Origin of the sequence: Halopseudomonas pelagia CL-AP6, assembly GCF_000410875.1 — a bacterium.
GTDB classification, from domain to species: domain Bacteria; phylum Pseudomonadota; class Gammaproteobacteria; order Pseudomonadales; family Pseudomonadaceae; genus Halopseudomonas; species Halopseudomonas pelagia.
This window is the reverse complement of record NZ_AROI01000003.1, coordinates 1-230686: the sequence shown is the minus strand read 5'-3', so window position 1 is coordinate 230686 and position 230686 is coordinate 1. Positions and strand designations below refer to the sequence as shown.

Genomic DNA, 230686 nt, shown 5'->3' with positions numbered 1-230686 from the left:
CCCGGAGCCAAGCTGCAGCTTGATGGTAAGCTGGATTTGGCTGCCGACCAGATCGACATGGGTATGCTGGTCACGCTGCCGGTGACCAATAACCTGCCACTAGCGGCGCTTATTGTCGGCGCGCCCTACATCGGTGGTGCGTTGTTCATTGCCGACAAGATCCTCGGGGACCGGGTGGCCCGCTTCGCCTCGGTCAAGTACAAGATCAGCGGCGATTGGAAGCAGCCCAACGTCGAATTTGATCGTGCTTTTGACAGCAAGGCCGCTTTGGAGGGCGATTGACATGCATCAGGTTGCAGCAATACAGATGATCAGCAGTACCGACGTGCAGGCCAATTTGACACGCGCCGCTGAGCTAATAGCCGAGGCCGCCGCGCAAGGTGCGCGGGTGTTGCTATTGCCTGAATGTTTTGCGGTGTTCGGTACTGCCGATCTGACCCGCGTGGCCGAGGAGGAAATCAGCGGCGCCAAGCCGATCCAGCGATTTTTGGCCGAACAAGCCAGGCACCACGCCGTGTGGTTGATTGGTGGCAGTATTCCGCTGCCACGCGAGCCCGGCAAGAAGGCCATGGCTGCCTGTCTGGTGTTTGATGAGCAGGGCCGGGAAGTGGCGCGCTACGAGAAGCTGCATTTGTTCGACGTGGAAGTTGCCGATAATCAGAGCAGCTATCAAGAGTCCCGCGATTACGATTATGGTGATCAGGTGGTCTGTATCGATACGCCGGTCGGTCGGGTGGGACTGAGCATCTGTTATGATCTGCGCTTCGCCGAGCTGTATCTGGCACTGAGCCGTGCTGGCGCCGAGCTGATCGTGGTGCCCTCGGCCTTTACCGCCGTCACTGGCGCCGCGCATTGGGACGTGCTGTTACGGGCGCGGGCCATCGAAACCCAGTGTTACATACTGGCGGCCAATCAGGGGGGGCTTCACCCAGGTGGCCGTGAGACCTTTGGCCACAGTTGCCTGATCGACCCCTGGGGCGTGATTCAGCAGGTCATCGCCAAAGGTGAGGGCGTAGTTTGCGGCGCTCTGGACCTGGACTATCTCAAGTCTGTGCGCGGGCGTATGCCGGTGGCGCAGCATCGTCGTTTTGCCGCTGCGGATACTATTGTCCCAGCTGCCAAGGAGTCTGAACACCATGAGTAATCTACTCGCTCAAGTTGAACATCGTCTGCTGTTGCCGGCTGAACTCACGCCGGACTCTATCGCCAAGGTACTGGGGCAGATCGTGTCGGCACCGGGTGTGGACGCTGCTGATCTGTACTTTCAGCATCAGATCAGTGAATCCTGGGTATTAGAGGACGGCATCGTCAAGGACGGCAGTTTTAATGTCGATCAGGGTGTGGGTGTGCGTGCCCAGTCCGGCGAGAAGACCGGTTTCGCCTACAGCAACGATATCCGCATGCCGGCCCTGAGCCAGGCCGTCGGTGCTGCACGTTCTATTGCCCGTGCCGGCCAGACGGGTAGTGTACAGGCGTGGAAGCGCGGTAATAGTGAACCATTGTACCTGGCGGATAACCCGCTGGATGTAATGCCTCAGGCCGACAAAGTGACTTTTTTGCAGCGTCTGGACGCCTACACGCGCAGCCTGGACCCACGCATTACGCAAGTGAGCGTCAGTCTTGGCGGCGTACATGACACCGTGCTGGTGGCTGCCAGTGATGGCACCTGGGCGGGTGATATTCGCCCGCTGATCAGGCTTAATGTCAGCGTGATCATCGAACATAACGGTCGTCGTGAAAGGGGCAGTTTTGGTGGCGGTGGCCGCACCGACTACCGCTTCTTTGAGGCCGAAGACCGCGCTCTGGGCTATGCCCGTGAAGCGGTACGCCAGGCCGTGGTCAATCTCGATGCGGTTCCCGCACCGGCAGGCAGTATGCCGGTGGTTATGGGCCCGGGCTGGTCTGGTGTGCTCCTGCATGAGGCCGTAGGCCACGGCCTGGAAGGCGACTTCAACCGCAAGGGCAGCTCAGCCTACAGCGGCAGGGTCGGTGAAAAAGTTGCCTCAAGCCTGTGCACCATTGTTGATGACGGTACCCTGCCGGGGCGTCGGGGTTCACTGAGCATGGACGATGAGGGCAACCAGACCAACTGCACCACCCTGATCGAGAACGGCATTCTCAAGGGCTATATGCAGGACAAATTGAACGCCCGGTTGATGGGCGTGGCCGCGACCGGCAATGGCCGGCGCGAGTCTTATGCACACTTGCCAATGCCACGCATGACCAACACCTACATGCTCGCCGGCGAAAGCGATCCGGAAGACATCATCAGGTCGGTCAAGAAAGGCCTCTATTGCGCCAATCTGGGCGGCGGACAGGTGGACATCACCAGCGGCAAGTTCGTGTTCTCCACCAGCGAAGCCTACCTGATTGAAGACGGCAAGATCACCGCGCCGGTTAAAGGCGCCACCTTGATCGGTAATGGTCCGGAGGTCATGAACCGCGTCTCGATGGTCGGCGATGACCTCAAACTTGATACTGGCGTGGGTACCTGTGGCAAAGACGGTCAGTCACTGCCCGTAGGCGTGGGTCAGCCAACGCTGAAAATCGATCAGATAACCGTTGGTGGCACAGGCTGACCTCAGCTAGCGCTCCTCAAAGCGTCCGGCCAGTCGATTTTTGCGTACGCCGTCGGCAGGGAAAACCCGCCCGCTCATCGCAATGTAAACACCGGGCTGGCAGGTATTCAGTGCGCCAATGGCCAGGCCCAGGTTAAACAGGGCATCAGAATCTCGGAAGCGAGCGGGCTGCATGGCGCCGGTCAGTACGATGACTTTACCGTCGATATCCGCCAGGCCTGCGGCGGTAACGGTCATGGTGTCGGTGCCGTGGGTAATCAGAATATGCTCATGCGGGCAGGCTTTGATCTTGTCGTGGATCAGCGTGCGATCAACGTCGTCGAGCTCCAGGCTGTCCTTTTTCATCAGCGATTCGACCGCATAATCAAAGCCGACACGCGCCTGCTCAAGCAGTTCGGTCGCGACCGGGTCACCGATCTGATACTCACTCAGGGCATCGAAATACACCTTGTCCAGGGTGCCGCCCGTGCTGAAAATCTGTATAAACATGGCTAACTCCAAGGTTTTAGATCACTAGTATGCCTGCGCACAACACGGAACACAGCACCCCAGCCCCCAGTACCGAAAAAAGCTGGTGGGTTTACATGGTGCGTGCCGCTAACGGCCACGTGTATACCGGGATCAGTACCGACCCACAGCGCCGTTTGGTACAACATCAGCGGGGCAAGGGCGCGCGCTTCTTTAACCGCAGCCCTGCCATAGCCCTGGTGTGGCAGGCGAGGTGTGTGGACCATTCCGATGCGCTGCGTCAAGAGCGGGCGATCAAGGCGCTGGCGAAGGTGACCAAGGAACGACTGATCAGTCAATTCAATGCCGAACTATCAACGTCCGCGAGCGGCTGTGCAGCACCCGACGCAGGCGCTAAGCTGGAGCCACTTTGACAGGAGAACACCCAATGACCGATTTGATTCTGCATCATTATCCGCAATCCCCATTTGCCGAGAAAGCCCGTTTGATGCTCGGTTACAAGGGGTTGGCCTGGCACTCCGTGATGATCCCGGCAGTGATGCCCAAGCCTGATCTAACGGCGCTGACGGGTGGGTACCGGCGTACGCCGGTGCTGCAAGTGGGTGCGGATATTTTTTGTGATACCGCCCTGATCGCCCGGCGTCTTGAGCGTGAGAAGGCCACGCCAGCGCTGTTTCCAGAAGGTAAGGAAGCCGCCGCTGCCGGCCTGGCGCAGTTCGCCGATCAGGTGTTGTTTCAGCACGCCGTGGCTATCAACTTCCAGCCCAAGGGCCTTGCCGCACGCTTTGCAGGTGCGCCTGAAGCTATGGTTCAGGGCTTTATGGCCGACCGCAAGGCGCTGTTTTCCGGCGGCTCTGCTAGCCGGCTGGATTCTGCTGTGGCCTTGTCCCAGTGGCCGGCGCTGATTGGCCGGCTGGAAACCCAGCTCGATCGCGATGGCGAGTTCCTGTTGGGCGATACACCCAGCGTGGCCGACTTCGCGTATTATCATCCGCTGTGGTTCGTCGCCAATAACGCCGCTGTGGCGGACGCTCTGGAAGGCTACCCCGCCGTCAAGGCGTGGATGACTCGGGTCGCCGACTTTGGTCATGGCTCCTTCACCGCACTGGACGCCGCCGCTGCCATCAGCATAGCCCGTGACGCCACCCCGGAAAGCCTGCCGGCTACCGGCTTCGTCAGTCCTGGCGGATTTGCCATCGGCCAGCAAGTCAACGTCAGTGCGGTTGATTACGGTACCGATGAGGTTGCAGGCAAGCTGGTATTCGAGGATGCGGAAGAAGTCGTGATCGCGCGCGAAGATGAGCGTGCCGGGTTGGTGCAGGTACATTTCCCGCGGTTCGGATTCAAAATCAGCGCTGCCTAACGCACCAGGGTAATATCGCCCCCCATTTGCATGGCAGGTGGGGGGCTTTTTTTGCCTGGGTTTCTGGCAGAGGCTTAGCCTCAATGGTTAATCCAGCGGGAAACTGACGGCGAGTCTGGTAATGGCTTAAAATCGGCGCGCGGGTGAGGTGGGGGGAAGATGTTCAATCCTATATCAGGGGTGTTGTGATTCGTATTTCAGATCAGGTCAAGGACTTATGCGTGGGGCCCAGCGGCGCCTTGCGCGTAACATTTTTGTGCCTAACGTTATTACTGAATAGCCCCCTTTTTGCCGCCGATCCGCCGCCACTGACAGACGCTGCCCGTTCGACTACGGCACCTGCCGGTGTCAACGCTCAGCAGCTGTGCGCGGCACCAGTGCTCGCGTTTCAAGAGAGGCTGGCCGAGGCTATGCTGGAGCGCGTGGTGACGCCCGGTCATCAGCAGAGCTTCCTCAAGCAAGTGCAAAGCTGCCGGAGGGTTTACCAATTGGAAGTTGAGCGATTGGAGGCTGATTTCGCCGCGTTGCCGAACAGCTCCGTCTGCCATGCCGCACTGCGTGAACTGCCCGAAGGTCTGGATGTATTCAATGCAATCGAAAAGCGCGCGCGGGCGTTGCGGCTGGACTCCCAGGAGAACCGAGACGCGGCGGGCGCTTTTTTTCGCTTAACCAGCCCTGGATTGGTACGCGCAGTCAACGGCCTGTATCTGCTGCGTCACGGCGTGTGCATGGAGGAGGTATATGCGCCTTTTGCTACAGTCCTGACAGATCCCGAAATAAGTCGCGCGCTCATCTACCTCGAATAACCGGGTCTCCAGTGCGTTTGGCTGGCGGGACGTGAGAAGATAAGAGACTTTGATTTCCCAGCTTCCAGGAGGCACCGTGGATCCCATCATCACTGTTAGCGGATTGACCAAAACCTATGCGTCGGGTTTTCAGGCGCTAAAGGGCGTTGATCTATGCATCCGGCGTGGCGAGATATTAGCGCTGCTGGGTCCCAATGGCGCGGGGAAAACCACGCTGATCAGCATTATCTGCGGCATCGTCAACGCCAGCGCCGGCCAGGTATTGGTCAATGGTCACGACATTGTGCGCGACTACCGTGCGGCACGTAAAACCATCGGCCTGGTGCCCCAGGAACTGACCAATAACATGTTCGATACGGTATGGGCGACCATGCGTCTGAGCAGTGGTTTGTTCGGCAAGAAACGCGATGATGCGCATCTTGAGAAGGTCCTGCGGGATCTGTCGCTGTGGGACAAGCGCAATGAGAAGATCATGGGCCTGTCTGGTGGCATGAAACGCCGGGTGTTGATTGCTAAAGCGTTATCCCATGAGCCGGACGTACTCTTTCTCGACGAGCCTACTGCCGGGGTCGACGTGGAACTGCGCCGCGACATGTGGGAGATGGTACGGCGCCTCAGGGCCAGTGGCGTCACTATTATCCTCACCACCCATTACATCGAAGAGGCTGAGGAAATGGCTGATCGGATTGGGATAATCCGTCAGGGCGAGATCATTCTGATCGACGACAAGGCCGCGCTGATGCGCAAACTGGGTACCAAGCAGTTGAGCATTCATCTGCAACAGCCGTTGCTGGCTATCCCGGCTTCCCTGGGGGGATTTCCTTTGAGTCTGGCCGATGAAGGCTACCAACTGATCTATACCTTCGACGCGCTCAAGGAGCAGACGGGGATCGCCGGGCTGCTGCGCGCCCTGGCGCAGGAGGGGATCGACTTCAAGGACCTGCATTCCAGCCAGAGTTCGCTGGAGGATATCTTTGTCGAACTGGTCAATGACCGTGGTGGGGCAGCCGCCGCCACGCCTTCAGTACAGGTGGCGTCATGAATTTTTATGGTATTTGGGCGATCTACAGCTTCGAACTGGCGCGTCTGCGCCGCACCATGTTGCAGAGCATTGCGTCGCCGGTGATTTCTACATCTTTGTACTTCGTGGTCTTTGGTGCAGCCATCGGCTCGCGCATGGCTGAAATAGACGGGGTCAGCTATGGGGCCTTTATCATTCCCGGGTTGATCATGTTGATGTTACTTAACGAGAGTATCTCCAATGCCTCGTTCGGCATTTACATGCCCAAGTTCACCGGGACCATTTACGAGGTGCTGTCAGCGCCGGTATCGCCAGCTGAGATCGTGATTGGCTACGTCGGCGCGGCCGCGACCAAATCGGTGATTCTCGGGTTGCTGATCCTGTTGACCGCGCGGCTGTTCGTGCCGTACGAGATCCAGCACCCGATCTGGATGCTTGGCTTCCTGGTGTTGACCGCGATTACCTTCAGCCTGTTCGGTTTTATTATTGGTATCTGGGCAGACGGCTTCGAGAAACTGCAGATTATTCCGCTGATGATCGTCACGCCGCTGGCGTTTCTGGGCGGCAGTTTTTATTCCATTACCATGCTGCCGCCGTTCTGGCAGACGGTTACCTTGTTTAACCCGGTGGTCTATCTTATCAGCGGCTTTCGCTGGAGTTTTTACGGGGTGGCCGATGTGCATATCGGCGTCAGTGTCGGGATGACACTGGTGTTTCTGCTGATCTGTCTGAGCCTGGTATGGCTGGTGTTCAAGACCGGCTACAGGCTCAAACCCTGAGCGTTTATGGTCTCAGTAGGCGGGCTTGCATATTGGCATACGTCCTGCGCTGAAGATGCTATAAACGTAACTTTTTAGTGGTCCATTAATTGCGGGCGATACCAATAGCAGATGCCCTTGCCAGGCAGTCGCGGAATAAGAGGTTGGTGATGGTGAAGCACGCTTTTCTAGCTCTGTTGTTGGGCTGCCTGTTGGTTCCTCTCGCTCAGGCAGACACAACAGCTCAGCAGCGCGCTGACTGGGCTGCGCTGTTCGAGCGCTATGCTGCGCAGGGGACCATCGTGGTGGCTGATCAGCGCCGGGGCTCGGGTCAGCTCTGGGTAGTCGATCCTGAGCGCGCTGCGCGGCGTTATTCACCGGCATCAACCTTCAAAATAGCGCACGCGTTGATCGCGTTGGACGCGGGCTTGATCCGTGATGAGTTTCATCTGTTCCCCTGGGACCGTGTGGAGCGCAGTTTTACCGCGCACAACCGGGACCAGGATCTGCGCTCGTCGATGCGTCACTCTGCGGTCTGGGTGTATGAACAGTTTGCCGCCAAGCTGGGCGAGGGCCAGGCGCGTAGCTATCTTGAGCGTATCGATTACGGTAACGCCGATCCCAGTGTCGACGAGGGTGCCTACTGGATCGACGGTGCTCTGGCGATTTCCGCTTATGAACAGATTGTCTTCTTACAGCAGCTTTATCGGAATCAGTTGCCGTTCGAGGTCGAGGACCAGCGTCTGGTCAAGGACGTCATGATCAATCAAGCCGGCCACGATTGGATCCTGCGCGCCAAGACCGGCTGGGAAGGACGGCATGGCTGGTGGGTGGGTTGGGTCGAATGGCCCACCGGACCGGTGTTCTTCGCGCTGAATATCGACACCCCCAACCGCCTGGATGACCTGTACAAGCGAGAGGCCATTACCCGTGAGATATTGGTCTCGATACAAGCCTTGCCTGGAGAGGTGAATGACTGAGACGCCGATGGCCCCCAAACGCGAGATCTTTGGTTGGGCTATGTTCGATTTCGCCAATCAGGGCTATACACTGCTGATAATTACCGTGATCTACGGTGATCTATTTACCCGGGTTATCGTCGGCGATGCGCCGGATTATCGCTTGGGCAATCTGCTCTGGAGTCTGGCACTGGCGGTCAGCTACTTGCTGGTGGTGGTGGCCAATCCATTGTGCGGCGCGATCATGGATTACACCGGCAGCCGCAAACGCTTTCTGTTTGCCAGCTATCTGCTTACGGTCATTACCACTGCGCTGTTATATGTCATTGAGCCGGGTTGGCTGACCCTCGCCGTGCTGCTGATCATCCTGTCGAATTTTGCCTATTCGATAGGCGAGGGCTTTATCGCCAGCTTTCTGCCGGATCTGGGGCCGCGCAAGGCGCTTGGCTGGATTTCCGGGCTGGGCTGGGGGTTGGGCTATATTGGTGGCCTGGTGGCAGCGATCTTCGCCTTGCTGTTTCTCGGTGAAGTATCCGCGGATAATTACGATACCGTGCGCTGGGTCGGCCCCTTTGCCGCGGCGTTCTTTCTGGTTGCCGCGATTCCGACCTTCACCTGGTTGCAGGAGCGCGGTAAGCCACACCCGGCGCCCACCGGCGAAAATCTGCTGCGCATTGGCGTGCGCCGCGTGCTAACGACCTGGCGCGAGGTCCAATATTTCCGCGATCTGCGCTACCTGTTGATATCGGTGTTCTTCGCTATGGCTGGTGTCTATATCATCATCGCCTTCTCTTTCATCTACGGTGCACAGGTGATCGGCTGGGATGAGGATGTGCGGGTCTACATGTTCATTATCGTGCAGGTTACTGCGGCCCTGGGCGCGGTCGGTTTTGGCTGGTTACAGAGTCATATTGGTGCCCGCACGACCTATCTGATTACATTGGCGCTCTGGTTGGTGGCGATCATGGCCATCTGGCAGACACCGACGCTCACCGTGCTGATCGCTAACTGGTTCGGCGTTAGCTGGGAGGCGCAGTATGTGTTCCTGATTGCCGGGGTGTTGGCGGGGGCCAGTCTGGGCTCGTCACAGTCGGCGACCCGCGCTCTGGTCGGCGTGCTCACGCCCAAGGGCAAGGCGGCAGAGTTCTTCGGTCTATGGGGCATGGCTTCGAAACTGGCAGCGGTGTTCGGCATTTTCGGCCTGGGCATCATTCAGTGGGGCTTCGGTCTGGCTGATGCCATCGTGTTTTGCCTGCTGCTGTTTGTGCTGGCGATCCTGTGCGTATTGCCAATGCGCGAAGCCCGGGGCGCATTGGCGGCAGAGCAGTGGCAGGACGAGGCAGCCTGAGCGGAACTTGCGAGCTTAGCGGTTTCCAGCGGCATCGGTGTTTTCGGCCAGTGCATTGATCAGCTGGTCGATGGCTGCGCCTAGCACCTCGATCGGATTACCCTCGGTCTCAGGCAAAATAATCACTTGGCTGCCGCCAGCCGCAATGGCTGCGCCGAGTGCCACGTCGGGCTCGCGATCAAGCACCACCCCAACCACATCGTAGCTACTTAATTCAGCGCTGAGTTCAGCCAGTTGCTCTGAGGTCCAGCTGCCGTCTTCGGGTGTTGCAACCTGCACTACGTCCATATTCAGACCGCTGAGCAGATAGGCCGCGTCCGTGGTCAGGCTGACGACGGTAATGTTATCCAACTGCGCTAATCGGCTTTCGCTTTCCGCACTCAGCTGCAGCAGACGACGTTTGAGCGTCGCCAGGTTACTGTCGATCTGCGACTGATCTGCCGGTACCAGGCGGGATAGGTCGGCGGCCATGACATCGGCCATGCGCCCGAGATTATTGATGCTTAGCCAGGGCTGGCTGGCGAGCTGATCGGTGACTTCAGGTTGCAGTGCGATGCCCGGCAGGGCTCCGTCCACGGGGCGAGCAGCGTCAATCTCGACAATGCGGATATTGCTGCGCCGCGCCAGCGGATACAGCGGATCTTCCGCCCAGAGTGAGCGCAGGGTAATAACGGCATCCGCTTCACCGGCCGCGGCGTCCAGACTCTTTGCGCCGCGGCCGGAAAAATACGAGGGTTGGCGGCTGGCTGGCAGACTGTCTGGTGCCGCACGTACTAGTTCGACGCCACTACCCTCTAGCAATATAGACCCCAAACCGTAGGTTACCGGCAGAGTGGCGAGGACTTTGATCTCGATAGCGTCATTCGCCGCCACAGGGGCGCAGAGCGCGACACTGGCGAGCATAGCGAGAGCCGTACGATATAAAGTGCACTTGTTCATCCAATATTACCTTTAAGACTGGGCAGCGTACCGCGGGCGATAGCCGCGAAAGCGAAAATGATGCCGGCGGTGATGATAATGGCCGCTCCGGACGGAATCGGCAGATCCAGCGCTATGGGCAGGTAAATACCGGTTAGTGTGCTGAAGGTAGCGATCAGCACGGACAGCCAGAAAAAGCCTTTGAGGGATTGGCTCAACAACCGGGCAGCGGCGGCCGGGATCACCAACAACGCGCCGACCAGAATCGCGCCAATGACCTTGACCGCCGCAACCGTCACCAGTGACACCAGAATGACGAACAGGTAATCCAGCACACGCACGCGAATGCCCCGCACACTGGCCAGTTGGGGGTTGAAACTAGCGAGCATGATCTGGTTGTACAGCGGCAAAGCCAAGCCCACCACCAGCAACGAAACTGCGGCGAGCACGGCCAGGTCCTGGCCATTGACCGTTAACACCGAACCGAACAGCACGTTTTCGAGAATATGAATATTGATGCGTCCGGCTAGAACCAACAGCAAGCTGGCACCCACGGCCAGGGACACTGACAGAAACACGCCAATCAGAGTGTCCGGGGCCAGCCCGGTACGATTGCGTAAATAGTTGAGCAGAATACCGAACAACAGGCAGTAGCCAAATAAACTGCCGTACGGGCTGGTATAGGGTTCGCCGAGCAGGATGCCGATAGCCACACCGGTGAGCGCGGCATGACCCACCGCCTCGGAAAAGAAGGCAAAACGTTTGACCACCACCAGCGTGCCCAGGCCGCCCAGTACGGGGCCGATCAACAGGCCGGCGAGCAGCGCGTTGACAATGAAACCGTAGGCGAGGGCTTCGGGCAAATACCCCGCGCTGCTCCAGGCCTGGATCATCTGACGCACAGCGTCGAAACTCATGGTTGAGCCTCCGCAGAGCGCGCCGGATGGCTGGAAAACAACCTGAGCACGCAGTCAGGGTTGAGCAATTGTTGCGGGTCACCGTCGAACAGCACGCTGCGGCTCAAGCCGGTGACGCGGTCGGCCAGGCGGCTGACGGCCTGCAGGTCATGCTCCACCCAGAGCACGGTGGTGCCCGCGCGGCGCCAGTCGGCCAATAACTGTTCAAACACTTGAACGCCAGGCTCATCCAGTGCTGACATGGGTTCGTCGAGCACCAGCAATTGCGCTTCAGGTACCAGGCCCTGGGCCAGCAGCACCCGCTGGCGCTCGCCGCCGGACAGCGCACCCATGCGGCGCTTGCGTTTATCGAGCAAGCCCACGCGGCTCAGGGCCTGATCGATAGCGGCTTTACGCTTGACCGACAGACCCATAAAGGCGGGCTTGCGTTGACACATGGCGGCCATGAAATCGTCCACGGTCATCGGCAGGCCGCGGTCAAATTCCATGGCCTGGGGCACATAGCCAATGATGCTGGGGTTGGCCGGCCAGTGCAGGCTGAGCTCACCCCGGTGCGGCATCTGGCCCAGTAGCGTCTTGATCAGCGAGCTCTTGCCGCCGCCGTTGGGCCCGACCAGGGCATGAATGCTGCCGGCGGCGACCTGAAAGCTGACCTGTTCGAGAATGCGCGTGCGTCCGAGGTTAAGGTCTACTGCATTAAAGTGGATAGCCGGGCCGCACATAGCGGAGGGCGTGGCGCTGACGGGCAGGGGCGCGCGCGCGGTCATGGATTATTGTCCTGGATGGCACGTACCACGGTGTCCAGGTTTCTGGCCATTTCCTCCTCGTACTTCCCGGTCTCGTATTCACCATAAGAAATATGCGTGAGCGCGTAGAGCTTGACGCCGGACTCGCGCTGAATGGTGTCGACATAGCTTGAGGGAAAGTCCATTTCCGAAAAAATCACCTGTACGTTCAGGTCAGCCAGTTGATCGATGGTCTTTTTCAACTGGCTGGGACTCGGTTCTATGCCATGGGCCGGCTCGACTACCGCAGTGACCTCCAGGCCGAACTCACGCAACAGGTAGTCGTAGGCGCCGTGAATGGTGGCCACACGCAATTCGGCACCCGGGCTCTGACTGAGCTTGGTCAGCGCCTCGGCGCGCAAGGTACGCAGCTGTTTGCCGTAGGCGCGGGCGTTCTGGCTGTAAGCTTTGGCATTGGCCGGGTCGAGTTTGCCCAGCTCGCGGGCAATGGTGTTGATCTGGGTAATGGAGGCGCTGATTGACAGGAAGGTATGCGGGTTGACCACCTTGCCGGCACCACGGGCTGCCATGCCGGTGGCCGAGAGCAAGGGCACATTGGCGTTGGCTTCGATCAGCGCAATCTTTGGTTTTTCGCTGGCGGCGATCATGCGGTCGGCAAAGTCGTCGTGACCTACGCCGTTGAGTACGATCACGTCGAGCTCACCAATGCGCTTAATATCCTCGGCGCGCGGCTCGTAAGCGTGCGGATTGAAGCCGGCCGGAATCAGCGGTATTACCTCGGCCAGATCGCCGACAATATGGCTGACGAAACTGTAATAGGGGTGCAGCGTTATCCCTATTCTCAATCGTTGTTCATCGGCAGCCTGGGCGAAAGAGGAGAGGCTGCTGGTGCCCAGTACGACGAATATGCAGATTAGCAGCCGACGTAAGGTTAGCGAAAAAGGCATGATAGGGGTGTCCAGGTCAGTGGCGATGCTGGCGAGTGACGCCAGCATCGAAATGGGCGACGACTTGCCGCCAGCCGGCGGCGATCAGTTGGTCGGTCGTTAGCGTGGTGGGCAGGTTGATGTCGCTGTCGCGGGTCAGCCAGATTTCTGCTTCGCTGGCCTGCGGCCAGAGTAGAAACGTCCCGGCGATGTCATGCGCCCGGCTTTGGCCCAGATAGAAAATCTCGGAGCCGAGTTGCAGGCGATGCCATTGGTGACCGCCGCGGTTGCTGGCGCTGGCATCATCGATAAACGGAGGGAAGCCCTCTGTAGCCATTTCCGCTGGGCTGGGTAGCTGACCTTGCTCTGTCAGATACCACTGCATTTCCTCAAAGGCGACACCCAGGTCGGTATGCACGCCCTGTTCGGCTGCGGTCAGATCCATCCGCGCATCGAGTTGATAACTGGCAATATCACGCTCGATATCGGCCTTGGCATGCGAGAGCACCACGCCGCTGGCCCCAAGCAGAATCAACAGGCATAGCAGTAATACCCACAGCGTTTCATGCCCGGCGCCGGCGGGGCGTATAACCTGAGCGGTCATAGGCCGGAGATATCCGTGTGGTCGACTTCGACCACGTGACCGGGGCCGGCGTCGAACAGAATGTAGAACTCGCCGTCCGGCCGCTTGAAGCTGAACCGCGAGTCATCTTCGAGCTTGCCGGGTATCAATACTTCTTCGTCGTAGCTGATCACATCCAGAGTCACCCCGGGTGCGCCGCTGCCATCAGAGAATCCGCCGGTGCAGACGATCTCATCCCCGGTGCCGGGCTCGCACTGGCAGATTGGATTGTGTGCCAGCGCCCAGGGTGACAAGGCCATGCCGAGCAGCATGATCAATCGTTGTGCAGATGTTTTCATCGGGTTGGGTTTCCTTGTTTTTCGAGCCAGGCCAGGGTTGATGGCGATGCTGTAGCCAGGGCAACTGGGGCCTGATGAACGCTGCCGTCCCAACCCTCCATGGTGATCCACAGTTGCGCATCGGGTTGGGTGTTGGCGGCTATGGGTAGATTGGTGCCCATGCGGTAAGGGCTGCCAAAGAACAGCGCGCCAGCCGCGCGCAGACTGCGCGGTTTGCCGACCCGCAGGTAGGTCGCTTTGACCTGATTTATGCAGCTCTGGCACAGGGCTGCGTTGAACACCTTCATGTAGCCGGAAGGGCCTTCAAGATGCGGGGGTTGGGCGCGGAACTCCGCCAGGCGCACACTCCAGGGCCCTACCTGGACCTCACCAATTTCCCGTTCCCCCAGTCCACGCTCGCCACGGAACAGGGCGACGTCCTGAAAGTATTTGGGCATGAAGCCCAGCGGTATCAGCACCAGCAGTATGTTGATATGAAACCGCCACCGGCGCCAAAAGCCGCCCAGCGTCGAGGGCTGAGAAGAGGGAAGGGCTTTGCTCATGACGGGTTCACCGGTGTTTGTTCAAGTCGGGATGCGGTCGTTCGGGCCGGTTTGCGCTTATGGATTAGGGCGCTAGTGGCCTTGGCGGTACGTTTGCTCCAGATCAGCAGGCCACTGAGCACCATCATGCTGAGGATCAGGCCAAATACGAACCAGATAAGCTTGACCCACAGACCGCCAAAGTCACCGGTATGCAAAGGCCGCATGGACTCGGTCACAAATTCCAAGCCACTGCGATCACTGAGTAGGCGCACGGCGTCTACCTCGCCGTTGTAGGGATTGATCTCTACCGACTGGAACATCAAGGGGTAATTACCGCGCCCACTGATGGAAATGTGTCCGTAGGCATAGCTTGGCAGCGCGACCGAACTGACATCCAGGCCGGGAATGCGCTCGCTGGCGATAGCCACGGCCTGATCTAGACCAATGCGTGGCACGGCATCGGCAGACGCAGCCAGGGGCACCACATCGCGCGCAATGACCGGGGGCACGCCCTCGGTGGAGATGGAAATTTGATTGTCGAACAGCACTGCTTGCACCAGAAACCAGGTGCCTGTCACCGAAATAACGGCAATAAACCAGATCGACCAGATGCCGGAGAGGCGATGAAAATCGCCCCAGAAAATCCGCGAGCCTTGATTAAAACGTAGTTTGGGTTTGAGAAAACCTTTCCAGAAGCGTTTGTACACCACCAGGCCGGTGACCAACGAGACCAGCATCGGCAGCCCCATGAAGGAAACCAGATACCAGCCCCAGCTGAACCCATTGGTAAATGGCACCAGCCACCAGCCATGCAGGGCGCGGGTAAATTGGCGGAAGTCGAACTGAGGGCTCACGCCCTGAATAGCGCCCGTGTAGGGGTTGACGTACAGCGTTGGCGAGCTACCGTCCGGGTAGGTAACCTGGACGTTCAAGGCAAAGTGCCCTTCATCCGGACGTCTGATTGAACGCACCATGACCTCGGGCGCGGACTGGTCTATGGCTTCGATGATCTGCCCGTGGGTGAGACGCTGGGCCTCGTCAGAGGGTTTGTTGGCACGCACATCCGGATTGGCCAGCCAAATGATCTCCTGGCTGACCGTGGCCAGCGTGCCGGTCACACAGATGATCAGCAGAAAGAACCAGACCGGTAATGCCAGCCAGCTGTGAACGAGAAACCAGGTGCGAGCCTGAGACTTCTTAGCCATGGTGTTGTTAGCCAAATGTTGTAGATCGAAATAGAGTGCTGAATGACATGGGCTGGCTGACCTGAGGGTCGCGCATCGGGCCGTCAGGGCGGCGTTAAGCTACGTGCATCCAAATCTTAATAATAAGGATTATCATTCTATGTATAGGGGTGCGCTGAATCAAGGGGAAACATCAAAAGCGTGGTGCTGGGTACATGCGGATGCAGGGAAAGGGCGGGGGTCGTTACCTGCGCTTGCTCGGCATTTTTTCTTTCGAGCAGGCGCAGGCAGTTAGAACGGCAGGCGGGCTTATCGCTTCTTTTTCTGCAACTGCTGCACCAAGCCCTTGGGTGGGTGCTTGATCACCAGTGAGTCGTCCGACTCGTCGTATTCGACGCGCTCGCCGAGCAAGTGCGCTTCAAAACTGATCGACAGGCCGTCGGCCTTGCCATAAAAGCGCATGAAGTTGTTCAGCGTGCGTTTGTCCGGCGGTATTTCTGGGGACAGGCCGTAATCCTTGTTGCGTATATAGTCGTAGAAGGCGCGCGGCTGCTGCTCGTCCATCAAGCCGGACAGTTCCTCCAGCGCGACCTGCTCGCCTTGGCGCGCCTGGCCGCTGACATAGCTGCTCATCGTCTTGGTCTTGTCCTTTATGGCTACCGGCTCCATGTCGGCTTCACCGACATAATCCTGAAACGCCTGGAGTAGGGTAGTGGTCTCTTCCTCGGGGTTGGCGCCTTCAACGCAACCGATAAAGTCGCGGAAGTAGTCCGACACGCGCTTGCCGCTACGGCCGCGGATAAAGGAAATATATTGCTTGGAGCTGGCGTTCTGCTTCCACTCGGTGAGGTTGATGCGCGCCGCCATGTTCAAGGCGGACAGATCCAGGTGGCGGGCCGCGGCAACGTCGAGGTTGTCGGTAACGGTGACACCTTCAGTATGGTGCAGCAAGGCAATGACCAGAAACGCGGTCATGCCCTGGCGATAGCGGATAAACAGCACATGCCCGCCTAACGCCAGGTTGGAGGCTTCCATCAACGTCTTCAACTGCTCGCTGGCCTTGGCCGTGAAGTTGACAAAATCCAGTTCCTGATCGATCAACTGCTGCAGCCAGCCGCTGAACGGGTAGGCGCCGCTTTCTTCGTGAAAGTAGCCCCAGGCCTTGTTCGGTTTGCTGTTATAGGCTTCGATCAGCCCGGCGAGCAATTGCTCCAGCGCCTCGGAGTTGGCCAGTTCGGCCTGGCGCAGGGTCAGGCTGGCGGGCTGGCCGTCGGGCTTTTTGTGAATCTGGTGGACTATGCTGCTATCGATGGGCATGGGGTCTGTCCGCAGGGGTTTTTTCAGGGCTGCACGTTAACTCAGTTCGGCAGACGGCGCAAAGGCGATACCGCCAGGCATCTGCTGCTACAGAGGGAACAGCAGCGGTACCAGTATGACGCTGACCAGCATGACCAGCGCGGTGAAGGGCACGCCGATGCGCAAAAAATCGACAAAACGGTAGCGGCCCGGATCGAGAATCAAGGTATTGACCGGCGAAGAGACCGGGGTCATGAACGCCGCCGAAGCTGCTAGCGCAACGGTCATCGCGAAGGGTACCGGTGATACGCCCAGAGCTTGTGCGGTGGCAATGGCGACCGGCGCCATCAGCACGGCAGTGGCCGTATTGGAGATGAACATGCCGATCAGCGCCGTAGCCAGAAACAGGGTTGCCAGCAAGGCATGCGGCCCGGCATCGCCCAACAGCTGAATCAGCGCGCTGACGGTAAGGTCGATCCCCCCGGTCTTCTGCAGCGCGCGAGCGAAAGGCAGCATGCCAATGATTAGCAGCAGGCTGGGCCAGTGGATGGCACGATAGGCCGAGTCCATATCGATACAGCGGAAGGCGCCCATCAACAGGCAGCCAATCAGCGCCGCCAGCACGTTGGGTACCCATCCGCTGACCATCAACGCGACCATGATGGCCAGACTGAGCAGCGCATAAGGGGCCTTGCGTTTGGCAGGAGCCACCTCGTCTATTTCAGCAGGCAGGCTGAGCAGCAGGAAGTCGCGGCTCAAGCCATGCAGGCGCTTGATCTCTTTCCACTCCCCAGCCACCAGCAGCGTGTCGGCGGGTTTCAGGCGTTCGTCAACCAGCAGGCCTTCAAGTGCCTGACCGCCGCGGCGCAGACCGACCACGTTGAGTTTGTGCTGGCTGCGAAAACCCAGTTCCAGAATGGTTTTGCCCGGTAGGCGGGACTCCGGTGGCAGGGCTACCTCGGCCAGTCCCAACTGGTGCGAATGGATACTGTAATACGAGGCGCTGAGCGGCAGCGGCTCCAGACCTAGTTCGTCATAGGCGCCGAGCAGTGCGATGGCCGGGCTGGCCAGATCGATCAGCAGCACATCCCCCGGCAGAACCAGGCTATTGCCTGTGGCGATTTGCAACAGCGTGCGAAAGCGCTGCTGGCGCTCCACCGCAATCACATTGATGCCGTACTGACTGCGTAGCTCCAGCTCATTCAGCGGCTTGTTCGCCAGTGGCGAGGCGAGGCCAACCTGCAAGCGTCGCTCACGTTCGGTCAACCTGTAGCTATCGGCTAGCTGCGTCAGTGTCTGGCGCGGCAATGCGTACTTGATATCGGTCTTGTTGGTGCCGAGCCAGCGCCGTGCAATCAGCATGTAACCGATGCCTAGCAGCAATACCAATAGACCGATAGGGGTGAAGCTAAAAAAACCGAAGCCGTCCAGTCCGCTGCGGACCAGTTCGCTATGCACCACCATGTTCGGCGGTGTGGCAACCAGCGTGAGCATGCCGCTGATCAAGCCGGCGAAGCTCAGGGGCATCAATAGCCGCGCCGGAGAGCTGCCAATCCGCGTGGCAATGCTCAGTACAATCGGAATAAAGATCGCCACCACGCCGGTCGAACTCATGATCGAGCCAAGCCCGGCCACTGTCAGCATTAACAGAATCAGCAGGCGTACTTCGCTGTTGCCGGCCTTGCGCACCATCCAGTCGCCAAGTTGATAGGCAATGCCGGTGCGCACCAGGCCGTTGCCCATCACGAAAAGCGCCGCAATCAGGATAACGCTGGGATCGCTGAAGCCGGCCAGGGTTTCCTCAAGCGTCAGGACCCCGGTCAGTGGCAACGCCAGAATGACCAGCAGCGCTACCACGTCCATGCGCGGCCTGTTGATAATAAACAGGATCATGCTGCTCAGCAGTAAACCCAGAACCAATAACAGTTCACCGCTCATGTGAGTGCTCCCGCCGGCCTACAGCCCGGCGATGTGGGTACGCTGCTCACTGAGCTGGGTCAATGCTTGCTCGGCATCGGCCAGCTTGGCGCGTTCCTTGTCGATCACCGCTGGTGGCGCCTTGTCAACGAAGCCGGCGTTGGACAGCTTGCCGCCAATACGTTTGATCTCTCCTTCTAAGCGCGCTATTTCCTTGTCCAGGCGCGCCAGCTCGGCAGTCTTGTCGATCAAGCCGGCCATCGGTACCAGCACCTCTAGTTCACCCACCAGTGCGGTGGCGGACAGCGGCGCTTCTTCACCGTCAGCCAGTACCCGGATGGATGACAGTTTGGCCAGCTTCTTCAGGAAGGTATCGTTCTCCGTCAGGCGTCGCTGGTCTTCACTGCCAGCCCTGCGCAGCAGCAGTTCCAGCTCCTTACCCGGCGCCACATTCATTTCACCGCGGATATTGCGCACGCCGAGAATCAGCGCCTTGAGCCATTCGATATCGCCTTCGGCGGCTGTATCGATGCGCTCTTCGCTGGCCACTGGCCAGGGCTGCAGCATGATTGTCGGACCGGCTTTGCCGGCCATTGGCGCAATACGCTGCCAGATCTCTTCAGTAATAAAGGGCATGAACGGATGCGCCAGACGTAGCGCTACTTCCAGTACCCGCACCAGCGTGCGACGGGTGCCGCGCTGCCGTTCGGCTGACGCGTTTTCATCCCATAGAACTGGCTTGGACAACTCCAGATACCAGTCGCAGTACTGGTTCCAGATAAACTCGTAGAGCGCGGTGGCCGCCAGGTCGAAACGGAACTGCTCGAGCTGGCGGGTCACTTCGGCCTCGGTGCGCTGCAGCTGGGAGATGATCCAGCGGTCAGCCAGGGTCAGTTCAACAGCTTCACCACCAACACCTGTGTCTTTATCCTCGCACTGCATCATCACATAGCGCGCGGCATTCCAGATCTTGTTGCAGAAGTTGCGATAGCCTTCCACCCGGCCCATATCGAACTTGATATCACGCCCGGTGGACGCCAGCGAGCAATTGGTAAAGCGCAGCGCGTCAGTGCCGTAGGCGGCAATGCCGTCGGGAAATTCGGCACGGGTCTGTTTCTCGATCTTGTCTGCCAGCTTGGGCTGCATCATGCCGCTGGTGCGCTTGCTGACCAGTGATTCCAGATCGATACCGTCAATGATATCCAGCGGGTCTAGCACGTTGCCTTTGGACTTGGACATCTTCTGGCCCTGGCCGTCGCGCACCAGGCCGTGCACGTAAACGGTCTTGAACGGGATCTGCGCGGTGCCATCGTCATGCTTCATCAGGTGCATGGTCAGCATGATCATCCGTGCGACCCAGAAAAAGATGATATCAAAGCCGGTGACCAGCACATCGGTCGGGTGGAAGGTCTTCAGCGCATCGGTCTGCTCGGGCCAGCCGAGGGTAGAGAAGGTCCACAGCCCGGAGCTGAACCAGGTATCCAGTACGTCTTCATCCTGGCGTAGCGGCGCATCACCTAGGTTATGTTTGGCGCGCACTTCGGCTTCGTCGCGGCCGACATAGACCTTTCCTGATTCGTCATACCAGGCGGGGATGCGATGGCCCCACCACAGCTGGCGCGAGATGCACCAGTCCTGAATGTCGCGCATCCAGGAGAAATACATATTTTCGTACTGCTTGGGTACGAACTGGATACGCCCATCTTCCACCGCAGCAATCGCCTGCTCGGCCAGCGGCTTGGTGGAGACATACCACTGGTCGGTCAACCAGGGCTCGATGATCACGCCGGAGCGGTCGCCCTTGGGCACTTTCAGCGCGTGCGGCTCGATCTTGTCCAGCAGGCCCGCGGCGTCCAGATCGGCAACGATACGTTTGCGCGCGTCGAAACGATCGAGTCCGGCATAGGCCGCCGGCAGGCTGGCGTCCAATACGGTATTAACGCTGCCATCAATGTTGAAAATTTGCGCACTGGCGAGAATCGCCGCGTCTTTGTCGAGAATATTGATCAGCGGCATTGCATGGCGCTTGCCGACTTCATAGTCGTTGAAGTCGTGAGCCGGAGTGATCTTCACGCAGCCAGTGCCAAATTCCGGGTCGCAGTAATCGTCGCCGACAATCGGGATGCGCCGGCCAACCAGCGGCAGTTCGATAAATTTGCCGATCAGCGCCTGATAACGCTCGTCGTCGGGATTGACCGCAACAGCGGTATCGCCAAGCATGGTTTCCGGGCGCGTGGTGGCAACGATCAGATGATCCTGGCCGTCGGCGGTTTTCTCACCATCGGCCAGCGGATAACGCAGGTGCCACAGCGAGCCGGTCTCATCGTGGTTCTCTACTTCCAGATCGGAAATTGCCGTATGCAGCTTCGGGTCCCAGTTGACCAGGCGCTTGCCGCGGTAGATCAGCCCGTCTTCATGCAAGCGAACGAAGGCCTCCTTGACCGCATCGGACAAGCCAGCATCCATGGTAAAACGCTCACGGCTCCAGTCCACCGAGCTACCCAGCCGGCGAATTTGCCGGGTAATGGTGCCGCCGGATTCTTCCTTCCACTCCCAGACCTTTTCCAGAAACTGCTCACGGCCCAGATCATGGCGTGACTGGCCTTGGGCCGCGAGCTGGCGCTCAACCACCATCTGGGTGGCGATGCCAGCGTGATCGGTACCCGGTTGCCATAGGGTGTTGCGGCCCTGCATGCGCCGGAAGCGGATCAGCGCATCCATGATCGCGTTGTTAAAGCCATGGCCCATATGCAGGCTGCCGGTCACGTTCGGCGGCGGCAGGGCAATGGTGTAGGACTCGCCTGAGCCCTGCGGAGCGAAGTAGTTGTTCTGTTCCCAGGTCTGGTACCAGGAGGTTTCGATGGCGTTGGGCTGGTAAGTCTTATCCATGGGTGTTCAGGGTGTCCGGATGTTGGGTTAGGCGAGTGATTAGTCGCATTTTCAAGGGGGGGCGACAGCCGCGCAAACGAGCATTATAGCGGTCTGGGGCAGGTCAGGCCCAGTCTGTTAAGTTATTTCATTTGTTCTTGAACCATCTGCTCCAATTTATCCCGCAGTCGGTTGCGCAGTTCGGCTTCGATGGTGGGAATCAGATCGTCGATCACGTCCTGCAGGATTAATTGCGCTTCAACGTGCAGGCGAGCTTCCATACGCAATTGGCGGGCGCCGGCTTGCGCATCGGGCGGGGTACCGAAATGCTTGGTCGAGTATCCCGGCGGCGGATTGACCAAGGTGCTGGTGTGGGTGCCAGGCTTGGGGGCAGGGGGTATATGGCCAGCCATCAACCGGTCCAGTTGCACTCGCTCTTCTGCTAGCCTGGCCAATTGGTCGTAAGGTAGAAAAGGGTTGGGCTTGGGCCGCAGGGGTTGGGTCGCAGGCGCCTCGTGTTCATTTTCGCCAGGGCGGTTGCCAAGGGGGGTGAGCGGCCCGGTAAGGTTCAGCCCGGGTGCGTCGACGATCACGTCCTGTAGCAACGGAACATCGAGGTGCTCATCTGATACATGGGCTAGCGCTGTCTGTTCCGACTCGTTTGGATGCTCGTCCAGCAGGGTGCGGATCGATTCCAGATCTTTCAGTAGTCTTGAGGGTTCAGATGGGTCGCGCTGCGCCATGATTCATCCCGCTGTGCGTAACTGATGCGTTTGCAGAGGATAGCCCCGTTCACGGTAGAAACGAAAGCGCTCACGTGCCGGGACGCGAACCGGATCAAGTTCGATGACGATTTCAGCCAGACGGTTAAATTGGCTGAAAAAGGCTGGGCTCTGGTCCGCCAAGTTGATCAACAAGTCATGATGTTCGCCTGCATCCTCCCCGTAGCCGCAGACGACCTTGGCATTTGGCTGCTCGGTAGTGCTGGCGTGGGGTAAAAAGGCATCGGCGCGGAAGCTCCAAAGCAGTTCGTTCAGTGTTTGGGCTTGTTGTTCATCGGCGCAATGCAGGTAAACCTGGTGACCTTTGCTCCAGGCCTTGTGTGCCAGTCTGCAGGCATAGTCGAGCCGCGTTTGCGGTGCGCTGCTGGTCAGCAGGTAGAAGTCGATACGGGTCATAAGGCAGCCTCAGGCTCCAAGCGGCACTCTGCAAGCGAAAGCTCATGGGGCCCCGCAGGGCTGATTGAGGCTTGTCGTTTGCAGAGTGCCGCAGCTGGCGTCAGCCTGCCTGGTTGAGCAGGTACTGGGTCAATAGCGGTACCGGTCGGCCGGTTGCGCCTTTGTCCTTGCCGCCGCTGGTCCAGGCAGTGCCGGCGATGTCCAGGTGCGCCCAGGGGTAGGCCTTGGTAAAGCGCGACAGGAAGCAAGCCGCTGTAATGGTACCGGCTTTGGGGCCGCCGATATTGGCTATGTCAGCGAAGGGGCTGTCCAATTGCTCCTGATATTCGTCGAACAAGGGCAACTGCCAGGCGCGGTCGTCGGCTTGTTTGCCGGCATCAAGCAGTTGTTCGATCAGCGCGTCATTGTTGCCCAGCAGGCCGCTGGTGTGGGCGCCCAGCGCCACTACGCAAGCACCGGTCAGGGTGGCAATGTCGACCACACTGGCGGGCTTGAAACGTTCCGCGTAGGTCAAGGCGTCGCACAGGACCAAGCGTCCTTCGGCATCGGTGTTTAACACCTCGATGGTCTGACCGGACATGCTGGTGACAATATCGCCCGGCTTGGTCGCAGTACTGCTGGGCATGTTCTCGGCGGCAACCACCAGGCACACCAGGTTGATCGGCAGCTGCAAGCTGACGACCGCTTTCACGACGCCGAATACGGTAGCCGCGCCACACATGTCGTACTTCATTTCATCCATGGCAGCGCCAGGTTTTAGGCTGATGCCACCCGTATCGAAGGTGATGCCTTTGCCCACCAGCATATGGGGCTTGTCTTTGGTTTTGCCGCCCTGGTAGCTGAAGCGAATCAGTTTGGCCGGTTCTGCACTGCCGGCGCTGACCGAGAGCAATGAACCCATGCCCAGAGCCTTCATGTCTTTTTCTTCCAATACTTCTATTTCCAGCTCTTTGTACTGCTTGCCCAGTGCTTTGGCTTCCTTGGCCAGATAGGTCGGCGTACAGACGTTGCCGGGCAAATTGCCCAAGGTGCGAGTCAGGTCGGTACCATCGCTGATTGCCTGGCCATGGCTGATAGCCAGGGCGAGCGCCTCAGCGTCAGCCTTGTCGGCGGCCCACAGCAGGCATTTTTTCAGTCTTGAGGGAGTGGCCTTCTTGCTCTTGAACTGATCGAACTGATAAAGGCTTTCACGCAGGGTTTCGACTAGCAAACGACTGCGCGAGTACAGATCGCGGCCCTTCACGGCCAGTGCCGGCAGGGTCAGCAGCGCGTCGGTCGCACCGCCATCCTTCAGGGTTGCTGCAATCTTCTGAACCAGTTTGCGCAGCTCCCGATCACCCAGTTCTTCATCTTTGCCGCTGCCAATCACCAGAACGCGCTGGGCGGTGATGCCCGGCAGGCCAAACAGCATCAGTGTTTGACCGGCCTTGCCACTGATGTCGCCTTGTTTGATGGCTGCGCTAATCTGACCGTTACAGGCGTTGTCCAGCATCTTCACCGGACCCGTCAGGGTTTTCGCTTCGCTGAGGGTGACAACCAGACAGCCCGTCTTGATTGTTTCCAGTGTGCCGTGCTTGACGTTGAACTCCATGGTACTCCCCAAGACAAATGATGTGGTATGACTGATAATACTCGCCCAGAACAAGCCTGGTGCAAGGACTACCTTGCAGGACTTGAGGGTGCGCTTGCAACCAGCCGCGCTATCCCTGCATTCTGGCTTATTCCCGTGCCTTGAGCCAAGGAAGTTATCGTGATTGTGTTTCGTTATCTGAGCCGCGAGGTGCTGTTGACCCTGACTGCTGTCAGTGGGGTGCTACTGCTGATCATTATGAGCGGTCGTTTTATCAAGTATTTGGCTCAGGCTGCCGCAGGGCAGCTCGACCCGGGCGTGCTGTTCTTTATCATGGGCTATCGGCTGCCCGGCTTTTTGGTGCTGATTCTGCCGTTGGGCATGTTTCTGGGGATTTTGCTGGCTTACGGACGTATGTATCTGGACAGCGAAATGACCGTGCTTTCGGTCACCGGCATCAGTGACCGAAAGATTCTTGGCTATACCCAGGGCTCGGCATTGGTTGTCGCCTTGCTGGTGGGCTTTCTGAGTGTATGGGTGGCCCCGACCGGGGTCTTGAAGACCCAGCAGCTGTTTAATGAACAGGACGCGATGACCGAGTTCGACACGTTGGCCGCCGGGCGCTTTCAGTCGCTGGGCAGCGGGCAACGGGTCACCTATGCGGGTGGTTTGTCGGATGATCGTACCCAGCTGCAGGAAATATTTATCACCGAGCAGGCTGGCGATGTCGAAGAAGGGCGGGTGGGTGTGCTGGTAGCAGAAACCGGTCGCCAGCAAATGAACCCGGATGGCAGCCGTTATCTGATGCTTTATAACGGCTTTCGCTACGACGGTAAGCCAGGCGCTGCGGACTTCCGGGTCATTCAATATGACACCTACGGCGTGCTGCTACCCCGGCCAGAGGTGGTGACTGAAGTGACCGACCGCGAGGCGATTGCCACACTGGATCTGTTCGGCAGTGACGATCTGCGCCTGCAAGCGGAACTCCAGTGGCGTTTGTCTTTGCCGATTCTGGTCTTTGTTGTGGCCTTTTTCGCTGTACCTTTGGCCCGGGTGAATCCGCGTCAGGGTCGGTTCCTCAAGTTGTTGCCAGCGGTGATGCTGTATATGGCTTATCTGGCACTGTTGATCAGTGCCCGTGGCTGGATGGAGTCGGGCGCAGTACCAGCGTTCCTGGGCTTGTGGTGGGTGCATCTGGTGTTTGCTGGGGTAGGGTTGATGCTCAACCGCGAGGCGCTTTTCGCGCCTTCATCGGCGGCTCCGTACAAGCGAGGTCAGCATGCATAAGCTTGATTGGTATATCGGCAAGACGGTGTTGCTGAACATCTTGGTTGTGGCGATGATTATTCTCGGATTGGATCTGGTATTCGCCTTTATTGGCGAGCTGGACGATGTAGAGGGCAATTATGGCGCGGGGGATGCCTTGACCTATACATTGCTCACCGCTCCCCGCCGTCTTTACGACATGCTGCCCATGGCTGCGCTAGTGGGCTGTCTGATTGGCTTGGGTACCTTGGCCAGTAACTCGGAATTGACGGTGATGCGCGCTGCGGGCGTGTCTGTGACGCGGATCGTTGCGGCGGTGTTGAAACCGCTGCTGGTGCTGATGCTCGCTGGAGTGCTGCTGGGTGAGTACGCCGCGCCCTATAGCGAGAACCTGGCGCAAAATCGCCGGGCTATTGTCCAGGGCAGTGATGGTGCTTTTCAGTCCCGGGGGCTATGGCACCGTGAAGGTAATGATTTCCTGCATATCAACGCGGTACAGCCCAGCGGTGAACTGGTGGGTGTGACCCGCTATCGCTTTGGCGCGGAGCGTCGCTTACTGGAATCCAGTTTCGCCAGGCGGGCTACGGTGCAGAGTGATCATTGGCTGATGCAGGATGTCGAGGCCACCCGGTTTCTGGACAACGGCAACAGTGAGGTGGCAGTCAGTGACGAGGCGCGCTGGGATGTGCTCTTGTCTGCCGAGCTTTTGCGGGTGGTGATGCTGGAGCCTGACGTGCTGTCATTGTCAGCTATCTGGCAGTATCAGAACTATCTTGCCGAACAGGGGCTTAACAATAGCCAATACTGGCTGGCCTTCTGGAAAAAATTGCTGCAACCCCTCGCCACCCTGGCGCTGGTGTTCGTAGCGATTTCTTTTGTATTTGGCCCGTTGCGTTCGGTGACGCTCGGGCAGCGCATATTTACCGGTGTGCTGGTGGGTTTCAGCTTTCGCATCCTGCAGGATTTACTTGGCCCTTCCAGCTTGGTGTTTGGCTTTTCGCCGCTGATCGCGGTGTTGTTACCCATTGGTATTTTGCTGGTAATGGGCTCGTATCTGATGAAACGGGCTGGCTAAAAACCAAGCGGATATTGGGCATTCGGATTTAGCCGCTAGCGCTTGAATGTGCCTTTGGGTAGTGCGACCAGTCGCGTACCGGAGGCAATATCCTGCCAGGTGCGAGACTGCTTGTCCCAGAGCATCCACAGCAGACCAAGACCGCCACATAGCCAGGCCGCCTGGGCGGCAACAAAGCGTATCAGCCCCTGCTTGCGGGTAATTGATTGTCCGTCAGGCTGCTCGACCCGAATCCGCCAGACCTGCATTCCTAGCGTTTGGCCCTTGAGTGTCCAGAAGCTCAGATAGAACAGCAGGCTAACGGCAAGCAGGATAAGTCTTAGCAGGTAATCGCCATCGAGCATTCCGCTTTCGCTTTGCTGTTGGACCTGTTCTGCGCCGCTGATCAAAACGCGTACACCCAGGTACGCAAAGGTGGCGACCATCCAGAGAGCAATGAGCAGAAACAGATCATAGCCAGCGGCGGCGAGCCGACGAATCAGGCTGGCCGGGGGGAAGTCGCCAACGGGTTGGAGTGGCTTGACCTGCATGAGTGCTCCAGAAAAGGGATGGTTAACGCCGGGTAAGGGGTGCGCTGGCAAAGTGTACGGCGGCCAGACCATGTTGCATCAGGGCGCGAATATTGGCGTGGTCCTGTCCTGCGGGTGTGGCCAGTACGGCCTGATAGTGCTCGGCAAAACACTGTAGTGTCTGTTCATCATTCAGTTGCTGATCCTGCGCCATGGCCAGCACCTTGCAAGAGCCCTGGTTCTGCTCGGAGCTGTTGCTCACCGGGCCGTTAGTAAAGGCGCTTGCCTGGCAGTAGTAATGCTCGGCGATAAAATCCAGGGTATCGGCAAAGCGATGTTCTGCGGTGCCCAACCGGGCGATCAACTGGTTGGCTGTCATGGTTTGCTCGCGGTGTTTTGAGCCTTGTCCAGCGCAGCCTGCTGTGCTGGACTGGCTTCTTTCTGGTAGCGCGCTTTCCACTCGGCATAGGGCATGCCGTAAATGGCTTCGCGCGCCTGCTCCAACGACAGTTCGATATCCATGTCATCGGCGGCGCTCTTGTACCATTTGGCCAGGCAGTTGCGGCAGAAGCCAGCCAAGGTCATCAGATCAATATTCTGCACATCCTTGCGGCTGCTCAGATGGCCGAGTAGCGTCCTGAAGGCGGCTGCCTCCAATTCAATGCGTTCTTGCTTGGTCATGTGTTCAGCTCCGCTTGATCGGGACATGTTGACGGGGATGATACTGGCCCCTCAGCACAGCGGCAATGGCTCGGTTATCTCAGTTATCGTGGCTAGCGCTCAGGGTGATGGAAACCGACTCGGCAAAGCGCAGGGCATGAGGTTTGTCCACCTCCACTTCCGCGTAGTGCACCTGGGGATGGGTCATGATCAGGTCCAGCACTTCCTGCGTCAGCCGTTCGAGTAGCGCAAAGCGGTGAACTTCAACATGACTGATAACGGCCTTGGTGATAGTGCGGTAGTTCAGTGCTTGCTCAATCTGGTTGCCGGAGACCGCATCAGCGGCCGGATACAGGATAGTCAAATTGATCTGCACATCTTGCTTGTTACGGATTTCGTCTTCGTTGATGCCGATATAGGTGCGCAGCATCAGATTTTTGACTCTGATGCGTGCCATGCCGGGTGCCAGACGAGGCATGTTAGCTCCCTCTCGTGATCAGTTGCAGAAACTCCTGACGGGTATTCACTGACTCGCGAAAGGCACCGAGCATCACCGAGCTGTGCATTGAGGAGTTCTGTTTTTCCACGCCGCGCATCATCATGCACATGTGTTTGGCTTCGATGACTACCGCAACGCCCTTGGCCTGGGTCACCGATTGCAGTGCATCGGCAATCTGCCGAGTCAGGTTTTCCTGGATCTGCAGGCGTCGCGCATACATGTCGACGATACGTGCCACTTTGGATAATCCGATCACCTTGCCGGTGGGGATGTAGGCGACGTGTGCTTTACCGATAAAGGGCAGCAGGTGATGTTCGCACAGTGAATACAGCTCGATATCCTTGACGATCACCATTTCATCGTTGGTGGAGTCGAACAATGCGCCATTGACGATCTCCTCTAGTGACTGGTCATAGCCGCGGCAGAGAAACTGCATCGCTTTCGCCGCGCGCAGCGGAGTGCCTTTCAAGCCCTCGCGCTGCGGGTCTTCACCTAGGCCGGAGAGGATGTTGTGGTAGTTCTGGGTTAGGTCTTCTAGGCTCATCTCTGGAGTCTCGTGGGGTGTCATTTCAGGTGTCTGCCGCCGTTTAGGGTCAGGCTGGTTCCGGTGATGTAGCAATTGTCCATCAGGTAACGTATTGACTGGTAGACCACATCCGGCCCTGGCTCTATACCCAATGCCGACTTATTCAGTGTGCGCTCACGGTAGGCCTGATCATCTTCGGGGTTGAACATGATCAGCGCCGGGGCGATCGAGTTGACCTTGACACTGGGTGCCAGCCGTTTGGCGAAGGACAGCGTCAGATTTTCCAGGCCTGCCTTGCTGGCAGAGTAAGCCATGTGATGGGTGCTGCCTTGTTGGGCCGCGTAATCGGTTAGATGAATGATATCTGTTTGGCGGTCCGGATCCAGCAACTCCAGGCAGGCATTATTGATGAGCATGGGTGCCTGCATGTGCAGCATAAATAGGGTCTGGAACGCGTCGGCGCCAGCGTCGTCGTCGAGCCAGAGAGAAGCGTTGTGAATGATCGCGCGTAGTTTTGGGGCGCGGCTTCGCAATGTGTCGATAAACTGCTCGATTCCACTCATGGTGGAGAAATCAGCCAGTATCGCTTCAATTCCTTTCAGCGGCTCGGTCAGCCACTCCTGGCGCAAATGACGGCAGGTAATGATCACATGATAGCCATCTTCGGCCAGTCGCTTGGCGCAATGCAGGCCGATACGCTGACCTGCTCCCGTGATCAATATGCTTTGTTGGCCTGTCATGTCTGTCTCGTATTCTGGGTAGGACTTGGCAATCTCGGGCCGGGGGTACTGCGGCAACGGCGACGAATTGCCAAATCCTGCCTAAACTTATACCAATACTGTATTCTGTACAATTGTTTGAAAGTATTTAGCTACAATTGCTCGCTTTTAGGCGGTTTCATCACTCTTTATGAGTTGAAAAGGTGGCGTTGATCGACTTTTTTGTACAATAATTTTGGCTCCGGCCATTATCCGATAGAGGCACCGCTTCATGATGTTAGGCGCAGATCTCAAGCGAGCTAGCCAAGTGGTCCCGACACTGACACTGAATATTATCACGCATAGCGCTCTGGGACGGTACGCGGTGCAGATCCAGGCTGAAGGCCTGGGTCCTCAATTGCTGCTTGATGGGCGTGGGCGTCCCCGTTACTGGTCGGGGTTGGCGGAGGTGCGCGCAGCGTTGCGCGCATGGGGCTTTCGCGGAGTCTCTTTGACGGTTATCGTGCCACAAGATGAGATTATTGGGCGCCAGTAAGGCGCCTGGCGCTCACTCCAACCCGGATTTGCGCCGAGTCGTTCGCTGTTGGCATTGCCCGCTACTGCAAGCGTTGCCGGCTGGCATGGGTATTATCTTGGTCAGATGTGGCCTGATCATGCAAAATTGCCGGTAGCTCCATTGCCAGAATGGCCGCGCCCAGCGCCATGCCAGTGGTTTTACTAACCAGCCAAGGCCTACTGCACAGTAGCTCCAATAAGTTGCGTCTATTCCCGAGACGACCCGTCCGTTGTTGAAGCTGGCATGTAAACAGTTGAGCATTTGCTCCCGGGTCAAACCTGGCAGTGGCTTGGTCTCGATTGCGGAAATATCCAGAAGGTGCAACCTTCCTCGCTGGTTTCGCTTCAAAAACAATTGTATTTCGCGTAGACACAGAGGGCATTGCCCATCGTAATAGAGCGTTAGTGGCCAGCATGCAGTGGTAGGCAGGGTATTGGAGGTCATGGTGTCGGCCTGTTGGAGAGCCTGCGGTAGCAGGCAGCTTCTAAGTGATGTACAGGCTTTAGCTATTGCCTAACTTCTGTACAATGGGGATCAATTTAGCGGCCCTGTACAGCACTCCACAATCGTTAAAACACGGAACACTGACTTTCACTGTAAGTAGATATGACCACATGACTGAAAAGCCAGCTTCTCTAGCGCCGTCCCTGGATCTTAATAATGAGGATCTGTATCCGATTCGTGAAGTCTCCAGGCTCACCGGGGTAAACCCCGTGACCTTGAGAGCATGGGAACGGCGCTATGGCCTGCTGGTGCCGCATCGCACTCCAAGTGGGCACCGGCTTTATTCTATGGCAGATATAGAGCGAGTGCGCTCGGTCATGTCCTGGATCGAGCGTGGTGTTGCGGTCAGCAAGGTGGCATCCATTATCGACCGGCAAGTTAATCCCGCCACTGTGGCCGAGCCCGCTGCCGAAGTCGATACGGCTGCGGCCAATCTGGCTGCTGCCGATCTGCAGCAGTGGCGAGGTCGGTTGATTGAAGCGGTCAACGGCTTTGATCTGCGCGGTCTGGATTTGCTCTACGGTCAGGTGCAGGGCGACTATCCGCTGTCGGTGATGTTCGAGGGTGTGGTTATGCCGGTATGGCGACGCTTTCGCGATAGCAGTGAGGGCGCAGGGGTGTCAGGTCAGTGGGCGTTTTTGGATGCCTATCTGCGCGGACGTTTGTTTCAACGCTTGAGCTATCGCCGTTCGGGCTACCCCAGTGTCATGCTCGCAGGGCTGCCGGGGCCGCAGGCAGAGTTTGAAATGCTGGTGGCCGCGACGTTTATTGCTGCTGCGGACGTCGATGTGATCTACCTGCCAGCAATACCGTCGCTCTCCGAGCTGACAGATATGGCCCAGCGTTGTGGCTGTGATGTGCTCGCCCTGTATGGCGAGCGTGCGGTTGAAGATGATCTGCTCAGGCAACTATCGCGGATGGAGCAGGCGCTAGAGTGCCCGGTAGCGGTGGTCGGCGCCTTATGTGAAGTGCAGCCTACGGATCTGCTGCGTGCAGGTGCATTGCTCTTGGGTGAGCCATGTGAGGGGCTCACCGCCAAAATGCAATTGCTGCTAGCGGGGAGGTTGGATGCCTGAAAACTACATTAGGTACAGCCGTTGCGTTATACGTTATTACAAATAGCGACGATTAATCCTACATCCTTCTGTACAAAATGCGGATTCATGGATAACTTGTGTATAAGTTAAGTATGTCGACACCGGCGTCGATCACATGAGCTGCGCACCCCAGTAGCCGTCTTCCCCCTTTGTGGCTACTGGGGTTTTTTAACTGAGGTTTTTATTAAGCCCACGTGATTCGTTTACTTGTACAGCTCCCGCCATATTCTCCGATCACGGAATACCGTACTCATCCTTGTTGTTTCGCTAATTGCGCTCTTAGACGGCAGATCTCAGCTTCCAGTTCTTGCACCTTCTGCTGCGCCGCAACCTGCTCGGTGACATCTTTCTGAATGCCGATGTAATAGGTGAGTTGGTCTGCTTCATTGAATACAGGGGTGATGGACAGCTCGTTCCAGAACAAACTGCCGTCCTTGCGGTAGTTGCGAATCACCTGGCGGCAGGGGACTCCATCCTTGACTGCTTGGCGGATAACATCCAGACCGGGCTGATCGCGGTCATCCTTTTGTAGGAAACGGCAATCCTGATAGAGGATATCATCGGTTTTATAGCCGGTCAGCGTCTCGAATGCGTGGTTCACGTAGATAAGGATGTTGTCGTCGCCCTCTTGCTCGGCAACACAGATACCGTCGTTCGACGCGTTGACCACAAGCTGCAGTAGTTTGGCATTGATCATTGCAACAGTATTCCCCTGATATTTAGACTCATTCTATAGCAACCTCCTACGCTGTCTACCGCCCCCGAGACTAAAGACTGCGGCATAATAGGCTTCTTTTTGAGCGACACTCTGGAGTAGTTCATGCAAGTAGCGGTGCTCAGTGGTTCGGTGTTTGGCACAGCCGATATGGTGGCAGATGAGGCGGCCAGTGTGTGCGCAAAAGCTGGCCTGGATGTAATTCGAATCAAGCCGGCCACGGTGGACGCATTGCTGGCGGCCAAGCCGGATAGTCTATTAGTGTGCACGTCGACAACTGGTATGGGCGAGCTGCCTGACAGCTTCATGCCTTTCTATCTTGAGTTGCAGAGCCGCTTTCCGCTGCTGACCCTTGTGCCATTTGGGGTGATCGCTTTGGGTGATTCTGCTTACGGCGACACCTTTTGCCAGGGTGGCGAGCTGATGCGCGAGTTATTGCTTGAACTGCAGGCAGTGGAAGCCTTGCCGATGCTGCGCTTGGATGCCAGCGAAAGCGTCACGCCAGAATCCGATGCCCAGCCCTGGCTGGAGCAATGGGCCAGTCTCGTCGCCGGTTAATCTTAGGCTTTAGGGTCAGCCTTCCAGGCTGGCTTCCCCTGTGGCCAAACGGGTCAGTGACGCTTCATCGAGGATGACTATCTGCCCGTAGCGTATGTTTAGCCAACCAGCAGCTTCGAGTCGTTTAAGCAGTTTGTTGATGCTTTGCCGCGAGCTATTAAGCATCAGGCCGAGCGATTCCTGTGAGAGTTGCACAGAAGGGCGGCCGCCTTCGTCGTCCGTCTGGCCATAATTGTGCGCGTGCATCAACAAGCGTTTGGCCAGGCGTGACGGCAGCGGTAACAGCGCGCTGTCCTCAAGCATGGCGAAAGAAATACGGATGCGGCGGCATAACAGGCGCATGAACAGAGGATAGAGCTCCGGCCGGCGATCCAGCAGTTGCTGAAAGCCCTTGCGCGGGATCAGCAATAGCTCGGTAGATCCGCTGGCATGCGTATCGTGGGAGCGCGGTAGCCCATCGAACAGGGAGATCTCGCCAAACCAGCTACCTGGGCTCAGAACCGCCAGCACCGCCTCACGGCCGTCCGGGCCGATATTGCTGATACGTGCCGCGCCGGTGATGACACCATACAAGCCGTCGGGCTCGTCGTCCTTGGCGTACACGCACTCGCCGTCATCTAATTGGCGAATTTTTGCCAGCGCGAGCATTTCCTCCAGGCAGTATTCCGGAAGCTCATTGAACCAGCGATTGTTCTGCAGCAGTTTGGATAGTTTGCCGTTATCTACTGATGCGGCGACTGTAACCTGTTTGACAGTCCGCTTTGCTGTCACCGTCTAGACTCTCTTTTATATTGAACACCCCACAGTATGCCGCAACTAACCGGGGATGTGACAAGCCTGGGCGCCTGGAAAGGCTCTCATTTTTCATCTTAGACAAGAGGATTAAGCCGATGAACGCAATGCAGCCATTGCCAGTCGTTAACTTGCAAGACCAAGTGAGTGCCGAAGAGTGGCAAGTACGTGTTGATCTGGCCGCCTGTTATCGTTTGATTGCGATGTACGGTTGGGATGACGTGGTGTTCACCCACGTATCAGCCAAGATCCCAGGCACAGAGCACTTTCTGATCAACCCCTATGGGTTGATGTTCGAGGAGATGACCGCCTCTAACCTGGTCAAGATTGATCTGCACGGCAACAAGTTGACGGACACGCCCTACGATATCAATCCGGCCGGTTTTACCATTCATAGCGCGGTACATGAGGTGCGTCATGATGCCGGTTGTGTACTGCATACGCATACAGCAGCGGGTGTTGGCCTTTCCGCACAGAAGAATGGCATTCTGCCGATCTCCCAACAGTCTATTTTCGTATTAAGCAGCCTGTCCTATCACGATTACGAAGGTGTAGCGCTGAATGATGAAGAGAAGGTGCGGTTGCAGGCGGATCTGGGTAACACCAACAATATGGTCCTGCGCAATCACGGCTTGATGACCTGCGGCAAGTCAGTCGCAGAAGCCTTTCTGGCCATGTACACCCTGCAGCGCTGCTGTGAAATTCAGATCAGCGCCCAAGCGGGCAGTGGTGAATTGATTCCTATCCCGCAGCAGATCCTTGATGGCGCACGTGAGAGCATGCGCAAGGTCACCAAGGGCGCTGGTGCGAACCTGGCCTGGCCGGCGCTACTGCGCAAAGTGCAGCGGGTTAACCCCGGTTTCGATCAGTAAAAGCTGAGGCTTAGTTGCGCTCTTCGCGCAAGAACACCAGCTTGTCTTCTGATGAGCTGGCTGGGTCGAAGCGGTAGCCGTCCAGATCAAAATCCTTCAACTGCTCGGGATCGGTGATGCGGTCCTTGATCACGTACCGGGCCATAAGGCCGCGCGCTTTCTTGGCGTAGAAACTGATGATCTTGTATTGGCCGTTTTTCTGGTCTTTGAATACGGTATCGATCACCCGCGCCTTCAATGCCTTGGGTTTCACTGCGCCGAAGTACTCCTGAGAGGCCAGGTTCAACAATACGTCGTCCCCCTGCTTTTTCAGATCCTTGTTCAGCCACTCACTGATGTGTTCACCCCAGAAGCTGTAGAGATCCTTGCCGCGGGTATTAGCCAGCTTGGTGCCCATTTCCAATCGATAGGGCTGCATCAGATCCAGCGGGCGCAACAGGCCGTACAGGCCTGAAAGCATGCGCAGATGCTGCTGGGCAAAGGCAAAGTCATCTTCAGTAAAGTCTTCCGCGGCCAAGCCGGTATACACATCACCCTTGAAAGCGAGCACCGCCTGCTTGCTGTTGGTCTTGGTGAACTTGTCGCTCCAACTGCCATAGCGCGCTACGTTCAGGCTAGCCAGCTTGTCGGACAAGGACATCAGCTCGGCGATATCTTGTGGCGACTTCTCCTGGAGGATGTCGATCAGCTCGCGGCTGTGTTCGAGAAAACGCGGCTTGGTATGGGTGCTGGTAACCGGGGCTGTTTCGTAATCAAGGGTTTTGGCGGGCGAAATAACCAACAGCATAAAAAACCTCCGTATATGACTGGACGCTATTATGCCGGATTGGTCTGTGGCGTGCTCTGCATTGGGGTGATAGGTATAGCTAATAGTTCCAAGCTACAAGCGGGCCGAGAGCGGCAGAAGCTTCTGGTTGTCCTGAGGCAGTGATGCTTGACTCAGGACAACCAGAAAGCGCTCTGCATGCCGCTTCTAAAGGTGGGTTTCGGCGTACTCCGCCAATATTGAACGGGGCACGCCTTGCAGGTGGATATGCACGCCGTGGGGAAAGTCCTTAAAGCATTCGGTCAGGTAAGTCAGGCCTGAGCTGGTGGCATTCAGGTAAGGCGTGTCGATCTGCGCCAGGTTGCCCAGGCAGACTACTTTCGAGCCGCTACCCGCGCGGGTGATGATGGTCTTGATTTGGTGGGGTGTAAGGTTCTGGCTTTCGTCGATCAGGATAAAGCTCTGCTGAAAACTGCGCCCGCGAATGTAGTTGAGCGATTTGAACTGCAACGGAACGCGGTCGAGAATGTAATCCACGCTGCCGTGGGTACACTCGTCATCCATATGCAGGGCTTCGAGGTTGTCGGTGATCGCGCCCAGCCAGGGCTCCATTTTTTCCGCCTCAGTACCCGGCAGAAAGCCGATGTCTTCATCCAGGCCCTGGGTGCTGCGGGTGGCAATGATGCGTCGGTAGGTCTTGCTGACCATGGTCTGTTCGATGGCCGCAGCCAGGGCCAGAATGGTTTTGCCCGATCCGGCGGCGCCGGTCAGGTTGACCAGGTGAATATCTGGGTCGAGTAGCGCATACATGGCCAGCGACTGGAATACGTCCCTAGGCCGCAAGCCCCAGGCTTCCTGGTGCATCAGCGGTTCTTGATGCAGGTCACGCAGGCTCAGATGGTCGCCCTCAATCGATTTGACCCAGCCGATAAAACCCTGGTCATCAATGATGAAATCATTGATATGCAAAGCTGGCAGGTTGTCGATCAGTTGCACGTCATGCACGGTCTTGCCCAGCCGCTGATGGGTTTCCACGCGTTTGACGCGATCCCAGAAAGAGCCTTCAACCTGATGGTATCCGCGGGCCAGCAATGAAATGTCGTCGAGTAGCTGGTCGGTCTGGTAATCCTCTGCATCAATCCCGCAGGCCCGCGCTTTCAGGCGCATGTTGATGTCTTTGGACACCAGTGCTACGCGTGAATCGGGGTACTTGTGTTGCAGTTGGCAGAGCTGGTTGATGATCTTGTTGTCGTTCAGGTCGTTGGGCAGGCAGTGGGCGGGAATCGGCGTCTTGTCCATCAGAATCGCCAGGGTGCCATTTGGGCCTAGCTTGCCGCGTTGAATAGGAACGCCTTTTTCTACCTGATCAGGGGGCGCATCGGCGAGGGTTTTGTCAATCAGCCTGATCGCCTGCCGGCAATCGGCAGCTGTGCTGGCTTTTCCGGATTTGAGTTTATCGAGTTCTTCCAGAACGGTCATCGGGATGATGACGTGGTGTTCTTCAAAGTTCAGCAGCGCGTTGGGATCGTGGATGAGGACGTTGGTATCGAGAACATAGAAAGTATGTCGTGTCGGTCCGCACGCTTCCATTTGCAGTTACCTCGCAAGTGCCGTTATACGAGACTGTATCAGGCGCTTGAGCTGCGTCTGGCAGTCCGGGCCGACTCGGAAGGCCTTCAGGTATCAGGGGATCACCTTGGGGTTTCGGTCGGTTGACCGATATATAGCGCAGTTCAAATGACCATCACAAGCGCAAAAAAGCCAAATTGAAAATAAAGTGTACAAGCGACGAACGGGCATGTTCAGGGGCCAAAAAACCACGTTATAGTCATTGGCCCGGTGAGATGAAACGCGCTGTTACCGCCGGTTTCCCCGTTGCCCATCACGCCCACTTGCGCGCTTCTTGTTGGCTGCTGCCGCTGCCGCCTGTTCGGCTTCGTTGGCATCGCTGGCGGCTTTTTCTTCGGCGCTCTGGTGGCGCTGGGGCAGAGCTTTAAGCAGATGCATCTCCGGTGGGATACACACTAGCTTGTTGCCCAGCAGCACTTCGATAGGGGGGATCTGGAAGGCGTCATCCTCGCAGGCAAAGCTGATCGAGGTGCCTTTTGCGCCGGCCCGGCCGGTCCGGCCGATGCGGTGTACGTAGTCTTCGGGGTCATCCGGCAAGGTGTAGTTGATCACGTGGCTGATGCCGTCGACGTGAATGCCGCGGCCGGCAACATCAGTGGCTACCAGCACCCGCAGGCTACCGTCCTTAAAACTGTCCAATGTCTTCACCCGCTTGTTTTGCGGCACATCTCCGGACAACTGGGCGGCATTGATACCATCGCGTACCAGTCTCTCCTGAATGCGTCTTACCTGATCCTTGCGGTTGGCAAAGACCATCACCCGGGTCAGATCAAGCTGCGTAATCAGGTTATACAGCAGCTTGTACTTGTCGCTACCGGTAACGGCGTAAACCTGCTGGTCGACGTTTTCCGAGGCGGCACGCTCGGGTTCGATTTCGACGATGGCCGGATCCTGGGTCCATTGCTGGGACAGGTTCATCACGTCGTCGCTGAAGGTCGCAGAAAACAGCAGGGTTTGGCGATCACCCTTGCGCGGCGTTTGGCGGATAATTTGGCGCACCTGGGGGATAAAGCCCATATCCAGCATGCGATCGGCCTCATCCAGAATCAGTACCTCGATCAAATCCAGATGCACTTCACCGCGGTTACAGAAATCCAGCAGCCGGCCCGGCGTCGCGACCAGGATGTCGCAGTGCTGTTTTTCCAGTTGTTTGATCTGCTTGTCGAAATCCATGCCGCCAACAAAGGCCATCACATTCAGTGGGCAGTACTTGGTCAGGCCTACTGCATCATTGGCAATTTGCATTACCAGCTCGCGCGTGGGCGCAATAATCAGCGCGCGGGGTTCACCCATGAAGCGCTCATCCGGCGGCGGCGTTTCCAGTAGCTGGGTAATAGTGGAGATCAGAAACGCAGCCGTTTTGCCGGTACCGGTCTGGGCTCGGCCTATGGCGTCCTGACCCTTGAGCGTGCTGCCCAACACCTGTGCCTGAATCGGCGTACAGTAGCTGAAACACTGGTCCTGGATGGCACGCATCAGGCTGTCGGGCAGGTCGAAATCATGAAAGCGGGTTTTTCCCTCAGCTGGCTCGACAAGAAAGTCCCCGCGTGACCAGGGGGTTACTGGCGCGGCTGGCTTTACCACGGGCTTGTCTCTGCGTGGCCTCTGCTTGGGCGCGGGTCGGCTATTAGTAGCGGCGCTGTTTGCGGCGTCAGACGGGCTTCTTTTGGCCTCAGCGGCAGGGCTTTTGCGTGGGCTAGGCGTAGCTGACTGCGGCTGGGCTTGTGGCTTGTCTTGCGGCTTGAACAGACTTTTCAGTGCTTTGAGCACAGGCATCTCTCAGTGTGGGCAAATGGATAATCACCCAGCAGTGTACTGCAACGTTTTGTTTTCGCGAAGCCCTGACCGGTTAATTTTTGATCAATCCGCTCAGGGTGCTGGGGCTAGAGTCCCAGGCGTGCAACCAGCCATTGACGAATGTCGGCAATTTCTTCCGGGCAGACTTCATGACCCATGGGGTAGTCATGCCATTCCACCTGGTGACCTGCGGCTTGCAGCAGGTCATGGGCTTGGCGGCCCAGGTTGGTTTTCACCATCTCGTCGTGCTGGCCATGGGCGCAGAAGATCGCCAGCGGCCTCACGGATTCTCCCTCGACCAAGGTGTCCAGAGTGGGCCCATAAGTCGACAGCGCCATCACGCCACCCAAGGGCAGATGACTTTGCATAGCGGCGTGCAGTACCACCGCTCCTCCTTGGGAAAAACCGGCAAGAATGATGCGTTCTATCGGCACGCCTGCAGCGATTTGTTCATTGATCAAGCTGATAACCATGTCCGCTGAGGTCTGCATCTGTTCGTGGCTGATCGCACGCGCCGGTGCCATGCCAAGAATGTCATACCAGCTGGGCATCGGCAAACCGCCGTTGATGGTCACCGGGCGAGTTGGCGCCTGGGGGAAGATAAAGCGTACGGCGTGGTGTTGGGGCAATGCCAGGGCCTCGACGACCGGGACGAAATCAAAACGATCAGCCCCCAGGCCGTGCAACCAGATCACGCAGGCGTCGGCAGGGGCAGTGGGGGAGATGATATAGGGGGCGGTCATAGCGCTGATTTACTCCTTGGATGGGGCTTCAAGCGGCAAGCTGTTCGTGCAAGTAAGGGCTGCTTCTTTCTGCCGATATGTCTTGGCAGTGAAGTGCGCCCTTAGGCGCGCGACATAAATTTGCCGGTTTCGGTATTGATGCGTAGCTTCTCGCCGGTTTCCAGGTATTCAGGGATCTGGATTTCCAGGCCGGTAGCGAAACGGGCGGTCTTGGTGCGGGCGCTGGCGGAGGAGCCTTTGATCGCTGGAGGGGTTTCTTCGATCGGCATTTCGACTACCGCAGGCAACTCCACGCCAACCAAGTTGCCTTCAACAATCAGGCCGTACAACCCAGTGATGCCGTCGTGCAGGTAGGGAATCTGCTCTTCAAGCTGATCGGCGGTCAGTGTGTACTGGCTGAAATCCTCATTATCCATGAAGGTATAGCCGTCGGCGTCCAGATACAGGAGTTGCACCGCACGCTTCTGAAAGTCGATAGAGGCGAGCATGTCATCGCCAGTCAGGCTCTGATCGAGTTTCTGCTTGGTTTGCACATGATTGAAGCGGACTTTGTACAAGGTCGTGCCGCTGCGCGATGAAGGGCTTTTCACTTCGATGTGCGACACGATATACGGTTGGCTGTTGATCTGAACGATCTGGCCTTTTTTCAGTTCGGCGGCTCTGGGCATGGGACGGCTTACTCGGGTGGTCATTGAAGGCAGATATTGTGCGGCTATTCGTCAGGCCGCATCAAGCGCCGGAAGCTGAGCCCCGGCGCAGTGCCCTGGCAGCGTTAAAGTGAAGCAGGGCTGTCGGGTTTAGGGGCATCAGGCTCTGGCGGCGGTTCGTCGAGCATGTGGCTGGAAATCAGCTTCTCTACTCCTGAGCTGGTGCGCAGATTGACATCCAACTGACGGAAGGCGATCTCAATGTCGTTCTCGTCGAACAACCGGTCAACCTCCCGGTTGATTTCGTCGATAGCCATATTGCGGTCGATCAGTTCGCGTACATGAATGCGTAATTCGTGGTCGAGCGTGCTGTCACCGAAGTTGAGAAACAGCACCAGCGGCTCGGGGTCCTTCAAGACCCGCGGATTGCTGGTTGCCGCCTGCATCAACAGTTCCTTGGTTTTCGCCAGGTCGGAGCCATAGGCCACGCCAACCTTGATAATCACCCGGGTGATGGTGTCCGAGAGCGACCAGTTAATCAGGTGGTCGGTTACAAATGTCTTGTTCGGAACGATAATTTCCTTGCGGTCAAAATCGGTGATGGTGGTGGCGCGAATTCGGATCCGGTTGACTGTGCCGGACAGCTCGCCGATGGTCACCACGTCGCCAATACGGATCGGTTTTTCAAACAGGATGATCAGGCCAGACACGAAGTTGGCAAAGATTTCCTGCAGACCAAAGCCCAGGCCGACACTGAGCGCCGCCACCAGCCATTGCAGCTTGTCCCAACTGACCCCCAGCGCTGAAAGACCACTGATTATGCCGATACTGACAATGATGTAGCTCATCAGCGTGGTGATAGCGTAGCTGCTGCCCTGTTCCAGTCGCATACGCGACAGCACGAGAATTTCCAGCAGGCCGGGTAGGTTACGTGCCAGGGTCACCGTAAAGGCGACGATCAGCAATGCGCCCAATACATCACTGGCGGTCATCGCCGTGGTCGAAGGATTCTCCGGCGTGCCGCTGGCGTACTCCCACAGGGTGATCGACTCCAGATAGTAAGCCGCACTGATCAGATCCGACCAGACGAAATACACCAGCACACCAAACAGCATCAGAATGCCCAGTTTGGTCAGTCGCAGTGATTGTTGATTGATCTGCTGGATATTCATCTCCGGGATTTCGATCCCGGCTTCATTGTCATGGCCATCGCGGCTTTGTGCGGCCTCGCGCTTGGCCATCGCCCGCTGATAGGCCAGCTTGCGGCCGGCCACACTCAGATTGCGGACCACGGTGCCCTCTACCAACATCCACAATACAATCAGGTAAAGCGTGTCGATAAAACGGTCGGCTAGCTTTGTCGAGGTGTAGTGATAACCCCAGTAAGTCATGCCGGCGAGTGCCAGTGGTGTCAGAGTCAGTACCAGTAACGCGGTGAAATGCAGTACTCGAGAGTTGTAGAGCGGTTCGCTGCGCCACATCATGCGGCCCAGCAATACGCAGAGTAACAGCATGCCGGCCATCATCAGGAGTCGCCCGACCACATCGTTGGCCTGCTGTTCGGGTATTTCCGCATTCAGACTGATGATCAATACCACCGGCAGCATGATCCAGGCGAGATTGCGGGTCAATCGATGCAGGCGGTGCACAAGGTCGGCTTCCCAGCGGAAGTGCCGGACGGCGATACCCTTGGGATCCAATACCCGATACAGCAGATGCAGAATGAACCAGGCGATAGACAGTTTTAGTAGTGCGGCGCCGATGACCGGCACGCCTGTCTCCTCGCTGCGGCTCAGCAACAGGCCTAGCGCCGCCAAGACAACGGGTACAGGCAGCACGCTCAATGCGCTGAGCGCGATGGCCTTGGGCGTGTGGGACACGGTGTCACGTCGGAAATGGCCGACATCTTCATTCAGGGTGAACAGCCTCTGTTTGATTCTGTTGCGGTACCCGGTATGCACAGCCACCAGTGCTGCCAGCAACAGTAGCCAGGGCCACTTGTCCTTCAACGCGCTGAACGCGTGTTTAATATGGATGACCAGTTGCATTTCGTTGAACTGTTTTTTTGCCTGTTCACCGAAGGACATGACCCAGGCACGGTCTATCGGCCGGTTGCTGGCGACCCAGAACAATTGGTCATCAATAGTGCGTCTGAGGTCGCCACTCAGTTGCCGCAACTGACGCTGGTTGATCTGCAGGGTGATAGCCTGGCTAAGCAGGTTGTTGATGTTGCTGCTGAGTTGATCAACCAGATTGATTCGGCTATCGATCACCAACTGCATGTCGTCGCGCAGGTTTTCCCGCAGGTCCTCGGGAAGCCGCCCTAGTAGTTTGTTCAGATAGGCCTGGGGCCTGCCCAGTTCGTCACGCAGGCTGTTGAGTTCAAATTGGCGCAAACGCAAGTCAGCGATCTGATCGGCAACGCTATCATCCAGTCGGACATTGGGTAGCGCGCGCTTTTGCTGATGGAGTATTCGCGAAAGCAGTACGCTGCCTTCCAGCACATCGATCTGCTGTTCCAGCGCGCGGTCAATCTGGTTCATGCTTTCGATCTGTTGCAGTGTCTGGATATTCTGACGGGTCAACTCGCCGACGCGCGTGGTGGCAGCAAGCAGCTCTTCGCTGAGGCGTTGATTCAGGCCACCTTGTTCGCGCAGTAGTTCGTTTTCGGTGGTTTCCAGCGCTTCGGTAACCTCACTGACCGTCTGTTCGGACTGGCTGCGCCGCTTCTCGTTGATGACTTCCTGCAGAATACTGACTTCGTGCTCGATATTATCGATCTGTTGTTTGAGCAGGTCGCGTTTCTGGGTGGCCAGGTCTTGCAGCAGGCTGTTGGCGTTCAACTGCTGGCGCATGAAACGGTTGCTCAGTTGCAGGCTTTCCTGTTCGGCAGTCAGCCTGCGCAGGTTGGCCTGATTGATGCGGGTATCCGGTTGACGCTGCAATATACGTATCTGCTCGGCGATAGCCTGTTCGCGAGTCTGGTTTTCCGATACTTGCGCTTGGGTGCGTTCAGGACGGGTCTGCGCTGCAATCAAGTCACTGTTGACGCTGGTCAGGTCATTCTGCCAGGCGAACATCTGTCCGACCTTTTCGCCCAGCAGGTCCTCCAGGGATCCAAGATTCTGGCTGGCAAAACTGCGGCGTACGCTATCGGAGTCCTGCACCCGCAGGTTCTGTATCTGTTGCCGTGCGGCGCGTATTTTTTCCGGAGCCTGCTGCAGCTCCTGTTCAAGCTTGGTGGTGTCCCGAGCGAGCTTCTGGCTACGCTCCAGGAAGATCAGCGTGTTCTGGTAGGCTTCCTGGAATTCACGCTTTTCCGCATCTGACTGGTTGCCCTCGGCCAGGGTTTTGATCTCGGCCTGCAAGGCTTCGATCGCCTGCTCAATCTCCGACTGGGCGACGGCGTGGCTGGCGAAGGCCCATTGCCCCAGTAGCAGGACACAGCAAAGCAGTTTAAGAAAACGCGACATGAAAAAATTCCAGAATGATCCTGAGCAGAGGTTAGTCTTACCCGATGATATTGGGAAGCAGCTTTGACAGACCTTCAGGCAAACACCGTCAAACAAAGACCCTCAGGAAGACATAAGTTTAGGAAAGAATAGGTGCTGACAAAACAGCCGCGGGAATAATAACGGCGGCATAAAAAAGCCGTCGCAAAGGACGGCTTTTTGTGGCGTGCGGCAACGCAATGGCTACGTTCAGAACCAGTCGTTCTGCATCTCCAGGCAGGTGTTGTCGCGATTTTCCAGAATGCTCAGCGCGTGGTGGCAGCCCGGTACTTCCCAGGTCAGGAAGAATCTTGCGGCCTGTAGCTTGCCGCGATAAAAAGCAGCATCGTTGGCCTTGCCTTCGGCCAGGCCGCGTTCTGCGCACACGGCCTGTTCCAGCCAGCGCCAACCGATGACCATATGGCCAAAGGCATTCAGATACAGCGCTGAATTGGCCAGCGCCTGATTGATCTTGCCTTGACCCATGTCGCCGAGCAGCGCCAGGGTAACCTTGCCGATGTGCGCAAGCAGTTGTTCCAACGGCTCGCGCAGTGGCGCCAGCGAGTCATACTCGCTGGCGCGAAGGCAAGTAGCCTGAACCAGGCTGGAAAGCTGCTTGAGCGCGGCGCCGTTGTTCATTGCTACCTTGCGTCCAAGCAGGTCCAGTGACTGGATACCGTGGGTGCCCTCATGAATCGGATTCAGGCGGTTGTCACGGTAGTACTGCTCAACTGGATACTCGCGGGTGTAACCAGCACCACCGAGAATCTGGATGGCGTGCTCGTTGGCCTTGAGGCAGAACTCCGACGGCCAGGACTTGACGATTGGCGTCAGCAGATCCAGTAGTTCCAGAGCGGTACGGCGCTCTTCCTCGGTTTCCAGGGTTTCGGTGTCATCGAACAGGCGGGCGGCATACAGACCCAGATCGAAGGCACCTTCTACATAGGCCTTCTGGGTCAGCAGCAGACGCTTGATATCAGTGTGCTCGACGATGGCCACCTGAGCAGAGCTTGGATCCTTGCCATCAGGCAGACGGCCTTGCGGGCGATCACGGGCGTAATTCAGCGAATACAGATAGCCGGCGTAGCCGAGCATGGTAGCACCCATGCCCACGCCGATACGCGCTTCGTTCATCATCTGGAACATATAGCTCAAACCCTGGTGCGGCTTGCCCACCAGGTAGCCTACGCACTCGCCCTTTTCACCGAAGTTCAGTGCGGTCGAGGTAGTGCCGCGCCAGCCCATCTTGTGGAACAGGCCGGCCAGGGCGACGTCATTGCGCGCACCGACGCTGCCGTCATCATTGACCAGGAACTTGGGCACGATAAACAGCGAGATACCTTTGACGCCGGGGGGCGCATCGGGCAGCTTGGCCAGGACCATATGCACGATATTGTCAGACAGCGGGTGATCGCCCCCGGAGATATAGATCTTGTTGCCTTTCAGGCGATAGGTGCCATCTTCAGCGGGCTCGGCCTTGGTGCGAATATCCGACAGTGACGAGCCGGCATGCGGCTCGGTCAGCGCCATGGTGCCAAAGAAACGGCCTTCGATCATCGGCTGCAGAAAGCGCTGCTGCTGCTCTTCGTTACCGAAGGCTTCGATCAGGTTAGCCGCGCCCATAGTCAACATTGCGTAGGAGGAGGTTGCCGCGTTGGCAGACTGGAAGTGCGCAAAGCACGCCTGCGATAGCAGGTTGGGCATCTGCATGCCACCCTGCTCGAAGGTACGCGTAGCATTCAGAAAGCCGGCTTCGAGGAAGGCATCAACCGCCGGCTTGATTTCCGGAATCAGCTCGGCAGCACCGTCCACATACTTGGGCTCGTTCTCGTCGCTCTTGCGGTTATGGGGAGCGAAGTACTTCTCCGCGATGGTGCGTGCGGTACCGATGGCCGCGTCGAAGGTTTCGCGATTGTGATCGGCAAAGCGCGGGCGCTGGGTCAAGCCTTCGGCATCAAGCACTTCGTACAGTTCGAAGGCCAGGTTGCGGGAGTCGAGGAGTGTGTCGGTCATGCTCGTTGCCTCTGAAAAAAGTGCCTTGAAGTGTATTCAGTCACAAGGTGACTGGGAACGGCCATTGATGTCCCTTATACGCGCCGATCAAAACATCATCGATCAGAACAACCTGAGCAGCGGCTCGTCGAGCGCGGCGCGCTGCTCGCGCAGAGTCAGTACCTGATCGGCCCAATAGCGTTCGCTGGCAAACCACGGAAAGTGTCGTGGGAAAGCCGGATCGTCCCAGCGCCGGGCCAGCCAGGCGCTGTAATGAACCAGGCGCAGGGTACGCAATGACTCGATCAGCGCCAGTTGCCGCGGATCGAAATCATAAAACTCGTTATAGCCTTCGACCAGCTCGGCCAATTGCCCCTGGCGTTGATTGTGATCGCCGGACAGCATCATCCACAAATCCTGAATGGCTGGGCCCTGGCGGCAATCGTCCATATCTACCATGTACAGGCTCTCGTCGCGCCAGAGCAGATTGCCCACATGCAAATCGCCATGTAGCCGAATCGTGGAATAAGGATTGGCCTGCATGCGTTGATCAATGACCTGCATCAGATCATCGGCCACCGAAAAATATGCCGGGCGCAGGTTTTCGGGCACGATGCCCGATTCGCGCAGCCAGGCCAGGCTGTCATGCCCAAAATTCTGTACCGTTAGTGTCGGCCGGTGCTTGAATGGCTTCATGGCGCCCACCGCGTGCAGGCGGCCGAGTAAACGGCCGAGCATCAGCAGGTGGTCAGGGTTATCCAGCTCAGGCGCGCGACCGCCAAAACGTTTGAACAGGCTGAAGCGAAAGCCGGCGAACTCGAACAAGGTACGGCCGTCGATCTGCATCGGCGGGATGACCGGAATATCCCGGTCGGCCAGTTCCAGTGAATACTCATGCTCCTCAAGAATGGCTTCGTCGCTCCAGCGCTCCGGGCGATAGAACTTGGCAATCAGCGGCTGTGCACCTTCGATGCCGATCTGGAATACACGATTCTCGTAACTGTTCAGCGTCAGGGTGCGGGCGTCACTGAGAAACCCCAGCGACTCCACCGCGTCCAGCACGGTGTCGGGAGTAAGCAGGGCAAAAGGATGTTGCGAGTCCATGGTAGCTCCGCCAGACCGAATTAGGCTGCTATGGTGTCACATCCCGGCACACTCGGGTAATGGCGCAGTGTAACTGTCTGTTGTATCGGTCGTTTTATACGCTCACAGCATCAAGGCGTTCTGGCCACGCACCAGATACTGACGCTCTGCGCGCCTGCTTTTAACAGCGTATAGCTGGCCTCGTCGGCGGTGGCCCCGGTAGTCAGTACATCATCGATCAGTGCCAGATGCAGGCCCGTGACTTTTTCTGGTGCAGAACACTCAAATGCACCTCTGAGGTTGTGTTTCCGCTGTTGCGCAGTCAGTCCTTGTTGGGTATGGGTAGCTTGTACTCTCTTCAGCGTAGCGCTAAGCATTGGGCAGCCCAACGTTCGGGCCATAGGCCGGGCCAGCTCCAGCGCTTGATTAAAACCACGTTGCGCCTGGCGCTTGCGATGCAAGGGCATGGGTATAAGGGCGTCAGGTAAAGCGTGCTGCTGTTCCTGATAGGCAAAACTGACGTAATCGGCTAATAGATGAGCGAGAAGGCGGCCGTAGATCAATTGCTTGTGATATTTGAAAGCAGGCACCAGGCTATCCAGCGGGAAACGGTACAGAAACGGGCAAATGACTTGAGAGTAGGCGGGGGGATGCTGCTGACACTGGCCGCACAGTTGCCCGGCAAACGGTAGTGGCAACGCACACTGCCGGCAGCGGCTACCGAGCCAGGGCAAATCCCGTCGGCAGGGCTCGCAGAGTCCGTGCTGTACAGACGCGTCAGTGCTCAAGCATAGCAGGCAGCGGCCTGGTTGCTTGTTATTCAGCCAGTTGTAAACCTTGGTGATGTGCAATGGTTGACAGCCTCCCTGCCATCGCTATCATGCGTGCATAGCTCAAATATAGATGGTTGTTCATCCCCATTCAGGATTCTATTCATGACAGTTTCATCCTTGACCGCTTCAGTCACCCGTCATAACTGGAAACCAGCCGAAGTGCTGGCGCTGTTTCGTCAGCCCTTCAATGATCTGATGTTCCAGGCGCAAACCGTACACCGCCAGCACTTCGATGCCAACCGGGTGCAAGTGTCTACTCTATTGTCGATCAAGACCGGCGCCTGCCCGGAAGACTGCAAGTACTGCCCGCAGTCAGGTCATTACAACACCGGGCTGGACAAGGAAAAGCTGCTGGAAGTCCAGAAGGTGCTGGATGAAGCTGTTGCCGCCAAGAAGATTGGCGCAACCCGCTTCTGCATGGGCGCAGCCTGGAAGCATCCGTCTGACAAGGATATGCCCTACGTACTGGAGATGGTCAAGGGGGTACGCAAGCTGGGCCTTGAGACCTGCATGACCCTGGGCAAGCTGACCAAGGAACAGACGCGCGAGCTCGCCGAAGCTGGGTTGGATTACTACAACCACAACCTGGACACTTCACCTGAATTCTACGGCAAGATCATTACCACCCGGACCTTCGGTGACCGTCTGGAAACCCTGTCTTACGTTCGCGACGCCGGCATGAAGATTTGTTCCGGTGGCATTCTCGGCATGGGTGAGTCTTTGGAAGATCGCGCCGGCCTGTTGATCCAACTGGCGAATTTGCCCGAGCACCCGGAAAGCGTGCCGATCAACATGCTGGTCAAGGTCAAGGGCACGCCGCTGGAAAATGAAGCCGATGTGGATCCCTTCGATTTCATCCGTACTCTGGCCGTGGCTCGCATCATGATGCCGAAGTCTCACGTGCGTTTGTCCGCTGGCCGTGAACAGATGAACGAGCAGACCCAGGCGCTGGCGTTCTTCGCCGGGGCCAACTCGATCTTCTACGGCGACCGTCTGCTGACCACGTCCAACCCGCAGGCCGAGAAAGATATGCGTCTGTTCGATCGTCTGGGCATCAAGCCTGAAGAGCGCGAAGAGCACGACGACGAGGTTCACCAGGCGGCCATCGAGCAGGCGTTGGTGGAACAGCGCGACAGTGAACTCTTTGTTAATGCGGCGGGCTGAGTAACAGCAGCGGCAAGCTTTCAGCGACAAGCGGCAAGCTGAGGGTGCAGTCAGCATCCTCGGTCTGTCATCTATTCAATCGGTAATATGCACGGCTGCTTGCTGCTTGAGGCTGGCCGCTCGCAACTCGCCGCCTGCAGCTGCGTGAGCCCTATGTCCTTCAATTTATCGTCCCGTCTCGCTGAGCGCCGTGCGGCGCATCTGTACCGCCAACGGCCGCTGCTTGAGTCACCGCAAGGTGTGCGCGTAGTGGTCGACGGTCAGCCATTGCTGGCGTTTTGCAATAACGATTATCTGGGCCTGGCCAGTCATCCTGCGGTGATTGAGGCGTTTGTCCAGGGCGCGCGGCGCTGGGGCGTGGGTGGTGGCGCTTCGCATCTGGTGGTGGGGCATAGTCAGCCGCACCATGAGCTGGAAGAGGCATTGGCCGAGTTTACCGGGCGGCCGCGGGCGCTACTGATGTCCAATGGCTATATGGCCAATCTAGGTGCGGTCACTGCGCTGGCAGGGCAGGGCGACACGGTGCTGGAAGACCGACTCAATCATGCCTCTTTGCTGGACGCCGGCCTGCTTAGCGGCGCGCGCTTTTCCCGTTTTCTGCATAACGACATTCCTAGTCTTGAAGGTCGGCTCGACAAGGCACAGGGCAACACGCTGGTGGTCACGGACGGCGTATTCAGCATGGATGGGGATCTGGCTGATTTGCCTGGCATCTGTGCTAGCGCCAATAAGCGTGGAGCCTGGGTGATGGTCGATGACGCACATGGCTTTGGTTGTCTGGGCAACAATGGCGGCGGGATCGTTGAACATTTCGGCCTCAGCCTGCAGCAGGTGCCCGTGCTGATCGGCACCTTGGGTAAGGCGTTCGGCACCGCAGGCGCCTTTGTCGCGGGTAGCGACGAGTTGATCGAGACCCTTATCCAGTTCGCGCGGCCGTATATCTACACCACCAGCCAGCCTCCGGCAGTTGCCTGCGCCACCCTGCGCAGCCTGCAATTGCTGCAGGGTGAGCATTGGCGCCGGGAGCGCCTGGCGCAGCTGATTGCGCAGTTCCGCATTGGTGTGACCGATATCGGCCTGCAACTGATGAACAGCCCCACACCGATCCAACCTATTCTGGTGGGTAGCAGCGAACGTGCGTTGGCGCTGTCCGCTGCATTGCGCCAGCAGGGGATTCTGGTCACCGCCATTCGCCCGCCGACAGTACCGAGCGGCACCGCGCGCCTGCGGGTAACGCTCAGCGCCGCGCATAGCGAAGATGACGTCAACCAGTTGCTGGACGCCTTGAAACGCGCCGTGGCGCAATTACCTGAGGCCCAAGATGCTTAACATTACCCTTTTACCTGGCTGGGCTCTTGCCCCCACGGCGATGCAGCCTCTGGCCAAGGCGCTGGGCCAGAGGCTGCCTGAGTGGTGCATCCAGACTCCGGCTTTGCCAGCGCTGCAACTTTCTACGCTGGAAAGTGATCTGGCTATACTGGCCGAGCAACTGCCGCCGGGCGTACTGGTGGGCTGGTCACTGGGCGGTATGCTCGCGGTGCAACTGCAGCGGCGTTTTCCGCAGCGTTTCAGCCACGTGGTGACCATCGCCAGCAATGCCTGCTTTGTGATGCGCAAGGACTGGGCCGCAGCCATGCCAGCCGAGACTTTCAAGGCATTCTTGAACGATTTCCGCGCCGCGCCAGAGAAAATCCTCAAGCGCTTCGCCCTACTGGTTGCCCAGGGCAGTGAACAACCGCGAACCCTGGCACAAACACTGGAATGGGACAGCGCCGCAGCGGATCAGCGTCTGCATGCGCTGGCTTTGCTCGGTGTGCTGGACAGCCGAGCAGCGTTGAAGGCTTCGACCGCAGCCAGCCTGCACTGTTTTGGCGGGCGCGATGCGTTGGTGCCGGTGGCGGCTGCTCACGCGCTTGCACAAATGCAGCCTCGTCTGCAGGTCGCAATTCACGATCAGGCCGGCCATGCGCTGCCTTTGGAGCAATCTGAGTGGCTGGCCGAGCGTATTGCCGGGTTTCTGGGTCAGCGAGATGACTGAGGTGGCCATCGACAAACGTCGGGTGGCTGAATCCTTCAGCCGCGCCGCGAGTTCCTATGATCAGGCGGCGGAATTTCAGCGCCAAGTAGGCACCAACTTGCTGGCGCGTTTGCCGGAGCGCTTCGCGCCACGGGCGATTATCGATCTGGGCTGTGGCACTGGCTATTTCACCCGTGCCTTGACACGGCGCTACCAGCAACCTGTCATCGGGCTGGATCTGGCTGAAGGCATGCTGCGCTTTGCCAGTGCACAATCTGCTATTGCTCCGTCCGGTTATGCTAGCTCCTGGGTTGTAGCCGATGCGGAAGCCCTGCCGCTCAAACCCGAGTCACTGGATCTGATCTTTTCCAGTCTGGCGCTGCAATGGTGTCCGGATCTGGGGCGGGCTTTAGCTCAGGCTGCGCAAGCACTGCGCCCTGGCGGCTGCCTGGCGTTGTCTACACTGGTCAAAGGCACGCTGACGGAGCTGCGGCAGGCCTGGCAGACGGTTGATGGTTTTGTGCACGTCAACCGCTTTATGGCTGTGGAAGACCTGCAGCAATTACTGGCGACGGCCGGCTTTGGTCGTTGGCGCTGTGAACTAGAAGCACATGTATTGCATTACGCGCAGCTCAGCGGGCTTACCCAGGAGTTGAAAGCGCTAGGTGCGCATAACCTCAATCCGGGGCGTCCGGGAGGCCTGACCGGACGTACCCGCTTGCGCGCGCTGACCCAGGCCTATGAAGCTTTCCGTCAGCCCTCCGGCTTGCCGGCTACCTACCAGGTGGCCCAGATTCTAATGTTCAAGGAGGAGTCCTAACATGGCTCAACGTTTCTTCATTACGGGCACCGACACCGAAATAGGTAAAACTACAATTGCCTGTGGCCTGCTGTTTGCGGCCAAACAGGCGGGCCTGACCACCGCTGCTGCCAAGCCGGTTGCGGCCGGGTGTGATGACGCGGGGGAGGGTCTACGCAATGAAGATGCGCTGGCGCTGCAGGCTCAGTGCCAGCCGGCATTGGCTTACGAGCTGATCAATCCGATCGCACTGAGATCCGCCATAGCTCCGCACATTGCTGCCCTTGAAGAGGGCGTGCCCTTGACTGTGGAGCTACTGGCTGGTGGTTGCCTTCAGGTATTTGATCGTAATGCTGAGCTGACCCTGGTCGAGGGGGCAGGTGGCTGGCGCGTACCCCTGAATGATGAACAGACCCTGGCAGACCTCGCCAAGGATTTGAATATCCCGGTGGTGATGGTGGTAGGCATGAAGCTCGGTTGTATCAACCATGCGATATTGACCGCCGAGGCGATCGCCGCCGATGGGTTGACGCTGGCGGGCTGGGTAGCCAACCAGGTCGATCCGCATATGAGCCGTCCGTCGGAAAACCTGGCGACCTTGCGCCTGCAGCTCAAGGCGCCGTGCCTGGGTTTTGTGCCCTGGATGGAGGAGCCGTCGGCCGCTGCTGTTGCCGCCTACCTGGATCTGGCGCCATTGGTCTGAACCAGGCCGTTCGGACTGACCGGTGGCGGTACTTGCTGTAGTGGCTTTGTGCTTTAATAGAGTTAACCGTATTCATTGAGGGTAATCCCCATGGCTTCACTCGACCTGATGTCAGCCGGACTGAATAGTGTTCGCCAGGGACAGTACCGCGCCAATACCGCCGCTGCTGAGATCGCTCGTATGGGCGTCCAGCCGGACCCCGCTGCTTCCCAGGCTATTCCGCTACAACCTGCCAATGGGCAGCCTGCAGCAACTACTGCAGTGGATAGCAATCGGCCGGTGAATCTGGTGGCAAGCCTGGTCGAGTTGCAATTGTCCCAGCGTGAAGTAGAAGCGGGTGCCTCCATGATTGATACAGCAGATGAAGTGCTCGGCACGCTGCTGGACGTTACTGCCTGATCTGCAAGGCCCCCTCGGGTGAATAACCTTGGTGTTTCTTCTGTATTCTCAGGCATTGCTGCCGCCTACCCGCGTGTGGCTGGCGCCGCGGCTGCTGCCTCTGCTAGCGGTCCTGCGGCCACTGCTGCCACAGCAACGAGCCCGATAGCACAGGAGGTTGTGCCGGGCGCTGGGCAGAGCGGGGCACTGCCAACCAATGCCGCCAGTCCTTCTGATGAATCCGCTGCCGACAGTCAAGCTGAGCAGCAAGCCCAGATACAGCGTCAGCTCAGCCAGGTCGAAGCGGAACTGTTGCGCGTCAGACAAACAGAGATACGTGAGCTGGCCAGCCGTGACCGGGAAGTGCGTACTCATGAGCAGGCGCACAAGGCGGTGGGCGGTCAATATGCCGGTGCCGTCAGTTACAGCTATGAGCGCGGACCGGATGGGCGCTTATATGCAGTGGGTGGTTCGGTAGCCATTGATACGGCTCCCGTACCCGGCGACCCGGCAGCCACGCTGCAAAAGTTGCAGCAGGTTCAGCGCGCCGCACTGGCCCCTGCGCAACCCTCCGCGCAGGATATTGCCGTAGCGGCACAGGCGGCGCAGGCCATGGCTCAAGCGCGCGGCGAGCTGGCGACCGAAACGGTGGATGCCTCCACCGGCGAAGATGATGCAGCGACGGTTATTCGCGATCGGACAGCAGCCACTGCAGATGCCGACAAGAGCCTCGCGGTCTATCGGCAGGTAAGTGCTGCAGACAGCCCCGCTGGCGGCTCCGCCAGCCCGTCAGTGCAAACTTGGGCCTGAGCTGTCCCGGGCTGTTGTTTATCCCACATGTATTGCTTCCTGCCGCCGTTGATCCTTTCCTCTCTGGTCCTTCCCAGTTACAAATTTTTTCTGACCCTCCGGCACACAAAGAGTTGACATCATTTGCGCGTAAACGTATGTTTCAAACGTCTGTTTGAATCAGCTGCTGATGTAGTCTTAGATGAACTGCCGAATGTAGCGCCCAACCGCAGCCTCGATGCTGCTCTTGAATCCCGTTATAACCGTTGAGGTCAAGTACCATGCCCGATTACAAGGCTCCCCTGCGTGACATCCGCTTCGTCCGTGACGAACTGCTGGGTTATGAAGAACACTACAAGAGCCTGCCAGGCTGTGAAGATGCCACGCCGGATATGGTCAACGCCATTCTGGAAGAGGGCGCCAAATTCTGTGAAAACGTCATTGGGCCGCTCAATCGCGTAGGCGACACTGAAGGTTGTACCTGGAGCGCTGAAGGCGTCAAGACGCCCACCGGTTTCAAGGAAGCTTATCAGCAATACGTTGAAGGCGGCTGGCCGAGCCTGGCGCATGATGTCGATCACGGCGGTCAAGGTTTGCCTGAGTCTCTAGGTCTGGCGATCAGTGAAATGATCGGTCAGGCCAACTGGTCCTGGGGCATGTACCCCGGTCTGTCCCATGGTTGCATGAACACCATCTCCACCCATGGCACTGACGATCAGAAGCACACTTACCTGACCAAGCTGGTATCGGGTCAGTGGACCGGCACCATGTGCCTGACCGAGTCGCATTGCGGTACTGATCTGGGCATGCTGCGCACCAAGGCCGAGCCACAGGCCGATGGCAGCTACAAGCTGAGCGGCACCAAGATCTTCATCTCCTCGGGTGAGCACGATATGGCCGAGAACATCGTCCACATCGTACTGGCGCGTCTGCCCGATGCACCGGCGGGTACCAAGGGTATCTCCTTATTTATCGTGCCGAAGTTCCTGCCGGATGCTAATGGCGAGAACGGTGAGCGTAACGGCGTGAATTGCGGTTCGTTGGAACACAAGATGGGTATTCACGGCAACGCCACCTGCGTAATGAACTTCGACGGCGCCACCGGCTTCCTGATCGGGCCGCCGAACAAGGGCCTGAACGCGATGTTCACCTTTATGAATACCGCCCGCCTGGGCACCGCACTGCAGGGGCTGGCGCATGCCGAGATGGGCTTCCAGGGCGGCATCCAGTATGCCCGTGATCGTTTGCAGATGCGCTCGCTGACCGGTCCTAAGGCGCCGGAAAAGGCTGCTGATCCGATCATCGTGCACCCTGATGTGCGCCGCATGCTGCTGACCATGAAAGCCTTTGCTGAAGGCAACCGGGCGATGGTGTATTTCACGGCCAAGCAGGTCGACATCGTCAAGAACAGCCAAGATGAAGAGCAGAAGAAACAGGCCGATGCGCTGCTGGCCTTCCTGACGCCAATCGCCAAGGCCTTCATGACCGAAGTCGGCTTCGAAGCCGCCAACCATGGCGTGCAAATCTACGGCGGCCATGGCTTTATCGCCGAATGGGGCATGGAGCAGAACGTCCGTGACGCACGTATCTCCATGCTTTATGAAGGCACCACCGGTATCCAGGCGCTGGATTTGCTGGGTCGCAAAGTGCTGATGACTCAAGGCGAGGCGCTGAAGTGCTTCACCAAGATCGTGCACAAGTTCTGCCAGAATCAGGAAGGCAACGACGCCATCAAGGAATTCGTCACGCCGCTGAATCAGTTGAACAAAGAGTGGGGCGAGCTGACCATGAAGGTCGGTATGGCTGCCATGAAAGACCGCGAAATGGTCGGTGCTGCGTCCGTGGACTACTGCATGTACTCCGGTTACGCCTGCCTGGCCTACTTCTGGGCTGACATCGCTCGCGTAGCGGCCGAGAAGCTGGCGGAAGGTACCTCTGACGAGGCTTTCTACCAGGCCAAGCTGCAGACCGCGCGCTTCTACTTCCAGCGCATCCTGCCGCGCACTCGCATGCACGTTGATGCGATGCTGTCAGGCGCCGACAACCTGATGGACATGCCGGAAGAGAACTTCGCTCTGGGCTACTGATCGCTTCGGTTGTTGTACTGATCAAGGCCGCTCCCATAAGGGGCGGCCTTTTTTATTGAGTGAATTTCAACTGTTTGCGCTATTAGCGGGCCAAACGCATTCCGCTGAACTGCCAGCGGGCCTGGGCGGGAAAGAAATTGCGATAACTATGCCGCGCATGCCCCGGCGGTGTGGCTAGCGAGCTGCCGCGCAGGACCATCTGACTTAGCATAAACTTGCCGTTGTATTCGCCCACCGCACCAGCCGCCGGTTGATAGCCGGGGTAGGCGAGGTAGGCGCTGTTGGTCCATTGCCAGACTTCAGCATGCAGCCCCGGCAGGGTGTCCGATTGCGCGGCCAGCTCCCACTCAGCTTCAGTGGGCAGGCGTGCTCCAGCCCAGCGTGCATAAGCATCTGCTTCGTAGAAACTGATATGGCAGACCGGTGCCTGATGGTTTAGCGGCACTCTTCCATGCAGAGTAAACACACTCCAGCCTTGTGCATCGTGCTGCCAGTAAAGCGGCGCCTGCCAGCCATGCACGCGGATATGGTCCCAGGCCTCGGCCAGCCACAGCTCCGGCCGACGATAGCCACCATCGAGCATGAACGCCAGATATTCACCATTGCTGACATTGCGCGTGGCTAGCTCGAAGGGTTCCAGCCAGACCCGGTGACTGGGCCGCTCATTATCAAAGCTGAAGCCCGAGCCCTTATGACCTATCTCGATCAAACCGCCCGAATAGGTCTGAAAAGCCGGTCCGTGGTCATCGCCTGCCCGCGGCGACTGGTCAGCAGACTGATCCCGCCAGGCGGGCGCTAGGGGGTTGCAACTGAAATGATGTTTGACGTCAGTGAGTATCAGTTCCTGATGTTGCTGCTCATGCTGGAGGCCCAGTTCAATCAGATCGAACTCGCTGTCGCCGAGGTTGGGTTCAGCAAGCAGGGCCAGCATATGTTGGTCCACATGCTGACGGTACTGGAGAACCCGCTCTAATCCAGGGCGTGAAAGCAGGCCGCGCTCGGCACGCAAGTGACGCTCACCAACGCCAATGTAGTAGGAGTTGAATAGCACCTTGAAGGCTGGATCGAAGGGCGGCGGCGGGCGGTTGGATTCCGCCAGCAAAAAGGTCTCGAAGAACCAACTGGTGTGCGCCAGATGCCATTTTATTGGACTGGCGTCGGGCATGGACTGCAACTGGCAGTCTTCAGCGCTCAAGCCGTCCACCAGGGCCATGCTGTGGGCCCGTACCGCGTTGAATCGGGCTGCTAGGGTGGCCCCGCGGGGGAATGGTTGATGCAGGCTCATGCTTCAGCCAGAAAGACGCCGAACCAGTGCTGCGCATCGGTCCAGTAGTGGTGCCGGCTAAAGCCTGCTTCGGCTAACATGGCGGCGAAATCCGCGGGGGTGTATTTGTATGAATACTCGGTCAAGATGCTTTCCCCCTGATCAAAATGCCTCACGCTGCCTGCACCCAGGCTGACGTCGTGGTGCTTTTGCGATACCAGGCGCATTTCGATACGGCTGTCGAACTCATTGAAAACCGCATCGTGCCTGAAGTTTTCGAGCAGGAAATTGGCATGCAGTTCCCGGTTGACGACTTTAAGTACATTCAGATTGAAGGCCGCCGTCACGCCCTCGCGGTCGTCATAGGCTGCTTCAAGTACGTCTCGGGACTTAATCAGATCAACCCCGATCAGTAGTTTGCCATGCTCGCCACAGTGCTCGCGGATGCGTCGCAGCAACTGCAGCGCTTCCGCCCTGGCGAAGTTACCTATCGAGGAGCCGGGGTAGAAAAAAACCGGAGGTGACAGCGGTTGTTCAGACAGTAGATCGCGCAATTCCAGCGCCTGGGTAAAGTCGCTGACCACGCCAATACATTCAACGCCAGGGTGGCTGATGGCTATCTTGGCCAGTGAGTGCTGGAGAAAATCGGCGGCAATATCGACGCCGACCAGCCGCGAGGGCTGCACCTTGTCCAGCCATTTTCTGGACTTGGAGCAGTCGCCGCAGCCCAGATCGATCCATTGCGCGCAGCTAGGCAAGACTGCGGCTATTTCAGCGCCACAGTGGCTGAGAATCGTGGCTTCGGTACGCGTCGGATAATATTCGTCGAGTTCACAGATATGGGTGAAGAGTTCGCAGCCAACATCATCGTAGAAGTATTTTGAATCGATACGTGCGGCAGGGTGTAGAAGGTGTTGGCGGAGGAGGTGATGCTCCCTGGTGTGATCTTCCACCAGGGTATTTTCCAGACGTGGCGCGGCGAGGGCTGGGGTCACGGTCAGATCCTGTGCGTTGTGGGCTCAGAATCTGAAAGCTAGCAGTATGTTCGGGCTTTCGCCAATCGGTCGGACGACAGGTCGTACAGTGGGCTTTGCGCAGAAACGGTCCGGGTACTGCTATTACAGGTCGGTTTCCACGGTCTCGCGAATCAACTTGAACAGCTTGCGCGCGGCGGCGGGTGGTTTGTTTTCTGCGGCTTCCTTGCTGGCCTGACGTACCAGTTGACGCAGCGTCTGGCGTTCGGTTTGCGGGTAGGCGCTCATAAAAGCTTCTTGTTCTTCGGCACTGCCGGTCAGTAGCCGGTCACGCCAGCGCTCCATCTGGTGAAAGTGCTGGGCGTGAGCTTGAGTGCTGCTGTCCAGACGATCGATATGGGCGCGGATGGCGTCTATGTCCTGATCTTTCATCAACTTGCCGACAAAGCTCATATGGCGCTTGAGCGCACCACGGGCGGTGTGCTTGGGAGCTTCCTCGAGAGCAACACGCAACTCTTCGGTTAGCTCGAGCTTCTGCAACTGGGCCGGTTTGAGCTCGAGCAGGCGGCGGCCAAGATCACGCATCTCCTGAAGCTCACGCTTGACCTGAGTTTTGCTGATGCCTTCTTCGTACTGTTCGTCGTCGTAAAACTCTGTCATGGTCACCTCGTTGCGGCCCGGCTGCGGGTACGTTTAATGCACTATGATACCCGTTCACAGCAGCGCTGTCCGGGGTACAATGCCCGCCCGAGAGGAGATTACATGATCCAGATCCAACCCGCCCAACACGAAGACCCCGAAGCCCTGCGCGCCGAACTGGAGCAACGGGTCGCCTTTATTCTGGACGAATCGCGCCGTTTAGGCGCGACCGCCTGTGAGGTGGGTGTCAGCCAGAATACCGGCTTGTCGGTAGGGGTGCGCCAGGGTGAGGTTGAAACGGTCGAGTTCAATCGTGACCAGGGTTTCGCGATCACGCTGTACGCAGGGCAGCGCAAGGGCTCGGCAAGCACCTCGGACACTTCCGATGAGGCCATTCGTTCGGCTATCGAAGCGGCAATGGGTATCGCCCGGCACGCCTCCGAAGACAGCTTTGCTGGATTGGCGGCGGCGGAATTAATGGCCACCGAGTTACCGAATCTGGATTTGTATCACCCCTGGGCGCTGACGGCCGAGCAAGCGATTGAGCGCGCTTTGACTTGCGAAGCGGCGGCACTGCAAATGGACCCGCGGTTAACCAGTGACAGCGCTAATGTCAGCAGTCAGCAGGGTTGCCGGGTGTATGGCAACAGTAACGGTTTTATCGGCAGTGCGTTGGGTACTCGGCACAGTGCTTCTGCGGTCATGATCGTCGCCTCAGAGCAGGGTATGCAGCGCGACTACTGGTATGGCGTCGACCGGATGGCCGCTCAACTCCCGAGCCCGGAAGCCCTGGGGCGCAAAGCTGCAGAGCGCACCCTGGCCCGGCTGGGCACGCGCTCGATCAAGACCGCTAAGCTACCGGTGCTCTTTGCTGCTGATCAGGCTGCCGGTCTGCTTGGGCATTTGATCGGTTCTATCGCAGGCGGCGCAGTTTATCGCCAGTCGACCTTCCTGCTGGATGCCATGGGGAAGCCGGTCTTTCCAGACTGGGTGACCATCGACGAACGTCCCTATATGCCACGTGCGCTAGGCAGCTCGGCGTTTGACGGTGACGGCCTGGCGACGCGCGAGCAGGCCTTTATCGATAACGGTGTGCTGCGCAGTTGGGTGCTGGGCACTTACTCCGCACGCAAGCTGAAACTGCCGAGCACCGCCAATGCCGACGGTGTGCACAATTTGCATGTGACCAGTAACGCCGGCGATCTACCGGCCCTGCTGAAGGAGATGGGCACCGGTTTACTGGTCACCGAGCTGATGGGGCAGGGCATCAATGGGGTTACCGGTGATTATTCCCGCGGAGCGGGTGGCTTTTGGGTGGAGAATGGTGAAATCCAGTTCCCGGTTCAGGAAGTGACTATCGCCGGCAATCTGAAGGACATGTTCGCCAATTTGCGCTGTGTTGGCTCTGATATCGAGCGTCGGGGTAACAACTTGACCGGGAGCTGGCTAGTGGACGGGATGACGGTGGGCGGCGAGTAAAACCAGCCGCAAGTCGCAAGCAAAACTCTGGGTTTGGGATTTGTAGATCTGGTTGGCAAGGTCCACTTGGATTCCCGCCTGCGCGGGAATGACGGGTGTGAGCCCGGGAATGACGGGAGGTGGGTGGGGTGGAAGGGCGTTGGGCTATTCCCCCTCCCCAAAATAATCCCCGATCAGCGCTAGTAGTTCTTCCATGGCTTGGTCGGCTTCGTCGCCTTCGCAACTGATGCAGACTTCCGAGTCTTTGCTCGCGGCCAGCATCATGACTTGCATAATGCTTTTGCCGTCGACCAGCTCCGCTTCACTGCCGCCAATCTTCACTTGGCAACCATAACGGTTGGCGACCCCAACGAATTTGGCGGCGGCGCGCGCGTGCAGGCCGAGCTTGTTGATGATTTGTACGCGGGTAGTAGGCATTGTCAGGGCAGGTCGCGGTGGCGGATCAGCAGGTTCGGAATGCTCGCGGAAAGCTCTTTTACCAACCGCTCAGTGAGGTACACCGAACGGTGATGGCCACCAGTGCAGCCGATGGAGATGGTCATGTAGCTGCGTTCGCCGGCGGCGTAGCGCGGCAGCCACTTGTTGAGGAACTGGTGGATATCCTCGTACATCTCCTGTACCTCGGGCTGGGCCTGGAGGTACTCACTAATTTGCTGATCACGTCCCGAATAAGGTCTCAGCTCGGCTTTCCAATAGGGGTTTGGCAGGCAGCGCACATCGAATACCAGATCGGAGTCCACTGGCACGCCGCGCTTGAATCCAAAAGACTGGATCATCACCGAGGTGCTGCTGGACTGGCTGCCGAGCAAGCGTTGCTTGAGCAGGTCGCGCAGTTGGTACAGATTCAGGTGGCTGGTATCGATTTTCAGACTGGCTAGATCGATAATCGGCTCTAGCAGGCGCAGCTCTGCGGCGATCGCCTCGCCCAGCGAATAGGTACCATTGGTCAGCGGGTGCTTGCGACGGGTTTCAGAGAAACGTTTGATCAATACTTCATCAGTCGCGGCGAGAAACAGGATATCGCAATGCACCCCGGCTTCACGTACCTGTTTAAGTAACTCCGGAAAGCGTTCCAGATCGCTGGGTAAATTGCGCGCATCAATGCTGATGGCTACTTTGGGCAGGTTAAGCCCGGTGTTTTCGGCGTTGTTGACTTGGCGAGCAAGCTCCGGCAGCAGCCCCGCCGGCAGGTTGTCGATGCAGTAATAGCCGTTATCTTCCAGCAGATGCAGAGCGGTACTTTTGCCGGAGCCGGAACGGCCGCTGACGACTACCAGGCGCATAGGTCAGCTCCCGCTATCGTCAGCGGTCATGATCTTGTAAAGACTCTCAGCGTCTGGCGCATTGCGCAGGGCTTCGCGCAGACTGGCTTGATCCAGTTTGCTGGCCAGCATTTTGAGAATCTGCAGATGTTGTTCAGTGGCTTCCTGGGGCACCAGCAATACGAAAATCAAGTCAACCGGCTCGCCATCGAGCGCGTCATAGTCGATCTTGGAGTCTAGTTGCAGTAATGCGCCGACGGCCTTGTGGCAACCCTCCAGCCGGCAATGGGGAATGGCAATACCATTTCCGAAGCCAGTGGAGCCCAGTTTCTCTCTGGCAATCAGGCTTTCGTAGATGCTGTCTGGATCAAGATGGCTATGCTGGGCAACCAGCTTGCCAATCAGCTCCAGGACGCGCTTTTTTGAAACCCCTTGCACACCAGCAAAGGTGCGCTCGGGGGTCAGTATATGATCAATTTGCATAATGATGCGCAGTGTCTACCTTAGCGGTCGTTGACGCCCTGTTGGCGATTAAGGGTCTTTTCCTTGAACTTGATCAGTTGTCGATCAAGTTTGTCGGTCAGCAAGTCGATAGCTGCGTACATGTCAGTATGTTCGGCATTGGCAACCACTTCGCCGCCAGCAACATGCAGGGTTGCTTCGGCTTTCTGTCGGAGTTTTTCCACTTCCAGCGTTACTTGTACGTTGGTTATCTTGTCGAAGTGCCGTTCGAGACGGGACATTTTCTCGTTAACGTAATCGCGCATTGCATCGGTGATGTCTAATTGATGACCACTGAGGTTCAGTTGCATACGACTTCTCCTGATTGGCTTCAAATAACGGGGTGCCAAGTCGACGCCCCATGGTGTGCCGCCTGCTTTTACTCTATTCGTAGTCCCGGGCCGGCTAGATAAGCCGTTTGCGTTCGCTCGAAGGCGCTATGCTGAGCGACTCGCGGTATTTGGCAATGGTTCTGCGGGCGACATCAATGCCCTGTTCTTCCAGTAAACCAGCGATCTTGCTGTCGCTCAATGGTTTCTTCGGGTTTTCTGCAGCAACCAGCTTTTTGATCAGCGCACGAATGGCGGTTGAGGAAAACTCGCCGCCGTCGGAGGTGCCGACATGGCTGGAGAAGAAGTACTTCAGCTCGAAGATTCCCCGCGGGGTGTGCATGTATTTCTGGGTTGTCACACGCGAAATAGTAGACTCGTGCATCCCTACTGCTTCGGCGATATCGTGCAGCACCAGAGGCTTCATTGCCTCTTCGCCGTGTTCGAGAAAGCCGCGCTGGTGCTCGACGATCTGCGTGGCCACTTTCATCAGCGTCTCGTTACGACTCTGCAGGCTCTTGATAAACCAGCGAGCTTCCTGCAGGTGATTGCGCAGGTAGGTATTGTCCTGGCTCGAATCCGCCCGGCGGACCATGGACGCATAATGATTATTGACCCGTACCTTGGGTACTGATTCCTGATTCAGTTCGACAATCCAGCGTTTGTTATCACGGTGCACAATAACATCAGGTATGACGTATTCAGGCTCGCCTGAGGCAATCTCCGAACCTGGCCGAGGGTTCAATGTCTGGATAAGGCTGATCGCACGGCTAAGCTGGTCTTCTTTCAAGCGCGTGCGACGCATCAGTTGCGTAAAGTCGCGGCTACCCAGTAGCTCCAGGTGATCCTTGACGATCTTCTGAGCCTGCTCAAGCATCGGCGTGTCTTTCGGCAGTTGGCGCAGCTGCAGGCTGAGGCATTCACTCAGGTTGCGTGCGCCTACGCCTACTGGCTCGAATTGCTGGATCCGGTGCAAGACCATTTCTACTTCGTCCAGCTCGACTTCGAGCTCCGGATCAAGCGAGGCGAGGATCTCTTCCAGAGATTCATCCAGGTAACCGTCAGCATTGATTGCATCGATCAGTGACAGGGCAATCAATTGGTCAGTTTCAGACAATGGGATCAGGTTGAGCTGCCATTCCAGGTGGCTCTGCAAGGTCTCTCCCGAGCCGGTACGCGCGGTAAAGTCCCATTCATCGTCATCCTGGCTGGGTAGCGAGCTGGCCGACGTCTGGTAGACGTCGTCCCATTGCGTGTCGACCGGAAGTTCGCTGGGAATTTGTTCGTTCCAATTGCCTTCTTCCTCCGCCTGACTGTGTTGCTCGATGGCGTCCATTGCCACTGGCTCGGGCAGGGTGACCGCCGGGGCGTCATCCTTGTCCGCGCCATTTGCTTGGTTTGGGGGATAGTCATCGTCACCGTCGTCAGCCATTTCCAGCATGGGATTGGCTTCCAGTGCTTCCTGCACCTCTTGTTGGAGGTCCAGGCTGGATAGCTGCAACAGTCGGATGGCTTGCTGCAACTGCGGCGTCATCGTCAGTTGCTGACCCATCTTGAGGACGAGCGAGGGTTTCATGTCTGGGCGTATTACCTTATGCGCAAAGTTGATTCGATGCCGCTGATTGGCAGGATTTTAGCATGCCTGAATTCCTGGCAGATTCACAGGCGGAAGGCGTGGCCAAGATAAACGTCCTTGACTGTCTGGTTGGCCAGAACGGTTTCGGCATCACCTTCGGCAATGATGTGCCCGTCATTGACAATGTAGGCCTTATCGCAGATATCCAATGTTTCACGCACGTTATGGTCCGTGATCAATACACCAATACCCTTGCTTTTCAGATGCTTGATGATTTGCTTGATGTCATTGACGGAAATGGGATCCACGCCGGCAAAGGGCTCATCAAGCAAAATGAATTTGGGCTCAGTGGCCAGTGCTCGGGCAATCTCGGCGCGGCGCCGCTCACCGCCGGAGAGGCTCATGCCGAGGCTGCCGGCCAGATGATGGATATGAAACTCGCGCAGCAGCGACTCCAGCGCCTCGGCGCGGCCTTGTTTATCCAGGTCCTTGCGCGTTTGCAGAATAGCCATGATGTTGTCAGCCACACTGAGCTTGCGGAAGATTGAGGCTTCCTGCGGCAGGTAGCCGATACCCTGGCGTGCCCGGCCGTGCATGGGCAGCTTGGTGACATCCACGCCGTTGACCAGAATAGTGCCCTCGTCAGCTTTGACCAGACCGACGATCATGTAGAAACAGGTCGTTTTGCCCGCGCCGTTAGGGCCGAGCAGGCCGACTATCTCGCCGCTGTTGATAGAGACCGACACATCGCGCACGACCTTGCGAGATTTGTAGGCCTTGGCCAGGTGGCGCGCTTCTAGTGTGGTCATGGCGTGGCCGGTTCACTGCGCTTGCGTGGTTGAATCAGGATTTCTATCCGGTCTTGCTGCGCGCCGGTCCCGCCGGCGCTGGCCGCGCGACCCGCGTCGACTACCTGGCGGTTGATGTCGTAGCTGATGTACTCGCCCTGAAAGGTGTTGCCTTGCTGTTCCAAAAAGGCCTTCTCGATCAATACCACGCGGTCTTCATCAGCGTGGTACTCGATCGTCTGGCCGCGCGCGTCGACCGGAGAGCCGTCCGCAGGTGTCTGCTTGTAGGTGGCGGGTGTGCCCTGGCTGACAATTTTGCTGACGGCCCCTTCAGCATCAGTATTCAGCGTTACGCGGTTGCCGGTCAGGCGCATGCTGCCCTGGGTAATGATCACGTCGCCGTTATAGACTGCGGTGTTGCTGCGGTCATCCAGCGTGGCGCTGTTGGCCTGAATACGGATGGGCTGGTCGCGGTCCGCAGCGAAACCTGTCGCAGACACAGCAAGCCCCAGTACCAGGGCAGCTAAGCCCAGGGATTTAACGAACCTCATGGTGGCCCCTTACGGTGGACAGCAGCTCGAGGCGGCCGTCGTTAAGATAAACTTGCATGCCGACGGCAGTAGTCACGTTGTCGGCATCCTCAATTCTAACGCTTTGTGCGGTTTCGGCATAATCCCGAGCAGGAAAAAGGGTCAATGCTTCGGTGGTCATGCGCCGGCTGGGCTGGGCAGGATCCTGACTTTGCAGTAGAACGTTCTGGGTCAGCTCGACGCGGTCACCATTTTCAGTGATGACGCCATGATCTGCTTCGAGCAGCCAAGGCTCTGCCGCCTCTCCCCGGTAAAACATCAGGCGGGGCTTTTCCATCACCGTGGCGTCATCACTGCTTTGGTGGGTGGCCCTGAGGCTGGTCAGCTCGTAGGCTGGCGTGCCTTGTTCGTTGAGCATGCGTATGCGATTGTTTTCCATGAAGAAATCAGGCTGGTCTGGATCGCTGATGCGCAGATTTCCATCAAAGCTGGCGGGGCGAATATTGAAGTAGCCGACCGATACGCCGATGACCACAGTCAAACCCACCAGTAGCGCAGTGAGCAGATAGCGGGGGATGTTTGGAAGGCCGGCCATTACAGGTACGCCGCCCTGGCCGCTTCCAGAGTGCCTTGGGCAAACATGATCAGCTCGCAGAATTCGCGTGCTGCACCCGCTCCGCCAGAGGCCCGGGTAATACCGTGGGCATGCTCACGCACAAAGCTGTCAGCATTAGCCACCGCTATCCCCAGGCCAACGCGACGCATGACCGGTAGATCGGGCAGGTCATCGCCGAGAAAAGCGATTTGATCGAGCTCGACATCCAGAATGTTACGCAGTTCTGCCAGGGCATTGAGCTTGTCTTCGCGGCCTTGGATAAGATGGCGGATACCCAGATTGGCCGCGCGTTTTTCCACTAAGGGCGACGAGCGGCCACTGATAATGGCGACTTCAACGCCGGAGGCCATAAGCATCTTGATGCCATGCCCGTCCAGGGTATTGAAGGATTTGAATTCGGTGCCGTCCGGCATGAAATACAGCCGACCATCGGTCAGTACGCCATCGACGTCGAATATCGCCAAGCGAATGACGCTGGCACGCCGAAGCATTTGCTGGTCCATTTGGCTCATACCACCCCTGCGCGCAGAAGATCGTGCATATTGAGTGCGCCCACCGGGCGGTGTTGTGCGTCGACAACGAAAAGACCGCTGATCTTGGCGTCTTCCATCACTTTCAGTGCTTCGGCGGCGAGTATGCCCTGTTGCACCGTCTTACAGTTGCGCGTCATCACCTCGGCAATGCCGGCGCTGCGGATGTCGATGCTCTGGTCTAGTGTGCGGCGCAAATCGCCGTCGGTAAAGATCCCGGCTAATAGACCTTGGTCATCGGTGATGCCAGTGAGGCCTAAACCTTTGCGCGTCATTTCCAGCAGCGCATCGCGCAGAGAAGTGTCTGGCGTGACCAGCGGCATGCTGTCGCCGCCATGCATGATGTCATCGACCAGCAGCAGCAGGCGTCTACCCAGGGTGCCGCCGGGATGTGAAAAGGCAAAGTCCTCGGCGCTGAAGCCGCGGGCTTCAAGCAGGGCAATCGCCAGGGCATCGCCCATGACCAAGGCGGTCGTGGTGCTGGAAGTGGGCGCCAGATTCAGCGGGCAGGCTTCTTGCTCTACACCCGTGTGCAGGTTGGCCAGCGCCGCGCGGGCCATGATGGACTCAGGATTGCCGGTAATACTGATCAGCGGAATGCCCAGGCGCTTCAGTAGGGGCAGCAGGGTAACTACTTCAGCCGTATTGCCAGAATTGGATAGGGCAATGACGACATCCTGACGGGTGATCATACCCATATCGCCATGGCTCGCCTCGCCAGGATGGACAAAAAACGCCGGTGTACCGGTGCTCGCTAGCGTAGCGGCGATTTTTTTGCCGACATGTCCCGATTTTCCCATCCCGGTCACCACTACCCGTCCGGTGCAGGCCATTAACGCGTTGCAGGCGGCGGTGAAGTCCTGGTCAAGCCGCTCCAGCAAGCTGTTGACGGCGTCGCGCTCCATTTCGATGGTGCGCCGGGCAGAGGCTGTGTAGTTGAAATCAGGCATGAAGTATCTTGAGGTAATGGTCGGGCCGCTTAGTATAGCGCCTTGTGCCATCCAACTCACCAATGAGGGTGAGTTGCCGTGGACAGGTCGGCGTTCAGCTTGGAGTCCGGCGGCGCCGGAGCGTTCCAATGCAGTAGCGCAGGCCCCGGAATTTGATGAGTAGATATTGCTCAGAGCGCTAATTGTTTTCCGGTTACTTGGGCTGCCAAGCGCAAACTGGTATATTAGCGCGTCCAAATTGCCCGCCACGTTATGGCAGCTCCGAGAAGCCCGATGCATTTATGACCGACTCTTCAGACTATATAGTTGACCTGAAAAAGGTCACGTTCAGGCGTGATGGACGCCTCATTTTCGATGGGGTCGACATTCGCATCCCGCGCGGAAAAGTGACCGGCATCATGGGTCCCAGTGGCTGCGGCAAGACCACGCTGCTACGGCTGATCGGTGCTCAGTTGCGCCCGGATAGCGGTGAAGTGTTGGTCAATGGTCAAAATATTCCGCAGCTCAAGCGTGAGGAGCTGTTCGATGCGCGCCAGCATATGGGTATGCTGTTTCAGAGTGGCGCGTTGTTCACTGATCTATCGGTATTCGAGAATGTCGCCTTTCCATTGCGCGTGCATACCGACCTGAGTGAAGACATGGTCCGCGATATCGTGTTGCTCAAACTGCAGGCGGTAGGTCTGCGGGGCGCCCATGCGCTTATGCCAGACGAGTTGTCTGGCGGCATGAAGCGCCGGGTGGCGCTAGCACGAGCTATCGCGCTGGATCCCGAACTGATGATGTATGACGAACCTTTCGTCGGTCAGGACCCTATTTCCATGGGCGTGCTGGTGCGGCTGATCCGTTTGCTCAACGATGCGTTGGGCTTGACCAGTATTGTGGTGTCACATGATCTGGCCGAGACCGCGAGTATTGCCGACTATTTATATGTAGTGGGCGATGGCCAAGTGCTGGGCCACGGTAAGCCGGATGACTTGATGCATTCGGACAATCCGCGTATCCGACAGTTCATGCTCGGCGAGCCCGACGGCCCGGTACCTTTCCATTACCCAGCACCGGGCTTTATGGATGATCTGATCGGGGGGAAAGGACAATTATGAAAGCCCTGACTGACAGATTGGCTATGATGGGTGCCTCAGGACTTGGCGTGCTGGAGGCATTGGGTCGCTCAGGTGTATTCCTGTTCCAGGCGCTGTGCGGCCGCTCGAATTTCGGCAGTGGTTGGGCGCTGTTGCTCAAACAGTTATATGCGGTTGGCGTGCTGTCACTAGCGATTATTATTGTGTCCGGGCTGTTTATTGGTATGGTGCTCGCCCTGCAGGGCTTCAATATTCTCAGTACCTACGGCTCGGAACAGGCGGTCGGGCAGATGGTCGCTCTGACATTGCTGCGTGAACTCGGCCCGGTGGTCACCGCACTGCTGTTTGCCGGCCGTGCGGGCTCGGCACTGACTGCCGAAATCGGCTTGATGAAAGCGACTGAGCAGCTATCGAGTCTGGAAATGATTGGCGTGGATCCGCTCAAGTACGTGATTGCGCCGCGCTTGTGGGCAGGGTTTATCTCTATGCCGCTGCTGGCAATGATTTTCTGCGTGGTCGGTATCTGGGGTGGCGCGATGGTTGCCGTGGATTGGCTGGGAGTGTATTCCGGCTCCTACTGGGCCAACATGCAGAACTCGGTCACCTTTTCTGACGATGTGCTCAACGGCCTGATCAAGGCCGTAGTGTTCGCCTTTGTGGTGACCTGGATTGCGGTATTCCAGGGTTATGACTGTGAACCGACGTCCGAGGGTATCAGTCGTGCGACAACGCGCACCGTAGTCTATGCGTCACTGGCTGTTCTCGGCCTGGATTTCATTCTTACAGCGTTGATGTTCTGATCAGCCAAGGAAACCGAACATGCGTACCCGTACTCTTGAATTAACTGTTGGTCTGTTCATTCTGATCGGCATCCTGGCGCTACTGGTGCTGGCGCTGCGCGTCAGCGGACTGACCATGAGCGCGTCGGCAGACAGCTACAAAGTCTATGCTCATTTTGACAACGTGGCGGGCCTGACGCCCCGCGCCAAGGTCACTATGGCGGGGGTCACTATCGGTCAGGTCACGGGCATCGAATTTGACAAGAATCGTTACACCGGCAAGGTTGAGATGGCCATTAATGGCAACATCAATACCCTGCCATCGGACAGTACGGCATCCATTTTAACAGCCGGTCTGCTCGGTGAAAAATATGTAGGTATCAGCGTAGGCGGTGAAGAAACCATGTTGGCAGAGGGAGATCAAATTTATGATACCCAGTCAGCCCTGGTACTTGAGGAACTGATTGGACGTTTCCTGCTCAATACCGTCAGCAAAGAAGATTAATCGGAGATTTACCATGCGTTTACTGACCAACCTATTACTGGCCGTAAGCCTGAGCATTCCGCTGCTGGCTCAGGCAAATGCGGCTACGCCGCAAGAAATTGTGGAAGATACCTCCAGCCGGGTCATGACCGTCTTGGACGCCAATCGTGATACTTACAAGGACGACACGGACGCCTTCATTGAAGGTCTCAATGAAGTGCTGGACCCGGTTGTGGATTTTCACGGTATCGCCCGTAGCGTCATGACCGTGCGCTATAGCCGTCAAGCCAGCGATGAGCAGATGGAGCGCTTTATCAACACCTTCAAGCGCAGCATGGTCGAATTTTACGGCAATGCGCTACTGGATTTTGATAGCGGGCAAATCAAGGTGCTGCCCAGTAACGGCCGTGGTCAACGGTCGGCTGAACGTACCAGTGTCGATATGGAAATCCGCTCCTCCAACGGTAATGTGTACCCGGTGACCTACACTATGGTGAATCTGGACGGTCAGTGGAAAGTCCGTAATGTGATCGTTGAAGGCATCAACATCGGCCTGTTGTTCCGTGACCAGTTCGCGCAAGCCATGCAGGCCAACCGCAATAACCTGGATGCCGTGATTGATGGCTGGGGTGGCGTAGTTGCGCAGTCCGTCGAGCAGGTTGAAGAACAGGTCGATAAAGAGGCGAAGAATTGAGCGCACAACTGAAGCTGGTTGAGCCGGGTCATATAACGCTGGAAGGCCAGCTTGATTTTGTCAATGCAATGGCCGTGCGCCGGGAGCTGCAGCAAAGCCTGGAGCAGGTGCAGGGCGCTGTCACTCTGGATTTGTCTGGAGTCAGTCACGCCAACAGCGTCGGGCTCTCGTTGATTCTGTTTGCCGCGCGTATCGTTACCGCACGCGGCGATCAATTACGCGTAGTTAACATGCCGGAAGGGCTGCAAAGCATAGCTCGGGTCTGTGAACTGGAAGACTGGCTGGCTAGCGTAGCGGCCTGAAAGGCTCGTTAAAACATCCGTCATTACCACATCGGAATATTGGAATTATTATGCAGGCGGTAGAAGTCAAGAAGCTGATTGAGGCGCAACTGCCCGATACCCAGTTGGAAGTAGAAGGTGAAGGCTGCAATTTTCAATTGCTGGTGATCAGCGATAGCCTTGCGGCATTGTCACCGGTGAAGCGGCAGCAACAGATTTATGCACTGCTCAACGAGCAGATTGCTGACGGCAGCATTCATGCGGTAACGATGAAATTCTTCACCCGCGAAGCCTGGGCCAACCGCCCCTGAGACCTGCGCAGCGTCTCGGCGCTGTTGCACTAATTTGCCCAAGCCCTTTTGCCCCAAGCCCTGAGAGACGATCTGCACATGGACAAACTCATCATCACCGGCGGTAACCGCCTGGACGGCGAAATCCGCATTTCCGGTGCCAAGAATTCCGCGCTGCCCATTCTGGCCGCGACACTCCTGGCTGACGGACCGGTGACCGTGTGTAATCTGCCGCACTTGCACGACATCACTACCATGATCGAGTTGTTTGGCCGCATGGGGATTGAACCCGTGCTGGACGAGCGCATGAATGTGGAGGTTGATCCGACTACTATCACCACGCTGATCGCGCCCTATGAGCTGGTCAAGACCATGCGCGCCTCGATCCTGGTGCTGGGCCCGATGGTCGCGCATTTCGGCTATGCCGAAGTCGCATTGCCCGGCGGTTGCGCGATTGGTTCGCGCCCGGTGGATCTGCATATCCGCGGCCTGGAGGCCATGGGGGCAGAGATCACTGTGGAAGAGGGTTACATCAAGGCACGCGCGCCTGAAGGCGGGCTGCGCGGCGCGCATTTCTTCTTTGATACGGTAACGGTGACCGGTACCGAAAACATCCTTATGGCTGCCACGTTGGCCAAGGGACGTACCGTGCTGGAAAACGCTGCCCGCGAACCTGAAGTGGTGGATCTGGCTGAATGCCTGATTGCCATGGGCGCCAATATCAAAGGGCACGGGACCGATACCATTACCATCGACGGCGTTGAGCGTCTGCACGCCGCGCGCTATTCGGTAATGCCTGATCGTATCGAAACCGGTACCTACCTGGTAGCCGCCGCAGCAACACGCGGGCGGGTCAAGCTCAAGGACACTGACGCATCGATTCTCGAGGCGGTTTTGCTCAAGCTGGAAGAAGCCGGCGCGCACATCGAAACCGGCAAGAACTGGATCAGTCTGGATATGAAAGGCAACCGCCCTAAGGCGATTAACCTGCGCACCGCGCCTTATCCTGCATTCCCGACCGATATGCAGGCGCAGTTTATCGCCATGAACGCGGTGGCCGAAGGCACGGGTACCGTTATTGAGACCGTGTTCGAAAACCGCTTTATGCACGTGCAGGAAATGAACCGCATGGGCGCGCAGATTTTGGTGGAAGGCAACACGGCCATCGTTACGGGTGTCGAGCGTCTCAAGGGCGCACCGGTTATGGCGACTGACCTGCGGGCGTCGGCCAGCCTGGTGATTGCCGGCCTGGTGGCCGATGGCGATACCTTGGTAGACCGCATCTACCACATCGACCGTGGTTACGAATGTATCGAAGAAAAGCTGCAGGCGCTCGGCGCGATCATCCGCCGTGTACCAGCCTGAACCAGACAAGGATCTCCGCATGACCGAGACACTGACCATCGCGCTGTCCAAGGGCCGCATTCTGGATGACACCTTGCCGCTGTTGAAGCAGGCTGGCATCGAGCCGTTGGAAGATCTGGAGAAAAGCCGCAAGCTGATTTTCGATACCACCGATCCCAGTGTGCGCTTGCTGATCGTGCGCGCCACTGACGTGCCAACATACGTAGAGTTGGGCGCTGCCGATCTGGGTGTGGCGGGCAAAGATGTGCTGATGGAGTACGGTAGCCAGGGGCTCTATGAACCGCTGGACCTGAAAATCGCCAATTGCCGGCTGATGACCGCCGGCCCGGTCAACACGCCGGAGCCTCGCGGTCGTTTGCGCGTGGCGACCAAGTTCGTCAATGTTGCGCGCCGCTACTACGCGGAGCAGGGTCGTCAGGTTGAGGTGATCAAACTGTACGGCTCCATGGAGCTGGCACCGTTGGTGGGCTTGGCCGACAAGATTATCGATGTGGTCGATACCGGCAACACGCTACGTGCCAACGGTTTAGAACCGCAGGAATTGATTGCTACCATCAGCTCGCGGCTAATCGTCAACAAAGCGGCGATGAAAATGAAGCACGCGCGCATCAAGGCGCTGATTGATCTGCTTGCCGCAGCAGTAGATCAGCGCGCAGCCTGACGCTGTCTCACACCTATCTCAAGAAAGGTAACTGCCATGAGTACACCGCTTAAAATCGCTCGTCTGGATGCCAATCAGGCTGATTTCAAGCAGCATCTCGACGCATTGCTGGCATGGGAAGGCGTGTCGGACAAAAGTGTGAATGAGCGGGTGGAGGAAATCATCGCGGCAGTCCGCGAGCGCGGCGATGCAGCGCTGGTGGAATACACTGCGCGTTTTGATGGCTTGCAGGTCGCCAGCATGGCCGACCTGATTCTCGACCGCGCGCGTTTGGAGCTGGCGCTGGAACGCATCACGCCCGAACAACGCACCGCGCTGGAAGTGGCTGCCGAGCGGGTACGTATCTACCACGAACGCCAGTCGCAACCGTCCTGGCGCTATACCGAGGCTGACGGCACCGTGCTCGGTCAGCAGATTACGCCGCTGGATCGCGCCGGTCTGTATGTACCGGGTGGCAAGGCCTCCTATCCCTCATCAGTGATCATGAATGCCGTACCGGCCAAGGTCGCTGGCGTGCGTGAAGTGGTCATGGTTGTGCCTACGCCGCGTGGTGAAATCAATGAACTGGTATTGGCGGCTGCCTGTCTGGCGGGCGTTGACCGGGTCTTTACCATTGGCGGCGCTCAGGCCATAGCGGCGCTGGCCTATGGCACCGAAAGTGTACCCCAGGTCGACAAGATTGTTGGCCCCGGCAATATTTATGTGGCCACGGCCAAGCGTGCGGTCTTTGGTCAGGTGGGCATCGACATGATTGCTGGCCCCTCGGAAATTCTGGTGATCTGTGACGGTCAGACCGATCCCGACTGGATTGCCATGGACCTGTTTTCCCAGGCCGAACACGACGAAGATGCGCAGTCGATACTGTTATCGCCGGATGCGGCCTTTCTGGACGCCGTGGAAGCCAGCCTGAACAACTTGCTTGGCAGCTTGGAGCGTGCGGATATGGTGCGTGTTTCATTGGAGAACCGCGGCGCGCTGATCAAGGTCGAGAGTCTTGAACAAGCCTGTGAGATATCCAATCGCATAGCTCCCGAGCATTTGGAGCTGTCAGTGGCCGACCCGGATGCGCTGCTGCCAAGCATTCGGCATGCCGGGGCGATCTTTATGGGCCGATTTACCCCGGAAGCGCTGGGCGATTACTGCGCCGGCCCCAACCACGTACTGCCCACCTCCGGCACTGCGCGTTTTTCTTCGCCGCTGGGGGTCTATGATTTTCAGAAGCGTTCGTCGGTGATTTTCTGCTCGCCCGAAGGCGCCTCCGAGCTCGCCAAGACCGCCTCCGTCCTGGCCCGCGGCGAAAGCCTCACCGCCCACGCCCGCAGTGCGGAATACCGGATCAAACCCTAGCGCCAAGTTGCGAGCGGCAAGCGTCAAGCTCAGCGGTGCAGTCTGCACGGCCGGCTTGACGCTTGGATCTTGAGGCTTGAAGCTCAAATGAGGATCAATCTGTGAGTCGATTCTGGAGCCCCTTCGTCAAAGACCTGGTGCCCTATGTGCCGGGTGAACAGCCGAAGCTGGATAATCTGGTCAAACTGAATACCAACGAGAACCCATTCGGTCCCTCGCCGGCGGTGCTTGAAGCCATTGCGGCGGTAACCGATGCGTCGTTGCGCCTTTATCCCGCGCCTAATGCCGACAGCCTTAAAAGCACCATTGCTGAGTATTACCATGTGCAGCCGACCCAGGTATTTGTCGGTAACGGGTCAGATGAGGTATTGGCGCATGTTTTTCATGGCCTGTTCCAGCATGGCAAGCCGTTGCTGTTTCCGGATGTCAGCTACAGTTTTTACCCGGTGTACTGTGGGCTTTATGGTATTGAACAGAAGACCCTGCCATTGGCGGCGGATTTCACCATCAATATCGAGGATTATGCCCAGCCTAACGGCGGTATTATCTTCCCCAACCCGAACGCGCCTACCGGTATCGCGCTAACTCTGGCGCAGATCGAGCAAGTGCTGCGCAGCAGCCCCGATTCGGTCGTGGTGGTGGATGAGGCCTATGTCGATTTTGGTGCGCAAACGGCAATCAGCCTGGTAGACCAGTACCCTAATCTGCTGGTGACCCAGAGCCTGTCCAAATCAAGGTCGCTAGCCGGCTTGCGAGTCGGCCTGGCGGTAGGGCATGCGGATCTGATTGAGGCGTTGGAGCGAATCAAGAACAGCTTTAACTCCTATCCTCTGGACCGCCTGGCTCTGGCTGGTGCCGAAGCGGCATTCCGTGATCAGGCGTATTTCGATCATACCCGGCGGGCGGTGATCCAGAGCCGGGAGCAGATGGCAGGCAACTTGGCTGAGATGGGCTTTGACGTACTGCCATCGGCGGCCAACTTTGTCTTCGTCAGACATCCGCAGCGCGATGCGGCCCAGTTGGCCCAGGGTTTGCGTGAGCAGCGGGTGATTGTGCGGCATTTTGCCAAGCCGCGTATCGAGCAGTTTCTGCGTATCACCATCGGCACGCCAGAGCAGAATGCCAAACTGATTGAAGCACTGCAGACGCTGGTCTGAGCCGCGGCATACGGCCAGTGTTCTAGCTGCGGAAGCTTGGCCTTACGCCCACTTCCGCTTCAAACTGCATGGCTTCGCCGTTGCGCAATATGCTCAGGCGGACCTTCTGCCCTGGGTTGGCTCGGGCGACCTGATTCATTGCCTGGCGCCCGGTACTGACCGGCTCCTGGTCAATGCGCAAGATCACATCGCCTGGCATCAGCCCGGCCTGCCAGGCCGGCCCTTCACGGTAAAGGCCTGAGACCACAATGCCTTCGCGGATATCCAGCCCGAAAGACTCGGCCAGCTCGATGGTCAGTGGCTGCACCTCCACCCCGAGCCAGCCGCGGATAACTCGGCCTTGAACGATAATGGCCTGCATGACTTCTACCGCCAGATTAACCGGAATGGCAAAACCAATACCCTGCGAGCCCCCCGATTGGGAAAAAATGGCGGTGTTGATACCGATCAGGTTGCCATTGGCGTCAATCAGCGCGCCACCGGAGTTGCCCTGGTTAATGGCAGCATCGGTCTGAATGAAATCCTCATAGGTATTCAAGCCGAGTTGGTTACGGCCGGTGGCACTGACAATACCCATGGTGACCGTCTGTCCAAGACCAAAAGGATTGCCGATGGCCATGACCACATCCCCAATGCGCTGCGGATTAGGGCTGATCATGACCGCCGGCAGATCCGGTAAATCAATCTTGAGTACCGCCAGATCTGTCTCTGGATCGGTGCCAATCAGCGTGGCCAGGGCTTCGCGCCCGTCGCGTAGGGCGACCAAAATCTCGTCCGCACCGGCAACCACGTGATTATTGGTCAGCAGATACCCTTCTGAGTTGAGAATGACCGCCGAGCCCAGGCTGGTCTGCTGGCGGCTGGGTACGGGCAGCGTTTCCGAATAATCCCGTAAAGGTGGGTTTGGAAAAGGCTGGGGTGTGTCGCCGTTGGCAACTTTGCTGGTATAGATATTGGCTACGGCCGGGGCTGCACGCTGCACCGCATCACTATAGGAGTAGGGGCCCTGAGGGGAGGGCTGCCCATTAGCAGAATTGGCTTCCGAGATGAGAGGGGCTTTATCTCCATTGTCATCGGGCATGCCGAGCCAGTGCGGGTAGTACTGCAGAATCAGCAGCGCCAGCAATACCCCACACAGGGCAGGCCAGATCCAGTTGCGCAATAGTGCGTTCATTCTTTATTCCCAGATTCCCCAGCTGTCGGCAGACAAGCATTGCGTCATAGTATAAGGCTATAGGGGCTATTCTGCCGAGTCAGCGAACGAGAATGATCAGCGTGACTGGCCAAAGGGCACAGCAGACAGGACAATGGTGATATTCAGTTGAAGGAGTTCTGCCCATGATAGATCGCGCCACCTTGGTCGATTATTGCAACGCGCTGCTCGACAGCGCGGCTTTTCAAGACTACTGCCCCAACGGTTTGCAGGTCGAAGGGCGAGCATCTATCAGTCTGCTGGTCACAGGTGTCACCGCCAGTCAGGCGCTGCTTGATGCTGCGGTGGCCGCCGATGCCGATATGCTGCTGGTACACCACGGTTATTTCTGGAAGGGCGAACCGGCTGTCATCACCGGCATCAAACAACGGCGCTTGAAAACGCTACTCAGCAACGAGCTTAATCTGCTGGCCTATCACCTGCCCTTGGATGTGCATGCCACGTTAGGTAATAACGCGCAGCTCGCGCAGCTAATGGGCTGGTCGATCAGCGGCGGTCTTGAACCGGATAACCCGCGCTCGGTGGGGTTGTATGGCGAGCTGGCTCGGTCCATGAGCGGTAGCGAGCTGGCAGCGGATCTTGCCAGGGTGTTGCAACGCGAACCCCTGCATATTGCTGGCAGCGACCGCCCGATCAAACGTGTGGCCTGGTGTACCGGCGCGGCCCAAGGCTATATCGACAAGGCTATCGCGCTGGGCGCGGATGCCTTTGTGACCGGTGAGATTTCCGAGCCCACGGTGCACGCCGCCCGGGAAAACGGCATTCACTTTTTTTCCGCCGGGCACCACGCCACGGAGCGCTACGGCGTGCGGGCGTTGGGTGAACATCTGGCCAGCCATTTCGGGATTGAACATCGGTTTATTGATATGGATAACCCGGTTTAACGACAGCTATATCCATATAACTTAAAGGTATTATGGCGCGACTTATTAGATTGCTTGGCCTTTGTTACAATGCCAGCCATCTGACCTCGGGATGCCCGGCGTCCCCCTCATTATCGTGAGTACGCCATGCTGGAAAAATTGACCCACCTTAAGCAACTGGAAGCCGAGAGTATTCACATCATTCGTGAAGTCGCGGCTGAGTTTCAGAACCCAGTAATGCTGTACTCCATTGGCAAGGACTCCGCCGTAATGCTGCACCTGGCGCGCAAGGCCTTCTATCCTGGCCGTTTGCCGTTCCCGGTGCTGCACGTGGACACTGGCTGGAAATTCCGCGAGATGTACAGCTTCCGCGAGAAAATCGTTGAAGAGATGGATCTCGATCTGCTGGTGCACAAGAATCCAGACGGTGTCGCGCAGGGCGTTGGCCCCTTTACCCACGGCAGCGCCGTGCATACCGACGTGATGAAAACCCAGGGCCTGAAGCAGGCGTTGAACAAATACGGTTTCGATGCGGCCTTCGGTGGTGCCCGGCGTGACGAAGAAAAGTCCCGTGCCAAAGAGCGTGTTTACTCGTTCCGCGACAAACACCACCGCTGGGACCCAAAGAATCAACGCCCGGAGCTGTGGAACGTTTATAACGGCAAAGTGCACAAGGGCGAAAGTATCCGCGTGTTCCCTCTATCGAACTGGACTGAGCTAGACATCTGGCAATATATCTATCTGGAAAGCATCCCGATCGTGCCGCTGTACTTCGCCGCCGAGCGTCCGGTGGTAGAGCGTAATGGTTCGCTGATCATGGTCGATGACGAGCGCATGCCGCTAGGCGAAGGCGAGACCCCGGAAATGAAAATGGTTCGTTTCCGCACCCTTGGTTGCTACCCACTGACCGGCGCCGTTGAATCCACGGCCGCTACTTTGCCGGAAATTATTCAGGAAATGCTGCTGACCCGTACTTCCGAACGCCAGGGCCGCGTGATTGATCACGATCAGGCCGGGTCCATGGAAGAGAAAAAACGTCAGGGCTATTTCTAACTTCAGCTAAGCGGGGCGCTTAGCCCGGAGAGAACCATGAGTCACCAATCAGATTTGATCAGCGAAGATATTCTGGCCTACCTTGGCCAGCACGAGCGCAAGGAGCTACTGCGTTTTCTGACCTGCGGTAACGTCGATGATGGCAAAAGCACGCTGATCGGACGTCTGCTGCACGACTCCAAAATGATCTACGAAGATCATATGGAAGCCATTACCCGGGATTCGAAGAAATCCGGCACCACCGGAGAAGAAGTGGATCTGGCGTTGCTGGTTGATGGCCTGCAGGCCGAACGCGAGCAGGGCATCACCATTGATGTGGCCTACCGTTATTTCTCCACCGCCAAGCGCAAGTTCATCATTGCCGACACCCCCGGCCACGAGCAGTACACCCGTAATATGGCCACCGGCGCTTCGACCTGTGATCTGGCGATCATTCTGATCGACGCCCGTTACGGCGTGCAGACCCAGACCAAGCGTCACAGCTTTATTGCCTCCTTGCTGGGTATCAAGCATATCGTCGTGGCCGTGAACAAGATGGATCTGAAAGACTTCGACGAAGGCGTCTTCAATCAAATCTGTGCCGATTACCGCGAGTTTGCCAAAGGCCTGGAAATGCTCGACGGCAACAGCGTGCATTTCGTGCCGATGTCAGCCCTGAAGGGCGACAACGTGGTTAACCGCAGCGAACGCAGCCCCTGGTACAGTGGCCAGACGCTGATGGAAATTCTTGAAACCGTGGAAGTCGCAGCGGACCGCAATCTCAAGGACCTGCGTTTCCCGGTTCAGTTAGTCACGCGCCCAAACCTGAACTTCCGTGGCTTTGCCGGCACCCTGGCCTCCGGTGTGGTGCACAAGGGCGATGAACTGGTGGTGCTGCCCTCGGGCAAGACCAGCCGGGTCAAGTCCATTGTTACCTTTGATGGCGAGCTCGAAAGCGCTGGCCCCGGCCAAGCCGTGACCCTGACGCTGGAAGACGAGATCGATATCTCCCGTGGCGATATGTTGGCCCACGTGGATAACCGCCCGCTGATTGGAGATCAGTTCGAAGCCAACCTGGTGTGGATGGACGACCAGCCCATGCAGCCGGGTCGCAAGTACGACATCAAGCGTGCAACCAGCAACAGCCCTGGCTCCTTCACACGAATTTTGCACCGCATTGACGTCAACACCCTGGACGAGCAGCCTGCGCCGCAGCTGGGGCTGAACGAGATTGGTCGGGTGGAGCTGACGCTCGAACGGCCAATTGCCTATGACGATTACCGCGCCAACCGCACCAGTGGCTCATTTATCGTTATCGACCGCATGACCAACGGCACCGTCGGTGCTGGCATGATCGTGGCCAAGGGGTTGATCGGCCAGAACACCAGCGGCAGCCGCCATGGCGGTTTTGCCCATGTGACCGCCAGCGAACGCGCCCAGCGCTTCGGCCAGGAGCCGGTGACGCTGTTGCTAACTGGCCTGTCCGGCGCGGGCAAGAGCACCATCGCCTACGCCGTCGAGCGCAAGTTGTTCGACAGCGGTCGCGCCTGCTACGTGCTGGACGGCAAAGCGTTGCGTCAGGATCTAAGCAAAGGCCTGCCGCAGGACGCCCAGGGCCGGGGCGAAAACCTGCACAAGGGTGCTCGTATCGCCCGGCAGATGAACGAAGCGGGCCTGATCGCCATTGGCGCCTTTATGGCACCTACCGAGGAAAGCCGCGCCAAGGCGCGTTACATCCTCGGCGAGCGTTGCCTGTTGGTACATCTGGATGCGCCGCTGTCGGTCTGCCAAGAGCGTGACCCCTCGGGCCTGTATGCCGCCAATGTGGAAAACACCGTGCCGGGTGTGTCCTATCCCTATGAGGCGCCTACCGATGCGGATCTGGTACTCAACACCGCCGAGCAGAATCTGGAAACCTGCGTCAATCAGGTGATAGAGCTACTCAGAACCCGCAAGCTGATCTGACGCTGCGCCCATGACACCAGCCGATATCGACTTTATGCGCCTGGCACTGGCTGAGGCGCAGCAAGCGGCAGCTCTGGGCGAAGTGCCCGTGGGCGCAGTGCTGGTGCGTAATGGTCAGGTGATTGGTCGGGGCTTCAACCAACCGATCAGCAGCAACGACCCCAGCGCCCATGCGGAAATGGTCGCTTTGCGCCAGGCCGCGACCAGCCAAGGCAACTATCGCCTGCCGGATACCACGCTCTACGTCACCCTCGAACCCTGCACCATGTGTGCCGGTCTGCTGGTGCACAGCCGCATCACCCGCCTGGTTTACGGCGCCCCCGAACCCCGTTCCGGCGCGGTTATCAGTCGCGCGCAAGTGCTCGCCCAGCCGTGGCTGAATCATCATGTGGAAGTGGAGGGCGGTGTACTGGCGGAGGAGTGCGGCGCAGTGCTCAAAGCGTTTTTTCGGGCTAAACGCGAGCAGAGTCAATAACTACACCACGCCCGTTCCACCCCGTCGTTCCCGCACCCCACCCCGTCGTTCCCGCACCTCCACCCTCGTCATTCCCGCGAACGCGGGAATCCATTTTGACCTTCGTGCTCTAAGCACATGGGGCCGGGTCAGCTCAAAACCCCTGCGGCAATTGCTCCAATATCCCCGGCGTATGGTATTTCTCCGCTGCCGCCGGGGCCATTTCCGCCTGCGGCTGGGTCACCCACTGCAGTATCTCGTGGTAGCGACGGATGTTCTGTACGTAATGCACCGGTTCGGCGCCGCGGGCGTAGCCGTAGCGGGTCTTGCTGTACCACTCTTTTTTCGACAGCAGCGGCAGGTGATCCTTGACGTCGATCCAGCGATTCGGGTCGCGGCCGTTGCTGCTGGTCAGCTTGCGCGCATCATCCAGATGGCCGATACCGACGTTGTAGGCAGCCATGGCGAACCAGGTGCGATCCGGCTCAGGAATATCGGTCGACAATTGATCGCGTACCCATATCAAGTAGCGCGCGCCACCAAAGATGCTCTGCTTGGGGTCTACCCGGTTGGTCACGCCAACGAACTTGGCGGTCGGCAGCGTCAACATCATCAGCCCGCGCACCCCGGTAAAGGAACGGGCGTCGGGATCCCACAGGGATTCCTGATAACCCATCGCGGCTAGCAACCGCCAGTCCAGTCCGTACTGGTCACCGGCCTGGCGAAACAGCGTTTCGTAACGCGGCAGACGTTGCTGCATATGCCGGGCAAAGCCACGTGCACCGACGTAGTCGAGTACGTCCGAGTGGCCATAAAAGCGTTCGATTAACTGGTCCAGGGTGCCGTCGGCGCGAATGTCGGTGAAGAATTTATTTACCGCATCCAGCAGGGTGTCGTCCGGGTCGTTGGGTAGTGCCCACGCCATGGGCCGCTCATCAGACAGATCAAAGCCCACGCGCACCGCAGGATAGAACGCCTGATTAACGATCAGCTCATTAGAGTAGACCACCGCATAGTCGATCTCGTTATCGTTAACCAGGCGCAGCAGGTCGACCACCTCGACGTGGTCCGATTCCTCGAAAATTAACTGCGGGTGCTCTGTTTGCAGATCCCGCAGCTGGTCCGCCAGGCTGCTACCCTTGAGTACCATGATGCGTTTGTCGTACAACTCTTCCAGCGAGGTTGGCTGACGATCGCCGCGGCGGTAGACCACCTGCGGGGTGACATCCAGATAGGAATCGGCGAAGCGCACCTGACCCTCGCGCGCCGGATTCACCGTAATGCCGGCGGCACCAATATGCGGGCCGCCGTCACTGGCCAGTTGTGCGTAGAGTTCATCCAGCGTGCCAATGGTCTCGACTTCCAGCTCAAGATCCAGACTGTCGGCGAAACGCCGGCTAAGCTCGTATTCCAGGCCGGTGCTGCCGTGACGGTCCTGGTAATAAGTGGTTGGCGAATTACGTGTTACCACCCTGAGCGTACCGTCTTCCTTGATCTGCTGCAGGCGCGGCGGCTGCGGCTGTTCACAGGCGCTCAGCAGCAGCGCGCAGAGAAGCGTGGACAGTAACGACAGCGTGATCGAACGGGATGATTTTTCGCTCATGCGGGCAGTATATTCAAAAGCAGCAGAGGGCAATAGCCGCATGCTGTTAAGGAATGTCTTTGCCAGGCTGGGGGGCAGCTCGGCATGGCTCATAGGCGCGGCATGAGGTATCCTATGGGTCTTCTTTTTCATTTCCCCAACTTCAGCTTCCCGAGGCCGTATACAGCATGCATACCCTGCGTGGCGCCCCAGCCCTTTCCGAATTTCGCCGTCAAAAACTGCTCGCCCGGTTGCAAGCTGCCGTGCCGGCTGTCACCGGCGTTTATGCCGAGTTCATGCACTTCGCCGAGTTGCACAGCGAGCTGGATGAACAGCAGAATGAAGTGCTGGCGCGTCTGCTCAAGTACGGCCCCTCGGTCGCCGTGGAAGAGCCACAGGGCAGCCTGTTTCTGATCGTGCCGCGCTTTGGCACCATCTCGCCCTGGTCAAGTAAAGCCACAGATATAGCGCATAATTGTGGCCTGCAGGCCGTCGCCCGGATCGAACGGGGCATTGCCTACCATGTGGCAGGTGACATCAGTACCGAGCAGCGGCCGCAACTGGCCGCCTTGCTGCACGACCGCATGACCGAGCTGGCGCTTGAGAGTCTGAATGCCGCCGCCGATCTGTTCCGCCATACCGAGCCGCAGCCATTCCAGCGCGTGGATATCCTCGAAGGTGGTCGCGAGGCCCTGGAGCGGGCCAACACCACCCTGGGCCTGGCCCTGGCCGATGACGAGATTGATTACCTGGTCAGCAGTTTCAAAGAGCTCAAGCGCAATCCCAGCGACGTCGAGCTGATGATGTTCGCCCAGGCCAACTCCGAGCATTGCCGGCACAAAATCTTCAATGCCACCTGGGATATCGACGGCCAGGCGCAAGAGAAGAGCCTGTTCGGCATGATCAAAAACACCTACCAGATGCGCAGTGAAGGCGTGCTGTCTGCGTACAAGGACAACGCCGCGGTTATCGAAGGCTTCGTCGCCGGGCGTTTCTTCCCGGTGCCGGGTACTGGTGAATACCGTACCCACGAAGAGCCTGTGCATATCCTGATGAAGGTGGAGACCCACAACCACCCGACCGCGATAGCACCGTTCCCGGGTGCTTCTACCGGCTCCGGCGGCGAGATCCGTGATGAAGGCGCCACTGGCCGCGGCGGCAAGCCCAAGGCCGGCCTGGCCGGCTTTACTGTGTCCAATCTGCGTATTCCCGGCTTTGTTCAGCCCTGGGAAGAAGACAACGGCAAGCCCTCGCGCATCGTTACGCCTTTGCAGATCATGATCGAAGGCCCGCTGGGCGGCGCTGCGTTTAACAACGAATTCGGCCGCCCGAACCTGACCGGTTATTTCCGCACATTCGAGCAGACCGTCAGCTCGCCGCGCGGCCCGGAGATTCGCGGTTATCACAAGCCGATCATGATTGCCGGCGGTATGGGCAACATCCGTGCAGGCCACGTAGAGAAAGCCGAAATTCCGGTCGGCGCCAAGCTGATCGTGCTCGGCGGCCCGGCGATGCTGATTGGCCTGGGCGGCGGCGCTGCCTCGTCGATGGCCACCGGCAGCAGTGCCGAAGACCTGGATTTTGCCTCTGTTCAGCGTGAAAACCCGGAAATGGAACGCCGTTGCCAGGAAGTCATCGACCGTTGCTGGCAGATGGGTGACAAGAACCCCATCCGCTTTATTCACGATGTTGGCGCGGGCGGTTTATCTAATGCCTTCCCCGAGCTGGTCAACGATGGTGGCCGCGGTGGCCGCTTTGAGCTGCGCAAGGCGCCCAACGATGAGCCGGGCATGAGCCCGCTGGAAATCTGGTCCAACGAATCCCAGGAACGTTATGTGATGGCGGTAGATAACGCCGACTACGAGCGTTTTCAGGCGATCTGCGAACGCGAGCGCTGCCCCTTCGCCGTCGTTGGCGAAGCCACCGAAGAACAGTTGCTGGTGCTCAACGATACCCATTTCGACAATCAGCCGGTGGATATGCCGTTGTCTGTGCTGCTCGGCAAGGCGCCGCGCATGCATCGCAGCGTCGAGCGTGAAGCCGAGCCTTCGGATGATTTCGATGCCAGCGGCCTGAATCTGGCCGACGCGGTACAGCGCGTACTGCGCCTGCCGTCCGTTGCCAGCAAGAACTTCCTGATCACCATTGGTGACCGCAGCATTACCGGTCTGGTCGCCCGCGATCAGATGGTCGGCCCCTGGCAGGTACCGGTGGCTGACTGCGCCGTCACCAACAGCAGTTTCGACGTGCACACTGGTGAAGCCATGGCCCTGGGTGAGCGCACGCCGCTGGCGCTACTCGATGCCCCGGCCTCTGGTCGCATGGCCGTTGCTGAGTCGGTGACCAACCTGGCCGCCGCACGGATTAACGCGATTTCCGATATTCGCCTGTCTGCCAACTGGATGGCCGCTGCCGGCCATCCCGGTGAAGATGCGCGGCTGTTCGACACCGTGCGTGCCGTGGGTATGGAGCTGTGCCCCGAGCTGGGCATCACCATTCCGGTCGGCAAGGACTCCATGTCGATGAAGACCCGCTGGTCGGACGCCGGTGAAGATAAGTCTGTCACCTCGCCGATGTCACTGATCGTCACCGGTTTTGCGCCAGTGCAAGACGTGCGCCGCACACTGACGCCACAGCTGCAATTGGATCAGGGCGATACTGACCTGATTCTGATCGACCTGGGTCGTGGCCAGAACCGTTTGGGCGGCTCGGCACTGGCGCAGGTGTACAACCAGATCGGCAAGACTGCCCCTGATCTGGACGACGCCGAAGACCTCAAGGCCTTTTTCGCCGTGATCCAGGGCCTGAATCAGGAAGAGCAACTGCTGGCTTACCACGACCGTTCCGACGGTGGCCTGTTGACCACATTGGCCGAGATGGCTTTCGCCGGGCGTTGCGGTCTGCAGATTCAGCTGGACGTACTTGCAGATGAAGCCAGCGAGCTGGCTGGCGCGCTGTTTAACGAAGAGCTCGGCGCAGTTATTCAGGTACGCCAGAGCGATACCGAAGCCGTCCTCAGCCAGCTGTCCGCAGCCGGGCTGGGTGACTGCAGTGCCGTGATCGGCCAGCCAAGCCAGATTCAGGATCTGCACTTTAGTTTTGCTGGGCACACCGTGGTCAGCGGCACTCGTGCTGCCTGGCAGCAAGCCTGGAGCGAAACCAGCTGGCAGATTCAGCGCCTGCGTGACAACGTCGAATGTGCCGACCAGGAATTCGAGGCCCTGGCCGATGACGCCAACCCCGGCCTGGAAGCGATGCTCAGCTTCGACATCAATGAAGATGTTGCCGCGTCGCTGATCAACACCGGCAAGCGCCCGCAAGTGGCGATTTTGCGTGAGCAGGGCGTTAACGGTCAGGTCGAGATGGCCGCCGCGTTCAACCGCGCCGGCTTTAACCCGATTGACGTACATATGAGCGATATTCTCAGCGGCCGGGTCGAACTGGAAGACTTCCGTGGGCTGGTTGCCTGTGGTGGTTTCTCCTACGGCGACGTACTGGGCGCAGGCGAGGGTTGGGCCAAATCCATCCTGTTCAATGCCGAAGCCCGCGAAGCCTTCAGTGCCTTCTTTGCCCGTCCGGATACGTTCACCCTGGGCGTGTGCAACGGCTGCCAGATGCTCTCCAATCTGCGCGAGCTGATTCCCGGCAGCGAGCACTGGCCGCACTTTGTGCGCAACAAGTCCGAACAGTTTGAAGCGCGGGTGGCGATGGTCGAAGTGCAGGCCTCGCCCTCGATCTTCCTCAACGGCATGGTCGGCTCACGTATGCCCATCGCCATCGCCCACGGCGAAGGTCATGCCGAGTTCGCTGACAGCGCATCGGTGGATGCCTGCGAGGCCAGCAACAGTGTGGTCATGCGCTATGTCGATAACCGTGGCCGCATGACCGAACGCTACCCCGCCAACCCCAACGGCTCACCGCGCGGTATCACCGGTCTGACCACCCGCGACGGACGCGTCACTATCATGATGCCGCACCCGGAACGGGTGTTCCGTGCCGCGCAAAACTCCTGGCACCCGCGTGACTGGAGTGAAGACGGCGCCTGGATGCGCATGTTCCGCAACGCCCGCGTCTGGGTCGGCTAAACCGCCCAGCTTCAACCCCAACATAACCCCGGCGCCCGCCGGGGTTATACGTTCTGGCCGCAGTTCATCTTTTTGCACAACGCCTTGGACAATCCACGCCGCAGTGGATTACTCTCGAATCCAGCAAAGGAATGCCTGCCACATCCCGCCTCCAGGCAAGGACAGCCTGCATTCCTTCCCCAATACTGTTAAAACGTTTCGCCGACTTGTCCGTGAAGAGGATAGGGCGGTAGCGTGCCTGGAAAAGCCTTTTATCTTCGACTGAGCCACAGACCTACTCGGTTTACGGGAAAAATGATCGCAGTGACCGATATCTGGGCGCTAGCCAGAAATGATGGATGTTTGGATTGAAAATCAGTTGGTTGGCTGAAACCTGAAAAATGGTGATATGAGGCTTGGTGATCGTTTTGTCTGCGAGGTGAAAATTGATAGCTAGGCGGAGAGGGCCGGATTTTAGGCGTTGTAGAGGATTGTGGGGCAAGGTTGAAAAAGACAAAATGATCGCCGACATATTGGTCGGTGTGATTCATATATAAATGTTATACGAATTAAAGAGGTCAGTGGTTAAACGTGAGTGATGAAAAAGAAGACAATCAAAAGCGGCCTGAAAAGGAAAGCACCCATCACCACTTGAGGCTGCATTATCTTGTTATCACCCTTGTCTATGTCGTCGGCGGCGCTATTGCGTATGAGATTCTATCTCGACCTGAAAGCCAAGCCACCTTGGTTACCCTGCTGTCATCGGGAGCAATTCTAGCGACGTTCGGTTCCGCAATAGGAGCCATCGGTTTGATTTGGCAGACAGACCTACACGAACGAGTCCGCCTAAATGTTGACATTCTTTATAGAGACATTCTGGAGCAAGAGAGTCCGTGGAGAAGGTGGCCGTTTCTCCCCCGATCCGCTAAGAGGCGTCTTTTAAATGGGGATTTGCACCAGCTCACGCTAAGCAATCCAGAAGTTCCGTTGGATGTTGGAACGCATGTTATTCGAATTCATCTTCCTACAGTAATGGAAGACTACTTCGACCTGCCATTGTTCGCTAATTTCTGGCCATTATTCCGGTTTCGAAGCTCTGCACACACCGTGTTCGGGAGAAAGAAAAAAGAAGAGAAAAATGAAGAAACAGGCCTCTCACCTTCAGGCGAGTACATGGCTTATGAATGTATGTTCGATATTTGGTCAGCGATTTTGAAATTTCGAATATCTAGATACATCATCCATATTGGATCAGGGTTTACGATCTTTGGTGCACTGCTAGCTGGATTTTATGCGGCCACATTCGTATAACCAGGCGCTGCTGGCGGACAATTTTTCCGCTGCGCTCCAAAATTGCCGCAGAGCGCGGCGTTATGTGCGCGCGCTCTACAGGCAATAGAGGGAAACTTGATGACTGATTATTCTGGTTCTTGCCTGTGTGGCAATGCGAAATTTGAAGTGCAAGGGAAGTTCGATGGCTTTTACCTATGTCATTGTCAGCATTGCCAAAAGGATACCGGGTCTTCTCATGCGGCAAATTTATTTTCGAGCTCAGCCAAGTTGACTTGGTTGGCGGGCTCAGATTCTGTGGCTACCTTCACGCTTCCAGGCACTCGCCACAAGAAAAGTTTTTGTAAGTTCTGCGGTTCCGCATTGCCAATCATTCACGAGGTGGGGCTGCTCGCCATTCCCGCCGGGTGTTTGGATACGGAAGTCTCTATGTCACCAACAGCTCACATCTTTACATCTAGCAAAGCTGTTTGGAATAAAGGTTTAGGTGATGTGCCAGAATTCGAGGGGCTGCCAGAGTGAACAGCTGTCACATAACAAGCCGTGGCAGTTCGCGCCTATCGGCGCCGGACCCGCTACGCTCGCCGCTGCACAGGGGCGTTAAAAGTATCGGAAAGGCATGCCAGTACTACTCCACTATCCAAGTCGGAAGACCAAACTGCTGCTACTTTGCATGCTCTTTATCGCGGCTGCGTTGCTTGCGACCGCATCGGGGCTTTGGGTAGCGCATCAAGTCGCAATTGATCGCTGCCTGGACGCCGGAGGGAGGTACGACTATGAAGCTGAAGAATGTGAGGCTGGGCTTGGAGAGTAGGTCCAAGCCGGCACGAACTTTTAACCAGTCGCTTTTAAATTGCCGCAAAGCTCTACGTTATGCGGAATTATGAACATTCGACTCAGAAGTTTTTTGAAGTCTTACGGTTTAGCTCCGGGAGCGATAGCGCCGCTGTTGGTTTTGATAGGACTGTGCCAGCACTTTCAGGTCGTGTGGCCCATGGTTGTTGTAGGGCCTTTGATAGTTTTAGGTCTGGGTTTAGCGTGGATTCACTATATTGCCGGAATGAAGTGCAAGGTATGCAGTGGTCACTATGGCGTTTCTTTTAGTTTTAGCAGCGTTTTATCGATCCCAGAAAAATGTACAAAGTGCGGCGCTCCCGCAGATATCGCATAACAAAGCACTGTTGCCGGACAATTTTCCCACCGCTTCGCGGCTCCAAATTTGCCGCAAAGTTTCGACGTTATCCATAAGAGTAAATCATGCGCATCATGAATATGGTAATAATAGGTTCATTTGCTTTATTTGCAACGGCGCTAGCTATTTACACTTCGCCAGTAGGTACCAGAACGCTCACGCAGTGGGCGCTAAACCTCGGCTTGTTTTCAAGCGCCGCGCTAACCTCATGGCTGTTCCTTATCATTATCTTTATCAATCCGGTAGACAAAGTCACAATACAAGTTGTCACCTTAATTAGCTACATTGCAACGATGATTAGCAGCGTTATCGCAGGTGCCAGCTTTAGTGTTGTTTACTTGCTTATCGAAAAGACAAACGTTAATTTTATAGCTGCACTGCAACAGGGAGGAATCGTCATTTTTGTGGGCTACGGGTTAGCAGTAACACCTTTCTTAATGACGGCCATTTTACTTAAATATCAATCTGCAAAAATTGAAAAAGCATAACAAGCGGCAGCACGGTGACCGCTTCTCCGCCGCTCCGCAGCTACAAATCGGCACGTGTGCAGGGCGTTATGCATGTTAGAGGTCTAGCTTTGTGAGTGCGGACTTTATTCTAGGCCGGTTTGGCTCCATGCCTGTCGTCTTAAAGGTTGGATGTTTGGCGTCTGGGGCTTTAGGGCTGTTGCAGATTGTTGCGTTGATTTATCCGGTTGTTTCGCCCGGCATAGATGGTGTCGCTCTCACACCTCCATGCTTGGCTGCGGTGATGGGATTAATCCATTTGGCAGTGGCATGGGCTATTTTCAGCCGGGTGGCTTGGGTCATCCCAGTCATTATTTTTCTGCCTTTTATCCAGTATGGGGTTCTGTATCTGGAGAATGGAATTCCGCCGCAAAACAGTCTTTACATGAATCTACTATTTGCAGGTCTATGGGCGCTCTTTTTTTGCGCTTACCTATTTGGATTCAAAGCCTACCGGTATTTCCGAGTTTCTCAAAATGCATAACCAGCGGCAGCACAGTGACCGCTTCTCCGCCGCTCCGCGGCTACAAACCGGCACGTGTGCCGGGCGTTAAATGTCACAAGGCTGCCCATGAAGGACCCAGTAGATGTCGCAGAAACAGCAATTGCGTTTCTTGAGTCGTTAGAAGGTGCAGAGAGAAAGTAGGGTGCCGAGGCTGCAAGAATTTTGCGGAACGCCACATGTAAGCTCAAGGTAGACCGTCGCGCGGCTTTGAGTGAGTTGCAGTATGGCTTGAGCTACAAAGGTTTACTCGAATGGCATTGGAGCGATAACACTTTAGAAGCACTGAAGTCTCTGTGTACGGAGTTTTACAACTGCTGGGAGGCCAAACGAAGTGACATCTAACCATACGCTCAAGTACGTTCCGGCCCTTCGGGCCTCCACCGGACGCCCTTGTCAGGGCGCCGCTTAGCTTTTCGTTAGGGCTTTATGAAAAGTTTCTTCACCGAGCAATGGAAGGCGCTCGCGCTGCTTTCCTTCCCAGCACTTTGGATTGGTGTTTTTCCAATATGGAGTAACTGGATTCTAAAGCCTCCACTGAATGAACCCATCTCATTGGCTACAGCTGGCAGCATCAAAGAGGTAATTGAAGTTAGGTCTCTCGAGCCCCTGGAACTTACATTCATTTTCGACCGTGAAGGACAATCATTCGAAGAATTGAAGCGTCTTATCGGAGACGGTGGCGTCTGCGTTCCTCCTACCCCATGCACAAAGGGTGTCAATGTTCCACTAGCTTGGGCAATTAGGGAGTTTGACACCTTGCAAGTAGTAGCCTCAGGCAACTCCGACACTTTTGATGCAAATGGCTGGTCTAGTAACGAAATCCACCGTCACATTACACGCTTGGATTTGCCTCCTGGCAAGTACGAGTTTAGTGCAGCGGTGCTTCGCCCGGTGACTGAGTTGTCTCATGTCGCAACCCGTTTGCGCTTATCAATTCGATCTAAGTCTGACCAAACATGGCAAATGGGCGCAGTTTGGTGGGGCTCTATCGGAAAAGTTCTTCTAGCATGGCCCATTGGGATATATGCCCTTTTTATGCTCTTCAGGGCGTCACTAGCGCGGCGACAAAAGACCCATTGAAAACAAGTCGGAGCTCGGGTCAGAATCCCTAACCAGGCGCTCTTGCCGGACAATTTCTCCACCGCTTCGCGGCTACAAAATTGCCGCAAAGCTTTACGTTAGCATTTCTAAATCTAAGTCAGGAGTACAAAATATGAGTAACTCAGTTGAAGTAAGAACAAAAGAAGAGCTTGAGGCTGCGGTTAAAAACAAAGTTGAGAAGATAATCGTAAAAGGGGATCTGGCTGAGAAAATTCATAAAGCCGAGGCGATTAAGAAAGTTTCTAAACCTGCCTTGGTTGTCCTTGGAGCTGCTTTGGCTGCAACGCCCTTCACTGGTGGGGTAAGTGGTGCTGTTGGAGTCGTTGGCCTAACTGCAACAACTGGTATGGGTATCGCCGCGATAACTGCCGTTGCTTTTTTAGGTTTGGCATTAATTCTAAGCATTACTAATGGTTATGATAGGAAATTCACGGTTAAAGCAGAAGGGTACGGTGAGGCCTCAATGGAAATGAATAAAAAGTGAGGGCTTAAGATGCCAAGGTTTCATCCAGGGCCTCCATATTTTTTCTTATGCAAAGCATGTGGTCGCAGGTTTCATAGAAAAATAAAGATTGGTCTTTTTTGTCCTGAATGCAAATCACTGCGTGTTGTCACTGATAGGGCAGTTTGCAAGTGATGCTAACAATCGCAGTCACAGCGACGTCTCTCCATTGCGGCTGCGCCTCCATTCCAAAGCCGCGCGTGCTGCGGGCGTTATGGCTGAGCCAAGTACAGGTTCCGAATGAAATATGTAGTCGGCGGCGCAACTTTGGCGATTCTCTTGCTAATCGCCCTTCTTGTTCAAGGGTGGGGAGAATGCTCATTCAGTGAAGAGTATGCTACTGAGAGAGTTGTTCGGACTTTATCTAAGGATCAAGATGCAAAGTACTTAAGTAGCCCGAGCTTCGAGAAAGAAGATTGCTCATACAGCTACTTATACAAGAGTCCAAACTCTAAAATATCGTATGTATTCACAGGCTGGGGTAAGGTTAATAGGTGGGACTATGAGCGTGATGAGTAGTTCGAGCCATAACAAGTGCCTGCTACGGACTGTGCCGATCTGTCACCTTTTTTGCGGCGCTGCGCTGGCAAAAAAGCCGCCAGTTCATCCCAGCCGCAGAGGCGGGCGTTAGTGTATAAGGCAGTAATCGAACGCTATGAAAATCTTACAACTAAAATTGATAAACCATCCCATCCTAGGGAATTTACTGTTGGATTTTAACAATTATTCAACGAACAAACCTTACGAAACAATTGTGTTTGCTGGTGAGAATGGTACTGGAAAGTCAACATTATTAGAGGTTCTGAGTGATTTCTTAAATGCTGGTTCTTTCGAGTATTTCGAGTTCATCAATTATGTTACTGATGAAGGTAAAGTTTTCAAGGCTGTTCATCCCTCTGATGGAACTACTCATAAAACCTTTTTTGATTTGATTGATGAAAGCCAAGCAATAATAAAAATTCGTGAGGATAGGAACAATAATAGAGTAAAAATGGACTCAAATATTAACGATTTGAGATATTACGGGTGCGTTTACTCCAAGGCAAGAGCTGATTACAAAACAAAAAAAATTACTACTACCACTACCAGCTCGCTAGACAAAGAGAAATATGATGTTGATGGTAGTGATGATTTCACTTCTTTAAAGCAGCTAGTGGTTGACGTGGTTAATCAAGACAATAATTTGTATGCTGAAATAAATAAAACTTTAGGTGGCTCGCCGAGACCATGGGATGAATTTTACCCGGAGTCCAACTTATACAGATTCAAAAATGCTTTTGACAACTTCTTTGATAGGTTAGCATACGAAAAAGTAACTGACATTAATGATGAGAAAACTATTACATTTTCGAAAAACGGATCTTCTATACCTGTAGATAAGCTAAGTACAGGGGAAAAACAAATAGTATTCCGTGGTATATATTTGTTGCGCAATAGTAATATATTGAATGGCTCCGCCATTCTTGTTGATGAGCCTGAGCTTAGCATGCATCCTAAATGGCAGCAGAGAATACTTGGTTACTACAAAGATTTATTCACTAAAGATAATGAACTTAAAGCTCAAATGTTCTTCGCCACTCATTCAGACCACGTTCTGAAAGAGGCGCTTGCAAATAACGATGAAAATTTAATTGTCGTTCTCGAAGAAGAAAACGGAGTTGTTCGAGCGAAAAAAATAGACTCTCCGACAGTCCTCCCATCAGTTACAAGCGCTGAAACAAACTATCTTGCATTTGATATTATTTCGAATGACTATCATATCGAGTTATATGGCTGGCTTCAGGACAAAGAATCGAAAAATAGTGTTAAGTCCTGTGATGACTATATTAAAGCTCACTCACTATACGACTCGTCAAGGCACTACAAAAGCTCAATGTTCGGACGTACAACATACGAGACACTACCAACATATATTAGAAATGCAATACACCATCCAAACTCTGGAAACGTATTTACCGAAGCAGAGATGAGGTCTTCCATTGAGTTACTGATAGAGCTATGTAGGTAAACGTACACTAACAAGCGCATGTTGTCGGACAGGTTCTCCGCTGCGCTCCAAACCAGCCGCAAATGCGGGCGTTGAGGCTGTAGAAAAACCCCTGATTTGCTAGGATTTGGGCAGACCCAACAAGGAGTGTTGCATGCCACGCTTCAAGCCCTACGACTACAGCCAGCACAGCATGGTGGTGATCAACTACCAGGAGCAGCTCCAGCCAGGTACGTTCGAGTACGCCGTTCATTATCTGATTGAACACAAGCTGGATCTGTCGGTATTTCATCCGCGCTATCGTAATGAAGACACAGGCCGCCTGGCCTACGATCCAGCCATCCTGCTGAAGATCATTCTGTTCGCCTACTCCAAGGGCATTACCTCCAGCCGCCAGATCCAGTGGTGCTGCGAAACCAACATTCTGTTCAAGGCACTGTCCTGCGATACGGTCCCGCACGTCACCACGCTGGCGAGCTTTGTCAGCGAGAATGCAGAAGCCATAGAAGCCGTGTTTGAGCAGGTGCTGCTGGTCTGTCACCAGCAGGGTTTGTTGGGTAACGAGCTGTTTGCCATCGACGGTTGCAAGACCTCATCCAATGCCGCCAAGGAGTGGTCAGGCACCTTCAAGGAACTGAAGGCCAAGCGCGACAAGCTACGCAAGCTGATACACCACCACCTGAACGAGCATCGCCAGCATGATGTTGCCGAGACCGAAGCCGAGATGGAACGGGCTATCCGCCACGGCAAGATGATCCTCTCGCTGGATCAGGCCATGGAAAAGGTCGATCGCTTTTTAAAGACCCAGAGTCCAAGGATGGGCCAGGGTAAACGCCGCAAGGAAGTGAAGAGCAACATCACCGATAACGAAAGCGCCAAGATGACCACCAGCAAGGGCACGCTCCAGGGTTATAACGGCGTGGTCACAGTGGACAGGAAACACCAGGTCATCATCGATGCCCAAGCCTTTGGCGAAGGCCAGGAGCACCACACCCTACAACCGGTACTGGAAACGGTCGAAGCCCGCTATAAGAAGCTGGGCATCGCCGAAAGCATCTACCAGCAAGGCACCGTCGTTACTGCTGACACGGGTTTTGCCAACGAAGCGAATATGCAGTACCTGCACGACCGGAAGATCAACGGCTACATCCCGGATAACCGCTTCCGCAGTCGCGACCCGCGCTTTGCTGAGCAGAAAGACAAGTACGGCAAGCTCCACCAGAAGCCTGCAGGCCAGACCCGCAAAACAACGTTTCCAGCCAGTGCTTTTGAGTTTGACCCAATAAAGATGAGCTGCATTTGCCCCGCTGGGCACCAGCTCAGCTACCGAGGCGTACGGGCAAATGACAACGGCATCCCAGTCGGTTACTTCGAAGGGCGACTGCTGCAATGCCGCAACTGCCCCAAGCGCGAAGCCTGCATGCATAACCCGCAGGCAGCAGAGCACCGCAGGGGCGCCGGACGACAAGTATCATTCCAGCTTGAAGCCAAGCGGCCACCCAGTTACACCGACTGGATGAAGCACCGCGTGGACAGCCCCGAAGGCAAAGCGATTTATAGCCACAGGATGTCGGTGGTGGAGCCTGTGTTTGGCAATATCGGCACCAACAAACGTCTGAATCGGTTCAGCTTGCGTGGCCGCAGAAAGGTCCAGGGCCAATGGCAGTTGTATTGCCTGGTGCATAACCTAGAGAAGCTGGCGAATTATGGGCAATGTGGCTGATGCACGGCGGTGCTTAGCCTGTCGGCGCGCTATTACAGCGATAATGGCATCTACCGATTGGTAATTGAGCAAACACTGCCCTGATGATTCGAGGCCAGACATGAACAGGAAAATGGCTGATGGTTTAGCCCGAAATGGGTTTTTCTACAGCCTCGTTATGTGGTTTCAAGGAGGTTGTGTGGCATTTGCGGCCTCGGAAAGAGAAGCTCTTTTATCTGTAAAGGGAGTGGGGGGCCTACCGTCGTGAAAAGGTTTGAGGGAATCGGAATAGATACGCTTTCTGATTTGGCTAATTATCAAGCGGATGACATAGCTGAAATGGTTGCCTCGATGCTGCGATCAACTTGCTGGGAAAATAGCCCGCAAGCTAAGGCGGCCATTGAAGCCGCAATTTCTCGGGCAAAAGAAGGGCTGTAATGGGTCTTTTCGGTGTAACACCCCATAACAAGGCCATCAAACTCGGTCCCTGAATCGGTCGCCGGACGCTCGTTCCTCGCGCCGTTTATTGTGAGCGTTAAATGTACAGAAGGAGATCCCCCATGGGGCTGAAGGGAAGCTGTTTGTGTGGCGAGATAAGTTACGAAATTGACTCAGTGGATATGCCGATTGTGCATTGTCATTGTCAGACTTGTCGTAAAGCTCATGCGGCACCGTTTGCCTCCACTGCAGGAGTAAAGCGCGAGAATTTTCGTTGGCTCAGCGGCGTGAGTTCTATTTCTACGTTCGAATCCTCCCCGGGAAAATTGCGCCATTTTTGCAAACGCTGTGGTTCTCATTTGGTAGCCGAGAGGCCTGCGCAGCCACACGTAATTGTTCGGGTAGCCACTCTGGACGATGATCCCGGTTTAAAACCAGAGGCTCATATTTGGGTGTCGCACGATGTGCCATGGCTTGAGTACGACAGGGTATGTAAGCATAGAGAATGGCGAGACGACATTTAACAAATCAATCAAGTTCGTTCCCGGCCTGGCGGCCGTTCACCGGACGCCCCTGTCGGGTCGCCGCTTATTTTTAGCGTTATAGCGCAATTGAAGTACAGCAAGATTCGGGTCGGCGGTAGTCGTTTGTCCTCCTAATATAGCCCCTGTTCGGGCATGTGCCCTTTTATAGTGAGCAGAGCTAGGAGGAATGATTGATGACTATACTTGCAAACAAAGTTGCTATCGTTACTGGCGCCAGCACCGGTATTGGCTACGCAACTGCGAAGCTTTTTGCGAAAGAAGGTGCTGCCGTCGTGGTGGCTGCAAGGCGACAAAAGGAGCTTGATGACCTTGCGGAATCAATCAACGCGGAAGGCGGGCAGGCACTGGCACTAGCGGGCGACGTTGGTGATGAGGCTTTTGCCAAAGCTTTGGTAGATAAGGCGGTAAGTCACTTTGGCGGATTGGACATCGCTTTCAACAATGCGGCTATCCTAGGTGCTATGGGCCCTGTCCCGGAGATGTCGCAAACGGACTGGAATCAGGTTATTGCGACCAACTTAACCAGCGCATTTTTGGGCGCAAAGTACCAACTGCCCGCCATGGCTGCCCGAAAAGGAGGTTCGTTAATTTTCACCTCTACCTTCGTTGGTTACACCGCAGGTATGCCCGGTATGGCTGCCTACGCAGCCAGTAAGGCGGGTCTTATTGGGTTGACTCAAGTGCTGGCGTCAGAACATGGGCCTCAGAATATCCGGGTCAATGCCCTTCTGCCCGGTGGTACTGATACACCAGCGGGACGTGAATTTGCCAATACGCCAGAAGCATTGGCGTTTGTGCATAACCTGCATGCTCTCAAGCGTATGGCGACACCAGATGAAATTGCTCAATCCGCATTGTACTTAGCATCCGATGCCTCCAGTTTCACAACTGGTTCTGCGATGTTGGTAGATGGCGGTGTATCCATAAATCGTGTCTGAGAGACCGCGCCATGTCAGACTATGACCGAATCGCAAGCGCTATGGCCTATTTGGTTGATCGGGCAATTGATCAGCCCAGCCTTGAAGAGATGGCCGCCCATGTGCATCTGAGTCCGTATCACTTTCAAAGGCTGTTTTGTCGGTGGGCGGGTACTACGCCGAAGCGCTTTTTACAGGTCCTGACATTGGAACGAGGCAAAGTGTTGCTGGAGAATTCTCGTTCCTTGCTCGAGGTCTCACATGAGCTTGGGTTAAGCGGCAGTTCAAGGTTGCATGATCACTTTGTGCAGCTGGAAGCCGTCACACCAGGCGAGTATAAAAGTCGAGGTAAGCAGGTTCATATCGAGTACGGTGTACACGCTACCCCGCTGGGACCTATGTTTGTTGCGGTAACCCGGCGTGGTGTTTGCCGGGCAGAGTTCATGGACTTCAACAGCATGGAAGAGTTGCTAGATAGCTTGCATAACGCTTGGCCGCTCAGTTCGATCAGAGAAAGCCTCCTATCTACGCGCTATGTTATTGATGCATTTTTTAGCAGTGATGCTGCTTCTAAGCATGGTCCGCTATCGCTCCATGTCGCAGGAACCAATTTTCAAATCGCTGTGTGGCGAGCTCTGCTGAAAATACCAACGGGCGCTGTGGCCAGCTATGCCGAAGTAGCCAAATCACTCGGTGCCCCCAAGTCTGCAAGGGCAGTTGGTAACGCCATTGGAGCAAATCCAGTTGCTTTACTGATTCCCTGCCACCGGGTTATACAGCAGAGTGGCGCGCTGGGGGGTTACCGCTGGGGACCAACCAAGAAGCTTATGGTGCAAACCTGGGAAAAAATGCGTGATGAGCCGGTTGCGCTATAACAATGCCATGCAGCCGACGCTCGTACCTCGCGCGGCTGATGGCGGGCGTTAAAGCGAAAAAACCGAGCCGTGGCACGCGGCGCCCATCCGTGTCAAAATTGCGTGATACGCGAACGAGAGGTCTCTTCCATGAATCTCCAGAAAATTGAAGACGAGGCGCTCCACCTTCCGAGAGAGGAACGAGCCCAGTTGATCCAGCGACTGGTTTTGAGTCTTGAATCTCCGTCACAAGAAGAGCTCAGGTCCGATTGGTTGCTTGAGGCCCGACGTAGAGGTGAAGAGCTCGACAATGGCTCAGTTCAGGCTGTGTCCGGTGAGGATGTCATGAGGAAGGCTAAAGCCCTGATCAAATGAACTATTCTTTTCACCCGGCAGCGGAAGCCGAGTTCCTGGAATCAGTTGGCTATTACGAGTCAAAAGTTCCGGGATTGGGTGGTGCCTTCATAGAAGAATTTGAAGCCCTAGCCAGTTTACTTGGTGCGTCACCAAAAGCCTGGCAAGTTGAGTCGCCGCCAGATCTTCGTAGAGCCCCCCTTCACAGATTCCCGCTATCCATCGTTTACCGAGAGAAGCCTGATGGTTGTCAGGTTCTGGCTGTTGCCCATGACCGGCGACGTCCTCAGTACTGGCTTGGCAGGCTTTAACAACCGGCTGCACAGCGACCAGTTTTCCGCCGCTTCGTGGCTTCAAACCGGCGCGTAAGCCGGGCATTATATGCAGTCGAGTGAGGTTATAAAGTGACTGAAAGCCATTACACAACTTTCTTTCTAGAGATGAAGTCACCCAAAGAACTGAACTTCAAGCCGCTTCCTGATCAATTGACGGTTGTGGAGTGTGAGGAGCCACAGTACCAATTCAACCGATTTTTATATGAGCTTGTTGGCACTGATTGGGAATGGGGAGATTTAGACCATTGGAGCAGCGATCAATGGCGAGCGCTGGTAGAAAGCGATCAACACCGCACTTGGGTTGCATATCATCTTGGGAGCATCGCTGGATATTATGAGCTGTACAGGCCAGATGGAGATAACACCGAGATTCGATACTTTGGGCTGGCCCCCGGAGCTATCGGCAAGGGGTTCGGTGGAGCGCTGTTAAGCCATGCAATCAAGTCTGCCTGGGGGTGGTCCGGTACACAAAGAGTATGGGTCCACACTTGTACATTTGACCATCCAAGCGCACTGGCTAATTACGTAGCGCGAGGCATGAGAGTGTACCAAGAGGAATTAGCTCCCATCGATTGAAAGTGACCCACCGGAGACCAGTGAGCATATAACAAACGGCGGTTGTTGCCCCTTTGGGGCTGGGGCCGCTTTTCCGCCGCTTCGCGGCTACAAAACCGCCACAAAGCGGAGCGTTAGGCCTTTACCGAGCTCATTAGCACCTGTGAGGAAATTTACGCAATGGACATTCCACGCATATTCAACATTATGGAAAGCGCGCACCGCATCCATAATCCGTTTACACCAGAAAAATTTGCCACTCTTGGCTTAGCATTGCGTCTGGAATCGGAGGCTCGAGTACTTGATCTTGGCAGCGGTTCGGGAGAGATGCTATGTACATGGGCACGTGATCACGGTGTTATTGGCATCGGTGTCGACATGAGTCAATTGTTCAGTGAGCAGGCTAGACTTCGTGCCGAAGAGCTGGGCGTGGCTGATCAAGTCAAGTTCATCCATGACGATGCGGCAGGCTATGTCGCTGACGAAAAGGTCGATGTGGCTGCCTGTGTGGGTGCTACTTGGATCGGCGGGGGAGTCGCTGGAACGATTGAGCTTCTGGCTCGGAGCCTGCGCACTGGAGGAATCATCCTCATAGGCGAACCTTACTGGAGGCAATTGCCACCAACGGAAGATATTGCCAAGGGGTGTTTGGCCAATGCAATCTCTGACTTCCTTCTGCTACCAGAACTGGTCGCGTCCTTCGGCCACCAGGGCTACGATGTTGTTGAAATGGTTCTGGCTAATCAAGACGGTTGGGACAGGTACGAAGCGGCCAAATGGCTCACTATGCGCAGATGGCTTGAAGCCAATCCCGATGATGAATTGGCCCAAGAGGTGCGGTCCAAATTGACCTCGGAACCTGAGCGTCATGCTGCTTACACACGCGAATATCTGGGCTGGGGAGTATTTGCGTTGATGCCGCGGCTCTGCCTTAAACTGGCCTAATTATGCGCTCAAATAGCTCACTTCGTTCGCTGGGACGGGCTAAAGCCCGCGCCTTAGCTTAATCGTTATGTTCCTCTCAGGGCAGGCTCAAGTCCAAGGCGATCAACAAAGGGGATAAAGTCGCGATCCAAAAACAGCAGGGGTAACGCCTTCTCTATGCAGAACGTTGCGATGATCACGTCGGCAGTTTTTCTGATCGTGATGCCCCTTTTTCGAAGCACTCGATCATTGTCGGCGCACTTGACCGCCATATCTGTGCCAAACATCTCATACTGTTCCAGCGCGAGCAGGCTTTGTTTGGTTTGACGATATTGTTTGTCGTTGCGGATGCCTTGCAGGATTTCTAGAAATATGAGGTCGCCGATAGCGACGGATCCTTGGACTATTGAGGCGTCCAGCAAGTCAGTTTGTGGGTTTGTGACGCCATTGAAATAGTCGGTCCATACGCTGGTATCCACCAGTATCATCGGGCGTTCCGCATTTCATCCAAGTTGCCTTCCCACTTGATTTTGCCTCGCAGCTTTCGAATTTCCTGCGTAACCGTCCGGTGATCCCGTCTTGAGCGTAGCGCTGGCACCGTCAGGATAGTGTCCACGTATTTTCTAGTGGACACTATCGATGAACTCATTAAGCGTAATCACTCCTAAACGTACACGCCGCCGTTTTTCTCCTGAATTCAAAGCCAGCATCGTTGCTCAGTGCCGACAGCCGGACGTCTCCGTGGCCCGTATTGCCTTGGACAATGAGCTCAATGCCAACCTGGTCAGACGCTGGGTCAGTCAGGCACGGGAAGGCGGAGCACCGCTGGCAACCCCCGGGTTCATGCCAATCAACTTGCCCGCCGTCGCACCGTCTCCGGGCGGCCGGTCGGTCTCGAGTGCTGGCAATACCATTCGTATCGAGATACCCCGTGCCGGTGGTACGGTTGTCGTGGAATGGCCCACAGAACAGGCCCAGCAGTGTGCCGCGCTGTTGCGAGATCTGTTGGGATGATCCGCATTGATGAGACCTGGCTGGCGACCGAACCGCTGGATATGCGCGCCGGTGCCGATACGGCACTGGCGCGGGTGGTTCAGGTGTTTGGCTCGGCCAGACCTCACTGCGCCTACCTATTTGCCAACAAACGGGGCAACCGGATGAAGGTGCTCATCCATGACGGCCTGGGTATCTGGCTGTGTGCCCGCCGACTGAACCGGGGCAAATTCCACTGGGGCGAAGCCTGGCGCGGCGAGCGTCTGCAGCTGACCGATGAGCAGGTCATGGCGCTGGTTCAGGGGCTGCCTTGGCAGCGCCTGGGTGAAGCAGGCGTCATCTCGGTGCTGTAACCACAACCTGGTCAGCAGAACCATCACCAAATAAGGGAATCGCGACGAGGCCTGGGGCTTGGCATACTGCCGGCCATGACTCAGCGACCCGATCTCAATCAGCTCTCTACCGACCAGCTCCGCGCCCTTGCGATGGAGCTGCTTGATCGCGTGGAGAGCAAGGATCGGGTTCTGGCCCACCGCGATGCGGTGATCGAGAAGCTGACCCACGAAATAGCCATACTCAAACGCCACAAATTCGCCCGGCGCAGCGAGCAGCTGGATGGTCATCAAGGGTTGCTGCTGGAAGAGCTGGTGGACAGCGACATTGCAGCCATCGAGGCCGAACTGGCCGAGCTCGCAGAGACCCTGCCTCCTGACACCAAACCCAAGCAGCAGCCCAAACGTGCGCCGCTGCCGCCAGAACTGCCCCGGACACTGATCCATCACGAGCCCGATGACACCCAGTGTCGCTGCGGGTGTCAGCTCAAGCGTATCGGCGAAGACGTCAGCGAAAAACTGGATTATGTACCGGGTGTGTTCACCGTTGAACGCCATATCCGTGGCAAGTGGGCCTGTAACCAGTGCGGCACCCTGACCCAGGCGCCGGTTCCGGCACAGGTCATCGACAAAGGCATCCCGACCTCGGGCCTGCTGGCCCAGGTACTGGTCGCCAAATACGCTGATCATCTGCCGCTGTATCGCCAGGAACGCATCTTCGGCCGTGCCGGACTCACCATCGCTCGCTCCACACTGGCCCAATGGGTCGGCGCTTGCGGCGTCCAACTGCAACCACTGGCCGACGCCCTGAGAATAGCCATGCTGGAACATGGCGTCTTACACGCAGATGAAACACCGGTCAACATGCTGGCACCTGGCAAGAAGAAAACCCACAAAGCCTACGTCTGGGCCTACAGCACCACCCCGTTCTCTGATCTGAAAGCAACTGTTTACGACTTCGCCCCCAGCCGGGCGGGTGAGCATGCCCGCACCTTCCTGGGTGACTGGCAAGGCAAACTGGTGTGTGATGATTACGCCGGTTACAAGGCTGGGTTCGGCAAGGGCATCATCGAGATCGGCTGCATGGCCCATGCCCGGCGCAAGCTCTACGACCTGCACGTCGCCAATCAGAGTACGCTGGCCGAGCAGGCCTTGGAGTACATCAAGCTGTTGTACCAGGTCGAGCAGGAAGCCAAAGATCTGACACCGGAACAGCGCAAGTTCATGAGGGCCACACAAGCCAAACCCATTGCCGAGGCGCTGCATAAATGGATGCTGACCCAACGGCAAAAAGTGCCGGATGGATCAGGAACAGCCAAAACTCTGGATTACAGCCTGAAGCGCTGGGTAGCACTGACACGTTATCTGGATGACGGTGCCGTGCCGATCGACAACAACTGGGTTGAAAACCAGATCCGGCCTTGGGCAATGGGCCGCAATAACTGGCTGTTCGCCGGTTCGCTACGCAGTGGTCAGCGCGCCGCCGCCATCATGACCCTGATCCAGTCCGCCAAACTGAACGGACATGATCCTTACGCCTATCTGAAAGATGTGCTGAGTCGACTGCCGACGCAGAAGAACAGCGCCATCGACGAGTTACTGCCTCATAACTGGAAGCCGGCTATCAAGCTGTGATGGCCGGACGCTTACGTTGGGTGAACCTCAAATGTGGTTTTCTACAGTCTCGTATATCCAATAGATACCGGAGTTAACACTATGAACAAACTTAAAATCATCCTATTGCTTTCGCTCATGTCGTGCGCATTGGTCGCCCAGGCGGCAGGTAGTTTTAGGCTGATGAGCGGCAAGCTGATTTCTAGCGGACAAAGCAAGTCAGAAATCATTGCCGTTGTGGGCGTGCCGTTATATCAAGATGTTGAAACTATCGGTGTCGATGAAGGGGGCGGAGGCCATCCTATAAAGCGAGAAGTTTTAACATACAAGCTTGATGGTTCTATTGGGGGCGAGTACTTGGTCATAATCACGGTGGAGAATAACACTGTTGTGTCAATAACATCGAAACAAACCAGTCGGATGTGATCGTAGCGCGTATAACTCGTGGCTCCAGTACACCCGGTTTGTGGCTTGAGCCGGCCGTACAGCACAGACCGCCGCTGAGCTCAGTTGTTGGGCGTCTTAATATCTAGCGCGCAAGCTTGGCATGACTATCGGAGCTGCTCCCATGCGTGAATTGAAATTGAGCAAGGCTTTCACCCTGATGGAATCAGGGCCTGTGGTCCTAGTGACAACCCATGATGGAGAGAAAAACAACATCATGACTATTTCCTGGACCATGGTGATGGATTTCACTCCGGTATTTGCAATCACCACGGGTGAATGGAATCACTCCTTCGCGGCGTTGCGAGAGAACCGGGAGTGCGTCATCGCCATTCCCACCGTCGACCTATTGGATAAGGTGGTTGGCATAGGGACTTGCTCTGGGGCAGACACAGACAAGTTTGCCAAATTCAATCTCACACCAGTGCAGGCTAAGGTCGTCAGGCCGGCCTTGATCAAGGAGTGCTTTGCCAATATTGAGTGCAAGGTCATCGACATCGTTCAAAGGCATAACATTGTTGTGTTAGAGGCGGTTGCCGCCTACATCGATACCACACGCAAGGAGAAGCGCGCGGTTCACGCCGTTGGTGACGGAACGTTCATCGTCGACGGGCGCAAGATTGACCGCAGGAAGATGATGGCCTCCAAGCTCCCGCCAAGCGTTTAGCGTCCATCAATAGACATTGGTGGCGGCTCCCGGCAACCAACACAGCAGTATGTTTTGAACTCTGATGGTACTGCCGTCTTCTACGAGTCTTAGGTGCGTTGCGGGGTTTAAGTAACAGTTCTTTTTTGCATTCGACTGCTTAAATCATACAATCTTATCAAGATTGAAAGCTCTGTAAGCCTCGCTCTGCCTGCTATGCTGGCGTGCGAGACCACACCACAAAAAAAATGAACGATCGGTCGTTGCGAGGCAACTACGCCAATGCTTCGTTGCTGGTGCGGGGCTGGACTGACCGCACCATGAATGGAGTTACTCGCAACATGATTGAGCCGCAGAGCGAAACCGGGGACCCTGAACTCCTAAAGCGTCTATGCCGGCAGCAGCAGGCGTTGATCAAGGTTGGGAGTCTGTGGCGGCGCTACGAAGGCGCGCTGACCAATGCTGCCGGCGTGGTAACGGAAGCCGCCGCGCTGGCCCTTGATGTGGGGCGCGCCGGGATCTGGACATTCGATTCTCTGCGAAGCAGTCTTGAGAACCTCGACCTCTATCAGGCGGATATGAAGCGCCATTTACGGGGAGGTCGGCTCGCCGCCAAGGACTATCCGATCTATTTTGACGCTCTTGCGCGGGAGGAGATCTTGCAGGTCAGCGATGCCCCCACGGCCCCGCATACAAGGGCGCTTTTCGATAGCTATCTGAGGCCGAACGCCATCGGGGCCATGCTCGTCGCGCCGATTCATGCGGGTGCCCGCCTGGCCGGAGTGCTGTGCCTGGAGCATGTCGGCGGCAAGCGGCACTTTCACCAAGACGAAATCAACACCGCTGTGCACTTGGCATCAGCATTCAGTGCGGCACTGGAATTCCAATACCACGCCGACGAGCGGCACAAAATGCAGGCTCACCTGCGGGATCAGGTGGCGCTGTGGAGTATCTTCTTCGAGCAGAACCGCGACGGCATCTCGGTGCTCCGCACCGATGGCAGTGTGTACCGGGCCAACAAACGTTTCGCCGACATGCTCGGCTATACCGTGGACGAAGCTCACCAGCTGCATGTATGGGAGTGGGATAGTCAGTTCGACCGCGATACGATTGTGGGTATGCTGCAGTCGGTTGATTTCTCCGGCGATCATTTCGACACCCGCCACCAACGCAAGGACGGTCGTGTGATCGACGTTGAGGTAACCAGCAATGGCGCCTACTACAACGGCACGAAGCTGATCTTCTGCAATCATCGCGACATCACTGAGCGCAAGCGCGACCAACAAGAAATCCACAAACTGGCGACTACCGACACGCTTACCGGTATTGCGAGCCGTGGCGAATTCAGCCGCATTCTCAGCGAAGAAATTGACCGTGCCACGCGTTACGGCCGGCCGCTGGCGCTGATTATGTACGACATCGACCATTTTAAACGCGTCAACGACACATTCGGCCATCATGCCGGAGATGAGGTGCTGAAGACGGTTGTCGACCTGGTCAATGAACACCTCCGCCGCGTGGACACGCATGGCCGCTGGGGCGGGGAGGAATTCATGGTACTGCTGCCCGAAACCAGCTTGGCTGCCGCTTTGGTAATCGCTGAACGCTTGTGCCAAGCCATCGGGGGGCAGGGTTTTGACCCAGTCGGATCGGTCACGGCCAGCTTTGGCGTGACCCTACTCGGCCAGGAGGATGGCTTTGACGTACTCGTTAAGCGGGCCGATGAGGCGCTCTACCGGGCCAAGAACGGAGGTCGTAACAGGGTCGAGTCGGCCGTTGGCCCGGCCACCGATAGTGTGCGTCATAACTCAGGGGCAAATCGATGACATCATTGGGCTGCGCACACACTTTTTAAGCTATATTTTTTACCTAACCATTAGCGGTAATTTGCCCGCCTTTGGGGTTGGACGCGCTTGCGGTGTACCGCTGCGCAACGCGTTAGGCGTTCAAAGAGGGGGCGTAGTGCTATGTTGACCAGAAGAAAGTTCATCGCATCTGCCGTGGCTACCGGACTGGGCGCTACAGGATTGCTTGCTTCCTACTCCCTCAGCAGGGGTGGTTCCGAATACGAGCAGGCAGTAAAGCAGATTTGGCGTCACGGTGACCTTGGCTCGAGTGACACTTCCGCCTCCGCCGCATTACGTGAGCTGGTGCGCTACGCAACCCTCGCACCGTCCAGCCACAACACGCAGTGCTGGAAGTTTAGGGCGGGTGACCAGTCGATTTCAATTCTGCCTGACTATCAACGCAGGTGCCCGATTGTTGATCCCGACGACCACCACCTCTTTGTCAGCCTCGGCTGCGCCGCTGAGAACCTTGTGCAGGCGGCTTCAGCAATGGGCTTTCGAGGCGAGACTGTTTTCAAGACAGGCGCGACTGAGTCATTGGATATATCCCTTGAGCCTGCAACAGCGGTGCGAACACCGCTGTTCGAGGCAATCCCGCGTCGGCAGTCCACTAGGGGCGAGTTTGATGCCAAGCCGCTTTCAAGCGGCGAATTGAAGCTGTTGGAAAAAGCCGGCTCAGGGAATGGCGTCCGGGTGCACCTGCTCACGGATAAACTGGCTATGGAGAGCGTGCTTGATTTCGTGGTGCAAGGTAATACCGCACAGATGCGCGATCCAGCGTTTGTGCGCGAACTCAAAGACTGGGTACGTTTCAATGGAGGGGAGGCCGCGCGATATGGCGACGGTCTGTTTTCCGGCGCGTCAGGCAACCCAACTGCCCCAGGTTGGCTTGGCGATCTGATGTTTGACTTGTTCTTTACCGAAAAGGCAGAAAACGACAAGTACGCGCGACATGTTCGAAGCTCAGCCGGCATCGCAGTATTTGTCTCAGAGCAAGAGGACAAGCATCACTGGATAGAGGTGGGTCGCGCCTTTCAACGTTTCGCGTTGCAGGCAACGGCGATCGATGTTCGAACCGCTCACCTTAATCAACCCGTGGAAGTCGCGTCACTCAGGCCGGAGTTTGCCAAGTCTATTGGTATGTCGGTTGGCAGGCCTGATCTGGTCATTCGCTTTGGTCGCGGGCCAGAAATGCCCAGGTCCTTGAGGCGCCCAATTGAAACAGTTCTGGCGTAAACGCTTAACGAGTCGTTGCAGTGGCCGGGCCTGAAGGAGCTCTCAAGTGATGGCATCTGATGATGCCCCATAATAAAGCTGTTATATTTTCTTTCTTCGATCGTCCGACATCCTCTGCATCGCGCGGCTTTTGGCAGGGTTATGTGAAAATATATAGAAAGCACAGAATGAGATTCTCTTCCCCTAGATTACTGGTTTTTACACTGTTCTGTTTGTTGGTAGGCTGCTCTACGCTACAGCCAGGCGCAGGTGGCAACTGGGTTGGATTCACTGAATCGGGTCAGGCGTCGTTTTATGCGGACAGGCACCAAAATCGCAAGACGGCGAGCGGCGAGCTCTACAGGCATGGGTTAAAAACAGCTGCGCATAAAACGCTGCCGTTTGGCGCAATCGTTAAGGTTACAAATGTTAAGAATGGGAGAAGTGTCGTGGTAAAGATTAATGACAGGGGCCCGTTCGTGAAGGGTCGTATCATTGATCTTTCAAAGTCTGCGTTTAGTGATATAGGCAATACATCTGCAGGTTTGCTTGACGTAAGAGTTGAAGTTATTCGCTAGCACATCCCAGGAGGGACCATGTATACCGGCAGTTGCTTATGTGGTGGCGTAATGTACGAGGTTGATGGTGAGCTTGAGCCGATTCAAGTGTGCCATTGTTCCCAGTGTCGTAAGGCTCAAGGCAGCGCTTTTGTGACCAATATACCGGTCTCGACTTCGGCTTTCAGGTTGCTGCAAGGGGAGGGGATGCTGGGCTCATTCGAATCGTCACCCGGCAAGTACCGAGTTTTCTGCCACGTATGCGGCTCCCCGATCTATAGCAAACGGGCTGATTTGCCGCAGGTCTTGCGTCTCAGGGCTGGCACGCTTGATGGGGACCTTAAGACCAGGCCGGTTGGGCACTTTTATTTCGGCTCCAAGGCTAACTGGTTCCAGATCAATGATGATCTGCCGAAATGTCCAGCGGCTTACACGCCCCCGAAAAAACCATGATCTGCGGCGGTGGGTAGCAGCGCCCTGTCCGATTTGCTTTGGGTGGAGTGCCAAGCAGGCGCTTCGGTAACGGACTTGAGCGCACATCACAAGCGATAAGGAGGTCGCCATGCGTCAACTATGTCTTGTTCTTTTTTCTGTCCTGCTGCTGTTTGCATCGCCGCTTGTTTCTGCCCAGGGTGCGAGTCATCAGGCGATGCTGGCGAGTGTCTATTCGGGTGAAACGGCAGTCCACGAGTACTGGGTCAGTGAAAAGCTCGACGGCGTGCGCGGGCATTGGGACGGGGAAGCGCTGTGGAGCCGTGGCGGCTACCCAATTGCCGCGCCAGGCTGGTTCACCCAGGACTGGCCAGCTATGGCTATGGATGGTGAGCTGTGGATAGCGCGTGAACTGTTCGATACCGTCAGCGGCATTGTTCGTAGCTCCCAGGCTGATGACAAGGATTGGCGGCGGGTTAAATTTATGGTGTTCGATCTGCCCGATCACGGCGGTACCTTCGATCAGCGAGTACGGGCGATGGCAAACATGGCTGACAATGGAATTCCTTGGCTGCAGTCAATTCCCCAGTTTCGCGTGACTGATGCTACGGAGCTAGATGTGCGCTTGGAAGCGTTGGTTGCGGCGGGCAGCGAAGGTGTGATGCTGCATCATCAGGATGCGCTGTACCGCTCTGGGCGCACGCAGGATCTGCTGAAATACAAACTCTATGATGACGCCGAAGCGCGAGTAGTGGGTTATACCGAAGGCAAAGGCAAATACGCCCGTCAGGTGGGCGCGTTAGTCGTAGAGCGTGAGGATGGTAGACGCTTTCGCCTGGGTAGCGGCTTGAGTGATAAGGCAAGAGCAACGCCACCGCCGCTCGGCAGTTGGGTCACCTACCGCTACAATGGGCTGACCTCCAGCGGGTTGCCGCGATTTGCGCGCTTTGTTCGAATGCGTAACGATATGCCTGAGTTGGCGGGGGAGTCCGATGCCCGTGGCTCCTCGGACGAGTGGAAGCAATAACCCTGACAATGAAACCTTTAGCTAATACGCTGTGCCCCCTTTGTGGTGGGGCCAATACATGCCAGCCGGCGCAAGCGGGTCATTTTGACGTGCCCTGTTGGTGCACAACTACGACAATCAGCAAGGAAGCACTGGCACGGGTGCCGGCAGAAGTGGGAGATAAGGCGTGTCTTTGCCCTGGCTGTGCCGCTGGTGCGGGCGATCAGAGGTCACGCGAGGCCGATATTAGCAGGGGTTGATATTTGAACGCTTGGGCGCGGCCAGCAATGACCGCGCCCAAGGTTGTTTACTGCGGTCTACGCGAGGTCAAAGCGGTCTGCGTTCATCACTTTGGTCCAGGCTGCGATGAAGTCATGCACAAAGGCTTCTTGTGCATCATCACACGCGTAGGCTTCGGCCAGTGCGCGCAATTGCGAGTTGGAACCGAAGATCAGGTCAACGCGAGTACCGGTCCACTTCACTTGCCCGGTGCTGCGATCACGCCCTTCGAACACATCTTGCACCTGGGAAACGGGCGCCCATTTTGTGCTGATGTCGGTGACGTTAACGAAGAAATCATTCGTCAACACTCCGGGGCGCTGAGTGAACACGCCATGCTGGGTTTGCCCGGTATTGGCGTTCAGTACCCGCATACCACCGACTAGCACGGTCATCTCTGGCGCGGTCAACTTCAGCAGTTGTGCTCGATCCAGCAACATCTCTTCGGCCGATACGGTGTATTGGGTTTTGAGGTAGTTGCGGAAACCATCAGCCAGCGGTTCCATCGGCTCGAAGGACTCTGCGTCAGTCTGCTCCTGGCTGGCGTCGGTACGGCCGGGTGTGAAGGGTACTTCCGCCGCGGAACCTGCATCCGTCGCCGCTTTCTCTACGGCGGCAGTGCCACCGAGTACGATCAGATCGGCTAGCGACACGCGCTTGTTGCCTGACTGCGCCGCATTAAAGTCGCGCTGAATCCCCTCCAGTACCTGTAGTACCTTGGCCAGTTGCTCCGGCTGGTTCGCGGCCCAATCCTTCTGCGGGGCCAAACGAATGCGCGCGCCATTGGCGCCACCTCGTTTGTCGGAATCACGGTAGGTAGAGGCCGATGACCACGCGGTAAACACCAGCTCAGAGACCGACAGACCGGATGCCAGCAACTTGGCTTTTAGACCGGCGATATCCTCTGCGTTGACCAACTCATGGTCGACAGCGGGTACAGGGTCCTGCCAGATCAGATCTTCACTGGGTACATCTGGGCCGAGGTAGCGGACTTTCGGGCCCATGTCGCGATGCGTCAGTTTGAACCAGGCGCGGGCGAAAGCATCGGCAAACTCTTCCGGATTCTTGTGGAAGTGCTCGGCGATCTTGCGGTATTCCGGGTCTGTACGCATGGCCATGTCGGCGGTGGTCATCATGATGCCCACACGCTTGGCGGCATTTTCCGCATCGGGCGCATGATCATTATCTGCCAGGCCTACTGCCTGCCACTGGTGCGCGCCGGCTGGGCTCTTGGTTAGCTCCCACTCGTAACCGAGCAGCACATCAAAGTAACCCATATCCCATTGGGTCGGGTTGGGCGTCCAGGCGCCTTCGATACCGCTGGTGATGGTGTCGCTACCCTTGCCGCTGCCGTAGCTGTTGATCCAGCCAAAGCCCATTTCTTCCATCGGAGCACCTTCGGGCTCTGGTCCCACATGTACCGCGTCAGCGGCGCCGTGGGCCTTGCCAAAAGTGTGACCGCCGGCTGTGAGGGCGACAGTTTCGTAGTCGTTCATGGCCATACGCGCGAAGGTTTCGCGAATATCCCGGGCTGATGCCAGCGGGTCGGGGTGACCGTCTGGACCTTCCGGGTTAACGTAAATCAGGCCCATCTGCACGGCTGCCAGCGGATTTTCGAGTTCGCGGTCGCCGGTGTAGCGGCTCTTGGGTTTGTCACTGGTGGCCAGCCATTCATCTTCTGCGCCCCAATAGATATCTTCCTCTGGACCCCAGATATCTTCCCGGCCACCGCCATAACCAAAGGGCTTGAGGCCCATGGATTCGATGGCGACGTTACCGGCGAGGATGTACAGGTCAGCCCAGGACAGCCGATTGCCATACTTTTTCTTGATCGGCCACAGCAGACGCCGGGCCTTGTCGAGGTTGCCGTTATCGGGCCAGCTGTTGATTGGGGCAAAGCGCTGGTTGCCGGTAGAGGCGCCGCCACGACCGTCAGCGGTGCGGTAGGTGCCTGCTGAGTGCCAGGCCATGCGAATCATGAATGGGCCATAGTGGCCGTAATCGGCTGGCCACCACTCCTGCGAGTCGGTCATCAGCGCGGTCAGGTCGCGTTTGACTGCGGCCAAGTCCAGCTGTTTGAACGCGTCAGCGTATTTGAAACCGGCACTCATAGGGCTGGACATAGGAGCATTCTGGTGCAAAATCTTTAGATTGAGCTGGTTGGGCCACCAATCTTGAGTAGTAGTGCCACCCCGTAACTTGCTCGTGGCGGCTCCATGCATGAAGGGGCATTTGCCAGCGTTCTCTGTCGCTTCGCTGTCATTGATGTCTAGTGCGTCCATATCGGTATCCACTTGTTGTTGATGAATGGAACGGGTTGTTCAGTTGATAAAGTACATGAAAATACCCTGATGATTTAACGGGTTTTGTGTACCGCTCTGATAGCTTTTGCCTATTCACTGCCGCACCTGGGTTTTCTCGCACCCATGTGTACCGCCGAGACCGCGCTAGCGGACCCGGATACGGTCGCCGTCACTCAGCTCTCGACCTGGATGGCGGACTACCGTTTGGCCCTCTTCGAGGCCGGAGATCACGACTGTGGCTAGGCCGTTGCTCTGGCCTGTTTCCACGGCTTGGAGCGTGGCGCGCTGGCCTTCAAGGAGGAAGACTGTGGGCTGGCCGTCGTGCTGGAAGAGCGCGGATGCCGGCACCTGGAGGACGTCAGGTGACTGCCAGAGGATAAATTCAGCATCGACACGATAACCGTCCCCGAGCATGTTCCATTGCTCACGGGGGCTGAGCATGTCGACGATCACTTTCACGCGCTGCTCCTCGACGCCGAGAGCCGAGACGTCTTCGAATCCGACCGGCTCTACTCGGCGTATGACGGCCTGGAGTGTGGCGCCGCCCCAGCCATTGAGCCGCGTCTGTATTCCGGGTTCCGATTTGACCGCATCGAAACTCAACACATCGACGACGATTTCGAGGGTGCCTGGATCGCCAACGCGGACGATGGCCTCACCGGCCTGGATTACCCCCTCGCTTTCACGCAGGATGTCCAGCACGACGCCATTTACCGGTGATCGCACGGCCACACGCTCGGCTGGTGTTGCGCTCTCGGCATGGGCCGCAGACACTTCTATGAAAGCTCTGGCGGCGGCCAGTTCATGGGTGGCCACGTCCTGTTCAAACTGCGCCGAGCGCAGAATTGCTGCGGTCCTGAGGGCGGTTGATTGTGCCTGCTGTACCTGTTCTGCGGCAATGGATCCGGACGCTTCTAGCGCGCGCAGGCGTCCATACTGACTTTCAGCGTATTCGGCGTCGGCTTTGGCGGCGCTGATCTTTTGCCTGACGGCAGCCAAGGCTGAACGGGCCGCCTCGACCCTGGCTTGCGCCTCAGCTCGGCTACGGGCGTCCAGTACATTCGCTGGCATGGGCTCGACATAAGCCACCAACTCAGCGCGTGTTAGCGGGTCGCCTACTTTCCATTCGACCCGGTTCAGGTAGCCGGTGACGGGGGAGGAGACCACATAATGGTCCTTCACACGCGTCTTGCCTTCTTCCAGAATGGTGATCTCCATGGGGCTCCGTGTCACCGTCGCAAGGTTTACCCATACCGGTTCCGGGCGCAGGCTATAAACGATAACGACAGCCACCAGCAAGGCGAAGACAGCCCAGAACACCCATTTGCCCTTCCAAACTCGGCCCATCGTCATCAACGATTCCTCCTTTTGCGCTGGTTATTCGCGTGTTTTAAGCACGCTCACCAGGTCTAGCCTACGCAGACGCGACCAAGTGATAAATCCGGAAATCAGGGCCGAGGCGATAACCACATTCGCCGCCAGTGCCCGTGTTCTACCCGTGATGACCAGGGGCACCCGGTATAGCTCAGTTTGCATTGCCATCACTATAAAGTGGGCTAATCCGTGGCCAACGGCCCAGCCCAGTGGTATGCCAAGCAGCAGCAGGATTGCCAGCTCCCCGAGCAAAATATGAGAGACCTCATTGTGGGTGTAGCCCAGCACCCGCAAGCTGGCCAGATCCCGACCCCGCTCCGCAAGGGAAATCCGGACCGTGTTGTAAATCACACCAAAAGCGATGATGCCGCCCAACAGACTGATGATGAAGGTATAGGTGAGAAAGGTCTTGGCCAAGGTCTCAAAAAAGCTGTCCAGCATCGCTAGGCGAACATTGATTGCCATCACCCGCGGGGTGTCACGCAGATCCCGATACACTTTTTCTGCGCTATCAGGCTCTAGGTTCATCAGGATTTGGTTGACCAGTGGCCCTTCCTTCAGAGCTCGGTTCATTGCCTGGAGGTTCATATAGGCGCCGACTCCGAGAAACTCGCTGGTAACACCTGCCACAGGCAGATTCAGGGTGGAACGATGGCCCTCTAGTACCCGAACTTGTAGTAGTTCACCTGGGGCGACGGCTAGCCGCTCTGCGAGAAAATCGGTCAGTAATAGCCCGGCGGGTGGTATGGGTACGTCGGTGAGATGCTCATCCACAACGAACTGCAACTGGCTATCCGCTGGGATGCCGGATAGGGCAGTGCGCCACTTTCGGTGACCGTTCACCAGTTCTACAGCCACCATGCGCCGGCCCTCGACATAGCGCACGCCGGGCTGTCGCGCCATGCTGTACATGGCCGCCTGATTGACTGGATCGGTCAGGCTGAGGGTCAGGTCCTGCTTTTGGACCCGGGAGAATTGGGTATGCACCATGAGGGAGACGGAACTGAGCTGGAAGTTACCCACCACTACAATAGCGGTGGCCATGGCCACCCCCATAATGGAAAGTGCTGTGCGTGCTGGGCGTCGGGTGAGGTGCCGGACGATCATGCGCGACGGCTGGGTGAAGCGTACCCGTGACAGCAAGCGCTCGATCAGGGTTACCTGATATCTGGCCGGGCCTTCTGGCCGCATAGCCTCCGCTGGAGGCAGGGAAGCGGCCCTGCGAATGGAGCGCCAACTACCTAACAATACGACGATCAGGGTTATCAGCCCCAACACCACCACCCACCAGGGGCTGATGCTGAACACTAAGGTCGGAAACCGGTAGAACTCCATGTAGAGCACACTCAGCGCCCGGCCTAGCCACATGCCGGCAAGGGTACCAATCAACAGGCCGATCATCGCGATAACCAGCACCAACTGGCTATAGTGCAAGCCAATCTGCTGGTTGCTGTAACCAAAGGCTTTCAACACGGCAATAATATCGCGCTGGGTACTGATCAGGCGGGTGACCACCACATTGACCAGAAACATGGCTACGCCCATGAATATCGCCGGAAATATCAATGCCATGGTCTTCAGCTGGTTGAGCTCGTCGCTGAGGAAACGATTGGAGAACTGATCCTCGCGGGCGTAGGCACCGGTACTTCCATAACGGGCCAGTTGGCGGTCGAGCAGATCGATCACGCCAGCGACGGGGAAGGAGGGGTCCACCCGCAACACCATGCTGTTGAACGCCCCGCGCATATCCATTGCCGATTCCAGAGCCTCTTGGGGCATCCAGAGCACACCATAGCGTTCATAGTCTGGCAGCATGCCACCGGGCGGGATGACATAGATGAATTCCGGCGATTCGACGATACCCACTACCCTTAGGGGTTGGCGTCGGCCATTGATAATAGCATCCAGCCGGTCGCCTAGTTGCAGGCTGTGGGCTTCAGCAAAGCTGCCGATCACGGCTACTTCGTCGCTGCGGGGGGGCGCTGGTAAACGCCCTTGACGTAGATAGAGACGGTTAACCTCAGGCTGGCCGGTGGTCGGCAATGACACCAGGCGGGCTGACACTGGGTCGTTAAAGCCTGCCACCTCTAGCTTGGCGACTCCTTCCACTCGCCCGCTCAGGCGTATAACGCCGGGTATGTTCGCCACCCTTTGCAGCAGGTGGCGCGGCGCCCGGGTCATCGAGACAAACACGTCTGCGAACTGGTGATCCTGATAATACTGATCGCGGGTGGTCGTAAGCGAAGCATAGTTCACCAGCGACAGCAGACACACCGCAATGCCCCCTGCGATAACCAATGCGATTGCCAGCACCTGACCGCGCATATGCCAGAGTTCGCGGCGCAGTTTGATATGCAGGGCGCTGGGATGCAGGAGAGACATGGCGTTACCAGCTCAGGGTGCGTGGGTCTTGCCGCGTGGAATTACGGTATTCGCCACTGATCATGCCGTCAGACAGGGTGATTACCCGGTCTGCCATCTGTGCAATGGATGCGTTGTGGGTGATGATGACGGTAGTTGTTCCCGTCTCTCTATTGGCGGCATCCAGGGCTGCCAGTACCAAGGTGCCGGTGGCAGAGTCCAGAGCGCCTGTGGGCTCGTCGCAGAGCAGCACCTGGGGGCGTTTGGCAATGGCCCGGGCGATGGCCACTCGCTGTTGTTCTCCGCCTGAAAGCTGTGCTGGAAAGTGGTCCATTCTGTGCGCCAAGCCTACCAGCTCCAGCGCTGCTTCTGGACGCATGGGGTTGCGCGCGATTTCGGTGACGGCGATCACGTTTTCCCGCGCAGTCAGGCTGGGTATCAAGTTATAGAACTGGAACACGAAACCGACGTAATCCCGTCGGTAACGCGTCAGCTCACGGTCCCCGGCCTGAGTCAGGTCGATATCCTGGTATTGCACTTCGCCACTGGTTGGCACGTCGAGCCCACCAAGGATGTTCAGCAGGGTGGATTTGCCGGATCCGGATGCGCCGAGCATCACGATCAGTTCGCCATCAAACAGGTCCAGATCTACACCGCGCAAAGCAAACACCTCAACCTCTCCCTGGCGGTAGGTTTTGGTCAGGCCCGCAGTATGGAACACTGGCCGATTGGGTGTAACAGGCATTGGTATGGCCTCCGCTTCAGCGGGATGCGTTGTTGTCGTTATACGATAGCCGTCTGTAGGATTCGGGCGTAGCTTGAATAGCCTTGAGATGCTCGCTAAAGGAGGGCGTATGTACAAACTGTGTTTTTATGTGCCGGAATCGCATCTGGAAGTGGTGAAACAGTCGATATTTGAAACGGGTGCAGGGTGCATCGGCGGCTACGACCAGTGTTGCTGGCAGACAAAGGGGCAGGGGCAGTTTCGGCCATTGCCAGGAAGTCAGCCGTTTATAGGCCGGCAGGGCGCGCTTGAGACTGTTGCGGAGTATCGGGTGGAGATGGTCTGTGCCGACGAGCGGATCCGCGCGGCGGTGGCGGCACTGCGGCTCGCTCACCCTTATGAGGAGCCGGCTTTTGACTGCTGGTTGTTGGCGGAGTTTTGATAATCGGTGCGTAGGCATAGCGCTCCCATGTCACTTTCCCCATCCTAACCCCGCGCTAGCCTAGTCCAGACCTCACCTAGCGCCGTTCTAACCTCGACCGAACCCCGTTCTAACCTCGTCATTCTCGCGAAGGCGGGAATCCATGTAGTCTTTCGGGTTCACTCGGCGTTAGTTAAAAGTACCACCCCATGGATCCCCGCGTTCGCAGGAATAACGATGGGGCGGTGGTGCAGGCGTTCCGGCGGTTTGGCAGTGGGTTGGGCACATCACTCCTTGGCAAACGGCACCGGTACGGGTGTGTCGTTGTTCGACGGTGGCAACTGCGGAATGCTGAAATCGGGCTGATCGCCAGTCAGGGTCTTGAGGAAGGCGGTCATGTTGTCGATATCCTGTTTTTCCAGCTCGCGGCCCAGTTGCAGACGCGCCATCAGGTCCACGGCCTCTTCCAGTTTCCAGTACGCACCATCGTGGAAGTAGGGGTAGGTCAGCTCAACGTTGCGCAGGGTTGGCACTTTGAACGAAAAGCGGTCGGCGTCTTTGCCGGTCACGGCCACGCGGCCTTCGGCGGGGTTGTCGGTGATGTAGGGCTCCACTACGCCCATGCGCTGGAAGGATGTGCCGCCCACAGCTGGTCCATTGTGGCAAGCGGTGCAGCCTATATTCTTGAAGGTCTGATAACCTTCCAGTTCGGCCTGGGTCAGCGCTTCATCATCGCCCTTGAGCCACTGGTCGAAGCGCGAGTTGGGGGTGACCAGGGTCTCTTCAAAGGCGGCGATCGCGTCGGTCACCCGGTCAAGGTCGATCTCGTCACTGCCGTAGATGTCAGCAAACTCCTGCCGGTACTGCGGTATGGAGCGTAAAACATCCAGCGCCAGTACGTGGGTCGAGGCCATTTCCATCGGGTTGCTGATGGGCCCTGCTGCCTGCTCTTGGAGGGTCGCTGCGCGGCCATCCCAGAACTGGGCGACGTTCATGCTGGAGTTGAGTACGGTTGGTGAGTTGATCGGCCCTTCCTGCCAGTTGTGACCGATCGAGGTAGACAGGTTGTCGCTACCGCCCATGCTCAGGTTGTGGCAGGAGTTACAGGAGATAAAGCCGGAGCGTGACAGGCGTGGGTCGAAGAAGAGCTTCTTGCCCAGTTCGATCTTTTCCGGCTCATCAAAGCTGGCGGGCTCAATCGGTTGAATGGGTTCGCTGGTCAAACGCTCGGCCTGCAGCGGGGTGCACAGGCCGCCAGCCAGTAGTAAGCATAGCAATCGCTTGTTCATGATCATTTCCTTGGGTCACTGAGTGGGCAATGCATGGCTTGCCGGGCAAACTCGTTTTAACAGCAGTGTGCCGGAGTGACTCAAGGAGGCAGTTGACTCAGATCAAGGGATGATCTCGACCAGCGTGCCGTCCGGCACCAGGTCCCAGAGGGCGCGCATATCGGCGTTGTTCAGCGCGATGCAGCCGTTGGTCCAATCCAACCCTTTGAAAAACCACTCGGGATACTCTTCATCAATAGGGGTGCCGTGGATCATGATCATGCCACCGGGATCAACGCCCCGTTTATAGGCGGCGGCAAGGTCTTTCAGGTTGGGGTAGTCCAGGTGCAGGCTGAGGTTGAACTGTGGGCTCTCGTGGCGCCAATCGATGCTGTAGATGCCCTCGGGCGTGCGCTGGTCGCCTTGCTGCTGTTTATGGCCGAGCGGCTGACGCCCCAGGGAGATCCGATACTGCTTGATCACTTGGCCGGCACTGATGACCTCCAGCCGCCGCTCGGCCTTGTGAATCAGTAGTTTATCGATGGCCGGCGCGGCCTGGCTGGGGAACGCCGCCAACATTAACGCCAGCCACAGCACCTGTCGCAATAGATAGTGCATTAGCGAGGCTGGCGAGCCAGCGCCGGGTTGTAGCGAATATCCCGTACACGAATCGGAAAGTGCTGTTCCCGGCGGTCGCTGAAATACTGTTTCAGGGTCTTGCCGACGGTGGGGAAGGCCAGTTCGTCCCAGGGGATTTCCGTTTCGCTGAATAGGCGCACCTCCAGGCTTTCTTCGCCGACACCATAGGCCTGGTCGACCAGCTCGCCACGGAAGAACATGTACACTTGATTGATATGCGGCAGATTAAACAGCATGTAAAGCTCCTGGTCGCGCACCTTGGCTTGCGCCTCTTCCCAGGTCTCGCGTAGCGCCGCTTCCTCAGTGGTTTCGCCATTTTCCATGTAGCCCGCGGGCAGCGTCCAGAAGCCCCGGCGCGGTTCGATTGCACGGCGGCAGAGCAATACCTGCTGGCCATGGAATACCAGGCAACCGGCAACGATGCGCGGGTTTTGATAGTGGATGATGTCGCAATGGTTGCAGACGTAGCGCGTGCGGTTGTCGCCGCTGGGAATCTGCTCGGTCACCGCGTTGCCGCACTGGCTGCAAAACTTCATGATTTATAGCGTCTCATTCGGAAACCTGTTTTGCCCTATCTTGCGGCGCATTTGCCGGCTGGGCAACTGGTTCTAGGCAAGTGATCATGACATTATGCTTAAAAACCACAGAGGTACTCTGCATGCTGGATAAAATGCGCATGCGGGTTGGGGGACACAGTCCGCGACAGATCGAAACGCTGGGTATGCCAGAGGCGGGCGTGTTGATTCCGGTGACCTGCGTGCATGACCGCCCGGAGATCATTCTGACCCTGCGTTCGCAGCGCATGTCTACCCACTCCGGCGAGGTTGCCTTCCCGGGCGGTCGTCGTGACCCGGGTGATGTGGATTTGCGTTACACCGCATTGCGCGAGACGCATGAGGAAATCGGCCTGGAACCGGACCGGGTCGATGTAATTGGTCCGATGGGTTCGCTGGTATCCCGTTATGGCATCAAGGTGACCCCCTATGTTGGCATCGTTCCGGATGTGTTCGAGATTGTCCCCAGCAGCGCCGAGATAGATGCGGTATTTCGTGTGCCGGTGCAGTTTTTTATGGAAGACCGGCGTGAAATGACCCACCGGATCGATTACGAAGGACGCAGCTGGTACGTCCCCAGTTACCGTTATGAAGGCCATAAGATTTGGGGGCTGACGGCCCTGATGCTGGTTGAGTTTATGAATGTCGCCTTCGATGCCGACATCCCCCTGCACACCCCCTATGACGAAGATCGCAAACAGGAGCGCAGATGAAGTACAGCCTGGGTAATGACCGTGTGGAAATGGCCGATGACGCCTGGATTGCCGATACGGCAGCCGTGATTGGCAAGGTGCGCCTGGAACAGGGCGCGAATGTCTGGTTTGGCGCGGTGCTGCGCGGCGATATGGAGCTGATCCTGATCGGCGAGCACAGCAACGTGCAGGACGGCGCGGTGATGCATACCGATGCCGGCTTTCCGCTGACACTGGGCAAAGGGGTGACGGTAGGCCACAACGCCATGCTGCACGGCTGTAGCGTGGGCGATTACAGCCTTATCGGCATCAACGCTGTGGTGCTCAATGGCGCGAAAATCGGCAAGCACTGCATCATCGGCGCCAATGCGCTGGTGCCCGAGGGCAAGGAAATCCCTGATGGTTCTTTGGTAGTCGGCTCACCGGGCAAGGTGGTGCGCGAACTGACCGAGCCGCAGAAGAAGATGCTTGAGGCCAGTGCTGCGCATTACGTGCATAACGCCCAGCGCTATCGCCGTGACCTGCAGGTGCAGGAAGATTGATGCAGCAGGCTGCGGTCAAGTCGCCCTGTGTTGGCGTCTGCGCGCTGGATGAGCAAAACCTGTGCACAGGTTGCCAGCGCAGCGGCGAGGAAATAACACTGTGGGGGCGCATGAGTGATGCCCAGCGCCGTGAGGTGCTGTTACTCTGTGAGACCCGAGCCAGAGCCCAGGGCCTGTGGTTCAGCGCACCCATCAGCTAAGGACGTATCGCATGGCCAAAATTGGAACACCTAACGCCGAGAATGCTACCCGAGTAATGTTGCTGGGAGCCGGTGAGCTGGGCAAGGAGCTGGTGATTGAACTGCAACGATTGGGCTGTGAAACCATTGCCGTGGATCGCTACGAAAACGCGCCAGCGATGCAGGTTGCCCATCGTCGGCATGTGATTAATATGCTCGACGGCAAGCAATTGCGTGAGGTGATCGAGGCCGAACAGCCGGATTATATCGTGCCGGAAATTGAAGCCATCGCCACCCAGACGCTGGTCGAGATGGAGAGCGAAGGCTATAAGGTGATCCCCAACGCTCGGGCGGCCTGGCTGACCATGGATCGCGAGGGCATTCGCCGGCTGGCTGCTGAAGAATTGAATCTGCCGACCTCGGCCTTCCGTTTTGCCGATACCTATGAAGAGTACGCGGCCGCAGTGGTGACAGTCGGCTTGCCGTGCGTTATCAAGCCGGTTATGAGTTCTTCCGGCAAGGGCCAATCGTTGCTGCGCCGTCAGGAAGAATTGCAGGCGGCCTGGGATTACGCGCAATCCGGTGGCCGCGCCGGCGAAGGGCGCATTATTGTTGAAGGCTTCGTTGATTTTGATTATGAAATCACGCTACTCACCGTTCGGCATATTGACGGCACGAGTTTTTGTGAGCCTATCGGGCATCGTCAGGAGGGCGGTGACTATCAGGAATCCTGGCAGCCGCAGGCCATGAGCGAGGCGGCGCTGGCAGAAGCGCAACGCATCGCTCTGGCAGTGACCGACGCCCTGGGCGGTCGTGGTCTGTTTGGTGTGGAGCTGTTTATCAAGGGTGATGAAGTGTGGTTCAGTGAAGTCTCGCCCCGCCCGCATGATACCGGTATGGTCACGCTAATCTCACAGGATCTGTCTGAGTTTGCCCTGCATGCGCGGGCGATTCTCGGCTTGCCGATTCCGGCCGTTCGCCAGTTGGGGCCCTCCGCTTCGGCGGTGATCATGGTGCAAGGCGAGTCTGCCGCTGTCAGCTATGGCAATCTGCACAAGAGCCTGGCAGAAACCGATACGCAGCTGCGGTTATTCGGCAAGCCGGACGTGGAAGGGCAGCGACGCATGGGTGTAGCGCTGGCGCGGGATGAAAATATTGAAGCCGCGCGCGAGAAAGCCCTGCGTGTAGCTAATGGCGTGGAGATCACGCTCTGAGTGGTTGGTGGTATCTGCTGGCGCCTGCGCTGCCGTTGCTCCTACCGCAGGCCTTCTGGGTCAAGAAGACCGCGATACGCCTGCCGGATGCCGCCGCTCCATGGCGCGGAAGTTGCTCTCCCGCCGGTTGCTCTTCGTCCTCTTCTTACGCTGCGTTGCGCTTGCTGGTGATCGGTGAGTCCACCGTGGCTGGCGTCGGTGTTGATACTCAGCAACAGGCGCTTTGCGGTCAGCTTGCCGAGCAGCTAGCGGCTACCTGGTCGCGGCCTGTCAGTTGGCAAGCCTGTGGGCGTAACGGTGCTACTGCGGCGGATTGTTGTCAGGAGTTGGTGCCGACGCTCGAAGATCAGTGCTGGGATGTGGTGGTGATTGTGTTGGGCGTCAACGATACCACGCACCTGACGCCACGCTGGCGCTGGCGGCGAGCGTTACGTCAGTTGATTGATTATTTTGTGGGCAAGGCAGGCCAGGTATTGCTGACGGCAGTGCCGCCGCTCGGGCAGTTCCGCGCGTTGCCACAGCCTTTGCGTGGCTGGTTCGGTTTGCGTGCGGGGTTGCTTGATCGGGATCTGCAGCGATGCTGTGCGCGCCGGGGGGCGCTACATGTACCGATGGCGCTGACTTTCGAAGCGCATTATCTGGCGCGAGACGGTTATCACCCATCGGCCGCCGGCTATCAGCTCTGGGCGGCTGGAATTCTGGCCTGCCTGATTCAGTCTGGATGGTCTGCCTTGGATGAGGCGTCGTCTTGTTCTTCTACATGACCGTCCAGGGCTTTATCCCAGATGCGCACGCTCTTGACCATGTTGTCTTTGGTCTGCAGGATTTCCATGCGATAGCGGCCAATAGTCAGGCAGACGCTGGTCTCCGGGATGCTTTCCAGTTGCTCGGTAATCAGCCCGTTCAGTGTTTTTGGTCCGTCTGCGGGTAATTTCCATTTCAACTGGCGGTTGATAGCGCGGATGGCGCTCCCACCTTCAATCACTACAGTGCCGTCGTCCTGCGGGTGAATGTCCTGGCTGGGCAACAGCATATCGGTAGTGAACTCGCCAACGATCTCTTCAAGAATATCTTCCAGGGTGACCAGGCCGATCACGTCGCCATACTCGTCGACCACAATGGCAATACGCCGCTTCTGCTTCTGGAAATTGAACAACTGCGTGTGCAATGGGGTGCTTTCCGGTACGAAGTAGGGTTCCTTGCAGGCGTTGATCAGCGCGTCCTTGGTCAGCTCGCCGCGGCTCAGCAGGCGGGCGATGGAGCGCATATGAACGATGCCGGTGACGTTGTTGATATCGCCCTGGAACACCGGCAGGCGGGTGTGATGGCAGGTGCGCAACTGGTTGTTGATGGTGTTGAGGTTATCGTCAAGGTCAATACCCACTGCTTCGTTGCGCGGAACCATGATGTCGTTGACGGTCATTTTTTCCAGGTCGAGGATACCCAGCAGCATATTCTGGCGGCTGCGGGTCATGCCCAGGCCCGCCTCACGCACCACGGTACGCAGCTCCTCGGTGCTCAACTGGTCGCCATTGGTGTCGCTGGTGTTCACGCCGATCAATTTGAGCAGCATGTTGCTGATGGCGCCGCAGATCCATACCACAGGATAAAGCAGCGTTTGCAGGACCTTTAGTACGAGGCTGACGGGAAAGGCAATCAGCTCGGGGCGCAACGCCGCCAGCGTTTTGGGTGTGATTTCGCCGAAGATCAGAATGACGATGGTCAGGCTGATGGTGGCAATGGCGATGCCGGCTTCGCCCCAGATCTGCGTGGCGATCACCGTGGCAATGGAAGCGGCAAGAATATTGACGATATTGTTGCCGACCAGAATGGTGCCCAGCAGCCGATCCGGGCGCTCAAGCAATTTGGAGGCGCGCCGGGCCCCTTTATGACCCTCTTTGGTCAGGTGCTTCAACCGATAACGGTTGAGGCTCATCATGCTGGTTTCGGAGCTGGAGAAGAACGCCGAGAGCACGATCAATAGGGCCAGTATCATCAACAGAAAACTGGTATGCGCGTCGTTCAAGTGGCTACCTCAATAGCTGGGGGAAGGGTGCGCAGTTGGGCTGCATCACTGGATTTCATTAATAGGGCAGCAGGAATTCACGAACCAACTTGCTGCCGAAGTAAGCCAGTGCTAGCAGCAGGAAGCCTGCCAGAGTCCAGCGAATCGCGTTGCTGCCCCGCCAGCCGCGGAAATGGCGGCCCCACAGCAGGATGCCGAAGACCACCCAGGCTACGCAGGACAGGAAGGTTTTGTGCGCCACGCCCTGGGCAAACATATTGTCCAGGAAAAGAAAGCCGGAGATCAGCGCCAGTGTCAGCAAAATTTCGCCGCACAGCAGGAATTGGAACAGTAGGCGTTCCATAGTCTGCAGTGGCGGGAAGGTGCGGATGAAGCGGGTCGGGTGTTTGTGCTTGAGCTGGTAATTCTGAATAGCCAACAGGCTGGCCTGAAAGGCAGCGATGGTCAAAATGCCGTAAGCGAGTATCGACAGCAGCACGTGGACGACCAGAACGCCTTCGGCGGGAACTAGCGTGGTGCCGTGACTGGGAAACAGCCAGGCCAGCAGCCCGGTAACCAGCGCAAGCGGGAACAGGCCCAGCAGTAGGCTGGTGACGGGCACTTTAAAACTCGACAGCAGCGTGATGGCGATGACCAGCCAGGCTATCAGGGACGCGGTGTTGAACAGCCCGAGGGACAAGCCTTCCGGCGTGAATAGCTGCACATAAAGGCTGCCTGCATGGGCCAGTAGCGCAACCATGCCGATGGCGCGCAGCAGATTGATATTGACGGCCAGGCGCTTGCCCATGCAACGCAACTGATAAAAGCTGCCGCCCAGATAAAGGATGGCGGCCAGCAAACTGGGGGTAAGGGCTGTCATACGTCCCTGCGGGTGAGAATCAGTAAAGCCGAAGTGTGGCACAAGCTGCGCTGCGGTTAAAGCGCTTCCCTGTCATCCGTTGGGTGCGCAGGGTATACTCCTGCGCTTGATTGCTTCACTCCGTCGATTCGGGGTTACAGGAAGCCTAGGAGACTGACTGATGTTCGACAATCTTACCGAACGCCTCACGCACAGCCTGCAAGGTGTGACGGGTCGCGCCAAACTTACTGAAGACAACATTAAAGATACCCTGCGCGAAGTGCGTATGGCTCTGCTTGAAGCCGATGTTGCGTTGCCCGTGGTCAAGGCTTTTGTTGACCAGGTGCGTGACCGTGCCGTGGGCCAGGAAGTCTCCCGCAGTCTGTCGCCGGGGCAGGTGTTCGTTAAGATCATCAAGGCAGAGTTGGAAGCCGTCATGGGTGAGGCTGTCGGCCTTAATCTGGCGGTTACTCCGCCGGCGGTGATTCTGATGGCGGGTTTGCAAGGCGCGGGTAAGACCACCTCTGTAGCGAAGCTGGCAAAGCACCTGCGTGAACGCCAGAAGAAGAAGGTCATGGTGGTCAGTGCCGACGTCTATCGTCCGGCGGCCATCAAACAGCTGGAAACGCTGGCCAAGGAAGTGGATGTTACTTTCTTCCCGTCCGATGCCGGGCAGAAACCGATAGCCATTGTTGAGGCGGCGATGCGCGAAGCGCGCAGCCGCTTTATGGATGTGCTGATTATCGATACCGCCGGTCGTCTGGCTATCGATGCTGACATGATGGACGAGATTCGCGCGGTGCATGCTGCTGCCAAGCCGTCTGAAACTCTGTTCGTGGTCGATGCTATGACCGGTCAGGATGCGGCCAATACCGCCCAGGCCTTTAACGAGGCATTGCCGCTGACGGGTGTGATTCTGACCAAGGTCGACGGCGACGCCCGTGGTGGTGCGGCGCTGTCGGTGCGGCATATCACCGGCAAGCCGATCAAATTCCTCGGCATGGGTGAGAAGACCGATGCGCTGGAAGCCTTCCATCCCGACCGGATCGCCTCGCGCATCCTCGGCATGGGGGACGTGCTCAGCCTGATCGAGCAGGCCGAACACAAGCTCGACAAGGACAAGGCCGAGAAGCTGGCCAAGAAGCTCAAGAAGGGCAAGGGCTTCGATCTCGAGGACTTCCGTGACCAGCTGCAGCAGATGCGCGGCATGGGCGGGTTGGGATCGATGATGGACAAACTGCCGATGATGGGCAAGATCAATCCGGCGCAAATGGAGAACGCCCAGACCCAGGCCGAGAAGCAGTTCAAGGTTATGGAGGCGATCATCAATTCCATGACGCCGAACGAGCGCCGCAACCCGGATATTATTAGCGGCTCGCGCAAGCGCCGCATTGCAGTAGGCTCGGGTACGCAAATTCAGGATATCGGGCGCGTCATCAAGCAGCACAAGCAGATGCAGAAGATGATGAAGAAGGTCAGCGGCAAGGGCGGTATGGCCAAGCTGATGCGCGGTATGGGTGGTATGGGCGGTGGCGGAGGCGGTGGTATGTTGCCTCCCGGCGGCGGTATGCCCAAATTCTAAGAGCGTGCTGTACAGCGCGTGAGCAAAAAACAGTTTTCAATGGCCGCGATATTCCGTAGAATACGCGACCTTTCGGGTATAAGGGTCTTTGCTGCGTCTTCGCTGCATGGTCTCACCGCCCGTAATGAATCAATGAGCGTTACTCAAATACAGGAAACGATGTCCACATGGTAACCATTCGTCTAGCTCGTGGTGGCTCCAAGAAGCGCCCCTTCTATCACCTGACTGTCGCCAACAGCCGTAACGCCCGTGACGGCCGTTTCGTTGAGCGCGTAGGTTTTTTCAACCCCGTTGCCAACGGTGCTGAAATCCGCCTGTCAGTTAACCAGGAGCGCGTTAGCTACTGGCTGAGCCAGGGTGCGCAGCCCTCTGAGCGTGTTGCTGCTCTGCTGAAGGAAAATCAGGCCGCTGCCTGATATGACCAGTCTGCCGGAGTCGAGCGGATCACCCTTGGTGGTCCTCGGCAAAATTGTATCGGTTCACGGCATTCGCGGCTCGGTGAAGGTGTATTCCGAAACTGACCCGCTGGATAACGTTCTGAACTATCCCAAATGGATACTCAGACGAGGTGTGGAGCAACGCACCGTTACCGTGCTTGAAGGTCGAGTGCAGAACCGGGTGTTAGTGGTTGCCCTTGAGGGGGTCAACGACCGAGACCAGGCGCTGGCGCTGGTGGATTACGAGATCTGTGTGGTGCGTGACGCCTTGCCGGATCTTGAACAGGGTGAGTTCTACTGGCATCAGTTGGAAGGTTTGCAGGTTGTAACCGTCGAAGGACAGTTGCTCGGTCGCATCGACCACCTGCTGGAAACCGGTTCCAATGATGTGATGGTGGTCAAGCCCTGTGAAGGCAGTCTGGATCAGCGTGAACGTTTGCTGCCCTATTTGCCGGATATGTATGTGAAGTCCATCGATCTGCAGGCAGGTGTGATGCAGGTGGATTGGGACCCGGAATTCTGACCGGTGTGGGCCGGAGTAGTGACGCTGTTCCCCGAGATGTTTGCCGCGTTGACCGAGTACGGTGTTACCGGTCGCGCCGTTAAGCGAGGGCAGTTAAGCGTCGAGTTCAGTAATCCGCGTGAGCATGCCCATGACCGTCATCGAACGGTCGACGATCGTCCCTTTGGGGGCGGACCGGGCATGCTGATGAAAGTTGAGCCGCTGCTGGAAGCCATTGAGGCTATCCGTCAGAAGGCACCTTCGCCGCCACGGGTGATCTACCTGTCACCCCAGGGCCAGCCGCTAACCCAGCAACGGGCGCAGGCGCTGGCCAAGATGGACAGCCTGGTGCTGTTATGTGGGCGCTATGAAGGCATTGACGAACGCATCATCGATATGTGCGTCGATGAAGAAATCTCCATCGGGGATTATGTGCTGTCTGGCGGTGAGCTGGGTGCCATGGTCGTCCTGGATGCGGTAACCCGGCTGATCCCCGGCGTGCTCGGGCATGCGGATTCAGCGGTAGAAGATTCATTTACGGAAGGGTGGCTGGATTGTCCGCATTACACCCGGCCGGAAGAGTTTGAAGAGCGGTGCGTACCGGAGGTGCTGCTCAGTGGTAATCACGAATTGATCCGGCGCTGGCGACTCAAGCAGTCCCTGGGCAGAACCTGGCAACGTCGGCCAGCATTGCTCAAGGATTTAACGCTGAGCAAAGAACAGCAGCAGCTGTTGGCGGAATTCATCCGCGAACAGGAAACCGATAACCATTGAGTCAAGTCCGACGGCTTGTGCAGGAGTTTGAAATGTCCAACATTATTGCCCAGATCGAAGCTGAGCAGATGAGCAAGAAGTTACCCGAGTTCGCTCCGGGTGACACAGTGATCGTTCAGGTTAAAGTGAAGGAAGGCGATCGTTCGCGTCTGCAGGCCTTTGAAGGCGTGGTTATCGGTAAGCGCAACCGGGGTCTGAACTCCGCGTTCACCGTACGCAAGATCTCCAGCGGTGTAGGCGTTGAGCGTACCTTCCAGAGCTACTCGCCGCTAATCGACAGCCTGACCGTCAAGCGTCGTGGTGATGTACGTAAAGCCAAGCTTTACTATCTGCGTGCCCTGTCTGGTCGCGCTGCACGTATCAAGGAAAAGCTGGGCTGATCAGCTCGCTTTCTGGTACAAGAAAAGGCAGCCTTCGGGCTGCTTTTTTATTGTCCGACGTTCCGCCCAGCTCTAGTGCGCCCGACCCTCAGCAGTGCAGGATTCTGACCCATGCAGCACCCCATGCCCAAAGCCAGTATCAGTGACGCCGAGCAGCGCGTCGTCGCAGGCTATGTTGATAGCTTGTGGCTTGAGCGGGGTCTGGCGCGGCCGACACTGGAAGCTTACCGCACTGATCTGGAGCATCTGGCCAGTTGGCTGGCTGCGCGCGGCGGGGGCTTGCTTAGTGCCAGCCGCGCCGATTTGATGGAGCATCTGGGCTGGCGCATCGGGCAGGGTTACCAGGCACGCTCTACTGCACGGTTATTGTCTTGCGTGCGCGGGTTTTATCGGCATGCGTTGCGCCAGAACCTGATCAGCGAAGATCCGACTCTGGATATAGCCCTGCCCAAGCTCGGCCGCCCGTTGCCCAAGTCGCTCAGCGAGGCGGATGTAGAGGCGCTGCTTGCTGCGCCGGACCCTGAAGACAGTCTTGGCTTGCGTGATCGCTGCATGCTGGAAGTGCTCTATGCCTGCGGTTTGCGCGTCAGCGAGCTGACCGGGCTGCGGTTGGATCAGTTGAATCTGCGCCAGGGCGTCGTGCGTGTAACCGGCAAGGGCAGCAAGGAGCGGCTGGTGCCGCTGGGTGAAGAGGCGATCGTCTGGTTGCAACGCTATTTGCAGGCCGGGCGTGCACCGTTGTTGAGCGGGCAACCTAGCGATGTGTTGTTCCCCAGCCGTCAGGGCCGGGAAATGACCCGCCAGACGTTTTGGCATAGGATCAAGCTGCATGCGAGTCAGGCCGGCATACGCACGCCGTTATCCCCGCATACCCTGCGGCATGCTTTCGCCACGCATTTACTCAATCATGGAGCGGACCTGCGCGTGGTGCAGATGCTGCTTGGCCATAGCGATCTGTCTACCACGCAGATCTATACCCATGTGGCCCGCCAACGCCTGCGTGATCTGCACGCAAGCCATCATCCGCGTGGGTGAGCGGGATCTTTCATGCTAAGCTTGTCGGCCGTAAAGAGGACCTGATATGCGACTGAAACTGATAGCAGCTTCGTTGTTTGCGTTGACCGCCACGGCAGTACTCGCCGAGCCGGCAGATGCCATTCGTGCCAGCCTGAGCAAGCTGGACCTGCCGGTAGCCATCAAGGCGATTTCCGAGTCGCCGATGAGCGGTGTGTACCAGGTGCAGCTCGACAGCGGTCGTATTCTGTATGCCAGTGCTGATGGGCAGTTTCTGATCCAGGGGGCACTCTATGATCTGAGTGCCGAGCAACCGCGCAACCTGACGGTTGCGGCTGAATCCGCGGGTATCGGTGAGGTCATCAATGCCCTGCCGAAGGAAAAGCTGGTGGTGTTTGCGCCGAAAAATCCGAAAACCCACGTGACCATTTTCACCGATGTGGATTGTGGGTATTGCAGGCTCCTGCACAGCGAAGTGGATGAGCTGAACAGCCTGGGCATCGAGGTGCGTTATGCGGCATTTCCGCGTAGTGGCCCTGGCCAGGCTTCTGCCAAGATCATGGAGTCAATCTGGTGTGCTGAAGACCCTCAGAATGCGATGACCGAAGCCAAGCTGGGCAACAAGATTGAAACCCTGACCTGTGATAACCCGGTCAATGAGCAGTTTGCACTGGGTCAGCAAGTCGGTGTGCAGGGCACGCCGGCGATCTTTATGGCCAATGGCGTACTGGTGCCAGGTTACAAGCCCGCCGCGCAGTTGGCGGCCGAAGCCTTGGCGAATCAGTAAGCGTTAGACAACACACTATTTCTTAACCAACATGCGATCCAAATGGGGGCCTTAGTTTGAAACCGGTCAAAGTGGGAATCTGTGGTTTGGGCACCGTCGGTGGCGGCACATTCAATGTCTTGCAGCGCAATGCCGTGGAAATTGCCCGGCGTGCCGGGCGTGATATTGAGGTGGCGCAGATAGCCGCCCGGCATTTGAACCCGGCCTGCAATCTGGGTGCCACGCCAGTGACAAAGGATGTCTTCGAGGTCGTAAATAATCCCGAGATCGATATCGTCATCGAGCTGATCGGTGGCTACGGTGTTGCGCGGGAAGTGGTCTTGCAGGCTATTGCCAATGGCAAGCATGTGGTTACCGCCAACAAGGCGTTGATTGCTGTGCACGGCAACGAGATCTTCGCTGCGGCGAGCGAGAAAGGCGTAATGGTCGCCTTTGAGGCCTCGGTGGCCGGCGGCATCCCGATTATCAAGGCGGTGCGTGAAGGCCTGGCGGCGAACCAGATTGATTGGGTCGCGGGGATTATCAACGGCACTGGTAACTTCATTCTGACCGAAATGCGGGACAAGGGTCGTACCTTCGATGACGTGCTGGCCGAAGCTCAGGCGCTCGGTTATGCCGAAGCTGACCCAACCTTTGACGTGGAAGGTATCGATGCTGCGCACAAGCTGACGATTCTGGCTTCCATCGCCTTTGGTATTCCGTTGCAGTTCGACAAGGCCTATACCGAGGGCATCAGCAAGCTGACCACCTCGGACGTCAACTATGCCGAAGCCTTTGGTTATCGGATCAAGCACCTGGGCATCGCCCGGCGCACCGCAGCCGGTATCGAGCTGCGCGTGCACCCAACGCTGATTCCGGCCGACAAGCTGATTGCTAACGTTAACGGCGTGATGAATGCGGTCATGGTCAACGGCGACGCCGTCGGCTCAACGCTGTATTACGGTGCCGGTGCTGGCGCAGAGGCCACGGCCTCATCGATCGTCGCTGACATTATCGACGTGGTACGTACCCTGACCACTGATCCGAACAATCGCGTGCCGCATTTGGCCTTCCAGGCGCATTCGCTGTCCGATCTGCCGGTACTGCCGATGGGTGAAGTGGAAACTGCCTATTATTTGCGGATTCAGGCCAAGGATCGCCCAGGCGTGCTGGCCAAGGTCGCGAGCATTCTCTCTGAGCGTGGGATCAATATCGAATCGATCCTGCAAAAGGAAGCGGAAGAGCAGGACGGTCTGGTACCGATCATCATCATGACCCATCGCGTGCTCGAGCAGAAGATGAATGATGCCATCGACGCGCTAGAAGCGCTGGACGATATCGCCGGCCCGCTGATGCGGATCCGGGTTGAACAATTGAATTAACAGCAGCAGGCAACAAGCGGCAAGCGGCAAACGCTCCGGAGTATGACCGGTGGCTTGCTGCTCGAAGCTAGTGGTTTGCAGCTCACACCGAAGGTTTGCAAAGATGCGCTATATAAGCACCCGCGGCCAAGCACCGGCCTTGGATTTTGAAGATGTGTTGCTGGCCGGTCTGGCCACCGACGGCGGCCTCTATGTGCCGGAAAATTTGCCGCGCTTTACCCAGGAAGAAATTGCCTCCTGGGCCGGGCTGCCTTACCACGAGCTGGCTTTCAATGTGATGCGGCCGTTTGTGGCGGGGAGTATCAGCGATGCGGATTTTCGCCGGATTCTTGAAGAAACCTATGCGGTATTTCAGCATCAGGCGGTAGCGCCGCTGCGGCAGCTGGGTGCCAACGAATGGGTGCTGGAGCTGTTTCACGGCCCGACGCTGGCGTTCAAGGACTTTGCCCTGCAGCTGCTGGGTCGCTTGCTCGATCACTTCCTGATCAAGCGTGGCGAGCGCGTGGTAATCATGGGCGCGACCTCGGGTGATACCGGTTCAGCCGCGATCGAAGGCTGCAAGCACTGCGAGAATGTGGATATCTTTATTCTGCATCCGCACAACCGGGTGTCGGAAGTGCAGCGCCGGCAGATGACTACCATCATGGGCGACAATATTCACAATATTGCCATCGACGGCAACTTCGACGACTGCCAGGAAATGGTCAAGGACAGCTTTGCCGATCAGAGCTTTCTCAAGGGTACCCGGCTGGTCGCGGTCAACTCGATCAACTGGGCGCGGATCATGGCGCAGATCGTCTATTACTTCCATGCGGCGTTGCAGCTGGGTGGGCCTGCACGGTCCATGGCCTTCTCGGTGCCGACCGGTAACTTTGGTGATATTTTTGCCGGCTATCTGGCGCGTAACATGGGCTTGCCGATCAGCCAGTTGATCGTCGCGACCAACCGCAATGACATCCTGCACCGCTTTATGGGCGGCAATCAGTATGACAAGGACACGCTGCATGCGTCTTTGTCGCCGTCGATGGATATCATGGTGTCGTCCAATTTCGAGCGGTTGTTGTTCGATATGCACGGCCGCAACGGTCTGCGCATTGGTGAGTTGATGGCTACGTTCAAGGCAACCGGTAAGCTGAAGGTCGAGCAGGAGCGTTGGACCGAGACGCGCAAGCTGTTCGATTCACTGGCAGTGGATGACGAGGCGACCTGCGCGACTATCGCAGAAGTGTTCCGTGACTGTGGCGAGCTACTGGACCCGCACACGGCCATCGGTGTGCGCGCGGCGCGCGAGTGCCGTCGTTCTATGTCATTGCCGATGATCACGCTGGGTACCGCACACCCGGTGAAGTTTCCGGATGCGGTACTCAAGGCCAATGTCGGTGAGGCGCCGCACTTGCCTGCGCACCTGAGTGATTTGTTTGAACGCCAGGAGCGCTTCACCGTGCTGGCCAATGAGCTCAAGGCGGTGCAGTCTTTTGTTGCCGAACATGGGAACCGCGGCAAGCCTCTCTGATCTATAGTGGCGCCCGGCTAGGGGGGGGCGGCACTTCCCGTGGGGCCTCCGAGGAGTAGCGCCGTTGCCAACGTCATTGCATAACCTGGAACAGATGCTCGAGCACATCGCCGGCTTGGCCAAGGATGCAGAGCAGGTATCCTTGGCTCAGGTGGTCGACTCGGTCGGTGATCGTTCGTTTGGCCCCTTGCTGCTGATCATAGGTTTGACGCTGTTTTCCCCGCTCAGTGGCGTGCCGGGGATGGCAATCTTTTCTGGCATGTTCGTATTGCTTATTGCCCTGCAGATGCTGCTGGGGCGTAAGTACTTCTGGTTGCCGGGCTTTATGCTCAATCGTTCTATCGCACAGGACAAGTTGACCAAGGCGATTGGCTGGCTCAAGCCGGGTGCCCGGCGGATTGACCGCATGATCAAGCCGCGCCTGAACTTTATGCTGCATCCTTCATCTACTTACCTGATAGCCGCACTTTGTGTATTGATTGGCGCTGCCTTGCCATTTCTCGAACTGGTACCCTTTTCCTCGTCGATCGTGGGTCTGGCATTAGCCATACTGGGGCTTTCGCTGGTAGCGCGTGACGGCCTGTTGGTGCTGATCGCGCTGGCGGTTATTGGGGCTGGCGGGAGCCTAGCGATCGTCAAACTGCTGTAGTCCTGCTCCGCTGGGCTTCGACCATGCGTACAAGGAGTTGCCGAAGCGATGCTCTGGTTTCTAGTTTTACATATAGCCGCCCTGTTGTTCTGGGGCGCTTGTCTGCTATACCTTCCGGCGCTGATCGCTGGTGCTAGCCGAGATCGTTCTGCGATCCAGGAGCCGCCGGACCCGTTCGATTCCATCGCGCGTTTTGTGTTTACCCGCATTGCCACGCCCGCTGCCTTGCTGGCGATCATCGCCGGCAGCCTGGTGTTTGTGGTGGATCATACGGTGACGGTCTGGCTGGTAGCTAAGCTGACGCTGGTGGTGGGGTTGGTCTTTGTGCACAGCCTGTTAGGTATGCTGGTGCTGCGTCTGGAGGCGGGCAATGGCAAGCCGCTACGCAGCTGGTGTCTAGTGCTGGGGCTGCTGGCCAGTGCGCTGATGGGCGCGATTATCTGGATAGTACTGGCCAAACCGCCGTTGGAGGTCTGGCCATGAGGCTATCAGGGCTCTTTGTATTGTTGAATTTTGACGTTACGGGCCACCCGTTCGGCGGTTTTTTCCGGCGCCACACCAACCGCATGATCATAAACCAACTGCCCGCCCAGAAAGCTGGCAAGGGCGATCAACAGCCCGCCCAGCAGCGACAGATACAAGCCCCACGGCCAGATCAGCGCGTCGGGACTACCCAGCCGGCTCAGCCAATTGAGGGTCGCTACCGACAGCAACATCACCGCCAGGATGGCATGGCACCAGGCGGTGATCAGGCGACGGATCTGCTTAACAATGATCAAATCCAGCAGACCGATGGTGCCGGAGATCCAGCCGCCGAGCACACCAATACCGGCCAGCCAGAGCCCTGCCCGGGCCCAGAAAAAATCACCAGTCAGTACATAGGCGATATCGGTGCCGATCAGGCCAAGCAATGCGGCGACCGGAAAGTGAATCACCATCGGGTGCAGCGGATGACCGTGGATCGACATTTTGCTGATAATGGAAGCGGAAGCCATCATGAACCTCAAGGTGGGTGGAGCCTGCTTGCCCGTGGGCAAGGCGCCGTTGTGAGCAGAAGGTTAGCAGCCACTGGGCTGCTTGGCACGCCTTTGCTGCTGAGTGGTTGTACCGGGCCGATGTCTTCGTTACACCCTGCCGGCCCCAGTGCGCAGGTGGGTGCCTGGCTCTGGTGGGGCATGGCGAGCTTTTTTACCTTGGTGTTGGTCGCGGTTGTGTTGTTGTGGTTGCACGCCATGCGGCGTGATCCCGGGCAGGTCACCGAGCGTGAGGCACAGCGTGTGCAGAACCGCTGGGTAGTGGGTGGCGGGCTAATTCTGCCGACACTGAGCATAGCGGTCATTCTGGCGGTTGGCATACCCCTTGGTCAGCGTATGTTGCCGTTGCCACCCGCCGAGGGCGAAGCACTGCGCATTGATGTCACTGCGCATCAATGGTGGTGGGAGGTCAGTTACCCGGACACCGGTATCGTGTTGCAGGATGCGCTGCATATTCCTGCTGGCGTGCCGGTGGATCTGTATTTGACCAGCTCCGATGTTATTCATGCGTTCTGGGTGCCGCGTCTGGGCGGCAAAATGGATATGTTCCCGGGTCGAACCAACGTTTTGCGCCTGGAAGCCGATCACCCAGGCATTTATCACGGTAGTTGCAGTGAGTTCTGCGGCCGTGGTCATGCGCATATGCAATTCACTGTTGAGGCGCATGAGCCGGATGCGTACCAGGCCTGGTTCGAGGAGATGCAAGCCGATGACTGAGGAAAAGAACCAACCCGATCAGGCCCGCCACGAGGAACTCGAAAGAGTATGGGGCAATGAACCCGGTTGGCGCTCGGCTTCGGCGGTCAATCACACCACGGTAGGCCTGCGTTTTCTGATTACCGGTTTGATCTTCTTCCTGGTCGGCGGTGTGTTGGCCATGCTGGTACGCACGCAACTGGCCTTGCCTGAGCAGGACATCATAGGGCCTGATCTGTACAACCAGATCTTTACCATGCATGGCACGGTGATGATGTTCCTGTTCGCCATTCCGGTGTTGGAAGGCGCGGCCATGTATCTGATCCCGAAGATGATCGGTACGCGCGATCTGGTCTTCCCCCGGCTCAGTGCACTGGGTTATTACTGCTATCTGTTCGGCGGTCTGATTATCATGTCCAGTCTGGTGCTGCAGATCGCCCCGGACGCGGGCTGGTTTATGTATACGCCGCTCAGTAGCTCTACCTTCTCGCCGGGACCTGGATCGGATTTCTGGCTGCTGGGTATCACCTTCGTCGAAATCTCGGCGATTTCTGCCGGTGTCGAGCTGGTGGTATCGATATTGCGCACCCGTGCCAATGGCATGGCCCTGAACAAAATGCCGATTTTCTGTTGGTATATCCTGGCCATGGCACTGATGATCATTTTCGGTTTTCCGCCGTTGATCCTCGGTAGCATTCTGCTGGAGTTGGAGCGCGCCGCAGGTTGGGTATTCTTCGAAGTGGCCGGGGGTGGTGATCCGATGCTATGGCAGCATCTATTCTGGCTGTTCGGTCACCCGGAGGTGTACATCATCTTCCTGCCGGCGGCGGGGATTGTCTCCACGCTGATTCCGGTATTTGCCCAGCGCCCGCTGGTGGGCTATCGCTGGATCGTCATGGCGATCATCGTCATGGGCTTTATCAGTTTCGGATTGTGGGTGCACCATATGTTCACTGTGGGCATACCGCAGCTGGCCTTGGCGTTCTTCTCGGTGGCGAGCATGCTGGTGGCCATCCCGACCGCTATCCAGATATTTGCCTGGCTGGCTACGTTGTGGACCGGCAAGGTCGTGTTCCGTCTGCCCATGCTATGGATTCTCGGCTTTCTGATCGTGTTCGTCTGTGGCGGCCTGACCGGTGTGATGCTGGCCCTGGTGCCGTTCAACTGGCAGGTGCACGACACCCATTTCGTCGTTGCGCATATGCATTATGTGTTGGTCGGCGGCATGCTGTTTCCGCTGGTGGCTGGCCTGTATTACTGGTTGCCGCATGTGTCCGGGCGCATGCCGTCGGACACGTTGGGACGTTGGGGCTTCTGGCTGTTTTTCGGTGGTTTCAACATGACCTTCCTGTTGATGCACCTGACCGGCCTGTTGGGTATGCCGCGTCGGGTTTACACCTACGATGCGGAAATGGGCTGGGGCTGGCTTAATCTGCTCTCGTCGGTCGGCGGCTTTGTCATGGCGATCGGCGTAGCGGTAATCATTCTGGATATCGCGCTGCATTTCCGCTTTGGTCGCAAGGCCGAGCGTAACCCGTGGAACGCCGATACCCTGGAGTGGGCTACGCCGATGCCGGTCAGTGCCTACAACTTTGCCAGCCTGCCAGACATCACTACCCGCCATCCCATGTGGGATCAACCGGACCTGCCCGATACCATTGCTGCAGGCAAACACGGGCTGCCGGAGGTGCTGAATCAGCGCCGGGATATATTTGGCTCTGATGCCATCAGCGGTAAAGTGCGAGAGATTATTCATCTGCCGACCAACTCCTGGCTGCCGATGCAGACCGCGGCGGTGATTGCGGTGGTATGTATCAGTCTCTTGGTCAAAGCCTATCCGGTCGCGCTGCTGGCCTGCTTTGGCGTGCTGTTCTTTGCGTTGCGCTGGAGCTGGCACAACGGAGCGCATCCAGTAGCGTCGCCGTGGCGTGACAATGATCCGGTCGAACCGCCGCTGCATTCGCGCACCTTTGATGGTCCAGGTTTGTGGGGGATGGTTCTCAGCCTGATGGCCAACGGCACGCTGTATGTGTCACTGCTGTTCGGCTGGTTTTATCTGTGGACCGCTGCGCCACAATGGGAGGTGCCCGAAGACGGCCCGATTGCCTTGCTGCCATTGGTGCTCAGCGGTGTACTGCTGAGCCTGGCTGTGCTGGTGTTCCGTCGAGCTGTTGGTCAACTGCGGCAGGGCACCGATGCTCGGCTGCAGGGTCTGTTGTGGTTGGCTTCTGGATTGGGCTTGGCGCATTTCCTGCTTCTGGTCTGGGTGCTGGTGGCAGCGCCCTTGACGCCGAGTGCGCTGGCGCACGACGCGGTGCTGACGGTCATGCTCTATTACCTGTTGTTCCATGGTGGTCTGGCGACGGTCTTGACGGTACTGCAGGCAGTTCGCGTGCGCATGGGCTACGTGGCCCTGCGTTTGCCCTACGAGCCGGTGGTGGTTCAGCCATTCTGGATGTATACGCTGGGCGTGTTCTGGATCAGTTTCGCGGCCTTTATTTTGCTGCCGATGGCCTGGGGAGGTGTCTGATGTCACCCTGGTCACCGTTACACCCCCTGCAGCTGTTTCTCGGCCTGGTGATCTGGAGCGTCTGGTTTGTTTTTCTGTATGGCGGCTTGTCGCTCGCCTGCGAGTTCGCGCCGCCGGATGAGCAGCGCGGTGCCTTGACCTGGGTTAACGCTTCTATGCTGATGTTGGGCGTTTTGGTTGGCAGCTTCTTGTTCTGGTCTGCCCGGCGTTGCTGGTATGCGGCGCCAGGCGCTGATGAGGCGGCAGCTACGGGTCGGTTTGTGGCGCGGATTGCTGCCGCCGTTTATCTTATCGCTGCGCTGGCTTCAGTGGGTCTGGTATTGCCCAGCGTGGTATTGCCGCCGTGCATATAAGATCCGCCTGAGGGCGGACCATATATGGCGGTGTCTATTTGCGGTGCTGCCTATGGGTCTGGTCTATTCAAGGCGCTGTTTATTCAAGGCACTGTTTATTCAAGGCCCTGTGTCGCCCTGTAGTTCAGCTACGGGTAGGCGATCAGCACCCCAGCTGCGCTGGATGTAGCCAATGACTTCATCCAGTTCGCCGCGCGTCACGGTAGCCATTTCGCCATGCTCGAGCGGGTCGTAATGAAAGATATACAGGCGCGAGAGGAACTGCTCGAAGGGCAATGAGGCTTCACCAAAGCGCTCGCCATGACCGGCGGTGCCGACGGTCACGCCATCACCCCAATTCTGGCCGCTGTCGTTATTGGGGTTGAAGAAGTACACGCGCATCACATCCTTGGGGTCCAGCGTGACGCGCAGGATAGTGATTGCATGCCAGCCAATGAAGCGCGCGGCACTGTCGGTTACGGCTATGCCTGCAGGCTGGGGGTGAATCAAGGGCTGATTGCCGTTGTGAAACGGATGATAAGCGGCGTAGAAGTGACGCAGAAAATCATCCAGATCGACCAGCTTGCCGGTTGGCACATCGACATTGAGGCGGAAGCCGCGGCCGGCCCACCAACCATGAAACTCCGGGTTGACCCAGCGGTGCGGATCGCCTTCGCGGCCAATACAGCGCCGGCCCATCTCCGCATAAATACGGTCAAGGTGCGGCACAACAATCAGCGACACGGGATCCAGATCGATCGGCAGGCTGGTAGCCACACCGGACAGACTTTCCTGAGAGGAAATCGCCTGACCCTCGAAATGCATGATGATCTCGTCATCGCGGGCCGCCCAGGTCACCATCTGCAGCAAATAGTCCGGGTCATTGTAGGCCCACATAGACATGGCGCGGGCCGACTGGCAGGTCGGGTTATTGCCCTGGCCGACGCCCAGCGGCAGGCCTAGCATGCACAGCACACCTTCAAGCAGAAACGCCTCGGGTGTAGCCTGACTGCCAAAGGCCATCGCCAGCCGTTCGCGCGTATTGGTGCACAGCGGTAGGCCTAATTGGCGCCACATCGCAGGGGCCACAGGCAATTGATAGAGGATGCCGCGCTCGAGCATCAACGACAGGCCGTAGATAGCCTGAGGCGTGGCGGGAAAGACGCTGGCATCGATCAGGTTCAGCACCAGCTCGCGGTAGCACATCAAGCAGTCGCGTCCCGTCGAGGACAATCCCAGGGCCTCTGGCAGCAATTGCTCGCCTTCATTGAGCAGATGCCGTACCAGTACCGTGTGGTAAGCAGAAACCAGGCCTGTGTCATGCATCGCCCGAGCAAAGCCGCTGGCCTCGCTGAGCAAGGCGGTGTTGTCCATATACTCGAGACGCTCTTGATAGATCTCGATGCCAGGGTCTTCACGGCAGGCATGCGTTGGCCCGAACAGGCTACTGACCAATCGGTCGGCACCCTGACCGCTGGTGCCCAGATCGATCTCGGGATTGGCTTGGCAAATTGCTATCTGGGTGATCATGCGGCGCACTGAGCTGACCTGAATCGGCCGCTGCTGCTGGATGCGCCAGATCTCATCGATCAGTTGATCAATGATAAATTCGTAGCCAATACAGCTGGCCAGATGCTCAAGGAGGTTGCGCGGCAGGATGGCCAACTTACCCTGGGTTTCACGCTCGGCCTCGCTTGGCGGGGTGAACAGCAGAACCAGGTTGTTAGCCAATACCTGGGTAAGGAAATGATGCGCCTGTTCGGCGCTGATTGATGGATGCACGTAATCGCCGCGCGATACCGCCAGCAACCGCAGCTGGCTTAACGCTTCTATAACCAGCGTATTGGCATCCGGGCTGCGCAAGGTATTGCCGGTTAAGGCCGGGATCAGTGTTTGTGGGCTGTCCCAGTCCGAGCCCATGAACAGGCCAGCGCTCTCAAAGGCCTGCGCACGGGCAGTCAGTTCAGCACAGCCACCCTCGTGCAGCAGCACGCGGCGAGCCGTGTCGAATACCCGGTCGAGCTTGCCGACCTTGGCAAACTCGGGCGCATTGTTCAGCGCCTGAACGGCGTCATCGAATCTGGACAGCAACAGTATCAACTTGCTGTCATCGGCCTGTTTCACGGTATCGCTGCTCGTCACACACTTCCCCTTGCCCAAACTATTGCGACCCATGATAGGGGTCAGGAACGCGATGCGCTACACGTAGAAGTCGAGCTCTTCCTGCCGCTTGAGCAAGTCGTGCATAACTTTAGAGTCCTCGCCGACAAAGTACAACAGCCCCCAATGCGTGCCAAATGCGGTGCGCTTGGTGACCATTTCCTCAACCGGAGTGGTCAGCTCGTGGGACTCGAAGTACGGATGGTCTTCGGTCTCTGCGGGCATTTCCAGTTTGCTGACTACGCGGCGCCGCGGGTAGACGCCGAAGCAGCCGGCATAGCCAGTGGCATCTTCGACTTCCCGCGGGAAGTAGGCTTTGACTTCTTCTTCGGTGGACTTCGGATCGAACACCAGCATCGAGGCGTGGTAGGCGTTAAAGCCTTTGTAGACACGCTCCAGCAGCTCGAATACCTTGAAACCCGGTGGCCGGTAAGCCACTTCGCCGAAGTACATCTCGCCGTCGCTGGTGACAAAGTACTCGGGGTGGATCATGCCAAACTCGATGTCGAAGGTCTTGATCAGCTTTTCGATCTGCTGGACGATCTGCGGCCGATAGGCTTCGAGTTCAGGTGAGGCCGGTACGTGCACCGAATAACCCAGGCGCACGTATTCGGAAATGTTCAGGAAGCGAATCTTGCCATTGTGAATCCAGGCTTCAACTGCGAATTCCCAGCCGTCCAGATGCGATTCCATCAAAGACGGAAATTCATCATCGGGTATCGCATCCACGTCATCCGGTGTGCGTATGACCCGGTGACCCAGGCAGCCGGCCTTGTCGAACGCCTTGAAATGGATCGGATCGTTCGGATCACCATCGAGCTTGAGCAGCGTCTGATTAACCCGCTTGAGAAAGCGAATCACATCTTCACGGTCATGCGCTTCTTCAAAAATACCCACGCGGATACCGCCTAACTGTGCACGGCGTTTCATCAACGACTTGTCACGCATGAGCATGGCTTGGCCAAACAGGCGCGGATTATCAAGCAGTACGGAATTGATCGCACCTGCCCACTCCACCGTTTCCTCGAAGAGTGGGATAGCAACATCCACACCCATATCCTTTAGGGTTTGGGCGATTTCCAGTGAGCGGTCATTTAACCGCTCAAAATTCCACGGCACGAAGGGGATATCATGAGTCTTGCAATAGTCTTCCGCCCATTCGGGGGCAACGACCACATAACGACGATCGAAGGTAGCTGCTGCTTCGACGGCATTGGGTGCCCAGCCGAGTAATGCGATAAAACCTTTAGTGGGATCCTTCTTCATGCGTAAGCTCCTGGCAATAATTGAAGGGACGATCCAGGATCCTTCAGATACGGCCTGAAGGGCTAGATCGCTTAGATATGTAACTATCATACATGACTAAACGGCCTGCGGCTAATTGGCTGGGCAATCGGAAACATATGGGTTTATAGGGTTTAGCTTTAAGGATGGCTAAAGCTGTGATGATGAAAGTGATTCGAGCACAAAGTAAAGCCCAATCCCGTCATCGTGACATTACGGCGTGCAGGGGGTGCGTCAAGTCATAGCCGTGCCAGGTTTATATCGATGTTTCCCGCCCGTTGCGTTGGAGTCGGAGCAGGCGCCATGGGTCTTGTCGATCAGTTGTTGCAGCATGCCCGGATTCAACCCAGGCATACTGATTCTGAGCGCGACTTCCAGGTTGGGAATGTCCCGTGCCGAACTGCAGCGCAGGGCTGAGACTCAGGGGTACTATTCAAAGTTATTGGCGCTGCTGCCTAGAGCAGAGGGGAACTGGCCGATAGTTACGCTGACTAACGGCAGAGACAGCATTAGCTTGCGTGCGCGGCCAATGTGTTCTGGTCTGGCTCCCCCGCTGGACATTCTATCTTTTTGGTATTCCGCATCGCGGCAAGGAAACGCTGAATGAAGCTTGTTACTACGCCTGGGTTAGGCGTTGCCCTACTGTTATTAGTGCCGTTCAATCTTGCTGCGCAGGAGTCTGTGCGTGACAAGGTTATAGCCAAAGCAGAGACCTTGGCCGCTCAACCGTACAAGGCACCGCCTGCCATCCCGCGCTTTATGCGGGAATTGAGCTACGACCAATATCAGGGGATTCGTTTCAAGCCTGAAAGCAGTTTGTGGCAGGATACGGAGTCGGATTTCAAGGTCATGCTGGTTCCGCCAGGGCTGTTTTATACGCACCCGGTTGCAATCAATATCGTCGAAGACGACGCTATCGAACCGTTGGCATTCAACAAGTCGAAATTCACCTACCCGACCAGTGAAGTGGAACAGCAGGTGCCTGCGGATCTGGGTTACGCCGGCTTTAAGCTGACCTTCCCCCTGAAGGGCGAAGATATTCAGAACCAGTTCCTGGTGTTTGCTGGCGCCAGTTATTATCGGGCAGTCAGTCGTGATACCAATTTTGGTATTTCCGGGCGCGGCCTTGCGTTGGATACGGGTCTGTCAGGTGGCGAGGAGTTTCCTGCCTTTACCGAGTATTGGTTGGAGACGCCTCAGGCTGGAGACACCAGTTTCAGCTTTCATGCGCTCTTAGATACCCGCAGTATGACGGGGGCCTATCGCTTCACCGTTACCCCAGGCGACAAGACCGAGCTCAAGGTCGAGTCGGTGCTGTTTCCCCGTCAGGATGTTCGGCAAATGGGTGTGGCGCCACTGACCAGCATGTTTTACTACGGCCAGAATACCTACAAACCACAGGGCGAATGGCGGCCTGAAGTGCACGATTCTGATGGGCTGCTGATTCATAATGGCAGTTCCGGGGAATGGTTATGGCGCCCGCTACTCAACCCTAAATCCTTAACCATGGATTATTTTGCTACCGAGAACGTACGTGGTTTCGGTTTGATGCAGCGCGATGACGATTTCACCCATTATATGGACAAAGAGGCGCGCTACGACACGCGTCCGAGCGCCTGGATCGAGCCGGAAGGCGACTGGGGTAAGGGTAGTGTGGTGCTGGTACAACTGCCGACACCGGATGAAACCAACGACAATATCGTTGCTTTCTGGCGACCGGATCGAGCTGTAACGCCGGGCGAACCGCAGTATTTTTCCTATACCGCGATCTTTGGCGATCAGCATATTGCTGGCGAGCCGTTGGGCCGCAGCGTGGATACCTATGTGGGTGATGGTAACCGTGTGGGTGGGGGCTATGAGGAAGGTGCAATCCGGGTCATCGTAGATTTTACTGGCGGTGAACTTGACGATTTGGCGCCTGATGCGCCGGTGGTCGGTTCGGTTACCGGGTTGGAGGGCGGTGAGGTGCTGGGCCATTTCGTCGAATATATTGAGCCGCTAAAGCGCTGGCGTTTGTCGGTTCTCGCCAGGCCTGCTGCCGGTAAGCCGCTCGCATTGCGCGGCTATTTGCAGCATGAAGATACGCCGTTGACTGAGACCTGGACTTACCAGTTGCCCAGCAATACCGGTGTGCTTGGCGGATTGCAGGATTGATCGTGTCGACGCCATTAAGCCAGTTGGCATTGCAAAGGGTGCTTGATTATTTGCGTCTTGCCGGGGTGCGGATTAACCCGGAGATGCAAAAGCGCGCGTTGCTGCTGGTTTTGGAAGCGCTGGAGTCCATGCCGGAGGATCCTTTGGCGGGTAGCATGCGTCTGCTCCCTGAGTATTTCCAGCTACCAGAACAACCTGGGCTGTGCCAGACCCCGGCTATTCATCGCGGTAGCCTCGGTTACGGTGCTTATTGATGGCTACCCCTTCGTCGCAGATTCATGCGGATCTGTCCCGTCAAGGTGTCGGCATGGGTACAGACCTCGGTACAGACATGGGTGAGGACAGGGGCGAACCGCAGTGGAAGCGCGCCGCTTATGCTCGTCGGGCGCTGTTGTTGTTTGCGGTATTACTGCAGACGGCTACGGGCTCCTATTTCATGCTGTCGGTGTTGCCATACAATGGCGGCAACTGGGTTGAAATAGGTATGGTCGCTTTGTTCGCCATCCTGTTTTGCTGGATTTCCGTTGGCTTCTGGATAGGTGTATTTGGCTACCTGATCCGACACACTGGCGGCGACCGGCATGCGCTGATACATCAGCAGGATGCTGAAACGCTGGCGGCGACGCCACTGGCGTGCACGGCGATTATCATGCCGATCTATAACGAGCAGGTTACTGAGTGCTTCGGGCGCCTGAAAGCGGTGTATTTGAGTCTGCAGCGTTGCGGGCAGCTTGAGCATTTCGATTTCTATATTCTGTCCGACACCCGCGACGCCAATCTGTGGCTTGACGAGCAGGCTGCCTGGGCAGCCCTGACCCGCGAACTGAACGCCGAAGGCAGGCTCTATTACCGCCGTAGGCCGCTGAACCAGAACTACAAGAGCGGTAACGTGGGTGATTTTTTGCGCCGCTGGGGGAGGGACTATCCCTATATGGTCGTGCTGGATGCTGACAGTCTGATGAGTGGCGGTTCATTGGTGAAAATGGTGCAACTGATGCAACGTCACCCCCGCGTGGGTATTTTGCAGAGCAGCCCAAGTTTGATGAACGGCCAGTCGGTCTTTGCGCGCGTGCAACAGTTCTCCAACCAGCTCTATGGCCCGCTGTTTACTACCGGGCTGGCGGCGTTTCAGTTGGGTGACGCGGCTTTCTGGGGGCATAACGCGATTTTACGAACCCAGCCGTTTATGCAGCATTGCGGCCTGCGCAAATTACCTGGGTGGGGGCTGTTCCGTGGGCCGATTCTCAGTCACGATTTTGTCGAGGCTGCCTACATCGGCCGCGCCGGTCACGAGGTGCGGCTGGAGCCGGAGCTAGAACAGAGTTATGAAGAGTCACCGCCTACGTTGGTGGAAGAACTCACCCGGGATAAGCGTTGGGCCAAGGGTAACCTGCAACACCTCTGGTTGATGCTGCGCAGCCGACGCCTGCGCATGGCACACCGCATGGCGTTTCTCAATGGCATTATGTCTTACGCCGCTTCGCCGTTGTGGCTGGCGTTTCTGGTGCTCGCGACCATCGCTGCGGCACGCATGGTTATTTGGCCGATCGACTATTTTCCTGACCCTCATCAACTGCATCCGGTCTGGCCAGAATGGGAACCGCTGCGCGCGTTGGCCCTGATTCTGGTAACGTTCGCGCTGCTGTTCATTCCCAAGTTCCTGGCCGTGCTTGACGCGATCTCGCAGGGCCGCGCGCGCAGCTTCGGTGGCCTGTCGCGAATGCACCTTAGCGTGCTAATGGAAATGTTGATCTCTGCCTTGCTGGCGCCGATCAGAATGCTCTCACATACCCGATTCGTGCTCGAAGCCTTGTTCAATCTAAGATTGAAATGGGCCGGACAAAACCGTAGTGGTGAAAGCGGCTGGGGTGAAGCTATTGTCAATCAAGCATTCGGAACATTGCTGGCGCTGAGTTGGTCGGCATTTGCCTACTGGGTCGATCCGATGTTCTTTATCTGGTCGCTGCCGGTCGCCATACCGCTGATTTTTGCCGCGCCGGTGTTCGTGTTGCTAAGCCGTACTCAGGCGGGTCAAAGTCTCAAGCGCTGGGGATTGTTGAAAATACCGGAAGAGACATATGGCTCTGAGCTGTTAGATGATCTGACCTATAACCCGATCAAGCACAAACCCCATCCTCGGCTCTCAGCCTTTAGCGCGGCCGTTATTGATCCGCGCCTGAATGCGCTGCACGTCGCTCAGGCCCGCCGCCTAGGGGGGGCGATCCGTATTGAAAGATTACAGTTTCTGCGGCAGCAGTGCCTGGCAGAGGGGCCTGACAGCCTCAGCGCGGGGGATCGCAATCTGCTCGCCAGGGACGGGCCCTCCCTGGCCTGGTTACACCAGCAGGTTTGGCAGTCCTGCGCGCACTCTGTATGGGCTGACCTACTGCGCCAGGTCTGATTGCAGTCGGTCTGGTGTGGAACTATCGAGCGTTGAATTACTCCATTTTACTGTGTATTCAGCAGGGGGATCGCCAGCACGGCTGTCGATATCCCACTCAGTAAAAAGGAAAATATCATGCAAAAAGCTCATTTGATTCCCGCGTGCTTGGCCGCGTGCCTGACTTTGACGGTCAGTCTCGGCAGCACCTCTTTGCTGGCCCAGGAGGCGGGCGTGATAGGCGAGGATCGTACCGAGACTACCGGTCCTACCGGCATGCCGGGAACCTCTGGGCAAGGTGGCAGTGCCGACCCGACTGGTGAGGACTTGAATCCCAGTCACGTGACGGGCATTCCTGCTGAGCGTTTTGTTAACGAGGCGACGGCCAAGAGCCATGCGCTGATCGAGATGAGCCAGGCGGCTTTGGAGCAGGGTTCTTCCGATGTTCAGCAGTTTGCCCGGCGGGTTATCGATGAGCAGCGTGAAATGATCCAGCAATTGCGCACATTGGCTGAGGCTGATGACCTGCAGGTATCAGACGATGCTAATCTAGTGGATCAGGGTCGTACCCTGGTTATGCAACTGCGCAATGGTGAATCCTTTGATCAGGCTTACGCCAACAACGCGGCGAGTATCGCCCGCGAGTTGGTGGACATGTTTGAAAGCGCTGCCGCGTCGGACCTCGGTGTGTTGAGCGAATATGCAGAGCGCACGCTGCCTCAGGTGCAAACACAGCGTGATAGCGTTGCACAGATGGCCAATGCCGCTGATGACTAAGCTGCCGAAGAGTGAGGTGCGGTCGCTTGACAGGGGCGCCCTGGCAAGCGTCCGGCGGGTTGTTGCCGCAATTGCTAGGCAGCGGCTGGGGCGCCAGCCGATTCAACTTTAAACAAGGGATGGTCATGAGATTGATACTGCGTACGATATATTTGTTGCCAGCGGTGCTGTTGTTGGCTGCCTGCGAAACCACCGGTACCGGTCCGTCACAGCAGACCTATGTACAGGTTTACGCGCATACCGGGGCGGTGCAGTGCGAAGGTGGCGGGGCCAGTGTGCCGGATACGGCGCAGCGTATGCGTGACCAGGGAGTGGCGGTGGAAATGGCCTCATGTGGCCATGATGGCCTGACCCGCACCGCTGTATGCGGAGTGCCGGACGGCAGCATTGGCGTTTTCGTGATCCCGCAAGCGGACTACCAGAAGGCTCTGGAACTGGGGTTTGAATCCTTTGAGCGCCTGCCTGATGCCCGAGTGCGGCCTTGCAAAGAGCAACTGGATAACGCAGTGGGTAGCCCGGATCCTGCGGCGCCAAACTGACTCCTAACACCGCACCAGCGAAACCTCCGCCTTTTGCGAAAAAGTCGGAGGTTTTTTGATGCCTGGCAATAATTTCCTTTTACCCATATAAGAATGATTGTCGTTAGCATGGATAACGCAAGTGAGAATGATTATACTCTTGCCGCTAAGGGTAAATGGGTGATTCATGGCGAACTGCGACGACGTTCTCAGGCGGCAGCACATTCAGCATCTGTATGTCAGCCATCACGGCTGGCTGCGTGAATGGTTACGTCGGCAATTGCAATGCCGTCAACAGTCCGCCGATCTGGCGCAGGACGCCTTTGTGCGCCTGCTTTCCAAAGGCAACGCAGAACTGGCGGAGATCAAGCAACCCCGAGCCTATCTGCGTACCGTAGCCAAGGGCTTGTTGTATAACCATTGGCGGCGTCGGCAGATAGAGGTCGCCTACCTTGAAGCGCTGGCCCAGCAACCCGCGGCTGTCGAGCCTTCACCGGAATCCCGCGCGCTGATCATTGAAACCCTGATGCAGATTGACCAGCTGCTTGGGCAGCTACCCGGCAAGGTGCGCCAGGCGTTTCTTATGTCGCAGCTTGAAGGTCTTGGCTACGCAGTTATCGCTACCCGGTTAGGCGTCTCGGAGCGAATGGTCAAGAAGTATATGGCCCAGGCCATGCTGCACTGTCTGGTTCTCGGCCGAGACGCGGAATGAGACCCTGTTACGTAGTCCTTGAGCAGGCCGCTGAGTGGTATGCGGTGCTGCAATCCGAGCGGGTTACGCTGCAGGAGCGGCGCGCCTGGCAGGCCTGGTTGGTGGAGCCCGAGCATATCCACGCCTGGCGCGAGATCGAGCGTATCAGTGCGCGATTTCAAGGTCTTGCCGATGATCCGGCGGCCCGGCAGTGCAGCGCCCGCTTGCCCCGTGCAGGCTTAGACCGGCGTCAGGCTTTGAGGTTGCTGGGGTTGGTGGGTGTGGGCGCTGCGCTGACCGTTTCCGGCGCAGCCAGCCTGCCCTGGCGCGAATGGAATGCCAGCCAACGCACGCGTACCGGTGAAATCCGAGAGGTGGCACTGGCGGCTGGGGCTCGGCTATGGCTCAACACCAATAGCGCGGCTGAGGTCGTTACCCAGCGCAATCACGCGCAGATCGAAATCTTCCGTGGTGAGATTCTGCTCGAATCCGGACGCCAGCCCCTGTCGCTGCGTTCCGGGCATGGCTTGCTGCATGCGGTTGCGGGTTCGCAGCTCTCGGTTCGTGAAGGGCCGGGCGAAATGCAGCTGCATCTTTTCTCCGGCCAGGTACAGGCGACCCCGGCGCAACACCTTCAGTCAGTAGTGGTAGAGGCGGGTCAACAGGTCAGCCTTACTGCGCGGCAGTTACTACCCCGCGGGCAGGTCCATGCCAGCCGTCGGGCCTGGTCAAGTGGGGTATTGCTTGCGGACAATCTGCGGCTGGATGAATTTATCCAGGAGCTGGCAGGCTACCGGCACGGCTACCTGGGCTGTGATCCCCGGGTCGGGCATCTGCGCGTAGTCGGAGCCTACCCGCTGGACGATGTAGACCGCGTGCTTGGCGCGTTGGCCACGACTCTGCCGGTGCGTATTCAGCGGCGCATGCCTTGGTGGGTCAGCGTCGAGCCCGTCTGAGTACAAAAATTAATTAGTATTTTCAGTTCCCTTTTTTCCTGTTCGGCGGGCAGTACAGATAACGCCATTGCGTTTGTTCAACCGTTGATACAGGAACCGCCCATGTCACCTCGTTCTTCCTCCGCTGTTATTCGCCCGTCGCTGGCACTGCGCCAGGCTGTCCGCCGCGCGATGCTGGTGCTGCCATTGCTCACGCTATTGCCTGCCACTCTGCATGCGGCAGACCACGCTGCCGCCGAGCAGCTCCTGCGTAGCTACGTGGTTCCTGCCGGAGCGCTCTCCACTGGGCTAAGCCAATTTGCCGCCGAAGCCGGTGTCCTGCTGTCCGTCGATGGCCGCTTAGTACGCGGGCTGCAATCTCCTGGGCTTGAGGGCCGCTATTCTGTTGAGCAGGGGTTCGATTTATTGCTGAATGGCAGTGGGTTACAAGCGGTAGCCGATAGCGCTGGAAATTATGCCCTGCAACCGGCGGCCGTGCGCACCTCGGCGGCCGTGGCCGAGTTGCAGCCGATGGTGGTACAGGGCTTTGCGTTGGGTAATGCGCTGGGTGAAATGGACGGCTATAACGCCACCCACAGCAGCGTTGCGACCAAGACCAGCATGCCGCTGCTAGAAACCTCGCAAACCGTGTCGGTAGTGACTCGCCAGCAGATGGACGATCAGGGCGCGCGCACCGTGGCGCAGGCGTTGCGTTACACCCCCGGCCTGATGAGTAGCCCTTATGGGGCGACCACACGTTATGACTATGTGGCTATGCGCGGTATCAACGATGGCTCAGTAGACAACTTGTATCTCGATGGGCAGAAGATGCTCGGCGACAGCAGTACCTACAGCAGCCTGCAGGTCGACCAGTATTTCCTCGAGCGTATCGACGTGCTCAAGGGGCCGTCATCGGTGCTCTACGGCCGCAGTCTGCCTGGTGGACTGGTGGCCTTGACCAGCAAGAAACCCGAGTATCAGAGTCGCCGCCAGCTGCAGTTATCGTTGGGCAGCCATGATTACCGCCAGTTGGGGTTGGATATGACTGGCCCGTTGGACGAGCAGCGCAAGATCACCTATCGCCTGACCGGTGTCGCCCGTAAGGCGCAAAGTCAGGTGGATTACATCGAAGAAGAGCGCTACGCGCTGATGCCATCATTGAGTATCGATTTTTCCGCCGATACCCGGTTGACCTTGCAAGCGATCCTGCAGCGCGACCCAGAGAGTGGTTATCACGGCGGTTTGCCAGCCGTGGGCACGGTGCTGCCGTTGAACGGCGAGCGGATTTCATCGAGCTTTTTCGAAGGTGAAGCGGAGCGGGAAAAGTTTGAGCGCAATCAACAGATGCTCGGCTATCAATTCGAGCACCGCTTTAGCGATGCGCTGTCTTTCCGTCAGAATTTCCAGTATCTGGATTCCAGCGTAGACTCGGAGCAGGTCTATCAGTACGGCTACACCACCGAGTACGGTTACGGTGCCGAGGGCGATCTGTACCGCGCCTATACGGGCGCGGAAGAAAGCCTGCACGCCTGGACTGTCGATAACCAGTTGCAGTTCGAGTTCGACACCGGCGCCTTGCGCCACACGCTGGTCACCGGGCTCGACTACCAGCGTCGCAAGGCCCAGGTGAGCTACGCCGGCGGCACGGCCAGCAGCATCAACCCTTATGCCGGCGTGCGTCCTGATGCGACTTACAGCTTCTACCAACAATATGACGAGGGTCGGCGGCTGGAGCAGACTGGCCTGTATCTACAGGATCTGATCAGCCTGGATAATTGGCGCCTGTCGTTAGGTCTGCGTCAGGATTGGGTTGATGTGTCCTTCGACCATACCGACGACCCGGCCTACGGTGATCAGCAGGATAGCAGCACGGAGCGACAGGTCAGTGGCCGAGTGGGTGTGCTCTATGCGTTCGACATGGGTCTGTCGCCCTACGTCAGCTATTCGGAATCCTTCAACCCGAATACTACCAGTGCCTACAACGAGAATGCCGCCGGCGGCTACGACATCACCCTGCTGGACGCGACCAAGGGCACGCAGTATGAAGCCGGATTGAAGTTCCAGCCGCCGGGCAGCGACGATCTCTATACGCTGTCGTACTTTGATCTGACCCAGTCTAATCTGGCGAGTAAGGATTCCGGCGAGACGTTTTTCCGCTCGGTCGGCGAGATTACCTCGCGGGGTGTGGAGCTGGAGGCGCGACTTAAGCCGACGGATAACCTCAATCTACTGGCCAGCTACACCTATATCGATGCCGAGTACTCCAAGGATTTCATCGGTAGTGCCGGAGTCAACAATCGTGGCAATACGCCGAACGTGGTGGCGCGCAATATGGCGGCGCTGTGGGCCGACTATCGTCTGAGTGCAGGGTCGCTGAGCGGGTTACAGTTGGGCGCAGGCGCTCGTTATTTTGGCAGTAGTTGGGCAGATCAGGAGAACACTCTTAGCCTGCCATCGTTCACCCTGTTTGATGCATCGCTGGCCTATGACTTGAGTCGACTGGGTATGGATGGCCTGGGCGCACGCCTGAATGTGAATAACCTGACCAATGAGAAATATGTGGCCGCGTGCAACAGTCTCTATCAGTGCTATTACGGTGACGCGCGTAACGTCATGGCGACCTTGAGCTACGATTTCTGACTAGCTGAACGACCATCGCACCTGTTTTTGCGGCGCAGGAAATACTTGCAATCTGTGTCGAAGAAATTTAGCTTCTTATTTAGAAGCTAAATGCCCGGTCTAGGGCCGAGTATCAACACCCCCAAGAGGCGATTGATTGTGAAAACGCGCATAACAGAGTTGTTCGGCATCCAGCATCCGATTATCCAGGGCGGTATGCACTATGTCGGCTTTGCCGAGTTGGCAGCCGCAGTATCCAACGCGGGCGGGCTGGGCACCATCACTGGGCTGACGCAGAAAACCGCAGCCGATCTGGCCAATGAAATAGCCCGTTGCCGGGATATGACCGACAAGCCTTTCGCGGTCAATCTGACTTTTCTGCCTACCGTCAGTTCGCCTGACTACCCTGGTTACATCAAAGCTATCATTGAAGGCGGTGTGAAAATCGTCGAAACCGCTGGCCGCAGCCCCGAGCAATATATGCCGTACCTGAAGGATGCCGGCATTAAGGTGATCCACAAGTGCACCTCAGTACGTCACTCCCTGAAGGCGCAATCAATCGGTTGTGACGCGGTCTCGGTCGATGGCTTTGAGTGCGGGGGTCACCCGGGTGAAGATGATATCCCCAACATGATTCTGCTGCCGCGTGCCGCCGATGAGCTGGAAATCCCCTTTGTTGCTTCCGGTGGTATGGCCGACGCCCGCTCTCTGGTCGCCGCCATGGCATTGGGCGCTGAAGGCATGAACATGGGTACGCGGTTTATCGCCACTCAGGAAGCGCCGGTGCACGAGAACGTCAAGCAGGCGATCGTCGCCGCCTCCGAACTCGACACACGCCTGGTCATGCGTTCGCTGCGCAATACCGAACGGGTACTCAACAACTCGGCCGTCGAGCGGATCATCGAGAAGGAGCAGCGCCTGGGCAAGGATCTGCAGTTCTCCGATATCGTCGATGAGGTGGCAGGGGTCTACCCGCGCATCATGAAGGAAGGCGATATGGAAATTGGTGCCTGGTCTTGCGGTATGGTGGCGGGCCTGATCAACGATATCCCCACCTGTCAGGATTTGATTGAGCGCATCATGCGTGAGGCGGACCAACTGATTCGTCAACGTCTCAACGCCATGTTGTGATTAATCCGGCCTCCCTCTGTAAGGGGGAAGGCCGTGCTACTTCGAGGTTGCCATGCCCCGTACGACACCCCATCACGATGACTGTAGTGTTACCAAAGCCTTGGATATCATCGGTGATTGGTGGGCATTGCTGATCCTGCGCAATGCGTTTCACGGTATGCGTACTTTCGATGCGTTGCAGAAGCAGCTGGGTATTTCCACTAGCGTACTGAGTAGCCGTTTGAAAAACATGACCGAGGCCGGTGTGCTGAAAAAGGTGCCTGCCACTGGCGATGGGCGCTCTTTTGAGTACCGCCTGACGCCCTCGGGGCATGATCTCTATCCGGTGCTGGTCGCCTTGATGCAGTGGGGAGAGAAATGGCGGCCAAACGATAAAGGCCAGCGCCTGCTATTGATCGAAAAAGCGACAGGATTACCCGTGCAAGGGGTCGAGGTGTTGTCGGCTGCGGGCCTACCGCTAAAACCCTGGGAGGTCGTGCCGGTAGCGGGGCCAGGTGCCGATGAGCGGGTTCGCGAGCTGATTGGGCAGGGCTGAATCGGGGGCTTACCCGTTATTCCGTTATTTTCGCAATGGCTTGAATTCGCGGGGGGGCACCTGTGCGAGACGTGCTGGAAAGCAGGTCGTCATGCGCGAAGGTGAAAATCACCCACGAAACCTTCAGCAGATGACTGGCGTGCAGCCTCGGCAATGCATGCCGAGGCCGTCGCACAAACACCCACGCCGTGTGAGCAGCTACTAGATTGAGCCTGGGCTCAGCGCCGCTGCTGAAAACGCCGATAATATTTGCGCACCCATTTAGCTATAGCTTGTATCAGCTCAGTGGGTGGCATCGCGGGCATATAGAAATCATGCAGGGGCGGTTGAGTAGGGATTTTTTCTTTCTCGGTTTCTTTTTCCGGTGGGGTTTTCATCTTATCGGTCTCCTTGGCGTGAATAGGCGACCAGATTCGCGCGGCGCTGTTGTTCAATCCAGCGAATTTAAATAACATGGGCATTCAATTTTATTGAATGCAAAAGCCCATGATTGATTCTGCTAACCCGATCGCGGCGCTGCCGCTGCTTGAGCTGGACGTGTTGCGCAGCTTTATAGCCATTGCCGAAACAGGCAGTTTTACCCGAGCAGCATCCCAGGTTCACCGCACACCTTCAGCCATCAGCATGCAGATCAAGCGTCTGGAGGAAATGCTCGGATACAGCCTGTTGCTTCGGGAACCTAAACGCGCGAGCGTGACGGCCCAAGGAGAGGTGCTGCTGGGCTTCGCGAGGCGAATGCTCGCGCTCAATGAAGAAGCGCTGAGCCGCTTCTACAGTCCTGCGCTGACGGGTTACGTCAGGCTGGGCACCTCTGACGATGTGGGCACACGCATATTGCCAGCGGTGTTGAGCAGCTTTGCCCGTGCTTACCCTGGAGTGCAGATAGATGTGGTGGTAGGGCGCAGTATCGATATGGCCGCTCAGGTAGACAGCGCTGAGCTGGATCTGGCGTTGGTCACTTCTGGCAACCATGCACTGCATGGCGAGGTAGTGTATACCGAGCAATTGGTCTGGGCAGAGTGTGCTGGCGGCCAGGCTTCGACACGCAGACCTTTACCCTTGTCCCTGGCTGGGGCTGGTTGCGTGTGGCGAGAATCCGCTTTGGCTGCCCTTGATCGCGCAGGCATTACCTATCGCATTGCTTATGTCAGCGACCATTGCACGGGCCAGCGAGCAGCCATGCTGGCGGATCTGGCGATCGCGCCTTTCCCTCGAGGATTGGTGCACAAACCTTTGAAAGTGGTGGAAGCTGAAACCGCGCTGCCGGCACTTGGCAGCTACCAGATAATGCTCTTGCAGGGCAGCAACCCTGGGCCGCTGGTTGACGCTTTGCGCAGTTATATAGTGCAGACTTTCGAGACACTTTGAGCCCAGCCAGGTTAGGCCCAGCCGGGATAGGCCCGGCTAGGCTCAGCCCGGCCCCAGGGCCGGGTTTGTCAGCGCAGGCTGATGACGCGGTCCAACGACAGCCGACCCGCGCCGCTAATCAGCAGCGACACCGAAATGGCCAGTAGTGCCAGCGCGAACTCGTAGCCGTTATTGCTCATGAACAGGCCGTTGGCCAGGTGCACGGTAACAATCGCGACCAGCATGGTTACCGCCAGTACTGCAGCGGCAGGCCGCACTAGCAGGCCTAGCAGCAAAGCCAGCCCACCGAGAAACTCGGCACCACCGGCACCCAGTGCCATCAGATAGCCGGGTGCCAGGTCAATCGATGCCATCCACTGGCCTGTGCCTTCCAGGCCATAACCACCAAACCAGCCGAACAGCTTTTGGGCGCCGTGGGCCATAAAAATGATACCGACGGGGATGCGCAGGGCGAGAGTGGCGAAACTGCCGTTGGTTTGAGTAATGCGGGTGATGATGTTGCTGCTCATGGTAAAGCCTCCAAGGTGTGAATCGCGTTGATGTAGCTATAATAGTCCTGATAATTAAATTGAATAGAGCAAAAATGAGCATATTAATATCAGATAAATAGATTGATTATTATTTCGCAATACTTCCCAGGTGTTAGCCTCTGAACCGTCCTTGTCTTCCCGGTTCCAAATAGCATTCGCTATATTCTTCGAGCAGAGGTTTGATTGAATTTTTCCAGAGTACGCTTTTTGAAGTGGGTGTTATTGATCCTGCTGGTCATTGCGGCCGTTGTGCATAAGCCGTGGGACTATCTGCCACCGGAGTGGAGCCCTTGGGCCCCCCTGTCGATTAGCCACGAGATGACTCAGGTCACGCGTTGGAAGGTCGCCCAGCTGCAGGAGTCACCCGATCATTGTTTGGCGGTGTTGGAAGCGGCCCCAGAGGGGTGGGTGGACTATCTTAATCTGGAGGATTACACCCCCGTGCAAGGGTGCCCGCTGACCAACGTGGTGCGGGTAAGGGCCAGCGGGCTTGGCTTCAGCTCTCCCTTTACCGTAACCTGCCCGATGCTGGTGGCTTGGGTGATGTTTGAACGGCAGCAATTACAGCCACTGGCGTTGGCGCATCTGGGTAGCGCAGTGAGCAGAGTTGATCATTTTGGCAGTTTTGCCTGCCGTAACATCTACAGCCGTGAGAATGCTCGCCGTAGCCAGCACGCGTCAGCCAATGCCTTTGATGTAGCTGCCTTCCGATTGGAGGATGGCGAGCAGGTCAGCGTGCTGCGGGACTGGAACAATCCCCAAGCGCCAGCCAAAAGTACGTTCCTTAAAGCCGTACATGATTCGGCCTGCGGCTATTTCGGCACAGTGTTGGGGCCGGATTACAATCAGCCGCACGAAAACCACTTTCACCTCGACGCCAATGGCTTTGGTTTTTGCCGCTAGCAGGGCTTGCGCTATGAGACGTCGCGTCGTTACTAGTCGTTACGCTCTTCGGGGTTGGCCTTGGCTTCCTGAATGGTTTCCCGAGCCTGCTCTTTGTCGCCGGTTTCCGGTGTGGGCTTGTCATTTTGTTCGGCGCGCGAGGGCCGGTAACAGAGCGTGGCAAGAATGGGAAAGTGATCCGAGCCAATATGCTTAAGCCGCTGCATGCGGCCAAGCGTGAAGTGTTCGCTGGTGAAAATATGATCCAGCGGCCAACGCAACAGGCGGTAATCGGCATTGAATGTGCTGTACATGCCGCGCCCGCGCCGCGGGTCAAGCATGCCGCTGACTCTGCAGAACATACGCGTGGTGCGTGACCAGGCAACATCGTTAAGGTCGCCAAATAGCAATGTGGGGCCGTCATTTTCAGCGATCTGCCGGGATACCAGCAGTAGTTCCGCATCGCGCCACAGGCTAGACTCACTTTCATTGGGCGCTGGCGGCCTTGGGTGCACTGCATGGAATCGAATTTTCTGGCCGTGAGCCAATTCGAATAAACCGTGTATCGACGGAATGTCTTCCTGTATCAGGCGGCCTACCTTGATGTCGTGCAATGTCAAACGCGAGTACAGGTGCATGCCGTACAGATTATCTTGCGGAATCTTGACGCTATGCGGCCAGCCATCTGCCAACGCCTCATCGAGCTTTTTTTCCCACCAGTCATCTGACTCCAGGGTGAGTATCACGTCCGGCTGATGTTCTTGGATCTGGCTGATCAGGGCCTCTGATTGGTGGTTGGGTGTCAGTACATTGGAGATCAGCAGGGTAATGCACTGATCCCCGTCCCCCTGTTCAGCTTTTTGCATTTGCACTGGATATAGCGGGGTCCAGGGCAGGATGTGCCAGCCCTGCACAACGACCACAATCAGGCAGATGACCAGCGTGGTCCCCTGCCAGGCAGGGTCACTGAAAAAGCTGAGCAGTGCGCAGATAAAGGCCAGGCTTAGGATCTGTACTCGAGGAAACTCGCAGGCTCTCAACCACCAGTCGTGCAAAGGTACTTTGCTCAGTACCGTTGCAGCCAGCAGCAGCGAGCCAAGCCCAAGCAGAATCCAGCTAAAAATCATGCCTTTCCCTCTAGGCCGCCAAATCTAAGCCTCCCATTCCGGAAGCTTGAAGCTTTGGTGTTACAGCTCGGCGTTGTGGTAAATATTCTGCACGTCGTCCAGCTCGTTGAGCATGTCGACAAACTTCTCGAATAGGGCAACGTCATCGCCCTCGATCGGCGTGCTGGTTTGCGGCAAAAACTGAATTTCATCGACGCTAAAGTCGATGTCGCCAAAACTGTCGGTCAGAGCTTGCTTGGCTTTGAAGTATTCATTGTTGGGCGTAAATACGGTGATCTGGCCGTCTTCATTCTCGATATCGGTCACGTCCACATCGGCCATCATCAAGGCCTCAAGCACGGCTTCTTCATCGTCGGCCTTGAAGGCCAGAATCGCACAATGGTCAAACATGTGGCTAACACTGCCGGGCGTGCCCATCTTGCATTTGGTTTTGGTAAAGCAATTGCGCACGTCAGAGCTGGTGCGATTCGGGTTGTCGGTCAGGCAGTCGACGATAACGATACAGTTGCCGGGGCCGAAGCCTTCGTAGCGGGCGACTGAGAAGTCTTCGCCACCGCCGCCCTTGGCTTTTTCGATAGCCTTGTCGATCACATGGCCCGGTACTTGGTCCTTCTTGGCCCGTTCAATCAGGCCTCGCAACGCCAGATTGCCAGAGGGGTCAACGCCACCGGACTTGGCGGTGACGAAGATTTCTCGGGCATATTTGCTATATATCTTGGTTTTTGCGTCAGCCGTTTTGGCCATTGATTCTTTGCGGTTTTGATACGCGCGACCCATGTTGCTGTCCCATTTATTGTCAAAGGATGGTTGTCGTAAAGGGCCGATTTTACCCACAGATACGAGGCAGAGCCACGTTCTATTTCTTCGCCTTGGCCTTCTCAGCCTTGGCGGCACGCTTTTCCAGCAGACTGAGTGCCGGTTTTTTCTTCGCGGCTTTCTTGCTATCCATTCCCTTGCTCATGATGTGGTTTCCTGATCGGACGGTGGGGTGGGCTCGTTGGTATCTTTACGGGCCAGTTTTTCCTGACGCTTTTCTTCCTGCTGCTTGCTTTTCTTCAGCTCGCGCTGGCGTTTCTCGAAGGTGTAATTGGGTTTGGCCATAAAGGCTCCTGTGTGAGGCAGGGGAGGGGGTGATTGTGCGAACCAGAGTGCAAACTGGTATGTCAGTTAGTGTAGTGGAATTACGAACTCAGCAGTGAAAACCGGGTCAGTTTTTCTGTGATACCTGTAATCAAAGGCGTCTTTTTCAGTCTGGTTTGCATCGGGCGCTAAAGGCGCCTACCTTGAAAATGGCGGGAATTTCCGGTCATGCAAACGAATAGGAGGACGAATGTCCCTGTCTCGATTGAAAACCACACGTCTGTTTCGGCAGCAATGTTATGTCAACGGTCAGTGGCTGGACGCAAGTAACGGTAACACCGTGGACGTAGACAACCCTGCAGACGGGACAGTATTTGGCACTGTGCCCTCCCTGAGTGAGAAGGAAGTCCTCAGCGCAATAGATGCCGCTGAGCAAGGCTTCCAACTGTGGCGCAAAAAGACCGCGCAGGAGCGGGCCGATCTGTTGATGCGCTGGTATGAGCTGATGCTTGAGCACAAGGAAGATATCGCCACCCTGATGACGTTGGAGCAGGGCAAGCCGTTAGTGGAGTCCCGTGGCGAAGTTGATTATGCCGCTTCGTTCATTCGCTGGTTCGCTGAAGAAGCGCGCCGGGTGTACGGCGAAACCATTCCGGGCGCCAAGCCGGGGCAGCATATCGTGGTGACGCGGCAGCCGATTGGGGTGACCGTCGCGATTACCCCCTGGAATTTCCCTGCAGCGATGATTACCCGCAAGGCCGGCGCGGCGCTGGCAGCCGGCTGTTCGATGATCGTCAAGCCGGCCAATGCGACCCCCTTCACCGCCCTGGCGCTGGCCGAACTGGCAGACGAGGCGGGTATTCCGGCAGGCGTGTTCAACGTGGTTACCGGCAAATCAAGCATGATTGGCGAGACCCTGACCGGCAGCGCGGTGGTGCGCAAGCTGAGTTTCACCGGCTCGACCGAGGTCGGTAGCAAGCTGATGGCCCAATGCGCCGAGCATATTCAAAAAGTATCCCTGGAGCTGGGCGGCAATGCGCCCTTTATCGTGTTTGATGATGCCGACGTAGAGCGCGCGGTCGAAGGCGCAATGATTTGCAAGTTTCGTAATACCGGTCAGACCTGTGTTTGCGCCAACCGCTTTTTGGTCCAATCCGGCATCCATGACGCATTCATTTCACGCTTGGCCGAAGCGATGGCCAAGCTCAAGGTTGGCGATGGTTTTGATGACGGTGTGACCCAATCGGCGCTGATCAATCGCTCTGCGGTAGAGAAGGTCAAGCGTCACTATGACGATGCCATCGACAAGGGCGCGCGCCACGTGGCCGGTCCGGCGCCAGATGGCAAGCAGGGGAACTATGTGACGCCGGTGCTGATTACCGATGTCACTGTGGATATGGAAGTATGTGCGGATGAAACCTTTGGGCCCTTGGCCGCTGTGATCAAGTTCGACACTGAAGAGCAGGCCTTGAAGATCGCCAACGATACGCCCTACGGTCTGGCAGCGTATTTCTACAGCCGCGATATTCACCGGGTATGGCGTGTCGCCGACGCATTGGAAGCGGGCATCATCGGGGTGAATGAAGGCGCGGTGTCCAATCCCACTGCGCCCTTTGGCGGGGTGAAGGCCTCCGGTTTGGGGCGGGAAGGTTCGCGTCATGGTCTGGACGAATATACCGAGTTGAAGTACCTGTGCATGGGAGCGGAATAACCCATGGCTGAGCCTAACAAGCAGGCGAGAATAGCGCTGATGCCGGGTGACGGCATTGGGCGTGAAGTCATGGCAGAGGCTGAGCAGGTGCTGAGTTTCCTCCGTGAACAGGATGATCTGCCACTGAGCTGGGAAGTGCTGGACTGGCCCAGCACGGCCTGGCACCAGCAGCACGGGCAGATGATGCCCGAGGACGCGATGGATCAAGTGCGCCAGTACGATGCCCTGCTGCTAGGCGCTTTGGGTGACCCCGGCCCGCTGAGTGATTCTGAACGCTACTGTTTGCCCGATGGGATCTCGTTGGCGCCGCTGCTGAGTTTTCGTAAGGGTCTGGATTTGTGGGCCTGCGAGCGACCAGCGCGTTTATTGCCGGGCGCGCCACGCTACCTGGCCGACCCGCGCGCCGAACAGGTCGACATGCTGGTGATCCGCGAGAACAGTGAAGGGGAATACGTCAATCAGGGTGGTCGCCTGGGTCAGGGAACGCCCCATGAAGTGGCAACCCAGCTGGAAGTCTTTACCCGGCGAGGCACCGAACGGCTGATTCGCCATGCCTTTCGTGCTGCGCGGCTGCGGCTTGAAGAGCATGGCTCCAAGCGCTCATTTTATTGCTCAGAGAAAGGTCAGGCACCGGCACAGGTGTGCCTGATCACCAAACGTAATGCCCAGCCGGCCTGGGGCGAGCTCTACACCGAAGTCTTCGCTGAGGTCGCCAGGGAGTTCCCGGAGATCGGCGTCAGTCACCAGTTGGTAGATGCCGCCTGCATGAAGTTCGTGCAATGCCCGTGGGAGTTCGATGTGGTGGTGGCGAGCAACTTGCATGGCGATATTCTGACTGATCTGGCTGCGGTGTTGTCGGGTGGCTTGGGTCTGGCGCCCTCGTGCAATATCAATCCTGACAGTCGTGAGTCGCCAGCCTTGTTCGAGCCAACGCATGGCAGTGCACCGGATATCGCTGGCCAAGGTACGGCTAACCCGGCGGCGATGCTATTGACCACGGCAATGATGCTGAGCTACCTGGGTCATTCGCCTTCCGCCGAGCGTCTGCGTAACGCGGTCGCTGCCGATTTGCTGGCAAGTGAAGGGCAGGTGCGAAGTTGCCGAGCGGTAACAGCGGGCATAGTGAAGCAGTTGCAGGAACAGGCATGATCCTGCGTAGCGGTTTGATTGAATGATGTCGATCTCGTAACGGCTATTTGGCCGCTACGCTGGCGTTGTTTACAGGTCCTGTGGACTAACGTTGCATGTTCGGGCGCGCCGGCCGATTGTTAGGCTGGCGCAGCTGGAATATCCCTTAAGCGCGTTGGAGCTTGCCTCCAACCGAGTCACCTGCGGGACGCAGAGCCCGCCCAACAGTATGGGAGTCGCTTGTATGAGCCACCATCTATCTCCGCTATTGAAGCAAGCCAGTCATGTTTGTGTGGATCATGGCAAAGGCAGTTGGCTGTTCGATGTTGAGGGCAAGGCCTATCTGGACTTTACCTCAGGCATCGGCGTGACCAGCACCGGCCACTGCCACCCGCATGTGGTCGCGGCGGCGCAGGAGCAGGCGGGCAAAGTGATTCATGCCCAGTACACCACCGTCAGCCATGAGCCAATGCTGCAGCTCAGCGATCGGCTAGCGGGGCGGATGCCCGAGGGTATCGATTCGGTGGCATTCAGCAACTCTGGATCCGAGGCGGTCGAGACCGCCATGCGCCTGGCCCGGCATGCCACCAAGCGGGCCAATATCATCGTCTTCAACGGTGGCTTTCATGGTCGGACCCTAGGCGCGGCTTCGCTGACGACCTCGGGCACCAAGGTGCGCACCGGCTTTCATCCACTGATGGCTGGCGTCGTGGTCGCACCTTTCCCGCATGCCTGGCGTTATGGCTGGAGCGAAGAACAAACTACCGAGTTCTGCCTCAATGAACTCGACCATATTCTCAAGACCCAATCCGCGCCCAGTGATACCGCTGCACTGTTGATCGAACCGGTGCAGGGCGAGTATGGCTACTATCCGGCCAATGCGGCGTTCATGCGCGGGCTGGCCGAGCGTTGCCAGCAGCACGGCATCCTGCTGATTGCCGATGAAGTGCAGGCCGGCTACGGACGCACCGGCAAGTTCTGGAGTCTGGATCACTTTGGTGTGCTCCCGGATATTGTGGTGACCGCCAAGGGTCTGGCCAGCGGCTTTCCCTTGTCGGCCATCGGCGCATCGGCTGAATTGATGGCCAAGGGCATGCCCGGTTCCCAAGGTGGGACCTACGGAGCCAATGCCGTGGCCTGCGCTGCAGCGCTGGCCACCCTGGATGTGATCGAGCAGGAACAGCTGGTGGAGAACGCTGCCGCCCGTGGTCAGCAGATGCTCGGGCAGCTTCAGTCCCTGCAGAGTGATTACTCCTGGATTGCCGATATTCGCGGCATGGGTCTGATGCTCGGTATGGAAATCGCCGAATCACCCACCCGACCACTGCCGGACATAGCGGCGAGTATCACCGCTGCCTGTGAAGCTGAGGGCCTATTGTTGCTGCGCTGCGGTATCGATGGCCAAACGGTGCGCTTCCTCCCGCCGCTAGTGGTCAGCGAAGCTGAGATCAACGATGCTATGGCTCGCCTAAGCCGAGCGTTACAGAGGGTAGCGGTATGACCCGGCTATTGGTGCTGGTGGCGCCTGGCGAGACCGAGCTGCCAGGCCTGGATGGGCTGCCTGAAGATGTCGTGGTGCAGACGGTCAGCGCCGAGGCGGATCTGCGCGAAGCATTGCCGCACGCCGATGTGTTGGTGGTGACCGACTTTCGAACCGGGCTGCTGGAGCGCTGCTGGCCGGCCGAGCCCAAGTTGAAATGGGTGCATGCGACCAGCGCTGGCGTGGATGCGTTGCTGTTTCCGGCGCTGGCCGAGAGCGCTATTGCGATCACCAATGCCAAGGGCATTTTCGACCGCGGCATCGCCGAGTACGTGCTCGGCGCGGTATTGCTGTTTGCCAAGGACAGCCTAGGCAACTTGGCCCTGCAGCGTCAGCATCGCTGGCAGCACCGGGATACTGAAATGATCAGTCAGCGCCGCGCGCTGATAGTCGGCGCCGGATCAATTGGCGGTGAAGTGGCTTGTCTGCTCAAGGCCGTAGGTATGCAGGTGACCGGCATTGCCCGGCGCGCCCGCGAGGACATTCGTTTTGATGCGGTGCTGGGCAATGACTGCCTTTACGAGTGCCTGGGTGTAGCGGACTACGTGGTGATTACCGCGCCGCTGACCGAGGACACTCAGGGCCTGTTCGATCAGCGCGCCTTTGCCGCGATGAAAGCGGGCGCGCGGCTGATCAATGTTGGCCGGGGGCCCATCGTCAAGACCGATGCATTGTTGGCGGCGCTACAAAGCGGGCATCTGGCTGGTGCTGCGCTGGATGTGTTCGAGCAGGAGCCACTGCCTGAAGGTCATCCTTTATGGGATCAAGCCAACGTGATGATCTCCGCGCATATGGCGGGAGATTTCATTGGTTGGCAAACCGCGCTCGGTGAGCAGTTTGTCGCCAACTTTCAGGGCTGGCAACAAGGCCAGGCTCTGTTCAACCAGGTGAAGAAGTAATCTTCCTCACCGCGCCACTAACGGGCCGTTGTAGCGGCCTGCACGATTGCCGAGCCTGCGCTCGGCATCAATAGCAAGACAGGAGAAAGCCATGTCCCAAGACATCCTCAAGATGACCGCTGTTGAACTGCTCGAGCATTATCGTGACAAGCGTCTGTCGCCGGTGGAGGTAGCCAGTGCCATGCTCGACCAGATCGAGCGCCTGGACAGCCACACCAATGGCTTCTGTCTGGTCGATCGTGACACCACGCTGGGATTTGCAGCCGAATCTGAGCAACGCTATCAGCGCGGCGAGGCCCACGGGCGGGTCGATGGTGTACCGGTGGCGGTCAAGGATGTTTTTCTCACGCCCATGTGGCCGACACTACGCGGCTCGCATACAGTCGACCCGGCCAGCACATTGAATAAATCGGCGCCGGCCACGGCTGCGCTGGCACGTCACGGTTATGTGCCCATCGGCAAGACCACCACCCCCGAGCTGGGCTGGAAGGGCGTGACCGATAACCCGGTGAATGGCGTAACCAATAATCCCTGGAATCCAGATAAGACTGCCGGTGGCTCCAGTGGCGGCAGCGGGGTGGCGGTGGCGCTGGGCATGGCTCCGCTGGCGCTGGGCACCGACGCCGGCGGTTCGATTCGCATTCCCGCTGCTTTCTGCGGCATCGTCGGGCTCAAGCCGTCCTTTGGTGAAATTCCCCATTGGCCCGCCAGCCCCTTTGGCACGCTTGCCCACGCCGGTCCTATGACCTGGACGGTGGAAGACGCGGCGCTGATGATGAACGTGCTGACCGAAGCCGATCATCGCGACACCAATGCTGTGCCCCGGCGCGGCATTGATTATCTGGCGGATCTGAAAAAGGGCGTCAAGGGACTGAAAATCGCCTACAGCCCAAATTTGGGCTATGTCGATGTCAATCCGGAAGTGGACGCGGCGGTGGCGGAGGCGGCAAGAGTATTTGAAAGTCTGGGTGCAGAAGTAGTGCGCGTGGACCCCGGGTTCAGCGATCCCCTGGCCGCTTTTGGCCACCTGTTCTATGGCGGGGCGGCGAATGCCATGCGCGATCTGGGCGCGAAAAAGCGCGCGATGATGGACCCTGAGCTGGTCAAGGTCTCGGAGAAAGCTGCGCGCCTGAGCATGCTTGAGTATATGGGCGCTGTGAATGAATCCACGGCCTTGCGCGAGCGCATGGCCAACTTCCACCAGAAATACGATCTGCTGCTGACGCCAAGCATCCCGATCACCGCGTTCAAGACCGGACGCGAGGTGCCCGAAGACTGGCCCAGCACGCGCTGGCCGACCTGGACGCCCTTTACCTACCCCTTCAATATGACCGGCCAGCCTGGTCTCTCGGTACCCTGCGGCTTTGACCAGGCCGGCCTGCCCATCAGCCTGCAACTGGTTGGCGCGCGCTTCAATGATGCGCTGGTGCTGCAGGCTGGATACGCCTACCAGCAGGCCGCCCCGCTAACAGACCGTCGCCCACCGTTGTTTACATCCTGAGGAGGGTGCCTTATGTCACTGAGCAGTCTGGATATCGATCTTTACGAATCAGAAGACCCGATCTGGAACCCGGCAATGATGGCTATACCGGTGCCAGGCATCCGCAAGATGGTCAATATGGCGGCGAGCATGGAGGATGTGATTCACCTGTCCATCGGCCAGCCGGATCTGCCAGCGCCGGAGAATGTGGTGAACGCTACCATCGAAGCGCTGCGCGCTGGCCAAACCGGTTACACCATGGATGCCGGCTTGCCTGAGCTGTTGGAATCCTTGGCGGTGTATTACAGCAGTCGCTCCCAGCGCAAGCTGACCGCTGACAACATCATGATTACTACCGGTGCGACCGAAGCGATTTACTTGGCGCTGACCGCGGTGTCTGCCCCGGGGCGGCATTTTATTGTACCGGATCCGGCCTTTATGCTATATGCGCCGATGATCCGCATGAACGGCGGCGAGATCACCGAAATCACCACCCGCGCGGAGAAAAACCACCAGCTCGATCCACAGGAAGTGATCGATGCGATCCAGCCCAATACCCATGCGATTGTACTCAACTCGCCAAGTAATCCGACCGGCACCGTCTATCCCAAGGAAACGCTTGAGGCGATCCTGCAGGAGGCTGCCTATCGCGGCATTCAGGTGATCAGTGACGAGGTTTATGATCATCTTATTTACGATGGCAAGGAGTATCCCTCTGCGCTGTCGTGCAGCACTGACCTGGACAACCTTATGGTGGTCAGCAGCTTTTCCAAGACCTACAGCATGGCGGGCATGCGCATTGGTTGGATTATCGCCAGTCAGGGCGCAATCAAGCGGTTGCGGCGTTACCACATGTTCACCACCACGGTGGCCAATACGCCGTGCCAGTGGGCAGGCGTGGCCGCATTGCACGGCAGCAACGATTTTATTCAGAATATGCTGGTGGAGTACACCAAACGCCGGGACCGGTTGGTGGAACTGGTCGAGCAAACACCGCATTTAACAGGTTATAAACCGGAAGGGGCGTTCTATCTGTTCCCCGCTCTGCCGGAAGGGGTCAATGGCACTAATGTGGCGTTGCGCCTGCTCAAGGAAACCGGTGTATGCACCATTCCGGGTGAGACTTTCGGCAATAGTTGCAGTAACGCTATCCGCCTCAGCTATTCCACCTCACTGGGGAATATCGAAAGGGCGTTCGAGCGGATTATTCCCTGGATGGAGAAACAGGACTTTGGATGATGGCCGGCCTATATACTTTTTTGTGCGGGTTTTTTGATAAATCCGCACAAAAAATCTAATCTTTTGCTCAAAGGGTTGTCCTATGTTTGAGGCCGCAATTTGTAACAGGAGTGCGGTTATTTTATCTATAGGAGAAAACTTGATGAACAATATCGTTTATATCGTTGGTGCCGTCGTTATCGTGCTGGCCATACTATCGTTTATCGGCTTTCGTTGAGCCATTGTCGCGGCGGGCATTGCCCGCCTGACGACAGGTAAGACAGGCGGTACGTCGTGGTTTCGCGGCGTTACCTGCTTGCTCTGTGTACTTGTTCTGCATAATAGTTTGCTCTGTATGGTTGTCGGCTTTCCTTCTGGCAACTCCTATCAATAGTGCCTGCATTAGCCTGCTCATTCTTCTAGATAACACCCTCTGTTCTTAGGCGTTCTAGATCGTGCGCGTTGTAGCCCAGTTGCGTCAGCAGTTCATCGGTATGTTCCCCTAACGCAGGTCCGGTCCACTCGCTTGAACCGGGTGACGCGGATAGTTTAGGTACAATACCGGGCATCTTGAAATCTTTGCCATCGGGCAACTGCCCAGTGATAAGCATATCCCGTGCAAGAAATTGCGGATCACTGAACATATCGGCGACCGAATAGATTCGGCTGGCAGGAACCTCTGCCTGGCTCAGCGTGGCGAGCACCTGTTCCTGGGCTAACGATCCGGTCCAGGCATCGATCAACGCGTATATTTCATCCCGCCGGGCATCCCTCCCGGCGTTATCGGCCAGTTGCGGATCTATGGCCATCTGTTCATGGCCCATGGCGCGCATTAGCCGCTGAAAGATAGCGTCACCGTTGGCGCCAATTTGCACCGCCTTACCGTCAGCGCAAGTGTGGATGGAGGAGGGTGTTATGCCCGGCATGATATTGCCACTGCGTTCGCGGACGAAGCCCATGACATCGAACTCCGGCACCATGCTCTCCATCATCGCGAAGACTGCCTCATAGAGGGCCACGTCCACAACTTGCCCCTGGCCATTGCCAACTTCCCGGTGCCGCAATGCCATCAAGGCGCCAATAACTCCCCACAAAGCAGCGATGGAGTCTCCAATGGAAATACCCGTACGCACCGGTGGACGGTCTTCGAAGCCGGTGATATAGCGTAACCCGCCCACAGATTCGCCTACTGCGCCAAAGCCAGGCCGGTTTTTCAGCGGTCCGGTCTGGCCGAAGCCGGACAATCGCACCATGATCAATTTCGGATTGAGCTCGTGCAGACAGTCCCAACCAAGCCCGAGTTTTTCCAGGGTGCCGGGTCGAAAATTTTCGATCAGGATGTCAGCGTCGGCCAGCAGCTCTTTGAGAATATGCAGGCCGTCGGGATGCTTGAGATTAAGCGTGAGCGAGCGCTTATTGCGGGCCTGAACAAACCACCAGAGGGAAGTACCCTCATAGAGCTTGCGCCATTTCCGCAGAGGATCGCCGCCATCGGGGGACTCGATCTTGATAACCTCGGCGCCAAACTCGGCGCAGATACGCGCGGCGAATGGGCCAGCAATCAGCGTACCGAGCTCGACAACTTTAAGACCAGCGAGGGGCTTGGCGCTCATGGGTGCTCCATCAGGTAAATGGTGCACTCAGTTTATTCCATAGCCTCTGCCGTCCGTTAGTACTGTGGTTGCTAGCGGACGGCAGAGACCTGCTGCTCTTGCTATTCAGTGCTTATTCGGCGTAGTCCTTGGCCGGCCGGGGTTCGCCCAGAATTGCCGAGTTTTCCGGTACTGCAGTGTGAGCCGCTGAAGGTGCCGCGCGCTGCGTCAGCACGGGTGGCTCGTTGATGCGTTGTGCATCTTTATACGCACGATAGGCCTTGGCACCGCGATAGATCGCCGCAGCGCCCAGCGCAAGGCTGACTACGCCGATAATGCCGGGCCGGGTAATGCCCTTGCGCAGCAGCAGCAGCAGGCCGCCACCCAATGACATGAACTGGTCACGGGTGGTCAAGTTTTGGTTTTTCGATACATTCATTAGATCTTTCAACATGATTACTTCCCCTCGGTTGTAATGGGTTTTAAGAGGCCTTTTTCAAATTTCAAAGCCTGGATTAACTCCTGCTTGCGCATGGTTGAACGCCCGGGAATATTGCGTGAACGGCTTTTTTCATCAGCTCGTCTTTGGTGTCGCGCTCTAATGAGTCGGCTCGCGGCACATCTTGCCTGCTCGCAGCAGCGCGCTTGGCTGAGCTGCTGCGTGATTGCGCGTTGGCCTGCTCCGATTTTTTCTGGCCGGAACCACCTGAGCGATTGCCGCCGCCGGATTGCTTGTTCACCGTAGCCCAGGCGCGTGCTTCGGCTTCGCTTTGGGGGATTCCTTTGCGCTCGTAACTTCGCTCAATGCTTTCGGCTTTGTCTTTTTGCTTCTCGGTATATTTTGCTTTGCTTCCACGTGGCATGAGGCATCTACCTGTCGTTGTCAGCATGTCGTTTCGCATATTGTTTCTACTTGAGACTGGCTTCTATCTATGACTGGCGCTGAGGCTCCTGGTTCAGCTTTATTTGGATGCTCTGCTCATCCAACTGGACTGCCCACGGTGTCCCTTATAGTTGCGCGTAGCGATAGCGACAAATATGAGAGCCTCTGCTCTCGGCATGGCTCTCATATTTGCGCCCCTAGAGGAGATAGAAAAATGTCCAGCAAGCAGAAGCAGAGCGGATGAGCGGATACCGGCGCGCCAGATCGCCAGAACAGTAGCGGAGAGATCGAGTCGCTTGAGGCTGCCTGTGAGGAAGCGACCGGTGAGGCACTGACGACCAATACAGGCACCCGCATTGCGGATAATCAGAACACCTAGAAAGTCGGCGAGCGTGGCACACCGTTATTGGAAGATTCCATCATGCGCGAAAAAATCACGCATTTTCAAGATCCGCCTTCCACCCATTGCTCAATAGATCAATGGGTTTTTTTGTTTGGCATTGACCTGTAAGTAAAACCTTTTATGCTCCCGTGGATCGAAGCAGAACAATAATCGACCTGGAGCTAGAGCATGTCCGCATGGGAAGTGATACTGGCTACCCTGACCAGCGAATTTTCCGATTTGTCTGATATCGAGCAAGCCACGCGGGTTACCCTAAGGCTGGTTCTGGCGGCCTTTCTGGGCGGAATTTTGGGTTACGAACGCGAACACCAGGGTAAGGCTGCGGGTGTTCGCACGCACATGCTGGTCTGCTTAGGGGCGGCTCTGTTTGTTCTTGCGCCGGATCAGGGTGGCGCTATGGATGATGCCATGAGCCGCGTCATTCAAGGCGTGGTGGCAGGCGTTGGTTTTCTCTGCGCCGGCACCATCATCAAGAGTGGCAGTCTTGCAGAGGTTAGGGGGCTGACTACCGCAGCGGGAATATGGTTGACCGCCGCGATCGGTGTGGCTATTGGTCTTGGCCACGAGGCGACCGCTTTATTGGCGACCATATTGGCTCTGTTTATCCTTCATTTACTACCCCTGATACTTGGAAAAGACGATAAAAAGGACAGCAAAGCCGACGAGGGTTAATCTCGGGCAGGGCGCAAATTGCGTTACACTGCCGGCCATTCCGACTCTGGACGACAATACTTATGGCCCAGCAAGCAACGCCCTATAAGGTCCATCTCAACCTTACCGACACCGATCGTGGCGTCTACGAGAGCCTGCGTATGACGGTTGCGCGTCACCCCTCGGAAACCGGGCAACGCATGATTAGCCGCGTGCTGGCCTATGCCTTGTGGTATCAGGAGCGCCTGGCGTTTGGCCGTGGCCTGTCGGACGTGGATGAGCCTGCACTCTGGCACAAGAGTCTGGACGGCCGCATCGAGCATTGGATCGAGGTTGGTCAGCCGGATGCAGACAGGTTGATCTGGTGTTCGCGCCGGGCCGAGCGCGTTTCCTTGCTGGCTTACGGTAATACCCGAGTCTGGGCCAGCCGGGTTTTACCGGCGGTCGCCGGGTTGAAAAATCTCAACATAGCAGCGCTGCCGCAGGAGCCGCTAGATGCGTTGGCCGAGGCGTTGCCGCGCAGTATCGATTGGGGCTTGATGATCACCGATGGCGTGCTCTATGTCAGCGACGCGGACGTACAGCAAGAGTTGCCGTTGGAATGGCTGATGGGCGAGCGTTGAAATTCTGATGCGTATCGAGTCCCGCCCCGTTCCGTCCTCACTACCCGCCTTGGGTGATGTGCCGCCCCTGCTGACCCGTCTCTATGCCGCTCGTGGTGTCAGTTCTGCTGCAGAGCTGGATAAGCGCTTGCAAGCGCTGCTGCCCTTTGAGCTTTTCAAGGGTATGCCGGAAGCCGTCGCGGTGTTAATAGAAGCACTCGAAAAGCGCCAATCCATTCTGGTGGTGGGCGATTTCGATTGCGATGGCGCTACTGCCAGTAGTGTGGCGGTGCTGGCTCTGCGAGCGCTGGGCGCCGCCGAAGTTGATTATCTGGTACCCAACCGTTTTGAATATGGCTACGGTCTGACCCCGGAAATTGTCGAGGTGGCACTGACCCGCTCACCACAGGTGCTGGTCACTGTAGATAACGGTATTTCCAGTATCGAGGGTGTGGCTGCCGCCAAGGCAGCGGGTCTCAAGGTGGTGGTGACGGATCACCATCTACCGGCCGAGCAGTTGCCAGCAGCCGATGCCATCGTCAACCCCAGCCAGCCCGGGTGTGAGTTCCCGAGCAAGGCGGTAGCAGGCGTAGGCGTCATCTTTTACGTGATGCTGGCGCTGCGTGCTGCGTTGCGGGAGAACGGCTGGTTTACCGAGCAGCGGCCAGAGCCTAATCTCGGCGAATTGTTGGATCTGGTCGCGTTGGGCACAGTCGCAGACGTCGTTCCGCTGGATGCCAATAACCGCATTTTTGTCCATCAGGGCTTGGCGCGTATTCGTGCTGGCCGCTGCCGTCCGGGCATTCGCGCTTTGCTGGAAGTGGCCGCCCGCCCGGCCCAGCGCTTGGTGTCCACTGACCTGGGCTTTATTGTCGGGCCGCGTCTGAATGCGGCGGGGCGGCTGGATGATATGAGTCTGGGTATCGAATGCTTGCTGACTGACAATGAGGATCTGGCGCGCGATATAGCACGCGAGCTGGACAGCCTGAATCGCGACCGCAAAACCATCGAGCGGGATATGCAGCAGCAGGCTCTGGCCACTCTCGCTGCCATGACGCTTGAGGAAAAAGATCTGCCGTTCGGCCTTTGTCTGTTCGACGCCGAATGGCATCAGGGTGTGATCGGTATTCTCGCTTCACGCCTGAAAGATAAATACCACCGTCCGGTGATCGCCTTCGCGGAGGCAGGTAATGGCGACATGAAAGGCTCGGCACGCTCGGTACCCGGCCTGCATATACGCGATGCGCTGGACGCGGTGGCGGCACATCAGCCGGGCTTGATCAGCAAATTTGGTGGCCATGCGATGGCTGCTGGACTGTCCTTGCCTGCCGCCCATTTTGAGGCTTTTCAAACGGCTTTCGATGCCGAAGTGCGACGCCAGTTAAGTGCCGAGGATTTGACTGGCAGGCTGCTCTCGGACGGCGAGTTGGTCCAGTCGGAATTCAATCTGGAGCTGGCTGGCCAACTGCGTGAGGCCGGGCCCTGGGGCCAGCACTTTCCTGAACCGGGATTTCATGGCGAATTTCGGCTGATCCAGCAGCGCCTGGTCGGCGAGCGGCACCTGAAAATGGTATTGCAATTACCCGGCAGCGCCGATCTGCTGGATGCCATCGCTTTCAATGTCGATCCCAAGGTCTGGCCCAATCCTACTGTTCAGCGGGTATTGCTCGCTTACACACTGGACATCAACGAGTTTCGCGGCCGGCAGACGCTGCAGCTGATGGTTAAACATTTGCAGGCGCTATAGACCCCTCTGCGGGTATCGGGAGTCGATCTCGACCTGTCACCTTGACGATTGATATGGCACCATCAAATCAAACAACAAGAGTGATGATGAATGCCCGTGCCGTTATCCGAATATGATTACATCATTGTGGGTGCTGGTCCCGCCGGTTGCCTGCTGGCTAACCGGTTATCGGCAGACCCGGGAGTTAGCGTGCTGCTGCTGGAGGCCGGCGGGCGTGACAATCATCTATGGATTCATATCCCGGTCGGCTATCTGTATTGCATCGGCAATCCACGCACGGACTGGTGTTACAAAACCGAGCCTGAGCCAGGTCTGAATGGGCGCTCGCTGGGTTACCCGCGGGGTAGGGTGCTGGGCGGCAGTTCTTCGATCAATGGCATGATCTATATGCGCGGCCAGGCCAGCGATTATGATGCCTGGGCCGCAGCGGGCAATGTGGGTTGGGCCTGGAAGGACGTGCTGCCGCTGTTTATCAAATCGGAAAATCATCATGCTGGCGCCAGTGACTATCACGGCCATCAGGGCGAGTGGCGGGTGGAAACCCAGCGACTGCACTGGCCACTGCTGGACGATTTTCGTCAGGCGGCTGCGCAAGCAGGTATCCCGCCCGTAGATGACTTCAACACCGGCGACAACGAAGGCTGCAGCTACTTTCAGGTCAATCAGAAGCGCGGCGTGCGTTGGAGCGCCTCCAAGGCCTTTCTGGCGCCGATACGTAAGCGCAGCAATCTTACCGTTCTGACCGGTGCTGAGGCGCAGACGCTGAATCTGCATAAGCATCAGGTTACCGGCGTGTGCCTGCGTTACCACGGCGAGGTGATGGATATCGCCGCGCGCCGGGAAGTGATCCTCTGCGCCGGGGCCATAGGCTCGCCGGCACTGCTGCAGCGCTCCGGCATCGGGCCGCGTGAACTGCTGGAATCCCACGGCGTGCCGGTCCGCCATGAGCTGCCAGGTGTAGGCGAGAATCTGCAGGATCATCTGCAATTGCGGCTGATTTATCGGGTCAGCGGGGTTGAGACCCTGAATCAGATGGCCTCGACGCTATTGGGCAAGGCGCGTATGGCCTGGCGCTATGCGCGGGACAGGTCGGGGCCGCTGGCCATGGCGCCGAGTCAACTGGGCGCCTTTGCCAAGTCTGATTCGAGTCAGCCGTCGGCCAACTTGCAGTATCACGTGCAGCCTTTGTCGCTGGAGCGCTTCGGCGAGCCCTTGCACGCGTTCCCGGCGTTTACCGCTTCGGTATGCAACTTGCGACCGAAGAGCCGCGGACGGGTGCAGATTGCTAGCGATGACCCCCGGCAAGCACCACTGATCCAGCCCAATTACCTGAGCCATCCTGATGACCTGGTGGTAGCAGCGGATGCCATTCGACTGACCCGGCGCATAGCTGCCTCACCGGCGTTGGCGCAATATCAGCCCGAGGAGTATCTGCCCGGTGCTGCGCTCTGTAGTGAAGCTGAGCTGGCTCAAGCTGCTGCGCAGATTGGCACTACCATCTTTCATCCGGTCGGCACCTGCGCCATGGGGCAGGGGCCAGAGGCGGTAGTCGATGAGCAGTTGCGCGTGCGAGGCCTGGGCGGTATCCGCGTGGCTGACGCGTCTATCATGCCGACTATCACTTCGGGTAATACCTGTTCGCCAACACTGATGATTGCCGAAAAGCTCGCCAGCCTGTTGAACAGCTGAAGCCCCTGTTTTAGAGCCTTTACACGCGCATCGACTGAATAAATTGTGACCTAAGTCATCTTCTGTCCGCTTCGGATGGTGCAAGCTGCTACGCTGAGAATGGGTTCTGTATGGATCCATTGCCGCAATCGCCGGGCACATGCAACTACAAGGAGACGTGTGATGGGTGGACAGGAAAACTCGCTGAATAGTCAGCACAAGGATTTGGCTAGCCGCTTTCCGACGGCTTACACCATATTGTTTTTATTGATTATTTTCGTTGCTGCGCTGACCTGGATCGTGCCTGCGGGCCAGTATGACCGGGTTATGAATGAAAGCGTCGGGCGTGAAGTGGCGGTGCCCGGTACTTACCAACAGGTGGAGGCAAACCCGCAGGGCTTTGTTGACATTATGCTGGCCCCCACCGCTGGCTTCTACGATCCTGACAGTTATGCCGCCAACGCCATTGATGTGGCCTTGTTTGTGCTCTTTCTCGGTGGTTTTCTGGGTGTCATGAATGCGACCGGTGCTATCGATACCGGCATTCGCAGCGCCATGCGCCACCTCAAGGGCCATGAGATCTGGATGATCCCCATTCTGATGACGCTGTTCGCGCTGGGAGGCACCACCTACGGCATGGCCGAAGAAACCTTGGCCTTTTACGCGATTTTGATCCCGGTAATGATCGCGGCCGGCTACGACGCTATTACCGGCGTGGCGATTATCCTGATTGGCGCCGGTATCGGCGTGATCGGCTCGACCATCAATCCCTTTGCCACAGTGATCGCCGCCAACGCGGCGGACATTCCCTTTACCGATGGGCTGATGCTGCGCATGGTGATTCTGGTGGGTGGGCTGATCATCTGCGTACTCTATGTTATGCGCTACGCCAAACGCGTACAGGCTGACCCCAGTCGTTCGGTCGTGGCGAAGCAGCGCGAGGCGCATCGACAAGTGTTTTTGCAGGGCCATGAGGACGACTTCAAGGATACCCGCTTGACCCGCACTCAGATGTTGGTGCTGGTCATATTCGCTTTGACCTTCGTGGTGATGATCTGGGGTGTGTCTTCCCAGGGTTGGTGGATGGCCAGCATGGGCGCACTGTTTCTCGGCTCGGCTATCGTCATCGGCATCCTGGCCCGGCTGGGTGAAAAGCAGCTGACCGGCAGCTTTGTGGACGGCGCCCGCGATCTGCTTGGGGTGGCACTGGTAGTCGGGTTGGCGCGTGGCATTGTAGTGATTATGGAGCAAGGCATGATTGCCGATACCATTTTGCACAGCGCTGAAAGTTCCCTCGGCGGACTACCGCAATTGGCGTTTATTCACGTGATGTTCTGGATTGAGGCGGGTATGAGCTTCTTCGTGCCTTCATCCTCCGGCCTGGCTGTGCTGTCCATGCCGATCCTTGCGCCTCTGGGGGATTTTGCCAGTGTTGGGCGTGATCTGGTGGTGACCGCCTACCAATCTGCCAATGGTCTGGTCAATCTGATCAACCCTACCTTTGCAGTGGTGATTGGCGGCCTGGCGATAGGGCGGGTGTCCTATGATCGCTGGCTGGTGTTCATTTGGCCTCTGTTGCTGATCCTCACCCTGTTTGTTTCCCTGATTCTCAGTATCGGCGTGTTTCTTTAATAGGCCGTTGTATACCAAACGTAGAAGGAACCACTTATGTCTGCTGCTACCTTGGGTGTTCACTCCGAAACTGGCGTACTGCGTCAGGTCATTGTTTGCCGACCTGGCCTGGCCCACCGGCGCCTGACCCCCTCCAACTGTGATGCCTTGCTGTTTGACGACGTGTTCTGGGTCAAGCAGGCGCAGAAGGATCACGATGTTTTCACCCGTTTGATGCGTGCTCGGGGTGTTGAGGTACTGGACGTCAATGATCTGCTGGCCGAGACCATGGATATTCCTGCTGCCCGCCAGTGGCTACTGGATCTGCGCATCACCCGCAACGATATTGGCCTGGGCATGCTGTCCGATCTACGCGAGTGGATGGACGAGTTGCCGGGCGCGACCTTGGCGCAATATCTGATTGGTGGCCTTGAGGTGGGTGATTTGCCCTTTGATCCTGTGGGGTTATTTGGCAGTCACCTGGGGCGCTTTGGTTTTATCCTGCCGCCCCTGCCGAATATGTTGTTTACCCGCGACAACAGTGCCTGGATCTACGGCGGGGTCACGCTGAATCCCATGTACTGGGCTGCGCGTCGGCCAGAAACACTGCTGATGGCCGCGGTATATCAATTCCACCCGATCTTCGCTGGCAAGGTACCGGTGCTCTGGGGTGACCCGAGCAAGGACCACGGCCTGGCGACGCTGGAAGGCGGCGACATCATGCCGGTGGGTAACGCCACGGTGCTGGTCGGCATGGGCGAGCGTTCTTCACCCCAGGCCATCGGCCAACTGGCTGATGCACTATTCAAACAGGGCGCAGCCGAGCGGGTGATTGCCTGTCAGTTGCCCAAGTCCCGTGCAGCTATGCACTTGGATACGGTGTTCACCCTGTGCGGCGGCAATATTGTCACGACCTTCAAGGAAGTCGCCGATGAGGTGATCTGCTACGACCTGCGCCCAGGCGAGGGCGGCAAGCATCTGAGCTTTCGTCAGGATCCGCGTCCGCTGTTCGATGTGGTGGCGGAAGTGCTGGGCTTTCCATCGTTGGAGTTGGTGCCCACTGGTGGCGATAACCCGGCTGAGCGGGAGCGCGAACAGTGGAATGATGGCAACAACGTACTGGCGCTGAGCCCCGGCGTGGTGATCGGCTATGACCGTAATGATGATACCAACGCGGCGCTGCGGGCAGCCGGTATCGAAGTGCTGGCGATACCCGGTGCCGAGCTGGGGCGTGGCCGCGGTGGCGGACACTGCATGAGCTGCCCGACCATCCGTGACGCGGTTTAATCTGACAGGACAACGACCATGGCTTTCAATCTGAAAAATCGGCATTTTCTCACCCTGCGGGATTTCTCCCCGCAGGAAATCAGTTTTCTGCTCAAGCTGTCTGCTGATCTGAAAACGGCCAAATATGCCGGTACGGAAGTACCGCAATTACGCGGCAAAGATATTGCCCTGATCTTTGAAAAGGATTCGACCCGTACTCGCGTCGGCTTTGAAGTAGCGGCCTACGATCAGGGCGCCAGGGTGACCTATCTCGGGCCGACCGGCACGCATATCGGTCATAAAGAGTCAGTAAAGGATACGGCGCGGGTTTTAGGCAGAGTCTATGACGCTATCGAGTATCGTGGCTTTGGCCAGAGCATTGTCGAGGAGCTGGCAGAGTATGCCGGTGTGCCAGTGTACAACGGTCTGACCAACGAGTTTCACCCGACACAGATACTCGCGGATTTTCTGACCATGCAGGAGCATGTGGAAAAGCCGTTGCATGAGGTAGCCTTCGTATTTATTGGCGATGCGGCCAACAATATGGGCGACAGCCTGCTGATTGGCGGAGCAAAAATGGGCATGGATGTGCGCCTTTGCGCGCCCCGTGCCTGCTGGCCGACCCAGGCGATTCAAGATGAGGCTCGAGTTATTGCACAGGAGACTGGGGCGCGGATTTTGATCACCGAGCAGGTCGACGAGGCGGTCAAGGGCGTCGATTTCATCTACACCGACGTATGGGTGTCGATGGGCGAACCGAAAGAGAAGTGGGCAGAGCGCATCAAGCTGTTGATGCCCTACCAGGTCAATAGCGCGGTGATGGAAAAATCCGCCAATCCGCGCGTGCGGTTCATGCATTGCCTGCCCGCGTTTCATAATACCGAGACGACTGTCGGCAAGGATATCCAGGCGCAGTTTGGTATTGATGCGATGGAAGTGACCGACGAGGTGTTCGAAAGCCCTGCCTCCATTGTTTTCGATCAGGCAGAAAATCGCTTGCACACTATCAAGGCGGTGCTGGTCGCCACTCTGGGGGCTTGAGATGTTGGTCGTAGCCGCATTAGGTGGTAACGCCCTGTTGATGCGCGGTCAGCCTTTAACGGCCGAGGCACAACGCAAGAATGTACAGATCGCAGCGCAGTCTCTCGCCGCCGTGGTGCGTGCAGGGCACAGCCTGGTAGTGACCCACGGTAATGGCCCCCAGGTGGGTTTGCTGGCATTGCAGGGTGCGGCATACAGCCCCGACGAGGCTTTTCCGCTGGATGTGCTGGGCGCGCAGACTGAAGGGATGATCGGTTATATCATTGAGCAGGAGCTGGAGAATGCGCTGGAGCATGATCGCCCGGTCGCTACCTTGCTGACTCAGGTGCTGGTAGACCTGGCGGATCCGGCTTTTCTCAAGCCGGACAAATTTGTCGGGCCAGTGTATACCCAGGCTGAGGCTGAAACCCGGGCCGCGGCAGCGGGTTGGCATATCGCCGCCGATGGCCCGCACTGGCGCCGCGTGGTGCCTTCACCGCGGCCGGTCGAAATTCCCGACCTGCGCGTGCTCAAATTGTTGCTGGATCGCGGTGTAGTGGTAATTTGCGCCGGCGGCGGCGGCATACCCGTGGTACGCCTGGAAGATGGTAGTTTAATGGGCGTAGAGGCAGTGATCGACAAGGACGCCTCGAGTGCCTTGTTGGCCGCTCAATTGGGGGCGGATGCCCTGCTGATGCTGACCGATGTGGAAGCGGTCTATCAGGACTTTGGCACCCCGGCCGCTAGGTCGCTGGCGCATTTGAGCGTGGCTCAAGCGCGGCAGCTGGTCATGCCTGCTGGCTCCATGGGGCCAAAGGTGAAAGCGGCTTGCGACTTTGCCCAGTCAGGAGGTGTAAGCGCGATTGGCCGTTTGCAGGATGCACTGGCTATGCTTGAGGAGACAGCTGGTACCCGCATTACCATGGACTGACCAACCTCCCCTTTGAATGCATCACTTACGAATACAGGAATAGCCCATGACTGAGCAACGGACGCAGCCTACCCATTGGCATGAGCAGACTGCCGAGCAGGTGCGCCTAGCTCTTGGGGTGCCGGCGGAAGGGCTGAGTGCTGAGCAGATAGACCGGCGGCTGGAGGAATACGGACCTAATCTGCTTTCGGGCAGCAAACCGCGTCCCATGTGGTTGAGGCTGCTGGCACAGTTCAATAACGTGCTGATTTATGTGTTGATGGCCGCAGTGCTGGTCACTGCCCTGCTGGGGCATTGGCTGGACACCTCAGTGATTTTCGCTGTGGTGCTGCTTCAGGGTGTCGTCGGTTTTATTCAGGAGGGCAGAGCGGAGCAAGCCCTGGCAGCTATACGACATATGCTGGCTCCTCGGGCAATGGTGCTGCGCAATGGTGAGCGTCGGCAAATCGATGCCAGCGAGCTGGTGCCAGGGGATCTCCTGCTGCTGGAGGCGGGTGACCGCATCGCGGCGGATGTTCGGCTGGATCAAGTGCATGGTCTGATGGTCGATGAGTCCATGCTCACCGGCGAATCGGTGCCGGTGGAGAAAGGGCTGGATACGCAGGCCGCAGATGCGGCACTGGGTGACCGATTTTGTCTAGGCTATTCGGGCACCCTGGTTAGCGCGGGCACCGGCAGGGGCGTGGTGGTGGCTACCGGCGAACATAGTGAGATCGGTCGTATATCCGGGCTGTTGGAAACCGTCACCGTATTGCAAACGCCGTTGACCCTGCAGATGAATCGGTTTGCCCGCTATCTGTCACTGGTCATCGTGCTGGCCGGTGCATTGGTATTTTTCGCTGGCTGGCAATTTGGCGAGCGCCCGATCCCAGAGCTGTTCATGGCAGTAGTGGCGCTGACAGTATCGGCCATTCCCGAGGGGTTGCCGGCGATTCTGACCATCACCCTGGCCATTGGCGTACAGCGTATGGCCAACCGCAAGGCGGTGGTCAGGCGTATGCCGGTGATTGAAACCCTCGGTGCGGTATCGGTTATCTGCTCGGACAAGACCGGTACGTTGACACGCAACGAAATGATGGTGGCCGCAGTGGTGCTGGATGGTCAGGTCTATCCGGTCAGTGGTGAAGGTTATGCCGCTGGAGGACAAATTGGCGATAGCGCGTCAGGTGCTCCGCCCGCGGCGCTGCTGGAGGACCTCGCGCAGGCCGCGCTGCTGTGCAACGATGCGCGGCTGGATCATACCGGCGAGCATGCCAAGGTGTTGGGTGATCCGATGGAGGGTGCATTGCTGGTGCTGGCCACCAAGGCGGGGCTGGATGTCGGTAGTTACCTGACGCAATGGCCGAGGCAGGATGAAGTACCCTTTGATGCTGCTTTGCGCTATATGGCTACCCTCAATCACGACCATCACGGGCACGCGCGCATTCTGCTCAAGGGCGCGCCTGAGCAGGTAATGGCTTTGTGCGGGTCGGTGCTCGATAGCGAAGGTGCGGCCGTGCCGCTGGATCGCGATCACTGGCAACGAGCTATTGATCAGTTGGCTGCACAGGGGCTGCGCGTGCTGGCGCTGGCCGGCGCCAGCACGGCGGAGACGGGTAACGTATTGAATGTGGAGCAGTTGGGGGAGCGGCTGCAGTTGATCGGCGTAGTGGGCCTGTTGGATCCGCCCCGGCAGGAAGCGATGGAAGCCATTGCTGAATGCCATCAGGCGGGTATTCAGGTCAAGATGATTACCGGTGATCATGCGCTGACGGCCCGGGCGATTGCCGAGCGGCTGGGTCTGCGTAATACCGACGAAGTGGCGACCGGGCAGGACATCGACGCGCTGGACGACGACGAGCTGCTAACGTTGGCCCAGCGCGTGGATGTATTTGCGCGAACCAGTCCTGAACACAAGCTACGGTTGGTACGAGCGTTGCAATCAGCGCACGGTGTGGTGGCGATGACCGGCGATGGGGTCAATGATGCCCCAGCGCTAAAGCGCGCAGATGTTGGTATTGCTATGGGCCAGAAGGGCTCAGCTGCTGCTCGGGAAGCGTCGGACATTGTTTTGCTGGACGATAATTTCGCCACCCTGGCGGCTGCGGTTCGCGAAGGTCGCACTGTCTACACCAACCTTAAGAAGGCCATCAGCTTTTTACTGCCTATCAACGGAGGAGAGGCTGCGAGCTTGGTTGTGGCGTTGTTGCTGGGTCTCGCGTTACCTATTACGGCACTGCAAATCCTCTGGGTTAATTTAGTTAGTTCCGTGGTCTTGGCCATGGGGTTGGCGTTTGAACCGGCGGAGCCGGACGTTATGCGCAAGCCACCCAGGCGCGGCGGCGAGAGTCTGCTTGATGCCTTTCTGGTCTGGCGCATAGTGCTGGTTTCGCTGCTGTTTCTTGGCGGCATCTTTGCCAGCTTTCAGTGGGCCATGCAGGCGGGCCTGGGCGAAGCCGCAGCGCGCACGCTGGCGGTCAACACGCTGGTGGCCATGGAGGTGTTCTATCTGTTCTCCGTACGTTACCTGGATAGCGCTTCCTTGACCTTGCGCGGCGTGCTGGGTACGCCCGCGGTATGGATCGTGATCGGACTGATAGTACTGTTGCAGTGGTTGTTTACTTATAGTCCGTTCATGCAAGCGACGTTTATGACTGCATCGCTAAGTTGGTCAGCGTTGTTGCTGGCGCCGTTGGCAGGTGTGGTGGTGCTGCTGATTCTGGAGCTGGAAAAACGCGTGCGCCGCGCATAGGAGGGATTGACGCCATTTGCTGAAATAGCGTTCTATATTGGGCAGATGAAAAACGTTAACGTTGTCACATTATAGGTATGAAATAGGTGTGTGTTTGCAAAGGGTCTGTTCGACATCTGATGTTTTGGCGCGTCGAGTCTTGGGTGAAATGTTGCCCAGGACAAAGCCGATTCGGTGCTTGACTGTGGAGAGTCAGGGTATTGCTGGATCTTAAAAAGAAGCTGCAGGAGATGCAGACGCATCTGGGACTCAACCCTGTCGGAATACGGCAGCGGATGACGATTCTCGCCCTTGAAGACGATCACCTGGCGCAGCTGTCCGGCCATGCCGCAGAGATCGAAGAGCTGCATTTAGCCTGCGCAGAAGCGCTGCATCAGCACTTTTGCCACCTCCCCGAGCTGACTCTAGATTCCGAGTATCCTGGCCTGTTTGCCCGCTTGCCTTATCAGCGGCTGCGCTATTGTCAGCAGCTGCTGCAGGGGCCTTATGATATGCAGCACGTGCGTATGCGCGTGTTATCCAATCTGGGTCAGGAGCGTGGCCGGTTGGCATCCAAAAGTTGTCTTGCGGCTTATCACTTCTATCTCCAATACATGCACGCCGGGCTCAGCGAGCGCTGGTCCGAACGGCCGGAGATTGCCCAGCGGCTATACGGGTGCCTGCTCAGGGCGGTGTTTTTCGATATGGGTCTGGCAGTGGATACCCATGCTGCGGCAAGCCAGATGGCGCTCGATGATAGTGACGCCCGCTATGCCCGGACGGTGTTGTGCGCCAATGATGGGCTTTGGGAGTGGCAGGTCGATAACGATCGCATGCAGGTATCGGAGCGCTGGTTATCCATACTGGAGCTGGACGCCGTTACGGCACCGCGTACCTTAGATGATTGGCTGTCCAGGATGCCGCCGAGCCATCGCCATGCATTTAACGATGTAGTGCAACGGCACTTGGCAGGTGACGAGCAGCAGGTGCATCTGGAATGCCAGTTGCGCAAGCGAGACGGCGAACTGGTATGGGTGTTGATTCGCGGGCTAGTGTGCGTGGATGCGCATGGCCAGCGTTTGTTGACCGGTTCACAGACCGATATCAGTCAGCGCAAGGCTGCCGAACGTGAACTGGCCCATTCGTCTCTGCATGATCCGCTCACCGGACTGCCCAACCGCCAGAGCATGAACGAGCTGTTGCTCCAGGCATCCCAGCGACAGTCCAGGCCCGGAGCCAGGCACGCAGCGGTACTCTTTATCGACCTGGATCGTTTCAAGCTGATCAATGACAGTCTTGGGCATCACGCTGGCGATCTGGTGTTGATTCAGGTCGCTAACCGGATCGAGCATTGTCTGCGACCGGGTGATCACCTGTGCCGTTTTGGCGGTGATGAATTTGTCGTGCTGCTGGATGATATGGCAGCGGTCAGTGATGCGGAGTTGGTTGCCAGGCACATCATGGATGCGCTGCATCAGCCCATTGTGGTCATTAACCGGCGGTTGACGCTAAGTGCCAGTATCGGCGTCGCCGCGCTCAATGGCCATGATGGGGAGCAGGATGCGCTACGTGAGGCGGATCTGGCGTTGGATCTGGCGAAAGCGTCAGGTAAAGCGCAAATGGCGTTATACAGTGATGTGCTGCAACAGGACGCGCATCATCGGCTGGAGATGGAAAGCGCGCTGAATGACGCGCTGCGCCGCGATCAATTTGAGATTCATTACCAACCCATTGTCGAGATCGCGGCCACTCGCTCAAGAGTAGTGGGCGTTGAAGCCCTGCTGCGCTGGCGTCGCGGCGACAGGTTGGTGCCGCCGGATGAATTCATTTCTGTGCTGGAAGAGACCGGGGCCATTGTTGAAGTGGGCGAATGGGTGCTGCGTGAAGCGTGCCGCCAGGTATTACATTGGCACGCCCATGGTCATCAGGAGCTGCGTTGTTCGGTGAATCTGTCCAGCCGCCAGTTGCAGCAAAGCGGCTTTGCCGAGGTGGTTGCCCGGGTTCTGCGTGAAACAGGCTTTCCGGCGACCAGCCTGGTACTGGAAATCACCGAAAGCCTGCTGATGCAGGAAGGCCCCGAGACCTTGGCGACGCTACGTGAGCTGGAAAGCAGCGGTGTGCGCATCGCGCTGGACGACTTCGGTACCGGATTTTCCTCCCTGGGTTACCTGCACCGGTACCCGCTGCATATCATCAAGATTGACAAGAGCTTCATCACCAAAGCGACCGGGGATGAACGGCTCAAGGCGATTGTTAGGGCGATCATCGGCCTGGGTCGCGGGTTGTGCATGGATATCATTGCCGAAGGGATAGAAACCCCCGAGCAGATGGAGTTTCTGCATGCCGAGGGTTGTCAGTTTGTCCAGGGTTACTGGTTCGGCCGGCCACAGCCAGCAGCGGTGGTCAAACCGCTGCTCGATAGCATGCTCGATCCGGATTTCGACCGTCACGGCGCGGCACCAGCGTTGCTGCATTAAAGTCTAGCGCAGCAGCGCCGGATTTCCCTGACCATCCACCGCAGACCACTCATTCTCATCCATCCAGGCTTGCGGGTCGACGTCCAGCACTTCGGCAGCGGCGACCAACACGTGGGCCCAACTGCAGCGATTGGCAAACAGCATCCCAGCTTCGTCCAGTGTGCCGCCCTGATTGATGTAGCCCAGAACCCGGCTGTGGCGGGGTGACGGCAAGAGGTTATGCAAATGCCCGCGGATTATTTCCGGACGCATATGCGTGAGTACGACGCGGCGCTTCAGTTCGGTGGGGAACAGCTGCTGGGTCAGTGCTGCGGGGGCTGTGCACTGCGCCTCAAGGCTGTCTCGGGGTACGCTGAAACGACCCGGCTCTTGCAGGTAGACCAACCGCCAGCTTTGATCATGGGCTGTCAATCGCTGGGCGGCGCGCAGCATTTCGCCCAGTTGGTAGCCGCCATTGGCGATTAGCAGTAGTGGCTCGGTCGGCCCGTGATGTTCTGCTAAAACAATTGCGCCCTGGTCAGCCAGTAGGCGGGCCTGGGTGGCATCCATCCTGCTGGGGCAATCGCGCTTGGCAATGACCATACAGCTAATTTGCCCTCGCGCCTGGTACACGCTCGGCAGGAGCGCCAGTGTACTGTTGTAGTCGGCGGGAAACAGAACCCGCATGCCGTCATGCATTTCGCCCAGCAGCGCTTCGCAGAAGGTGGTGTCCTGGTGGGATTGCTCGTTCTTGCCATTTTCCCAGGTATGCGACGTCGCAATCACAGGGAATCCCAGCCATTTGGCCGGGCGCTGCACAACAGCTTGATGGCGTGCAAAAATCAGCTCTTGACGTATCGCCCCGAGCATCTTGACGCAGAAAGCTTCATAGCTGGCGACCAGATTCAATCCGCCCTTGTTACCCAGGCAGGCCGATACTACCGCCTCTTCGTTGAGCGCCGTGATGATCCGGCCATCCACGGCCTCCAGTGCACTTTCAGGATCACACACCCGATGTTTCAGGGCCTCCAGCACGCCGCCGAGGCGATTACTGGCCAGCTCGTCGGGGTTGCCGACCCGTGCACGCAAGGCTGGATTAGCCTCCACCAAGGCAACGAAGAAACGGTCCACCGCCTGCATTGGTGAAATCGTCTGGTTGCTCCAGTCAACCAGCGGAATAACCGGCTGTGCCGGATTGCGTGTGGCCAGAGCGTGGTCGCGCTCCAGCGGACGGCCACTCCGAGCATGATTTTGCAATTGCTCGCGAGCGCGGCTGAGGCTCTGCGGATCAATCCACAGCTGGGCCGCATGCTGATTGAACAGCTCGCGGGCGCCAGCGTGATGGCGCGGGTTGCCAGGCAGCGGCAAGTTATGCGCCGCATTTTGCCCCGCACCGTAAAAACCAAATCCTTTGGTGGTTTCGGCGATGGCATAGGGAATCGGCAGCGGGTACTGGAGAATGCCATTTCGATACTCCTGGACCCGGCGCTCAAGGCGTTGTTCCATTTCCAGTAAGGTACAGACAAAAGCCGCTGGATCGCGGCCGTCAAAGCGGATGGGATCAAACCCGCAGCCCTTGAGGTGCTCGGCAAAGCCGTCCAACCCTTTTTGCGTGCCCAGTTCGGTACGTTGTTCGATGCGTCGGCCGTTGGCGATCATCACCGGTAAAGCCGCTCCACAGTCTTCCGCGCGCCACCAGCGGGGTATCCAGTCGCTACCGCGCTGCTCTTCTGCCGCGCCGTCAGACAGAAAGGCCACCAAGGTTTCGCCTGGCAGTGGCATGTGTGCATATTGCAGCTCGGCAAAGCCAAGGTAGCCGCCTTCGATAATACCCCCCGCCGTGTAAGGGTTTACATGACTGCCCAGGGGCGCCGCGGGGCGGCCATCGGGTAACTGTGCATAGCTGTAGAAATCCTTCAACAACTGATCCAGTCCAGCGTCGCTAGCATAGCGCTGGGCTTGCTCCGGGTGCAGATTGCTGATCAGCACGTTGAGCGCGTCAATGGCGGCCACGCAGTGCCCTTGCCCCATCAACCAGCTGCGAGTATGGCCGGTAAGACTGTTCAAGGCCAAATAGGCGGCATAGGCGGGCACCATATTCAGTGCGCCGCCGGTATGACCTTCGGGACGGGATTTGAAATCCTCTGCTGCCAGTGCAGTGCCGTCTGGATGGCAGCGCTTGGCATAGGTCATGTGCACCACCAGCCACAGGCCAGCGCTGGTGACCTGGTCCAGCGCGGTCATCAATTGATAAACAGTTTCCACATTCGGCTGCTGTTCGCGCTGCACCAACTGATGGGCAAGGCGGTAGACGGCTGCCTGGGTAGCCGGTGCGTGGCTGATGACGCCCTGGCCGCTGCTCCAGCGGGCAAAGGCTGGACACTGTTTAGCGTGATCGTCGAGGGTGCTCTGGTCGGGAAGTAGCTGGCTCACGTTGAAGCTCCGGTATCGGCGTGGGTGACGGCGTAGTTAACGGGTCCGACCACAGTATAGAAGCCTGGGGTTATGGTGCTCTGATCTGTATCAAGGCTTTTATCGCTAGGCCGTTGTTGGCAGGCGGATGCTGCTATATTCAATGTTCTGCGCTTGGGTAATCCGCGAAGCGGCCCTTGCTATCAACCAGAGTGAACACTTGTCTAATGAATAACAATAACGGGGTGTGAACATGCAGCGTTGGATATGGGTTTTTGTGGCAGGTTGTTTGGCGGTTTTCTGTTTTCATCAGGTTGCGCTGGGCCTGCTGCACGCCGCAGGAGTGGTACCTTTCGCCCCTTTCAATCTGGCCCCGACAGTGCCATTGGGGGTGCCCTCAGTGATATCCAGTGCGTTTTTTGGCGGGCTATGGGCGCTGGTCATGATCGCGGTGCTGGATCGCCTGGGCGCAAGCCTGATATGGTTCAAGGCAGCGCTGTTTGGCGGGGTCGTACTGACCCTGGTGGCCCTTTTGGTGGTGTTTCCGCTCAAGGGGGTGGGCTTTGACATGGTGCAGTTGCCGGGCCGTTTTATCATCGGTTTTATTCTCAATGCGCTCTGGGGTATTGGCACCATCGTATTTATCCGCGTGTTGCCACGTTAGGCTGCGCGCTGGGGTCACTGCCTTCGGTGCAGTAGTACTGCACCGAAGGCAGTAAATCCGCTACAATGGCGGCTTTTTCCTGACGGGATTTGTCACCATGGAAATCAATCCGATTCTGAACACCATCAAAGACCTGCGTGGCCGCTCCGAGACCATTCGGGGGTATCTTTGACTACGATCACAAACATGATCGTCTGACCGAAGTTGAGCGCGAGCTGGAAGACCCCTCCGTGTGGAACGATCCCGAGCGTGCACAGGCGCTTGGCAAGGAGCGCGCACAGCTGGCGCAGATTGTTGAAACCCTGGATGAAATGAGTTCGGGCCTGGCCGATGCCTCCGAATTGCTGGAAATGGCTGCCGAAGAGGAAGATGAATCTGCGGTCGCAGACATCGTTACTGAGCTCGCCCGCCTGCAAGCCAGCCTGGAAAAGCTCGAGTTTCGCCGTATGTTCAGTGGCGAGATGGACCCGAACAACTGCTATCTGGATATTCAGGCCGGTTCCGGCGGCACAGAAGCCCAGGATTGGGCCAATATGCTGCTGCGCATGTATTTGCGCTGGTGTGATCAGCGCGGCTTCGAAACCGAAATTGTCGAACTCTCCGCCGGTGAAGTCGCGGGCATCAAGAGCGCGACCGTCTTTATCAAAGGCGAGTACGCCTTTGGCTGGCTGCGCACGGAAATCGGCGTGCACCGCCTGGTGCGCAAGAGCCCCTACGATTCCGGCAATCGCCGGCATACCTCGTTCTCCGCTGTATTCGTTTCGCCAGAGATTGACGACGATATCGAAATCGATATCAATCCGGCCGATCTGCGAGTGGATACCTACCGCTCCCAGGGTGCCGGTGGTCAGCACGTTAACACCACCGACTCGGCCGTGCGTATCACCCACGTACCGACCAATACCGTGGTTAGCTGTCAGAGCCAGCGTTCTCAGCATGGCAACCGCGACACCGCGATGAAGATGCTGCGCGCCAAGCTCTACGAGCAGGAAATGATGAAGCGCAATGCCGCCGCGCAGGCGCTGGAAGATACCAAGTCCGATATTGGCTGGGGCCATCAGATCCGCTCCTATGTGCTCGACCAGTCACGGATCAAGGACCTGCGGACCAATATCGAGAACAGCAACTGCAACGCGGTGCTGGATGGCGATCTGGACGAGTTTATTGAGGCGAGTCTGAAACAGGGTCTTTAAACCCTGTTTCAGCGGCCAGCCGTTCGTATTGCATCAACGACCTTTGAATGAATAGCAACCTCCTGGAATTCCCGATATGACCGATCAGCAGAATGACCAGCAAGCCCTCCCCGAGGAAGAAAACCGCCTGATTTCCCTGCGCAAGGAAAAGCTGGCGGCCGAGCGTGCCAAGGGCAACGCCTTCCCCAACCGCTTTCGTCGCGACAGTTATGCCGGTGATCTGCAGAAGACCTACGCCGACAAGATCAAGGAAGAGTTGGCCGAGGCGCAGATTCCGGTCAAGGTCGCCGGACGCATCATGCTCAACCGCGGCGCCTTTATGGTGATCCAGGATATGAGCGGGCGTATTCAGGTCTATGTTGATCGCAAGACGCTGCCGGCCGAAACGCTGGAGGCGATCAAGCACTGGGACATGGGCGATATTATTGCGGCCGAGGGCGTTATGGCGCGTTCGGGCAAGGGTGATTTGTATGTCAGCATGACCTCGGTTCAGTTGCTGACCAAATCCCTGCGTCCGTTACCGGACAAGCACCATGGTCTGACCGATACCGAACAGCGGTACCGTCAGCGTTATGTGGATCTGATCGTCAACGAAGACACGCGCAATACCTTTCTGGTGCGTTCGCGAGTGATTGCGCATATCCGCAAGTTTCTGGCCGAGCGCAACTTCCTCGAGGTAGAAACGCCGATGCTGCAGACCATCCCCGGTGGCGCGGCGGCCAAGCCGTTCGAGACGCATCACAACGCGCTGGACTTGCCGATGTTCCTGCGTATCGCGCCGGAGCTTTACCTCAAACGCCTGGTGGTTGGTGGTTTCGAGCGGGTGTTCGAAATCAACCGCAACTTCCGTAATGAGGGCGTTTCAACCCGGCACAATCCCGAGTTCACCATGCTTGAGTTCTACCAGGCCTATGCCGACTACGAAGACAACATGGATCTGACCGAGGAGCTGTTCCGCGAGCTGGCCCTGGATGTGCTGGGCAGCACCGATGTGCCCTATCAGGGCAAGGTGTTCCACTTCGGTGAGCCCTTTGCGCGCCTGTCGGTGTTTGATTCAATCCTCAAGTTCTGCCCCGAGATCAGCGCTGCTGATTTGCAGAATCTGGACACGGCCCGCGCTATTGCCAAGAAAGCGGGTGCGGATGTGAAGGGCTTCGAGGGGCTGGGTAAGCTGCAGGTCATGATCTTCGAGGAATTGGTCGAGCATCTTCTGGAACAGCCGACCTTTATCACCCGTTATCCGTTCGAGGTCTCGCCGCTGGCGCGTCGTAGCGATGATGATCCGAGCGTGACCGACCGCTTTGAGCTGTTTATTGGCGGACGCGAGATTGCCAATGCCTATTCAGAGCTGAACGATGCCGAAGATCAGGCCGAGCGTTTTCATGCCCAAGTGGCGGACAAGGACGCTGGTGATGACGAGGCGATGCACTATGACGCCGATTTCGTTCGCGCGCTGGAATACGGCATGCCGCCGACGGCGGGTGAGGGTATCGGCATCGATCGCCTGGTGATGTTGCTGACGGATGCGCCTTCGATTCGCGATGTGATCCTGTTTCCGCATATGCGGCCTGAGGCTCAGGGTTAGTTTTTAGGTATGTGCAGGGAAACCTGATCGGGTTGTTTTGGGGTGAGTGCGAGGTTGGCCAGCCCCGGTGACGGACACGCTGCAAGCCGCCCATGGGGCTCGTCGATGGCCATCCCTGGCCATCGACGAGCCTACAGGGATGTACTTGCGGCGTGTCCAGCCTGGGAGTTGCCCGGCCGAGCGTTGCACTGCGTTTCAGGATGATCGGCGCTGTAAAACGGTGCAGACGTCAAAGCGTTGCACAACGCCAAATATCACCATAATGTCGAAGCGAGGCGCTATGCCTTGATGACGTCACCAGCAGCAGGAACACTATGACGGTAAAACAGAGCGAACAGTACCAATTGGTCATCCGCAGCCTGTCTGACCGCATTGTCGAGGCGCAATCGCCGATACGTATTCTGGATGCGATCAAGTGGGACGACAGCCTGCGTGAAGAGTTCTTCCGCAAGCGCTGCAAGAGCCTTCCCGACGTGGGTCCCGACTACTATGCTCAGCGACCGCTAGGGTTCGACCCGGGCGTAATGCGCCAGGTATTCCAGGAAATTGAACGGGATATAACCCGCCAGCTGGGCACCTTTAATCCGGTTGGGCAGATCATGCGGCGCATGTGCAAGGAGTACCGGATGGTCATCCGCATGCTTGAAGCACGTGGTACGCCGGATCTTGGCTTTATTTCGCAGGAGCTTTACGGCTCTGCGTCCGACGCCTTTCACGCCGGCGACCCGACCCTGACTGATTTGAGCATCATGCTCAGCGAATCGCTGACCAATATTGGGTCAGATCTGGGCCGCGAACCCAAGATTATCGCTGCACCCGAAGCGGTCGCCATATTGCAGGAGCGCATGAATCTGGCCTTTCCTGATGATCAGGCGGTGCGTGTGTTCGAGTCGGACGGCATTGTCGCCGATGCCGCAGCTGGCGCCGATTACATCAAAATCCGCAGTGACGCGATGTTCAATGAGCGCGATCTGAAAATTCTCGCCGTGCATGAAGGCATGGTGCACGTGGCGACCAGTCTGAACGGGCAGCATCAGCCTATCTGTACGTTTCTGGCCAAGGGCCCACCGTCCTCGACGGTGACCCAGGAGGGGCTGGCGATCTTGATGGAAGTGATCACCTTTGCCTCCTACCCGGCCCGCCTGCGCAAGCTGACAGATCGTACGCGCGCCATTCAATTGGCCGAATCGGGCGGTGATTTCCTTGATGTATTCCAGTTCTATCGGGAGCAGGACTATTCCAAGGAAAACAGCTATACCAACGCCAGTCGTGTATTCCGTGGCTCCAGTAGCAATGGCTTGCCGTTTACCAAGGATCTGGCTTATCTCAAGGGGTTTATCCTGACCTACAACTATATTCAGTTGGCGGTACGCAAAGGCAAGTTGCAGCAGATCCCGTTATTGTTCTGTGGCAAAACCACGCTGGAAGACATGCGTACGCTTGGTCAACTGGTGGAGGAGGGGCTAGTGGCGCCGCCGCGTTACCTGCCGGAACCTTTTGCTGACCTGAACGCGCTGAGTGCGTGGATGTGTTTTTCCGGTTTTCTGAACAACCTGAGCCTTGATCGCATCGAGGCTGACTATGCGAATATTCTCTGAGGAAATGATCTGTGAGTGAGACCAAAGAGCTGAACAAGTTGCCGATGATCCTGACTTTTTTTGCCACCGTATTGGCCACAGTCATGGTTCTGTATTTCTATGGTTATCTGAATTTTAGCCGAGAGGAGCAGGGCATGTTGGTGGCGGAATTCAGTTTGGTCACCGTGGGGTCGGCCGAGGCTGGGCAAATGCGCAGCCGCTCAGCCAATCAGGTCGCTGAATGCGTTGACGGCATACTGGTGTTACATGACAACCGGCACAACGGATTGTCTGGCTTGCTGGTGGATAATCGTCAGCGTGTGGTGCGTTGCAATGCCCAGTCGGTACCGGTAGCGCAGTGACTATGGCTGAGGGTAATGTGGCTGAGCGCAATGTGGCGCTGGAGCCGGGCTGGAAGGCGGCTCTGGATGATGAACTCCAGAAGCCTTATATGCAGCAGCTGCGGGCTTTTCTGTTGGCAGAGAAACGCGCTGGCAAAGTAATTTTTCCGCCCGGTCCGCAGATATTCAATGCGCTGAATACGACACCGCTGGACCAGGTCAGGGTGGTCATTATTGGTCAGGACCCGTATCACGGTCCGGGCCAAGCTCATGGGCTTAGCTTTTCTGTTCCACCGGGGATACGCCCGCCGCCGTCGCTACAGAATATTTTCAAGGAATTACAGCGGGATCTGGGACTACCGATTCCGGCGCATGGTTGTTTGCAAAGTTGGGCGGAGCAGGGCGTGTTATTGCTCAATGCCGTATTGACTGTCGAACAGGCCAGTGCAGGTGCGCATGCCGGTCGGGGCTGGGAGACGTTTACCACCAAGGTGATCGAGGTTGCGGCCAGAAAGCACGAGCATCTGGTCTTTTTGCTTTGGGGTAGCTACGCACAGAAGAAAGCCGCGCAGGTCGACCTGTCCGCGCACAAAGTGCTGACCTCTGTGCATCCCTCGCCGCTCTCTGCACACCGTGGATTTATTGGCAACGGCCATTTTTCAGCTGTCAATGCGTACCTGCAGGCGCAGGGGCGACAACCGATTGACTGGCGCCTGCCGGATGGCGCAGTCTAGAAAATATCCTTTGTTCTACTGTTCTGGAGTGCTTTATGGATCATGCATTGCAACCCTACACCGCTCTGGTACCACGCACTGATAAACTGGTGGTGCAGAAGGTCGGGCATACCGCGCTGGTGACCATTGATAACGCCCCCGCCAATACCTGGGATACCGACACCTTACATGGTCTGGTCGAACTGGTGGCACATTTGAGTGCTGATCCGGAGATCTATGCATTGGTCATTACCGGCCGTGGTGAGCGCTTCTTCTCTGCCGGCGCCGACCTCAAGCTGTTCGCCGATGGCGACAAGGCCCGCGCACGGCTGATGGCTCGGTTGTTTGGTCAGGCGTTTGAAGCTTTGAGGGATTTTTCCGGGGTGTCCATTGCTGCACTGAATGGCTATGCCATGGGCGGTGGTCTTGAGTGTGCTCTGGCCTGCGACATCCGTATTGCCGAGCGTCAGGTGCAGCTCGCTTTGCCCGAGGCCAGCGTTGGTTTGCTGCCCTGCGCTGGCGGTACTCAAGCGCTTTCCTGGTTGGTTGGAGAGGGCTGGGCCAAACGCATGATTCTGTGTGGTGAGCGCGTTGATGGGGTGAAGGCCGAGCGCATCGGTCTGGTAGAGGAAGTGGTCGAAGAGGGCCAAGCGCTGACTACCGCACTGCGGCTGGCAGCTCAGGTTGGGCGGCAGAGTCCGCTGGCGGTCAAGGCTTGCAAGGTTCTGATTCAGGGCGCGCGCGAGCAACCGTTAAACGGTCTGCTGGCGCAGGAGCGTGAACGCTTCGTCGATCTTTTCGATCACGACGATACCCTGGAGGGGGTCAACGCCTTTTTTGAAAAGCGCCCACCCCAGTGGCGTAATCGTTAATCTGCAATTAGCTGCCAGTTGCTTAGCCGAGCAACGCCATCGCCGCTTCCATCTCGGCCGATAGATCTTCTTCCTCGCCTTCGCCATCTTGGCTAATGCCCAATTTGGCAAAGGCTGGAATGCTATTCCAGTCCATCTGCGCGAGAGGGTGGTCGCTGCTCAGGCTTTGCAGCATAGCCACCTGAACGATGTCGGCGTAATCGACGCTGGGCGAATTGCGCTTGAAATCCAGGTGTTGAGTCGGTACATGGCGTAGCGGTACGGGGAAATCCCAGGCTTCGAGAATGCGATCGCCGATCATTGGATGGATGCGCTCGATAACCAGATCCAGGCTGGACGGATCGGCCAGCAGTTGGTCATGGTCTTCGGCATAGCTAAGGATTGGTAGCACACCGATCTGGTGCACCAGGCCAGCCAGCGTAGCCTGGTCGGGTTTGAGTTTGGTGTAGTGCCGGCACAATACATGGCTGATGCCTGCTACCTCGGTACTGCGCGTCCAGACTTCACGCATCTTGCGATCAATGATGTCCGAGGTCGCCTGAAACATTTGCGCCATGGCCAGGCCGATAGCCAGATTCGCGGTGTAGGTAATGCCCATCCGATTGACCGCCATGCTCAGATCGGTAATTTCCTGCCGGGTACGTAGCAGCGGACTGTTGACCACCTTGATTAAGCGTGCGCTGAGCGCGGCATCATTGCTGATCTCGCGCACCAGGTGGGCGATGTTGACGTCAGGATCCTCGGCAGCCTCGCGAACCCGTAGCGCCACTTCTGGCAGGGTTGGCAGGACCAGTTGGTCCTTTTCAATGGCTTGGATCAACTCATCCTGTACGCGCTGGGCCAGATCAGTCATAGGCTGTTTCCTTGTTCAGTTGGCCGGCGCGGCTTCGCTGGCGGCTAGTTCAATATCATAAGGTAGGTCAGCGATGGTCAGTAATGGCCCTTCGCTATCAATTGCCGATAATTGTACCAATTGTGCCGCATCTTTTTGCAAGACCGCTAATATTTCTACTTGAGTTCCCGCGCAAGCACTCAAGACCACCTCGCCAAGCGTCTGGCCGCTGGCGTGATTGACAATAGGAGTTCCCGCCGGCAAAGGCTGGTCGCCAGTCATCAACAATCTGAACATCCGCCGCTTGAGTTTACCCAGGTACTGCATTCGGGCAACGATTTCCTGCCCGGTATAGCAGCCTTTTCTGAAACTGACGGCGCCGAATAACTGCATATTCAGCATCTGCGGAATGAAGCTCTCGCGGGTAGCGGCATCAATCTCGCCCAGACCATTACGTATCTGTAGCAATAGCCATGCATTCAATGCTGTGGGCGTAGCAATGGTCTGCATCAGATCCAGCGTAGGCAGCGCGGTTTCCTCGGCCAGCCAGACTTCAAAGCGGTCAATGCCGGGTACGCGGATGACTGCGCCGCGGGGGGAGGTGGTGACCTGGTCGGTATGCTCCGGTGGAGTAAAGCCGGTGTGTTGTAGTGCCTGTGCAGCTTGGGGCCCCCAGAGCCCGATGCGAACCCAGTCAGGGCTGGCATCACTGATGCTGGCCTTGAAAAATACCGCGTATTTACCTAGATCGCTGCTCTGGCTCTCCAGGACATCCTTGTGCAATGCCAGAAGGTAGGTATTCTCGGCGTGGTGTAGCAGTCGGAAGCTGGACTGTATGCGGCCTTTGGGGTTACAGCGTGCGCCCAAGGTACTGCCCGGATTGGCCAGCAGATTGACATCGCAGGTGAGCTGGCCTTGTAAGAAGCGCTTTGCATCGATGCCATCCACGCAGAGAATGCGCTCGTGGCCGAGCCAGGTCATTCCGGTGACAGGCATTTCGCCCTGGTTCTGCGCGCTAGCAGCAAAGCGGTCCTGTAGGATTTGTTCTGGTGCTGTGATTGTGCTCATGGGCCTCAAATTGTCTGGTGTAGTCAGCTGTTACATCATAGGACTATGGTGCATGCTTGTCAGTGTTGGCTTGCGCCTATAATGAAACGTGTGCGCCCATGGGCGCTTTCAACTTGTTGTGGAGAGGTTTTGATGTCGGCCGATATAGAAATGAAGCGTTTGTTTTGGCAGAGCCGTCGCGGCATGCTGGAGCTGGATGTACTCCTGTTGCCGTTTCTGCAAGAAGCTTACAGTGATCTTGATCCGACTGACAAAGAGCGTTTCAGCAAGTTGCTGGCCTGTGAAGACCAGGATATGTTCGGCTGGTTCATGCAGCGTAGTGAGCCGGACGACCCCGACCTCAAACGAATGGTAAGGATGATACTGGACCGTGTTCAGCCAAACTGATTATCTGCTTTTGCAACGTCAGCCCTCGCGTTTTCTTGGCGGGGCACTGGTGTTCTTCTCATTGCTTGCGGCATTGGCGTTGTACCGTAGCGCCATTCCCGGCCTGTGGGCTGGCGCAATGATGCTGGTGGTAGCGGGGTATTGTCTGTGGGTCTGGCCGCGGCAGGTCAGCTTGCGTCATGCTAGCTCGGTCACGGGTCTGCGATTTGATAGTCAAGGTTGGCATGTGTTGCGCCGTGACGGCTCTGAAGCTGGTGCACGGCTACTGGCTGATACTTTTGTCAGTGCCTTTCTTACAGTGGTGCGGCTGCGTGAACCGGGCCGCTGGTGGCCGGTATCAGTGGTGTTGCCCGCCGATGCGGCGGCGGAAGAGGCGCTGCGCCGCCTGCGTTTGCGTCTGCGCTTCAGTCGGCAGCGCTGGGTGGCAGCAGAATAGTGTCTTTGGCCTCTGCTAGCAGGTCGGGGTAGTCTAGCGTGTAATGCAGCCCCCGGCTCTCCTGGCGCAGCATTGCAGACTGGATGATCAAGTCGGCTACCAGGGCTAGATTGCGCAGCTCCAGCAGGTCACGGGTGACTGTGTAATTACTGTAGAATTCATGGATTTCAGCGCGCAGCATATCCACCCGATGTTTCGCGCGCTGCAGGCGTTTGGTAGTGCGCACGATCCCCACGTAGTCCCACATGAAGCGCCGAAGCTCATCCCAGTTGTGCGAGATGATCACATCTTCATCGGAGTCCGTTACCTGGCTTTCATCCCAATGGGGCAGGTCTGCAGGCATGGGGTTGGCGTCGACTCGCTGGAGAATATCCTGGCTTGCTGATCGGCCATAGACAATGCATTCGAGCAGCGAGTTACTGGCCATGCGATTGGCGCCGTGCAGACCAGTGAAGCTGGTCTCCCCGATGGCGTACAGCGCACTCAGATCGGTACGCCCATTAGGGTCAACCATAACGCCGCCACAGGTGTAATGGGCTGCAGGCACAACCGGTATGGGTTCGCGGGTAATGTCGATGCCAAAGGTCAGGCAACGTTCGTACACCGTGGGAAAGTGGCTGCGGATAAACTCGGCTGGCTTGTGACTAATATCAAGAAATACGCAATCCAGGCCCAGGCGTTTCATTTCATGATCGATAGCCCGTGCGACGATATCTCGGGGCGCGAGTTCGGCGCGGTGATCAAAGCGCGGCATAAAGCGCTGGCCATCAGGTAGCTTGAGCAGTGCACCTTCCCCACGCAGGGCCTCTGTGACCAAGAAGCTTTTGGCCTTGGGATGGTAGAGGCAGGTGGGATGGAATTGATTGAACTCCAAGTTGGCGACGCGGCAGCCCGCTCGCCAAGCCATGGCAATGCCATCGCCCGATGCGCTGTCGGGGTTGCTGGTGTACAAATAAACTTTGCTGGCACCGCCGGTGGCGAGCACGGTAAAACGCGCGGCGTAGGTCTCTACATGCCCGGTGCTGCGGTTAAGGATGTATGCGCCCAGGCAGCGGTCTCCCGGCAGACCGAGTTTGCCGCTGGTAATCAGGTCGACGGCAACGCGGTTCTCCAGCAACACGATGTTGTCATGCTCCTGAGCTTTGAGTAGCAGGGTATTGAAAATAGCCGCACCGGTTGCATCGGCGGCATGGATAATCCGCCGGTGGCTATGGCCGCCTTCCATGGTGAGATGAAAGTCGTCGCTTTCACTGCCGTCTTCGCGGATTTCCCGAGTAAAAGGGACACCCTGTTCGATCAGCCAGCCGATGGCTTCGCGGCTGCTGCCGACAATCTGCCGTACGGCATCCTCGTGACAAAGCCCACCACCTGCTTCCAACGTGTCCTGCACGTGCGCGTCCACCGTATCGGTATCATCTAACACCGCTGCAACGCCGCCCTGAGCCCAATAGGTTGAACCTTCAGATAGCTGCCCTTTGCTGATGACACCCACGCGCAGATGATCGGCCAGGTTCAGCGCCAGGGTAAGGCCGGCAGCGCCGCTGCCGATTACCAGTACGTCATATTGCTGTGCGTGTGTCATGGCACTCCGGTTGGCTCTCGCAGGGCGTATTCGTAGGGTCGGCTCAGTAGTATATAGAAGCTACCTCTCAGGCAATACTGTCAGCTTTACAAGGGGTTTCCGCAACAGGCTCGATACTTGCTATGATTTACGCTTATATCAGATCAGAGCGCGGAACTTTTGCTTGGCCGCCCGCTCATATTGCTGAGCCTGACGAGGGGAGAACTTTTGCTTATATTGCGGGTCTATCACAACAAGGCGGGGCTAAAGCCCTCGCGCTGGCGCTGCGGAGCTGCTCAATGACTGAGCAGACCGATCAGCAGTTGGTCGAACGGGTTCAGCGTGGTGACAAGCGAGCTTTTGATCTTTTGGTGCTTAAGTACCAGCACAAGATTCTCGCTTTGGTTACCCGTTTTGTGCACGACAGCCACGAGGCTCAGGACGTAGCGCAGGAGGCTTTTATTAAAGCTTACCGTGCATTGGCCAATTTTCGTGGTGACAGTGCCTTTTACACCTGGTTGTATCGCATAGCGATCAACACGGCGAAAAATTATCTGGTGGCTCGAGGCAGACGCCCTCCAGATTCAGACATAGCGGCCGATGAGGCTGAGTATCATGATGGCGATAGTGCCCTCAAGGATATTCACTCACCGGAACGGGATATGCTACGCAACGAGATTGAGCAGATGATCAATCGCACCTTGCAGCAATTGCCCGATGATTTAAGAACGGCTCTAACTTTGCGCGAATTTGAAGGTCTGAGCTATGAAGATATTGCCGCGGTGATGAGTTGTCCTGTTGGTACGGTGAGATCACGTATTTTCAGAGCTCGTGAGGCAATCGATAAAGCACTTAAGCCATTGATCGAAGATTGAATCTTGGCCGATGGGTGTTTAATGCAAGCCCCTTTTGGGCCACTAGCTGAGGTAAAGCGATGAGCAATCAATCCTTGCAGGAGTCACTCTCTGCGCTAATGGACAACGAGGCGGATGAACTTGAAATCCGCCGCGTACTTCAGGCCAGTGAAAGCGATCCGGCAATGCGCAGCACCTGGGATCGCTATCAGATGGCGCGAGCCATAATGCATAAAGAGCCCTGGCAGCCGAAAATCGATCTGTCCGCCGGAATTGCCGCCCTCATTGCCGATGAGGCGCCCGTCATGGTTGAGCGTAAGTCGCCACGCGTGTGGCAGAACTTAAGTCGTCTCGCTGTGGCAGCGTCGGTTACCTTGGCGGTGCTGGTCGGGGTGAATATGTTTAATCAAGACGGTTCGCCTGGGGATCCGGCGATGCTCGCCGAGCTTCCCGCTGCGGCTGTTGCTCCAGCTGCTGTGGCGCCTTCTGCCCCGGTGCAACCGACTCCGGTGCAATCCACTCAGGGCGGCGCGGTTCTGGCCGGGTTTTCCTCCCAGTCGCAACTGAATGCTGACGCCTCCGCCGAGCAGAAGGCACCTTCAGCGTGGCAGGAACAACGCATTGGTACTTATCTGCGCCAGCATGCAGAGCACAGTTCGCGATTTGAGGCACCGCAATTGCTCCCTTACGCGCGGGCAGCGAGCCTGGAAAACCAATAGAATAGGTGCGATGGATGTCAGCAACACGGCAATTGACGCTATGGGGGGCTTCTGTAGCGGCCCTGTTCCTGACGACGTCTGCGCTGGCTGAAGAGCCTAGCGAAATGCTCAAGCGGATGTTTGATGCCGCTCGCGAGCAGAGCTACCAGGGTGCTTTCGTCTACGAGCGCACAGGTAGCTTCAGTACTCATCAGGTCTGGCGCCAACGTGAAGGTGAACAAACTACCGAGCGGGTGCTGCAAACCGATGGTCAGCCGCAAGAGTGGCTGAAGCGCAATGGTGAATTGGTGTGTACCAGTTCAATTGCGCTCGCCTCAATCTGGAAGGGGACCACCCAGCTTTCTGAACAGCTTGAAGCCTTGCCTAATTGGTATTCGTTGCAAATGCTCGGTTCAACTCGTGTTGCAGACCGCCCCGTGTTCGTTCTCGCGGTAAAGCCTCGCGATGGCTTTCGTTATGCTTATGAAATGTATCTGGATCAGGAAACGGGTCTGCTGCTCAAATCATTGCTGGTAAACGAGCGCAGCGTTTTGCTCGAACGCTTTCAGTTCACGTTTTTGCAGCTTGGCCAAGTAGCGGATGAGGCGCTGCAGCCCACTAGCGTCTGTTTGCCGATGCGGGCTGGTAAGGACGTTCAAACTGATGTCGGCAAGGACTGGGTCCCGAATTGGCTGCCACCGGGATTCGTTCTGGGGCACAGTGAGGTGCGTGCGCTGGATGACACAGGTGGGGAGGTCATCACCCAGGTGTTTACCGACGGTCTTGCTCGTATGACCTTATTTATCGAGCCATTGGGCGCGGACACCCCTGTGAATGATCTGCATGCCCAGCTTGGGCCTACGGCAGCAATTAGCCGCAAGCTGGTGCGAGCCGAGGGCGATTACTTGGCGACGGTGGTCGGGGAGGTGCCCGCCGCCGCTGCCGAGCGAGTCGCCGACTCGCTTGCGCCTGACTTTGATGGTATTCGGCAGTGATCGAGGAACAGGGCAGGGTACTCAGTCTTGAGCCCGATGCGGCGTGGGTGGAGACGATCCGGCGTAACACCTGCGGCAGTTGTCAGGCCCGCGCTGGCTGTGGTCAGGCATTGTTGCAGCGACTCGGTGCTGGTGCCCGTCAGGGATACATCCGCGTGTTGCGTGATCGATCTTTGCAGGTAGGCGATCAGGTGGTGATTGGTTTGCCCGAAAACGCCATCGTCCACGCGTCTCTATGCATGTATCTGGTGCCTCTGATTGGTCTTTTCGGTGCTGCGTTTTTGGCTGAGGGCTTAGGTTTGGCGGAGCCCTGGGTTATTCTTGCGGCGCTAACCGGCTTGGTTTCAGGCTTTTTTGGCGTTCGCTGGTACGCTTGGCGCCAGCGTAGCAACCCGGATATGCAACCGCGTATTTTGCGTATAATGCCCCCTAACGGCATCGCAAGCAGTGATACTCCGCTAGCGATGCGCTGAGGCCTTTACTTTACCTAGGAGATCAAGTGCATATGCAGTCAATGCAACGCTGGATGGTAGCCGCAGTCGGCTCGCTTTTGCTGGGGTGGAGCTCGTTAGGCATGGCGCAGGGCTTGCCTGATTTTACCCAGTTGGTCGAGGATGTTTCTCCCGCGGTTGTTAACATTAGTACCAGTCAGAAACCCGTCTCTCGTCAAGCTAGCGTCGTTCCAGGCGTGCCAGATCTAGAAGGGATTCCTCCCATATTCCGTGAATTTTTTGAGCGTGGCTTTCCGCAACAAGGCCCGCAAACTCCGCGTGAGCGTCAGGCGCCCCAGTCTCTGGGTTCGGGTTTCATCTTGTCTAAAGATGGTTATGTACTGACCAATAATCACGTGATCGCGGGCGCTGATAGCATTTTTGTCAGGCTGGCTGACCGGCGTGAGCTGCAGGCTGAACTGGTTGGGGCTGATCCGCGATCGGACCTGGCCTTGTTGAAGATTGAGGCTGGGGATGACCTTCCGGTGGTGCGCATGGGCAAGTCGTCTGAGCTTAAAGCTGGCGAATGGGTACTGGCGATCGGCTCTCCGTTCGGTTTCGACTATTCTGTGACGGCCGGTATCATCAGTGCCAAAGGGCGTAGCTTACCCAATGAGAGCTACGTGCCTTTTATTCAGACTGATGTGGCCATCAATCCGGGTAATTCAGGTGGTCCGCTACTGAATCTGGATGGTGAAGTGATCGGTATTAATTCGCAGATCTTTACCCGCTCTGGAGGTTTCATGGGCTTGTCTTTCGCCATTCCGGTTGATGTGGCGATGGACGTCGTTGAGCAGATCAAGGAAAACGGCAGCGTACAGCGCGGCTGGTTGGGCGTAGTGATTCAGGAGGTTAACAAGGATCTGGCTGAGTCTTTTGGTCTGCCTAAGCCAGCGGGAGCGCTGGTAGCCCAGATTCAGCCCGAGGGTCCGGCTGAAAAGGGTGGCCTGCAGGTCGGTGATGTAATTCTCTCCTTCAACGGCGAAGAAATCATTATGTCATCCGATCTTCCGCACGCAGTGGGCCGAGTGCGGCCTGGTAAAGAAGCGACATTAATAGTGATGCGCGAGAAGAAGCGCAAGACGCTGAAAATGGAAATCGGCGCGTTGCCAGAGGATGACAGTGTTGCTGTGATAGTGCCGTCCAGTAGCCCGGCAGACAAAGTGACTAATCGTCTCGGCGTCGTGGTGACCGAACTGACCGCGGAACAAAAAGCAGCTCTGGATGTTCGCTCTGGCGTGGTCATTCGCGAAGTCCGCCAGGGGCCCGGTGCAATGGTCGGCCTGCGCAGCGGCGACGTCATTACCAATCTAGACAATCAGGCGGTGGAGTCAGTCGCTGCGTTCGAAAAGATCACTGCCGATTTGCCCACTAATCGATCCGTGTCGATGCGCGTGATTCGCCAGGGCCGAGCCAGTTATATCACCTTCCGGCTGGCTAACTAACCAGCCAGTTCTATGCCCGGTACTCCAAGCACCCTTGAATGCTAAGGCGCTGCTGGTGGCCGGGCTTGCGATAGCACACTAGTGCATATTCGGGTACACTCGCGGGCTGTTTTCGGGGGAAGCTATTCCCCCTCTTTCATTGCGACAGCCTGCGTGGCTGGCGATCTTGCAATCAAGTCTGGATGATCCCTGTAGTGAGTGACCTTAGCCTAATCCGTAATTTCTCGATCATTGCGCATATTGATCATGGTAAGTCGACGTTGGCTGATCGTTTTATTCAAATATGCGGTGGCTTGGCGGATCGTGAGATGGCCGAACAGGTGCTCGACTCCATGGATCTTGAGCGCGAGCGCGGGATCACCATCAAGGCCCACAGCGTGACGCTGTACTACACCTCGAAATTGGATGGTAAAACCTACCAGCTGAATTTCATTGATACCCCCGGCCACGTCGATTTCCATTATGAAGTTAGCCGTTCGCTGGCCGCCTGTGAGGGCGCTTTGTTGGTAGTCGACGCCGCGCAGGGTGTAGAGGCGCAGTCGGTAGCCAACTGTTACACTGCTATCGAGCAGGGCCTGGAAGTCATGCCCGTGCTGAATAAGATCGACCTGCCGCAGGCTGAACCTGAGCGCGTCATGGCGGAGATCGAGAGCGTCATCGGCATCGACGCTACAGACGCCGTGGTCTGTAGCGCCAAGAGCGGTTTGGGTGTTGAAGATGTTCTGGAGCGCCTTATTCAGGTTATCCCGGCGCCAGTGGGTGAACTGGACGCACCGCTGCAGGCGCTGATTATTGATTCCTGGTTCGACAACTATCTGGGTGTGGTATCGCTGGTGCGAGTCAAGCACGGGCGGATCAAAAAGGGTGACAAGGTTCTGGTGAAATCCACCGGCAAGATTCACCAGGTCGACAGTGTTGGTGTATTCAACCCCAAGCATAGCGAAACGGCGGATCTAAAAGCCGGAGAAGTGGGCTTCATTATTGCCGGCATCAAGGATATTCACGGCGCGCCGGTCGGCGACACCCTGACCCTGTCCAATACCCCCGATGTGGATATGCTCCCGGGCTTCAAGAAAGTCAAACCTCAGGTATTTGCCGGTTTGTTCCCGGTCAGCTCGGAAGATTTCGAAGATTTTCGTGAAGCGCTGTCCAAGCTGACCCTGAACGATGCGTCCTTGCACTATGAGCCTGAAAGTTCCGAAGCGCTGGGATTTGGCTTCCGCTGTGGCTTTCTCGGTATGCTGCACATGGAAATCATTCAGGAACGGCTGGAGCGCGAATACAACCTGGACCTGATCACTACCGCGCCGACGGTGGTGTTTGAGGTAGTGAAAAAGGATGGCAGCATCCTCTATGTCGACAATCCCTCGCGTCTGCCTGACCCGTCAATGGTCGAGGAAATGCGCGAGCCGATTGTGCGGGCCAACATTCTTGTGCCCCAGGATCACTTGGGCGCGGTGATCACCTTGTGCGTTGAGAAACGCGGCGTGCAGCACGACATGCTGTTTCTTGGAACGCAGGTTCAGGTTATTTATGATCTGCCGATGAACGAGGTAGTGCTCGACTTCTTTGATCGTCTGAAGTCGGTAAGCCGTGGTTATGCGTCCCTGGATTATGCTTTTGAGCGGTTTCAGACTGCGCGATTAGTGCGTCTGGATGTGTTGATCAATGCGGAAAAGGTCGACGCCCTGGCGCTGATCGTGCACCGTGACAACGCCGCCTACAAGGGTCGGCAATTGGTCAGCAAGATGCAGGAGTTGATTCCGCGGCAGATGTTCGATGTGGCGATACAGGCGGCAGTCGGTGGGCAGATCGTTGCGCGCTCAACCGTCAAGGCACTGCGCAAGAACGTTATCGCCAAGTGTTATGGTGGCGATGCGAGCCGGAAGAAGAAACTGTTGGAAAAGCAAAAAGCCGGCAAGAAGCGCATGAAGCAGGTAGGTAACGTTGAAATTCCGCAGGAAGCCTTCCTGGCGGTATTGAAAGTAGACAACTAGGGACGGTTAAACGGGCTCGATTATGCATATCAATTTTCCGCTGCTGTTGGTATTGGCAGTTGCTGTTTCGGGTTTACTGGCCCTTCTCGATTTGCTCTGGTTTGGCCCTCGCCGTCGGCGTGCTGTGGCCGCCTATGATGCTGCGGTGGATATCCCCGATCCGACCACGGTTGAGCGTCTGGAAAAAGAGCCTTTGCTGATCGAATATGGCAAATCGTTTTTTCCTGTGCTGCTGGTCGTTTTGGTATTGCGCTCCTTCCTGGTCGAGCCCTTTCAAATTCCTTCCGGATCCATGAAGCCAACGCTGGAAGTGGGCGACTTCATTCTGGTCAATAAGTTTGCCTACGGAATCCGCCTGCCGGTGCTGGACCTGAAGGTGATCCCGGTTAATGACCCACAGCGTGGCGATGTAATGGTGTTCCGTTACCCGAATGACCCGCGTATCAACTATATCAAGCGGGTAGTCGGATTGCCGGGTGATACCGTGCGCTACGCCGGTAAGCAGTTGATTATCAATGGCGAAAGGGTGCCGTTGGCGCCAGTGCGCCTGGAAAAAGACGACGAGGTGCCGACCGGTCACCCGTTGTATGCCCGCGCAGAAGCGGAAATTTTCGAAGAGAGACTCGGCAATGTCGAGCACCTGGTTAGGCAGAAGAGTCTTTCAGGCGCGCCTGCGGCGAAAGAGTGGCAGGTGCCCGAAGGGCATTACTTTATGGTGGGCGATAACCGTGATAATTCCAATGACAGCCGTTACTGGAATGCCGATGATATGCCAAGGGAGTTGTGGGGCATGGTCCCTGACAACTATATTGTAGGTAAGGCATTCGCGGTATGGATGCACTGGCCGGAGCCGAAGCTGAGCAACCTGCCGAATTTTTCCAGGGTAGCCCTTATCCACTGAGGGAAAGGGCGGATACCAATAACACTTACAACGGACGTCACGAGGTTATCCATGCGCCATTCCCAGAAAGGCATGTCGTTTTTCGGCTGGTTGGCAGTTATCGCCCTGATCATTTTTGGGCTGGTGATCGTTATGAAGCTCGCTCCTATCTATATGGAGCATTTTACCCTGCGCAAGATCGTCACCGAGGTTAACGAGGATCCGACCATCAAGATTGCCTCGCTTCGTGATTTTCACAGTCATATTCAAAAGGGTATGCAGATCAACAGTATCCGCGATATCAAGGCCAGCGATGCGATTACCATTACCGCCAGTGGTACCGATGCGTATACGGTGGTAATCAAATATGAAGTTCGCACGCCGATAATTCAAAACGTGGACGCGCTTGTTCACTTCGATGAAACCCACATAATCAGACCACTTAAGTGATAAACAAGTTAGACCGGCTCGAACGCAACATCGGCTACAGCTTCAAGGACCCGGATCTGCTGATCCTGGCCTTGAGCCATAGAAGCCTGGGTGGGCGCAATAATGAGCGCTTGGAGTTTCTCGGCGATTCAATACTGAACTTCGTCGCTGCGGAGGCGCTGTTCCAGCGTTTCCCTCAGGCGCGCGAAGGCCAGCTATCGCGTTTACGCGCGCGCCTGGTTAAGGGGGTCACGCTGGCGGAGCTGGCCAAGGGCTTCGAGTTGGGCGAGTACCTGCGCCTGGGCTCGGGGGAGTTGAAAAGCGGCGGGTTTCGCCGCGAATCGATTCTTGCCGACGCGACCGAAGCTATCATTGGCGCTATCTACCTGGAAAGTGGGCTGGAGGTCGCCCGTGAGCGCGTGCTCTACTGGCTACGCGAGCATATTGCGACTTTGACCCTGGTAGACAACAACAAAGATCCCAAGACCCGGCTGCAGGAGTACCTGCAATCGCGGCAGTGTGAATTACCCCGATATGAAGTGACCGAAAGCAGTGGCGAAGCGCACTGCCGGACCTTCCGGGTTGAGTGTCATGTCAGTCCGCTGTCAGAGCCGACTTTTGGCGTGGGCAATAGCCGGCGTCTGGCGGAACAAGTAGCAGCACAAAAAGCCCTGATTGATCTGGGTGTGGAGAAAGCAGATGAGTGACAGCAGTACCCCCCGTTGTGGCTATGTGGCCATTGTAGGCCGTCCCAATGTGGGCAAGTCGACTCTGCTCAACCATATTCTCGGCCAGAAACTGGCCATTACGTCGCGCAAGCCGCAGACCACCCGGCATACCATGCTGGGCATCAAGACCGAAGGGGCTGTGCAAGCGATCTATGTCGATACCCCTGGCCTGCACAAGGACAACGATAAAGCGCTCAACCGCTTTATGAACAAGAGTGCCAGCCAGGCCCTGCGGGACGTGGACGTGGTGCTCTTCGTCGTGGACCGGCTGCGCTGGACCGACGAAGACCAGATGGTCTTGGAGAAGATTCGCTTTGTCACCTGTCCGGTATTGCTGGTGGTCAACAAGCTGGACCGGATGGACGATAAGAAAGAAATGTTGCCGCATCTGGAATGGCTGGCAACGCAGTTGCCCGATGCCGAGATCGTGCCGGTATCCGCTCTGCACGGCCGCAATATCGATCAGCTTGAGCAATTGATTGCCGAGCGCTTGCCTGAGGGTGAGCATTTCTATCCGGATGACCAAATTACCGATCGCAGTTCACGCTTTCTTGCGGCGGAACTGGTTCGCGAAAAAGTCATGCGTCAGTTGGGCGCCGAGATCCCGTACCAGGTGACGGTTGAGATCGAGCAGTTCAAACAGGAAGGCAAGATCCTGCATATTCACGCATTGATTCTGGTTGAGCGCGATGGCCAGAAAAAAATCATCATCGGTGACGGTGGTGAGCGCCTGAAAAAGATTGGCCAGGAAGCCCGGTTGGACATGCAGAAACTCTTCGGCAGCAAGATCATGCTGAACCTGTGGGTCAAGGTGAAGCGCGGCTGGTCGGATGACGAGCGCGCTCTCAGCTCTCTTGGGTACCATTTCGACAGCTAAGCTGTTTTATCCCCTTTTCGGTGGAGACCCGGCGTGCAAGCAGCCCTGAGCCCGGCCTATGTGTTGCATAGCCGCCCCTACCGGGACAGCAGCGCACTGGTCGATCTGCTCAGTCTGCATCACGGTGTTCAGCGGGTTGTCTGGCGCGGCGCCAGAGGGCAGCGCAAGGGGCTCGCGCCGCAAGCCTTTATCCCGCTGCTGGTGGGCTTGGCCGGGCGCGCAGAGCTGAAGACCTTGACCCAGGCAGAAGTGGCGGGCGCTTACCGGCCGTTACAGGGTCAGGCCCTGTTCAGTGGTCTGTATCTCAACGAGTTGTTGATCCGCCTGATGCCGCCCGGTGATCCCAGTGCGCTAATCTTTGCTGCTTACCAGCATGCACTTGAACAATTGGCCGGCCCGGCGCTGCTGGAGCCGGTCTTGCGGCAATTCGAGTGGCAACTGTTGGAGGTTATGGGCTATGGTTTTAGCTTGACTGAAGACGCTTTGGGCCAGCCGGTAAGCGCCGACCAACAGTACGTCTGGCATGCCGAACGGGGCTTGCTGCCGATCGCGCAGCTGACATCCGCTGCGACCGGGTTGCCGGGCGCTGGTCTGCTGGCAATGGCCGCTGCAGATTGGGCTCAGCCCCAGGCGCTGCGTACGGCCAAACTGCTGATGCGCCAGGCCTTGGCGGTGCATCTTGGCGACCGGCCGCTGGTCAGTCGGCAACTTTTTTCTATCCCTGGCACGGCTTCCATAGGAGACAAACTTTGACCCACCCGCAACGCGTGCTGTTAGGTGTGAATATCGATCATGTGGCGACCCTGCGTCAGGCTCGGGGTACGCGTTATCCAGATCCGGTCCAGGCCGCCATCGAAGCTGAGCAGGCGGGTGCAGATGGCATTACCTTGCACCTGCGCGAGGATCGCCGGCATATTCAGGAGCGTGACGTTCGCCTGATGGTCGAGGTGCTACAGACGCGGATGAATCTGGAGATGGCCGTCACTGATGCGATGCTGGATTTTGCCGAGGAAATACGTCCGGCGAATATCTGTCTGGTGCCCGAGCGTCGTGAAGAGCTGACCACCGAGGGCGGGCTGGATGTTGCCGGTAATAGCGCTCGGGTGCAGGAAGCGGTTGAGCGTATGGTGGCGATCGGCAGTGAGGTGTCGCTATTTATCGATCCGGATCCACGCCAGATTGAAGCGGCCAAACGCGCTGGTGCGCCTGTGATTGAGCTGCACACCGGCCACTACGCGGATACCCAGGGTGCCGAGCAGGCGGACGCATTGGCGCGCCTGCGTGAAGGCTGTATCTATGCGCGTAAGCTGGGCCTGGTAGTCAACGCCGGACATGGTCTGCACTATCACAACGTCGAGCCGATTGCCGCCATCAATGGTATGAACGAGTTGAACATCGGTCATGCGATCATCGCCCGCGCACTTTTTTCCGGTCTGGCCCAAGCAGTCAAGGATATGCGCGCTTTGATCCTTAGTGCATCGGCTAGTCGATGATTCGCGGTATCGGCACCGACATGGTGCTGGTCAGCCGCATCGAAGCGGCATTGGGGCGCCAGGGCGAGCGGTTCGCCCGGCGCATCCTGACCGAGGCTGAATGGCAACGCTTCGCGGCGCACAAACAGCCTGCGCGCTACCTGGCCAAGCGCTATGCGGCGAAAGAGGCCGTTCTCAAGGCGCTAGGTACCGGGCTGGCGCAGGGCATGTCGTGGCAACATATCCAGATCGACAACGACAGCCTGGGCGCACCGCTGGTGCGGCTCAGTGGCGTTGCCGCCTTGCGGCTAAAGCAGGGTGGTGGAGGGGAGATGCTGTTGAGCCTGAGCGATGAACGCGAGCAGGCGCTAGCCTTTGCTATCTGGTCAATGGCCTGAAGGCAGCTCCTGGGCCGCTTGATAGGCTTGCCGCAGCTGCTCGACGGCCTCAATCAGCTGACTGATCGCCATCTGACTGTTATCCCCTTTCTTCAACACGGTTTCTGCTTGCAGGCAGCATTCGCGTAACTGTGGGACACCGCAGTAACGGGTTGCTCCGTGCAACCGGTGGACCACGCTAAGCAGGGCTTCGTTGTCACCCGTGCTCATGTGTTGTTCGATCAACACCCGCTCACCGGGCAAGCCTTTAATCAGCATGGCCAGCAGATCCTCGGCCAGATCGGCCTTGCCGGCGGCCAGCCGCAGGCCCTCTTGCTGGTCTAATACAGGCGGGTCTGTCCGGTTGTGTTGCTCGGTTACTAGCTGAGGGATTGGCGCCGCGCCCATTTCCGGCATGGCCAGATTGACACCGGTCCAGCGGAAGATGCAGTGGCTCAATTGCTCCGGGCTGATAGGCTTGGTCAGGTAGTCATTCATGCCGCATTGAATCAGCCGACGCCGTTCTTCCGCCAGGGCGTGGGCGGTCAAGGCAATAATAGGTCGGGGCTCACAGTCGGCTAGCTCCTCCCGCAGGCGTAGCTCGGTGGTGGTGGCGCGGCCATCCATGCCGGGCATCTGTACATCCATGAATACCAGTTCTACTGGCTCTCGGTCGACAATCTGCAGGGCCTGTTCGCCGCTGGTGGCGGTGAGTACCCGGGCACCCATCTCGGTGAGGAAGGTCGCGACCAAGCGCAAATTGGCCTCGTTGTCGTCTACGCAGAGTACGCTAATCAGCGGCTTTGATACTTCACGGCGTACAACGGCGGGGGCACTGGGCTCCGGGCGGAATAACTGGTTGACCGCGCGATAGAGTTTACGCGTGCACAGGGGGCGAGACAGTACCTGACATTGCGAGCGGGGTAACTGATCAAGCGCCGGATAATGTTCGGTGGTGTCGGTCAATACTACCGCTTTGCATCTGTCTTCGCTTATCCAGCGATTCAGTAGGTCGAACATCGTATCGGCTCGCAGGCTCGGCGAGCGCGTACTCGCCAGCACTAATTGTATAGGTCTGTCGGCAGGTTGTTCGCGGAAGGCGTTCTCCAGCGACTGAAGGTTTTCGTGCACGCTAGCCTCAACCCCCAGGTCCTCAAGATTGTGCAGTAATGCCTGGCGGCTGAGGGCTAAAGGCTCCACGACCGCCGCGCGTATCCCGCGCAGGGGTGTGGCAGGTAGATCGTCGCCCGCTTGGCTGGATTTTTCCAGGCGCGCGGTGAGCCAGAACTCGGAGCCCTCGCCTGGCCGGCTATCCAGACCTATTTCGCCCTGCATTTGCTCGACCAGACGCTTGGCGATGACCAGGCCCAGTCCGGTGCCACCGGCCTGGCGCGACATCGAGTTGTCTGCTTGGGTAAATGCTTGAAATAGCGATTTCTGCTGCGTTGCGGTCAAGCCGATGCCGGTGTCGGTAACGCTGATACGCAGTAGCGCATGGGTCTCGTCTTCCTGCTCAAGCATGGTACGGATGCTAACCGAGCCTTCCTGGGTAAACTTGATCGCGTTACTGACCAGGTTCGCGAGGATCTGCTTCAGGCGCAGGGCATCGCCGCTCAAGCCGATGGGTGTGTCGCGGTAAATGATGCTGACCAGCTCAAGATGCTTCTGATGCGCGGCTGGGGCAAGCATGGTCAGGGTGTCCTGAATCAGATCGCGCAGGTTGAACGGTTGATTGTCGAGGATCAGTTTGCCCGCCTCAATTTTGGAAAAATCGAGAATCTCGTTGATGATGGCCAACAGGTTATCTGCGGATTTCTCAATGGTACCGAGATACTCCTGTTGTCGATTGCTCAGCTCGGTTCGCTGCAACAGGTTGCTGAAGCCAATGATGCCGTTCAGCGGGGTGCGCAGCTCGTGGCTCATATTGGCAAGAAACTCGGATTTGATCCGGCTGGCCTCTTGCGCGCTCTTGCGTGCCATGTCCAACTCGATGTTCTGAATCTCGATAGTTTCCAGCGTCTGACGCAAGTCTTCTGTGGCCTGATCGATATTTTGCTGCAGTTCACCCTGCGCACTTTGCAGGGTGCCGGCCATGGTATTGATACCCTGAGCCAGGTCATCCAACTCACGACTGCCCTGCTCGGGCAGCCTTACATCAAGCTGGCCTTTGCTGATTTGAGTGATGGCGCGGTTGGCGAAGCTGATTGGATCGGTGATTCGTCTGCCCATCTGGCTTACAGTAAAGGTCGTTAACAGCAGGCCGAGGAGCACCATTACCAGGGTGGTCAGGAGCATTTGATAGCGCCGCAACTGGGTATTGGTATGGCTTAGTTCAACCTCCAGCCAGCCAAGCAAGGCATCCGCTTCAATCTGATCTTGCAGGGGGCCTTCAATCAACTCGGGGCTGGCTAACAGGGGTAGTAAAAAGCGGCTGCTGCCGACTGTCTCGCCGACCTGGAGACCGCTGCCTGCGCCGAGGGAATCAACCCCCAGCGTGCGCTGCGTGGCGAGCATGTTCGGACCACTATGTTCGAGCTGTTGGCGGTTGCTGTCATAGAGCGTGACAGCGCGCACATCGCGGCGATTCAGCGTGTCGGTCAGGGTGTTCCTGAGCTGTTGTGGCTGGCCATTGAGCAGCGCCTGCGCCGCAGGCATTTGCAAGTGCTCAACGGTCAGGAATCCGCGTTCTAAGAGTTGTTGTTGTAGATCCTGGGAGGCGTGCCAGATGAAGTAGCTGCCCAATGCTATGGCCAACAGTCCGGTCGGTGCCAGTGTCATCAGCAGAATGCGCGCCTTCAGACCAATCTCGCTCATTGTATGTATCCCTAACTCTGTTGTCGGTATCATAGGCTGACTAAAGCAAAAGCACAGCATTCAACGCCCTATTGATCTGGGCCCGAGCCCCTTGAGTGAATGATGAATAACGATTTTCCGACCATTGCCGACTTTGTCGGTAACACCCCCCTGGTTCGCCTGCAACGCTTGCCGGGAGAAACCAGCAACATTCTGTTGGCCAAGTTGGAGGGTAATAATCCGGCTGGCTCAGTCAAGGACCGGCCGGCGCTGTCGATGATTGAACGTGCCGAGCAGCGCGGCGAGATCAAGCCAGGGGATACACTGATTGAGGCAACCTCGGGTAATACCGGTATCGCCTTGGCGATGGTCGCAGCCATCAAGGGTTATCGCATGATTCTGATCATGCCAGATAATATGAGCTCCGAGCGCAAGGCGGCGATGAGTGCCTATGGTGCCGAGCTGATTCTGGTCAGCCGCGAAGACAGCATGGAGGGCGCGCGGGATCTGGCGGCGAAGATGCAAAGCGAGGGCAAGGGCAAGGTTTTGGATCAATTCGGCAACTTCGATAACGCCGAAGCGCACTATCAGACCACCGGGCCGGAAATCTGGCGCGATACCAGGGGCGGCATAACGCATTTCATCAGCTCAATGGGTACAACCGGAACCATCATGGGCACTTCGCGTTACCTGAAGGAACAGAACCCGCAGATCCAGATCATTGGTTTGCAACCGACGGAGGGAGCATCGATCCCGGGTATCAGGCGCTGGCCACAGGCTTATTTGCCCGGCATTTTTCAACCGGAGCGGGTAGACCGAATAGTCGATATGGGTCAGCAGGAAGCGGAAATTACCATGCGCCGTCTGGCGACCGAGGAGGGTATTTTCTGCGGGGTCTCCTCCGGAGGTTCGGTGGCGGCCGCGTTGCGTTTGTCCGCTGAGGTTGAGAATGCGGTGATAGTGGCGATCATCTGTGACCGCGGTGACCGCTATCTGTCCACTGGTGTTTACGACGTACAGCCATGAAGGGTTTCCGTGGACGTGCACGTCATACCCCGGATGCACCTGCGGCTATTGGGCAGCGCATAGAGTTGCAACTGGAACGGCTGGCCCATGATGGACGCGGCATTGGGCGCTGGCAGGGCCGCATCGTTTTTGTCGACGGCGGGCTGCCTGGCGAGCGGGTTAAGGCGCGGGTGCTCAAGGCTCGTAGCAAACTGATTGAGACCCGACTGGACACGCTGTTGGTGGCCAGCCCCGAGCGGCAAACACCCCGCTGTGCGCACATCGATCTTTGTGGTGGCTGTAGTCTGCAGCACATGCCGGAGGCCTCTCAGTTACAAGTCAAACAACAAGCTCTGGCCCAGCAATTGCAGCATTTTGCTGGCCTCGAGCCCGAGCGCTGGATGCCGGCATTACTGGGTCCGGCCTATGGTTACCGTCAGCGTACGCGCTTGGCGATGCGCTGGGACAAGCGTCTTGGCGTGCTGGAAGTGGGTTATCGGCAGCGTAGCAGTAACGATCTGGTTGAAGTGCATGAATGCCCCGTACTGGTGCCCGCCCTGGAGTCTTTGGTGCAGGCATTGGTGCCGCTACTCAAGTCGCTGGATGGTCGCGCCGGGCTGGGTCATGTCGAACTGACTGGTGGTGACGCACCAGTGATACTGGTGCGTCATATGCAAGCCTTGTCTGCAGCGGATAGTCAGGCATTGCAAGCGCTGGCTGATCAGCATGGTGCAAGTTGCTGGCTGCAGCCCGGTGAGCCGGACACTATGCACCGGCTCAATGGCTCTCATCAGGACCTGCACCAGAGTCTGCCCGCTTATAGGTTAGCGGATCAGGATCTGCGATTTGAATTTATGCCTGGGGATTTCATTCAAGTGAATGCGCAGGTCAACCAGATGATGGTCAATCAGGCGTTGGAATGGTTGGCGATACAGCCTGGCGAGCAGGTGCTGGATCTGTTCTGTGGTGTGGGCAACTTTGCTTTGCCACTGGCGCGAGCGGGCGCGCAGGTGACGGCGGTGGAGGGGAGTAGCGAGATGGTTCAGCGGGCGCGCGATAATGCGCAGAATAATCAGTTGGAATCGCTGCACTTTTTATCTGCGGATCTGTCCAAACCCCAGTATGCGAAGTGGCTCGCTCAGCCTTGCGATGCGGTATTGCTGGACCCCCCTCGCGATGGCGCAGAGCAATTGGTGCAGCAACTGGCTGACAAGGCCGTAGGTAGAATTCTATATGTTTCATGCAACCCGGCTACGTTGGCGCGGGATGCAGGGTTGCTTGCCGGCCGAGGGTATCGCTTGGTGCAGGTAGGCATTATGGATATGTTTCCGCAGACCGCGCACGTGGAAGCCATGGCGTTGTTCGTTGCCGGGAGCAAGGTCAAACCGGTATAGCGGTTTCCGAATGGCAGCATCGTTATAGCCGGTTTCAGTAAAGGAAGAATTTCGTGTCCAGTACATTGCAGCACAGTCAGGCTCTTTACTAATGGTACAGGTCAGAGCACTGCATCCGACCAATCACGATGGCAGCGTCAATATAGATGCCTGGATAGCGCGGATGCAGCAGCGGGTGCCTTTGACTTCGCCTGCGGTCCTTCAGGAAGCCTGTGAGTGGGCGTTGGAGCTGGAGCAGGCCGCCATAGCTGCGGAGAATATCTGGGCCGACGGTGCCAGCAGTTATCTTACCGGCCTGGAAATGGCCGAAATCCTGGCTGAGTTGAAACTCGACCAGGACTCACTGGTGGCGGCGGTGGTCTATCGCGCGGTACGCGAACGCAAGACCGATCTCGCTGAAGTAGAGCGCCGTTTTGGCGCCACGGTGGCGGGCCTGGTGGATGGCGTGCAGCGCATGGCAGCAATCAGCGTTTCGCAGAATCCGGGCAAAGCCAGCGCCTTCTGTGCGCAGACCCAAGTGGAAAATCTGCGCAAGATGCTCGTGACCATGGTCGATGACGTGCGCGTTGCGCTGATCAAGCTAGCAGAGCGCACCTGCGCCATTCGTGCAGTCAAGGATGCGCCTGAAGAGAAGCGCTATCGAGTCGCCCGCGAGGTCTTTGATATCTATGCGCCGCTCGCGCACCGACTGGGCATCGGGCATATCAAGTGGGAATTGGAGGATCTGTCTTTCCGCTATCTCGAGCCTGCGCAATACAAGCAAATTGCCAAGCTGCTGGACGAGCGCCGGCTGGATCGGCAGGAATATATTGATGACGTCATGACCCAGTTGCGTCGCGAGCTGGAGGAGGCGGGCATACACGCTGAGATCACCGGCCGGGCAAAACATATCTATTCAATCTGGCGCAAGATGCGGCGCAAGGGCATCGACTTCAGTCAGGTCTACGACGTGCGCGCCGTGCGCGTGCTGGTGCCCCAGGTGCGTGACTGCTACACCTCGCTGGGTATAGTGCATAGTCTCTGGCGGCATATACCCAATGAGTTTGACGACTATATAGCCAATCCCAAGGAAAACGGTTATCGCTCACTGCATACGGCGGTAGTAGGCCCGAGCGGCAAGGTGCTGGAGGTGCAGATTCGTACCCAGGCCATGCACGAGGAAGCTGAGCTGGGCGTCTGTGCGCACTGGCGTTACAAGGGCACTGATGCCAGTAGCGTCTCTTCAAACGCCTATGAAGACAAGATCGCCTGGCTGCGACAGGTGCTGGAATGGCACGAGGAAATGGGCGATATCGGCGGGCTGGCCGATCAGCTGCGGGTCGATTTCGAGCCGGACCGCATTTATTTGTTTACGCCCGATGGTCATGTGCTGGACGTGCCCAAAGGCGCCACGCCGCTGGATTTTGCTTACCGTATTCATACCGAGATTGGTCACAGCTGCCGTGGGGCGAAAGTCAATGGCCGGATAGTGCCACTGAACTACATTTTGCAAACCGGTGAGCAGGTTGAAATCATTACCGGCAAGCACAGCAGCCCCAGCCGGGATTGGCTGAACGCTAATCTGGGCTACGTCAATACGTCGCGGGCGCGGGCCAAGGTGCAGCATTGGTTCAAGCAGCAGGCGCGCGAACAAAACGTGCAAGCCGGCAAGCTGATGCTCGATCGCGAGCTGACCCGGCTGGCACTTAACGGTGCCGACTATGCGCACTTGATCGACAAGCTCGGGATCAGAAGCCAAGAAGATCTGTTTGCTGCAGTCGGTTCTGGTGATGTGCGGCTGATGCATGTGGTCAATGTCGCCCAGCAATTGATTGAGCCCGACAGGCATAGCGAACAGCTCGAACTTATTCCGCGCCGGGCGACCAAGCCCGCGCGGCGTGGGGACGTGTTTATCCAGGGTGTCGGCAATCTGCTGACACAGCTGGCAGGCTGCTGTCAGCCGGTTCCGGGTGATTCGATTATCGGCTATATCACCCTCGGCCGCGGCGTTACCGTGCACCGGGCGGATTGCGCCACTGCCATGCAACTGCAGGATCGCGACTCTGACCGGTTGATTGAAGTCAGCTGGGGTGGAGAGCCGATTCAGACTTATCCGGTGGAAATCTATATCAAAGCCTACGACCGTTCCGGGCTATTGCGAGACGTGTCCCAGATGCTGGCCAATGACAAAATCAATGTGTTGGAGGTCAGTACCCGAACCAACAAGGATGATAACTACGCGGTGATGCTGCTGACCGTTGAAGTGCCGAATATCAACATGCTCGGCCGATTGCTCGCGCGTATCAGCCAGCTTCCCAATGTGATGGAGGCGCGGCGTAATCGGAAGGAGGCCAGCACATGAGTTATCAGCTTGATGACCTGCTGTATTTAATGCGGCGCTTGCGTGACCCTGAGCATGGCTGTCCGTGGGATCTGGAACAATCATTCGATAGTATCGTGCCACATACGCTGGAAGAGGCTTATGAGGTCGCCGATGCGATCGCCGAGAAGGATTTTCCGCAGCTCACTGGTGAACTGGGCGATCTGCTGTTTCAGGTGGTCTATTATGCTCAGTTGGGCCAAGAGGCCGGGCATTTTGCTTGGGTTGATGTGGTTGATGGCATCACCCGCAAGCTGGTTCGCAGACACCCTCATGTATTTCCTGACGGCAATTTGCGCACGCCTGCCGGGAGCATTAAGTTGGCATCCGCTCAGGTCAAGCAGCGCTGGGAGGCGATCAAGGCAGAGGAGCGGGCGGAGAAAGCCGAACGACCGCAGCAGCTATCGTTGCTGGATGATGTGCCACGGGCGTTGCCCGCGCTCAGTCGCGCGCAGAAATTACAGAAGCGCGCGTCGCAGGCCGGCTTCGATTGGAGCGAGGCGGCGCCGGTAATCGACAAGATCGCCGAAGAGCTGGCGGAGGTCCGTGAGGCCATCGCAGCGGGGGACACCAGAGCCGTGGCCGAAGAAATGGGCGATCTGCTGTTCGCGCTGGTGAACCTGGCCCGCCATCTGCACGTGGATGCCGAAACGGCCCTACGCCAGGGCAACGAAAAATTCGAACGGCGCTTCCGCTTTATCGAACAGAGTCTTGCCGAAGGCGGTGAGTCTGTACCAGCAGCAAGTCTGGAGCGTCTCGACCAGCTCTGGGAGCGGGCCAAGGCTCATGGTTTGTAAATAAAGCGCAGGGTTTGTGAAACAGTATCCAGCGCAGAAACTCTGCGCTGGATACTGTGCAGATTCAGACGCTTAGTGTTGCTGCTCCTTTTGCTGCTCGATCAGCGCTTTCAGGTGCAGGCGGCTGAGCGCCAGGTATCTTGGGGTCGGGCCGGCATCGCCGTAAAGCGGGTCACCCAGCTCATCTACGGCAATGATCTCTTCTCCGGCTTGATAGGGCAGGCTGGCCTCGAACTCCTCTAGCGCGGCGCTGAGCAGATCGGTGAGCAGGTCTTCGACACTCCGTTTTGGATACATCTCGTGCAGTGCTGCGAGGCGCGCAGCGTCCTCCAATGGAAGTTTGACCTGATAGCTGTTTTGCGTCACTCGCCCCTTGGCGCTATGTTCCCACTCCTGAGTCAATTCACGTATTTTCATACTGCCCCCTTGCCTATCCTGGAATCGCGTGTGGCCCTATCTGAATTCTAGTCCTGATTCGAGCCACCTGTACTAATTCGACCGGTCAACCCAGGAGTCGGTTCCGGTTGCTCACCCACAGGGGTTGTCAGGCAGTCGCGGGCACCGCATTCTGTTGTGTTCAGGCTACCGGTCATATGGGTCTATGGGTGAGCAGGCTGGTTTATTGACGAAGGAGAGAAGCATGACTGAGATCGATGCGCGCTTGCGCGAAGATGTGCATGAGCTGGGCGAGCTGTTGGGCGAGACTATTCGCATGCATCTCGGAGACGCCTTCCTACAACGTATCGAGCGTATTCGCCTGGGCGCCAAGCAGGGCCGTAAAACTGATCAGGCCGCCCACGAGGCATTGCTCTCGGCCTTGCACGACTTGCCGGACGACCAATTGTTGCCGGTCTGCCGGGCCTTCAACCAGTTTCTCAATCTGGCCAATATTGCCGAGCAGTATCATCGTATCCGTCGGCGCCGCGAAGATGAGCCTTTGTCCTTTGAAGAGCGCTGTATCGGCGAGTTGCTGCAGCGTCTCAAGGAAGCTGGCCATAGCGCTCAGAGCATGGCCGATCAGGTAGCCGGGCTGGATATCGAGTTGGTCTTGACTGCGCACCCCACCGAGGTGACGCGCCGCACGCTAATTCAAAAATACGATGCGATCGCGTTGGCGCTGGCCAAGCGTGACCATGACGATCTCAGCCAGCGGGAGCAGGATCAGGTCCGGGATGATCTGGCACGGCTGATCAGTGAAGCCTGGTATACCGATGAAATACGTCGTACCCGGCCGACTCCGGTAGATGAAGCTAAGTGGGGTTTTGCGGTCATTGAACACTCGCTCTGGCACGCCTTGCCGCGCTTTTTGCGGCGTCTGGATGAGGATCTGTTGAGCGCAACCGGGCAGCGGCTGGACAGTCGCGCGGTGCCGGTCAGTATCGCCTCATGGATGGGTGGCGACCGGGATGGCAATCCGAATGTGACCCACGCGGTGACCCGTGAAGTGTTATTGCTGGGGCGTTGGATGGCCGCCGACCTGTATCTGCGCGATGTTGAAGGCTTGGCCAACGAGTTGTCCATGCAACAGGCCAGTGCCGCGATCATGGAGTTGACCGGCTCGGTTGATGAGCCCTATCGCGCCTTGCTCAAGCAGCTGCGCGAGCGCCTGCAGGCCACCCGAGAGTGGGCTGCGGCAGCGGTCAAGGGCGCGGTACAAGCAAGCCCGGCGGTGCTGCAGCACCTTGATGAACTGCGTCAGCCATTGGAATTGTGCCGCGACTCTCTTCTTCAACAGGGTATGACTCTGATTGCCAATGGCCCCTTGCTTGACACCCTGCGCCGGGTCAATGCCTTCGGTCTGGGGCTGGTACGTTTGGATATTCGCCAGGACGCGCAACGGCATACTGACGTGCTGGCTGAACTGACCGAATACCTGCAATTGGGTAATTATGCCGATTGGGACGAACAGCAACGCTGCGCTTTTCTACTGGCAGAGTTGCACAATCGCAGACCGCTGTTACCCCCAGGCTGGCAGCCAGGCGCAGAAGCGGCAGAGGTGCTTGATACCTGCCGGGTAGTGGCTGCCCAGCCGCAGGAATTGCTCGGCTCTTACGTGATCTCCATGGCCTCGAGCCCCTCGGACGTTCTGGCGGTCAAGCTACTGCTCAAGGAGGTCGGTGTAGCCTGGCCGATGCGCGTAGCCCCGCTGTTTGAAACCTTGGATGACCTGAATAATGCGGCACCAGCTATTGATGCGTTGTTGGCGTTGCAGGCCTATCGTGATCTGGTCGGTGATGAGCAGGAAGTTATGATTGGCTATTCCGATTCGGCCAAGGATGCCGGCACATTGGCTGCCGGCTGGGCGCAGTACCGGGCGCAGGAGGCCTTGGTCGCAGTATGCCGGGAGCGTGGGGTACGTTTGCGGCTATTTCATGGCCGTGGGGGCACTGTGGGTCGCGGTGGGGCGCCAGCGCATATGGCCATCCTCTCGCAGCCGCCGGGCTCGGTTCAGGGTCAGTTTCGCGTGACCGAGCAAGGCGAAATGATCCGCTTCAAATATGGCTTGCCGGATATCGCGGTGCAAAGCTTGCAGCTGTATGTCAGTGCAGTGCTGGAAGCCACCTTGTTGCCGCCGCCCGCACCAGAGCCGGCCTGGCGCGATTTGATGGAGCGTCTGGCGGCGCGCTCGGTAGATGTCTATCGGGGCGTGGTCCGTCACGAGCCGCAATTTGTCGAGTACTTCCGCCAGGCGACTCCGGAACAGGAGTTGGCGCGCTTGCCGTTAGGCAGTCGGCCGGCGAAGCGTCGTAGCCAGGGTGGCATTGAAACATTGCGTGCGATTCCTTGGATCTTCGCCTGGACGCAAACCCGCCTGATGTTGCCAGCCTGGCTAGGCGCCGGGCAGGCCCTGCACGAGTCTATGCAGGCAGGAGAGCAGGACCAACTTCGGGACATGATGCGTCAATGGCCGTTTTTTCTTGCTCGTATTGAAATGCTCGAAATGGTCCTGGCCAAGGCCGACGGAGGCATCGCTCGCTTCTACGAGGAGCGCTTGGCGGATCCGGCGCTATGGCCGCTGGGCGCCCGGCTTAGGGATTCGCTGCAGCAGGCGATGGACGCGATACTGGCTCTGCGCCAGACCGATCGGTTGCTGGCGCATAATCTGGCGCTGGGCGAGTCTGTTGCCGTCCGTAATCCCTATACTGACCCGCTGCACCTGCTCCAGGCCGAGTTGCTGGGGCGCACGCGCGCGCAGGGCGAACATATCGATCCGGATCTGGAGCGCGCGTTGTTGGTCACCGTAGCGGGTATCGCCGCCGGTATGCGCAATACCGGCTAAGCTGTTCAAGCCGCGCCAGCCGGGCTTCTACTTTGGTCCGACTTGTGTGTCCGGGTTGGGGAGTGTATGTTGAACGCCCTTTTCGCATACCCAAGAATGCGACAGTTTTTTTGCGCCGACGTCACAGTTGGCTCTGCCAGCCGGCGCAGCCATTCGCCAGGCGGCCCGGTTTCGGTATTATTTTAGGAGTCTATCTATGCGAGTTATCCTGTTGGGCGCGCCTGGCGCAGGCAAGGGCACACAGTCCCAGTTCATCTGCAAACACTTCGGAATCCCCCAGATTTCTACCGGCGACATGCTGCGTGCAGCGGTCAAGGCCGGCACCGAACTGGGTCAGCAGGTCAAGCAAGTGATGGACACTGGCAGCCTGGTGTCCGATGACCTGATCATAGGTCTGATCAAGGAGCGCATCGCTGAGGATGATTGCAAGAACGGCTTCCTGTTCGATGGCTTCCCACGCACTATTCCTCAGGCTGAAGCGCTAAAGGACTCGGGCGTCAAGATCGACCACGTGCTCGAAATTGCCGTAGATGACGAAGAGATCGTTGAGCGCTTGTCGGGTCGCCGTGTGCATCCGGGCTCCGGGCGGATTTATCACATCAGCCATCAGCCGCCCAAGGTGGCCGGCAAGGATGACCAGACTGGGGAAGACCTGGTGCAGCGTGATGATGATGTTGAAGCGACCGTGCGCAACCGTCTGAACATCTATCATCAGCAGACCAAGCCGTTGGTAGCCTTCTATCAGCAGCTCTCCGACGAGCACGGTACACCCAAGTGCAGCAAGGTCGAGGGTGTCGGTACTGTTGACCAGATCACCAGCAAGGTCATGCAGGCGCTGAGTTAAGCGCTCAGCACCCCAGTGCTGAATATTCAGCTGTAAATGAAAAGGCCCGTGCCGACATTAGTCGCACGGGCCTTTTGCATTGGCTACAATGCAGACCCTTTTTCGAGTACGGCCACGAGTTGACCATGACCACGCTACTTGCTCTGGATACTGCGACCGAAGCCTGTTCGATCGCGCTGCTGCATGACGGCCAAGTGATCAGCCGATTCGAGGTGATCCCACGCCTGCATGCCCAGCGTTTGTTACCCATGCTGGATGAGGTGCTGGCCGAGGCCGGGCTCAAGCTGAGCCAGGTCGATGCACTGGTGTTTGGTCGCGGCCCCGGCGCCTTTACCGGCGTGCGCATTGCCACTGGCATGGTCCAGGGGCTGGCGTTCGCCACTGGCAAACCAGTGATTCCGGTTTCCAATCTGGCCGCACTCGCCCAGCGGGCCTGGCGCGAGCATCAGGCCGAGGCCGTGTGCGCCGCCATCGACGCGCGAATGGACGAGGTCTACTGGGGTTGCTATCGTCTGGAGCAGGGCGTGATGCGGCTTGTAGGCGAGGAAAGAGTCTGTGTGCCGGAAGCTGTGGTGTTGCCTGCGGGCATGAGCTCGGCCCAGGGTGCCGGCACCGGTTGGCAGTATGCCGATCGTCTGGCGGTCAAGGTCGATGCGGCCTGGCCTGAGATGCTGCCCGATGCCAGGGATCTGTTGAACCTGGCATTGCCGCGCTGGCAGGCCGGCGAGGTACTGGATGCGGCCGATGCCCAGCCGGTATATCTGCGCGACAAGGTCGCAACCCCCAAGCAGCAGCCTCCAAGCAACAATCTTAGCTAGTTCAGCTCGTCAGTTGATTTTGCCTTTTTATGCGCCTCAGGCTAATCTGCAGGCTCGATTCCTTGGAGTCTATCGATGCGTCTGGATGGTTATATTCCATTCACTGCGCTTCCCGAGCGCAGTACTCGCCCTGTTGTCCCTGCGGCCAACAGCGAGCCTGTGCGCGCGGGGCAGACTGCGCAGGCAGCGCCGGTTGAGCCGGTTCGTTCGTTGGTGCCGCGGGCAGTCAGTGCCACCAGCGCCAATGCCGAATATATCCCCGCGCGCCGGGAAAGCCAGGAGCCGGTCTATGGCCGGACCAATCAGGCGCTGTCCAGTTATCAGTTCACCGCCAATCTTCCGGTCAACGAGGAATCCGAAGGCATCTTTGGTATTGATCTGTTTGCTTGATCCTCTTCTCTTGGCCGACACTAGCTGATGTCTGATCCCTTATCCGCTAACGCGATTGCCGTGACCTGGCTGCAAGACGCTTATGCTCCGGCGGCCGCAGCCTTAGCGGCGCAATTGGGTTTACCCTGTTGCGGCGCAGACGCGGCGCTCTTTTCCCTTTGGCTGCAAATAGGTGAGCAGGGCCTGAGTCTCCAGGCCAGCGGCCCTGACGCGCCGGGTGCGGTGCGGGTGGATTTCGTCGAAGGCGCGATGGCGCATCGCCGGCAATTTGGCGGGGGGGCCGGGCAGATGGTGGCCAAAGCGGTGGGTCTGCGCGGGGCGATTCGGCCTAGGGTACTGGATGCCACGGCGGGGCTGGGTCGCGATGCTTTTGTGTTGGCGGCGCTAGGCTGTGAGGTGACATTGATCGAGCGGCAGCCGGTGATTGCGGCACTGCTGGACGATGGTCTGCAACGCGCCCGGGCAGCTGGCGGAGAAGTGGCGGAGATTGCCACGCGGATGCAGTTGATACACGCCGACGCCATAGATGCCATGCAAAACTGGCAAGGGCCGGCGCCCCAAGTGATTCACCTGGACCCGATGTTCCCACACCGGGATAAATCCGCGCTGGTAAAAAAGGAAATGCGCCTGTTCAGACCACTGGCGGGTGACGATCTGGATGCGCCAGCGCTACTGGCTGCAGCGCTGCAGTTAGCCAGCCATCGCGTGGCGGTCAAACGCCCGCGCAAGGCACCGGCCATCGCAGGTGCGTCGCCCAGCGCCCAGCTTAATGGCCAGTCCAGCCGCTACGACATCTACGGCAAGAAGAAGCTCGAAGCCTGAAGGCTATGGTTTGATCTCGGTTTTGATCTCGGCCTGGATTTCGGGTTGTTTCGGCGCGTCATTGGACGAGCGCGCTACCTGCCGTATTGACAGCCGAATCTCCGCGCTCAATACCCTTTTGGCGGTATTTTCGGCAATATCTTCCAGGCCGGGCAGATATTGCAGGCGACCTTCGCTGTCGGTTCTGATTACCTGCAGATCATTGAGCCTCTGGATAAACTGCCGGAACAGTGTCTTGTCAAAAAACTCCGGCGCGTTCAGCCCGTGCAAAATCGACAGACGCTGGGCCATGACGGTGCACAATGCTTCCAGCTGTTCAGCGGTAAGACTGCCATTGGGGTTGTTCAGTAGCAATGCGGCGGCCATATAGAAACGCTCCAGCATCTGCAGGATGCTGCGCGCCAGTAGACTCAGCAGTACGAATTCGCTGGAGCTGGGATCTGGGCGCTTGATCTGGCCCGCCTCTTCGCGCAACAGCCCTTCCGCGACCAGCCCGTCTATCCAGGTGCTGATCATTAAGGGCAGCTCGGCGTCCTGCCACTGCAGAAAGAGTTCGCCCTGCAGGTAGGGATAGATGGCACTGACCAGCTTTTCGATCTGCTCGCGACTCATACGCGGATTATTCAGAAACAGACAGGCGATCAACGCAGGCAGCGCGACCAGATGCAGCACATTGTTGCGGTAGTAAGTCATCAGCACCGCCTGCGGCTCATCCAGGAACAGGATTTCGCCCAGGGCATCGGATTGGCGGCCCATGAACTGCATGGCTTCGACATATTCAATCATCGCCTGGCCGTCCATGTCGGGCAGGGTCATGCCCGGGCTGTAGGGAACCCGAGTCAATAGCGACTTGTAGGTATTGAGGACCCGCCTCAAGGTCGGTTCGTCCAGTGCCAAGCGGCTGGTGGAGAGCATGGCCAGTGCGACCATGTTGACTGGGTTGGCATCGGCAGCGGCGTTGATGGCATTCGCCAGACTGCGCGCCAACTGGTTGGTGGTTGCCGACAGCCACTCCGGGCGATAGTCAGGGGAATAGTTGCGTTGCCGCCAACCGGGTTGTTGCTGATCGAGAAAGCCGTTCAGGGAGACCGGTTCGCCAAAGTTGACTGCGACCTTGCCAAACCGCAGCTTCAGCGCGGACAACACCCGGAAGATATCGAAGAAGGATTCCTTCTTTTTCTCCTGGCCGCGCAGCTCACCGAGGTAGGTGCGGCCCTCCAATACTCGCTCATAGCCGATATAGACTGGGACGAATACAATCGGCCGGCGTGAGGAACGCAGGTAGCTACGCAGGGTGATGGCCAGCATGCCGGTTTTCGGGTTGAGGGTGCGGCCGGTGCGCGAGCGTCCGCCTTCGATAAAGTACTCGACCGGAAAACCGCGGCTGAATAGCGTATGCAGGTATTCATTGAACACGGCAGAATACAGCTGGTTACCCTTGAAGGTACGGCGCATGAAAAAAGCACCACCTCGCCGCAATATGCCCCCGACTACCGGCATGTTCAGATTGATGCCGGCGGCGATATGCGGCGGCGTCAGGCTATTCTGAAACAGGATGTAGGACAGCAGCAGATAGTCGATATGGCTGCGGTGACAGGGGACGTAAATGATTTCGTTGCCGCGGGCGATATGCTGCACGCGCTCAATGTGGTTGATGCGGATGCCGTCGTAGAGTTTGTTCCAGAACCAGGACAACACCACCTCGAGAAAGCGAATGATGCTATAGGTGAAGTCCGAGGCGATCTCGTTGGCATAGCGCGCTGCATTCTTGCGCGCCTTACCGGGTTCAATGCCTTTCTCCAGGGCCTCTTGTTCGATGGCCGCCCGCACCATAGGCGACTGCAGCAGCCCTTTTAGCAGCGTGCGGCGATGCGACAGGTCAGGTCCAACGACTGCGCCACGTTGCTGACGGAAATACACCCGCAGCAGACGACCGGTGCGGCGCACGTGACGCTCGTGGCCCAGCTCTTCGCTGACCAGAAGCTTGAGCGACAGAGGCTCGCCAAAACGCAGTCGAATCTTGCGACCATGCAGCAATATGGCCAGTAACTTGCGCATGCGTCCGCCGACCGCCCAGTTGTAGGCAAACAACAGCTTGATCGGCGAGGACTCCACATCTGGCGACTGGCCCCAGAACACGCTAACGGGCACTAGTTGAACTTCATCGCAATGCCGCTCTTCTACCGCGCGGATGGCGCGCAACAAACGCGGAGACTGGCCGCGTGGATCGGGGCGGCCGACCCAGGCCTGCTCTCTGCTGAGAAAAGCGTAGGACTCCTTTTCATTCAAACCACCGAAGGGCGCTCTGACCGGACGCGGCAGGCCGGCTTTGTGGCACTCGCGATCCAGCACCAGCAGATCGGAGAGGGAGCGGTAGGGCAGCACGTATATGATCGGCCTGTCCCGATCCAAATGCAGATCGAAAGCGGCGTTGCCGATGCTGTTCGATCGCGCCCATAGGTAAAGAAGGCGGCGCAGGAAACCGAAGCGTAAACGGCCAAAAAATGAGGAATAGACTGCGGGCATGGGGCTCTCTGAACGATGTGCTGTTGCGTGGCTGGTGCAACCAGACCTATGTAATGGGGGGATTCTAGCGTTTTTAACATCCGGTTACAGCTCATGCCATCATCATGCTTGGTTATCGCCTGCTACAAGGCTTGAAATCCCGAGGATGGGTTCATATAGTCACTGCCTTGAGCGCTGATCCATGCCTTGCTGTCACTGTGGGACAGGCCGAGGACGCTGCCTCGGCGATCCGACCCCTTAGGGTGTTTGAGCGTCCGCGTCCCGATCATATCTATCCCCCACGTTGCAGCAATCAATGTATCCTTGCGCGTTACGTTGCCCAGCCATAGGCGGTGCAATCGACTATTCGGGGGAATCGGAAGAGGCCAATGATAAACATAAATAGCCTGACCAAACGTTTTGGCGAGCACATCGCCGTGGATAATCTGTCCTTTACTGTCAGTCCGGGGGAAGTGCTCGGGTTTCTCGGACCTAATGGTGCTGGCAAGTCCACTACCATGAAGATGCTTACCGGCTTTCTTACGCCAGACGGTGGCTCGGCTTCGGTATGTGGCTTTGATATTCAGGCGCAGACCTTGCAGGCGCAGCAACAGATGGGCTATCTGCCTGAAGGCGCTCCCTGCTACGGCGACATGCGCGTCAAGCGCTTCCTCGAATTTATCGCTGAAGTCCGTGGTTACAGTGGCGCGGAAAAACACCAGCGGGTCGATTGGGCGGCTGAGCAGCTGGAGCTGCAGGCCGTCATGGGGCAAAGCATCGAGACGCTGTCCAAGGGTTTCAAACGCCGGGTTGGTTTGGCCCAGGCGATTCTGCATGATCCCAAGGTGTTGATTCTGGATGAGCCAACCGATGGTCTCGACCCCAATCAGAAGTTCCAGGTACGCAAGTTGATTCAGCAACTGGCTGAAGGCAGCAACAAAATTGTGGTGATCTCCACGCATATTCTCGAAGAGGTCAGTGCGGTGTGCACTCGTGCGGTGGTGATTGCCCACGGGCGCCTGCTCGCCGATGGCACCCCAGATGAGCTGGAAGCCCGTTCGCGCTACCACCAGGCGGTCACTGTGGATCTTGCTCAGCCGGTTGATAGCCAACCATTGCTGGCTTTGCCAGGGGTGCTGGAGGTGGAAAGTCAACGGGACGGGCAACTGCTGACCGTGCTGGCAAAGCCGGGCGAGGTCATTTTCCCGGCGGTGGGGCAATATGCCCGTGAACATAATTGGCCGGTCAAGGAATTGTCTGTCGAGCGTGGTCGCCTGGACGAAGTCTTCCGCCGTCTGACTGCGGAGGATGCGGCATGAAAAATCTCGGTGTGATTTTCAAACGTGAGCTGGGTAGCTATTTTTCTACCCCGCTGGCGTATATCTTTATTGTGATCTTTCTAGTCCTGTCGGCGGTTTTCACCTTTTACCTGGGTGGATTCTACGAAAGCGGTCAGGCTGACCTGAATGCGTTCTTCAATTTCCATCCCTGGTTGTACCTGTTCCTGGTACCCGCTGTAGCCATGCGCCTATGGGCCGAGGAGCGCAAGTCAGGCACCATCGAGCTGTTGATGACGTTGCCGGTATCGCGTTCCGATATGGTGCTGGGCAAGTTTCTTGCCGCCTGGGTATTTATTGGCATCGCCTTATTGCTGACCTTCCCGATCATTATTACGGTCAACTATCTGGGCGCACCGGACAATGGCGCGATCTTTACCGGCTATTTGGGCAGCTGGTTGCTGGCTGGTGGTTATCTGGCGATAGGCTCGTGCATGTCGGCGCTGACCAAGAACCAGGTCATTGCCTTTATCGTCAGCGTAGTGGCCTGCTTTATTTTTATCGTCAGCGGCTTTTCGCTGTGGCTGGATCTGTTTACCGGTTGGGCGCCCCAGTGGTTGCTCGACGCCATTGCCTCACTCAGCTTCCTGATTCGTTTCGATGCCATCAGCAAGGGCGTTCTGGATCTGCGTGACCTGCTGTATTTCGTATCGCTCATGGCTGTGTGGTTGCTGGCTACGGCGATTGTCATCGACCTGAAAAAGGCCGATTGAGGCGAAGGGGACATAATAATGAAACGTTTAATGTATTCAGGTACCGGTCTGCTGGTACTACTGCTGGCCTTTGTTGCCTTCAATATGGCTTCCAACGTATTGCTGCCTGGCGCACGCCTGGATCTGACCGAGCAGAAGTTGTTCACCATTTCCGATGGTACGAGGGAGATTCTCAGCGAGCTGGACGAACCTATTACCCTGTACTTCTTCTTCTCTGATCGGGCCAGCAAGGATATGGTCATTCTGCGCAACTACGCACGGCGCGTGGAAGAGCTGCTCAAGGAATACGAGCGAGTAGCCGACGGCAAGATCACATTGCAGATCATCGACCCGCAACCCTTCTCGGAGGCAGAAGATCGGGCAGCCGAGTTCGGTTTGCAGGCTATTCCGTTACCGCAGAGCGGCGAGAAGCTGTATTTCGGTCTGGCTGGCAGCAATACGCTGGCCGAACGTGAGGTGATTCCGTTCTTCTCGCTGGAGCAGGAAGGCTTGCTGGAGTACGAGCTGAGCCGCCTGATCAACAGCCTGGCGCAGGAGCAGAAGCCGCAGATAGGTCTGATCAGTGGCCTGCCGATGAGTGGGGGCATGAACCCCATGACTGGCCAGCCGTCTTCTCCCTGGGTGGCGCTAGAGCAGATTCGTCAGATGTTCAGCATTCAGAACCTGGAACACGATATCGATCAGGTACCGGACGATGTCGAAGTACTGTTGCTGGTGCATCCCAAGGCGCTGACGGAGACCGCCTTGAATGCGGTGGATCAGTTTGTGCTGCGCGGCGGCCGGCTGCTGGCCTTCATCGATCCGTTGGCTGAATCAGACCAGAGTCAGGAGGCGATGATTGATGTGATGGCTGACGGCAAGTCGTCGGATTTGGCCCCACTGCTGAAAAACTGGGGTGTGGAATTCAATCCAGAGCAAGTGGTGCTGGATGCGCGTTTGGGGATGTCGGTCGGCCGCGGGCAGGGCCAACTGCCGGCCCGGCACATTGGCTGGCTGGAAGTCGAGCCGGAGCAACTGGATCGTGATGACACCGTTACCGCACCGCTGAACCTGATCACCGTAGCGACAGCGGGTGCATTGACGCATGCAGAGGGAGCGCAAACACGCTTCACGCCGCTGATGTCGAGCACGGCCAACAGTGCACTGGTACCGAGCAGCCGTTTTACCGGTATGGAAGACCCAGAGGTGTTGCTGGACGGCTTTGAAGCGGATGAGCAGATCTATCACTTTGCCGCGCGCATTCAGGGTCCGGCTACGTCGGCTTATCCAGAAGGCCTGGAGGGTATAGAGCAAGGGGTTCAGACGGCGGACAATATCAATGTGATGATCGTGGCCGATACCGATATGTTGACTGACCGCATGTGGGTGCAGGTACAGGATTTCTTCGGTCAGCGGGTACCGCAGCCCTGGGCTGATAACGGTGGATTTCTGATCAATGCACTGGACAATTTGTCTGGCTCTGAAGCGCTGATCAGTGTTCGCTCACGTGGCAATTTCAGCCGGCCCTTTACCGTGGTGGAAGGTCTGCAGCGCGCTGCTGAGCGCCGCTATCGTGCCAGCGAGCAACGCTTGCAGCGTCAACTGGCGGAGACTGAGCAACAGCTAGTGCAGTTGCAGCAGGGTCAGGATCCAGCCCAGATGCTGGAGATGACTGCTGAGCAGGAGCAGGCTATACAGCGCTTTTTGGATGAGAAGCTGCAGATTCGCAAACAACTGCGCGATGTACGCTTCCAGTTGAATGCGGATATCGAGCGTCTGGGCACCTGGTTGAAGATCATCAATATTGCCCTGGTGCCGGCGTTACTGACTCTGGGCATTCTGATCTGGTGGCTGGTAGGCCGGATACGTCGCCGTTCGGTATAGGGAGTCGTTGTGATGAAAGTGAAATTGGTTGCCGTTTTGGCGGTAATTTCCATACTGTTGATTGCGATGGCATTGCAGCGCCAGGGTAGTGATCGGGTAGATGATCTGCAAAGCCGTCAGTTGCTATCAGAGGAGCAACTGGCGCTGGTCAATCAGTTGGACAGCCTGGTGTTGGCCAAGGCGGATGTTGAGGTCGAGGTGGTGCGGGACAACGGCCGCTGGGGCGTGGTCAGCAAGGACCTGTTCCCGGCCCAGCCGGAGCGCGTTGCCGCGCTGCTGCATGCGGTGCGCGGTGCGCGGGTGACCGAGGCGCAGACGGATAACCCTGAGTATCACGCTCGTCTGGGCCTGGATCTGAACGCACCGGGGGATTCGACCCTACAGGTGACGTTGAATTCGGCTGAGGGTTCGGTCGGTATTATCTTCGGCAATCAGGTCGGCGGTGGGCAGGTGGCGCGCTTCGCCCATGAGGATCAGGTCTGGCTGATCAACCGTCCTTTCAGTATGACCGTGAATGATGTGGAGTGGTTGGATCTGCAGGTGACGCAGATCCCCATGACGCAGGCTGCTTCGGCACGCTGGATTCACGCAGATGGCGAGATGCTTGAGCTGGAAAAAACCGGCGAGGGAGATTACAACTTCCGTCTGGCCGGGCTGAAGGGCGCCCAGCAGCAGGGTAACGAGCGTTGGATCAATAGTATGGTGTTGGCGCTGATTGACCTGCGTGCCCAGGATGTGAAATTGCGTTCCGAGCTGGAGCTGGACGAGCCGATGCTGCAGATGCAGGTGGCTACCTGGAGTGGCGCGGAACTGGAGGCCAGTCTGTACGACGTCGACGGGCGCTACTGGTTGCTGGTGGATCGGTTCGAGCAGTCCGAAGAGAGCAATCTGGGCGTGAACGCCGATAAGCGCTGGGCCTTTCAGCTGGGCATTGGGCAGGTGGAGAATCTGAACAAGCGGCAGTCCGATATTGTTCGGGGTACCGAGGCCGAGTAGCGATTTAGTCCCTGAGCTGAAATGAAAGCCCGCAGTGTTGTTGCTGCGGGCTTTTTGCTTTCTGGGGGGTGTGCACTTGGCATGGGTTCTGTGCGGGGAGGCGGGTTGCCCTGGACCGCT

223 protein-coding genes and 5 pseudogenes (1 of these 228 cut by a window edge) are annotated in these 230686 nt (G+C 57.4%); 151 read left to right on the top strand and 77 right to left on the bottom strand.

Going from position 1 to position 230686, the window contains the following annotated elements; translation table 11 throughout:
- The 3 genes in view from K787_RS0102420 to tldD are tightly spaced (at most 1 nt apart) and all read left to right on the top strand, a layout consistent with a single transcriptional unit that may run on beyond the window.
- Positions 1-282: the 3' end of a YhdP family protein gene (locus tag K787_RS0102420; RefSeq protein ID WP_022961195.1), read on the top strand. Its footprint begins 3597 nt before the window's first position; the window shows 282 of its 3879 coding nt (coding positions 3598-3879); the start codon falls outside the window, past its left edge; the stop codon is at positions 280-282.
- Between the two features lies 1 nt (position 283).
- The gene (locus K787_RS0102415; RefSeq protein WP_022961194.1) at positions 284-1144 is read left to right on the top strand and encodes a carbon-nitrogen hydrolase family protein; all 861 of its coding nucleotides are present in this window, start codon (positions 284-286) and stop codon (positions 1142-1144) included.
- Positions 1137-2579, top strand: coding sequence for a metalloprotease TldD (gene tldD, locus K787_RS0102410; protein WP_022961193.1), 1443 nt, complete (start codon positions 1137-1139; stop codon positions 2577-2579). The genes K787_RS0102415 and tldD overlap by 8 nt, the downstream gene beginning before the upstream one ends.
- 6 nt (positions 2580-2585) lie before the next feature.
- Here the strand turns inward: tldD and K787_RS0102405 are convergent, their stop codons facing one another.
- Positions 2586-3068, bottom strand: coding sequence for an asparaginase domain-containing protein (locus K787_RS0102405; RefSeq protein ID WP_022961192.1), 483 nt, complete (start codon positions 3066-3068; stop codon positions 2586-2588).
- Between the two features lie 29 nt (positions 3069-3097).
- On the opposite strand from K787_RS0102405, the gene K787_RS21925 reads away from it, so the two are divergent.
- From K787_RS21925 to K787_RS0102370, 7 genes are all read left to right on the top strand, one after another.
- A complete protein-coding gene (locus tag K787_RS21925) occupies positions 3098-3460 on the top strand; it encodes a GIY-YIG nuclease family protein (protein ID WP_022961191.1) in 363 nt (120 codons plus the stop codon).
- Positions 3461-3474: 14 nt separating this feature from the next.
- Positions 3475-4410, top strand: a complete 936-nt coding sequence (locus tag K787_RS0102395; protein WP_022961190.1) for a glutathione S-transferase family protein — start codon at positions 3475-3477, stop codon at positions 4408-4410.
- A gap of 185 nt (positions 4411-4595) precedes the next feature.
- Positions 4596-5216: a hypothetical protein gene (locus K787_RS0102390; RefSeq protein ID WP_152486770.1), complete on the top strand. Its 621-nt coding sequence runs from the start codon at positions 4596-4598 to the stop codon at positions 5214-5216.
- Positions 5217-5292: 76 nt separating this feature from the next.
- Positions 5293-6258: an ABC transporter ATP-binding protein gene (locus tag K787_RS21920; protein ID WP_022961188.1), complete on the top strand. Its 966-nt coding sequence runs from the start codon at positions 5293-5295 to the stop codon at positions 6256-6258.
- Entirely contained in the window at positions 6255-7016 is a 762-nt protein-coding gene (locus K787_RS0102380) for an ABC transporter permease (protein ID WP_022961187.1), read from the top strand. Before K787_RS21920 ends, K787_RS0102380 begins: the two co-directional genes overlap by 4 nt.
- A 149-nt stretch (positions 7017-7165) precedes the next feature.
- The gene (blaOXA, locus tag K787_RS0102375) at positions 7166-7975 is read left to right on the top strand and encodes a class D beta-lactamase (protein ID WP_022961186.1); all 810 of its coding nucleotides are present in this window, start codon (positions 7166-7168) and stop codon (positions 7973-7975) included.
- The gene (locus K787_RS0102370; RefSeq protein WP_022961185.1) at positions 7968-9302 is read left to right on the top strand and encodes an MFS transporter; all 1335 of its coding nucleotides are present in this window, start codon (positions 7968-7970) and stop codon (positions 9300-9302) included. The genes blaOXA and K787_RS0102370 overlap by 8 nt, the downstream gene beginning before the upstream one ends.
- A 15-nt stretch (positions 9303-9317) precedes the next feature.
- On the opposite strand, the gene K787_RS0102365 is transcribed toward K787_RS0102370, so the two are convergent.
- From K787_RS0102365 to K787_RS0102300, 14 genes are all read right to left on the bottom strand, one after another.
- Positions 9318-10241: a metal ABC transporter solute-binding protein, Zn/Mn family gene (locus tag K787_RS0102365; RefSeq protein ID WP_022961184.1), complete on the bottom strand. Its 924-nt coding sequence runs from the start codon at positions 10239-10241 to the stop codon at positions 9318-9320.
- Positions 10238-11137: a metal ABC transporter permease gene (locus tag K787_RS0102360; RefSeq protein ID WP_022961183.1), complete on the bottom strand. Its 900-nt coding sequence runs from the start codon at positions 11135-11137 to the stop codon at positions 10238-10240. The genes K787_RS0102365 and K787_RS0102360 overlap by 4 nt, the downstream gene beginning before the upstream one ends.
- Positions 11134-11904, bottom strand: coding sequence for a metal ABC transporter ATP-binding protein (locus K787_RS0102355; protein ID WP_022961182.1), 771 nt, complete (start codon positions 11902-11904; stop codon positions 11134-11136). The genes K787_RS0102360 and K787_RS0102355 overlap by 4 nt, the downstream gene beginning before the upstream one ends.
- Positions 11901-12830, bottom strand: a complete 930-nt coding sequence (locus tag K787_RS0102350) for a metal ABC transporter solute-binding protein, Zn/Mn family (RefSeq protein WP_028614511.1) — start codon at positions 12828-12830, stop codon at positions 11901-11903. Before K787_RS0102350 ends, K787_RS0102355 begins: the two co-directional genes overlap by 4 nt.
- Before the next feature lie 16 nt (positions 12831-12846).
- Positions 12847-13413 carry a DUF6162 family protein gene (locus K787_RS0102345; RefSeq protein ID WP_022961180.1) on the bottom strand — a complete coding sequence of 189 codons (567 nt, stop codon included), beginning with the start codon at positions 13411-13413 and terminating at the stop codon, positions 12847-12849.
- Positions 13410-13730 (bottom strand): hypothetical protein, encoded by a 321-nt coding sequence (locus tag K787_RS0102340; protein WP_022961179.1) that lies wholly within the window; start codon positions 13728-13730, stop codon positions 13410-13412. The genes K787_RS0102345 and K787_RS0102340 overlap by 4 nt, the downstream gene beginning before the upstream one ends.
- Positions 13727-14272: a PA2404 family protein gene (locus tag K787_RS0102335; protein WP_022961178.1), complete on the bottom strand. Its 546-nt coding sequence runs from the start codon at positions 14270-14272 to the stop codon at positions 13727-13729. Before K787_RS0102335 ends, K787_RS0102340 begins: the two co-directional genes overlap by 4 nt.
- Positions 14269-15459, bottom strand: coding sequence for a PepSY-associated TM helix domain-containing protein (locus K787_RS0102330; RefSeq protein WP_022961177.1), 1191 nt, complete (start codon positions 15457-15459; stop codon positions 14269-14271). Before K787_RS0102330 ends, K787_RS0102335 begins: the two co-directional genes overlap by 4 nt.
- A gap of 288 nt (positions 15460-15747) precedes the next feature.
- On the bottom strand, positions 15748-16755 hold the full coding sequence (gene yejK / locus K787_RS0102325) for a nucleoid-associated protein YejK (RefSeq protein ID WP_022961176.1): 1008 nt from the start codon (positions 16753-16755) through the stop codon (positions 15748-15750).
- Between the two features lie 87 nt (positions 16756-16842).
- Positions 16843-18672, bottom strand: coding sequence for an SLC13 family permease (locus K787_RS0102320; RefSeq protein WP_022961175.1), 1830 nt, complete (start codon positions 18670-18672; stop codon positions 16843-16845).
- An 18-nt stretch (positions 18673-18690) separates the two neighbouring features.
- Complete coding sequence (locus tag K787_RS0102315; protein ID WP_022961174.1) at positions 18691-21540, bottom strand: valine--tRNA ligase; 2850 nt, start codon at positions 21538-21540, stop codon at positions 18691-18693.
- Between the two features lie 122 nt (positions 21541-21662).
- Positions 21663-22262: a hypothetical protein gene (locus tag K787_RS24210; RefSeq protein WP_022961173.1), complete on the bottom strand. Its 600-nt coding sequence runs from the start codon at positions 22260-22262 to the stop codon at positions 21663-21665.
- Between the two features lie 3 nt (positions 22263-22265).
- Positions 22266-22697 carry a DNA polymerase III subunit chi gene (locus K787_RS0102305; protein ID WP_022961172.1) on the bottom strand — a complete coding sequence of 144 codons (432 nt, stop codon included), beginning with the start codon at positions 22695-22697 and terminating at the stop codon, positions 22266-22268.
- Positions 22698-22797: 100 nt separating this feature from the next.
- Positions 22798-24288, bottom strand: a complete 1491-nt coding sequence (locus K787_RS0102300; protein ID WP_022961171.1) for a leucyl aminopeptidase — start codon at positions 24286-24288, stop codon at positions 22798-22800.
- Between the two features lie 159 nt (positions 24289-24447).
- Between K787_RS0102300 and lptF the strand changes: the two genes are divergently transcribed.
- Complete coding sequence (gene lptF / locus K787_RS0102295) at positions 24448-25554, top strand: LPS export ABC transporter permease LptF (RefSeq protein WP_022961170.1); 1107 nt, start codon at positions 24448-24450, stop codon at positions 25552-25554.
- Positions 25547-26608, top strand: a complete 1062-nt coding sequence (gene lptG / locus K787_RS0102290; protein ID WP_022961169.1) for an LPS export ABC transporter permease LptG — start codon at positions 25547-25549, stop codon at positions 26606-26608. The genes lptF and lptG overlap by 8 nt, the downstream gene beginning before the upstream one ends.
- A 35-nt stretch (positions 26609-26643) precedes the next feature.
- Here lptG and K787_RS0102285 read toward each other — a convergent pair whose 3' ends face one another.
- The 6 genes from K787_RS0102285 to folM form a co-directional block, all read right to left on the bottom strand.
- Positions 26644-27138: an RDD family protein gene (locus K787_RS0102285; protein ID WP_022961168.1), complete on the bottom strand. Its 495-nt coding sequence runs from the start codon at positions 27136-27138 to the stop codon at positions 26644-26646.
- A gap of 22 nt (positions 27139-27160) precedes the next feature.
- Positions 27161-27496 carry a HopJ type III effector protein gene (locus K787_RS0102280; protein WP_022961167.1) on the bottom strand — a complete coding sequence of 112 codons (336 nt, stop codon included), beginning with the start codon at positions 27494-27496 and terminating at the stop codon, positions 27161-27163.
- Positions 27493-27798 carry a DUF1244 domain-containing protein gene (locus tag K787_RS0102275; protein ID WP_022961166.1) on the bottom strand — a complete coding sequence of 102 codons (306 nt, stop codon included), beginning with the start codon at positions 27796-27798 and terminating at the stop codon, positions 27493-27495. Before K787_RS0102275 ends, K787_RS0102280 begins: the two co-directional genes overlap by 4 nt.
- A gap of 79 nt (positions 27799-27877) precedes the next feature.
- A complete protein-coding gene (gene folX / locus K787_RS0102270; RefSeq protein WP_022961165.1) occupies positions 27878-28255 on the bottom strand; it encodes a dihydroneopterin triphosphate 2'-epimerase in 378 nt (125 codons plus the stop codon).
- A gap of 1 nt (position 28256) precedes the next feature.
- A complete protein-coding gene (folE, locus tag K787_RS0102265) occupies positions 28257-28820 on the bottom strand; it encodes a GTP cyclohydrolase I FolE (protein WP_022961164.1) in 564 nt (187 codons plus the stop codon).
- A gap of 20 nt (positions 28821-28840) precedes the next feature.
- Positions 28841-29542: a dihydromonapterin reductase gene (gene folM / locus K787_RS0102260; protein WP_028614510.1), complete on the bottom strand. Its 702-nt coding sequence runs from the start codon at positions 29540-29542 to the stop codon at positions 28841-28843.
- Between the two features lie 250 nt (positions 29543-29792).
- Between folM and K787_RS0102255 the strand changes: the two genes are divergently transcribed.
- Positions 29793-30056 carry a hypothetical protein gene (locus tag K787_RS0102255; RefSeq protein WP_022961162.1) on the top strand — a complete coding sequence of 88 codons (264 nt, stop codon included), beginning with the start codon at positions 29793-29795 and terminating at the stop codon, positions 30054-30056.
- Positions 30057-30068: 12 nt separating this feature from the next.
- On the opposite strand, the gene K787_RS24565 is transcribed toward K787_RS0102255, so the two are convergent.
- On the bottom strand, positions 30069-30521 hold the full coding sequence (locus tag K787_RS24565; protein ID WP_084671901.1) for a thiol-disulfide oxidoreductase DCC family protein: 453 nt from the start codon (positions 30519-30521) through the stop codon (positions 30069-30071).
- 170 nt (positions 30522-30691) lie between these two features.
- Between K787_RS24565 and K787_RS0102245 the strand changes: the two genes are divergently transcribed.
- Positions 30692-31657, top strand: a complete 966-nt coding sequence (locus K787_RS0102245) for a MerR family transcriptional regulator (protein ID WP_022961160.1) — start codon at positions 30692-30694, stop codon at positions 31655-31657.
- Positions 31658-31928: 271 nt separating this feature from the next.
- Here K787_RS0102245 and K787_RS0102240 read toward each other — a convergent pair whose 3' ends face one another.
- Positions 31929-32375: a PAS sensor domain-containing protein gene (locus K787_RS0102240; RefSeq protein ID WP_022961159.1), complete on the bottom strand. Its 447-nt coding sequence runs from the start codon at positions 32373-32375 to the stop codon at positions 31929-31931.
- Positions 32376-32498: 123 nt separating this feature from the next.
- On the opposite strand from K787_RS0102240, the gene K787_RS0102235 reads away from it, so the two are divergent.
- Positions 32499-32951 carry a flavodoxin domain-containing protein gene (locus tag K787_RS0102235; RefSeq protein WP_022961158.1) on the top strand — a complete coding sequence of 151 codons (453 nt, stop codon included), beginning with the start codon at positions 32499-32501 and terminating at the stop codon, positions 32949-32951.
- 15 nt (positions 32952-32966) lie between these two features.
- Here K787_RS0102235 and K787_RS0102230 read toward each other — a convergent pair whose 3' ends face one another.
- Complete coding sequence (locus K787_RS0102230; RefSeq protein WP_022961157.1) at positions 32967-33722, bottom strand: Crp/Fnr family transcriptional regulator; 756 nt, start codon at positions 33720-33722, stop codon at positions 32967-32969.
- 119 nt (positions 33723-33841) lie between these two features.
- Between K787_RS0102230 and K787_RS0102225 the strand changes: the two genes are divergently transcribed.
- Positions 33842-34615 (top strand): class II aldolase/adducin family protein, encoded by a 774-nt coding sequence (locus K787_RS0102225; RefSeq protein WP_022961156.1) that lies wholly within the window; start codon positions 33842-33844, stop codon positions 34613-34615.
- A gap of 10 nt (positions 34616-34625) precedes the next feature.
- On the opposite strand, the gene yaaA is transcribed toward K787_RS0102225, so the two are convergent.
- The 10 genes and pseudogenes from yaaA to K787_RS25690 form a co-directional block, all read right to left on the bottom strand.
- Complete coding sequence (gene yaaA, locus K787_RS0102220) at positions 34626-35402, bottom strand: peroxide stress protein YaaA (RefSeq protein WP_022961155.1); 777 nt, start codon at positions 35400-35402, stop codon at positions 34626-34628.
- Between the two features lie 186 nt (positions 35403-35588).
- Positions 35589-36971 (bottom strand): PhoH family protein, encoded by a 1383-nt coding sequence (locus K787_RS0102215; protein ID WP_022961154.1) that lies wholly within the window; start codon positions 36969-36971, stop codon positions 35589-35591.
- A gap of 384 nt (positions 36972-37355) precedes the next feature.
- A pseudogene (rhlB, locus tag K787_RS21910) lies at positions 37356-38780 on the bottom strand (ATP-dependent RNA helicase RhlB); the annotation flags it as partial.
- 113 nt (positions 38781-38893) lie between these two features.
- Positions 38894-39550 (bottom strand): alpha/beta hydrolase, encoded by a 657-nt coding sequence (locus tag K787_RS0102205; protein WP_022961152.1) that lies wholly within the window; start codon positions 39548-39550, stop codon positions 38894-38896.
- A 101-nt stretch (positions 39551-39651) separates the two neighbouring features.
- Positions 39652-40218 carry an elongation factor P-like protein EfpL gene (efpL, locus tag K787_RS0102200; protein ID WP_022961151.1) on the bottom strand — a complete coding sequence of 189 codons (567 nt, stop codon included), beginning with the start codon at positions 40216-40218 and terminating at the stop codon, positions 39652-39654.
- A 104-nt stretch (positions 40219-40322) separates the two neighbouring features.
- Positions 40323-43670, bottom strand: a complete 3348-nt coding sequence (gene mscK, locus K787_RS21905; RefSeq protein ID WP_022961150.1) for a mechanosensitive channel MscK — start codon at positions 43668-43670, stop codon at positions 40323-40325.
- A 228-nt stretch (positions 43671-43898) separates the two neighbouring features.
- Positions 43899-45701 carry an acyl-CoA dehydrogenase gene (locus K787_RS0102190; protein ID WP_022961149.1) on the bottom strand — a complete coding sequence of 601 codons (1803 nt, stop codon included), beginning with the start codon at positions 45699-45701 and terminating at the stop codon, positions 43899-43901.
- A gap of 102 nt (positions 45702-45803) precedes the next feature.
- Complete coding sequence (locus K787_RS0102185; RefSeq protein ID WP_022961148.1) at positions 45804-46784, bottom strand: serine/threonine protein kinase; 981 nt, start codon at positions 46782-46784, stop codon at positions 45804-45806.
- A gap of 110 nt (positions 46785-46894) precedes the next feature.
- A complete protein-coding gene (locus K787_RS25430; RefSeq protein ID WP_235801892.1) occupies positions 46895-47353 on the bottom strand; it encodes a ComF family protein in 459 nt (152 codons plus the stop codon).
- A 78-nt stretch (positions 47354-47431) separates the two neighbouring features.
- Positions 47432-47614 (bottom strand): annotated as a pseudogene (locus K787_RS25690) (double zinc ribbon domain-containing protein); the annotation flags it as partial.
- An 84-nt stretch (positions 47615-47698) separates the two neighbouring features.
- Here K787_RS25690 and bioB point away from each other — a divergent pair.
- The 8 genes from bioB (at position 47699) to K787_RS0102140 (ending at position 55533) form a co-directional block, all read left to right on the top strand.
- Positions 47699-48760 (top strand): biotin synthase BioB, encoded by a 1062-nt coding sequence (gene bioB, locus K787_RS0102175; protein WP_022961146.1) that lies wholly within the window; start codon positions 47699-47701, stop codon positions 48758-48760.
- Positions 48761-48913: 153 nt separating this feature from the next.
- On the top strand, positions 48914-50089 hold the full coding sequence (bioF, locus tag K787_RS0102170) for an 8-amino-7-oxononanoate synthase (RefSeq protein ID WP_028614507.1): 1176 nt from the start codon (positions 48914-48916) through the stop codon (positions 50087-50089).
- Entirely contained in the window at positions 50082-50798 is a 717-nt protein-coding gene (locus tag K787_RS0102165) for an alpha/beta fold hydrolase (RefSeq protein WP_022961144.1), read from the top strand. The genes bioF and K787_RS0102165 overlap by 8 nt, the downstream gene beginning before the upstream one ends.
- Complete coding sequence (gene bioC / locus K787_RS0102160) at positions 50791-51597, top strand: malonyl-ACP O-methyltransferase BioC (protein ID WP_022961143.1); 807 nt, start codon at positions 50791-50793, stop codon at positions 51595-51597. Before K787_RS0102165 ends, bioC begins: the two co-directional genes overlap by 8 nt.
- A 1-nt stretch (position 51598) precedes the next feature.
- Entirely contained in the window at positions 51599-52279 is a 681-nt protein-coding gene (bioD, locus tag K787_RS0102155; RefSeq protein ID WP_022961142.1) for a dethiobiotin synthase, read from the top strand.
- 90 nt (positions 52280-52369) lie between these two features.
- On the top strand, positions 52370-52678 hold the full coding sequence (locus tag K787_RS0102150) for a flagellar basal body rod C-terminal domain-containing protein (RefSeq protein WP_022961141.1): 309 nt from the start codon (positions 52370-52372) through the stop codon (positions 52676-52678).
- A gap of 18 nt (positions 52679-52696) precedes the next feature.
- Complete coding sequence (locus K787_RS21900) at positions 52697-53467, top strand: putative metalloprotease CJM1_0395 family protein (RefSeq protein ID WP_022961140.1); 771 nt, start codon at positions 52697-52699, stop codon at positions 53465-53467.
- Positions 53468-53727: 260 nt separating this feature from the next.
- Complete coding sequence (locus K787_RS0102140; protein ID WP_022961139.1) at positions 53728-55533, top strand: phenylacyl-CoA dehydrogenase; 1806 nt, start codon at positions 53728-53730, stop codon at positions 55531-55533.
- 82 nt (positions 55534-55615) lie between these two features.
- Here the strand turns inward: K787_RS0102140 and egtB are convergent, their stop codons facing one another.
- From egtB to yjgA, 3 genes are all read right to left on the bottom strand, one after another.
- Positions 55616-56818, bottom strand: coding sequence for an ergothioneine biosynthesis protein EgtB (gene egtB, locus K787_RS0102135; protein ID WP_022961138.1), 1203 nt, complete (start codon positions 56816-56818; stop codon positions 55616-55618).
- Positions 56815-57792 carry an L-histidine N(alpha)-methyltransferase gene (gene egtD, locus K787_RS0102130; RefSeq protein WP_022961137.1) on the bottom strand — a complete coding sequence of 326 codons (978 nt, stop codon included), beginning with the start codon at positions 57790-57792 and terminating at the stop codon, positions 56815-56817. Before egtD ends, egtB begins: the two co-directional genes overlap by 4 nt.
- Before the next feature lie 123 nt (positions 57793-57915).
- Positions 57916-58431, bottom strand: a complete 516-nt coding sequence (yjgA, locus tag K787_RS0102125) for a ribosome biogenesis factor YjgA (RefSeq protein ID WP_022961136.1) — start codon at positions 58429-58431, stop codon at positions 57916-57918.
- A gap of 102 nt (positions 58432-58533) precedes the next feature.
- On the opposite strand from yjgA, the gene pmbA reads away from it, so the two are divergent.
- Positions 58534-59889: a metalloprotease PmbA gene (gene pmbA / locus K787_RS0102120; RefSeq protein ID WP_022961135.1), complete on the top strand. Its 1356-nt coding sequence runs from the start codon at positions 58534-58536 to the stop codon at positions 59887-59889.
- Positions 59890-60033: 144 nt separating this feature from the next.
- Here pmbA and K787_RS0102115 read toward each other — a convergent pair whose 3' ends face one another.
- The 10 genes from K787_RS0102115 to K787_RS0102070 form a co-directional block, all read right to left on the bottom strand.
- A complete protein-coding gene (locus tag K787_RS0102115; RefSeq protein WP_022961134.1) occupies positions 60034-60306 on the bottom strand; it encodes an HPr family phosphocarrier protein in 273 nt (90 codons plus the stop codon).
- Positions 60307-60308: 2 nt separating this feature from the next.
- The gene (gene rapZ, locus K787_RS0102110; protein WP_022961133.1) at positions 60309-61172 is read right to left on the bottom strand and encodes an RNase adapter RapZ; all 864 of its coding nucleotides are present in this window, start codon (positions 61170-61172) and stop codon (positions 60309-60311) included.
- 3 nt (positions 61173-61175) lie between these two features.
- On the bottom strand, positions 61176-61637 hold the full coding sequence (ptsN, locus tag K787_RS0102105) for a PTS IIA-like nitrogen regulatory protein PtsN (protein ID WP_028614501.1): 462 nt from the start codon (positions 61635-61637) through the stop codon (positions 61176-61178).
- A 17-nt stretch (positions 61638-61654) separates the two neighbouring features.
- On the bottom strand, positions 61655-61963 hold the full coding sequence (hpf, locus tag K787_RS0102100) for a ribosome hibernation-promoting factor, HPF/YfiA family (protein WP_022961131.1): 309 nt from the start codon (positions 61961-61963) through the stop codon (positions 61655-61657).
- Positions 61964-62057: 94 nt separating this feature from the next.
- On the bottom strand, positions 62058-63557 hold the full coding sequence (locus K787_RS0102095) for an RNA polymerase factor sigma-54 (protein ID WP_022961130.1): 1500 nt from the start codon (positions 63555-63557) through the stop codon (positions 62058-62060).
- 83 nt (positions 63558-63640) lie between these two features.
- Complete coding sequence (lptB, locus tag K787_RS0102090) at positions 63641-64366, bottom strand: LPS export ABC transporter ATP-binding protein (RefSeq protein WP_022961129.1); 726 nt, start codon at positions 64364-64366, stop codon at positions 63641-63643.
- A complete protein-coding gene (gene lptA, locus K787_RS0102085) occupies positions 64363-64896 on the bottom strand; it encodes a lipopolysaccharide transport periplasmic protein LptA (RefSeq protein WP_022961128.1) in 534 nt (177 codons plus the stop codon). The genes lptB and lptA overlap by 4 nt, the downstream gene beginning before the upstream one ends.
- Entirely contained in the window at positions 64883-65470 is a 588-nt protein-coding gene (gene lptC, locus K787_RS0102080; RefSeq protein ID WP_022961127.1) for an LPS export ABC transporter periplasmic protein LptC, read from the bottom strand. The genes lptA and lptC overlap by 14 nt, the downstream gene beginning before the upstream one ends.
- A complete protein-coding gene (locus K787_RS0102075; protein ID WP_028614499.1) occupies positions 65470-65994 on the bottom strand; it encodes a KdsC family phosphatase in 525 nt (174 codons plus the stop codon). Before K787_RS0102075 ends, lptC begins: the two co-directional genes overlap by 1 nt.
- A gap of 5 nt (positions 65995-65999) precedes the next feature.
- Complete coding sequence (locus K787_RS0102070; protein WP_022961125.1) at positions 66000-66971, bottom strand: KpsF/GutQ family sugar-phosphate isomerase; 972 nt, start codon at positions 66969-66971, stop codon at positions 66000-66002.
- A 281-nt stretch (positions 66972-67252) separates the two neighbouring features.
- On the opposite strand from K787_RS0102070, the gene K787_RS0102065 reads away from it, so the two are divergent.
- From K787_RS0102065 to hisC, 10 genes are all read left to right on the top strand, one after another.
- Entirely contained in the window at positions 67253-68071 is an 819-nt protein-coding gene (locus K787_RS0102065) for an ABC transporter ATP-binding protein (RefSeq protein WP_022961124.1), read from the top strand.
- Positions 68068-68850 carry a lipid asymmetry maintenance ABC transporter permease subunit MlaE gene (gene mlaE / locus K787_RS0102060; RefSeq protein ID WP_022961123.1) on the top strand — a complete coding sequence of 261 codons (783 nt, stop codon included), beginning with the start codon at positions 68068-68070 and terminating at the stop codon, positions 68848-68850. Before K787_RS0102065 ends, mlaE begins: the two co-directional genes overlap by 4 nt.
- A gap of 19 nt (positions 68851-68869) precedes the next feature.
- Positions 68870-69334 (top strand): outer membrane lipid asymmetry maintenance protein MlaD, encoded by a 465-nt coding sequence (gene mlaD, locus K787_RS0102055; protein WP_022961122.1) that lies wholly within the window; start codon positions 68870-68872, stop codon positions 69332-69334.
- A 13-nt stretch (positions 69335-69347) separates the two neighbouring features.
- Positions 69348-70007, top strand: coding sequence for an MlaC/ttg2D family ABC transporter substrate-binding protein (locus K787_RS0102050; protein ID WP_022961121.1), 660 nt, complete (start codon positions 69348-69350; stop codon positions 70005-70007).
- Complete coding sequence (locus K787_RS0102045; protein WP_022961120.1) at positions 70004-70309, top strand: STAS domain-containing protein; 306 nt, start codon at positions 70004-70006, stop codon at positions 70307-70309. Before K787_RS0102050 ends, K787_RS0102045 begins: the two co-directional genes overlap by 4 nt.
- 50 nt (positions 70310-70359) lie before the next feature.
- Entirely contained in the window at positions 70360-70599 is a 240-nt protein-coding gene (locus tag K787_RS0102040) for a BolA family protein (protein ID WP_022961119.1), read from the top strand.
- Between the two features lie 78 nt (positions 70600-70677).
- The gene (gene murA / locus K787_RS0102035; protein ID WP_022961118.1) at positions 70678-71943 is read left to right on the top strand and encodes a UDP-N-acetylglucosamine 1-carboxyvinyltransferase; all 1266 of its coding nucleotides are present in this window, start codon (positions 70678-70680) and stop codon (positions 71941-71943) included.
- Positions 71944-71962: 19 nt separating this feature from the next.
- Complete coding sequence (gene hisG / locus K787_RS0102030) at positions 71963-72604, top strand: ATP phosphoribosyltransferase (RefSeq protein ID WP_022961117.1); 642 nt, start codon at positions 71963-71965, stop codon at positions 72602-72604.
- Between the two features lie 36 nt (positions 72605-72640).
- A complete protein-coding gene (gene hisD, locus K787_RS0102025; protein WP_022961116.1) occupies positions 72641-73951 on the top strand; it encodes a histidinol dehydrogenase in 1311 nt (436 codons plus the stop codon).
- A gap of 101 nt (positions 73952-74052) precedes the next feature.
- Entirely contained in the window at positions 74053-75108 is a 1056-nt protein-coding gene (gene hisC / locus K787_RS0102020; protein WP_022961115.1) for a histidinol-phosphate transaminase, read from the top strand.
- Positions 75109-75130: 22 nt separating this feature from the next.
- On the opposite strand, the gene K787_RS0102015 is transcribed toward hisC, so the two are convergent.
- Positions 75131-76282: a S1C family serine protease gene (locus K787_RS0102015; RefSeq protein WP_022961114.1), complete on the bottom strand. Its 1152-nt coding sequence runs from the start codon at positions 76280-76282 to the stop codon at positions 75131-75133.
- 164 nt (positions 76283-76446) lie between these two features.
- Here K787_RS0102015 and K787_RS0102010 point away from each other — a divergent pair, with 164 nt between their 5' ends.
- From K787_RS0102010 to tadA, 4 genes are all read left to right on the top strand, one after another.
- A complete protein-coding gene (locus tag K787_RS0102010; protein ID WP_022961113.1) occupies positions 76447-77205 on the top strand; it encodes a Nif3-like dinuclear metal center hexameric protein in 759 nt (252 codons plus the stop codon).
- Between the two features lie 126 nt (positions 77206-77331).
- Positions 77332-78237: a sulfate adenylyltransferase subunit CysD gene (gene cysD, locus K787_RS0102005; RefSeq protein WP_022961112.1), complete on the top strand. Its 906-nt coding sequence runs from the start codon at positions 77332-77334 to the stop codon at positions 78235-78237.
- 36 nt (positions 78238-78273) lie between these two features.
- Positions 78274-80181 (top strand): sulfate adenylyltransferase subunit CysN, encoded by a 1908-nt coding sequence (cysN, locus tag K787_RS0102000; protein WP_022961111.1) that lies wholly within the window; start codon positions 78274-78276, stop codon positions 80179-80181.
- Positions 80182-80191: 10 nt separating this feature from the next.
- Positions 80192-80656 carry a tRNA adenosine(34) deaminase TadA gene (tadA, locus tag K787_RS0101995; protein ID WP_022961110.1) on the top strand — a complete coding sequence of 155 codons (465 nt, stop codon included), beginning with the start codon at positions 80192-80194 and terminating at the stop codon, positions 80654-80656.
- Positions 80657-80789: 133 nt separating this feature from the next.
- Here the strand turns inward: tadA and mltF are convergent, their stop codons facing one another.
- Positions 80790-82238, bottom strand: coding sequence for a membrane-bound lytic murein transglycosylase MltF (mltF, locus tag K787_RS0101990; RefSeq protein ID WP_040640738.1), 1449 nt, complete (start codon positions 82236-82238; stop codon positions 80790-80792).
- 167 nt (positions 82239-82405) lie between these two features.
- Between mltF and purL the strand changes: the two genes are divergently transcribed.
- From purL to K787_RS0101915, 17 genes are all read left to right on the top strand, one after another.
- Positions 82406-86302, top strand: a complete 3897-nt coding sequence (gene purL, locus K787_RS0101985; RefSeq protein WP_022961108.1) for a phosphoribosylformylglycinamidine synthase — start codon at positions 82406-82408, stop codon at positions 86300-86302.
- Between the two features lie 570 nt (positions 86303-86872).
- Positions 86873-87592, top strand: a complete 720-nt coding sequence (locus tag K787_RS0101980) for a hypothetical protein (protein WP_022961107.1) — start codon at positions 86873-86875, stop codon at positions 87590-87592.
- Between the two features lie 99 nt (positions 87593-87691).
- Positions 87692-88093, top strand: a complete 402-nt coding sequence (locus K787_RS24560; protein ID WP_084671898.1) for a GFA family protein — start codon at positions 87692-87694, stop codon at positions 88091-88093.
- 735 nt (positions 88094-88828) lie between these two features.
- Positions 88829-89251, top strand: a complete 423-nt coding sequence (locus tag K787_RS0101970; RefSeq protein WP_022961105.1) for a hypothetical protein — start codon at positions 88829-88831, stop codon at positions 89249-89251.
- A gap of 127 nt (positions 89252-89378) precedes the next feature.
- Positions 89379-89753 carry a hypothetical protein gene (locus K787_RS0101965; protein WP_022961104.1) on the top strand — a complete coding sequence of 125 codons (375 nt, stop codon included), beginning with the start codon at positions 89379-89381 and terminating at the stop codon, positions 89751-89753.
- A 447-nt stretch (positions 89754-90200) separates the two neighbouring features.
- Positions 90201-90854, top strand: a complete 654-nt coding sequence (locus K787_RS25800; protein ID WP_022961103.1) for a DUF5625 family protein — start codon at positions 90201-90203, stop codon at positions 90852-90854.
- A gap of 133 nt (positions 90855-90987) precedes the next feature.
- Entirely contained in the window at positions 90988-91359 is a 372-nt protein-coding gene (locus tag K787_RS0101955; RefSeq protein ID WP_022961102.1) for a PM1101 family membrane protein, read from the top strand.
- Positions 91360-92086: 727 nt separating this feature from the next.
- Positions 92087-93385, top strand: a complete 1299-nt coding sequence (locus tag K787_RS0101950; protein WP_161785931.1) for an AAA family ATPase — start codon at positions 92087-92089, stop codon at positions 93383-93385.
- A 133-nt stretch (positions 93386-93518) separates the two neighbouring features.
- A complete protein-coding gene (locus K787_RS0101945; RefSeq protein WP_022961099.1) occupies positions 93519-95087 on the top strand; it encodes a transposase in 1569 nt (522 codons plus the stop codon).
- 243 nt (positions 95088-95330) lie between these two features.
- Complete coding sequence (locus K787_RS24555; RefSeq protein WP_235801891.1) at positions 95331-95504, top strand: helix-hairpin-helix domain-containing protein; 174 nt, start codon at positions 95331-95333, stop codon at positions 95502-95504.
- A gap of 122 nt (positions 95505-95626) precedes the next feature.
- Positions 95627-96028, top strand: coding sequence for a GFA family protein (locus tag K787_RS24550; RefSeq protein WP_235801890.1), 402 nt, complete (start codon positions 95627-95629; stop codon positions 96026-96028).
- Positions 96029-96222: 194 nt separating this feature from the next.
- Complete coding sequence (locus tag K787_RS0101940; protein WP_022961098.1) at positions 96223-96987, top strand: SDR family oxidoreductase; 765 nt, start codon at positions 96223-96225, stop codon at positions 96985-96987.
- A gap of 11 nt (positions 96988-96998) precedes the next feature.
- Entirely contained in the window at positions 96999-97841 is an 843-nt protein-coding gene (locus tag K787_RS0101935) for a methylated-DNA--[protein]-cysteine S-methyltransferase (protein ID WP_022961097.1), read from the top strand.
- 129 nt (positions 97842-97970) lie between these two features.
- Entirely contained in the window at positions 97971-98195 is a 225-nt protein-coding gene (locus K787_RS0101930) for an addiction module protein (RefSeq protein ID WP_022961096.1), read from the top strand.
- Positions 98192-98485, top strand: a complete 294-nt coding sequence (locus K787_RS25795) for a type II toxin-antitoxin system RelE/ParE family toxin (protein WP_370736710.1) — start codon at positions 98192-98194, stop codon at positions 98483-98485. Before K787_RS0101930 ends, K787_RS25795 begins: the two co-directional genes overlap by 4 nt.
- Positions 98486-98614: 129 nt before the next feature.
- Entirely contained in the window at positions 98615-99085 is a 471-nt protein-coding gene (locus K787_RS0101920; protein WP_028614495.1) for a GNAT family N-acetyltransferase, read from the top strand.
- A gap of 159 nt (positions 99086-99244) precedes the next feature.
- Positions 99245-100009, top strand: coding sequence for an SAM-dependent methyltransferase (locus K787_RS0101915; protein WP_022961093.1), 765 nt, complete (start codon positions 99245-99247; stop codon positions 100007-100009).
- A gap of 65 nt (positions 100010-100074) precedes the next feature.
- On the opposite strand, the gene vapC is transcribed toward K787_RS0101915, so the two are convergent.
- Entirely contained in the window at positions 100075-100476 is a 402-nt protein-coding gene (gene vapC / locus K787_RS0101910) for a type II toxin-antitoxin system VapC family toxin (protein ID WP_022961092.1), read from the bottom strand.
- Positions 100477-100627: 151 nt separating this feature from the next.
- On the opposite strand from vapC, the gene tnpA reads away from it, so the two are divergent.
- From tnpA to K787_RS24545, 11 genes are all read left to right on the top strand, one after another.
- Positions 100628-101002 (top strand): IS66-like element accessory protein TnpA, encoded by a 375-nt coding sequence (tnpA, locus tag K787_RS0101905; RefSeq protein WP_022961091.1) that lies wholly within the window; start codon positions 100628-100630, stop codon positions 101000-101002.
- On the top strand, positions 100999-101334 hold the full coding sequence (tnpB, locus tag K787_RS0101900; protein ID WP_022961090.1) for an IS66 family insertion sequence element accessory protein TnpB: 336 nt from the start codon (positions 100999-101001) through the stop codon (positions 101332-101334). The genes tnpA and tnpB overlap by 4 nt, the downstream gene beginning before the upstream one ends.
- A 75-nt stretch (positions 101335-101409) precedes the next feature.
- Complete coding sequence (gene tnpC / locus K787_RS0101895; RefSeq protein WP_022961089.1) at positions 101410-102948, top strand: IS66 family transposase; 1539 nt, start codon at positions 101410-101412, stop codon at positions 102946-102948.
- A gap of 81 nt (positions 102949-103029) precedes the next feature.
- Entirely contained in the window at positions 103030-103353 is a 324-nt protein-coding gene (locus tag K787_RS0101890; RefSeq protein WP_022961088.1) for a hypothetical protein, read from the top strand.
- 142 nt (positions 103354-103495) lie between these two features.
- On the top strand, positions 103496-104038 hold the full coding sequence (locus K787_RS0101885; RefSeq protein WP_022961087.1) for a flavin reductase family protein: 543 nt from the start codon (positions 103496-103498) through the stop codon (positions 104036-104038).
- Positions 104039-104265: 227 nt separating this feature from the next.
- Positions 104266-105843: a sensor domain-containing diguanylate cyclase gene (locus K787_RS24205; RefSeq protein ID WP_022961086.1), complete on the top strand. Its 1578-nt coding sequence runs from the start codon at positions 104266-104268 to the stop codon at positions 105841-105843.
- Between the two features lie 141 nt (positions 105844-105984).
- Positions 105985-107100 (top strand): Acg family FMN-binding oxidoreductase, encoded by a 1116-nt coding sequence (locus K787_RS0101875; RefSeq protein WP_022961085.1) that lies wholly within the window; start codon positions 105985-105987, stop codon positions 107098-107100.
- 59 nt (positions 107101-107159) lie between these two features.
- A complete protein-coding gene (locus K787_RS0101870) occupies positions 107160-107657 on the top strand; it encodes a septal ring lytic transglycosylase RlpA family protein (RefSeq protein WP_022961084.1) in 498 nt (165 codons plus the stop codon).
- An 18-nt stretch (positions 107658-107675) separates the two neighbouring features.
- Positions 107676-108089: a GFA family protein gene (locus K787_RS0101865; protein ID WP_022961083.1), complete on the top strand. Its 414-nt coding sequence runs from the start codon at positions 107676-107678 to the stop codon at positions 108087-108089.
- Positions 108090-108198: 109 nt separating this feature from the next.
- The gene (locus K787_RS21890) at positions 108199-109095 is read left to right on the top strand and encodes a DNA ligase (RefSeq protein WP_022961082.1); all 897 of its coding nucleotides are present in this window, start codon (positions 108199-108201) and stop codon (positions 109093-109095) included.
- 8 nt (positions 109096-109103) lie between these two features.
- Positions 109104-109334: a cysteine-rich CWC family protein gene (locus K787_RS24545; protein WP_084671884.1), complete on the top strand. Its 231-nt coding sequence runs from the start codon at positions 109104-109106 to the stop codon at positions 109332-109334.
- A 57-nt stretch (positions 109335-109391) separates the two neighbouring features.
- On the opposite strand, the gene katG is transcribed toward K787_RS24545, so the two are convergent.
- The 4 genes from katG to K787_RS0101840 form a co-directional block, all read right to left on the bottom strand.
- Entirely contained in the window at positions 109392-111635 is a 2244-nt protein-coding gene (gene katG, locus K787_RS0101855) for a catalase/peroxidase HPI (RefSeq protein WP_022961081.1), read from the bottom strand.
- Between the two features lie 165 nt (positions 111636-111800).
- A complete protein-coding gene (locus K787_RS0101850) occupies positions 111801-113009 on the bottom strand; it encodes an efflux RND transporter periplasmic adaptor subunit (RefSeq protein WP_022961080.1) in 1209 nt (402 codons plus the stop codon).
- A gap of 24 nt (positions 113010-113033) precedes the next feature.
- Positions 113034-115412, bottom strand: a complete 2379-nt coding sequence (locus tag K787_RS0101845) for an ABC transporter permease (protein WP_022961079.1) — start codon at positions 115410-115412, stop codon at positions 113034-113036.
- Positions 115413-115416: 4 nt separating this feature from the next.
- Positions 115417-116136 carry an ABC transporter ATP-binding protein gene (locus tag K787_RS0101840; protein ID WP_022961078.1) on the bottom strand — a complete coding sequence of 240 codons (720 nt, stop codon included), beginning with the start codon at positions 116134-116136 and terminating at the stop codon, positions 115417-115419.
- Positions 116137-116245: 109 nt separating this feature from the next.
- On the opposite strand from K787_RS0101840, the gene K787_RS0101835 reads away from it, so the two are divergent.
- On the top strand, positions 116246-116557 hold the full coding sequence (locus K787_RS0101835; protein ID WP_022961077.1) for a YqfO family protein: 312 nt from the start codon (positions 116246-116248) through the stop codon (positions 116555-116557).
- Positions 116558-116823: 266 nt separating this feature from the next.
- On the opposite strand, the gene K787_RS0101830 is transcribed toward K787_RS0101835, so the two are convergent.
- The 3 genes from K787_RS0101830 to K787_RS0101820 all read right to left on the bottom strand — a co-directional run bounded on the left by K787_RS0101830 (position 116824) and on the right by K787_RS0101820 (position 118979).
- Positions 116824-117825, bottom strand: a complete 1002-nt coding sequence (locus K787_RS0101830) for a cytochrome-c peroxidase (protein ID WP_022961076.1) — start codon at positions 117823-117825, stop codon at positions 116824-116826.
- 102 nt (positions 117826-117927) lie between these two features.
- On the bottom strand, positions 117928-118383 hold the full coding sequence (locus K787_RS0101825; protein ID WP_306360182.1) for a L,D-transpeptidase family protein: 456 nt from the start codon (positions 118381-118383) through the stop codon (positions 117928-117930).
- A gap of 38 nt (positions 118384-118421) precedes the next feature.
- On the bottom strand, positions 118422-118979 hold the full coding sequence (locus K787_RS0101820) for an NUDIX hydrolase (RefSeq protein WP_022961074.1): 558 nt from the start codon (positions 118977-118979) through the stop codon (positions 118422-118424).
- A 122-nt stretch (positions 118980-119101) separates the two neighbouring features.
- Between K787_RS0101820 and K787_RS0101815 the strand changes: the two genes are divergently transcribed.
- From K787_RS0101815 to K787_RS21885, 5 genes are read left to right on the top strand one after another with little or no spacing between them, the layout of a single operon-like run.
- Positions 119102-119710, top strand: a complete 609-nt coding sequence (locus tag K787_RS0101815) for an NUDIX hydrolase (RefSeq protein ID WP_022961073.1) — start codon at positions 119102-119104, stop codon at positions 119708-119710.
- Positions 119707-120231 carry a gamma carbonic anhydrase family protein gene (locus K787_RS0101810; RefSeq protein WP_022961072.1) on the top strand — a complete coding sequence of 175 codons (525 nt, stop codon included), beginning with the start codon at positions 119707-119709 and terminating at the stop codon, positions 120229-120231. The genes K787_RS0101815 and K787_RS0101810 overlap by 4 nt, the downstream gene beginning before the upstream one ends.
- The gene (locus K787_RS0101805; protein WP_022961071.1) at positions 120231-120431 is read left to right on the top strand and encodes a DUF1289 domain-containing protein; all 201 of its coding nucleotides are present in this window, start codon (positions 120231-120233) and stop codon (positions 120429-120431) included. Before K787_RS0101810 ends, K787_RS0101805 begins: the two co-directional genes overlap by 1 nt.
- Positions 120432-120442: 11 nt before the next feature.
- On the top strand, positions 120443-121624 hold the full coding sequence (gene purT, locus K787_RS0101800) for a formate-dependent phosphoribosylglycinamide formyltransferase (RefSeq protein ID WP_022961070.1): 1182 nt from the start codon (positions 120443-120445) through the stop codon (positions 121622-121624).
- 35 nt (positions 121625-121659) lie between these two features.
- A complete protein-coding gene (locus tag K787_RS21885; protein WP_022961069.1) occupies positions 121660-122388 on the top strand; it encodes an SGNH/GDSL hydrolase family protein in 729 nt (242 codons plus the stop codon).
- Here K787_RS21885 and K787_RS0101790 read toward each other — a convergent pair.
- Positions 122337-123650 (bottom strand): HlyC/CorC family transporter, encoded by a 1314-nt coding sequence (locus tag K787_RS0101790; protein WP_022961068.1) that lies wholly within the window; start codon positions 123648-123650, stop codon positions 122337-122339. The genes K787_RS21885 and K787_RS0101790 overlap by 52 nt on opposite strands.
- A 58-nt stretch (positions 123651-123708) precedes the next feature.
- On the bottom strand, positions 123709-124509 hold the full coding sequence (locus K787_RS0101785; RefSeq protein ID WP_022961067.1) for a cytochrome C assembly family protein: 801 nt from the start codon (positions 124507-124509) through the stop codon (positions 123709-123711).
- 160 nt (positions 124510-124669) lie between these two features.
- Here K787_RS0101785 and ffh point away from each other — a divergent pair, with 160 nt between their 5' ends.
- The 11 genes from ffh (at position 124670) to K787_RS0101730 (ending at position 133970) form a co-directional block, all read left to right on the top strand.
- The gene (gene ffh, locus K787_RS0101780; RefSeq protein WP_022961066.1) at positions 124670-126070 is read left to right on the top strand and encodes a signal recognition particle protein; all 1401 of its coding nucleotides are present in this window, start codon (positions 124670-124672) and stop codon (positions 126068-126070) included.
- Between the two features lie 167 nt (positions 126071-126237).
- Positions 126238-126486, top strand: a complete 249-nt coding sequence (gene rpsP / locus K787_RS0101775; protein WP_022961065.1) for a 30S ribosomal protein S16 — start codon at positions 126238-126240, stop codon at positions 126484-126486.
- Between the two features lies 1 nt (position 126487).
- Positions 126488-127030: a ribosome maturation factor RimM gene (rimM, locus tag K787_RS0101770; protein ID WP_022961064.1), complete on the top strand. Its 543-nt coding sequence runs from the start codon at positions 126488-126490 to the stop codon at positions 127028-127030.
- A gap of 3 nt (positions 127031-127033) precedes the next feature.
- Positions 127034-127783 carry a tRNA (guanosine(37)-N1)-methyltransferase TrmD gene (trmD, locus tag K787_RS0101765; RefSeq protein ID WP_022961063.1) on the top strand — a complete coding sequence of 250 codons (750 nt, stop codon included), beginning with the start codon at positions 127034-127036 and terminating at the stop codon, positions 127781-127783.
- Positions 127784-127815: 32 nt separating this feature from the next.
- Positions 127816-128163 (top strand): 50S ribosomal protein L19, encoded by a 348-nt coding sequence (gene rplS, locus K787_RS0101760; RefSeq protein WP_022961062.1) that lies wholly within the window; start codon positions 127816-127818, stop codon positions 128161-128163.
- Between the two features lie 123 nt (positions 128164-128286).
- Positions 128287-129198 carry a site-specific tyrosine recombinase XerD gene (gene xerD, locus K787_RS0101755; protein WP_052185293.1) on the top strand — a complete coding sequence of 304 codons (912 nt, stop codon included), beginning with the start codon at positions 128287-128289 and terminating at the stop codon, positions 129196-129198.
- Positions 129199-129244: 46 nt separating this feature from the next.
- Positions 129245-129964: a thioredoxin fold domain-containing protein gene (locus tag K787_RS0101750; RefSeq protein ID WP_022961060.1), complete on the top strand. Its 720-nt coding sequence runs from the start codon at positions 129245-129247 to the stop codon at positions 129962-129964.
- A 56-nt stretch (positions 129965-130020) separates the two neighbouring features.
- A complete protein-coding gene (locus K787_RS0101745) occupies positions 130021-131325 on the top strand; it encodes a homoserine dehydrogenase (protein ID WP_022961059.1) in 1305 nt (434 codons plus the stop codon).
- A 103-nt stretch (positions 131326-131428) separates the two neighbouring features.
- A complete protein-coding gene (thrC, locus tag K787_RS0101740) occupies positions 131429-132838 on the top strand; it encodes a threonine synthase (protein ID WP_022961058.1) in 1410 nt (469 codons plus the stop codon).
- A gap of 64 nt (positions 132839-132902) precedes the next feature.
- Positions 132903-133487 (top strand): exopolysaccharide biosynthesis protein, encoded by a 585-nt coding sequence (locus K787_RS0101735; RefSeq protein ID WP_028614490.1) that lies wholly within the window; start codon positions 132903-132905, stop codon positions 133485-133487.
- 48 nt (positions 133488-133535) lie between these two features.
- Entirely contained in the window at positions 133536-133970 is a 435-nt protein-coding gene (locus tag K787_RS0101730) for a CopD family protein (RefSeq protein ID WP_022961056.1), read from the top strand.
- A 5-nt stretch (positions 133971-133975) separates the two neighbouring features.
- Here the strand turns inward: K787_RS0101730 and K787_RS0101725 are convergent, their stop codons facing one another.
- On the bottom strand, positions 133976-134485 hold the full coding sequence (locus tag K787_RS0101725) for a DUF2231 domain-containing protein (protein ID WP_022961055.1): 510 nt from the start codon (positions 134483-134485) through the stop codon (positions 133976-133978).
- A gap of 48 nt (positions 134486-134533) precedes the next feature.
- Between K787_RS0101725 and coxB the strand changes: the two genes are divergently transcribed.
- From coxB to K787_RS0101710, 3 genes are read left to right on the top strand one after another with little or no spacing between them, the layout of a single operon-like run.
- Positions 134534-135238: a cytochrome c oxidase subunit II gene (coxB, locus tag K787_RS0101720; RefSeq protein ID WP_022961054.1), complete on the top strand. Its 705-nt coding sequence runs from the start codon at positions 134534-134536 to the stop codon at positions 135236-135238.
- On the top strand, positions 135231-137747 hold the full coding sequence (ctaD, locus tag K787_RS0101715; protein ID WP_022961053.1) for a cytochrome c oxidase subunit I: 2517 nt from the start codon (positions 135231-135233) through the stop codon (positions 137745-137747). Before coxB ends, ctaD begins: the two co-directional genes overlap by 8 nt.
- Complete coding sequence (locus K787_RS0101710; protein ID WP_022961052.1) at positions 137747-138100, top strand: hypothetical protein; 354 nt, start codon at positions 137747-137749, stop codon at positions 138098-138100. The genes ctaD and K787_RS0101710 overlap by 1 nt, the downstream gene beginning before the upstream one ends.
- A 99-nt stretch (positions 138101-138199) precedes the next feature.
- Here K787_RS0101710 and K787_RS0101705 read toward each other — a convergent pair whose 3' ends face one another.
- Together K787_RS0101705 and K787_RS0101700 are read right to left on the bottom strand one after the other, a co-directional pair.
- On the bottom strand, positions 138200-140221 hold the full coding sequence (locus tag K787_RS0101705) for a hypothetical protein (protein WP_022961051.1): 2022 nt from the start codon (positions 140219-140221) through the stop codon (positions 138200-138202).
- Between the two features lie 57 nt (positions 140222-140278).
- Positions 140279-141505, bottom strand: coding sequence for an ATP-grasp domain-containing protein (locus K787_RS0101700; RefSeq protein ID WP_022961050.1), 1227 nt, complete (start codon positions 141503-141505; stop codon positions 140279-140281).
- 621 nt (positions 141506-142126) lie between these two features.
- On the opposite strand from K787_RS0101700, the gene K787_RS0101695 reads away from it, so the two are divergent.
- The 10 genes from K787_RS0101695 to K787_RS0101650 all read left to right on the top strand — a co-directional run bounded on the left by K787_RS0101695 (position 142127) and on the right by K787_RS0101650 (position 153263).
- Entirely contained in the window at positions 142127-143677 is a 1551-nt protein-coding gene (locus K787_RS0101695; RefSeq protein WP_022961049.1) for an OpgD/OpgG family glucan biosynthesis protein, read from the top strand.
- A 2-nt stretch (positions 143678-143679) separates the two neighbouring features.
- On the top strand, positions 143680-143931 hold the full coding sequence (locus K787_RS0101690; RefSeq protein ID WP_022961048.1) for a hypothetical protein: 252 nt from the start codon (positions 143680-143682) through the stop codon (positions 143929-143931).
- Complete coding sequence (gene mdoH / locus K787_RS0101685) at positions 143931-146078, top strand: glucans biosynthesis glucosyltransferase MdoH (protein ID WP_022961047.1); 2148 nt, start codon at positions 143931-143933, stop codon at positions 146076-146078. Before K787_RS0101690 ends, mdoH begins: the two co-directional genes overlap by 1 nt.
- A 117-nt stretch (positions 146079-146195) precedes the next feature.
- Positions 146196-146834, top strand: a complete 639-nt coding sequence (locus K787_RS24200) for a DUF4142 domain-containing protein (protein ID WP_022961046.1) — start codon at positions 146196-146198, stop codon at positions 146832-146834.
- Between the two features lie 125 nt (positions 146835-146959).
- Positions 146960-147373 carry a hypothetical protein gene (locus K787_RS21875; RefSeq protein WP_152486769.1) on the top strand — a complete coding sequence of 138 codons (414 nt, stop codon included), beginning with the start codon at positions 146960-146962 and terminating at the stop codon, positions 147371-147373.
- 166 nt (positions 147374-147539) lie between these two features.
- Positions 147540-148064, top strand: coding sequence for a sigma-70 family RNA polymerase sigma factor (locus tag K787_RS0101670; RefSeq protein ID WP_022961044.1), 525 nt, complete (start codon positions 147540-147542; stop codon positions 148062-148064).
- Positions 148061-148999, top strand: coding sequence for a DUF4880 domain-containing protein (locus K787_RS0101665; protein ID WP_022961043.1), 939 nt, complete (start codon positions 148061-148063; stop codon positions 148997-148999). The genes K787_RS0101670 and K787_RS0101665 overlap by 4 nt, the downstream gene beginning before the upstream one ends.
- Positions 149000-149101: 102 nt before the next feature.
- Entirely contained in the window at positions 149102-151618 is a 2517-nt protein-coding gene (locus tag K787_RS0101660) for a TonB-dependent siderophore receptor (RefSeq protein WP_022961042.1), read from the top strand.
- A 138-nt stretch (positions 151619-151756) separates the two neighbouring features.
- Complete coding sequence (locus tag K787_RS0101655; protein ID WP_028614484.1) at positions 151757-152728, top strand: NAD(P)H-dependent flavin oxidoreductase; 972 nt, start codon at positions 151757-151759, stop codon at positions 152726-152728.
- Positions 152729-152780: 52 nt separating this feature from the next.
- Positions 152781-153263, top strand: a complete 483-nt coding sequence (locus K787_RS0101650) for a winged helix-turn-helix transcriptional regulator (RefSeq protein WP_022961040.1) — start codon at positions 152781-152783, stop codon at positions 153261-153263.
- Between the two features lie 218 nt (positions 153264-153481).
- On the opposite strand, the gene K787_RS25180 is transcribed toward K787_RS0101650, so the two are convergent.
- On the bottom strand, positions 153482-153640 hold the full coding sequence (locus K787_RS25180; RefSeq protein WP_161785930.1) for a hypothetical protein: 159 nt from the start codon (positions 153638-153640) through the stop codon (positions 153482-153484).
- A 109-nt stretch (positions 153641-153749) separates the two neighbouring features.
- Between K787_RS25180 and K787_RS0101640 the strand changes: the two genes are divergently transcribed.
- Positions 153750-154631, top strand: a complete 882-nt coding sequence (locus K787_RS0101640) for a LysR substrate-binding domain-containing protein (protein ID WP_022961038.1) — start codon at positions 153750-153752, stop codon at positions 154629-154631.
- Between the two features lie 68 nt (positions 154632-154699).
- On the opposite strand, the gene K787_RS0101635 is transcribed toward K787_RS0101640, so the two are convergent.
- Positions 154700-155140, bottom strand: coding sequence for a DoxX family protein (locus K787_RS0101635; RefSeq protein WP_022961037.1), 441 nt, complete (start codon positions 155138-155140; stop codon positions 154700-154702).
- A gap of 204 nt (positions 155141-155344) precedes the next feature.
- Here K787_RS0101635 and K787_RS0101630 point away from each other — a divergent pair, with 204 nt between their 5' ends.
- Positions 155345-156064 carry an extensin-like domain-containing protein gene (locus K787_RS0101630; protein WP_052185283.1) on the top strand — a complete coding sequence of 240 codons (720 nt, stop codon included), beginning with the start codon at positions 155345-155347 and terminating at the stop codon, positions 156062-156064.
- A 32-nt stretch (positions 156065-156096) separates the two neighbouring features.
- Here the strand turns inward: K787_RS0101630 and K787_RS0101625 are convergent, their stop codons facing one another.
- From K787_RS0101625 to K787_RS25290, 3 genes are all read right to left on the bottom strand, one after another.
- Entirely contained in the window at positions 156097-157170 is a 1074-nt protein-coding gene (locus K787_RS0101625) for an endonuclease/exonuclease/phosphatase family protein (protein WP_022961035.1), read from the bottom strand.
- A gap of 60 nt (positions 157171-157230) precedes the next feature.
- Positions 157231-157947, bottom strand: coding sequence for a YebC/PmpR family DNA-binding transcriptional regulator (locus K787_RS0101620; RefSeq protein WP_022961034.1), 717 nt, complete (start codon positions 157945-157947; stop codon positions 157231-157233).
- Positions 157948-158127: 180 nt separating this feature from the next.
- A complete protein-coding gene (locus tag K787_RS25290; RefSeq protein WP_022961032.1) occupies positions 158128-158271 on the bottom strand; it encodes a hypothetical protein in 144 nt (47 codons plus the stop codon).
- A 229-nt stretch (positions 158272-158500) separates the two neighbouring features.
- Here K787_RS25290 and K787_RS0101605 point away from each other — a divergent pair, with 229 nt between their 5' ends.
- The 6 genes from K787_RS0101605 (at position 158501) to K787_RS0101580 (ending at position 166247) form a co-directional block, all read left to right on the top strand.
- A complete protein-coding gene (locus K787_RS0101605; protein WP_022961031.1) occupies positions 158501-159961 on the top strand; it encodes an NAD-dependent succinate-semialdehyde dehydrogenase in 1461 nt (486 codons plus the stop codon).
- Between the two features lie 3 nt (positions 159962-159964).
- Positions 159965-161110 (top strand): isocitrate/isopropylmalate dehydrogenase family protein, encoded by a 1146-nt coding sequence (locus tag K787_RS0101600; RefSeq protein WP_022961030.1) that lies wholly within the window; start codon positions 159965-159967, stop codon positions 161108-161110.
- A 223-nt stretch (positions 161111-161333) separates the two neighbouring features.
- A complete protein-coding gene (locus tag K787_RS0101595; protein WP_022961029.1) occupies positions 161334-162590 on the top strand; it encodes an aspartate aminotransferase family protein in 1257 nt (418 codons plus the stop codon).
- Entirely contained in the window at positions 162587-163528 is a 942-nt protein-coding gene (locus K787_RS0101590) for a D-2-hydroxyacid dehydrogenase (protein ID WP_022961028.1), read from the top strand. The genes K787_RS0101595 and K787_RS0101590 overlap by 4 nt, the downstream gene beginning before the upstream one ends.
- A 91-nt stretch (positions 163529-163619) precedes the next feature.
- A complete protein-coding gene (locus tag K787_RS0101585; protein WP_022961027.1) occupies positions 163620-165029 on the top strand; it encodes an amidase in 1410 nt (469 codons plus the stop codon).
- Between the two features lie 12 nt (positions 165030-165041).
- Positions 165042-166247 (top strand): pyridoxal phosphate-dependent aminotransferase, encoded by a 1206-nt coding sequence (locus K787_RS0101580; RefSeq protein WP_022961026.1) that lies wholly within the window; start codon positions 165042-165044, stop codon positions 166245-166247.
- 398 nt (positions 166248-166645) lie between these two features.
- Here the strand turns inward: K787_RS0101580 and K787_RS0101570 are convergent, their stop codons facing one another.
- The 3 genes and pseudogenes from K787_RS0101570 to K787_RS21870 all read right to left on the bottom strand — a co-directional run bounded on the left by K787_RS0101570 (position 166646) and on the right by K787_RS21870 (position 168681).
- Positions 166646-167839 (bottom strand): CaiB/BaiF CoA transferase family protein, encoded by a 1194-nt coding sequence (locus K787_RS0101570; protein ID WP_022961024.1) that lies wholly within the window; start codon positions 167837-167839, stop codon positions 166646-166648.
- Positions 167840-167951: 112 nt separating this feature from the next.
- Positions 167952-168272, bottom strand: coding sequence for a hypothetical protein (locus K787_RS0101565; RefSeq protein WP_022961023.1), 321 nt, complete (start codon positions 168270-168272; stop codon positions 167952-167954).
- A gap of 2 nt (positions 168273-168274) precedes the next feature.
- Positions 168275-168681: pseudogene (locus K787_RS21870) on the bottom strand (termination factor Rho).
- Positions 168682-168945: 264 nt separating this feature from the next.
- On the opposite strand from K787_RS21870, the pseudogene K787_RS25420 reads away from it, so the two are divergent.
- From K787_RS25420 to K787_RS21865, 11 genes and pseudogenes are all read left to right on the top strand, one after another.
- Positions 168946-169146, top strand: a pseudogene (locus K787_RS25420) (hypothetical protein); the annotation flags it as partial.
- Between the two features lie 126 nt (positions 169147-169272).
- Complete coding sequence (locus K787_RS0101555; RefSeq protein ID WP_022961022.1) at positions 169273-169776, top strand: MgtC/SapB family protein; 504 nt, start codon at positions 169273-169275, stop codon at positions 169774-169776.
- A gap of 62 nt (positions 169777-169838) precedes the next feature.
- Complete coding sequence (locus K787_RS0101550) at positions 169839-170378, top strand: YaeQ family protein (protein WP_022961021.1); 540 nt, start codon at positions 169839-169841, stop codon at positions 170376-170378.
- A 7-nt stretch (positions 170379-170385) separates the two neighbouring features.
- Complete coding sequence (gene recJ, locus K787_RS0101545; protein WP_022961020.1) at positions 170386-172104, top strand: single-stranded-DNA-specific exonuclease RecJ; 1719 nt, start codon at positions 170386-170388, stop codon at positions 172102-172104.
- 90 nt (positions 172105-172194) lie between these two features.
- Positions 172195-173793: a GMC family oxidoreductase gene (locus K787_RS0101540; RefSeq protein WP_022961019.1), complete on the top strand. Its 1599-nt coding sequence runs from the start codon at positions 172195-172197 to the stop codon at positions 173791-173793.
- Between the two features lie 162 nt (positions 173794-173955).
- A complete protein-coding gene (locus K787_RS0101535; RefSeq protein ID WP_022961018.1) occupies positions 173956-175404 on the top strand; it encodes a YfcC family protein in 1449 nt (482 codons plus the stop codon).
- A gap of 36 nt (positions 175405-175440) precedes the next feature.
- Positions 175441-176670: an arginine deiminase gene (locus K787_RS0101530; RefSeq protein WP_022961017.1), complete on the top strand. Its 1230-nt coding sequence runs from the start codon at positions 175441-175443 to the stop codon at positions 176668-176670.
- Positions 176671-176688: 18 nt separating this feature from the next.
- Complete coding sequence (gene argF / locus K787_RS0101525; protein ID WP_022961016.1) at positions 176689-177690, top strand: ornithine carbamoyltransferase; 1002 nt, start codon at positions 176689-176691, stop codon at positions 177688-177690.
- 1 nt (position 177691) lies between these two features.
- Positions 177692-178600 carry a carbamate kinase gene (gene arcC, locus K787_RS0101520; RefSeq protein ID WP_022961015.1) on the top strand — a complete coding sequence of 303 codons (909 nt, stop codon included), beginning with the start codon at positions 177692-177694 and terminating at the stop codon, positions 178598-178600.
- A 46-nt stretch (positions 178601-178646) separates the two neighbouring features.
- On the top strand, positions 178647-181331 hold the full coding sequence (locus K787_RS0101515; protein ID WP_022961014.1) for a cation-translocating P-type ATPase: 2685 nt from the start codon (positions 178647-178649) through the stop codon (positions 181329-181331).
- A 200-nt stretch (positions 181332-181531) separates the two neighbouring features.
- On the top strand, positions 181532-183787 hold the full coding sequence (locus K787_RS21865) for an EAL domain-containing protein (RefSeq protein WP_022961013.1): 2256 nt from the start codon (positions 181532-181534) through the stop codon (positions 183785-183787).
- A 3-nt stretch (positions 183788-183790) separates the two neighbouring features.
- Here the strand turns inward: K787_RS21865 and K787_RS0101505 are convergent, their stop codons facing one another.
- A complete protein-coding gene (locus tag K787_RS0101505; protein WP_022961012.1) occupies positions 183791-186199 on the bottom strand; it encodes a phosphoketolase family protein in 2409 nt (802 codons plus the stop codon).
- A gap of 232 nt (positions 186200-186431) precedes the next feature.
- On the opposite strand from K787_RS0101505, the gene K787_RS0101500 reads away from it, so the two are divergent.
- The 7 genes from K787_RS0101500 to K787_RS0101470 all read left to right on the top strand — a co-directional run bounded on the left by K787_RS0101500 (position 186432) and on the right by K787_RS0101470 (position 193123).
- Complete coding sequence (locus K787_RS0101500) at positions 186432-186842, top strand: hypothetical protein (protein ID WP_022961011.1); 411 nt, start codon at positions 186432-186434, stop codon at positions 186840-186842.
- A gap of 97 nt (positions 186843-186939) precedes the next feature.
- Positions 186940-188035, top strand: a protein-coding gene (gene prfB, locus K787_RS24970; protein ID WP_152486768.1) for a peptide chain release factor 2 whose coding sequence is annotated in 2 segments (ribosomal slippage) — positions 186940-187011 and positions 187013-188035 — 1095 coding nt in all. Because the reading frame shifts where the segments join, the coding sequence is not laid out codon by codon here.
- A gap of 76 nt (positions 188036-188111) precedes the next feature.
- Positions 188112-189620 (top strand): lysine--tRNA ligase, encoded by a 1509-nt coding sequence (lysS, locus tag K787_RS0101490; protein ID WP_022961009.1) that lies wholly within the window; start codon positions 188112-188114, stop codon positions 189618-189620.
- Positions 189621-189934: 314 nt separating this feature from the next.
- Positions 189935-191218 carry a flavohemoglobin expression-modulating QEGLA motif protein gene (locus K787_RS0101485; RefSeq protein ID WP_022961008.1) on the top strand — a complete coding sequence of 428 codons (1284 nt, stop codon included), beginning with the start codon at positions 189935-189937 and terminating at the stop codon, positions 191216-191218.
- Between the two features lie 11 nt (positions 191219-191229).
- A complete protein-coding gene (locus K787_RS0101480) occupies positions 191230-191559 on the top strand; it encodes a PA3694 family proteiin (RefSeq protein ID WP_022961007.1) in 330 nt (109 codons plus the stop codon).
- A gap of 2 nt (positions 191560-191561) precedes the next feature.
- The gene (gene ung, locus K787_RS0101475; protein WP_022961006.1) at positions 191562-192272 is read left to right on the top strand and encodes a uracil-DNA glycosylase; all 711 of its coding nucleotides are present in this window, start codon (positions 191562-191564) and stop codon (positions 192270-192272) included.
- Positions 192273-192307: 35 nt separating this feature from the next.
- Positions 192308-193123 (top strand): enoyl-CoA hydratase, encoded by an 816-nt coding sequence (locus K787_RS0101470; protein WP_022961005.1) that lies wholly within the window; start codon positions 192308-192310, stop codon positions 193121-193123.
- Positions 193124-193145: 22 nt separating this feature from the next.
- On the opposite strand, the gene K787_RS0101465 is transcribed toward K787_RS0101470, so the two are convergent.
- Together K787_RS0101465 and ygfZ are read right to left on the bottom strand one after the other, a co-directional pair.
- The gene (locus K787_RS0101465) at positions 193146-193976 is read right to left on the bottom strand and encodes an HDOD domain-containing protein (protein WP_022961004.1); all 831 of its coding nucleotides are present in this window, start codon (positions 193974-193976) and stop codon (positions 193146-193148) included.
- 15 nt (positions 193977-193991) lie between these two features.
- Positions 193992-195023: a CAF17-like 4Fe-4S cluster assembly/insertion protein YgfZ gene (ygfZ, locus tag K787_RS0101460; protein ID WP_022961003.1), complete on the bottom strand. Its 1032-nt coding sequence runs from the start codon at positions 195021-195023 to the stop codon at positions 193992-193994.
- Between the two features lie 132 nt (positions 195024-195155).
- Between ygfZ and K787_RS0101455 the strand changes: the two genes are divergently transcribed.
- Together K787_RS0101455 and K787_RS21860 are read left to right on the top strand one after the other, a co-directional pair.
- Positions 195156-195410, top strand: coding sequence for an FAD assembly factor SdhE (locus K787_RS0101455; RefSeq protein ID WP_022961002.1), 255 nt, complete (start codon positions 195156-195158; stop codon positions 195408-195410).
- Complete coding sequence (locus tag K787_RS21860; protein WP_022961001.1) at positions 195394-195846, top strand: hypothetical protein; 453 nt, start codon at positions 195394-195396, stop codon at positions 195844-195846. The genes K787_RS0101455 and K787_RS21860 overlap by 17 nt, the downstream gene beginning before the upstream one ends.
- On the opposite strand, the gene nadB is transcribed toward K787_RS21860, so the two are convergent.
- Positions 195815-197428 carry an L-aspartate oxidase gene (nadB, locus tag K787_RS0101445; protein WP_022961000.1) on the bottom strand — a complete coding sequence of 538 codons (1614 nt, stop codon included), beginning with the start codon at positions 197426-197428 and terminating at the stop codon, positions 195815-195817. The two genes, K787_RS21860 and nadB, sit on opposite strands and share 32 nt — an antisense overlap.
- A gap of 278 nt (positions 197429-197706) precedes the next feature.
- On the opposite strand from nadB, the gene rpoE reads away from it, so the two are divergent.
- The 13 genes from rpoE to acpS all read left to right on the top strand — a co-directional run bounded on the left by rpoE (position 197707) and on the right by acpS (position 208671).
- Complete coding sequence (gene rpoE, locus K787_RS0101440; protein ID WP_022960999.1) at positions 197707-198282, top strand: RNA polymerase sigma factor RpoE; 576 nt, start codon at positions 197707-197709, stop codon at positions 198280-198282.
- A gap of 59 nt (positions 198283-198341) precedes the next feature.
- Positions 198342-198980 carry a sigma-E factor negative regulatory protein gene (locus K787_RS0101435; RefSeq protein ID WP_022960998.1) on the top strand — a complete coding sequence of 213 codons (639 nt, stop codon included), beginning with the start codon at positions 198342-198344 and terminating at the stop codon, positions 198978-198980.
- A 14-nt stretch (positions 198981-198994) separates the two neighbouring features.
- A complete protein-coding gene (locus K787_RS0101430) occupies positions 198995-199954 on the top strand; it encodes a MucB/RseB C-terminal domain-containing protein (protein ID WP_022960997.1) in 960 nt (319 codons plus the stop codon).
- Positions 199951-200427, top strand: a complete 477-nt coding sequence (locus K787_RS0101425) for a SoxR reducing system RseC family protein (protein ID WP_022960996.1) — start codon at positions 199951-199953, stop codon at positions 200425-200427. Before K787_RS0101430 ends, K787_RS0101425 begins: the two co-directional genes overlap by 4 nt.
- 32 nt (positions 200428-200459) lie before the next feature.
- Complete coding sequence (locus K787_RS0101420) at positions 200460-201890, top strand: DegQ family serine endoprotease (RefSeq protein ID WP_022960995.1); 1431 nt, start codon at positions 200460-200462, stop codon at positions 201888-201890.
- 194 nt (positions 201891-202084) lie between these two features.
- The gene (gene lepA, locus K787_RS0101415) at positions 202085-203887 is read left to right on the top strand and encodes a translation elongation factor 4 (protein WP_022960994.1); all 1803 of its coding nucleotides are present in this window, start codon (positions 202085-202087) and stop codon (positions 203885-203887) included.
- A gap of 22 nt (positions 203888-203909) precedes the next feature.
- Complete coding sequence (gene lepB / locus K787_RS0101410) at positions 203910-204788, top strand: signal peptidase I (RefSeq protein ID WP_022960993.1); 879 nt, start codon at positions 203910-203912, stop codon at positions 204786-204788.
- A gap of 51 nt (positions 204789-204839) precedes the next feature.
- Entirely contained in the window at positions 204840-205217 is a 378-nt protein-coding gene (locus K787_RS0101405) for a DUF4845 domain-containing protein (protein ID WP_022960992.1), read from the top strand.
- Positions 205214-205903 carry a ribonuclease III gene (rnc, locus tag K787_RS0101400; protein ID WP_022960991.1) on the top strand — a complete coding sequence of 230 codons (690 nt, stop codon included), beginning with the start codon at positions 205214-205216 and terminating at the stop codon, positions 205901-205903. Before K787_RS0101405 ends, rnc begins: the two co-directional genes overlap by 4 nt.
- The gene (gene era, locus K787_RS0101395; RefSeq protein WP_022960990.1) at positions 205896-206801 is read left to right on the top strand and encodes a GTPase Era; all 906 of its coding nucleotides are present in this window, start codon (positions 205896-205898) and stop codon (positions 206799-206801) included. The genes rnc and era overlap by 8 nt, the downstream gene beginning before the upstream one ends.
- Positions 206802-206834: 33 nt before the next feature.
- Positions 206835-207554 (top strand): DNA repair protein RecO, encoded by a 720-nt coding sequence (recO, locus tag K787_RS0101390; protein WP_022960989.1) that lies wholly within the window; start codon positions 206835-206837, stop codon positions 207552-207554.
- On the top strand, positions 207551-208294 hold the full coding sequence (gene pdxJ / locus K787_RS0101385; protein WP_022960988.1) for a pyridoxine 5'-phosphate synthase: 744 nt from the start codon (positions 207551-207553) through the stop codon (positions 208292-208294). The genes recO and pdxJ overlap by 4 nt, the downstream gene beginning before the upstream one ends.
- Positions 208291-208671 (top strand): holo-ACP synthase, encoded by a 381-nt coding sequence (gene acpS / locus K787_RS0101380; protein ID WP_022960987.1) that lies wholly within the window; start codon positions 208291-208293, stop codon positions 208669-208671. The genes pdxJ and acpS overlap by 4 nt, the downstream gene beginning before the upstream one ends.
- On the opposite strand, the gene K787_RS0101375 is transcribed toward acpS, so the two are convergent.
- Positions 208660-211464: an ATP-binding protein gene (locus tag K787_RS0101375; protein ID WP_022960986.1), complete on the bottom strand. Its 2805-nt coding sequence runs from the start codon at positions 211462-211464 to the stop codon at positions 208660-208662. The two genes, acpS and K787_RS0101375, sit on opposite strands and share 12 nt — an antisense overlap.
- Before the next feature lie 102 nt (positions 211465-211566).
- Here K787_RS0101375 and cysM point away from each other — a divergent pair, with 102 nt between their 5' ends.
- The 4 genes from cysM to mazG all read left to right on the top strand — a co-directional run bounded on the left by cysM (position 211567) and on the right by mazG (position 216998).
- Positions 211567-212469 (top strand): cysteine synthase CysM, encoded by a 903-nt coding sequence (gene cysM, locus K787_RS0101370; protein ID WP_022960985.1) that lies wholly within the window; start codon positions 211567-211569, stop codon positions 212467-212469.
- Positions 212466-213842: a 23S rRNA (uracil(1939)-C(5))-methyltransferase RlmD gene (gene rlmD, locus K787_RS0101365; protein ID WP_022960984.1), complete on the top strand. Its 1377-nt coding sequence runs from the start codon at positions 212466-212468 to the stop codon at positions 213840-213842. Before cysM ends, rlmD begins: the two co-directional genes overlap by 4 nt.
- A gap of 91 nt (positions 213843-213933) precedes the next feature.
- Positions 213934-216183, top strand: coding sequence for a GTP diphosphokinase (gene relA, locus K787_RS0101360; protein ID WP_022960983.1), 2250 nt, complete (start codon positions 213934-213936; stop codon positions 216181-216183).
- On the top strand, positions 216180-216998 hold the full coding sequence (gene mazG, locus K787_RS0101355; RefSeq protein ID WP_022960982.1) for a nucleoside triphosphate pyrophosphohydrolase: 819 nt from the start codon (positions 216180-216182) through the stop codon (positions 216996-216998). Before relA ends, mazG begins: the two co-directional genes overlap by 4 nt.
- Before the next feature lie 72 nt (positions 216999-217070).
- Here the strand turns inward: mazG and K787_RS0101350 are convergent, their stop codons facing one another.
- Positions 217071-217415: a hypothetical protein gene (locus tag K787_RS0101350; protein ID WP_022960981.1), complete on the bottom strand. Its 345-nt coding sequence runs from the start codon at positions 217413-217415 to the stop codon at positions 217071-217073.
- Between the two features lie 223 nt (positions 217416-217638).
- On the opposite strand from K787_RS0101350, the gene ppc reads away from it, so the two are divergent.
- The 5 genes from ppc to K787_RS0101325 all read left to right on the top strand — a co-directional run bounded on the left by ppc (position 217639) and on the right by K787_RS0101325 (position 223152).
- Positions 217639-220278, top strand: coding sequence for a phosphoenolpyruvate carboxylase (gene ppc, locus K787_RS0101345; RefSeq protein WP_022960980.1), 2640 nt, complete (start codon positions 217639-217641; stop codon positions 220276-220278).
- Positions 220279-220474: 196 nt separating this feature from the next.
- On the top strand, positions 220475-221122 hold the full coding sequence (gene adk / locus K787_RS0101340) for an adenylate kinase (protein WP_022960979.1): 648 nt from the start codon (positions 220475-220477) through the stop codon (positions 221120-221122).
- A 125-nt stretch (positions 221123-221247) separates the two neighbouring features.
- The gene (gene tsaB / locus K787_RS0101335) at positions 221248-221940 is read left to right on the top strand and encodes a tRNA (adenosine(37)-N6)-threonylcarbamoyltransferase complex dimerization subunit type 1 TsaB (protein WP_022960978.1); all 693 of its coding nucleotides are present in this window, start codon (positions 221248-221250) and stop codon (positions 221938-221940) included.
- Positions 221941-222015: 75 nt separating this feature from the next.
- Positions 222016-222330 (top strand): hypothetical protein, encoded by a 315-nt coding sequence (locus K787_RS0101330; RefSeq protein ID WP_022960977.1) that lies wholly within the window; start codon positions 222016-222018, stop codon positions 222328-222330.
- Positions 222331-222357: 27 nt separating this feature from the next.
- The gene (locus tag K787_RS0101325; protein ID WP_022960976.1) at positions 222358-223152 is read left to right on the top strand and encodes a class I SAM-dependent methyltransferase; all 795 of its coding nucleotides are present in this window, start codon (positions 222358-222360) and stop codon (positions 223150-223152) included.
- Between the two features lie 3 nt (positions 223153-223155).
- Here the strand turns inward: K787_RS0101325 and plsB are convergent, their stop codons facing one another.
- Positions 223156-225678: a glycerol-3-phosphate 1-O-acyltransferase PlsB gene (gene plsB, locus K787_RS21855; protein ID WP_022960975.1), complete on the bottom strand. Its 2523-nt coding sequence runs from the start codon at positions 225676-225678 to the stop codon at positions 223156-223158.
- Between the two features lie 410 nt (positions 225679-226088).
- Between plsB and K787_RS0101315 the strand changes: the two are divergent.
- The 4 genes and pseudogenes from K787_RS0101315 to K787_RS0101300 all read left to right on the top strand — a co-directional run.
- Positions 226089-226976 (top strand): annotated as a pseudogene (locus K787_RS0101315) (ABC transporter ATP-binding protein); the annotation flags it as partial.
- Positions 226973-227707 (top strand): ABC transporter permease, encoded by a 735-nt coding sequence (locus K787_RS0101310; RefSeq protein WP_022960973.1) that lies wholly within the window; start codon positions 226973-226975, stop codon positions 227705-227707. The pseudogene K787_RS0101315 and the gene K787_RS0101310, both read left to right, overlap by 4 nt.
- Before the next feature lie 18 nt (positions 227708-227725).
- Complete coding sequence (locus K787_RS0101305) at positions 227726-229570, top strand: GldG family protein (RefSeq protein WP_022960972.1); 1845 nt, start codon at positions 227726-227728, stop codon at positions 229568-229570.
- Between the two features lie 12 nt (positions 229571-229582).
- Complete coding sequence (locus K787_RS0101300) at positions 229583-230566, top strand: DUF4340 domain-containing protein (protein ID WP_022960971.1); 984 nt, start codon at positions 229583-229585, stop codon at positions 230564-230566.
- The last annotated feature ends 120 nt before the right edge of the window (positions 230567-230686 follow it).

Excerpts from the sequence above, each read along its gene's own strand:
- murA (WP_022961118.1), top strand. The coding sequence starts at position 70,678 with ATGGACAAACTCATCATCACCGGCGGTAACCGCCTGGACGGCGAAATC.
- cysN (WP_022961111.1), top strand. The coding sequence starts at position 78,274 with ATGAGTCACCAATCAGATTTGATCAGCGAAGATATTCTGGCCTACCTT.
- K787_RS24550 (WP_235801890.1), top strand. The coding sequence starts at position 95,627 with ATGGGGCTGAAGGGAAGCTGTTTGTGTGGCGAGATAAGTTACGAAATT.
- K787_RS0101915 (WP_022961093.1), top strand. The coding sequence starts at position 99,245 with ATGGACATTCCACGCATATTCAACATTATGGAAAGCGCGCACCGCATC.
- acpS (WP_022960987.1), top strand. The coding sequence starts at position 208,291 with ATGATTCGCGGTATCGGCACCGACATGGTGCTGGTCAGCCGCATCGAA.
- K787_RS0101620 (WP_022961034.1), bottom strand. The coding sequence starts at position 157,947 with ATGGGTCGCGCGTATCAAAACCGCAAAGAATCAATGGCCAAAACGGCT.
- K787_RS0101865 (WP_022961083.1), top strand. The coding sequence starts at position 107,676 with ATGTATACCGGCAGTTGCTTATGTGGTGGCGTAATGTACGAGGTTGAT.
- hpf (WP_022961131.1), bottom strand. The coding sequence starts at position 61,963 with ATGCAACTGAACCTCAGTGGTCATCAATTAGACATCACCGATGCAATG.
- thrC (WP_022961058.1), top strand. The coding sequence starts at position 131,429 with ATGCGCTATATAAGCACCCGCGGCCAAGCACCGGCCTTGGATTTTGAA.
- K787_RS0101640 (WP_022961038.1), top strand. The coding sequence starts at position 153,750 with ATGATTGATTCTGCTAACCCGATCGCGGCGCTGCCGCTGCTTGAGCTG.
- K787_RS24545 (WP_084671884.1), top strand. The coding sequence starts at position 109,104 with ATGAAACCTTTAGCTAATACGCTGTGCCCCCTTTGTGGTGGGGCCAAT.
- efpL (WP_022961151.1), bottom strand. The coding sequence starts at position 40,218 with ATGCCCAGAGCCGCCGAACTGAAAAAAGGCCAGATCGTTCAGATCAAC.
- K787_RS0101870 (WP_022961084.1), top strand. The coding sequence starts at position 107,160 with ATGATGCCCCATAATAAAGCTGTTATATTTTCTTTCTTCGATCGTCCG.
- K787_RS0101940 (WP_022961098.1), top strand. The coding sequence starts at position 96,223 with ATGACTATACTTGCAAACAAAGTTGCTATCGTTACTGGCGCCAGCACC.
- K787_RS0101875 (WP_022961085.1), top strand. The coding sequence starts at position 105,985 with ATGTTGACCAGAAGAAAGTTCATCGCATCTGCCGTGGCTACCGGACTG.
- rpoE (WP_022960999.1), top strand. The coding sequence starts at position 197,707 with ATGACTGAGCAGACCGATCAGCAGTTGGTCGAACGGGTTCAGCGTGGT.
- K787_RS0101465 (WP_022961004.1), bottom strand. The coding sequence starts at position 193,976 with ATGACTGATCTGGCCCAGCGCGTACAGGATGAGTTGATCCAAGCCATT.
- lptG (WP_022961169.1), top strand. The coding sequence starts at position 25,547 with ATGCATAAGCTTGATTGGTATATCGGCAAGACGGTGTTGCTGAACATC.
- katG (WP_022961081.1), bottom strand. The coding sequence starts at position 111,635 with ATGGACGCACTAGACATCAATGACAGCGAAGCGACAGAGAACGCTGGC.
- K787_RS0101470 (WP_022961005.1), top strand. The coding sequence starts at position 192,308 with ATGGATCATGCATTGCAACCCTACACCGCTCTGGTACCACGCACTGAT.
- ppc (WP_022960980.1), top strand. The coding sequence starts at position 217,639 with ATGACTGAGATCGATGCGCGCTTGCGCGAAGATGTGCATGAGCTGGGC.
- K787_RS0102050 (WP_022961121.1), top strand. The coding sequence starts at position 69,348 with ATGCGTTTACTGACCAACCTATTACTGGCCGTAAGCCTGAGCATTCCG.
- K787_RS0102065 (WP_022961124.1), top strand. The coding sequence starts at position 67,253 with ATGACCGACTCTTCAGACTATATAGTTGACCTGAAAAAGGTCACGTTC.
- cysM (WP_022960985.1), top strand. The coding sequence starts at position 211,567 with ATGAATAACGATTTTCCGACCATTGCCGACTTTGTCGGTAACACCCCC.
- K787_RS0102075 (WP_028614499.1), bottom strand. The coding sequence starts at position 65,994 with ATGGACCAGCAAATGCTTCGGCGTGCCAGCGTCATTCGCTTGGCGATA.
- ung (WP_022961006.1), top strand. The coding sequence starts at position 191,562 with ATGGCTGAGGGTAATGTGGCTGAGCGCAATGTGGCGCTGGAGCCGGGC.
- K787_RS0101955 (WP_022961102.1), top strand. The coding sequence starts at position 90,988 with ATGAGTAACTCAGTTGAAGTAAGAACAAAAGAAGAGCTTGAGGCTGCG.
- K787_RS0101965 (WP_022961104.1), top strand. The coding sequence starts at position 89,379 with ATGCCTGTCGTCTTAAAGGTTGGATGTTTGGCGTCTGGGGCTTTAGGG.
- tsaB (WP_022960978.1), top strand. The coding sequence starts at position 221,248 with ATGACCACGCTACTTGCTCTGGATACTGCGACCGAAGCCTGTTCGATC.
- K787_RS0102215 (WP_022961154.1), bottom strand. The coding sequence starts at position 36,971 with ATGGAAGCGTGCGGACCGACACGACATACTTTCTATGTTCTCGATACC.
- K787_RS0101890 (WP_022961088.1), top strand. The coding sequence starts at position 103,030 with ATGAACAAACTTAAAATCATCCTATTGCTTTCGCTCATGTCGTGCGCA.
- K787_RS0102095 (WP_022961130.1), bottom strand. The coding sequence starts at position 63,557 with ATGAAACCCTCGCTCGTCCTCAAGATGGGTCAGCAACTGACGATGACG.
- bioB (WP_022961146.1), top strand. The coding sequence starts at position 47,699 with ATGACAGTTTCATCCTTGACCGCTTCAGTCACCCGTCATAACTGGAAA.
- plsB (WP_022960975.1), bottom strand. The coding sequence starts at position 225,678 with ATGCCCGCAGTCTATTCCTCATTTTTTGGCCGTTTACGCTTCGGTTTC.
- K787_RS0101785 (WP_022961067.1), bottom strand. The coding sequence starts at position 124,509 with ATGACAGCCCTTACCCCCAGTTTGCTGGCCGCCATCCTTTATCTGGGC.
- K787_RS0101430 (WP_022960997.1), top strand. The coding sequence starts at position 198,995 with ATGTCAGCAACACGGCAATTGACGCTATGGGGGGCTTCTGTAGCGGCC.
- K787_RS0101595 (WP_022961029.1), top strand. The coding sequence starts at position 161,334 with ATGAGCCACCATCTATCTCCGCTATTGAAGCAAGCCAGTCATGTTTGT.
- K787_RS0101600 (WP_022961030.1), top strand. The coding sequence starts at position 159,965 with ATGGCTGAGCCTAACAAGCAGGCGAGAATAGCGCTGATGCCGGGTGAC.
- adk (WP_022960979.1), top strand. The coding sequence starts at position 220,475 with ATGCGAGTTATCCTGTTGGGCGCGCCTGGCGCAGGCAAGGGCACACAG.
- K787_RS0101500 (WP_022961011.1), top strand. The coding sequence starts at position 186,432 with ATGCAGCGTTGGATATGGGTTTTTGTGGCAGGTTGTTTGGCGGTTTTC.
- era (WP_022960990.1), top strand. The coding sequence starts at position 205,896 with ATGAGTGACAGCAGTACCCCCCGTTGTGGCTATGTGGCCATTGTAGGC.
- K787_RS0101695 (WP_022961049.1), top strand. The coding sequence starts at position 142,127 with ATGAAGCTTGTTACTACGCCTGGGTTAGGCGTTGCCCTACTGTTATTA.
- K787_RS0101535 (WP_022961018.1), top strand. The coding sequence starts at position 173,956 with ATGGGTGGACAGGAAAACTCGCTGAATAGTCAGCACAAGGATTTGGCT.
- pmbA (WP_022961135.1), top strand. The coding sequence starts at position 58,534 with ATGATCCAGATCCAACCCGCCCAACACGAAGACCCCGAAGCCCTGCGC.
- K787_RS0102370 (WP_022961185.1), top strand. The coding sequence starts at position 7,968 with ATGACTGAGACGCCGATGGCCCCCAAACGCGAGATCTTTGGTTGGGCT.
- K787_RS0102300 (WP_022961171.1), bottom strand. The coding sequence starts at position 24,288 with ATGGAGTTCAACGTCAAGCACGGCACACTGGAAACAATCAAGACGGGC.
- K787_RS0102070 (WP_022961125.1), bottom strand. The coding sequence starts at position 66,971 with ATGCCTGATTTCAACTACACAGCCTCTGCCCGGCGCACCATCGAAATG.
- K787_RS0101585 (WP_022961027.1), top strand. The coding sequence starts at position 163,620 with ATGTCCCAAGACATCCTCAAGATGACCGCTGTTGAACTGCTCGAGCAT.
- K787_RS0101920 (WP_028614495.1), top strand. The coding sequence starts at position 98,615 with ATGAAGTCACCCAAAGAACTGAACTTCAAGCCGCTTCCTGATCAATTG.
- K787_RS21890 (WP_022961082.1), top strand. The coding sequence starts at position 108,199 with ATGCGTCAACTATGTCTTGTTCTTTTTTCTGTCCTGCTGCTGTTTGCA.
- K787_RS0101305 (WP_022960972.1), top strand. The coding sequence starts at position 227,726 with ATGAAACGTTTAATGTATTCAGGTACCGGTCTGCTGGTACTACTGCTG.
- K787_RS0101820 (WP_022961074.1), bottom strand. The coding sequence starts at position 118,979 with ATGAAGTTTTGCAGCCAGTGCGGCAACGCGGTGACCGAGCAGATTCCC.
- K787_RS0101710 (WP_022961052.1), top strand. The coding sequence starts at position 137,747 with ATGTCACCCTGGTCACCGTTACACCCCCTGCAGCTGTTTCTCGGCCTG.
- K787_RS0101830 (WP_022961076.1), bottom strand. The coding sequence starts at position 117,825 with ATGAACAAGCGATTGCTATGCTTACTACTGGCTGGCGGCCTGTGCACC.
- blaOXA (WP_022961186.1), top strand. The coding sequence starts at position 7,166 with ATGGTGAAGCACGCTTTTCTAGCTCTGTTGTTGGGCTGCCTGTTGGTT.
- purT (WP_022961070.1), top strand. The coding sequence starts at position 120,443 with ATGGCCAAAATTGGAACACCTAACGCCGAGAATGCTACCCGAGTAATG.
- K787_RS0101515 (WP_022961014.1), top strand. The coding sequence starts at position 178,647 with ATGACTGAGCAACGGACGCAGCCTACCCATTGGCATGAGCAGACTGCC.
- K787_RS0101815 (WP_022961073.1), top strand. The coding sequence starts at position 119,102 with ATGCTGGATAAAATGCGCATGCGGGTTGGGGGACACAGTCCGCGACAG.
- K787_RS0101825 (WP_306360182.1), bottom strand. The coding sequence starts at position 118,383 with ATGTTGGCGGCGTTCCCCAGCCAGGCCGCGCCGGCCATCGATAAACTA.
- xerD (WP_052185293.1), top strand. The coding sequence starts at position 128,287 with ATGCCCAAAGCCAGTATCAGTGACGCCGAGCAGCGCGTCGTCGCAGGC.
- K787_RS0101635 (WP_022961037.1), bottom strand. The coding sequence starts at position 155,140 with ATGAGCAGCAACATCATCACCCGCATTACTCAAACCAACGGCAGTTTC.
- K787_RS0102345 (WP_022961180.1), bottom strand. The coding sequence starts at position 13,413 with ATGACCGCTCAGGTTATACGCCCCGCCGGCGCCGGGCATGAAACGCTG.
- K787_RS0101565 (WP_022961023.1), bottom strand. The coding sequence starts at position 168,272 with ATGTTGAAAGATCTAATGAATGTATCGAAAAACCAAAACTTGACCACC.
- rapZ (WP_022961133.1), bottom strand. The coding sequence starts at position 61,172 with ATGCGCCTGGTAGTCGTCAGCGGCCGTTCCGGCTCCGGCAAAAGTACC.
- K787_RS0101930 (WP_022961096.1), top strand. The coding sequence starts at position 97,971 with ATGAATCTCCAGAAAATTGAAGACGAGGCGCTCCACCTTCCGAGAGAG.
- K787_RS0101605 (WP_022961031.1), top strand. The coding sequence starts at position 158,501 with ATGTCCCTGTCTCGATTGAAAACCACACGTCTGTTTCGGCAGCAATGT.
- K787_RS0101885 (WP_022961087.1), top strand. The coding sequence starts at position 103,496 with ATGCGTGAATTGAAATTGAGCAAGGCTTTCACCCTGATGGAATCAGGG.
- relA (WP_022960983.1), top strand. The coding sequence starts at position 213,934 with ATGGTACAGGTCAGAGCACTGCATCCGACCAATCACGATGGCAGCGTC.
- bioD (WP_022961142.1), top strand. The coding sequence starts at position 51,599 with ATGGCTCAACGTTTCTTCATTACGGGCACCGACACCGAAATAGGTAAA.
- K787_RS0101555 (WP_022961022.1), top strand. The coding sequence starts at position 169,273 with ATGTCCGCATGGGAAGTGATACTGGCTACCCTGACCAGCGAATTTTCC.
- K787_RS0102340 (WP_022961179.1), bottom strand. The coding sequence starts at position 13,730 with ATGAAAACATCTGCACAACGATTGATCATGCTGCTCGGCATGGCCTTG.
- K787_RS0102350 (WP_028614511.1), bottom strand. The coding sequence starts at position 12,830 with ATGCCTTTTTCGCTAACCTTACGTCGGCTGCTAATCTGCATATTCGTC.
- mlaE (WP_022961123.1), top strand. The coding sequence starts at position 68,068 with ATGAAAGCCCTGACTGACAGATTGGCTATGATGGGTGCCTCAGGACTT.
- K787_RS0101530 (WP_022961017.1), top strand. The coding sequence starts at position 175,441 with ATGTCTGCTGCTACCTTGGGTGTTCACTCCGAAACTGGCGTACTGCGT.
- K787_RS0101435 (WP_022960998.1), top strand. The coding sequence starts at position 198,342 with ATGAGCAATCAATCCTTGCAGGAGTCACTCTCTGCGCTAATGGACAAC.
- K787_RS0101700 (WP_022961050.1), bottom strand. The coding sequence starts at position 141,505 with ATGAAGAAGGATCCCACTAAAGGTTTTATCGCATTACTCGGCTGGGCA.
- K787_RS0102010 (WP_022961113.1), top strand. The coding sequence starts at position 76,447 with ATGATAGATCGCGCCACCTTGGTCGATTATTGCAACGCGCTGCTCGAC.
- rpsP (WP_022961065.1), top strand. The coding sequence starts at position 126,238 with ATGGTAACCATTCGTCTAGCTCGTGGTGGCTCCAAGAAGCGCCCCTTC.
- tnpB (WP_022961090.1), top strand. The coding sequence starts at position 100,999 with ATGATCCGCATTGATGAGACCTGGCTGGCGACCGAACCGCTGGATATG.
- K787_RS24565 (WP_084671901.1), bottom strand. The coding sequence starts at position 30,521 with ATGACCTCCAATACCCTGCCTACCACTGCATGCTGGCCACTAACGCTC.
- ffh (WP_022961066.1), top strand. The coding sequence starts at position 124,670 with ATGTTCGACAATCTTACCGAACGCCTCACGCACAGCCTGCAAGGTGTG.
- K787_RS0101550 (WP_022961021.1), top strand. The coding sequence starts at position 169,839 with ATGGCCCAGCAAGCAACGCCCTATAAGGTCCATCTCAACCTTACCGAC.
- lptB (WP_022961129.1), bottom strand. The coding sequence starts at position 64,366 with ATGACCACACTAGAAGCGCGCCACCTGGCCAAGGCCTACAAATCTCGC.
- bioF (WP_028614507.1), top strand. The coding sequence starts at position 48,914 with ATGTCCTTCAATTTATCGTCCCGTCTCGCTGAGCGCCGTGCGGCGCAT.
- yejK (WP_022961176.1), bottom strand. The coding sequence starts at position 16,755 with ATGCCCATCGATAGCAGCATAGTCCACCAGATTCACAAAAAGCCCGAC.
- K787_RS0102275 (WP_022961166.1), bottom strand. The coding sequence starts at position 27,798 with ATGACCAAGCAAGAACGCATTGAATTGGAGGCAGCCGCCTTCAGGACG.
- K787_RS0101670 (WP_022961044.1), top strand. The coding sequence starts at position 147,540 with ATGGCGAACTGCGACGACGTTCTCAGGCGGCAGCACATTCAGCATCTG.
- K787_RS0101650 (WP_022961040.1), top strand. The coding sequence starts at position 152,781 with ATGCCCCGTACGACACCCCATCACGATGACTGTAGTGTTACCAAAGCC.
- K787_RS0101310 (WP_022960973.1), top strand. The coding sequence starts at position 226,973 with ATGAAAAATCTCGGTGTGATTTTCAAACGTGAGCTGGGTAGCTATTTT.
- tadA (WP_022961110.1), top strand. The coding sequence starts at position 80,192 with ATGACACCAGCCGATATCGACTTTATGCGCCTGGCACTGGCTGAGGCG.
- ctaD (WP_022961053.1), top strand. The coding sequence starts at position 135,231 with ATGACTGAGGAAAAGAACCAACCCGATCAGGCCCGCCACGAGGAACTC.
- K787_RS0102140 (WP_022961139.1), top strand. The coding sequence starts at position 53,728 with ATGCCCGATTACAAGGCTCCCCTGCGTGACATCCGCTTCGTCCGTGAC.
- K787_RS0102255 (WP_022961162.1), top strand. The coding sequence starts at position 29,793 with ATGATGTTAGGCGCAGATCTCAAGCGAGCTAGCCAAGTGGTCCCGACA.
- K787_RS0102190 (WP_022961149.1), bottom strand. The coding sequence starts at position 45,701 with ATGACCGACACACTCCTCGACTCCCGCAACCTGGCCTTCGAACTGTAC.
- K787_RS0101570 (WP_022961024.1), bottom strand. The coding sequence starts at position 167,839 with ATGAGCGCCAAGCCCCTCGCTGGTCTTAAAGTTGTCGAGCTCGGTACG.
- K787_RS0102415 (WP_022961194.1), top strand. The coding sequence starts at position 284 with ATGCATCAGGTTGCAGCAATACAGATGATCAGCAGTACCGACGTGCAG.
- K787_RS0102305 (WP_022961172.1), bottom strand. The coding sequence starts at position 22,697 with ATGACCCGTATCGACTTCTACCTGCTGACCAGCAGCGCACCGCAAACG.
- mlaD (WP_022961122.1), top strand. The coding sequence starts at position 68,870 with ATGCGTACCCGTACTCTTGAATTAACTGTTGGTCTGTTCATTCTGATC.
- cysD (WP_022961112.1), top strand. The coding sequence starts at position 77,332 with ATGCTGGAAAAATTGACCCACCTTAAGCAACTGGAAGCCGAGAGTATT.
- K787_RS0102330 (WP_022961177.1), bottom strand. The coding sequence starts at position 15,459 with ATGGCTAAGAAGTCTCAGGCTCGCACCTGGTTTCTCGTTCACAGCTGG.
- K787_RS0102015 (WP_022961114.1), bottom strand. The coding sequence starts at position 76,282 with ATGAACGCACTATTGCGCAACTGGATCTGGCCTGCCCTGTGTGGGGTA.
- K787_RS0102165 (WP_022961144.1), top strand. The coding sequence starts at position 50,082 with ATGCTTAACATTACCCTTTTACCTGGCTGGGCTCTTGCCCCCACGGCG.
- K787_RS0101625 (WP_022961035.1), bottom strand. The coding sequence starts at position 157,170 with ATGATTTTTAGCTGGATTCTGCTTGGGCTTGGCTCGCTGCTGCTGGCT.
- K787_RS0102405 (WP_022961192.1), bottom strand. The coding sequence starts at position 3,068 with ATGTTTATACAGATTTTCAGCACGGGCGGCACCCTGGACAAGGTGTAT.
- K787_RS0101725 (WP_022961055.1), bottom strand. The coding sequence starts at position 134,485 with ATGATGGCTTCCGCTTCCATTATCAGCAAAATGTCGATCCACGGTCAT.
- K787_RS0102395 (WP_022961190.1), top strand. The coding sequence starts at position 3,475 with ATGACCGATTTGATTCTGCATCATTATCCGCAATCCCCATTTGCCGAG.
- K787_RS0101810 (WP_022961072.1), top strand. The coding sequence starts at position 119,707 with ATGAAGTACAGCCTGGGTAATGACCGTGTGGAAATGGCCGATGACGCC.
- K787_RS24560 (WP_084671898.1), top strand. The coding sequence starts at position 87,692 with ATGACTGATTATTCTGGTTCTTGCCTGTGTGGCAATGCGAAATTTGAA.
- K787_RS0101840 (WP_022961078.1), bottom strand. The coding sequence starts at position 116,136 with ATGCCTGTTACACCCAATCGGCCAGTGTTCCATACTGCGGGCCTGACC.
- rplS (WP_022961062.1), top strand. The coding sequence starts at position 127,816 with ATGTCCAACATTATTGCCCAGATCGAAGCTGAGCAGATGAGCAAGAAG.
- mdoH (WP_022961047.1), top strand. The coding sequence starts at position 143,931 with ATGGCTACCCCTTCGTCGCAGATTCATGCGGATCTGTCCCGTCAAGGT.
- vapC (WP_022961092.1), bottom strand. The coding sequence starts at position 100,476 with ATGATACTGGTGGATACCAGCGTATGGACCGACTATTTCAATGGCGTC.
- K787_RS0102185 (WP_022961148.1), bottom strand. The coding sequence starts at position 46,784 with ATGGACTCGCAACATCCTTTTGCCCTGCTTACTCCCGACACCGTGCTG.
- K787_RS0101850 (WP_022961080.1), bottom strand. The coding sequence starts at position 113,009 with ATGACGATGGGCCGAGTTTGGAAGGGCAAATGGGTGTTCTGGGCTGTC.
- K787_RS0101660 (WP_022961042.1), top strand. The coding sequence starts at position 149,102 with ATGTCACCTCGTTCTTCCTCCGCTGTTATTCGCCCGTCGCTGGCACTG.
- K787_RS0101580 (WP_022961026.1), top strand. The coding sequence starts at position 165,042 with ATGTCACTGAGCAGTCTGGATATCGATCTTTACGAATCAGAAGACCCG.
- K787_RS0101405 (WP_022960992.1), top strand. The coding sequence starts at position 204,840 with ATGCGCCATTCCCAGAAAGGCATGTCGTTTTTCGGCTGGTTGGCAGTT.
- K787_RS0101455 (WP_022961002.1), top strand. The coding sequence starts at position 195,156 with ATGTCGGCCGATATAGAAATGAAGCGTTTGTTTTGGCAGAGCCGTCGC.
- mscK (WP_022961150.1), bottom strand. The coding sequence starts at position 43,670 with ATGTCGCGTTTTCTTAAACTGCTTTGCTGTGTCCTGCTACTGGGGCAA.
- K787_RS0101375 (WP_022960986.1), bottom strand. The coding sequence starts at position 211,464 with ATGAGCGAGATTGGTCTGAAGGCGCGCATTCTGCTGATGACACTGGCA.
- K787_RS0101750 (WP_022961060.1), top strand. The coding sequence starts at position 129,245 with ATGCGACTGAAACTGATAGCAGCTTCGTTGTTTGCGTTGACCGCCACG.
- K787_RS0101420 (WP_022960995.1), top strand. The coding sequence starts at position 200,460 with ATGCAGTCAATGCAACGCTGGATGGTAGCCGCAGTCGGCTCGCTTTTG.
- yaaA (WP_022961155.1), bottom strand. The coding sequence starts at position 35,402 with ATGCTGTTGGTTATTTCGCCCGCCAAAACCCTTGATTACGAAACAGCC.
- K787_RS0101590 (WP_022961028.1), top strand. The coding sequence starts at position 162,587 with ATGACCCGGCTATTGGTGCTGGTGGCGCCTGGCGAGACCGAGCTGCCA.
- K787_RS0101350 (WP_022960981.1), bottom strand. The coding sequence starts at position 217,415 with ATGAAAATACGTGAATTGACTCAGGAGTGGGAACATAGCGCCAAGGGG.
- rimM (WP_022961064.1), top strand. The coding sequence starts at position 126,488 with ATGACCAGTCTGCCGGAGTCGAGCGGATCACCCTTGGTGGTCCTCGGC.
- mazG (WP_022960982.1), top strand. The coding sequence starts at position 216,180 with ATGAGTTATCAGCTTGATGACCTGCTGTATTTAATGCGGCGCTTGCGT.
- K787_RS0102205 (WP_022961152.1), bottom strand. The coding sequence starts at position 39,550 with ATGACCGCCCCCTATATCATCTCCCCCACTGCCCCTGCCGACGCCTGC.
- argF (WP_022961016.1), top strand. The coding sequence starts at position 176,689 with ATGGCTTTCAATCTGAAAAATCGGCATTTTCTCACCCTGCGGGATTTC.
- recJ (WP_022961020.1), top strand. The coding sequence starts at position 170,386 with ATGCGTATCGAGTCCCGCCCCGTTCCGTCCTCACTACCCGCCTTGGGT.
- bioC (WP_022961143.1), top strand. The coding sequence starts at position 50,791 with ATGACTGAGGTGGCCATCGACAAACGTCGGGTGGCTGAATCCTTCAGC.
- folX (WP_022961165.1), bottom strand. The coding sequence starts at position 28,255 with ATGCCTCGTCTGGCACCCGGCATGGCACGCATCAGAGTCAAAAATCTG.
- tldD (WP_022961193.1), top strand. The coding sequence starts at position 1,137 with ATGAGTAATCTACTCGCTCAAGTTGAACATCGTCTGCTGTTGCCGGCT.
- K787_RS0102040 (WP_022961119.1), top strand. The coding sequence starts at position 70,360 with ATGCAGGCGGTAGAAGTCAAGAAGCTGATTGAGGCGCAACTGCCCGAT.
- K787_RS0102150 (WP_022961141.1), top strand. The coding sequence starts at position 52,370 with ATGGCTTCACTCGACCTGATGTCAGCCGGACTGAATAGTGTTCGCCAG.
- K787_RS24205 (WP_022961086.1), top strand. The coding sequence starts at position 104,266 with ATGAACGATCGGTCGTTGCGAGGCAACTACGCCAATGCTTCGTTGCTG.
- K787_RS0102280 (WP_022961167.1), bottom strand. The coding sequence starts at position 27,496 with ATGACAGCCAACCAGTTGATCGCCCGGTTGGGCACCGCAGAACATCGC.
- arcC (WP_022961015.1), top strand. The coding sequence starts at position 177,692 with ATGTTGGTCGTAGCCGCATTAGGTGGTAACGCCCTGTTGATGCGCGGT.
- lepB (WP_022960993.1), top strand. The coding sequence starts at position 203,910 with ATGCATATCAATTTTCCGCTGCTGTTGGTATTGGCAGTTGCTGTTTCG.
- K787_RS0102315 (WP_022961174.1), bottom strand. The coding sequence starts at position 21,540 with ATGGATAAGACTTACCAGCCCAACGCCATCGAAACCTCCTGGTACCAG.
- K787_RS25180 (WP_161785930.1), bottom strand. The coding sequence starts at position 153,640 with ATGAAAACCCCACCGGAAAAAGAAACCGAGAAAGAAAAAATCCCTACT.
- K787_RS0102355 (WP_022961182.1), bottom strand. The coding sequence starts at position 11,904 with ATGACCGCGCGCGCGCCCCTGCCCGTCAGCGCCACGCCCTCCGCTATG.
- mltF (WP_040640738.1), bottom strand. The coding sequence starts at position 82,238 with ATGAGCGAAAAATCATCCCGTTCGATCACGCTGTCGTTACTGTCCACG.
- K787_RS0102245 (WP_022961160.1), top strand. The coding sequence starts at position 30,692 with ATGACTGAAAAGCCAGCTTCTCTAGCGCCGTCCCTGGATCTTAATAAT.
- K787_RS0101730 (WP_022961056.1), top strand. The coding sequence starts at position 133,536 with ATGCTCTGGTTTCTAGTTTTACATATAGCCGCCCTGTTGTTCTGGGGC.
- K787_RS25800 (WP_022961103.1), top strand. The coding sequence starts at position 90,201 with ATGAAAAGTTTCTTCACCGAGCAATGGAAGGCGCTCGCGCTGCTTTCC.
- K787_RS0101845 (WP_022961079.1), bottom strand. The coding sequence starts at position 115,412 with ATGTCTCTCCTGCATCCCAGCGCCCTGCATATCAAACTGCGCCGCGAA.
- rlmD (WP_022960984.1), top strand. The coding sequence starts at position 212,466 with ATGAAGGGTTTCCGTGGACGTGCACGTCATACCCCGGATGCACCTGCG.
- egtB (WP_022961138.1), bottom strand. The coding sequence starts at position 56,818 with ATGAGCCTGCATCAACCATTCCCCCGCGGGGCCACCCTAGCAGCCCGA.
- K787_RS0101935 (WP_022961097.1), top strand. The coding sequence starts at position 96,999 with ATGTCAGACTATGACCGAATCGCAAGCGCTATGGCCTATTTGGTTGAT.
- K787_RS0101945 (WP_022961099.1), top strand. The coding sequence starts at position 93,519 with ATGCCACGCTTCAAGCCCTACGACTACAGCCAGCACAGCATGGTGGTG.
- K787_RS0102365 (WP_022961184.1), bottom strand. The coding sequence starts at position 10,241 with ATGAACAAGTGCACTTTATATCGTACGGCTCTCGCTATGCTCGCCAGT.
- nadB (WP_022961000.1), bottom strand. The coding sequence starts at position 197,428 with ATGACACACGCACAGCAATATGACGTACTGGTAATCGGCAGCGGCGCT.
- K787_RS21925 (WP_022961191.1), top strand. The coding sequence starts at position 3,098 with ATGCCTGCGCACAACACGGAACACAGCACCCCAGCCCCCAGTACCGAA.
- K787_RS0102335 (WP_022961178.1), bottom strand. The coding sequence starts at position 14,272 with ATGAGCAAAGCCCTTCCCTCTTCTCAGCCCTCGACGCTGGGCGGCTTT.
- tnpA (WP_022961091.1), top strand. The coding sequence starts at position 100,628 with ATGAACTCATTAAGCGTAATCACTCCTAAACGTACACGCCGCCGTTTT.
- K787_RS0101970 (WP_022961105.1), top strand. The coding sequence starts at position 88,829 with ATGCGCATCATGAATATGGTAATAATAGGTTCATTTGCTTTATTTGCA.
- purL (WP_022961108.1), top strand. The coding sequence starts at position 82,406 with ATGCATACCCTGCGTGGCGCCCCAGCCCTTTCCGAATTTCGCCGTCAA.
- K787_RS24210 (WP_022961173.1), bottom strand. The coding sequence starts at position 22,262 with ATGGCGCAGCGCGACCCATCTGAACCCTCAAGACTACTGAAAGATCTG.
- lptA (WP_022961128.1), bottom strand. The coding sequence starts at position 64,896 with ATGAGGTTCGTTAAATCCCTGGGCTTAGCTGCCCTGGTACTGGGGCTT.
- K787_RS0101485 (WP_022961008.1), top strand. The coding sequence starts at position 189,935 with ATGACGGTAAAACAGAGCGAACAGTACCAATTGGTCATCCGCAGCCTG.
- K787_RS0102235 (WP_022961158.1), top strand. The coding sequence starts at position 32,499 with ATGCAAGTAGCGGTGCTCAGTGGTTCGGTGTTTGGCACAGCCGATATG.
- ygfZ (WP_022961003.1), bottom strand. The coding sequence starts at position 195,023 with ATGAGCACAATCACAGCACCAGAACAAATCCTACAGGACCGCTTTGCT.
- K787_RS0101540 (WP_022961019.1), top strand. The coding sequence starts at position 172,195 with ATGCCCGTGCCGTTATCCGAATATGATTACATCATTGTGGGTGCTGGT.
- K787_RS0102225 (WP_022961156.1), top strand. The coding sequence starts at position 33,842 with ATGAACGCAATGCAGCCATTGCCAGTCGTTAACTTGCAAGACCAAGTG.
- lysS (WP_022961009.1), top strand. The coding sequence starts at position 188,112 with ATGACCGATCAGCAGAATGACCAGCAAGCCCTCCCCGAGGAAGAAAAC.
- hisD (WP_022961116.1), top strand. The coding sequence starts at position 72,641 with ATGAGTACACCGCTTAAAATCGCTCGTCTGGATGCCAATCAGGCTGAT.
- hisG (WP_022961117.1), top strand. The coding sequence starts at position 71,963 with ATGACCGAGACACTGACCATCGCGCTGTCCAAGGGCCGCATTCTGGAT.
- K787_RS0102320 (WP_022961175.1), bottom strand. The coding sequence starts at position 18,672 with ATGAGCGGTGAACTGTTATTGGTTCTGGGTTTACTGCTGAGCAGCATG.
- K787_RS0101805 (WP_022961071.1), top strand. The coding sequence starts at position 120,231 with ATGCAGCAGGCTGCGGTCAAGTCGCCCTGTGTTGGCGTCTGCGCGCTG.
- K787_RS24200 (WP_022961046.1), top strand. The coding sequence starts at position 146,196 with ATGCAAAAAGCTCATTTGATTCCCGCGTGCTTGGCCGCGTGCCTGACT.
- K787_RS0102360 (WP_022961183.1), bottom strand. The coding sequence starts at position 11,137 with ATGAGTTTCGACGCTGTGCGTCAGATGATCCAGGCCTGGAGCAGCGCG.
- K787_RS0101330 (WP_022960977.1), top strand. The coding sequence starts at position 222,016 with ATGCGTCTGGATGGTTATATTCCATTCACTGCGCTTCCCGAGCGCAGT.
- yjgA (WP_022961136.1), bottom strand. The coding sequence starts at position 58,431 with ATGACAGAGTTTTACGACGACGAACAGTACGAAGAAGGCATCAGCAAA.
- K787_RS25290 (WP_022961032.1), bottom strand. The coding sequence starts at position 158,271 with ATGGCCAAACCCAATTACACCTTCGAGAAACGCCAGCGCGAGCTGAAG.
- K787_RS21875 (WP_152486769.1), top strand. The coding sequence starts at position 146,960 with ATGAGATTGATACTGCGTACGATATATTTGTTGCCAGCGGTGCTGTTG.
- tnpC (WP_022961089.1), top strand. The coding sequence starts at position 101,410 with ATGACTCAGCGACCCGATCTCAATCAGCTCTCTACCGACCAGCTCCGC.
- K787_RS25795 (WP_370736710.1), top strand. The coding sequence starts at position 98,192 with ATGAACTATTCTTTTCACCCGGCAGCGGAAGCCGAGTTCCTGGAATCA.
- K787_RS0102285 (WP_022961168.1), bottom strand. The coding sequence starts at position 27,138 with ATGCAGGTCAAGCCACTCCAACCCGTTGGCGACTTCCCCCCGGCCAGC.
- folM (WP_028614510.1), bottom strand. The coding sequence starts at position 29,542 with ATGACAGGCCAACAAAGCATATTGATCACGGGAGCAGGTCAGCGTATC.
- K787_RS0102380 (WP_022961187.1), top strand. The coding sequence starts at position 6,255 with ATGAATTTTTATGGTATTTGGGCGATCTACAGCTTCGAACTGGCGCGT.
- K787_RS0101325 (WP_022960976.1), top strand. The coding sequence starts at position 222,358 with ATGTCTGATCCCTTATCCGCTAACGCGATTGCCGTGACCTGGCTGCAA.
- folE (WP_022961164.1), bottom strand. The coding sequence starts at position 28,820 with ATGAGCCTAGAAGACCTAACCCAGAACTACCACAACATCCTCTCCGGC.
- K787_RS0101835 (WP_022961077.1), top strand. The coding sequence starts at position 116,246 with ATGTACAAACTGTGTTTTTATGTGCCGGAATCGCATCTGGAAGTGGTG.
- K787_RS0102115 (WP_022961134.1), bottom strand. The coding sequence starts at position 60,306 with ATGCCTACTACCCGCGTACAAATCATCAACAAGCTCGGCCTGCACGCG.
- K787_RS0101665 (WP_022961043.1), top strand. The coding sequence starts at position 148,061 with ATGAGACCCTGTTACGTAGTCCTTGAGCAGGCCGCTGAGTGGTATGCG.
- K787_RS0101300 (WP_022960971.1), top strand. The coding sequence starts at position 229,583 with ATGAAAGTGAAATTGGTTGCCGTTTTGGCGGTAATTTCCATACTGTTG.
- lptC (WP_022961127.1), bottom strand. The coding sequence starts at position 65,470 with ATGGCCGGCCTTCCAAACATCCCCCGCTATCTGCTCACTGCGCTACTG.
- K787_RS0102240 (WP_022961159.1), bottom strand. The coding sequence starts at position 32,375 with ATGATCAATGCCAAACTACTGCAGCTTGTGGTCAACGCGTCGAACGAC.